Raw genomic sequence first — 195,112 nt, forward strand, 5'->3', positions numbered from 1 at the left:
AATAACGGATATTGCCGCGATGCTGCGGGAAATTCTCCAGCAGTGCCTCATAAGCCAGAAAGCGTTCCGGCAAGCCTTTGGAATAATCGAGTCGCTCGCTGGCAATAATATTTTGTACATCGCCCAGCTCACGTTTCATTGCCGCCATTTTCGGTGGCAGATGTCCTTCGGCCATCTCTTTGATGCTATCCGGCTCAATACCAATCGGATACACCTCCGTCATAAAGGTATTGCCAAAGGCACGGTGTTTCTTCTCGCCTTTATTCTGCAACTGCGTCAACTGGCTGAGGCTATCGAGGAAGGCTACGCGATCGGACTCGGTCTGGAATCCCAGCAGGTCGTAATCGCACAGCATCTCCAGCAGTGTCTGATGCGGTGGCAGCGCATTGAAGATCTCCGGCGTCGGGAACGGAATGTGCAGGAAGAAGCCGATACGATTGTTGACGCCCAGTTTGCGCAACTCGGCTGCAAACGGCAGCAGATGGTAATCATGGATCCACAACACATCGTCAGGTTGCAGCAGCGGCTTCAGGCGCTGGGCCAGCAAGGTGTTCACACGGCAATAGCCATCCCAGGCTTCGCGCTGATACTGCACTAAATCCAGACGATAGTGGAAAGCCGGCCAGATAACGGTATTAGAGAACTGGCAGTAGTACTGATCATAATCGTTCTGATTGAGCGGCAGTGAGGCATAAGTAATGCCATCCTGTTCCATCTGCGAAAGTGGCTCATCTTCTTCCTCGCCAGAGAATTCACTGATTTCTCCGTTCCAGCCAAACCACAAGCCTCCGGTGGTGCGTAACGCGTCCAAAATGCCCACCGCAAGACCACCCGCGCTGGCTTTGCCTTTATCCGGAATGGCGATACGGTTAGATACCACGACTAAACGACTCATAACCTTGACTCCTTACCGACGATGTCATGTTCTAGTTGTAATAATAGTTGCGCCAGCCAGTGCCATACCGCATCAACGCTGTCGAGACGGTAGCGCGCATGGCTGGCGCCTTCTCCGACCTTGACTGAAATGCCCTGCATGGCGTTAACGGCGAGAAATCCTTTTTCATCGGTCAGATCGTCACCCACGAAGACCGGAATGCGGCCAATAAAGGGGGCTTCTTGCATAAATTCACGTACCGCAGCACCTTTATCGATGCCCTGCGGTTTTAGCTCCACCACACACTTGCCCGGCTGTAGTGCCAGCGCAGGAAAGCGCGTCACGGCGTCTTCCGCCAGTTGCATGATGGATTTTTCGTACTCGGGCGCGTTGCGATAGTGCAGCGCAAACGCCATGCCTTTCACTTCCAGCAGGGTGCCTGGCCATTGGTCGAGTGTTTGCTGCAGTTCGGTTTGCAGCGTTTGCGCAATGTCGCCAGGCAGCGAATGCCGGTGCACGTGCCCACTGGCGTCACGGCGTTCCGCACCATGCACGCCCGCCGCAGGCGCTTCCAGTGGCGCAACCAGTGCATCCAGTTGCGCAATCGGACGGCCCGATACCAGCGCCAGGGCGCCATGGCTCAGATTGGAGATTTGTTGCAGATGCTGGCGCACCGATGCGGGGATGGAAACCGACTCGGGTTGCGACTGAATGGTCGCTAATGTGCCGTCGACATCAAAAAAGAAGGCATAAAGACCGCCGCTGAGTGACGGCAAGGTGCTGTTCTGATTAACCGCAGGGGTCACGTCTCCTCCTGTTCATTAGGCTTTAACAGGATGTTCGAAGTCAGGCTGGGTGTTTTCAGTTGGATGTCTGGACTGAGGCGAGGAGATTGAGCCAAAAACGGGGGACTGCGATAGGTAACTCTCCACAAACGCACAACTTTATAGCCAACACAGCAACCTGACTGCGAACATCGTCAGCATTAAGTCTAGACGGAGATCACAGTTTTGCCAGGCACAGTGGGTTAATGCATGAGAAAAGTGTCTGTTTCAGGTCTTTGCAACGGCAAAAAATCGCCCCCTTTCCTTTTATAACGCTTCGCTTTTTTAAGACCTTAATTTTGCCCGCCCTCTTTCCCTGGTGACGCCTCATTTACCAGATTTTCCTTACTTGCATCCGCGCCGCCGATTGGCTTATGGTGCGGTTACCGCGCGATTCAAGGCGGAAAAAAGGCCGATAAAGGCCCATATCTGCGCCAAATGGCGCTTTCAGGCAGGCATTCAGGACGATGAAAATCCGATCAGGTTCACACTTTTGCGATGTCATGGCGGGTAACAGCCTATGATCCCCCAGAGCTACAGTCAGCGCGTGCATTTCTATTACTGCATCTTGGTGGCGCTGAAGATCAATGCAAAAACGCGCAAACCCGCCGGCGTGCGCGGCAAGAATAACTTTCTGCTGAAATGGCTGCGTAACGCGCAGAACAACACCATTTTCCATCCCGACATCACCAGCGAAATTGAGTGGCTGCGTGGCAAAATTATCAGCTCCGGGCCGGATGCCGATTTAGAGCCGATGCTGCAATACGTTTATGAGACCGCCAGGCGCGCTGAAACCTTGCGTTTAGGCTCTTAGCTACCTTACGTAACTCTACCAGGTTGCCTAAGTATTCAACCGAATTTTTCTCGTGATTGGCCTTTCTTATGATGCGTTCTCTACCTGATAAAGAATGAGAACGGAATCATATGAAACTTAATGCGTTAATCTTTGCTATGCCAATGCTGTTTGCTGCGGGCAGCGCTGTTGCAGCAGAAACCAGTGAGGGCTATTACGCCTCTGCAAAATATCTGCAAAGTGAACAACGTGCCAAAGAGATGGATACCAGCGCACGTCCTGGCGTGGGGCAATTTGTTGCAGGCAATGAAAAGGCACATAACGGCGCGGCAGCGCTTGCAGCCGGTTATCAATGGGGCAATGGCTGGCGCACGGAAGGCGAATATACCTTTGGTCAGAAATCCGAATTCACCAGTGGTTCATCGACTTTCACTTCCAGCTATAACCATCTGCAAACCGATGTCCAGCGCTTGATGCTGAACGTGTATCGTGACTATCAAATCGGCTATAACGTTGCGTTGTACGGCACCGCAGGCGTCGGCGTCAGTAAAATCAAAGCAGGCGGTTGGCAAGGCAACTCCTCTCGTCAGTATGCTTCAACCACGCAAAACAACCTGACCTACAGTGTCGGCGCCGGTATTAGCTACACGCCGATTGAGCAGGTGAGCCTGGACCTTGGCTACCGTTATGTGGATATGGGCAAAATAGAGAGCGGATACAATACATTCGGGAACGCTCGTGGCTTTAAAGATGAGCAAATGAAAGCACATCTGGTGGAAAACCAGTTTGTTCTGGGAGCCCGTTATTTGTTCTGATGCCTTACGCATCCCTGCGCTCTCCAGTCGGAGGGCGCATCACTATTCTGATTCCACACTTAGCATGTGTCGGAACCGTCTCTCCCTGTTAAAGTACCCTGCTGAAAAGTCAGCGATGGAACGTTTGGCTGCACGACCATCAATAGGGACGGATAACAGGACATCTTACATGAATTTCACCATACGCAAGGCTCAGGCCGAGGACGCGGAACTGCTTCATCAGCTGGGACGCATGACCTACAGCGCGCATTTCAAACATATGTGGGTTTCAACCGACGAAATGGATGCGTTTATCGATAAAGAATATGGCCTGATGGTGCTGCAGAGCAGCCTCGCGGCAGAAAACGAGAGCTGGCTGATCGCCGAGACCGATCACCCGGTAGGTTTTGCCAAGGTCACCTGGAATACACCGGTTCCTGATTCCGGCATGACGGGCGCCATGTTGAATAAGCTCTACCTGAATCCCGATCAGACCGGTAAGAACTTCGGCAAAATCATGTTCCAAAGCATCATCAATGAAGCCCGTGAGAAGCAGGAAGGTTACATGTGGCTGGAAGTGATGGCTGAAAACGTGCGTGCACGTAAGTTTTGGGAAGCCTTTGGCATGCAGCACATCAAAGACATCCCGTTCGTCACCGCCTCGCAGCGCAGCACGCTGCAAATTTTGGGTATGGTGATCTAACCCGATAAGGCGCCGCGAACACCGATTTCGCCGCGCCCTCTCCGCCTTTATCTGCGTTCATCCCCGTCTTTACCACTTATTCAGATTTGTTCTAACGATATAATCAGTTTTTCTTTCAAGCCATCTCTCCGCATCATAACGGCAACACAGGAGGCGTTATGGCTGATATCTCTCTACACAAACACTCACAGGGTATGGCGCATTTCGCGCCCGGTTTGCTGCTTACGGCGGCCATTGCGCTGGCAACGGCATGGCTCGGTAATCTGCCGTCGGTCGCGCAGCTGGGGTTAGGCGCCCTGACGCTGGCCATCATCGGCGGGATCATTATCGGCAACACGCTCTTCCCGACGGTGCACGGTCACTGCGACGCGGGCGTACAGTTTGCCAAACAGAAACTGCTGCGTCTCGGCATTATCCTTTATGGCTTCCGTCTCACCTTCCAGCAGGTGCTGGATGTCGGCGTCAGCGGTGTGGTGATTGATGTACTGATGCTGACCAGCACCTTTACCCTCGCCTGCTGGCTGGGACGTAAAATCCTGAAACTGGATCGTGAAACCGCGTGGTTGATTGGTGCAGGTAGCAGTATTTGCGGTGCCGCCGCCGTATTGGCGACCGAACCGGTGATTAAAGCCGAATCGTCCAAAGTGGCGGTGGCGGTCGCGACTGTGGTGATCTTCGGTACACTGGCGATTTTCCTTTACCCGCTGATTTGGCATAGCGTTTCGCCATTACTGCCGGGCCTGAGCCTGAGTGAATTTGGTATTTACACCGGTTCGACCATGCATGAAGTGGCGCAGGTGGTGGCGGCCGGACATGCCATTAGCCCGGAAACAGAAAATGCGGCGGTGATCGCCAAAATGCTGCGCGTAATGATGCTGGCACCGTTCCTGGTGGTGATTGGAGTGATGGTACGCCGCAGCGCACCGGCCACCAGCAGGGAAAAACAGCGTATTACTTTCCCATGGTTTGCACTGGCGTTCATTCTGGTGGCGCTGTTTAACTCAGCGCATCTGATTCCCGCCTCGGCGATTGCGGTCATTAATCAGCTGGATAACGTGCTGCTCGCCATGGCGATGGCCGCACTGGGTCTCACCACCCATATCAGTCAGCTGAAGCGAGCCGGTCTGCGTCCGCTGTTATTAGGTTTGATGTTGTTTATCTGGCTGATTGTCGGCGGCGGCGCGATTAATCTCACTATCCACCATTGGCTTGGATGACTTATTTGCCGCCCGACCGGGCGGCAAAAGCCTTATTGTTTGAAGTGTTTTCGTGAATAGATGGCGGTCTGTCTGCGGCTTTTAATGCGGAATTTGGCATGAGAGATCACCGTCATCCACTTCGGATCAACCTTGTTAGTCAAATAGATATTCAACTGATCCAACAGCGCCTCCCAATTCTTCGCCTGCCAGGCTTTGTCACTGCCGAGTGACTCTTTCATTTGCTGTATGAGGCTATCCACTCTGGATTTTACCTCACTCAGTGTTTCTCCAGCCTGATGCGATGCTGCTAATTTCCGGATTTCGGTGGCGTAATAATGGATATCAATCTCGTTCTCGCGCACGCGAACCTCTGCTTATTATTGGTCCGTAATATTACAGTAACCTAAGTCTGCGAATTAACATAATCGGCAATACCTTTCGCCGCTTCGCTATTGTTACGTTTTCGGGCTTTATTTCAACAATAGTGCGCAATTTTCACGCGCTGAGACCATTAAAAAATCCGCCCGCAGGCGGCGTTTCACATCACTTTGGGACAGATATTGAAATGGGATTTCATTATTTTATCGAAACCTTAACGAATTTCTTTCAGATAGCCAATTTAATAATAGAACCAATAATAATCAATATATTAGCATTTTCATATTCGATCTTGATCACGGTTTAATCGTAAATTCAAGCTCACTGAGTTTTTGATATTCCTTCGCCAACTTTTTAAGTTGCACCGCACGCATTTTATCCGCACGCGCCAGCGCTTCTTCTTCGGTTAACTGAAACTCTTTTTTCTTAAAAAACTGCTCAAAGTTGTACTCACGATCGCGGCGCTGTACAAATACCTCGCCATCACTTTTGAGTTCACCTTCTGCGATGTAGATGCCCCGGGTTAATGCATATTTTGTTATATAGGCTTTTGTCATGCTGTCCTCTCATCTTGCTACGTCAGTTAATTAAAGCAAAATCGCCGCGCAATTTACAGCGTCTTGAAGAAAAAACAGTCTATTCCTGGATGGTATCTCCATTGATTTAATTAATTTTTTAATTAAACCTAACATCAATACCAGGAAAAAAACACCTCAGGTTTGGTGACAATTTGAAGCGCAGCACGATTTAAACATTTCAGCTGTATGAAGCTACCTCACAGGAAATTTCCTTTCAGCGGCGCAAAGAACGGTATTCATTTTTTCTGGATATCTTCCCAATTCAGCCCGAAGCGCATGAGGTATTTACGTAAGCGATCGGCATCATTCGGCTGCTTTTTATGCTGCCGCGAGACCGAAAATAAATGTCGTCCTGCTTCAGATAATGTTGAGGTGTGTTGGCACACTTCCAGCCCGGTTTCGAGTTGTTTTTGATCGAAGAGAGCCTTTGACAGAAGCCACAATAAGGGCGTTGAGGTTCATGCCAGGGACAGCAAAGCCACAAACGCATCACATACTCAGTAAAGCGTACCCCTGATTTTGCAGCGTGGTCATCGTGGTAAGTGCAGAAGGTGTATGGATCACTGAATCTGCAATCCATTGGGGTTCGTAGTGATGCCAGGCCAGCGCCTGATCGCACACCGTGACTTTGACGCCCTGCTGTTCCAGCGCCGATATCAGCGCAAGGTTGGGATTATCCACACCAAACAGCTGTCGAAAACGGGTGTTTTCCAGCATCGCGGGCGTCGCTTCGCCATTCACCGCTACCACAAATTTTAACTGCTTTGCCGGCACGCCGGCCGCCACATAGGTATTCACCACTTGTGCCACATGCTCCAGCGCCGGATTCACCTGACTGCGTTCTTCCGCGCCACGACTGACTTTGAAGACCACTTTGTTACTCAGCGCACTGCTGGGCTGGAATGCGCTGCTGGCGTCATAGTGCACTTTGCCGTAACCGGCAATAGCGGGCGTGGTCCAGTTGATGGCGGGATCGGAAGGTGGGGCACTCACTTTCGCGGCAAAGAGGGTTTCATTTTGGCTGAGTAAGGCACCGCATACCCCACCCGCTACTGCGACAACTGCGCTAATCACCACTGAACGCATCTCTTTTCCCCCGCGACATCGTGAAAAATCGGCCTTGCCAAGTATGGCATGGATTGGCATTTTGTCGGCTTATCGTGGCGGTATACGGGCATATTCAGCCATTTCCTAACGCCCGGTAAAAAGTGGCGGCTCATGTTATGCGCTAATCCGCTATTTACTTCGCCACCGGGAGATCTGCGTATCGGGTGGTATACGCCGGAGATAACATCTCACGCTTCATCGCCCAGGATTTCTGGATTCCTTGTCCGGCGAACCATAGCTTCCCTTTCCCGCTTTGATTAATGCCATCGATCACCCGCATCAGCGTTTCGCTATTCGCCTGCGGCTGGATGTCATCAAACAAATTGAGCTGCGCCACACCCTGACTGAAGAAGTCACCTAACATTACCCCCGCTTTCATATAGCGGCACCCTTCCCGCCAGATGCGATCCAGCGCCTCGGTGGCCACGCGGATAATATCGCGGCTGTCATTGGTGGGCGTTAGTACTTTAATGATCGCCTGATTACCGTAAAAGATTTCACCCTCCGCATGCGGGCTGGTGCGAATAAACACGCCGATCTGTCGACAATACTGCCGTTCGCCACGCAACTTTTCGGCGGCGCGCACGGCATAGTTGCACACCGCTTCACGCATATCGGCGTACTCCGTGATACGTCCCGCAAACGAGCGTGAGCAGACAATCTGCTGCTTCACGGGCGCAAACTCTTCCAGTTCAAGACAGGGTTCACCGCGCAACTCGCGCACGGTGCGCTCCAGCACCACATTGAAATGCTTGCGGATCACCCAGGTGCTCTGCTCCGACAAATCCAGCGCGGTATTGATGCCCATGGCATTCAGCTTCTTGCTGATACGACGCCCTACGCCCCACACATCTGCCACATCGACTAACGCCATTAACTTCTTTTGCCGCTCAAGGTTGGAGAGATCCAGCACGCCGCCGGTTTTGCTCCATTTCTTAGCGGCATGGTTAGCCAGCTTGGCGAGGGTTTTGGTGGGCGCGATCCCCACCCCCACCGCCAGATGCGTTTCGCGTTTCACCCGCTGCTGGATTTCCCGTCCGAACTCTTCCAGCACGCGGCAATTCCGCACGCCCGTCAGGTTCATAAACGCTTCATCGATGGAGTAGATCTCAACGGCGGGTGCCATCTCTTCCAGTATCGTCATCACGCGCAGACTCATATCGGCGTAGAGCGCATAGTTAGAGCTGAACACATGCACGTTATGGCGACGCAACACATCTTTGATTTTGAAATAGGGGCCGCCCATGCCGATATCCAGCTTCTTGGCCTCGGCCGAACGTGCGATGACGCAGCCATCGTTGTTGCTTAACACAATCACCGGCTTGCCTTTGAGATCCGGCCTGAACACCGTCTCACACGAGGCATAGAATGAGTTCACATCCACCAGCGCAAACATTACCGTCTCAGCGTTTTGATGACATGTTTAACGACACCGAAAATCTCAAACTGATCCGGGTCGGGAATGGGAATGATGGCGTGTGCCGCATTCATCGGTTTGAGGTGCAAGCAAGGCTTCAGCATCAGCTGCTTCACCGTGAATTCCCCCGCGATAGCAGCCACCACCACATCACCCTGCTCGGGTTCTACAGCACTATCGACGATCAGCATATCGCCATCACTGATCCCGCCCTCAATCATCGAGTCACCGCTGACTTTGATGAAGTAAGTGGCGCTGGGATGAGTGACGCAGAGATCATTGAGGTCAATACGTTGCTCAACGTAATCCTGCGCCGGTGACGGAAAACCGCACGGCACACGACTGATAAACAAGGGCAAACTGAGGATAACGCGGAGTTCCGCCGGTTGATAAAACACCATAATGATGGCCTTTGAAAATATACTGTATATAAATACAGTATTACTGATCGGGTTGTTTGATCAAGCGGGATCCTTCGGGATGGTGCAAAGCAGTTGGCAGGAAAGGAGATTTAGTTTTGGCGGGTTTTAATGGCGGGATGGGGGTAATGAGGTGGTTTTGGGCTAGGGTGAAATGAGAGGTAACGCGGAGTTAAGCATGCGTCATATTTTACATGTGGATGAAATATGACATGATGCAAAACCACACACTATAAATGGATTTATAGCATGATTGACCAAACCTTCCCTTACATGCTCGGTCTTCTGGTAGGAACATTGTCCTCTTTACTTGTTTGTGAAACCGTCAGGGGAATACTCAAGATAAAGCGCTTCCAGCTCTGGTACATGACGGTTTACGCTGTGCTGCAGACTGTGGTCCCGCCTCTTGTCGTTGGATTTATGTTTACTTACAGCGGCGTAATGCCCGGATGGAATATCGTATTTTCATTCTTCTACTCTGTAATATTTATGGTCTTCTTTATTCTTTATCCTTTGCTTTATATATTTATTAGGAAACCGAGAGAAATCTGTTTCTCTATTACTCTAGTTATGAGCTACTTACTGACTTTCAGCGTGGTATTCACCAATACGTAATAGTTGGAAAATGCCAGCTTTGATTCGCTGGCATTTTTTTGTTAAATATCATCCCACGGCAATTTATAAACCCCGCTTATTTTCACCCAGTGCACATCTGAGAAAACGATGATATCTCCACCTAAACCATACTTTTCTCGGTATCTAAGGAAATCCGAATTTTTAACCTCAGCGGCCTTCATATGCTTATTTTTGAGATGGGTTACACCCCTGTTAAAAAATTTTGCATATGCTGCCTGGCCTCTGGTCAATATCCCTTCTTCGCACCATAGTCCAAGATGTTGATCATACCCGCCATCATTATTGAAATCATAGAAATCCTTTACATATACACCTGCATAGGATGGCTCAAAAAAACATCTTTATTCGTGCCCCGGAATGCTGTGCCAACAACAGCGACTTTCAAATTATAGGTTCCCAAAGCACCAAAGATATCATCTAACGTATCCACGATAACGTGAATCACTGCGTTATCACCTACCGCAAGATAGTTGTTCTGATAGTACTGCTCTAACTCACGTGCAGACATGCTGGGTCTGCCAAGCAGATTGGTTCTGCCAAACGTGTAGGATCCCTTACCATCCCATCCGAGTTTTTTCAGTCTATTTGCAGTGACCTTTAACCCAGCAGGCGATAACGCTCGCTCATTGAGTAGCTTGTTTACCGCCCTGACTGCCGCTGGATAGCGTAGTAACCAAGACATCGTGATGATTTTATCGTCACAATGCTGATCCGGGATCTCCAGCCCTCGCGGTAATTCCTTACCTGATTTCCAGGCTGGAGGACATTCCCAGCCTGGAGTCGTTAACCAGCGCGTCATCAGCGCAGCCGACTTCATCCACCCCATTCGTTTCATTGCTTTAGGTATTTCATTGATGCTCATCGGCTCAATTTTCAATGCGGTGTAATAATCGTGTTTTCTAAATCGTGTTTTTTCCTCTGCCCGAACGATGTATGTATCCTGAGAAATCGCATCAGATAATAATATTCCATAGGGGTCTTTAACGCCCATATTTAGCATCCTTCTAAATTTTTAGACGTGGGGCCTGAACAGCAATTTTCAAAACTTCATCTGTATCGGTACATATTTGGGATTTGGCGAAATCTAAGAGGTTATCTTTCCCAACAATCTGACCCGAATCAAGAAGTTTGCCCCCTGAAAATACGATGTAGCCTACTGGCTCATTGCTAATGTTCGTCAGATGAAAAGAATGATAATATTCCCCATTCTGTGAGTTATTTCTATTTATCTCTGAATATCTCTTTTCTTGGTCATTGCTTTGGCTGGCAACGCTTCCTTGAGTCTTCCCCTCGATATGGTAATTAAATCCCTGAGCATGAATTGCTTTAGCACCGCATGACGCTTTGTGTCCCTGTAATACCCTTGCTCTACCATCAATCGTGTAATTTGATTGCCCTTCTACAAAAATTGACCAGCACAGACATTTCGGACACCAAAATTTATGTCCGACAACAACTGCAGAAGCTTTGTTGCCATAAGTATAGGTTGGTTCGCCCTCAGTCAAAATTCCACCGTGTGTAGTTGTATCGCCCGTCCAGATGCCGGGCAACATACTCACAGCCATCCCTCTTGTTTTAGTTTCTGTACTTCAGTGTCATCCAAAACGTAGAGGCCACTTTCATGGCCAACAAACTCAATAATCGCCAATGAGTTCTGACCAGCAGTGATAATTTTATCGCCGTTAGCAATGACTGTTCTGGTTGACGCAAATGAATGTGATTTTCCATCGCTTTCTTGTTGCCTGAAGACTGCGTTAGTTTCAGCAAGTACCAATGATTGCTTACCATCTGGATAAAGAACAATGTCGCCCTCGATTACTGCGGCTTTATCATTCAGTGTGAAACCCGATGACCCCGTGACAGTACCGCCCAATTCCGTCGTCGCTCCAGTTACTGCAACCATTCGTACTGACTTAATTACCGCTTTGATTCCGCTTTCCATGTGTAATCACCTGTAGTGTAGTCAAAAAACACATGTAATTTATATGGTTTATTATTTCCAGGTGGCACTAAATTTGAGTTAAGTTCTCAATTTTTGAATCTCATCTCATTTATCGCAGCAGACAAGGCCGATGAGATGGTCATGGCTCTTGGGTTTACCGCCGTTGTCTAAACTCAACTTCTTCGTACTCTGATGAGCCAGGATGTACCGTAAGGTATCTGGTAACAACAGATGGTGCTTATTTGAAAACTCATGACCGAATAGGAAATGCATTTTGCCTCAACCTCAGGACCAAAACATGCGCCGAACGGCCTTTATGGCGGATACCACCGCACTGATTTTATTTTTCACCACGACGGGCATTATTAATGAACGATGGATCGCCGGCATGGCGTGGGATCAGGTGCTGCATGCCCGTTTGATTGGTGCCGTTTTGATGGTGCCGGTTGCCCGTCCTTACGGATTATGGCGCGATTGGGTGATGCAGCGTGCGGGATCGGGCCGGGTTTCGAAGCTGCTGTGGGACAGTATCGCGCTGGTGAGTTTTCAGGTGCCGATCTATGCGGCGATCATTGCTTTTAGCGGTGCGTCGGGTAGTGGATTGGTGCGCGGTACGCTCGGTGCTGCGTTGATGATGCTGTGTTTGGGAAGGCCTTATGGCGCGTTTCTAAATTGGGTGCGGGGGTTGTTTGGTTTGCCGCCGGGTGGGGAGAAGCCGATGTCGTTGGATAGCTAAATGATTCTCAACCGGAAGCGAACAAAAATGATTCGAATAGCCTGTGAAAGGGTGTGTTAACCTTTTGATGAACAGGCACTTTTCCCACATAAATAATCCGTTTTTTATAAAATCATTAAAGCCAGTGCCTCACGCTGTATTAAAAATGCCCCCCCATTCCGCATGATGGAAACGCCAGATTGAATATTTAAAGGCTCCGCTTTTATTGATCATAAAAATCCACACCATGACATTATTAAGACGAGTCGTAATGCAATATTGAAAATAGCTTCTAAGTTTAAATTGAGGTTGTCATTAATTCGATCTGATGGAGGATTTTCATTGTTATTTCAAGATCATGAAAAAAGCCATATTATCATTGGTGAAGCCGCATTAAGCCTTGCTTTATGTCGAAAAGAAATCAGTGTTGCAAACCTTTTTTCACAGCTTGGTTTGATGTCTAAATCAGAGAATAATATTGACCGCTTGACTCAAATCGCTAAGCCAGAAACTGGTTAATGAGCTTTGAGTCATCTTCAGTCGCCGAGGAGCAAATACCTTATTTGCAAACCTTAGTTAGCCTGAATAATGAACTGAATTAACGATTAATGAACTGAAGCCAAAGGACGTAATCCGGTTCCGGCCGGAAGACGACGAAGCGGATGACCTCATCGGTTACGCGTAAGCGTATACCGGCCGGAGACACTGTCAGGGACGACACTCTCAAAATGAGTTGCCAGAATCAGTCTTTCGCTACACCGCTGACGAAGCAACTGAGTTATCAGGCATAAGCTGATAACACACTCCACGTAAAACATCCCCGCATAAAAACCGCAAACATCGAAGATGAATTTGAGCATAAATTGGCCTAATAAGATTGATGGTCGATGCCAGAACGGTTTTTGGTGATCACCGCCCTCCCAATTTTGACAAAATGCGCTAAATTTATTTCATCTGTGGTTTCGATATCACTCGAAATTCCACCCTGTACAAAATCCGCACTCTACTAATAGATTGCGATTGTTATAAGTTACAGCCTGACCACAATGACGTTTGAGTAGCGGACATAAGGGATAAAATCATGTATCAGAGCGCACAACAGTCAACCAATAGCGCGAAGTCTTTCCTTCACTTAGATGCGCTTCGCGACAAAGCCAGTGCTGAAACCGTTGTGATTGAAGCTGCCGCGCGTGAAATCACCCAACGTGGCATGAGAGTCACTAACGGCGCCGTTATTTTGCAATTGATCACTGAAGTGCAGAAGGCCTCTGATCCCGTGCAAATCGATCTGTTACTCAACGCCCTAAAAATCGTGGTCGGGATGACTCCCGGTGAAGCGGAACGCTGGGCATACTTCAACTGGTAACAGTGTTTATGAAGGCTAAGCACATCCTCGGCCATTGATATTGTTGCGACAGAAGCCCCACATCAAGGAAACAGACGGTAAGCACTCAATATTTTAAAGAATGCAGGTATCAGCTATACGCCAGGTATCGACAAACACGAAGTGGAGGATTTTCTGTCACCTTATTTAGTGAGGTCATATTAGGCGCCTGCAAATTTCGACGCTGTTCGCGCCGGAAAGACAAGATCTGCTTCACGCTGAAAGCCGACCTGACATCTCGCCAGTTGGTCCATTCCGTACCAGAAGCTGTAGTTCAATCAGCAATGCCTTAGTTGCGTAATGAAATGGATGACGAACAGTGTTCTGTTTACGTAAGGTAAATGCTCATTCCTCCGCCAAAAAAAGGACTAAGCATGGGCAGGTTTCAGGGTAAACGTATACTGATCACTGGTGGTACAAGTGGCATGGGACTGGCAGGCGCGCTGCGCATTATCGCTGAGGGTGGTGATGTAGCTATTACAGGGCTCAGTGAAGAAAGACTGGAACGCGCCCGTACTCTGCTGCCTAAAACATCGCTTATTTTGAAAAGTGACTCTGCAAGCGAAGTTGACATCAATACGCTAAAGGAAGCTATTAGCGATTGGGGTTCACTTGATGGATTATGGCTCAATGCTGGCTTCGCGGAGGTCAGTTCTCCGGAATCTGTAACGGCGGATTCTTTTAATCGTATGATGAACGCAAATGTGCGCGGCCCGATGCTACAGCTTGCCGCCCTATCAAAATCACTTAATTCAGGTGCATCCGTTCTGGTTACTTCGTCCTCTTCAACTTACGAAGGTGCGGCTATGACAAGCCTGTATGCAGCGACGAAAGGTGCCGTTATCGCCATGGTCAAAAGCTGGGCATCTGCGCTGGCGGAACGTGGCATTCGCGCCAACACTTTAGTGCCAGGCCCAATTGAAACTAATTTCAGGCACTTTATGCCAGAGGAGTCGCGTCAGCAGTTTGAAGATTTCGTGGTAAGCCAGGTTCCTTTAGGTCGCGCAGGCACAGCAGAAGAAGCCGCTGCGGTTGCACTCTTCCTCCTGTCCGATGACGCATCCTATGTTACTGGCAGTCAGTATGCTGTAGATGGCGGGCTGGTACATTACTGATGTGTCTATAAGGAGTTATGAAATCTATCGAGTAGATTCAATAAAGTCTGCTGTTCGCTCACAGTGGATCTTGGCTGTTGTAGATGTCCGCTCCGTGCCAACAACGGAAGTAGCACACGCACTTTCATCCGCACAGTAAACAGCGATCCAGAAAGTAAGCGATCAGAGTTTGTCGGACGCATCGCTGAACAGGCAATTCGTGTTAAATATGTAGGCCAGTTGATTAAAAAGCAGCATGGCCATGGCAGTCCTTTTGCCAGTGTGGGTTTTCCCGATAATACTGACAAGCCTACAACTTTGATGCTAGGTTAGAGGTAGTCAAGGTCTGGCTTCTATATCAAAACGTACAGATTGAATGATACCTTGACCCCTTTCATACATACCTAACGTAATTAACTGCAATCTTAAGTGATATTATTCGTGCCAGTTATGCCAAACACAAAAGTTGCAATGGCAAATACCAAGCATCAAAGTGGAATATTTTTCCCGCATGGAGCAGGTAGTAAACGATAATGACCGAGCTTAAAGCTGCATCTGAGTCTGAAGAGTCCAAACGCTTGCCGGCCCGGCATGGCGCACCCTGGGAGTACCGAGAGTTTCTTGAACTGGTCAATGGGATCAAATGCGGACACACTACGACTCAACTTGCAAAGCTCCACCAGCGCACCTCCGGCAGCATAACTGCAGCAGCAATGCGTTTGATCCCATCGGCAGACAAACCGGCAAGCCATATTCATGCGGTGGAAGTGCTAGCCATCTATATGCGCGAGAAGGGAGATGTCGATCTCCATTCGCTGGTTCAAGCAATTTGTCCGGCACCTGTTATCCGCAAGGGTGTCGTTTCTGCCCGAAACTTAACATTACAACCAACACCTGATGGTCAGCAATCAACAAGTGGCGCTGGCAACCTACAAGCGCCGGATAAAAGCCATGAGCTTAACGTATACACAGAGTTCCCGGCAGATAACGCCACTGACGCCGATGTACTGATGCTCGTCAGTGCTGCAGTGGCAAATTTGCCCAAAGAGCGTGATCGGAACGCGCTTGAAATGCGCCTCGGTGTAGACGATCAGCCCCACACATTGGCTGAAATTGGAGAGGAATGGGGCGTATCCAGGGAGAGAGTGCGTCAAATTCAGGAACGAGGATTTAAACGTTTAGCAGCACGCGCACGCTATGAGGGCACATATGGCTCAGCACTGAAAAAACTGCTGGAGCCAGCTTCTACCTCCACCGATGAATTGGCATTGTGGTTGTTCAATACAGTTCGTTTTGATTTCGTCATTCCGCTTAGACTGGCAGCGAAGTTCATTCTTCGCACTGCCGGTTTCACCGTTCAGAAAGTAACTGAAGTGACCGCATTGTTGCCCGCTATAGAGCGGTCACACAAGGCGCAATTGCGTAAGCAGAACCGCAATCGAGCAGTAATGGAAAGAACCGAATCTGTCATCACCGGTTGGTTGAATGACAGTGAATGGCCAGAGGCCATCACACCGCCCCCACCCACTGAGCAGCTTACAAACCAGCGTCTGGTCAACGATTCGGATATTGCCGGTAATTTCTACTCTGAGAAACTCGACCGTATGGTGCAATACGAATCCGGGCTTGAGCTTGAAATATTGACACTGCTGGAACGTAGTGAACAGATAGCCTATTATCAGGAACAGCCAGCCGTCATCCCCTATACCTTCGGGGGGAGAAATCGATATTATTACCCAGATCTGTTCATCGCTACGGTAGACGGCCGTGGCTTGCTTATAGAGATAAAACCGACAGACAGAATGGCGCTAAGCATCAACCGGGTCAAATCAAATGCAGGACGAACATGGGCGCACGCCCGTGGATGGGGTTGGTTAGTGATGAGTCTTCGGCATACGCTTCGTCAGGTCGAGGATTACCAAATCCCCGTTTCCATTGTGGCGTTGCTGGATAACGAACTGAAAGAGCATGGCGTTATAACTTGGAGTGACTTGATAAATTTACGCGCGCAGCACGGTCTGAAGCGATTCGATATCACGGCCTATATAATTCAGTCAGATGCCGAATTTGACGGGGCATATAGCATCAAGCCCAAAAGATCGTGCGCTCTACATTGGCAGCACAGTGAAATGACACACAGCGCTCCACATGCACGAATAAGAGAATAGAACCAAAGATGTATTTTCATGAATTATATCTCGAATAGTGAATCACGAGGTCGATATAAAAAAAGTCTCTCCAGCTATCATGACTTGCTCCCCGCGGATTAATGCACCGCGATTTTAGTAATGCCATCATCAGTGGTTAGAACCGTTACCAGCTTCCGCCGAGCGCTCACTTCGGACCCCACAGTCCTACAGGCATTTCCGCTACGTGCCAGGAGCTGACATTGAGATATGTTAATTATGGTTCGCAGGCCAACTGAAAAATACAGTTTCTAAATCTACAAGCACCAGAAAATTCCAATAGAAAAAAAGATCAAGCAATCGAACCTTTACGTATTTATTTACGCCGCTAAGCTTTAATTATTATGGAAATAACCTTGAAATCACCTTACGCCATAAAGAACTTTTCTTTTCAGTGTCAGCCGATGAATTAGCCCAAGATGGATTCATCAAATCACTCGGTAATAAATATTTGCGATCATCATCATCGACAACGACGGCATCTAACTTGACCGCGATCTGCAACATCTTACAATACAGGGCCTCACAGGGTTGCTTGGTGTAAATTCGTCCATCATACCATTCGAGCCAAGGTTCATTATGTGGTTGATGGACATTCCATGTAGCAAAGAAATCACCATTCTTATTATCAATTGATAATTCTTCATCATTATAAACGAGCTGAAGCCATTCTTCACTCGTAATTGGATCATTTGAACTATCAAACCAATTTTCTGTTCTTACGATATGAAGTTCCCAGCCCATGAACACCTCCATTTATTTATGAATATTGCCATTTGTTGAAATGTAAAGCGAAAGCCTGATATTTATGTTGTGAGTATGCATCAAACAATACTAGATCAGCCAGCATCAATGATCAGATATATTTGCAGGCAAAAAAATTGCTCGGACAGAGCGATAGAGACATTCTCCGCTTTGATTTACTCAGTACGAATCTAGTTATTGAACATCAGTTGTGATAGCTACGCCTGACGTCCGTTCCTCGCTCTCAGCAGACATTCAGCTCAGTCAGATGGTCCGCTGTGTGCCAACAGCGGATATTGTTCCCTCGCAACATTATGCGTTAATCACTGGCGATCAGGTCGATCTCTATGAGATCTATACGTTTACTGAATGCTAGTTAAACCCCAACGTAGTCACTAGTAATAGAGTTATCGACATAGCTGTCTATCATCAATGCTGGCGGGGCATTCGCATAGGGGACATTTACTGTTCCAAACCAGATAGGATTAGCCGCGCAGACGGAGCCACAAATGTAGGCTGGTATGCCCGCAAACCTCGGTCGTCTGAATTACACGGCAGTATCAATGAAGGGTAACTTTGCTGATTTAGGCAGTCAGCTATCTGTTTATAAGCTTCCTGCCAATGCCCATCGGTTAGATCACCTGTAAGCACCAGTACATCCGGTTTCAGATGCATAAGCCAATTTAATACTTGGTCAAACGGAAGTAGATGATCATTTTCGGGTGAGGCGTGAATATCTGAAACCTGCATTATCAGCAGAAAGACCTAAAATAATTATTTTGTGAAGAACAGGATCACAATGAATCGCTAAGTTCAATTCCTACTGCTTAGAGCTAATATTAGTATGGATGCGAATGCTCATCTCCTCGCTCGCAGCGGACCATTCGAACGAACAAGCCTGCTCTGTGCCATGATCACACGTTTTTGTCGTTATTTTTCGCAAAGCTCCCTGCACAGGGCTAGGTAATCAGGTGATATAACTGCTACGCAGCACTTTTTCCTCAATTAGGATGTCTCAATCACAAGAGTAGGCGCTAATCACAATGAAAGGATGCGAAAATGTTATCTAGTGTAGACTGGATGGTATAGGTGATTTTTTATCTTCGATGTAATCGTTATACTAATCATAGTTATTTCTTTATTCACCGGCATAGAGAAATGCAAATATAGGGAAAGTTCACATGCTTATTTAGGCTATATTAAGCATAGATCTGCTTATGGTTTTTAATTCTAACTGTAACACGCTCTGGAATTTCTGAGACAGATAATTTTTGCCACGGCCTCTTGTTAAACCATTTGAATCACCCCGCGCTTGCAGCCGCATCGAAAGATAACTTTGTTCAGTTATCCCGTTCTTATCACCCCATGCTATGGATAATCAACCTCTCTTGAGGCCCCTTGTAATCAAGCCGAATTAACGTCCGCTCAACGCGGATGTTGGCCTGCGCACAGCACACTCTGTGCCGAGGCGGAAATGGAAAATAGCGTGACATTTTAAATGAAAGGCTAAATAATTTGCATCGATAGATGCATATTTCATTGTGTGAACTGACTCTGCTTTTTGCTAGCGTATTAATCGGGAGTTATCCTCGAGTGTTGCAGTTTCATCTGTTTGTGATAAGGTTTTAGTAGGACATGAAGCGCGTAAAGGGATAATAGAATGAAGAAGATAATATCAGCAATATTGATTTTTTTTATATTGCCAGCATCAAGTTGCCTTGCAGTTGAAAATAAAACGATACATTTCATTTTTGGGGTTAGTGATCTTTATTCACCTGTGCTTTCTGATGAAGAAAACAGGTCTGTACTGGAAAGTCTGACAAAGGGGGCTACTGTTACGGCAACATACAGACATACTACTCGCAAGTTTCATTGGTTTTCAACAATGAGCGGGGTCACTACGTTCCTTGATCCGGGATACAAATATACATCAAAAGATGAAACTCGCAGTTATACACTTTTACCAGAAGCCGATAACCGATCTATTTTAGGGGTTGATATGCCGGTATCGCTGGATGGTGACTATGTGCTTGCTGAATTATACGTACAACTATATCCATCACTATACCAACAACCCGGATATCTTGCGACAATAAAGAATTTGCCTGAAAAAGACCTGAAGTTTTCCCGTGAATTCAGAGGCTCATCATCATTTAGGTATCTTGTCAGCCAGGATAAAAGAAGAACACAAAGTCCTGTTAACGAACATCAAGGGTGTCTCTTTGTCACTACCCCCTATGGCTATCCTGATACCACCATTCCGGTTGTAACACTTGTTGGTACAAATTTAACAAATATGCGTCTAACCAATATTATGCATCAGCGTTGCCCACTAGTTAATATAAATACCAATGAGAAATCGACGGTTCTTACTGGACATTTACCACCTGCGAGAATAGCGGCTGCTCAAGCTAATATAGACTACTCTACAACTAAAGGTATTACCCAAAAATCGGGGGCGCTCCATCCTGTCAATAAAGAGATGGCTCGATGGTATCAACGAAATGATGAAGGGGTTTATGCTGCCTTACAGGCATTTGGACCTTTTAAGTTATTTAGGATGCGTATCCGTTTTGATGCGGCGTATCCCGAAGGAAAGCGACTACCGATACGAACTGAAAGCTGGTATCTCTATAATGAAAAATTAGTTAAATACTCTGGTTCAATTTATTATCTATCCACTGACAATGAAAAAAGTATGTCAGCAGATGAAGTGGTTTATTTTCATGACGAAAAAAAAGTTTTCAATGAGAGTAAAAAGGATAACTGTAATACACAGGGCTGTCAGAATGCTCTTGCTGATATACAACATCATTCAACTAATTCTTGGGATGATTTACAACGAGAAGCAGTGCGCTATATGCAACTCACTTTGATTCCAATAACTGATGATGAATGATCTGACTTGCATTTAACATTTCAACAGTTAGTTTTAATTCACAATCTAGGGGCTTGCTAAAAGCCCTGAAAACTTAAAAGCCAGTACCCATCCCGGTGACGTATCCATAACTTAGGTAGGGGGCTTTTACGTCTCCTTTTCGCTCACAGCGGACCTTACCCGCCAGCCGCCAGCCGCCAGCCGCCAGCCGCCAGCCGCCAGCTTACCAACAAAATACACCCCAAAACATTATGGTAAATCCCGTGTTGTGCTGTGCTCAGGCAGTTGTATCTCGAAACTACTTCAGCAAACATCTCTTAAGCACAAATATGGAGCACCTACCATGAACATAACCAAAATCGACCACATCCACGTCTACGTTGACGATATCGAGAAAGCAGAACGCTGGTATCAGGAAATCCTTGGCTTCACCCGCGATAGCTCGCTGTACTTCTGGTTTGAACAAGGAGGGCCGCTGGTCATCAGGAATAATGGCGCATCGCTTTCCCTCTTCCTGAGAAAATCCCAGCACCCAGGCCATACCATGGCTTTTGCCGTGCAGGCATCCGCGTTTCTCGAACTGATATCTATCCTCAAGTGCAAAAAAATCGCCTCTACCGTCAGTGATCACGATGTCTCTATGTCTCTTTACTTCAGCGATCTCAGTGGCAACAAGATTGAAATAACGTCCTGGGAATATACACAGGCAAAACAGATATTGGAAAATGCGGGATAACGATTCGCCATCAAGGAACGGATAACGCTACAATCAATAACGGATTAACATTTTGAACGGAGTCAAAAATTGAAATTTCACTATTCGCTTCATCGCCTTGGTCTGATAAAACAATGGCAAAAGGACCGATTCAGAATTGCATTTTTTATTCTCATCGGCCTATTCTTTTCAGCCGTGATCAAATGGCTATTACCCCAATTAACTCATGGCAATATCACAGGTGGCTTTACCGGTATGCTATGCGGGCTTGCAGCAAGCTTTTGGCTTACTAATATTGCGTGGCTTACATTTAAGACCCCCATTCGCCAAAGCGACCTGGATTCAGTTTTGGAGAAATACCATTACGAGCAAACTGAGCAAGGTTATTATGAGCTGCAGATAGCGAAATACAGAAGATTCAAATCTCAGCGTATTTATATAAGTAACGATGATAATGACATCACGCTTGAAGGCCCCTACAACACCCTCAAAAGAATCATCAATCATCTCAATAAATAGCCGGGAACTTTGAGGGGCAAATATTAGATGACTGGAACAAATATCAATCCAGTCATCGTCAGTCTTAACCGTGCATCACCACATTAAACCCTTCATCCGCATCCGGTGCGACGAAGTAGCTGCTGATCACCTCGAACTGCGCATCGGTCGCCGTGAAGTCATGTTCACCTTCTGCATTACGCGCATGCAAACGGCTTTTGCACACCGCATCGGGCACATCGATAAAGTGCAGCTGATGTTCCGCCTGTGCACTCTGGATCACCGCCTTCATCCACTGACGTTGGCCGACGGTGTTCGCCGGGAAATCCAGCACCACTGACACACCTCGCTGTAACAGTGCGATTAGGTGTGGCGTCATCGCATTGCGTAACTTGCCCGCACAACGCACGTAGTCCGCAACATCCTGCATCTCTTCGGCGAACAAATGTGCCAGCCAGGCGTCTTCGCTAATAATCACCGCGCCAGTTTGTTGGGCCAGTTGATGTGCCAGCGTGGATTTTCCGGCAGCGATTTTACCGCACAGCAGATGCAAAACAGGACGAGATGTGGACACAGACGCAGATTCCATTAGCCAGCTCCAGATAAAATGACGCTCTACCATGCCGTTAAATGCCGGTCCAGTAAAGCCTGGCATCTACACTTACGCTATCTCTGCAAAAATAAGGAGACGCATGATGAGTCAACGCCTGCACAAAATCGACTTTCCGGTCAGCAAGGCGCGGAAGTATCTGGAACCTGATCCGGTGGTGTTGCTGAGTTCGCAATTTGAAGATCACCACGACATCATGACGCTCGGCTGGCACACCATTCTGGAGTTCTCGCCGTCACTGGTGGGCTGCATGATCGCCAACGGCAACTACAGTCATGAGCTGATTCGGCAAAGCGGACAGTGCGTGATTAACATCCCCTCGGCGGATTTGGTGGATAGCGTGGTGGCGATTGGTAACTGCCATGGCGATCGCCTCGATAAGTTCGATGCCTTTCACCTCACGCCAGAACCGGCAAAAGTGGTGAATGCGCCGCTGATCGATGAGTGCTTCGCCAGCTTTGAGTGTCAGCTGTATGACGATTCGATGGTGAATAACTACGGCTTCTTTATTTTCGAAATCGTCAAAGCGCATGTCGCCGATAAACCGGAATTTCCGCCGACGCTGCACTACACTGGCGAAGGACGTTTTACCGTAATGAGCAATAGCGTGCTCGACAAGCACCATGATTTTAAGCCAGAAATGTTAATTTAGGCGGCTTGAATTCACCTTCGAGCGCCCTCACAGTAACGCTTTCGACCTGACAGGAGTAATAACAATGGCAACTGAATATGCGGTGATCGCCGGTGGCTGTTTCTGGTGTACCGAAGCAGTGTTCAAAGATGTGATTGGCGTGGAGTCAGTCGAAAGTGGGTATACCGGCGGGGAGCGCCCGAACCCAACCTATGAGCAGGTGTGCAGCGGTGCCACCGGCCACGCCGAAGCGATCCGCGTCGGTTTCGATCCCGAGCAAGTGAAATATGGCGACCTGCTGGATATCAGCTTTGCGACGCACGATCCAACGCAGCTGAACCGTCAGGGCAACGATGTCGGTACTCAGTATCGTTCAGCGATCTTCCCGGCGAATCCAGAGCAGGAAGCCGAAGCGATTGCTGCCATTGCGCGTGCACAAGCCGATCTCAACGTGCCGGTGGTGACCACCATCGAGCCGCTGAAAGAGTGGTATCCGGCAGAAGATTATCATCAGGATTACTGGGATGGCGCCGGCCAGCGTAACGGCTACTGCATGGCGGTGATTCCACCGAAACTGCAGAAGCTGCGTAAGAGCTTTGCCAACCGCGTGAAGCAGGGCTAATCCAGCCCCCCTAAGATGCGGCCTCTGCACGCCGCATCCAGTCTGCTTATCACCATCAAAGGTCGTCATTTATGACGACCTTTTTGCATTAAAGCGTCATAATAGCGCCCTCTTCTCTTCAGGGAGCGATGATGACCACGCCTCAACCCGCAATCCCCGCGCGCAAGCGGCCCATGAAACTCAACACGCTGGTGACGCTGATGCTCAGCGCGGTGATCGTGCTGGTGCTGCTGAGTGTGCACATGTTCTATTTCTTCCAGATTGGTGCTTCAACCCGTGCCCAGTTAGAAGATAAAGCCATGGCGGTGGCCCGCACGCTGGCAAGATCGCCGGAGATTCAGCAGGCGCTGACGCAACCGGTGGCCAATGCCAATATTCAACCCATCGCGAAAGCCGTGGAAGAGAGCAACAATCTGCTGTTTATTACCGTCACCAATATGGACGGTATCCGCTATTCTCATCGCAATCCGGAACTGGTCGGCAAGCACTTTATCGGCGAAGACATTGGGCCCGCCCTGCGCGGCCATGAAAACGTCTCGGTGAACAAAGGTTCTCTGGCAAAAGCGCTGCGTGTGTTTACCCCGGTGTATAACGCGGAGGATCGGCAGATCGGCGTAGTGGCGATCGGTATTTCCCTTGATGCCGTGACCGATCAGATCAACGAAAGCCGCTGGAGCATTATCTGGACCATTCTGATTGGTACGCTGGCAGGCGCGATTGGCACCCTGGTGCTGGTGCGCGTGCTGAAACGCATCTTATTCGGCCTCGAACCCTACGAGATTTCCACTCTGTTTGAGCAGCGTCAGGCAATTCTCAACTCGGTCAAAGAGGGCGTGGTGGCGATGGACGATCAGGCGCAGGTGACGCTGGTGAATCAGGCCGCGCGCACCCTGCTTAATGAGCCGTCGTCCAGCGGTATGATTGATAACGAGGGCATTGATGATGCCTCGGTGATCAACCAACACCTGCGAGATGTGCTGCACAGCGGCCGTGCGCGTCGTGATGAAGAGCTGAATGTGAATGGTCGCTTGTTGTTGTGCAATACGGTGCCGGTACGCAGCCAGGGACGCATTATTGGCGCGGTCTGTACTTTCAGGGACAAGACCGAAATCAGCCGACTGATGCAGCGTCTGACGGGCATGGTAAACTACGTCGATGCGTTGCGGGAGCGCTCGCACGAGTTCATGAACAAGCTGCACGTGATCCTCGGCCTGCTGCACATGAAAAACTATGCGCAGGTGGAAGCGTATATTTTGAAAACCGCCAATAATTACCAGACTGAGATTGGCTATTTGCTCGATCGCATCAAGTCACCGGTGATTGCCGGTTTCCTGCTGAGCAAGATCAATCGCGCTTCGGATTGCGGTCATCGCCTGACCATCAGCGATGCCAGCTATGTGCCCGACAGCGGTAACGAAGACCAGATGGCGGCCCTGATCACCGTGGTCGGTAATCTGGTGGAGAACGCCATCGATGCGCTCAGCGAGCAGACCGAAGGCGAGATCCACGTGATGCTGCACTATCAGAACGGCTGGCTGGCGTGCGAAGTGAGTGACGATGGTCCCGGCATTGAGCCGGCCAATCTGGCGACAATTTTTGATAAAGGGTTCTCCACCAAAGGAGAGAACCGTGGTGTGGGCCTGTTCCTGCTGAAACAGCAAACGGAAAACCTCGGTGGCGGCGTGACCGTTGAGTCAGAACCCGGCGTATTTACCCAATTTTTAGTACAACTTCCCTGGGATGGAGGAAACCAATCCGCATGATCAATGTGTTAGTGGTCGATGATGACGCCATGGTCGCTGAGCTGAACCGTTCTTTTATCGGTCAGGTTCAGGGCTTCCACTGCTGTGGAACCGCTTCGACCCTGAAGCAGGCCAAAGAGATTCTGTTCAACAGCGACACCCCGATTGATTTGGTGCTGCTGGATATCTACATGCAGCAAGAGAATGGCCTTGATCTGTTGCCTGAACTGCGCAAAGCCCAGAGTTCGGTGGAAGTGATCATCATTTCATCCGCTGCCGATGCCGAGAACATCAAAACTTCGCTGCACTACGGCGTGGTGGATTATCTGATCAAGCCGTTCCAGTTCCCGCGTTTTGAAGAGGCGCTCACCAGCTGGCGGCAGAAGAAGTCGCTGATGGATAATCAGCACTACTATCAGCAGTCTGATGTCGATCTGTTGATCCATGGTAACCCGGCCACGCAGCATGACAACAAGCGCCTGCCGAAGGGTTTAACGCCGCAGACGCTGCGCACCTTGTGTCAGTGGATTGATGCCCATCCCGGGCATGAGTTCTCCACCGATGAGCTGGCGGCGGAAGTGAATATTTCGCGCGTGTCGTGCCGTAAATATCTGATCTGGCTGGCGCAGATTAATATTCTGTTCACCAGCATTCATTACGGCGCCACCGGCCGTCCGGTGTATCGCTATCGTTTACAGCCGGAATACCATTCGCTGTTGCAGCAATACTGTCAGTAACGCAGCTGCCAGTCGACATCGCGCTGCTGGAACTGAAAGTGGCGCGGTGAAGAGCAGATGATTTGCCGATCGCGCGTCACAAACACCGCATCCAGATCGGGCTGGTCGGCCAGATAAGCCAGCCCCTGCTCCACGCCCATGCCGTACAGCAGTGTGGTGTAGATGTCGCCATCCAGTGAGCGGTCGGAAATCACCGTCACGCTCAGTAACTCGTTGTCCAGCGGATAGCCGGTGTGTGGATCAAAGATGTGGTGCCAGCACTTGCCGTCCAATTCGAAATAGCGCTCGTAAATTCCCGATGTCACCACCGATTTGCCCTGCACTTGCAGCACGCCCAGCAGTTCATCCTCACGCCCAAACGGCTTTTTCAGGCCAATGCTCCAGCCTTGTGGCTCGTGCGGTGGCGCGCCGAGCGTCTGCACATTGCCGCCAAGATTGATCAGCGCCTGCGGCACGCCCTGCTGGCGTAAAAACGCCTGCACCACATCCGCGATATACCCTTTGGCGATGGCCCCGAGATCGATCTCCATGCCCGGCTGTTGCAGGAACACCGAACGCTCTTCTTCGTTGAGGATCACCTGATGTGGATCGGTGAGCGGCAACAGTGCGGCAATCTCATTGGCGGGAGGCACGGCACGCCCCTGAAAACCAATCTTCCAGCGTTTGACCACCGGACCGATGGTGAAGTTGAATGCGCTGCCGGGTGACACACTGACGGCGTGTGCCACGCTGATCAGTCGGAACACCGCCTCACTGACGCGCACTGCATGGCGTCCCGCTGCCTGGTTGATCGACATCACTTCGGATTCGGCACGATTGACGGTGAACAGGTTTTCCTGCTGCTTGATAAGTTGAAAGACCTGACGGGCTAAGGTGGGGTTATCGTCGAAGAGTTTGAGCAGAATGGGCGAACCCATCAGAACAGCAGAGTAGGAGTAGACGCCTTCGGTCATAGAGCCTCGTTTACCCACCATACTGCGCGCCAGTAGCTTGTGTCGATAACCCAATGACCGACGGTTGTCAGTCACCGGAATTCACACTCTAACGCCTTACTCTGGTACGCAATATTTTGGGTAATTAACGTTAATTAGTTTCCTAACGCCAGTTTAGCCGCATTGTGACCGGCCTTGATACCAAAGATGATGATATCCGCTACTGCATTACCGCCGATACGGTTCGCACCGTGGATACCGCCGACCACTTCACCAGCAGCCCAGGCACCGGGAATCACCTGTTTCTGCGCATCCAGCACCGCAGTATCGGTGTTGATGGTGACGCCGCCCATAGTGTGGTGCACCCCAGGGGCGATACGGATGGCGAAGTACGGACCTTTATTCAGCGGGTGACGCAGCGCCGTCTTACGACCGAAGTCTTCATCATCCTGCTTCGCCACAAACTCGTTGTAACGACCGAGTGTGGTTTGCAGCGCTTCCTGATCCATGTTGAGTTTGACCGCCAGCTCGTGCGGCGTTGGCGCGCTGATCACAAAGCCTTTGGCGATATATTCGTCGGCCGCTTTGTTGTTGGCGCGGACCTGCTCATCAAACACGATCCATGCGCTTTTCTCTGGCAGTGCGATGATCTCAGCAGAGACTTTGTCACGGGTTTCCATCTCATTGTAGAAACGCTTACCCGCCTGGCTGACCAGAATCGCCCCGCCGCCACGCATCGCTTCGGAGATCAGATAAGACGTAGTCTGCTCAACCGTTGGGTGAATCTGGATCTCGCCCATATCCACGGTATCCGCACCGATTTTTTGCAACATGGCGATACCGCTACCGGTGGCACCTTTATGGTTGGTGGTAACGAAGCCATCCAGTTCCGGACGGTATTTCACCACCATTTCGCGGTTAGCACTGAAACCGCCGGTGGCGACAATCACGCTTTTCGCATTAAGAATGCGGCTGTCATTGTACTCATCCACCACTTTGACGCCGGTAACGGCACCGTTTTCCACCAGGATCTCTGAAACTGAAGTCTCCAGCAGCACTTCGATTTCGCGCTGGTTGACGTTTTTCACCAGGCCGCTGATCAGGAAGCCACCGACGGCAGAACGGTCTTCCGGGCGGTGCGTACGGTCGATGCTCATACCCCCGGTGATGGTGATGTCACACAGCTCGATATTTTTCGCCGCCAGCCACTCAATCGCTTCCGGCGCCTGCTCAACAAACTCGCGCAGCAGCACCGGATTGTTTTTGAAATTACCGCCCTTCAGCGTCTCTTCGTAGAACAGCTCTTTGCTGTCTTCGATGCCTTTCAGTTTCTGATAGCGGGTTTCGGCGGCGTTCATGCCCACCGAGGCTTTGATGGTGTTACCGCCAATGGTCGGCATCTTCTCGATGATCACCACGCGTGCGCCGTCATCGTGCGCCTGAATCGCCGCCGCCAGACCGGCACCGCCCGTGCCCACCACTACCACGTCATAATTGACCGGTGCGTTCGGGTTACCGCCCTCTTCAATCACATACTCTTTACTGGAGGTGGTCAGTGCGCGGGAGACCGCTTTTTTCAGCGCCTCACTCTGTGTGGTCGCACCGGTGATGGCATCGACGTGCGGGCTGTTCGCCACCAGAATGCGTTCACGCAGGCTTTCAAAGGTACTGGTAAAGTCGACATCCAGGCTGGGATCCGGCACCAGTGAGATATCAGTGATACGGTCGGTGTCGAGGGTGACGTTGATTTTCAGCTTCAGCGCTTCGGCTTCCACTTTCGCCTGGTAAACCCCGGCTTTGTATTTACGATGGCCATCGCTGACGTCACGGATCATCGCATCCACCAGCGAGAAGCGCCACAGCGGTTCTGGAATCGTCAGCGCCTCACGCTTGGTGCTGTCGATGTAGAGTTCCATGTGCTCGTTTTTGATGATGCGGTCGGCCCAGTCCGGATAGGCGATGCAGGCTTTACCGACCGCCACCAAATCAAAGCCGTGCTCCAGCGCGTTCTCGGCATCTTCTTTATTCACCACACCACCCACGCCAATCACTGGCACTTTCGCCAGCGTAGCAGAGCGTTCGGCCAGATATTTGGTGATCAGGGGCGTGGGATCTTTGGTATCGACAATCGATGGACGCAGCAGCTGTCCGACGGAGAAGTGCACGTAGTCCAGACCGCGCGCCGCCAGTTTTTCCAGCAGATACATCGTGTCATCCCAACGGATGCCGGGAACTTCCAGCTCTTCCGGTGAGAAGCGATAACCGATGATGAAGTCAGCCGCCGCAAAGCGATCGGCCATTTTATGGGTGATCTCCAGCACTTCCATTGGGAAGCGTGCGCGGTTATCGCGGCTGCCGCCCCATTTGTCGTCACGCTGGTTGGAGTTAGGCGAGTAGAACTGCTGAATCAGATAGGTGTTCGCGCCGTGGATCTCAACGCCATCGAAACCGGCTTTAATTGCGCGGTTCACCGCATCACCAAACTTGGTGATCATCACATCGACTTCTTCAGCGGTCAGCGCTTGCGGCTTGGTGGCACCGTCACGAGGTGCAGCAATAGCGCTCGGTGCAACAGGGGTTTTGCCGCCAATCAGTGCCGGTTCCACCATGCGGCCACCGTGGTAAATCTGCAGAATGGCTTTTGAACCTTCAGATTTGATCGCATGGGCGATTTTCGCCAGCCCGGCAATTTTGTTGTCGCTGTCGATACCCAACGCGCCAGGGAAAGCCGGGCCACGGTTATCAATAAAGCAGCATTCAACAATCACCGTACCGATACTGCCCGCACGTACGCGGTAATACTCGACCAAATCGCTGGTGACACCGCCGTCAAAATAGCCGGTACAGGTGGTCATCGGGGCCATCACCAGACGGTTTTTCAGCACCGCACCTTTCGGCAGCGTTAGCGGGTTAAGGATTGGGGTGAGCTTATTCATAATGAGCAACTCCAGAATTAAGAAATTGTGTATTCAATTCTTTGGCGGTTCGGCGCGGCTTTATAATTATTTAAGTGGTCCGATTTCATGGCATAAATATACCATTTTATTTAGTTACATAACCCAGATTGTTAGTTATATAAGTTTTACGTTTAGAAATGATATTTGATGCTCATTGCTGGAATTAGCGCTCCGATAAGTTTTAACCAAGACTTGACAAAAATCAACTTTTTCCTTACATTTAAAACAAATGTAGTACTATCATAAAGATAAAAGCCTCCAACCCGCCTCATTTTGCTCGATTTTTCGCGTTTCGATAGTTTGTAGCGTTTAATCCACAGCAGACAGAAAGTTAAATAAAAAGCAAAAGATAAAAATTAAAAAACAGTGCATATTTTTTATTGATCTAGATCAAAGGAGATATTTTAATTAATCGCATCTTAGCTGCATTCAATTGATAATTCGCGTATCGAATTTGCAAAGCAAAGTTTCATCAAAGAACAAAATTTAAATTGTCACGACTCATCTGCTGCACGCATGTTGAAACCAAAAGAACAGTGTGTTCGTGACAATCAATCGCATTCTTCCTAACTTGCAGACAAAACTATGAACACACAAACAACCCAGAGTGCCTCCCCCGTAGTGCCTCCTGCGGCGCCGGGGAAAAAGAATCGCCTGATTATGTTGTGCCTGCCGATCATTGTGGCGGTGCTGTTGCTGTTGGTCCCGACCCCTGCCGGGCTGGAACCTTACGCATGGCACTTCTTTGCTATCTTCGTTGGCGTGATTGTCGGGCTGATCTTTGAGCCGCTGCCCGGTGCCGTTATCGGCCTGACTGGCGTGGTGGTGATAGCGCTGTTCAGCCAGTGGGTGCTGTTCAGCCCGGCCGAACTGGCGGATCCCAAGTTCAAAACCGCCGCACAGTCGTTCAAATGGGCAGTGAGTGGCTTCGGCAACTCCACCGTCTGGCTGATCTTCGGTGCCTTTATGTTTGCCGCCGGCTACGATAAAACCCAGTTCGGACGCCGCCTGGCGCTGATTCTGGTGAAGTATCTCGGCCGTCGCAGCCTGACGCTCGGTTACGCCATCACCTTCGCTGACCTGTTACTGGCACCGTTTACGCCTTCTAACACCGCGCGCAGCGGCGGTACCATCTACCCGATCATCGCCAACCTGCCGCCGCTGTACGGTTCAAAACCGAATGACCCGAGCGCACGTAAGATTGGTTCTTACCTGATGTGGGTGGCTATCACCGCCGCCTGTATCACCAGTTCGATGTTCCTCTCTGCACTGGCACCGAACCTGCTGGCGCTGGCGCTGGTAAAAAGCGTGGTGGGCTTCGAAATCTCCTGGGGCATGTGGTTCCTCGCCTTCCTGCCGCTCGGCGTGCTGTTGATTCTCACCATGCCACTGCTGGCGTACTGGCTCTATCCGCCGGAAGTGAAGGTTAATGACGAAGTGCCACGTTGGGCGACCGCCGAACTGGCGAAGCTTGGCAAGCTGTCACGCAATGAAATCCTGCTGCTGGTGTTTGTGGTCTCAGCACTGATGATGTGGATCTTCGCTGCCGCATGGATTGAACCGGCGATGGCCGCCCTGCTGGTTATCGTGCTGATGCTGTGGACCGGTGTACTCAACTGGAACGATATCACCAGCAACAAAGCGGCATGGAATACCTTTGCCTGGTTCGCCACCCTGGTCGCCCTGGCAGATGGTCTGGCACGTGTTGGCTTTATCGCCTGGCTCGGTAAAGAAGGTGCGCAACTGCTGCAAGGTTATGACCCACAAGTCTCGGCGGTGGTGCTGCTGGTTGCCTTCTACTTACTGCACTACCTGTTCGCCAGTACCACTGCGCACACCACTGCACTGTTGCCAGCGATGCTGACCATTGCCGCTTCGATTCCGGGCATCAACATGCCAGTGTTCTGCCTGATGATGTGTGTGTCCCTGGGTGTGATGGGTATTATCACCCCGTACGGCACAGGCCCAAGCCCGATTTATTACGGTAGCGGCTATCTGCCAACCAAAGATTACTGGCGTCTCGGTACTATCTTTGGCGCTATCTTCCTGATTGCTCTGATGGTAATTGCTTACCCATGGATGGTGATGATGTTCTGATGATGTTGCTCCGATGTTAAAATCGGAGCCGCGCAGAGCCGTGAAAGTGTTATGATGCTCGCCAGTCAGCCCTTGCGGAGGGCTGGCGAGAGAAAATCAAAAAACAGATCGCCTAATTTGTCACCTGCCACTCTGACAGGCGACACGAAGCTAAGTGAGCCAACATGTCGAACAAACCCTTCTATTATCAGAATCCCTTTCCTCTCGCCAAAGATGATACCGAATACTATCTGCTGAGCCGCGATTACGTCTCAGTAGCCAACTTCGATGGCGAAGAGGTGTTGAAAGTCGATCCGAAAGCCCTGACGCTGCTGGCGAAGCAGGCATTCCATGATGCTTCATTCATGCTGCGCGCCTCGCATCAGGCGCAGGTTGCTGCGATTCTGGCGGATGACGAAGCCAGCAAGAACGACAAATACGTTGCCCTGCAGTTCCTGCGTAACTCGGAAATCGCTGCCAAAGGTGTGTTGCCGACCTGCCAGGACACCGGCACGGCAATCATCATGGGCAAAAAAGGCCAGCGCGTCTGGACCGGCGGTGGCGATGAAGCCGCGCTGTCACAAGGCGTCTATAACACCTTTATTGAAGACAACCTGCGTTACTCGCAGAACGCCGCGCTGGATATGTACAAAGAGGTCAATACCGGCACCAACCTGCCGGCGCAGATCGACCTCTACAGCGTGGATGGCGACGAGTACAAATTCCTGTGCATCGCCAAAGGCGGCGGTTCTGCCAACAAAACCTATCTGTATCAGGAAACCAAAGCACTGATTACCCCGGCCAAGCTGAAAAACTACCTGGTCGATAAAATGATGTCGCTCGGTACCGCAGCCTGCCCGCCATACCATATCGCGTTTGTGATTGGCGGCACCTCAGCAGAGAGCACGCTGAAAACCGTCAAGCTGGCTTCCACCCACTACTACGATTCCCTGCCGACCGAAGGTAACGAACACGGTCAGGCATTCCGAGACGTGGCGTTGGAGCAGGAACTGCTGAAAGCCTCACAAGAGCTGGGCCTCGGCGCACAGTTCGGCGGTAAATACTTCGCCCACGATATTCGCGTGGTGCGTCTGCCGCGTCATGGCGCGTCTTGCCCCGTTGGCATGGGTGTGTCCTGCTCGGCTGACCGTAATATCAAAGCCAAGATCAACCGCGAAGGCATTTGGATCGAAAAACTGGAAGATAACCCAGGCCGCTATATCCCGGAAGAACTGCGTCAGCAGGGCGAAGGCGAAGTGGTGAATGTCGATCTTAACCGCCCGATGAGTGACATTCTGGCGCAACTGTCATCCTATCCCGTGGCAACCCGCCTGTCGCTGAACGGCACCATTATCGTGGCGCGTGATATCGCCCACGCCAAACTGAAAGAGCGCATCGACAACGGCGAAGGTTTGCCGCAGTACATCAAAGATCATCCGGTGTATTACGCGGGCCCGGCGAAAACCCCGGAAGGTTATGCATCCGGCTCACTCGGCCCAACCACTGCCGGTCGTATGGACTCCTACGTTGACCTGCTGCAGGAACACGGCGGCAGCATGGTGATGCTGGCGAAAGGCAACCGCAGCAAACAGGTGACTGATGCCTGCCATAAACACGGCGGCTTCTATCTCGGCAGCATCGGCGGCCCGGCCGCGGTGCTGGCGCAGCAGAGTATTAAGAGTCTGGAGTGCGTGGAGTACGCGGAACTGGGAATGGAAGCCATCTGGAAGATTGAAGTGGAGAACTTCCCGGCGTTTATCCTGGTGGATGACAAAGGCAACGACTTCTTCCAGCAGATCCACAATCAGTGTTCTGCCTGCGTGAAGTAAGGCTTTTAGCCGTGCTAAAACTAAAAATCCGCGGCTTATGGCTGCGGATTTTTTTATGGGGTGAGCACTGCGCGATGCTTACATCGCACCGAGTTGTACGTCTAACAGCATATCGGCATCATCATCGTTTTGACCAATCACGTAGATCGCCTGACGTCCCGGCAGATTCACCGTGATGATGTGCTGATCATCGGCATCCAGCACGTCATCGTGCTGTTCCTGAAACTTATGCAATGTGTTCATGTTTTTCCTTAAAAATGGTGCGCGACTTTACTTTCCCTACACTCTTATATCGACAAGACCAGGCTCAAATGTAGCGGAATATTCTGCTTTCGTGATGCAGGCACTCTGTCACGGCCAAATGACAGTCTGATTAAAGAAGTAACGCACATTTCTTACTGTGAGGATGTCAGTGCCGGACAACCTGGTAGCGCCGGATAACGGATGCAATCCGCTGTCACCGCCTTCTCACTGTGCGGCGTCCCATCTGGTGCCCAGCGGTAATCCACCATGTAGGCGCGATACACCGTGTTGCCACTGTAGTGATCGCGCGGCATCGCTTTGCCGTAAAACGGGCTGACGTACTCCCAGACAATCGCGCCCTGCGGTGTCACCTGGAACAGGCGGCCGCTCTGCCCTTCGTTGATCAAGGTGTTGCCATTCGGCAGGCGCTGCGCGTTGCTGATATAGGCACTGTAGAAGGTGGAGATCGCTTGTCCCGATTTCTCGCCGGTGTACTCCCAGACGATTTGTTTGGTTTGCGGGTTCACTTCAATGACGCGTGAAGCGGAGAAGAATCCTTGCCGCGTGGGCGGGAATCCGGCGTTGCCCTGATTATCAAAAATCAGAATATTGCCAGCACCCGGCAAGCCCGGTCCGATCATGTGCACATCGTGCTCGCCAATCAGCTGATCCAGCGGACGCGGCAGCGGTGTATCCAGCTTCAGCGCTGGATAATCAGGCCCGATGCGCCACACCACTTTGTCCGTCTGCCGATCGACAATCACGGCCACGTTGCCGTTGCGCGAGTTAAACAGGATGTTGTCAGGGGCAAAGCGCTGATCGCCTTTATCAAACCACGGGTTTGGTCCCAGCGGTGCCGCCGTGTTCATATGCAAAAAGTCAGCGTCCTGACTGTCACGGATCATCGCCAGTTGCGCGTCAGAAAAACCCAGCTCATTGAGGTGATCGGCCACCGACCAGCTCCATAGCTTCTCTCCCTGCGGCGACACCTCCTCCAGCGTATTATCGATGATGCGATAGTTGTAGCCGGGCAGCTGGCGCAGTGCCGCGCCCAGCACCAGGGTGTTGCCATCTGCCAGGCGCTGGATTTCATGGTGTTGATGCACCGGCTGCTGCTGACTGCCGTATTGCCACTGTACCGCACCGTTCCAGTCCACTTCCGCCACGCTGGCATTCACCATGCCGTTGCCGGGGCTGGCTTCCTTATCGAGATCTTTCTGACGCTCCAGCTGTACCAGCAGATGCCCCCGCTGGCCGTTGATGCGATCAGTGGGAATTGGCCAGCTCGGGAATCCTTCATAGGCCCAGCGATGCACTTCCTGCCCGGTCATATCAATTAAATGGGTTTGGTTATCGCTGCCGGGGATCACCACATAACCGTTCCAGGCACGCGCGGGATCGTAATACGTCACGCCCGTAGGAAACGCACTGGGAATGGCCGATGCACCAAATGAGAGGGACAACAGGCAGACAGACAACGTTGCCGCAATACGCATGATTCACCATCCTGACTAAGGGAGAAAGAAAACGCCCTTATAGGGTAGATGCGAATGGCGGCAGGATTAGTCCGAATGAGGCATGTGGGAGAAAAGGCAGCGGCATGACCCGCTGCCTGAGTGCTTAGAAGAAGCCCAGCGGTTGCGTGCTGTAGCTCACCAGCAGGTTTTTGGTTTGCTGGTAGTGATCAAGCATCATTTTATGGGTCTCGCGACCGATACCGGATTTTTTATAGCCACCGAACGCCGCATGTGCCGGATAAAGGTGATAACAGTTGGTCCAGACACGGCCCGCTTTAATCGCGCGCCCCATACGATAGGCGCGGTTGATATCACGGGTCCATACACCTGCGCCCAGTCCGTAGATCGAGTCATTGGCGATGGCGAGGGCTTCCGCTTCATCTTTGAAGGTCAGCACACCGACCACCGGTCCAAAGATCTCCTCCTGGAACACGCGCATGCTGTTGTCGCCTTTCAGCAGCGTTGGCTGAATGTAGTAGCCGCTATCGAACGCTTCACCAATCTTCTCTACACCGCCGCCGTGCAGCACCTGTGCACCCTCTTTCTGCGCGATTTCCAGATAAGAGAGGATTTTGTCGAACTGCTGTTGCGACGCCTGCGCGCCAATCATGGTTTCGGTATCCAGCGGATCGCCGCGTTTGATGGTTTTAATACGTTTCATGACGGCCGCCATAAACGGCTCAAAGATCGACTCTTGCACCAGCGCGCGTGACGGACAGGTACAGACTTCGCCCTGATTCAGGAAACCGAGCACCACGCCTTCTGCCGCTTTCTCGATAAAGCTCTCTTCCGCATCCATGATGTCTTCAAAGAAGATGTTCGGTGATTTACCGCCCAGCTCAACGGTGGACGGGATCAGGCTTTTCGCCGCCAGTTCGAGGATATGCCCACCGGTAGCGGTGGAGCCGGTAAAGGCGATCTTGGCGATACCCGGATGTGACGCCAGCGCTTCACCGGCTTCTTTACCGGAACCGTGCACCACGTTGATGACACCCGGTGGCACCAGATCTTTGATCACTTCCATAAACAGGGTGATCGACAAGGGCGTCTGCTCAGCCGGTTTCAACACCACGCAGTTACCCGCTCCGAGCGCCGGAGCCAGTTTCCACGCCGCCATTAACAGCGGGAAGTTCCACGGGATGATTTGCCCGACCACGCCCAGCGGTTCGTGGAAGTGATAAGCGGCGGTGAATTCATCGATTTCTGCTGCGGTACCTTCCTGTGCGCGCACGCAGCCCGCGAAGTAGCGGAAGTGGTCTACCGCCAGCGGTAGGTCAGCGGCCAGGGTTTCACGTACCGGCTTGCCGTTATCCCAGGTTTCGTTGACCGCGATGTATTCCAGCTTCTCTTCCAGTCGATCGGCGATTTTCAGCAGCACCAGCGAACGTGCCTGCGGGGAGGTTTTGCCCCAGGCATCTGCAGCGGCCTGTGCTGCCGCCACCGCATTATCGATATCGGCCTTATCCGAACGCGGGAACTCGCCGATGGTAGAACCGTTGATGGGGGTGGTGTTGACGAAGTAATTACCGTTCACCGGCGCAACGAATTCGCCGTTGATAAAGTTGCCATAACGCGATTGCAGAGTGATGAGAGAACCTTGTTCTCCCGGAGCAGCGTAACGCATGGTGTTTCTCCTTGCGGACAGAGTGGCGAATAACAACTATGAAACCTGTTATTAACATTGATCGATCAATGTCAGCCTGTCAGATCGCAGAGCGGGAAACTGTGACCGCACCGAAGGAAAATTCCGGCAATGAGGGTTTGAGATTTATGCGTGATGATCCTGCACGTCAGTCTCAGCATTGATTAAACGTTACGCTCTTGCCCGCCGCAGATGGCGGGAGTCTATTGCGCCAATTCACAGCCAGGTTATCAGCTTTACATCTCTCCAATTTCTTCCCCGCTTCGTTGCGGAAAATTCCGAGTTTTGCCGCATATGCAGCGAAAAGCGAAACAAACGCAATGAATTTGGTCAATATGAAACAGGATACTCATCAGGAGAAAGAGATGTTGGCTTCAGCCCTGACGTTAATGCGCGCCAAAGCGAACTTTGTTCAGCAATTTATTCGAAACCCGCGCAAGATGGGCAGCATCACGCCCTCCTCTGCTGCGCTGTGCCGCACCATGTGCGATGCCGCCAACTGGGATCACAGCCTGCGTATCGCCGAACTGGGTGCCGGTGACGGCGTGTTAACCCGTCATATTCTGGACAGAATGTCACCGCAGGCTCAATTAGATGTGTTCGAGATCAGTCCAGATTTAGTGAAGAGTTTGCGCGCGTGGAGCGATCCGCGCATGCAGGTGCGTGCGTGCTCAGCCGAGTACTTGTCGGGTGAATACGATGTGATCTTTTCCGGCCTGCCGCTGCTGTCGCTGCCGCCGGAAACGCGCGAAGCGATTCTGAGCGCCGTGCACGATGTATTGGGCCCGCGCGGTGTATTTATCCAGTTTCAATACACCTCATTGACCCAACCTACTCTGTCACGTTACTTCACCTGGCAGCGCCAGCGGGTGCTGAAAAATATGCCGCCCGCCTGGGTTTATCGCTGCACACGGCATTACGCGCCCTGAGCCTGCACGCGCGGCTGCGGCCGCGTTTGCTGCCAGAATCTTTGGAGCAACTCACGTGACCAATCCTCACCGGCGACCTGCGCGCCATCATCACTCACGCCTTCCGGTAAGCAGGTGGTCATGATTTCGCGGGTAAACTCCGGGTGGAACTGCACCGACAGAGCCTGCGGGGAATAACGTAAAATCTGGCAGCCATCCAGCTCGGAACGTGCCAATACTTCAGCCTGCGACGGCGGCGTAATCACCGACTGACGATGTGACAACCACGCCTGGAATTCACCTGGTAACGTCGCTAACCAGGGATCATCACTGGCAGTGTGGGTCAGGGTTTTCAAGCCGCGCTCCCAGCCGTTCGGGTTATCACCCACTTTGCCGCCCAGCGCATACGCCATCAGCTGATGACCGTAACAGACGCCCAGCAGCGGCAGCTCCGCTTCCAGCGCACCACGGATCCATGCGGCCGTGCGTTCGCTCCAGTCGGCGTGGTCGGTGACCATTGCCCAGGAGCCGCTGAGAATCGAGCCGCTGACGCGATCAAACGCCGGCAACTCTTCGCCAAGATGCGGACGGACAATCACATAGTCTTCAGGCTGCAGTTGCAGCGCATCAATAAACCAGACGGGTTGTTCACCAATTTGCGCCACAACCTGCGGTGGCGGCACTTCGAGTTGAATCAGAGCAAGGGGTAACGCGCGGGTGTGTGTCATTCCGAATTCATTCCTTAACGGAGTCAGCTTTCGGACATCCACTTTGACAGGAAATCAGTGACCTGTCTTATTTTTTTCCTGCATAAGCTCATGCCATAACGAAAAATATTTTTGCACAATGTCACAGAAATGTACGGCTTCGTGCCATGATTAGCCGGTGATTACCCCCCTTTCATGTGAAGGATGACATTGTGGCAGTGCGGCATTTCTTTATGGTTCTGATGGTGGTCTCCATCTGGGCTTTCAATAACGTGGCAGTGAAGTGGGGATTGCTGGAACTTCCGCCGCTGTTCCTCACCTGGATGCGCTTTGTGGTGGTGGCGATTGTACTGGTGCCGTTCTGCCGAATTACGCGCGAACAGTTGCCATGGCTGCTCACCCTTGCCTTCACCTTTGGCTTTATGCACTTCTCGCTGCTGTTTGTCGGCATGCGCTTTACCGATGCCGGCACCGGTGCGATTGTGGTGCAGCTTGGTACGCCGATTGCCATGTTGCTGGCAATGCTGGTGCTAAAAGAGAAGCTGACGCTGGTACAGCTGTTTGGTATTGCGATCTCTTTAAGTGGCGTGGCGGTGCTCTCCGGCAGCCCCACGATTCCGGCGTGGTGGGTCTTATGCATCTTGTTGTGCAGCGCCTTTGGCTGGGCCATCAGCAATATGATCGTGAAGAAATCGCCGCCGATAAAACCGCTGACGCTCACCGGTTGGATCTCCTTCCTCGCCGTGCCGATTGTCGGTGCCGCTTCCTGGCTCACCGAATCGCACCAGTTTTACGCCTTAAGTCATGCGGGCTGGCGCGGCTGGTTTGGTATTCTTTACAGCGCGCTGGCTTCCTCGATTGTGGCTTATACCCTGTGGTATTCGTTGCTGAAAAAGTACAACGTCAACTTAATCATGCCTTACTCGCTGCTCACGCCCGTGCTGGCCGTGTTGATGGGCGTATTTGTGCTGGGCGATAGCATGAACAGCTTCAAAATTCTCGGGGCGTCTCTGGTAGTGCTCGGTACCGCCATTGCGGTGATCAACCTGCGTAATCTGCGCATGCACGCGCGCTTTCCTCGCCTGCGCCGCCGTTAAATTCTCTCTGCTATGCTTGAGTCTCGCGCGTTTTCCGGAGACTCAATATGGATACTCAATCTGCTGCCGCGTTATGGCAGCAACTGTGGCAAGGATTGCGTGGCGCGGAACCCCTTCCCGCGCTCAGCTTTCTCCAGCCCGATACCTTTTCTTCCGCGTTTGCCGTCAGTGAACTGGCCGCCACCAGCATCGGGTTGGCAAGCCAGGCTGTGAGCGATTTACTCGGGCAATCGGCCCCGGTTAGCGTCAATGTAAGGCTCGCCTCTCGCTGGTTTCAGCACAGCCTCACGCCGCTAAATCGCTCACCCGCCGCGCTCTGGGATCCCTTTGCAGGCGATTACGCCACCGCCGACGGCTGGATCCGTTTACACACCAACGCCCCGCATCATCGTGCCGCCATGGAGCAGGTGCTCGGCCAACACACCGACCGCGCCGCATTAGCGCAACGGGTGTCTCAGTGGCAAGCGGCCGCGCTGGAGCAGGCCGTGATTGAGGCTGGCGGCTGTGCTGCGCAGATGCGCAGTGAGCAACAGTGGTTGCAGCACCCGCAAGGGCTGGCCGTCAGCAGTGAAGCGCTGATCGCCCAACAGGCCACGGGGGATGCCCCCACGCCCGGCTGGCAACTGCAGCCTGCTCGTCCGCTGCTCGGCGTGCGTGTGCTGGATCTGACGCGCATTATCGCCGGGCCGGTCGCCACGCGTTTTCTCGCCAGCCTTGGCGCGCAGGTTTTACGTATCGATCCTTACGGCTGGGAAGAGCCAACATTGGAGGAGGAGATCACCTGCGGCAAACGCTGCGCACGGCTCGATCTCAAATCCAGAGCGGGCGTTGAGCAGCTGCGCGATCTAATCAAACACGCTGATGTGCTGGTGCATGGTTATCGCGCGGATGCGCTGGAAAAGCTGGGGCTGGATGCCGAGTCACGGCGCAAACTGTCGCCCGGATTGGTGGATGTCAGTCTCAATGCGTGGGGCTGGGGCGGACCATGGCGCAATCGTCGCGGCTTTGACAGTCTGGTGCAGATGGGATGCGGCATTGCCGAACAGGGCATGGTCTGGCGTGGTAACATCAAACCGACACCGCTGCCGGTGCAGGCGCTCGATCACGCCACTGGCTATATGATGGCCGCCGCTGTGCTGGAAGGGATGCGTCAACGTCGGGAAAATCACGTTGGCTGGCAGGCACGCCTATCGCTGGCGCGCACCGCCAGGCTATTGCAACAGTTTGGCGCGTCACCGCAACAGCCGCAGCATGGCATTACCGCGCAGCACGACGATGCCCTGCCGACAGTTGAGATAAATACGTGGGGGATTGCCGAAAGGTTGCGTGCCGCTGCATACCTGCCCGGCACGCCGATGATCTGCGCCACGCCGGGCGTCAAGCTCGGCAGCAGCGCAGCCAGCTGGTAATCAGGCTTCTTCGTCGTTGCCTTCGTTCAGCTCGTCGTACATTGCCTGAATAGCTTCACGGCTCAGCGCGGCCAGCGTGCGGTAGAACGCGCTGGTCGCGTGGGCTTCCACTTTGCCGAGGAACGCGCCGCACCACGGCAGCAGATAGTCGTCGAACAGCGCTAATTGCGCAGCAAACTCATCCTCCGCGGACTGATCTTCCAGCCACGAGGCCGCCAGCAGCAGTACGCCAAAATGGTCGGCTGGCGCGTCGCTTAACGGCATGCCACGTGAAGAGAGAAACGCACGCACATCCGCTTCTTGCGGGCCGTTTGGCCATTGTGAGGCGTAAGGCGGTACGCTGCATTCGCTGCCGACGAACAGTGCGTTGTAATCCGCCGCCAGGGCCTGCGGATCGCTATTCTGCTGCAGACGTGTTAACAGTTCATCCTGCTCCAGCGGCCACTGAGCCTTCAGTTTGCCTTCACGCAGCATGGAGAAGAGCGGCACCAGCAATGGATCTTGTGGCTGGCGGTTGAACAGCGAGCCGATGACGCGGCAGAGAATGGAAAACTCATTCATGCAACAGAATTCCTTGAGGCTAAAAGTTAAAAGTCCGCAAATTCAGCAATGTGCTTACCGGTTCGCTGTTGGAGGAAATCGAGCAGGCGGCGCGGCGTGACATTTAACACGCGATCCTCGGGAAAATCCACTTCACGCGTAATGCGGATGCAGTGTTCGAAATGACCGAGGGTAAAGGCGGTGTGCGAATCCGACCCAAACGCCAGACGCCCGCCGGCATCACGCACCGCTTCAGCGATGGCGCGGCAGTTGGGTTCACTGCCCGGACGCGAATGGGTAAAAGAGGAGTTATTGATCTCCAGCGCCACATCATAATGCGCGGCGGCTTGGGCAATGGCGCGGATATCCACCGGGAATTTCGGGTTGCCAGGATGTGAAATAATGTGCACCAGCCCGCCCGCCATCGCGGCAATCATCGCTTCCGTGTGATGCGCTTTATCACGCGGTGCGTACACCGGCTCATGGAAACCGGCCACAATCAGATCCAGCGCATCCAGCATCGGGCCGCTGCAGTCAATGTCGCCTTGCTGGTTTTTGATGTTGGCTTCAATACCACGCAAAACGCCTACGCCATCAATCACGCGTGGCCAGATGCGCATATTAACGAAGTGCCAGTAGTGCGGCGCATCCGCCATATCCGGGCCGTGATCGGTGATGGCAAACAGCTTCAGGCCATTCTGCTTCGCCTGCACCACATAATCATGCAGTGTGCTGTATGCGTGGGTACTGGCAACGGTGTGCATATGCAAATCGACGGGATACATCCTCTTCTCCTGACTCAATGTGAATTAATAACCGCGCTGACGATCGACTAAACCACCCGGCTGATCCCCTTGCTCCAGAGCAAGTATGGCACCGGCAATGAAATCCATCGCCTCGCCGGGCAACGTGATAGCCGCAGTATGTGGCGTCAATGTGACATGTGGATGAGACCACAGCGGGTGATTCGCCGGCAGTGGCTCGGTCTGGAACACGTCCAGCGCCGCGCCCGCCAGTTGCCCGCTGTTCAGCGCCGCCAGCAGATCGGCTTCCACCACATGCGCGCCACGCGCCAGATTGAGGAAAAAGGCCCCGTGCGGTAACGCGCGCAGCAACTTTTCATCGATCAGGTTGGTGGTTTCCGGCGTGGTGGGCAGCAGATCGATCAGCACCTGAGTGCCATCCAGAAACGCATCCAGCTGATCGCGACCGTGGAAGGTTTGCACGCCCTCAATCTGCTTAGCCGAGCGGCTCCAGCAACGCAGCGGGAAGCCCCACTGACGCAAACTTTCGAGCACGCTACTGCCCAGTACGCCCGCACCGAGCACGCCGATGGTGAAGTTGGCGCGGTCTGCTGTGTTGAGTGGCTGCCAGTTTGCCTGTTGCTGCTGCTGGCGGTAGTCGGCAAAACGGCGGAACCAGCCTAGCACGCACCAGTTGGCGTATTCCTGCATCTGTCGCGCCATGCCGGTATCTTCGAGACGGAACAGCGGCACGTCATCGGCTAACATTTCCGGATGGGCGCGCAGTTGCTTAAGAATTTCGTCGACGCCCGCGCCCATGGCAAACACACCTTTCAATGGACGACCAGCCAGCATCTCGGTGGGTGGCGAACGCACGATGGCATAATCCGCCGGATCCGTATCGCCCGGCTGCCAGTAGCGCACGTTGGCTTGCGGTAAACGCTGACGTAGTCCCGCTAGCCAGCGATCGGGGGCTTGCGACGGGTGATACCAGATGATCTCCATACAGCTCTCCTTTTTTTCCTTCAGCCTCAGGCAAATAGCGCTTCAGGGCAAGCAAAAACCTTAAGGTTAATGCAATTTCTTGCGTGATTAATTCCCGCGGCTTCACATTTCCATGGCCTGAGGCGGCTAAGCGGCGCGTTAGCGACTAAAGTTGTTCGGGTGGTCAATGTGTTAGCGCACCACCTTTTCGGACAAGGAGAAAAACCGATGATAAAAAATGTCAAATTCACCCCCGCGCCACTGACATTCTTACTGAGCGCGGCGCTGCTGGCCAGCGCCTCTGTTGCGCAGGCGGAAGATACCAGCCGAATGCTAAGCAGCCAGCCACAGCCGCCCGATATCCGCCTGGGGCCTCTGTTTAATGCGGTACAGCAGGCAAAATTTTATCCGGATCAGAAAACCTTTGCCGATGCGGTTCCGAAATACAATCCCTCCTCGATACTGGCGGACTGGCAGATGCAAAAGAGCCAGCGCAATTTCGACCTGAAGCATTTCGTGGACGCTAATTTCACCCTGCCTAAAGAGCAGGACAAATACGTGCCGCCTGCAGGACAAAGCCTGCGTGAACATATCAACGGCCTGTGGCCGGTGCTGACACGATCGACACCGACCGCCAGCCAGTATGATTCCCTGTTGCCACTGCCGAAACCCTATGTGGTCCCCGGCGGCCGTTTCCGCGAAGTTTATTACTGGGACAGCTACTTCACCATGCTGGGCCTCGCCGAAAGCGGGCACTGGGATCGCGTGCAGGATATGGTGGATAACTTCGCCACCGAACTGGATAAATACGGCCATATCCCGAATGGCAACCGCAGTTATTATCTCAGCCGTTCGCAGCCACCGTTCTTTAGCCTGATGGTAGATCTGCTGGCGACCCATAAAGGTGATGATGTCTATCGCCAGTATTTGCCGCAGTTGCAGAAAGAGTACGACTACTGGATGGCGGACAGCGATAAGGTCGCTGCCGGTCAGGCCAGCAAACGCGTGATCAAACTTAGCGACGGTACCCTACTCAATCGCTATTGGGACGAACGTGATGCACCGCGCACCGAATCCTGGCTCGACGATGTCAACACCGCCAACAAAGCGCCCGATCGCAATAAACAGCAGGTGTATCGCGATCTGCGTGCCGGTGCGGCCTCGGGTTGGGACTTCAGCTCTCGCTGGTTTACCGATGCCCACAATCTGGCCTCGATCCGCACCACCCAACTGGCACCGGTCGATCTCAATAGCCTGATGTTCCATCTGGAGCAGGTATTGTCCAAAGCCTCGAAACTGGCGAATCAGGATGACAAAGCCAAACAGTTCGCGGCAGATGCTGAGAAACGTCAGGCAGCGATTAATCGTTATCTGTGGGATGAGAAACAGGGCTGGTATGCCGACTATGACTGGCAGAAAAAACACATTCATCCGCAGCTGACCGCCGCTACCTTGTTCCCACTCTATATGCAGGTGGCGAGCAAGAAACAGGCGGACCGCACTGCCAAAGCGGTGGAGAAACAGCTGTTGAAACCTGGCGGTTTGGTGACCACCACCGTGAACAATGGTCAGCAATGGGATGCACCAAATGGCTGGGCGCCTCTGCAATGGGTGGCGGTGGAAGGTCTGGAACATTACAAGCAACCCAAGCTGGCACAGGAAATTGGTCAGCGCTTCCTGCAGAACGTGCAGGCCACTTACGACAAAGAGCACAAGCTGGTTGAGAAGTATGTGGTGGAAGGCGCGCAACTGGGCGGCGGTGGTGGCGGTGAATATCCGTTGCAGGACGGTTTCGGCTGGACCAACGGCGTGACGCTCAAACTACTGGATAAATACTGCCCGAAAGATCACACCTGTAATAACGCGAGTGATATCCCGAATATGCCCGCGCTGAGTGCGGGTAAATAACCCTCTCCCTCTACTTTAAATAAAACCGCTGCTACTGCTTTGTTTGTCAAACGGTAGCAGCGCAATCGGTTCGCGCTGTTAAAGCTAAGGTGCTCAATGCCATCATCTCAGGCAGGCGATGTCACCATTTAACGCAGCGAAGTCATCACCTCAGGTCTGCAAACCATCGTGCACCGCGACAGAGGGTATGACTGCATCATGAAACCTTTTCTCACATAAAGCCGCGCTCGCTACGCCACCGCTCCTGTTCATTTCCTCACAATCTCTTTCACTCACATTAACAACTTGAAACACACCCACTAAAAGATAATAATTCTCACTATTAATTTTAATCGTATTCTCAATTTTCGGCAGTGCCGGTTGAGTGCTGCTTTTGTTCTGCTTCCCGTTAAAGGATTTCCAATGACGCTTTTTACCCTTAATCGTACCCGCGTGCTCTGTGCACTGGCTCTGGCCCTTCCCGCCGCAACCTTCGCGGAAGAATCCATCGTGGTCACCGCGCAACCGCAAGAGAGCGCCAACTCACCGACGCAAGGCTATCTCGCCACCCGCAGCAGCGGCGGCAGTAAAACCGATCAGCCGCTGATCACCACGCCGCAGTCCATCTCAGTGGTGACACGTCAGCAGATGGAAGATCAGGGTGCGCAGGATCTCAATCAGGTACTGAACTACACGCCGGGCGTATTCACCAACTTCGGCGGGGCCGCCACTCGCTATGACACCATTGCGCTGCGTGGTTTCCATGGCGGCGATGTCGATAACACCTTCCTGGATGGCTTGCGCATCATGAGTGATGGCGGCAGCTTCAACATCTTGCAGGTAGATAACTGGTTCCTCGATCGCGTTGATGTGATCAAAGGCCCCTCCTCCGCACTTTACGGCCAGACCGTACCAGGCGGATTAGTCAATCAGGTGAGCAAGCGGCCGCAGTTTGCTGAAGAGGGCCATTTCCGCCTGTCGACCGGCACCAACGCCACCAACAGCGCCGCCTTTGACTACACCAATGCGATTAACGATCAGTGGGCTTTCCGTCTCACCGGCATCACGCGTAACAGCGATACGCAATACGATCACACCCGTGAAGAAAAATATGCGATTTCGCCACAGCTGCTGTGGCAACCCAGCGAAGACACCAGTCTGGTGCTGCGTGCCTATCTGCAAAAAGATCCATCCGGCGGTTATCACGGTTCCGTGCCCGCTGAAGGCACGCTTTATAGCCATAATGGCCGCAAGCTGAGTGATGGATTCTATGAGGGCGACAGCGCGCTGGATCAGTTCAAGCGCCACGAGCAGATCTACAGCTACGACTTCTCGCACCGCTTCAATGAAGTGTGGTCTGTATACTCCACCGCCAGCTATAGCCACGCCAATGTCGATCTCGATCAGGTGTATCAGATTGGCTGGGATGCCGCTAACCCGGACCTGCTGACCCGCTACTACTCCGGTGAACGTTCCTCGCTCAGCGCATGGGCAAACGATAACCGTCTGCAGGCCGATTTTGCCACCGGCGCGCTGCAGCATCGGGTGATCCTCGGTGCCGAATACCACCGTTATAAGAATGATTTGAGTAAAGCCAGTGGCTATGCGAGTTCATTAAACCCCTGGACGGGCGAAGCGGTCGGCAGCATGCCGGATTACAGCTGGACCGAACAAACGCGTCGCTATTATCAGACCGGACTCTACTTGCAGGATGAAATGCAGCTCGACCGCTGGCATCTGGATCTCTCTGGTCGTTACGATCGCATCGTCTCCAATAATGGCACCAGCCGTCGCCAGGATGACCACGTCAGCGGCCGTGCTGCGCTGCTGTATGCGTTCGACAGCGGTATTTCACCTTACGTCAGCTGGAGCCAGGCGATTACCCCGGCTTCTTTGACCGACCCAGACGGCAATCAGCTGAAGCCAACCACTTCCGAGCAGTATGAAGCCGGTGTGAAATACCAGCCGGTGGGCACGCGCGATATGTACTCCATCGCGCTGTACGATTTGACGCAGAACGATGTGGCGAACCGCAACGTGGTAGACAGCACCTTTACTCCGTCCGGCAAAGTGCATTCGCAGGGCATTGAGCTGGAAGCCCGCAACCAGCTGACGCCGCGACTCAGCACCATCGCCGGTTACACGCTGAACCATCTGCGTTTCAAAGATTCCGTTGACGGGAATGATGGCCATACGCCTTACGTCACGCCGAACAGCATGGCGTCATTCTGGGGTCACTATCAGTTTGATTACGGCTTGAGCGCCGGCGCAGGCGTGCGTTATATCGGTAAGCAGTGGGCCGATAACGACAACACCACACGTTTGCCGTCGGTAACGTTGTTTGATGCTTCCGTACGTGCCGATCTCGGTGCGTGGGATTCACAGTTGAAAGGGGCTTGGCTGCAGGTGAATGCCAATAACCTGACCGACAAAAAGTATCTCGCCGCCTGCTATGGCACCGGCTATTGCTATCGCGGTGCGGAGCGGACCATTACCGCCACCGTGGGTTACGACTTCTAACCGCCATAAAAAAATCCGCATCCCGTTGGGGATGCGGATTTCATTAAATCAGAGTGTATTGCTAGGTACGCACTTTACGGTAGATCCACAGCACCACAATGGCACCAATCACCGCCACCACGAAGCTGCCAAAGTTGAAACCGTCAACCTTGCCGAAGCCAAACAGGGTACTGATCCAGCCGCCAACCACCGCGCCGACAATCCCTAAAACCACAGTGATGATGAATCCGCCGCCATCTTTACCTGGCATGATCCATTTAGCGATGATCCCGGCAATCAAACCAAAAATAATCCATGAAAGAATACCCATTTACTGCTCCTTACGTTATGAATCAAGGTGTTCACTGCGATTAGTATAGCCGGATATTTTTAATCTGCTTGATGAACATCACAGTAAATAGATAGTTAGCAGGCTAAAGCTTTTTGTCAGAACGTCGATAACAATTCGATAGCCGTGTCACCCGTGATAATAACAATCGGATAAGTGGAGCAGGATGTGAAAGACGCCGATAACGAACAATATCTCAAACGAGGCACCCTTGCTGTTTTAAACGTAATGAAGGATTTGTTGCGTTTCCAGACCCCATTAATGGTCAGTTTTTCGCGCGGTCAATTTATCAGCCGCATGCTGGATGCCGATGAAGATCGCGTGATCTTCGACCTCGGCAGTAATGCACTGGATAACGATTTAGCGCTGCAGGGCGGTGAAGTGAATATCGCGGCAGAAACCCAGGGTGCCAAAGTGGAGTTTGGCTTGATCAAACTGGAGCGCACCGAGTTTGAGGGCTTACCGGCGTTTACTGCCCCGCTGCCTGAGCTGCTGTGGCAGATTCAGCGTCGTGAGTTTTTCCGTGTTTCAGCTCCGATGGAACCGGTGTTTTACTGCCATACGCAGTGGCCGGATGGCAGTAAAGCGCGCTTCCGTTTACAAGACCTCTCTCTCGGTGGCGCAGGTGTCTTGCTGGACGAAAGCTTGCCAGAGGGTCTGAACCGCGGTGATACCTTTAAAAACCTTCGCGTGGAGTTGGGCGAATACGGTCATTTTGAGGTCACCGCACAGCTGCTGCACATTGGCGAGCGCAGCATGGTCACTAGCAAGAATGAAACTCGCACAACTCCTCGTCTCAGCTTCCGTTTTACCGCCATTGAGCCCGTACAGGAACGCCAGCTACAGCAAGTGATCTTTGCGCTGGAACGTCTGGCCCGCGACAAAGCGAATCGCTTCCAGTAAATCCCTGCTGGCGCCACAAAAGGCGCCCGCCAGGCTATCCTTTCCTTGCTTTCACTTTTTATCGCCTCCCAGCAAGGAGAATCTCCCCAATGGAAAACTGGCTTTCTGCCCATCGTTTACAACTCATTTTTCTCAATCAAACCTTCTGGATAAACAGCGCCATCATCGTCTTCGGTACCTTGATGATGTATTGGCTATTACGCACCCTCATCCGCTTTGTATCCAACCGTATTGCGCACTACAGCGAGCAGCGGAATCACCGCGTCACCACACTGTTGGTGGAAATTCTGCGCAGTACCAGCCAGCCTTTGCTGCTGATTTTCTCATTACTGATTGCACTGAGGTTTGTCGACCTACCCACCAGCTGGAGCGTGACGATTGCACACGGCTGGTTCCTGGCCTTTATTCTGCAAATGACCATGTGGATTGACTGTGGCATCCGGCTCTGGCTACAGAGTTTGCTGCGTGATCCATTGCACGTGCGCAATCCGGTGACCACGGTGATCCTCGGCATTCTGCTGCGGGTGGTGGTGTGGGTGATGATGATGTTGGCAATCCTGTCCAACATGGGCATCAATATTACCGCACTGGTTGCCAGCCTCGGCGTCGGCGGCATTGCGATCGCCCTGGCGATTCAGACGGTGTTGAGTGACGTGTTTGCCTCGCTGGCCATTGGTTTTGACAAGCCCTTTGAGCATGGCGATTTTATTGTGTTTGGCGATGTGGCGGGATCAATCGAACACATTGGTCTGAAAACCACCCGGCTGCGCAGCCTGAGCGGGGAACAGATCGTTTGCTCGAACACCATTTTGCTGCAGCAGACCATCCACAATTACAAACGGATGCAGCAGCGTCGCATCGTGTTTAAGTTCGGCATTAATTACGGTACGCCTGCTGAGAAAGTGCGACAAATTGGTAGCATGGTGAAGGAGATCATTCAGGATGTGCCGGATACTCGTTTTGACCGCGCACATTTCCTCGCTTTTGATGAGTCGCAGCTGACATTTGAAGTGGTCTACTTCGTGCTCAGTGCCGAGTACAACAAGTATATGGACATCCAGCAGGAAATTAACCTCCAGCTGATGGCGCAACTGGAGCAGAAGCAGATTCGTTTTGCTTTCCCAATGCGTCGTGTCGAGTTTACGGGGGGTGTATTACCACGGATTAATCTCAGCGATGCCTCCAATGAATCCTCACCCCAGACGGCACAACGTTAGTGAGCGATGTTCAGGCGGTTACCCCGCCTGAACGCTAATGCGGTTGATAACGACAACGCGCCACCGCTTCCAGCCAGCCGCGATAATTCTCTTGCATAATGGTCGCGCGATCGCTGCGCGGCTCAATCACGCTGCCCCCCTGCAACGCCTGCATATCACTGCCCTGCTGCCACCAACCTAATGAACGCCCCGCCAGCAGCGCGGCACCCAGGGCGGAGACTTCAGCGGTAGGGGCACGTTTCAGCGGCCGCTGCAACACGTCTGCCTGCAACTGCATCAGCCAACTGTTTTCGGTTGCCGTGCCATCCACACAGAGCGCGGGTAACTGCACACCACTGGCCTGCTCCATAGCGAAGAACACATCGGCAATCTGGAAGGTGATTGATTCCAGCGCCACGCGCGCCAGCACCTCTGGCGTGGCGGCATCGGTAAGGCCACATACCATGCCGCGCGCCTTCAAATCCCACCAGGGCGCGCCCAGGCCTGACAATGCAGGCACGAAATAGATGCCCTGATTATGCTCGCTGCGTTGCGCCATCGCCGTCAGTTCACGCGGATCGCTGATGCCCAGCATGCGTCCCAGCCAGGCCGCGCCCGAACCGGTATGGGTGATGTTACCTTCAAAGGCAAATCGCAGCGTCCCATCGTGCCACGCCACCGTGGTGCTGAGGCCGTTCTCGGTCAGCAAAGGGGTGGCCATTGACATCATCAGCGATGAACCGGTGCCGTAAGTGGCTTTCACCACTTCTTCGCCTGCACTGCGTTGCGCCTGCAGTGCCGCATGGGAATCGCCAATGCGCGACAAAATGGGCGTACCCGCTTTCAGTCCGGCGATGTCCTGTACCGTGACAACACCCTGCGCACTGGCGGAGGGCACAATATGTGGCAGTGCCGCACGCGGGATATGGAATAACGCCAGCAGTTCGTCATCCCAGTCGCCGCTGTGCAAATTGTAGAGTTGGGTGCGGGCCGCATTAGCGTGATCGGTGACAAAACTTTCGCCGCCGCTTAATTGCCAGCTGAGCCAGCAATCCACTGTGCCGATGCAGAGTTCACCGGCTTGTGCACGCGCCAGTCCATCTGGAATCGTCGCCAGCATCCCGGTGAGTTTGCCTGCGGGAAACATGGGATCGACCGCCAGGCCCGTTAAGCCGGTGATGCGTGGCGCTTTGCCCGCCATGCGTAAATCGCGACAAAAGGCTTCCGAGCGACGATCCTGCCAGCTCACCAGCGGCGTCAGCGGTTGCCCGTCGCGGCGCTGCCAGATCAGCACCGACTCGCGCTGGTTGCTGATCGCGACGGCGGCCACCTCTGCCCCGCCGCACTGCGCCAGACAGCTTTCAATCGCCTGTTTCACCGCCTGCCAGATCGCCAGCGGATGCTGCTCGGCCAATCCCGGCTGGGGATGGGCTAGCGTCAGAGGCTGGCTGCCGCGCGCCACCACGTTGCCTGCGCGGTCCACCGCTATGGCTTTCGCGTTAGTGGTACCCTCATCAATTGCCAGTATTAATGGACCCGCCATGTTTACGCTCCTGCACACATGCGCACTGCACTCTTCACCACGCTGGCGGCGTCAATACCATGATGCGCGCGCGTGGAGGCACGATCGCCAGCAATCGCGTATTGACCATCGGGGATGCCCAGACGTAACAGCGGAATTCCGCAGCCGCCTTCAGCCAGCACTTCGGCCACCAGACTGCCGACGCCGCCGTTAACATTGTGCTCCTCTACGGTGATCACCGCCGGATAATGCTTTAACAGCTCTTGCAGCCGTTGGGTATCGCAGGGACGAATTGATGGAATGGCGATCACACCTGCGCTGATTCCCTGTTCCTGTAATTGCTCGGCCGCACTCACCGCCTCATGCACGGTGGAACCCATCGCCACCAGCACGATGTCGTTGCCTTCACGCAACACGTCGATTTGGCCCGGACGGAACTGGTAGTTTTCATCGTGCAGCTGAGGCAGGTCCTTGCCATCCAGACGGATGTAAACCGGCCCCACATGCGCAAGGGCATAATCGATGATCTGGCGGCACTCCAGCGGGCAGGATGGCGCGTAAATCTCGATATTGCCGAAGCCACGCATTACCGCAATATCATCAATGCTGTGGTGGGTGCTAGCCAGCGGGCCGTAACTGGCACCGGCATTCAGGCCAAACAGTTTGACGTTGGTATTGTTGTAACAGACGTCCACTTTTACCTGCTCGTTGGCGCGCGAAATCAGGAACGGAGCTGCATTACAGGTCACCGCCACTTTTCCACCGATTGCCAGACCGGCCGCCGTGCCCACCAGGGTTTGTTCCGCAATGCCAACGTTCACCAACCGATCGGGAAACGCCTTAATGAAAGGCGATATTTTTGCCGTTGAGGTGGAATCTGCCACCACCGGCACCAAATCCACACCGCGATTTACCGCGTCAATAAAGGCTTCCACCATCACCGTGGCCAGGTGTTTTGCATTACTCATCTTTTAATTCCTCCAGTGCCAGTTCGATCTCTTCCCCTTTCGGCACACGGTGATGCCACTCTGGTTTGCCCTGAATAAAGGAGATGCCAAAGCCTTTCTCGGTATGCGCCACAATCACCTGCGGTTTGCCGTTACGTGGCAGGTTTTCAATGGTTTCCACCACGGAAGCCATGTCATTACCGTTGCATTCAGTGACTTCCAGACCGAAGGCTCGCCATTTATCCGGCAGCGGATCGGTGTTCATAATGTCGCGCGTGTGCCCTGCCAGCTGCAGTTTGTTCTTGTCGTTGATGATCACCAGGTTATCGAGGTTGTAGTGCGCCGCCACCAGCGCGGCCTCCCAGTTACTGCCCTCGGCCAGTTCACCGTCGCCTGTGACCACAAAGATGCGGCGGTCGCTGTTGTCTTTTTTCGCCGCCAGCGCAATACCCACCGCCACCGGTAAGCCGTGGCCCAATGCACCGGTGTTGAGTTCCACGCCCGGCGTTTTCTGCCGCACCGGATGGCCCGGCAAATGTGAATCCGAATGCTGATAAGTGGGCAGCCATTCGGTTGGGAAGTAACCCGCCTCCGCCAGCACACAGTAATAGCCGCCGACCGCATGCCCTTTCGACTGGATGTAAATGTCACGCTGGGGATCGTTAGTGCGATCCGGTGCGCAATTCAGGATGCGGAAATAGAGCGCCGTCAGGATTTCGACCTGAGAGAGATCGGCACCGGTATGTCCACCCGCCGGACTACCGGCATTGAGCTGGATGATGCGGCGACGCACAGCGCGCGCTTTCGCTGCCAGGTCCGCCACCGAATATTTGAAAGGATTCATAGACACCTCTGCATTTTAAAGCGTTATTGAATATATATTCAAAGCAGGTAAAAAAATTTACCCGGATTTTTCCCCTGAATAAGCTGAGTTGCGGGAAGGCGGCCAGCTCGTCAATCCCCCAGGAGCTTACTCAGGTCAGTGACTGGGGTGAGCAAGCGCAACCGACGCACCTGCGGCTCGGCTTATGACGGGTAACAATTAACCTTTGGCCTCACCTTCCTGAATCAATGCCTTCTGCGCCACCACGGCGGCCTTTTGCTGCATGCGGCTTTGCATTTGATCGATGATCACTGCCACGATAATCACGATGCCTTTGATCACCATTTGCCAGAACTCGCTGACGCCCATCATGATCAAACCATCCGCGAGGAAACCGATGACAAATGCCCCTACCAGCGTGCCGAGAATGGTGCCGCGCCCGCCAGCCAATGAAGTACCGCCCAGCACGACCGCCGCAATCGCATTCATCTCGAATGAGGTGCCGTTCGCCGGATGGCTGGCCACCAGCTGCGAGGAGACCACAATGCCGGCAATCGCCGCACAGAAACCTGAAATGGTGTAAACCCAGATTTTCACCGACTTCACTTTGACGCCCGAGAGTTCCGCTGCACGCTCGTTATCACCAATCGCATACACCTGACGGCCAAACGGCAGGCGACGTGCTACATAGGCAATCACCAGCGCCAGCACCACCATCATCCAGATCGCCCACGGTAAGCCGAGAAAATACCCCGCACCGATTTTGTCGAAACCGGTGTTACCTAGCAGCGGATTGCCCTGCAAGCCGGGGAAGGTTTCGCCGCCGGAGGTCAGCATCGCCGCCCCGCGCAGGATGTACATGGTGCCCAGCGTGCAGATAAACGGGGCCACGTTGTATTTGGTGATGATCCAGCCATTCACCGCGCCAATCAGTCCACCCACCACTAACACCACGGGCACAATCACCCAAACGCTGGGAAAGATGGCGATGCCAAACATCGGCAACACAATGCCTTTGGTAATCAACCAGCCGGCAATCATGCCGCACAGGCCCAGCGTGGCGCCAATGGAGAGATCAATTCCCGCAGTGATAATCACAAAGGTGATGCCGAGCGCCAGAAACGCATTGATGGCGATGTGTTTGACCATGATCACCATGCTACCCACGGCGAGGAAATCCGGCACGGTGATGGCAAAGAAGCCGACGATGAGGAACAACGCGATAAAGGTGCGCAGTTTTAACAGCAGCAGAATCATGCCTTCACGCGAGTTGAAAACCTTACCTGGCGAAGCGAGCGCCATTGCGCCATTGTTTTTCATGCTCAGAACCCCTGTGCACTTGCTCTAACCAGCGCCGCCTCTTCCGCTTCCGCGCGCGGCAGGTCAGCTGTCAACTTGCCGCCAGACATCACAAGAATGCGATCGGCGACGGCCATAATTTCTTTTAAATCGGAGGTGGAGAACACCACGGCAATGCCCTGCTCTGACAGTTTCACCATCATGCGAAACACTTCCGCTTTGGCACCCACATCAATGCCCCGGCTCGGCTCATCCAGCAGCAGTAAACGTGGATTGGTGAGCAATGAACGGCCAATCACCACTTTCTGCTGGTTGCCGCCACTCAGCGCACTGATCGCCACGTCGGGTGACGATATTTTGATGGCCAGATTGCCTACCGTACTGTTTACCGCTTCGCGTTCAGCTTGTTCGGCGATAACGGTGCGATGCGATAAACGTCGCCACAGGCTGGCAATGGTGAGATTGCTGGCCACAGAGGAGACCGGGAAAATACCGGCCCGTTTGCGATCTTCCGGCACCAGGCTCATGCCCATACGAATACGTTCGGCCGTTGGCAAGCGTGTGGGTAACGGTTTACTGTCCAGCCACAGTTTGCCGAGATAGTTGCGCTGGCTGCCGAGCAGGCACTCAAACAACTCGGTGCGCCCCGCGCCCATCAGGCCATAAATGCCGACGATCTCCCCGGCGCGCACATTGAAACTGACATCGTCCACCAGTGTATTGCCATGGACACTGACACAGGTGATGTGCTCGGCTTCCAGCACCGCCGCCCCGAACTGACGATTAGGCGGCAGAAAGTTACTCACCGGTTCGCTGCCGAGCATTTCACGCACGATCCACGGCACATCGATGTCGCTGACCTTCGCTTCCGCCTGAAAGCGACCGTCGCGCAGGATGGTGATCACATCGCCAATCGCCATCAGCTCTTCCAGCCGATGTGAGATATAAATGATGGAAACCCCCTGCCGCGTCAGTTCGCGGATCACCCGGAACAGGATCTCCACTTCGGTTTTGCTCAACGCCGAGGTCGGCTCATCCAGAATTAAGATGTCGGCGTTTTCTGCCAGCGCTTTGGCAATTTCCACCAACTGCTGCTGACCCACTTTCAGGTTGCCGACCATCTCGTCCGGTGAAATTGGCTGGTCGAGACGTTGCAATAACGCAGCCGTGCGTCGCTTCTGTTCAGCTTCGTTAATCGGGCTGATGCCGCGCTGGATTTCCCGTCCCAGAAAGATGTTCTCCGCCACGCTGAGGTTTTCGAACAGGTTGAGTTCCTGATGCACCATGCCGATACCGTGGCGGGCGGCGTCTCGCGTACTGCTCAACACCACTTTTTCGCCGTTAAGGAACATTTCGCCGCTGGTGGGCTGCTGCACCCCGGCGAGGATCTTCATCAGCGTGGATTTACCTGCCCCATTTTCACCGATGATGACGTTCACTTTGCCGCGCCACACGCGATAATCGACACGGTCCAGCGCCAGGGTGCCCGGAAACAACATCGACATCTGTTTGGCCTGCAGGATGATTTCATCGCTCATCATGGATTCCCTTGCTGCAACTGAATCGCCACCACGTCATTCACCTGATTCGGCTCCATACTGACGGCTAACAGCGCCTGCACCGGTTTGCCGACCCAACTGGCATCCACCGGCGGTAGTTGCTGAACGGCATGACGATTCAACGCTTTAGTCAGCTGTGCGTATTGCACCTGATTGGTGAACTCTTCAAAGCGATAGCCCGCCGCATCACGAATTGCATTACTGCGCAGTACCGGCCCAATCAACACCTTGACCGGTTTGCCATTGATGGTGACAGTCAGGCTGCGTTCGCGTTCGTTGCTGTTATCAAAGGCGGTGACGGTTCCTCCGGCACGCACAAACACGCTTTCGCTGCCCCCGGCCTTGACGATATGACTTTTGGTTTCCATATCCGCCCAGCTCAGCGCCTGCTTCTCAGCCGGTTGCTGTACCCGGCTGGCCCAGCTCGATTCGGCGATCTGCTGTGGCGTCTGGTTGCTATAGCCGGGTTTGGCATTCGGATCTTTCGGCATGATGGGATTGCCGTTTGCATCGAGATCCACCACGGTGCAGGCGGTCAATATCAGCGATAAGAGCCCAACCATCAGCCCGGTTGCTGCTTTTCCCTTCATGCCGACCTCCGTCTTATTTCGCCAGGTTGAAGTTTTTCAGCTTCGCGGCGTTACTGTCGTCGATCAGCACGCAATCCATCAGCTGCTTCTCTTCTTTTTGCGCTTTGCCGTTTTTAAGGTAGTAATCCACCTGCTCAACCGCCATTTGTGCCTGATCCCAGCCCGGCTGCAGCACCGTGGCTTTGATGTTGCCTTTATTGATGATGGAATCGCGCGTGTAATCGCTGCCGTCAAAGCCCACCACAATTACGTTGGTTTTACCGGCGGCTTTCAGCGCGGCTTCTGCCCCCAGCGCCATGGTGTCATTCCCGGAAATCACCCCGACAATGTTGGGATTTTTCTGCAGAATGGTTTCCATGCGGCTAAAGGCTTCGGTCTGGCTCCAGTTGGCACTCTGCTGCGCCACCATCTTCATATCGGGATAGTCATCCAGCACGTCGTGATAGCCCTGTGAGCGCACGCCCGCGTTGGTGTCCGACTCTTTGCCCAGCAGCTCAACGTAGTCGCCTTTGCCGTTCAGCAACTTAGCGAACTTCTCTGCGCCCAACTGCGCGCCCTGATAGTTGTTAGAGACAATCTGCGCCACGGCGACGCCGGTTTTGTTGATCTCGCGGTCAATCAGGAAGGTGGGGATTCCGGCATCTTTGGCTTTTTGCACCGGGCCAACGGTGGCGTCAGCACCGGCGTTATCCAGAATGATCGCTTTGGCTTTACGCGCGATGGCGGTTTCGATCAGCTGGTTCTGTTTGTTCACGTCATCATCGTGCGAGGCCACCAGCGTGGTGTAACCGAGCGCTTTGGCTTTCTCTTGCGCGCCATCGGCTTCAGCTTTAAAGAACGGGTTATCGTGAGAAGGCGTGATGATAGCAATCAAGCCCTTTTCTGCCGCCAGCGTTGCCGCTGAAGCTAACATCAGTGAAGCCAGTAGGGTCATTTTGAGGACAGAAGCTTTCATTGATTTTTCTCCGCTTGAATATATATTCAATTGCGATTTTATATGCATAATGACTATGCGCTGGCTTCCTGAACTCGTCCATCGCGCGATCCTGAAAAAGCGAAAACGATCACAAAATGTTCTGCGTTGTTATTTATGACAGCCTGATTAACAATACCAGGCAGGTTAAGAGAGAGAAAAACCATGGCAAAACAGGACGAACAGCGGCTGATGGTAAAAATCGCCACGCTTTATTATGTGGAAGGCATGAAGCAGTCCGATATTGCGCAACTGCTGAAGCTGTCGCAATCCTTTGTGTCACGCATCCTCAATCGCAGCGTGAAAGAAGGCGTAGTGAAAATCAGCGTGGTGCCACCCGCCAATGTCTATCCCGAACTGGAGAAGGCGATTGAGCAGCAGTATCAGCTACCACAGGTGATTGTGGTCGATGTGCCGGATCAGGCTTCCGCGCTGCAAATTAAACAGGCGATTGGCTCAGCAGCGGCGCACTATCTGGAAACCCGCCTGCGCGCCGATGAACTGATCGGCATTTCATCATGGAGTGGCACCATTCGCGCGATGGTGGACGCGTTGCATCCGCTGAGTGCGCCCTGCAAAGGCGTGATCCAGCTGCTTGGTGGGGTGGGTGCGAACGGCAACGTGCAGGCCACCATCCTGACGCAGAATCTTGCGGCGCTACTGGATTGTCCGGCCTGGTTGCTGCCGTCGCAGTCGATTGAGCATTCAGTGCAGGATCGTCAACGCTTATCAGTAAACCCAGACGTGGCCGTGGTGCTGGAAAAGTTTGATCAAGTGGATCTGGCGATTGTCGGCATTGGCGATCTTGAGCCTTCCGCGCTGCTACGCAATTCCGGCAACTACTATGACGGCGAGATGCTGCGCACGCTGGCCGAGCGCGGTGCGGTGGGCGATATCTGTTTGCATTATTTTGATACTGACGGAAAACCGGTGTTGAACGCCGAGGAAGATCCGGTGATTGGCATGGAGCTGGCGCAGGTTAAACAGTGTGCGCAAGTGGTGGCACTGGCGGGCGGCAAAGAGAAAGCCCTGGCGATTCGCGGAGCGTTGCGCGGTGGATATGTGAAAGTGCTGATTGTGGATTATCCCACCGCACGATTGCTGATGGAATGACCGATTTAACAGGTTGCTTTAAGGCGCGGCCCTGACGAGCCGCGCTTCGCAAAGCCGACTTATCCGATGGTTCGGTAGGCCGTTGTGACCTTCCACAGATAACGTGGTGCCTGTGCCGCCGGATGTTTATCCTGCACATGCTGATAGAATTCGTCCGGCGTCATCGAGTTGATCATCGCAATCGCCCGATCGCGATTCCGTGAGAAGGTGCGCAGCAACGCACCAGCACCGTTGGCGTAAGAAACGATGGTGGCATAACGCAGCGTGAGTGGATTTCGAATACCGGCCAACTCAGAATCCTGCAGCAGCTTGAGATATGCCGCACCGATATCGATATTTCTCGCTGGATCGCGCAATTCCGAAGACGTCGGCTGACCGTGACGTCCCTGAGTGCGATACACCGCACGCCCCGCCGTTGAGGCTTTAATCTGCATCAACCCTACCGCGTTTGAACGGCTGGTAACGGTGGGATTGCCCCCGGATTCGACACTAATAATGGCGCTGATTAACTTCTCATCAACGCCATAATGACTGGCGGCATCTTCGGTAAACATTGACCATGCATCATTCACTTTCGACGGTGGTGCCTGGGTTAATGGCGTATTTTTCTCTGGCACGACCGTTTTTTCTGGCTCACTGGCACAGCCCGCGAGCAACAGCGCAGATAGCATAAGTAGTCGAATTTTCACTGATTTTTGGTTCCGCAATAGAGTTGGCGCAAGCTATCATACCTGGCGCAGCGCAATGCAAAATTACCGTTTATCCTAAATACGTAAAAAACCTTGTGCTGCCGTGACATCGGTAACGGATTTCGCCATCATCGGCAGGCCACTTTAAATCAGGATGAACGCTATGCTTTCCCCCCGATCTATTCGTCTAATCGCCCCCTCCGGCTATTGCCATAATCAGGATGCGGCCCAACGTGCAGTGAGTCGTTTACAGGCTCAGGGACATCAGTTGGACAACTTATCAGCGATTACACGCCGCTTCCAGCGTTTTGCGGGCGAAGACGGGGAACGGTTGAATGATGTGAACCAGCTGGCAGCACTGAGCACGCTGCCCGATATTGTGCTGGCGGTGCGCGGTGGGTACGGTGCCTCGCGTTTGCTGGATCAGATTGATTATGTCGCTCTGCAGCGCCGGCTGCTCAATCAACCTATCGCGCTTTGTGGACACAGTGATTTCACCGCGATTCAACTGGCGTTACTGGCGCAAACCGGGCTGGTGACCTTCAGCGGCCCGATGCTGGCCGGCAACTTCGGCGCAGAGGCATTATCCGAATTTACCCTGTCACACTTTTGGCAGGCGCTCTCTTCTCCTACAGTCAATATAGGCTGGCAGACCCACAGCCCGGATGCGGGACGCTGGCAAGGGACCTTGTGGGGTGGCAATCTGGCGATGATCTGCTCCCTGATCGGCACACCCTGGATGCCACAAATTGAAAACGGCATTTTGGTGATCGAGGATGTGAATGAGCATCCTTTCCGCATAGAGCGTATGCTGATTCAACTGCAACAGAGCGGCATTCTGGCGCGCCAGCGGGCGATCATCACCGGCAGTTTCACCAGCACGTCACTGTCGGCTTATGACAATGGTTTCGATTTTGCCAGCGTATGGCAACGCATCCGCGATGAATATCAGCTACCGGTGATCAGCGAACTGGCGTTTGGCCACGATGCCGACACCGTCACGCTGCCGCTGGGTGCCAGCGCCACCTTACAGCTTGAACAGGGCGAAGCACAGCTTGCCTTCACCGGCCACCCGACATTGCGCTAACGTTTTGCCGCAGGAGACCGACATTGAAGCCACTGTACGAAGATTTGTGGATCTCCACCCCGGAATTTCCCGCCGAAGAGACGGCGCAAGATTTAATGATGCATGGCTTTATGCTGCGCCATCCGCGCGGCAATCTGGTCATCGGCCGTGTCGAGCATCCGCTCGATCATGAGTTTCTCAATGATGCGGGCGGGGTGATTCGCCACTACCTCACCCACTGGCATGAAGCCGCGCCCGGCGCCGTGGCGATCCAGCAGCGTTTTAACAGTGCGCTCTACTGTCACAGCCGTTCACTGGGGCCGGTCAGTCTGATTGTCGAACCTGATGAGACCTTCATTCAGCAGGAAAGCCACTTTGGTGATTTCCATCTGCTGCCCACACCCGGCCACACGCCGGGCAGCTGCAGTTACCTTTATCACTCCCCGCTGGGCCAGACCTATCTGTTCGTTGGCGATACCTTGACCTGTGACTACAACCGCTGGATCAGCGTGTTGGTACCGGAGAGTAATCCGCTGGAGTTACAGCAATCACTGGAGCTGTACCGCGCGCTGCGCCCGGATGTCGTGCTGATGAGTACCACGCGTGGTCACTTATCATGGGCCAAAGTCGATTTGCAGAGTTGGCTGGCGGCGATTGATGAGGCAGAGCAATCGCCGCTGGATTTACGCCAGCAGCCACTAATCTAGTTACAGCGATTTACTGAGGTAATGACGCTGATGCAGACGCGGATAATTATCGAGGCTAAAGCGTAAGGTGTAGCCCATCTTTTCATAGAACGGGCGCGCCTGGAAACTGGCCGTATCAACCTGCGCATAAAGGCAACCACGGGCGCGGGCTTCTGTTTCGGCGGCCTGAATCAACTGTGTACCAGCGCCCTGCCCACGTAACGCATCGCCGACCCATAGCAGGTCGATGCGCAGCCAGTTACCAAAGGTGGAACCGGTCAACCCGGCCAGCTTGCGACCAGAAGCATCCTTAATGAAGACGCCAATCGCCTGCATCTCACTGGGATCGATAAAGCGGCTGTTATATTCGGTGAGGCCGAGACGAACATCATCCAGATCCTCTGCGGTAACGGTGTCGGTTACGCTTAATTGCATCGTCTTCTCCTTTGACTGGCAACTATGAATTGGGGCGCTGGCTATCGTCGTAACGTTCCAGCGAAAGAATTTCCGCATCGCGTTTTTCGGTGCGATTGCAGGGGATGAGTTTATCGCTATCGGCATAGACAAAGAACGTATCGTCATTGTTTTTGTTCACAATCAGCTGATCGCCATTACGAAAACGCGTGATCGCCACTTTATCACCGCCTTGCAAACGCGTGCGCTGTTGCCCTGCTGCAATTTGAAAATGACGTGTTGGCCACATCAGCGTACTTAAACCGTATTCCGCACGCGATACCGTCATGGTCGGGCGCCCCGGACAGGTAATTTGAAATTCGGTTTCGCTCCAGGCCGGCGCGATATGGCACGCCATTAAGCCAACGGCAATAGCTATCGCCTTCATTGGATCTCCGCTGAGGTTAGATGATGATTTCGTTGGATTTTATGCAGAGAAGCGTAACACAGAAAAAAGCGTTAAAACGAATAATGGCCCGTTGAGTACGGGCCTGCAAGGATAGAAGGGTAAAGGAAACGTTAGTTAACCGAGTTCATATCTTTGATTTGATTACGGTTTATCTGCTGTTCTTTACCATCAATATCTTTGTAAGTAATCATGCCGGTATCTTCATCCACTTTAGGTTTACCCTGCACCACAATGGTTTGCCCATCGGTGGTGTGCATGACGTGATCGGATGCGCAGCCCGCCAGCAGTAGGCCGAGGCTAAAAGTACCAATTAAAAGCAATGTCTTTTTCATCTCATCCTCCTTTTAGATTCATTGTCAGGTTTAGCACAGCGCGCAGTAATGTGAACCAGGAGAAAGATTAATCTGTGCAGAACAATCGCTGCGCATCAGCCGATATCGACTGAGCAGCAGCTATATTGCATGGATTTCCATCGCAAACGGATGGGGAAGGAATGACCGAAAGGGATTACTCTGCTGCAACCTGTGCGGCGACTAACATTAACGCCAGACCCGCATCTTCCGGATCGAAGCCTTGCATCACTTCTTGTATGGCCGCTACACAGTTCATTACCTGCTTTTTTTTGTCGGCTTCTAATTTATCAATCGCGTGCTGAAGAATCATTAAACTGGCTTCTTCTTCTTTCATAGATTTGCCCTTGTTTTGCTTACCTGATGCGCAACGCTGGCAAGAATAACGTTTATCTGCTACCAAAGTCACCCCTTTACATTCTTACCGCTTAACGATTAAGCAAATGACAAATGGGAAGCGGTGCCAGACCTGCTATGATCAGCATATCAGTGGGCATTGACGGGCCACTGCAAACAAGGAATCGAACCAGGACAGGATCATGTTGCGAATCACGGTAGTACTCACCCTTTTATTATTGGCTGGTTGCAGCTCCACGCCCAAAGGTGTCGACTGCCCGGGCGAAGTCGCGACCATTTATGGACAATCAATGGGGCAGACGCAGGCGCGCATCTTCGATTTGGTGAATGCCTTTACGGTCACGCGTGATGGCGTGGCGGTGAAAAGTGGCACATTGCACTCCAGCGATCGTTTCCAGTATGTCCCTTCTGCCGTGACGCCTGAGGGCTTCACCGCTCAGCGGCTGTCAGATAAGCAATTCCGTCTGATCAACCCTTATCAGAACACCATGATTACCTGGACGTGCCCTTAAACGTGCTTAGCCGGGAAAGATGGTTTATTGTCAGGCTTCCTCACGCTGCGGACCTGTACTATGGAAAAGAGTCTGGACAATAACGGCTACATCGATTTCCCCTTCCCCGCTTCCACCAACGCGGATGGTTCGGTGAATCCTTGTGGATTTGACCTCACGCTGCAGACCGATCGCATCGACGAAATCTCAGCGGGTAAACATTCCGAAAATTTACGGCGTTTACTGGAAGAGGTGAATTTGCAGGAGGGGGTATTTATGACCTTAGCCTGTGACTGGCAGCAGCGTGATGACGGCGTGTGCGGATTTATCGATGTGGCATTACGCCCGGCGCTATCGAGTGGCAGCAGTGAGGAGACGCAAAGTCTGGATCAGGCATTTGAACTCTATCTGAGCCGACAAGAGAAGCAGCACAACATGCAGAGCGGCACCCTGGTCAATTACGCCCGCGCCGTGCTGGATTGGGGCTGGTCACCTTTGCATCAGCGTCATATGCGCTATGAGAAAGTCACCGTTCGCTATTATTGTCAGCAAGCCGACGATGCCGAGTGGTGTTTCGATCATCTTCGCCATTTTTTGGTGACCTGGTATCCGGCTTATCGCGGCAATCCCTAAGGGCGTCTCGTGACACCCTTAGGGATTAGGGTTTGACCAGACGAATCGCATGCTCCAGCATCCGCTGTTCGTCGCGTTCATCATGCGCGCGATGATGGCGGGTTCGCTGCAATAAATCGGTGATTTCAGCGCGTTTAGTTTCGTGGCCACATTCGGATAGGACAATCACCGCGTCGCCAATGACCCGACACACTTCATCGTAATCGTCTTCATTTAATACATCACGTTTCATCTCTCCTCCTGGTGTGACACGGCCTGATTTCCGCAAATCAAAAGGCCTGCTACTTCGTTTAAGCCTGGACAGAGTTCAACAATCCTGCAAACCACTGTTACAACCTCGTTGGCCTGCGGGTTGCTGGTCTGAAAATCTGTGACTACGCTGAATCGTAATATTCACAACCAGCAGGGAGTCATCATGACTGATAAAGCGGAAGCAAAATTGAATGAAGCAGCGGGCGCAGTTGAAGAAAAAATCGGGGAATGGACCGGCTCTCGCAAACATCAGGCTAAAGGTGCCGCGCGTCGTTATCCCGCGCAAGCCAGTTATGCTGTGCAGGATGCAGCAGATTGCGTGGTCAAATCGGTACGTGATAATCCGGCAACTGGCCTGGCGGTAGCGGCCAGCATCGGCATTATTGTCGGTTTCCTGCTGGGCAGGAAATAAGCGGCGAAGGGGGGCCTTTCTGGCCCCAACGCTTATTGATGATGACCGGCCTCATCCAACCTTTCCTGAATATGTTCATCCGGCGTCTCTGCCACATCAGCCGTGCTGTTATTCACATCCAGATGACGCCCCTGGTGCACAGTGATATTCACTGGCACGTCAGGTAATTGCGCACAGCTGCCAAATGACACCAGTAAAAAGAACCACGCGGCTAATGACGTCTTTGCCATCTTCACTTCCACCCACACTGTTTTGAGTCGGGCCAGATTGCCTGACAGAGTGCAAATTAGCGTCAGTGCTGCGCAAAGCTGTGTGGGAAGATGTGAGCAATCAGGCTTGCGAACGGCGTGCTTTGAAGCGCGCCACCATGGTCATCAATGCCTGATAAATCAATCCAGCGTACAAGCTTTTCACCACCACCATACTGATGGCCTCACCGTGCGCCTGCCACGAAGTGAACCACATGAAAATGCCCCACAGCAGCGAAAACAGCAACCAGCCCTTAACGAATTTGATGACACCTTGCATACCACCTCCAGAATCTGAAGCGCAGAACATAGCGGGTTTTGCCAGAAAAGGCACGACGAAGGGTTCATGGATGCTATCTGTTTCAAAGTTTTGCGAAATGTATTGTCAGGCGCGAACCGCCGTTAAGAAATTGCGCACTTGTCGCATACAGTATGATCACAGTTTGTGATTGAATCCCCGCCAACGTTGTCAGGCATGTTGTGAATATGAATTATTTAAGCGATATCCAGAAATTTATTGAGAGTAACACCCTGCTATCCACCACTTTTAGCTTGCTGCTGCTGGTGATCGCGGGGATGGTGACGCATCTGATCTGCAAATTCTTTGTGGTAAAGGTGGTGCGCAAGGTCTTCTTCAGCACACACAAAAAACAGGTTCCACTTGATAAAGATGTGCGGCTATCTGAAAAGCTCTCAAACTTTATTCCGGTGATCACGGTCTATTACCTGCTGCAGTTTATGCCAGATCTGCCCGAGCATCTGCTGATTGCTATTAAGACTATCTGCGGCATTTTGTTCTTTGTTTATCTGTCGCTGTTCTTCACAGAAGTGCTGGAGATTGTTAACAACTCCTACTCCCGCAAATCAAAGCGTAAGAATCACTCGATCAAGGGCTATATTCAGGTCGGCAAGATCCTGGTGCACATTATTTCGGCTATCATGATTCTGGCCATTATGTCGAATAAATCGCCAGTGATTATTATCTCGAGTTTGGGTGCGGTTGCTGCGGTATTGATGTTGGTGTTCCAGCACACCTTAATGTCGCTGGTGGCGAATATTCAGGTGTCATCCAACGATGTGCTGCAACTTGGTGACTGGATTGAGATGCCGGATAAAGGCATTAGCGGCGAAGTGATTGATATTGCACTGCACACCATTACGCTGCGTAACTGGGATAACACTTTGTCACGCATCCCGACGAAAAACTTCCTCACCGAAACCTATACCAACTGGCAGGCGATGTTCTCCTCCGGCGCGCGCCGTATTATGCGTAGCTTCCACCTCGACCAAATGTCGATTCGCTTTCTCGATCACGAACTCATTCAGCAGATGAGCCAGATTCGCGGTGTTAACGAGCAGCTGTCAGCGTTAATGGATGGCCGTGACAGCAATGCCGTGGGTGACCGCTGGTTTGCCGAAAACGGCATGACCAACTTGACGGTGTTCCGCAAATATCTCACCGCGTGGCTGTCGCAGCGCGATGATATTAAGCAGGATATGTATATCGTGGTGCGCACCATGAAGCCCTCGCCGGAAGGTTTACCGGTAGAAGTCTATTGCTTCACCTCGTCGATATTTTGGGTGGAGTATGAGAACTCGCAGTCAGCGATCTTCGAATATATCTATGCGATTGTCGGCCAGTTTGGCCTGCGCATGTATCAGCATCCGGGCGGCAATGATTTCTGGCGCTTGTCGCAGCAGCATGCGTCATCCGCCAAATCTGTTGAACAGCAGGCCGATTAACTTAGCGCATAAAAAAACGGGAGCCATAGGCTCCCGTCTCAATTTCTGGCTGGCAGAAATTACATGTTCGCGATGATCGCGTCACCAAACTCTGAACATTTCAGCAGTTTAGCGCCATCCATCAGACGCTCGAAGTCATAGGTCACGGTCTTAGCAGCGATAGCGCCTTCCATGCCTTTAACAATCAGGTCTGCGGCTTCGAACCACTCCATATGACGCAGCATCATTTCTGCGGACAGGATAACGGAACCTGGGTTCACTTTATCCTGGCCAGCGTACTTAGGTGCCGTACCGTGGGTTGCTTCGAACAGTGCGCACTCGTCACCGATGTTCGCGCCAGGTGCGATACCGATACCACCAACCTGTGCCGCCAGGGCATCAGAGATGTAGTCACCGTTCAGGTTCATACAGGCGATAACGTCGTATTCTGCTGGACGCAACAGGATCTGCTGCAGGAAGGCGTCAGCGATCACGTCTTTAACGATGATCTCTTTGCCAGTGTTTGGATTCTTGAACTTCATCCATGGACCGCCATCGATCAGCTCGCCGCCGAACTCTTCTTTCACCAACTGGTAGCCCCAGTCTTTGAATGAGCCTTCGGTGAACTTCATGATGTTGCCTTTGTGAACCAGGGTCAGAGAATCACGATCGTTGGTGATGGTGTACTCAACCGCAGCACGCACCAGACGTTTAGTGCCCTCTTCAGAGCACGGCTTCACGCCGATACCACACTGTTCTGGGAAGCGAATTTTCTTCACGCCCATCTCTTCGCGCAGGAACTTGATCACTTTGTCCGCTTCTGGCGTGCCCGCTTTCCACTCGATACCCGCATAGATATCTTCTGAGTTCTCACGGAAGATCACCATGTCGGTATCTTCTGGGCGTTTAACCGGGCTTGGGGTGCCGGTGTAGTAGCGAACCGGACGCAGACACACGTACAGATCCAGCTCCTGACGCAGCGCCACGTTCAGAGAACGAATACCGCCGCCAACTGGCGTAGTCAGTGGGCCTTTGATGGCAACGCGGTACTCTTTGATTAAATCGAGGGTTTCTTGCGGCAGCCAGACGTCCTGGCCGTAAAGTTCTACTGATTTCTCACCAGTATAAATTTCCATCCAGGAAATTTTGCGCTCGCCGTTGTAGGCTTTCTTCACAGCGGCATCAACCACTTTCAGCATAACAGGGGAAACATCAACGCCGATGCCATCACCTTCGATGTAAGGAATGACTGGGTTATTCGGAACAGTGAGTTTGCCCTGAACCAGGGTGATTTTTTGACCTTCCGCCGGAACAACTACTTTGCTTTCCATCAACCTCTCCTTCGAGCGATTTTTTGTTAATGATTTGTAAGATGCGGGTCAATACTACTTGAATATTTCCGCTACGCCAATCACCGCAGTTTCGCGTTATAATGCGCCGATTGTTTCTGACTGCAAAGCCCATGCGAAAAACTTCTCAACGAATTCACCAGGATAAGCGTCCAAACACCGCAGCACGCCAGCCCGTGCGCCGTGACACACGTCCAAAAGGACCGCGACGCGTCATACTCTTTAACAAACCTTTCGATGTTTTACCGCAGTTCAGTGATGAAGCGGGACGCCGCACGCTCAAGGATTTCGTGCCGGTTAGCGACGTTTATGCCGCCGGCCGCCTCGATCGCGACAGCGAAGGTTTGATGATTCTGACCAACGATGGCGCGCTACAGGCGCAACTTACGCAGCCCGGAAAGCGCACCGGAAAAATCTATTATGTGCAGATTGAAGGTGCACCACAGGAATCAGATTTATCCCTGTTACGCAACGGCGTCACCCTCAATGATGGACCCACGCTGCCTGCTGGCGTGGAATTAGTCACTGAACCAGAGTGGCTGTGGCCGCGCCAGCCGCCGATCCGCGAGCGTAAAGCGATCCCGACCAGTTGGTTGAAAATCACCCTGTACGAAGGACGTAACCGTCAGGTGCGGCGCATGACGGCGCATATTGGTTTTCCCACCTTACGCCTGATTCGCTTTGCCATGGGCAAATATCAACTGAACGATTTAGCCCTGGGAGAGTGGCGCGATGTCAGTGCCAACGTTTAGATCACGACTTTTCAATAACTTTTAGTTAACAATTTCGGAGGAAGGATGTTTAAACCTCATGTAACCGTAGCCTGTATTGTGCAGGCACAAGGCGAATTGCTGGTGGTTGAAGAGCGTGTTCACGGACGCATTACCTGGAATCAGCCGGCGGGTCATCTCGAAGCCAATGAAACGATTTTAGAAGCGGCGCAGCGTGAGTTGTTTGAAGAGACCGGCATTGACGCTCAACCTGAGTATTTCCTCGGTGTGCAGCAGTGGATCGCGCCTGACGATACACCTTTTGTGCGTTTCCTGTTTGGCCTCGATCTGCCAGAAAAATGCGAGACGTCCCCGCACGATCGCGACATCGATTGCTGCTGGTGGCTGCCGCCAGAGCAGATTCTGACGGCGAATCGCCTGCGTTCACCGCTGGTCGCTGAGAGTGTACGATTGTGGCAGCAAGGCGCACGTTATCCGCTGCAACTGGTGGCGCCGTTCCAATGGCCGTTTCACGAAGGTGCGCGCCCGGCTTCGGCATGATAGAATGCGCCGCCTGTTTTTATCGTAATTAAGAGTGCGTCATGTCTGACAACAGCCAGAAAAAAGTGATCGTCGGGATGTCCGGCGGCGTCGATTCTTCCGTATCCGCCTGGTTACTGCAACAGCAGGGCTATCAGGTTGAAGGCCTGTTCATGAAGAACTGGGAGGAAGACGACGGCGAGGAGTATTGCACCGCCGCTGATGATCTGGCTGACGCTCAAGCCGTGTGTGACAAACTCGGCATTAAACTGCACAAAATCAACTTCGCGGCTGAGTACTGGGATAACGTGTTCGAACACTTCCTGGAAGAGTACAAAGCGGGCCGCACGCCTAACCCCGATATTCTGTGCAATAAAGAGATCAAATTTAAAGCCTTCCTGGAATTCGCGGCTGAAGATCTCGGGGCAGACTTCATCGCCACCGGTCACTATGTGCGCCGCGCCGATGTGAATGGCACCAGCCAGTTACTGCGCGGTCTCGACGGCAATAAAGATCAGAGTTACTTCCTCTACACCCTGAGCCATGAACAGATTGCGCAAAGCCTGTTCCCGGTGGGTGAACTGGAGAAGCCTGAAGTGCGCCGTATCGCTGAAAAACTGGATTTGATCACCGCGAAGAAGAAAGACTCGACCGGCATCTGCTTTATCGGCGAGCGCAAATTCCGCGACTTCCTTGGTCGTTACTTACCTGCACAACCGGGCGAAATCGAAACCGTTGAGGGTGAGATTGTCGGTGAGCACCAGGGGCTGATGTATCACACGCTGGGTCAGCGCAAAGGATTGGGTATTGGTGGTCGCAAAGAGAGCAACGACGATCCCTGGTATGTGGTGGACAAAGACGTGGCGCGCAATCGTCTGGTGGTGGCTCAGGGTGCGGAACATCCACGCCTGATGTCTGTGGGTCTGATTGCTCAGCAACTGGATTGGGTCGATCGCCAAACAATGACGGCCCCGCTGCGCTGCACGGTGAAAACCCGTTATCGTCAGACCGATATTCCATGCGAAATTATCCCGCTCGATGCCGAGCGTATTGAAGTGCGTTTTGACGAGCCGGTTGCGGCCGTCACGCCTGGCCAGTCGGCCGTATTTTATCTGGGTGATGTTTGCCTCGGCGGCGGCATTATTGAACAGCGCCTGCCCCTGGCAGAAGCCTGAGGTCGGCGCTGCCGACGCGATGACAGGAGTTAAGCGTGGCTAAGAACTATTATGAGATAACGCTCGCGCTGGCGGGTATTTGTCAGTCCGCGCATCTGGTGCAGCAATTAGCGCACCAGGGCAGTTGCAACAATGCCGCATTAACCGTGTCGCTGCGCAGCCTGCTGGATCTGAACCCCGGCTCGACGCTGGCGGTCTTTGGCAATGATGAAGCGAATCTGCATCTCGGTCTGGAATCGCTGATGGCGGTGTTGAACAGCGGCAGCCGCCAGGGTGCCGGGGCCGAACTGACACGTTACACCCTGAGTATGATGGTGCTGGAGCGCAAATTGCACGGCAACAACGCGGCGCTGAACACCCTTTCTCAGCGTATTGCGCAGCTTGATCGCCAACTCGCGCATTACGAGCTGGAATCTGAAACCATCACCAGTGCCATGGCAGGGATTTATGTCGATGTCATTAGCCCACTGGGTCCGCGCATTCAGGTCACCGGTTCGCCGCAGGTATTACAGAATTCTCAGGTACAAAGCAAAGTACGCGCTACCTTGCTGGCAGGCATTCGTGCCGCTGTGTTGTGGCAGCAGGTTGGCGGTGGCCGCCTGCAGCTAATGTTCTCGCGCCAGCGTCTGCTGCGTGAAGCCAAAACCATTTTATCCCGGTTGGGCCCGGCGTATTAAGCGCCACCCTGCCCTAATTTGTTAACGATTCAGGAGTTGCACTGATGGAATTATCCTCTCTGACCGCCGTCTCACCTGTCGATGGCCGTTATGGCGATAAAGTCAGCCCGCTGCGCGCCATTTTCAGCGAATACGGTTTGCTGAAATTCCGCGTTGAGGTTGAAGTTCGCTGGTTACAGAAACTGGCTACGACCGCAGAGATCAAGGAAGTTCCTGCATTTGATGCTGACGCAAACGCTTTCCTTGATGCCATTGTCGCCAATTTCAGCGAAGAAGACGCGGCGCGCATTAAAACCATCGAACGCACCACCAACCACGACGTTAAAGCGGTTGAGTACTTCCTGAAAGAGAAAGTGGCCGATATCCCTGCGCTGCATGCGGTATCCGAGTTCATCCACTTCGCCTGTACTTCTGAAGATATTAACAACCTTTCTCACGCGCTGATGCTGGAAACCGCTCGCCGTGATGTCATCGTGCCTTTCTGGAACAAAATCATCGATGCGGTGAAAGGTCTGGCGCAGGAGTATCGCGATATCCCGCTGCTGTCGCGTACTCACGGCCAGCCTGCTACGCCATCCACTATGGGTAAAGAGATGGCTAACGTCGCTTACCGTATGGAACGTCAGCTGCGTCAGTTGAGCAAAATCGAAGTGCTGGGCAAAATCAACGGCGCGGTCGGCAACTACAACGCCCACATCGCTGCGTATCCGGAAGTGGACTGGCATCAGCTGAGCGAGCAGTTTGTCACCTCACTGGGTGTTACCTGGAACCCGTACACCACTCAGATCGAACCGCATGATTACATTGCGGAACTGTTCGATTGCATCGCGCGTTTCAACACCATCCTGATCGACTTTGACCGTGATATCTGGGGTTACGTAGCTCTCAATCACTTCAAGCAGAAAACCATCGCGGGCGAAATTGGTTCTTCCACCATGCCGCATAAAGTGAACCCAATTGACTTCGAAAACTCAGAAGGCAACCTCGGTCTGGCGAATGCGGTGATGCAGCACCTGGCGAGCAAACTGCCGGTTTCCCGCTGGCAGCGCGATCTCACCGACTCTACCGTACTGCGTAACCTCGGCGTCGGCGTGGGCTATGCGCTGATCGCTTATCAGGCGACGTTGAAAGGTATCTCTAAACTGGAAGTGAACCGCGATCGTCTGCTGGACGAACTGGATCACAACTGGGAAGTGCTGGCCGAGCCGATCCAGACCGTGATGCGCCGCTACGGTATCGAGAAGCCATACGAAAAGCTGAAAGAGCTGACGCGTGGCAAACGTGTAGATGCAGCCGGTATGCAGGCCTTCATCGACAGTCTTGAACTGCCGGAAGAAGAGAAAGTGCGTCTTAAGCAGATGACACCGGCCAACTATCTCGGCCGCGCCATTCAGATGGTTGATGATTTAAAATAATCATGAAGGGTGTGCCTGTGCGCACACCCTACCCTTTCCCTCAGACAGTCGAGCACCAGCAAATCGGCAAGTACATCAATCCTTTGTTGCCTGCGTCCGGAATGAATGCTCACCGCTTTTTGCTGCTGTCGTTCAAACGATGACAATCAAGTGTTGTTCTCTTGTTTAGCTCGCTTAACATATACTCTTGCCATCATCACTGAGTTTGAAGGTAAGGAAATTCTATGCGTGTTCTGGTTGTGGAAGATAATGCACTGCTGCGTCATCATCTCGCCGTGCAGTTACGTGAAATGGGTCATCAGGTGGATGCTGCCGAAGATGCCAAAGAAGCCGACTATTTCCTGCAGGAACACATTCCCGACATTGCGCTGGTCGATTTAGGCTTGCCTGATGAAGATGGCATGTCGTTGATTCGTCGCTGGCGCGGTGATGCTGTGCGTCAACCGATTCTGGTGTTGACGGCACGTGAAGGCTGGCAGGCTAAAGTGGAAGCACTCGAAGCCGGTGCCGATGACTACGTCACCAAACCTTTCCATATCGAAGAAGTCGCTGCACGTTTGCAGGCGCTGATGCGTCGCAACAGTGGACACGCTTCGCAGATCATTGCGATGCCGCCGTTCCAGGTTGATCTGTCACGTCGCGAAGTCACCGTCAATGATGCACCGGTCAAACTCACCGCCTTTGAGTACACCATTGTAGAAACCTTGATCCGCAACGCCGGAAAAGTGGTCAGCAAAGATTCGCTGATGCTGCAACTCTATCCCGATGCCGAACTGCGCGAGAGCCACACCATTGATGTTTTGATGGGGCGCCTGCGTAAAAAGATTCTTGCGCTCCATCCGACCGAAGTGATTAACACCGTGCGCGGCCAGGGCTATCGCTTTGATCTCTGATTTATGAATTGGCTGAATCGCTTACGTCCTTTCTCATTACGCGCCCGGTTTTTACTGGCGACTGCCGCTATTGTCCTGTTTCTGTCGCTCTCCTACGGCATGGTTGCCGTAGTCGGCTATGTGGTGAGTTTCGATAAAAACACCTATCGCGTGATGCGCGGCGAGAGCAACCTGTTCTTCACTCTGGCGCAATGGCAAAACAATAAGCTGACCATTGCCCAGCCAGAGCGTATGACGCTCAATTTCCCGACGCTGGTGTTCATCTACGATGAACACGGCAAGTTGCTGTGGCAGCAGCGTGATGTGCCTGACATCCGCAAAAACATTCGGCGTGAGTGGCTGCTCAAGCCCGATTTTTATGAAATTGACACCACAAATCGCACCAGTCTGGCCGCCATCGGCAACAACTCCGAGGTCAAAGAGCGGTTACATCAACTGGACAGCGACAACAACGACACCTTTACCCACTCGGTCGCCGTCAACCGTTACGATGCCACCACCAACTTACCGGCACTGACCATCGTCGTGGTGGATTCCATCCCTCAGGAACTGCAGCACTCGGATGTGGTGTGGTCATGGTTTAGCTATGTGCTGGCAGCAAACCTGCTATTAGTGATTCCCCTGCTGTGGCTGGCCGCGCACTGGAGCCTGCGCCCTATTGGTGACTTAACCGCGCAGGTGCGTGAACTGGAAACGGGTCATCGCGAGAATCTGGATGACAATCCACCGCAGGAGTTGCGCAGCCTGGTGCGAAATCTCAACCTGCTGCTGACCAATGAGCGCCAGCGCTACACGCGTTATCGCACCACCCTGTCTGATTTAACGCACAGCCTGAAAACCCCGCTGGCGGTGTTGCAGAGTACCTTGCGCTCCCTGCGCAGCGGCAAGGAGCTCACCGTGGAGCAGGCCGAGCCGGTGATGCTGGAGCAGATTAGCCGTATTTCACAACAAATTGGCTACTACCTGCATCGAGCCAGTATGCAAGCCGATCATAATCCGCTGCAGCGCGATCTGCATTCGGTGTCGGCACTACTGGATAGCCTTTGCTCGGCGCTGAATAAGGTTTATCAGCGCAAAGGTGTCGAAATCACCCTGGATATCTCCCCCGAGTTGACCTTTATCGGCGACCAAAATGACTTTATGGAAGTGCTGGGCAATGTGCTGGATAACGCCTGCAAATACTGCCTGGAATTTATTGAGGTCAGCGCACGACAAACCGACAAGGCACTGCATCTGTTTATTGATGATGACGGCCCCGGCATTCCTGAAAGCAAACGCGATCTGATCTTCGTGCGCGGTCAGCGTGCCGATACGTTACGTCCCGGCCAGGGCCTTGGCTTAGCCGTGGTCCGCGACATCCTCGAACAATACGCCGGTAAGGTGATCGCCAGCACCAGCCCACTAGGCGGTGCCCGCATGGAAGTGATTTTCCAGCGTCAGGAAGTTGAACATCACCGCGAGTAGAAAGGCCTGCGGGCTGTTATACTTGCCTGCATTCATGGCCCTAACCGGAACACTCGTATGGACTATCAGCTCGATATTAACTGGCCCGACTTTATTCAGCGCTACTGGCAAAAACGTCCGGTGGTGCTCAAGCGTGGTTTTAAAAACTTCATTGATCCCATTTCTCCTGATGAGCTGGCGGGTCTGGCGATGGAAAACGAGGTGGACAGCCGCCTGGTGAGCCATAACAACGGCAAATGGCAGGTTAGCCATGGTCCGTTTGAAAGCTATGATCATCTCGGCGAGAGCAACTGGTCGCTGTTGGTGCAGGCGGTTAATCACTGGCATGAACCTTCTGCTGCCCTGATGCGCCCGTTCCGCTTCCTGCCTGACTGGCGCATTGACGATCTGATGATCTCTTTTGCCGTTCCGGGCGGCGGCGTAGGCCCGCACTTCGACCAGTATGATGTGTTTATCATTCAGGGCACCGGCCGTCGTCGCTGGCGCGTAGGCGAAAAAGTGCCGATGAAACAGCACTGCCCGCATCCCGATTTGCTGCAGGTTGAGCCGTTTGACGCCATCATCGATGAAGAGATGGAACCCGGCGACATTCTGTACATTCCACCAGGATTCCCGCATGAAGGCTATTCGCTGGAAAATGCCATCAACTATTCGGTCGGTTTCCGTGCACCTAACGGTCGTGAATTGATCAGTGGCTTCGCTGATTACATGCTGGCGCACGAATTAGGCAGCTATCGTTTCAGCGATCCGGATGTGCCGTCGCGTCATTGCCCGTCACAGATTTTGCCTTCTGAAGTGGAAGGAATTCGTCAGGTAATGCTGGATGTCATTAATCAGCCAGAACAGTTTAATCAGTGGTTTGGTGAGTTTATCTCACAGACACGTCACGAACTGGATATCGCACCTCCTGAGCCGCCGTATCAGCCTGATGAGATTTACGATGCGCTGCAGCAAGGCGATGCGCTGACACGTCTTGGTGGCCTGCGCGTGTTAACGCTGGGCGATGCGGTGTTTGTGAATGGCGAGCGCGTGGCGTGCAGCCACCCGGAAGTGCTGGCGGCACTGGCACACAATCAGGTGTTAACGCTGGAAGATTTCGGCGATGCGCTGGACGATCCGTCGCTGCTGGCTCAGCTTGCGGCGCTGGTGAACAGCGGCTACTGGTTCTTTGGTGAGTAATCTGTTGCGCTAAAATCGCGCCTCTTTATCACGGCGCGATTTACCACAGGTTTTAGCCGCGACAGAGACGCTGTTGACTGCGCCGCCACGTAAGATGTTGATAAAAGGCCTGCTTAGCAGGCCTTTTTCATATTATTTCTTCTCTGCTGCCAGCGCAGATAAGCGCACAATCACATCCACCGCCTGCGACATTACATTTAATGACGCGAACTCGTGTTTACCATGGTAGTTATAGCCGCCGGTGAACAGGTTCGGACACGGCAAACCTTTCCACGATAGCGCAGAACCGTCGGTGCCACCGCGAATCGGCTTCACCACTGGCTCGATACCGCAATCACGAATGGCCTGCAGCGCCAGCTCAATAATCTGCGGATGTGGCTCAACTTTCTCACGCATATTGCGGTAGCTGTCGCTAATCTCTACTTTCACTGAGCATTCAGCCTGCAGCCCCTTCCCAACGCGCGCAGCAATCTCTTCCAGCAGCTGTTTACGCTGTTCATAACTGTCGGCGTCGAAATCACGAATCAAATACATTAACTCGGCATGCTCAACCGTGCCTTTGATGGTATGCAGATGGAAAAAGCCTTCATAACCGTCGGTGAACTGCGGTTTTTCTTTGGCGGGCAGCTCGGCGTGGAAACGCATTGCCAGATCCAGTGCATTCACCATGACGTTTTTCGCACTGCCGGGGTGCACGTTATTGCCGGTGATTTTCACCATCGCGGTAGCCGCATTGAAGTTTTCAAATTCAAATTCGCCGAGGTCGCTGCCATCAATGGTATACGCCCAGTCCGCTGCAAAACCTTCAACATCGAAATGAGAGGTGCCGCGACCAATCTCTTCATCAGGGGTAAACGCCACACGAATCGCACCGTGCGGAATATCCTCTTTCACCAGACGCGCCATCGCCGTCATGATTTCAGCGATACCCGCTTTATCATCTGCGCCCAGCAAGGTTTTGCCATCGGTGGTGATCAGGGTATGGCCAATCAATTTGTGAAGAATCGGGAACATCACCGGCGAGAGGATTTCATCGCCATTGCCCAGCGCAATATCGCCGCCACGGTAGTTTTCGATAATCTGCGGATTGACGTTTTTAGCGGTGAAATCCGGTGACGTATCCATATGCGAGATAAAGCCGATCACCGGGGTCGGCCAGTCAACGTTGGCGGGCAAAGTGCCCATCACGCAGCAGTGATCGCTCAGGGACACATCAACAAATCCCAGTGCAATCAGCTCTTCCTGTAACTGACGCGCCAGCGTCCACTGCCCTTCACTGCTGGGCACCTGACGCGCCTGCGGTTTTGACTGAGTTTCTACGGCCACATAACTGAGAAAACGCTCAAGTAATTGATCCATTTGTCATCCCTCTAAAGAACCTGCGTTATTATCATGGCGCGTGAGGCGCGCCATGTTGCGTCAAATCATTATCCTTCAGGTTAGCGTTCTCAGCGCAAAGTGCTTAACCAGATATCGTCTTACTTATACAGCCCGCGTAGAAAGGTATGCACAAAATCCGGTACCACCTCACTGGCCAAGCCGTACTGGCTTTCCGCGAACTCATTGCCCACCTGACTCGGCTCCAGATTAAGCTCAACGGTATGCGCACCCTGCAGTTTTGCTTCATGCACAAAGCCGGCGGCGGGATAGACATGCCCGGAGGTGCCAATGGCGATAAACAGATTGGCTTTCTCGATCGCCTGATAAATCTCTTCCATGCCGAGCGGCATTTCTCCAAACCACACCACATGCGGACGGAGTCGGGCCGGGAACTGGCAGCAGGTGCAACGATCGTCCGGCTTAACATCTTCCGTCCAATCCAGCACCTGACCACTGCTTTCACAGCGCACTTTTAGCAATTCACCGTGCATATGCAACACGCGCTGACTGCCTGCCCGCTCATGGAGATTATCGATGTTCTGCGTCACCAACAGGAAGTTGTCGCCCAGCACCTGTTCAAGTTCGGCCAGCGCTTTGTGCGCGGCATTTGGCTGAATCTCCGGCTGTTGCAACTGACGGCGGCGCGCATTGTAGAATCCTTGCACCAGATCGGGATTACGATGAAATCCTTCTGGTGTGGCAACATCTTCAACCCGATGCTCTTCCCATAATCCGTCGGCAGCGCGGAAGGTTTGAATGCCTGACTCGGCGGAGATGCCAGCGCCGGTCAGTACCACGACGCGCGGTTGCGGGTGCGCAGCCAGTTCAGCTTTGCGATCGCGTTCAAAGATGCGCTGGCGAAAGCGCTGATGCACTTTGCGGCGATTTTTCTTGTCGCGGGCGAGTCGTAGGCGGCGGCGCGGTATGCGCATAAAAGCTCCTTATGCTGCGGTGGTTGTCACCGCATGTCGGGTGTTTGGCTCGGGATAATGGTTCCCGATAATAGCGGCTGCGCATGACGGCTGCATGCCACAGACGCTGAAAATGTGCGCAGCCGCGAAGGCGGCTGCGTTTTTTATCATTACTGTCCGCTCAGTACGCGAGCCGGATCGATTCGACTGGCACGCCGCGCCGGATACCAGCTGGCAATCAGGCTGAGCAGGATGGCGGTCACCAGCACCGAAATCACATCAATCCAGTGCAGCTCCGATGGCAGGAAATCAATGAAGTAGATATCCCCCGCCAGCAACTGATGACCGGTAAGGTGCTCCAGCCCACGCACGATCGGCGTCAGGTTGAGCGCCACCAGCACGCCCACCACCACGCCGCTGATGCTGCCGAGCAATCCGGCCAGTAAGCCATACCAGATAAAAATGGCGCGGATCAGGCCATCTTTGGCGCCCAGCGTGCGCAGCACCGCAATATCACTGCTCTTGTCTTTCACCGCCATTACCAGCGTCGAGACGATATTAAAACAGGCTACGCCAATCACCAGCACCATCGCCAGATACATAATCGCGCGGATCATCTGGATATCGCGGTACATGTAACCGTAGGTGCCAATCCAGCTCTTGATATAGACATAGGAATGCGTGGCTTCACCCGCATCGCGCACCAGTTTTTGCGCCTGGAAGGGATCGCTCATCTTCAGCGCGATGCCACTGACGCTGTCGCCCATATCAAGATATTTTTGCGCATCCGCCAGCGGCACCAGCGCCAGGCTATGATCCAGCATGCCGCTGAGTTGCAGAATGCCTGATACCTGCAGACGAATACGTTTCGGTTGCAGCAGCTTATTTTCACCGTCATTGTTCGGGATCATGATGGTGATCCAATCGCCCTGCTTCACGTTAAGCGATTCCGCAATGCCGCCACCGAGGATGATCTGCTGTTTATCCGCGCCAAACTGCTGCCACGCATCGCCATCGACAAAACTCGGCAAGGCGCTTAGCCGCGATTCCTGTTGCGGATCGACACCCTTCACCTGCAACGCCTGCATCTTCGCGCCGCTCTCAATCAAGCCGGTGAAGTTAACATAAGGCGCCGCTGCCGCGATACCCGGCACCTTTTCAATCGGTGCGATCATCGGCTGCCAGTTGCGGAAAGGCTGATTCACCGGCTCGATTTCACCGTGCGGCACCACGGCCAGAATGCGCTTGTTCAGCTCGCGTTCAAAACCGTTCATCGCGCTCAGGCCAATGATCAACACGGCAACACCCAGGGCGATGCCGATGGTCGAGATGATGGAGATCAGTGAGACCATGCCACCACGCCGCCGACCGCGACTGAAGCGCAGGCCAAGCAGCAGGGATAATGACGAACCCATCAGATGGCTCCCAGCGTCAGATGCTCGCTCAGCTGACCGTCGCGCATCTCCATCTGGCGATTCAGACGTTTAGCCAGATTCAGATCGTGCGTCACCACCAGAAATGCGGTGCCCTGCTGCTGATTCAGCTCGCCCAGCAGTTTGAAAATCGCATCGGCATTACGCGCGTCCAGGTTACCGGTCGGTTCATCCGCCATCACCAGGCGCGGACGGTTCACCAGCGCACGCGCGATTGCGACACGCTGACGCTCACCGCCTGACAGCTCAGAAGGACGATGCGCAGCGCGTTTTTCCAGTCCGACCGCTGCCAGCATTTCCAGCGCGCGCGAGGCGGCCTCCGCTTTTGCGGTTTTGCCGATCAGCAATGGCATCGCCACGTTCTCCAGTGCCGTGAAGTCTGGCAATAGATGGTGGAACTGATAGATAAAGCCCAGCTCGCGGTTGCGCAGTTCGGCTTTGGCAGCAGAAGACATCGCATTCAGTGATTTGCCGTCGAACACCACGTCACCCGAAGTGGGCGCATCGAGGCCGCCGAGCAGATGCAGTAAGGTACTTTTACCCGAGCCGGAGCTACCAACGATGGCCGTCAGTTCGCCTGGCTGCAGGCTAAAAGCCACATTGCGCAGCACATCGGTCTGCACGCTGCCTTCCTGATAGCGTTTGCACAGGTCACGACACTGCAACAAAGGGGTATTACTCATAACGTAAAGCCTCAGCGGGTTGAACGGCGGCAGCGCGCCATGACGGATAAAGGGTTGAGAGCAGCGCGACGATCATCGAGACCAGCGCAATCGTGACCACCTGCCAGACGTTGATATCAACCGGCAACGCCGCGCCATCCAGGAACAGGCCAATCACTGGCATCAAATTATTCAGCTGGCTGGCGAGCAGCACGCCGAGCAGCGTACCGAGCAAGGTGCCGATAATGCCGGCACTGGCGCCCTGGACCATAAACACCGCGACGATCTGTCGGCGGGTTAAGCCCTGCGTTTGCAGAATCGCCACTTCGCCCTGCTTTTCCATGATCAGCAGGCCGAGTGAAGTAATGATGTTAAACGCCGCCACCGCGATGATCAGACTCAGCAGCAGCCCCATCATGTTTTTTTCCATGCGTACCGCCTGGAACAGATCGCCTTTGCGCTCGCGCCAGTCTTTCAGCGTCAGGCCATCCGGCAGGTGCTGTTCACTGAAGGCATCCACATTCAGCGGTTTATCCAGCCACAAACGCCAGCCGGTGATGTTACCCAGCGGATAGCGCATCACGCGGGAGGCATCCTGCTGATTCACCAGAATCTGATAGGCATCGACTTCGCTGTTGGCAGCATAGGTGCCTGCGACGGTGAAGATACGCTGGCTCGGCAAGCGGCCCACCGGCGTAAACTGGCTCACCGTCGGCACCATCAGACGCAGCTGGTCGCCACGTTTAACGCCCAACTGAGACGCCAACTGTTCACCGAGAATCACATTGTATTGGCCCGGTTGCAGCACGTTCTGTTGCGTGTTCACAAGATAAGGGGTGAGCGGGTCTTGTTCGTCCGGGTTGATGCCCAGCATCACGCCCACTGAGACATTGCGCGCGCTTTGCAGCACCACATCAGCGGTCGTCAGCGGGGCCACACGCGTGACGCCCTGTAGTTTGAGGCTCTCCGCCGTCACCTGTTGTGGATTGATGCTGCCTTTGTCGCTGGTGACCAACCCTTGCGGCATCAGGCCGAGGATGTTGCCCTCCAGCTCACGCTCGAAGCCGTTCATCACCGACAGTACGGTGACCAGCGCCAGCACGCCCAGCGTGATACCGATGGTGGAAAGCCAGGAGACGAAGCGACCGAAGCGGTCTGAGGCACGTCCACGCATGTAGCGCAAACCGATGAATAACGCGACTGGTTGATACATGAGATCCGTCTTGGCAGTTGCCTGAAAATAAGTAGTGGGATGATAAAGGAGCAGCCCTGTTTATGAAACCTCTAACCCTCTGAGTCTATGGCAAAGTTGCATCCAAATACGTCGCAATCTGCGTCAATGCATAAAATTGCGACAAAATAATGATACTTGTTGTGCGTTTATTAGGCATACCCTGCGGTAGACTTCTCCATGTAGCACAAATTTATGTCCAGCCGGCACCGCAGTATGCCCGTTTAATCAGCACCGCAGTCAGCCCAAAGATTTCGTGCTGTGGCAAGGCGGCAAGCCTGCTAATCCCCAGGAGCTTACATCAGTAAGTGACTGGGGTTAGCAGGCGCAGCCAACGCCGCCACGGTGCGAAAGATGCCGGGCGAAAAGGAGTATACCCATGTTCAGATTTCCGAAGGGCAGTATCGTGAAACACAAATCGGGAGAAATCAGAGGCGAGATCGTCAACGTCTTTGAACAGGGAGATGCGGCAACCGGCTATTACGTGAAGTGGGACGACGGCAATCACAGCTATCATCTGGAAAAAGAGCTGTCCTGGGCTAACGTCGATCGTCCGCGCATGCACTACACACAGCAATCAAGTAAGTGACCGGGATTCGCAGACGCAGCCAACGCGGCCACAGCGCGAAGTATGAAGGGCGATGAGAAATAGCACCGCGACAGATGATCCTGGGGGCGGATTATGGAATGATGACGCCCTGGAATCCAAGGAGAGAATGTCGAGTCCTTATGTCGGAACAGAGTCGTTATACCCTGCCTGCGAAAGCGGGCGATCATCGTCAGCTCGGCGAACTGATTGGCGCCGCGCAGGCGGTTGAGTGCGCCAGTATCACCGAACGCCACCCGGGTCCGGTGCTGATGATTACGCCGGATATGCAATCTGCCCTGCGTCTGCAGGAGGAGATTCGCCAGTTCACCGATCTGCCGGTCACCAATCTCGCCGACTGGGAAACGCTGCCTTACGACAGCTTCTCGCCGCATCAGGACATTATCTCTGCCCGTCTTTCCACCCTTTATCAACTGCCCAATCTGACGCGCGGCATGCTGATTATGCCGGTCAACACGCTGATGCAGCGCGTCTGTCCGCACAGCTTCCTGCATGGCCATGCGCTGGTGATGAAGCAGGGGCAAAAACTCTCGCGCGATGCGCTGCGTGATCAGCTGGAGCAGGCTGGCTATCGCCATGTCGATCAGGTGATGGAGCACGGCGAGTACGCCACGCGCGGCGCGCTGCTGGACCTGTTCCCGATGGGCAGCGATCAGCCCTATCGTATCGACTTCTTTGATGACGAAATTGACAGCCTGCGCCTGTTCGATGTGGACAGCCAGCGCACGCTGGAAGCGGTTGAGGCTATCAATCTACTGCCTGCACATGAATTCCCGACGGATAAAGCGGCGATTGAGCTGTTCCGCAGCCGCTGGCGCGAGCTATTTGATGTGCGACGCGAGCCGGAGCATGTCTATCAGCAAGTGAGCAAAGGCACGCTGCCTGCCGGGATCGAATACTGGCAGCCGCTGTTCTTTGAGCAGGAGTTGCCCACCCTGTTCAGCTATCTGCCTGCTAACACGCTGGTACTCAACAGTGGCGATCTGCACGGCAGCGCCGATCGCTTCTGGCAGGATGCTAACGCGCGTTTCGACAATCGCCGCATCGATCCTATGCGCCCGCTGCTGGAGCCTGCAACGTTGTGGCTGCGCCCGGACGCGTTGCTCGGCGAACTGAAAGCCTGGCCACGCATGCAGCTCAGCAGCGAAACGCTGCCAGAAAAAGCCGCCAATACCAATCTCGGCTATCAACCGCTGCCGGAACTGACGGTGCAGGCCCAGGCGAAAGCGCCACTCGATCTGCTGCGTCAGTTCATGGAGCAGTTTGATGGGCAGATCATTTTCTCAGTAGAAAGTGAAGGCCGTCGTGAAAGCCTGCAGGAATTGCTGGCGCGCATCAAACTGCGCCCACAGCCGATTGAACGCTTTGAAGAAGCCGCCAAACAGCCGCACAGTTTAATGATTGGTGCCAGCGAACGCGGCTTTATTGATAGCGCGGGCCATCGCGCGTTGATTTGTGAAAGCGACCTGCTGGGTGAGCGTGTCAGCCGTCGTCGCCAGGATAATCGCCGTACCATCAATCCCGATGTGTTGATCCGCAACCTCGCCGAGCTACATCCCGGCCAGCCGGTGGTGCATCTGGAACACGGTGTGGGCCGTTATATTGGCCTGACTACACTGGAAGCCGGCGGCATTGTCGCGGAATATCTGATGCTCTCCTATGCGGGCGACGCCAAGCTGTACGTGCCCGTTTCATCACTGCACCTGATCAGCCGCTACGCGGGTGGCGCGGATGAGAATGCCCCGCTGCACAAGCTGGGCAGCGATGCCTGGTCACGCGCACGCCAGAAAGCGGCGGAGAAAGTGCGTGATGTGGCGGCCGAACTGCTGGATATCTACGCCCAACGCGCGGCCAAAACCGGCTTCGCCTTTAAGCACGATCGCGATCAGTATCAACTGTTCTGCGAAGGCTTCCCGTTTGAGACTACGCCGGATCAGGGCCAGGCCATTAATGCGGTGCTGAGCGACATGTGCCAGCCGCTGGCAATGGATCGTCTGGTGTGCGGTGACGTAGGCTTTGGTAAAACTGAAGTGGCGATGCGCGCCGCCTTCCTCGCGGTGGAGAATGCCAAACAAATCGCCGTGCTGGTGCCCACCACCCTGCTGGCGCAGCAGCATTACGATAACTTCCGCGACCGTTTCGCCAACTGGCCAGTGCGCATTGAGATGCTGTCACGCTTCCGTAGCGCGAAAGAGCAGAGTCAGGTGCTGGAACAGGCACGTGAAGGCAAAGTGGATATTCTGATCGGCACGCATAAGTTGCTGTCAAACGACCTGAAATGGCACGATCTCGGTCTGTTGATTGTCGATGAAGAGCACCGTTTTGGCGTGCGTCATAAAGAGCGTATTAAAGCGATGCGCGCGGACGTTGATATCCTGACGCTCACTGCTACCCCCATCCCGCGTACGCTGAATATGGCGATGAGCGGCATGCGCGATCTGTCGATCATTGCAACACCGCCAGCCCGCCGTCTGGCAGTGAAAACCTTTGTGCGCGAGTACGACAGCCTGGTGGTGCGTGAAGCGCTGCTGCGTGAAATTTTACGCGGCGGTCAGGTTTACTATCTCTACAACGATGTTGAGAACATCGAAAAAGCCGCACAGCGGCTGGCGGAGCTGGTGCCGGAGGCCCGCATCGCCATCGGCCACGGCCAGATGCGCGAGCGCGAGCTGGAACGGGTGATGAATGATTTCCACCACCAGCGTTTTAACGTGCTGGTGTGTACCACCATCATCGAAACCGGTATTGATGTGCCGAGCGCCAACACCATCATCATTGAGCGTGCTGACCACTTTGGCCTGGCGCAGCTGCATCAGCTGCGTGGCCGCGTCGGGCGCTCACACCATCAGGCCTATGCCTGGCTGTTAACGCCGCATCCAAAAGCCATGACCACTGATGCGCAGAAGCGTCTGGAGGCGATTGCCTCGCTGGAAGACCTGGGCGCGGGCTTTGCGCTGGCGACGCACGATCTTGAGATTCGCGGTGCCGGCGAGCTGCTGGGCGAAGATCAAAGCGGCCAGATGGAAACGATCGGTTTCACGCTGTATATGGAACTGCTGGAAAACGCCGTGGATGCACTGAAGGCCGGGCGCGAGCCATCGCTGGAAGATCTCACCAGCAACCAGACCGAAATCGAACTGCGCATGCCTGCGCTGCTGCCGGATGACTTTATCCCGGACGTGAACACGCGTTTGTCACTCTATAAACGCGTTGCCTCAGCCAGTGACGAGCAGGAACTGGCTGAACTGAAGGTTGAGATGATCGATCGTTTTGGCAAGTTGCCGGATGCGGCGCGCAACCTTCTGGATGTGGCGGCTTTACGTCTGGTGGCGCGAGAACTGGGCGTGCGTAAAATCGAAGCCAGTGAAAAAGGCGGATTCTTCGAGTTCGCGCCGCAGAATCATGTCGATCCTGGTTGGTTGATTGGCCTGCTGCAAAAAGATCCTAAACAGTGGAAGTTGGATGGTCCGACCCGTCTGAGATTCACTCGTGATTTGGAAGAGCGCAAAGTGCGGATGGAGTGGATTCAGGGCTTCATTGCCGAGCTGGCGAAGAACCGGATTTAGCGTCCTCAGCCGCATCTCGCCTGGCGAAGCGATACATTGCGCTTCTGCATGCAACATGGTGGCTATTGGGACGCGAGATGAATCTCGCCGCGCCGGTTTACACCATATAAAAAGCGCCTTACGGCGCTTTTTTCGTTACTGCTGCTGTGACGTGTCTTTGCCCAATCAGGCCTGATTCGAATTCAGGATCAGCTGACCATTACGGTCAAGCGGAATGCGGGTGCCAGGGTCATTTTCCATGCGGATTTTGCCCTGCTGGTCGCCTATTTTATAGGTCACATCATAACCCAGCATTTTTTCCTGTTTGTCATAAACGGTTTTGCAACGCTGCTCGTTGGTGGTGTAGGTATCACGATCCTGCAGTGCCCCCTGCACCTGGTTACCACCGTAACCGCCCGCCAGCGCGCCCGCTACCGTTGCGACATCGCGCCCACGACCGCCACCAAACTGGTGACCGAGCACGCCGCCCGCCACTGCACCCAGTACCGAACCGGCGATGCGGTTCTCATCCTGTACCGGACGACGATGCGTTAACGTCACGTTGCGACACTCCTGTCGCGGTTGTTTAATGCTCTCTTTAATCGGCGTAGCCGAGAGAACTTGTGCATACTGCGGGCCGCGATCAAAGACATCCATGCTGGCGACGGCGGCAACCCCTAACGCTGCTGCCACGCCGATACCGATACCCGCTAACATTGATTTATTCACAGGAATGTCCTCCTGAATGTTGTTACCGCGCATTCCTGCCGCTACGAAATCCTGTGTAGCCGAGGCATAACCGGCGTGCGCGCCGCGCCGTGTTTGTGGATATAAGTTTTACAGATGGTCCGTAATTGCAACATCAGATTAATGGAGGAAACGCAGCGGAAAGCCGTCAGGGCCAGTTTTTCGGAGAGTTCTGAGAGAGGCTGAAATACCGCCGTAACCTTAAACTGAATTGTCGTTTTTCAGCGGGTTACGGCAGGCAGAGCGGCATCGGGCGGCAGAGGACCGCCCGAAAACATTAGTGCAACTTGAGGCGAGGACGCAGCACGCGGTTCAGGCTACCGACCAGCATCATCAGGCCGGTTTTGAAGTATCCATGGAGCGCAATCTGGTGCATGCGATATAGAGAAATGTAGACGAAACGCGCAATGCGCCCTTCTACCATCATCGAGCCGCGCATCAGGTTACCCATCAGGCTACCCACGGTGGTGAAGCGCGACAGTGATACCAGAGAACCGTGATCTTTATAGACGTAGGCTTTGAGCGGTTTGCCTTTGCGTTGCGCCAGAATATTTTCCAGCGCGCGTGACGCCATCTGGTGTGCAGACTGCGCGCGCGGTGGCACAAAACCGCCGCCCGGTAGTGCGCAGGAGGCGCAGTCACCAATCGCGTAGATGTCATCATCCAGCGTGGTTTGCAGCGTGTCTTTCACCACCAACTGATTGATGCGGTTGGTTTCCAGCCCGCCAATCTCTTTCATAAAGTCCGGCGCTTTAATACCGGCAGCCCACACCATCAAGTCAGCATTAATAAATTCGCCGCCTTTGGTATTGAGCCCCTCTTCTGTTGCGCTGGTCACCATGGTTTGCGTCAGGACGCGCACGCCGAGCTTGGTCAGTTCCTGGTGTGCCGCAGCAGAAATGCGCGGTGGCAATGCTGGCAGAATACGCTCACCGGCTTCCACCAGCGTCACGTTCAGTGCAGAGCTATCAAGGCCTTTGTAGCCATAGCTGTGCAGCTGCTTCACGGCATTATAGAGTTCTGCTGACAGCTCAACGCCGGTGGCACCGCCGCCGACAATCGCAATGTTCACTTTTTCCAGGCTACCTTCACTGGCGGAGAAGCGCAGGAACAGGTTAAGCATCTCGTTGTGGAAACGACGAGCCTGATGCGGGTTATCGAGGAAGATGCAGTGATCTTTCACACCCGGAGTGCCGAAGTCATTGGAAGTGCTGCCCAGCGCCATCACCAGACGGTCATAAGCCATCTCGCGCTGCGGTACCAGTAATTCACCGTTAGCATCACGGATTTCCGCCAGCTCAATGGTTTTGTTTTCGCGGTTGATTTGCGTCAACGAACCCAGCTGGAACTGAAAACCGTGATTACGCGCGTGCGCCAGATAGCTCAGGGCATCTATCCCTTCGTCCATCGAACCGGTTGCCACTTCATGCAACAATGGCTTCCACAGATGGCTGTGGTTGCGATCGACGAGAATAATCTCGGCTTTCTTGTTCCTGCCCAGCTTGTGACCGAGCTGCGTTGCCAGCTCTAAGCCGCCGGCACCACCGCCAATAATGACGATTTTTTCCATAGATGTAGTCAACAAAGACCCCCTCAAAGTTGTAAACCAATAGTTAATTAATGGTTACTAAAAACCTTAATAAACATAGGGTTGGCGACGTTAAATCGCGAGCTGAGGGCAGAATATCACGGCGCTAACGACATATCATAAGAAAATTGATGTACATCAATCTTTCAAGCGCATTATCAGAATGTTAAACGTTTTGTGCGCCGCATCACACGGCGCGCGGAGGCTCAGGCAAGGGATTTAAAGGCCTTAATGCGGTGTAAATGCGGCGAGATGTTCTTGAATTTATGGCTGGCCTGTTCGTCCCACACGATTTCATAGAAAGGATGCAGTTGTGCGGCCGTGCGCTGATTATCCAGCGCCTCGTCATGGCGGGACAAAATGGTCAGGCAGCGATCGCGATTCTTTTCACGAAAATCACTGACGCACTTGGTGGCGATATCCAGATACTCTTCCGGACGATCAATCTTGCCTTCCATGTTCTCATACGGGAATAGGTTGGGATTGAAAATCACCTGACGCATACCGCAAAGAAAACCGATACGTTCGGCCCAGTAACCACCCAGCCCCACCCCGCAAATCAAGGGATACGCGTCACCGCCCTGCTGCTGCAATTTATCGCACTCTTTCAGCAGAAACTGCATGTCATGTTTGGGGTGTTGCGTGCTGTAACTGATGAGTCTGACGTCCGGGTCAATAAACTGCAGTTGCAGCACTTTTTCGTGGTTGCCCGGACTATTGGAATCAAAACCGTGCAGATAGATGATCATGATTATCCTCAGCGTGGAATGAAATCCGGGCAGCGACGCTTATCTGCCCGACGCTTTATGCTCCAGCCAGCGCTCCTGTAATGCGCTCAGCTGATGATGATTCTGCTTCCAGCGTTCACTGGATTGCAGTGATTCTCGAGTGTAACGTCCCTGATGGTATAACTGCGTGACACGCTCCGCCTGGATCGGCGTCAAGTTATCCAGCACACTTACCGCCCCAGCACGCTGATTGCACACCAGGATCATATCGCAGCCCGCATTGAGCGACTGCTGTGCGCGCTCAGCATAACTGCCCATTACCGCAGCTCCTTCCATCGACAGATCGTCGGAGAAAATCACCCCGTTAAAACCGAGTTCTTTACGCAGCACGGTTTGCAGCCAATAAGGTGAGCCGCTGGCAGGTAATGGATCGATCTCAGTATAGATAACGTGCGCCGGCATCACGGCATCCAGCAGTTGCTCATCAATCAACTGCTTAAAGATCGCCATATCATGCTGGCGCAGTGTGGCGGCATCACGCGGGTCGCGCGGGGTCTCTTTGTGGGAGTCAGCGCTCACCGCACCGTGGCCGGGGAAATGTTTGCCGGTGGTTTTCATGCCCGCTTCGTGCATGCCGTTGATAAAACGGCGAGCAATTTGCAATGCAATCGTTGGATCTTCGTGGAAGGAACGGTCGCCAATCGCCGCGCTGATGTGGCCGATATCCAGCACCGGCGCAAAGCTGATGTCGATATCCATGGCAATCATTTCCGCGGCCATCTGCCAGCCCGCCTGCTGTGCCACTTCACCCGCGGTGGCGATATCGTGCAAGGCGGCAAAAGATTGCATCGCCGGGAGTGTGGTAAAGCCTTCACGGAAGCGCTGCACCCGTCCGCCTTCCTGATCCACGGCGACCACTAAACGATTACGCGAAGCAGCGCGAATCTGGCGTACCAGTTCCGCCAGCTGATCCACATCGTGAAAGTTGCGGGCAAACAGAATCAGTCCGCCCACCAGCGGATGCTTCAGAATCTCGCGCTCTTCGGCGTCGAGTTCGTAGCTTTCAACATCCAGCATTAATGGGCCGGGGGTATTCATGGTCATGGTTACAATCCTGAGTTAGAGATCCTGCCAGCTGGCCTGCGCCAGCTGTTGCAAATGAGGGTCACCGCTCTGTTCAGCACGCAGCTGATACCAGCTCGCCATCAGCAGATGCAGCCACGGCTGCCAGCGCCGCATATGTCGCTTAAGTCGCGCTTCGTCAAGCTGGCTGCGTTGCGCGTAACCCGCAATCCAGTCGATTGGGTGTTCACCATCGATCGCGCAGAGCGCCGCGAGTTCCAATGCCACATCGCCATCGGCAGAATATTCCCAATCGATGAGACGTAAGCCGTCTGACGTGGCAATCACATTGCCCGCGTGAACATCCATATGAATCGGCACGAGGCGTAACGGCCGGGGTTCACCCTGCCTGATCAGGCGCTGCAGTTGATGTTGCCAGCGCCAGTGGCGTTGCTGACACAGCTGCCAGTAGTGTTGCAACAGCGGTGTCAGTCGCAAGCGATAGCCTGTCAGCGGCTGCTGATGCAGGCGATGTAGCAAGGCAAGCACCGCATCACGCTGTTGATTGAATTGCTCAGGAGTCAGCACCTCGCCGGGCAACCAGCTCTGTAATAACCAGGGATGATGCCAATCCAGTGGCGTCGGCCCGAGTTGCGCAGCACGCATTCGACGCAAGATGCGATATTCGCGTTGGCGATCAACAAACGGGAGCGGTTGCTGTGGCGCACGACGCGCCAGCAGCTCACCCTGCTCGGTTTTCACCCGCACACTGTTGCCACTCAATCCCGGCAGCGCGAAAAAATGACCGGCAGCTTGCGCCGTCGGCCATTGTTGCTGAATCCGTTGTTGCAGTATGGGATCAGGGTTGAGCAATACCATTGCCTGACCAGATAATTTCACCGGTCTGCACCAGCATCAGCTGCATCTGCAGCGTTGGCGCTTTCACATCGCCCTGAGCACTGCTGTAAAGCACATACTGCGCGTTGACATTGCGTGCCAGGCCAATGGCTTTGCTGCGCGAATTGAGGCTGTCATCGGCGGATAAGCCCAGCGTCTGTTTTGCCTGTGCCAGCTGTTCTGGCGTCACCAGCGTGAATTTGCCGTTGTTTGCCAGCGCATTCTGGATGGCGTCGGTGGCTTTATCACTCTGCAACGCTCCGTTGGTGCTGTTCTTGATGCGATCCACCAGCAGCACGCTGCCTGGATTCACACCAGCAGACTGCACCATATTCCCGACTAACGGCTGCACGCTGGCATTCCAGTTAATGGTTTTCAGTTTTGGCGGCTGCGGCACCGTTTCCGGCGGCGATACCGGCTGCACAGGTGGCTGCTCCGGTTGGGTTGGCGTCGTCGGCTGGGTCGGTTCAACCGGCGCTGGGGTTTGCTGTTTCACCACACAACCGGTGAGCATCAACGCAAATAACAGCGCGCTGGAACGTTTTACACTGCGAATCACAGGTTACTCCTCAGAGATAAAGATAGAGACGCACCTTACTGGCGGTCAGGTTACCGATTTGCGAGACAACTTCAGTGCTGCCATGCGCCGGGACGATTTGAGTTTGAGCCGGCTCTTCCGGTGTTATCTCCAGCCCCTTTTCGTCGTACCAATAGAAACGATAGTGAACGGTCACCGGCGTTTCCCGCTGATTATAGAGCACACTTGAGGCGCGCATCTGCCCATCACGGCTGGCCAGCGTGGGTTCATCGGTGATGATGCCCGCAGAGAGCACGGAAGATTCCATCACCAGCGATTGCGAGGTGTTGATCATCGGTTTGTCACTGCTGCACCCGACAAGGGTCAGCAACAGCAGGCCACTCAGCCATTGACGCATCACAAGGTCCGCCTGAGGTTAAATAGACAGCATCGGACCCAGTGGCTGACCGCCGACCAGGTGCATATGAATATGATAAACCTCCTGACCACCATGCTGATTACAGTTCATGATCAGACGATAGCCATCCTCGGCAATCCCTTCCTGTTTCGCGATTTTCGCCGCCACGGTAATCATACGGCCCAACGCATGCTCGTGTGCTTCCTGCACGTCATTGGTGGTGGGGATCAATACATTAGGGATAATCAGAATGTGCGTTGGCGCTTTAGGCGCAATATCGCGGAAGGCGGTGACCAGTTCGTCCTGATAAACCACGTCGGCGGGGATTTCGCGACGAATGATCTTACTGAAAATGGTTTCTTCAGCCATGGTGCATTTCCTTAAGCCTGAGTTCAGTCAGGCAGTATGCGCGAGGAATTCGTTTGCTTTCAACCTCAGTACCACTTTTCTTCTGTTAAATGGCTGCCTTTACGCCATTTCATCCCCCAGACAGCATTGCTGTGCTCTCCCTCTCAAATTTACGCCATCGCAGATCACCAAAATGAAACGCTGTTTTATAAATTAGAGATATCACGCCAGTTTCTTTGTGTTTTTGCCACTCAACCGACAACCCTTACCAAATCACGAAGGTTTGCCGTTGCGCGGCGCTCTACTTTCTATCCAATCCGGGCAAGCAGTACGGAGCAATGAGGGATGTGTCATCCGTCGATTTCAAGGAGAAGCTGCCATGCAGTCTCGTAAGATTGGTCTGGGCCATTATCTGGCTTACGGTTCCGGGGATTTCCTCGGCGCCGGCACCACGGCGCTTACCGCCGCCTGGTTGCTCTATTTCTACACCACCTTCTGTGGGCTTTCGCCGATTGAAGCCACCTTTATTTTTGCTGCTGCCCGCGTGCTGGATGCGGTCGTCAGCCCGCTGATGGGTTTTCTCACCGATAACTTCGGATCCACCTGGCTTGGCAAGTGCTTCGGTCGCCGCAAGTTCTTTATCCTGCTCGGTATTCCGTGTGTTTTCAGCTATAGCCTGATGTGGATCGGCGACATGAGTTTCTGGTGGTATCTGCTGACCTATCTGCTGTTCGATATGGTCTACACCATGATTCTGGTGCCGTACGAAACGCTGGTGCCGGAGATGACCGACGACTTTAAACAAAAGACCCGCTTCTCCGGCGCACGTATCGCGCTGGCACAACTGTCATCGATTCTGGCCGCCTTCCTGCCAGGCATCCTGATTGGCTGGTTTGGCAAAGAGAATCCCATCTCCTTCTTTTATGCCAGCCTGGTGTTCTCGGTCATCTGTGCGCTGGTGCTATTCCTGGTGTGGCGCTTCACCTGGGAACGCGCGCCGGAGGATTTTTCCGCCGAGTCACGTCGAGCTGAAGAAGAAAAGGCGCAACTCTCGCTGTTCCAAAGCCTGAAACGCCTGTATATCGAGCTGGCCTCCACGTTGCGCATTCGTATCTTCCGTCAACACCTCGGCATGTATCTGGGCGGTTACATCGCTCAGGACGTCTTTAATGCGGTATTTACCTGGTACGTGGTGTTTGTACTGATGCAGAGCGCGCAAATCGCTTCCAGCCTGATGGGAACGATGGCGGTGCTGCAATTTATAGCGGTGATGGCAATGATCCCGCTGTGTATACGCCTCGGACCGGCCCCAGCCTATCGTCTGGTGGTGATGCTGTTTGGCCTCAGCGCCCTCTCCTACGCTGGACTGTGGTACAGCGGGATGAACGATAACTTCGCGCTGTTAGTGCTGATCTCGGCCTTCGCCGGTTTAGGACGTGGCGGCATCAACTACGTGCCATGGAATACCTACACCTATATTGCCGATGTCGATGAAGTGATCACCGGACAGCGACGTGAAGGCATATTCGCCGGGATCATGACATTGACGCGTAAAGCCTCGCAGGCCGGTGCCGTGATGATCGTTGGCATCATGTTGCAGCTGGCGGGTTTCACCTCCGGTAAAACTGAACAGATTCCTGCGGTGGGCCATACCATTCTGCTGATCCTCAGCGTCGGCACCGTTGGGGTGCTGATCTGCGGCTTTATTGTGTCGCTGCGCTTCAAACTGAATCTGCATACCCACACTGTTTTGCGCGAAGAGACGCTGAAGATGCGTGAAGCGGGCCGTGTGGTCCCGGAACGTATAACACCGCAGGCGCGCACCATCGTCGAAACCCTGGCGGGTATGCCGTATGAAAACTTATGGGGCAACAACAACGTCGGTTACCTCAACCGTAACAAGCCCGCAGCGCCCGCGCTATCCACGCATCGCGGCACGCTTCACTCTCTCCCTACCCTGATTAACGATAGGAATGAACCATGACTGTATTTCCTGTAAAACACAGCGCCTTGTTGTGCCAGCCTGAATACCTGTTGCCACGCAGTGAATTAGTGCAACTCATCCACAAACTCACTGACAATCTGGTCAATATCACCGATCACAGCGGCGAGTTTTTGCTGCGGCTGGATGATGGCCGCGTCATTGACACTAAAGGTTGGGCTGGCTGGGAATGGACGCACGGCATCGGGCTGTATGGCATGCTGCATTACACCCAGCAGACGGGCGATCAGGCAACCCTGAAGATTATCGATGACTGGTTTAGCGCGCGCTTAGCAGAAGGCACACCGACAAAGAACGTGAACACGGTATGCCCGTTCCTGACGCTGGCTTATCGTTATGAAGAGACCGGTCATGCAGCATGGCGGCCGGTGCTGGAACGCTGGGCTGAGTGGGTGATGTATGAAATGCCGCGCACTGAGCAAGGCGGACTGCAGCACATCGTTTACAACAACGAAAATACCCAGCAACTGTGGGACGACACCTTAATGATGAGCGTGATGGCGCTGGCGAAGATTGGCCAGTTACTCGATCGCCCGGAGTTTGTTGAAGAAGCCAGCTATCAATTCCTGATCCACACTCAATACCTGATGGATCGTCAAACCGGTTTGTGGTTCCACGGCTGGACCTTCGATGGCCGACACAATTTTGCTAATGCCCGCTGGGCACGAGGCAACAGTTGGCTGACCATCGTGATCCCGGATTTCCTCGAAATGATGAACTGGCCGGAACAACATGCCACGCGTCGTTTCCTGCAGCAGGTATTGGCCAGTCAGGTCAAGGCATTAGCCGCTTGTCAGCACAGCAGCGGTCTCTGGCATACCCTACTCGACGATCCACAAAGCTATCCGGAAGCGTCTGCCACGGCGGGATTCGCTTATGGAATCCTCAAAGCGGTACGTAAACGGTATTTGTCTGACGAGTATCGCCCGATGGCGGAAAAAGCCTTGCGTGGCGTGATCGCCAATATTGATGAAGACGGGGAGTTAAAACAGGTGTCGTTTGGCACCGCAATGGGCAGCGATTTGGAGTATTACCGCCAGGTACCGCTGACGTCGATGCCCTATGGTCAGGCGATGGCGCTGCTGTGTCTGACGGAGTATCTGCGGGTTTATCTGTAATCGCATTTACGTTGAAGTGGGAGATAGCGACGGCAGACATGTATAGCGACGCGTGACAGGAACCATAGGCCGTGTAACGTAGCATGACTACCCAATACCGCTAACACCGATACCCTAATTTCTGGCGATGAGTCTGCTAAGTCCAGTGAGGAACGAGGGTTTTATCCCATACCGCACCTAAGGTGAGGTGCGAGGGAGCGGCGGCAGAGGAGTAAAGCGTCCCGCGACAGGGATGTCGCGGGCCGAGCCCCAGGGATAGTTTATGGCGTCTTTACGATCTGCCGCCGCTTCATCGCACAGGCTCGGCCACTGCCTTGACCTTGACCTCAGGCCGAGCCCAATCCTTTACATATTACGAATATAATCATCCATCTCAGTTTTCAGGTTATCGGACTTGGTACCGAAAATCGCCTGAACACCGGAACCGGCCACCACCACGCCACGCGCGCCGAGGTTTTTCAGTTCAGTTTGATTCACTTTTGCCACATCCGCGACACTCACACGCAGACGCGTAATACAGGCATCTAGATTGGTAATGTTCTCTTTACCACCAAATGCAGTCACCAGTTTGCCTGCCATCTCGCTACCGGTAGCGCTGCTCTGCTCCATTGCAGTGTCCTCACGTCCAGGTGTTTTCAGATTCAATTTCACAATCAGCACACGGAAAACGGTGTAATAAATCAGGCCGTAAATGATACCGACAATCGGGAACAACCAGATCTTGCTGCTGTTACCGCTCAGCACCACAAAGTCAATCAGACCGTGTGAGAAGCTGGTGCCATCACGCATACCCAGCAGAATACAGATTGGGAACGCCAGGCCCGCCAGAATCGCATGGATCACATACAGAATCGGCGCCACAAACATAAACGAAAATTCAATCGGTTCGGTGATACCGGTCAGGAACGAGGTCAGCGCGGCGGAGATCATAATGCCGCCCACTTTGGCGCGGTTTTCCGGCTTAGCCGAGTGCCAGATAGCAATCGCAGCCGCAGGCAGACCGTACATTTTGAACAGGAAGCCGCCAGAGAGTTTACCTGCGGTTGGATCGCCCGCCATATAGCGTGGGATATCACCGTGGAACACCTGACCTGCGGCGTTGGTGAACTCACCAATCTGCATCTGGAAAGGCACGTTCCAGATATGGTGCAGACCAAACGGCACCAGCGAACGCTCAACGACACCGTAAATGCCGAACGCCACCACCGGGTTCTGATAAGCCGCCCATTGTGAGAAATCCTGAATCGCGGTGCCAATCGGTGGCCAGATAAAGGACAACACGATACCAGTGAAAATCGCGGTCAGACCGGAAATGATCGGCACAAAACGTTTACCCGCAAAGAAGCCAAGATATTCAGGCAGCTTGATACGGTAGAAACGGTTGAACATATACGCGGCGATGGAGCCGGCAATGATCCCGCCCAGTACCCCGGTATCGGCAAGGTGTTTGGCCTCAATTTCCGCTGGCGGTAAGTGCAACACCAGTGGTGCAACCACCGCCATGGTTTTCACCATGATGCCGTAAGCCACCACGGAAGCCAGCGCCGATACGCCATCGTTATTGGTAAAACCGAGCGCCACGCCAATCGCAAAGATCAGCGGCATGTTGGCGAACACGGAACCGCCCGCCTCCGCCATGACATGTGAAACGACAGCAGGCAACCAGCTGAAGTTAGCCGAACCAACACCTAATAAAATACCGGCAATCGGCAAAACCGATACCGGCAACATTAGCGATTTACCTACTTTTTGCAGGTTCGCAAATGCGTTCTTGAACATAAAAGCTCCTGAGTATGAGTGCATATTTGCGCAGTGCGCTGGCGAAGGGGGAGGATCCTTCACCGGGGTGACGCTGAGCGTCTTTTGATTTATTACGAAGGGTAAAATAAATCGATATTTGTTACTTTGACGGCTATCACGTTTCGCTCAAGACGAACGCTTGCTTTCTGTTGTTTTTGACTGAATTGCCTGGAGAAACAGCAATAAATCACTGCCCGTGCCGCGTTATATGCCGCACAGGTCAGTGATTATAGAATTAATACGGAGTTTAAAATAAAGCGGATTAGCCGCCGAGTCGGCTCATTGGGACATGGAACAGACGCGAGAAGTTTTCTGTGGTCGCTGCAGCCAGGGTTTCGATATCCACACCCTTCAGCACAGCCATATAATCCGCGACATCGCGCGTAAAAGCTGGCTGATTTTCTTTGCCACGATGCGGAACCGGCGCCAGATACGGCGAGTCAGTCTCGACCAGCATGCGATCCAGCGGCACATAACGCGCGGCATCACGAATCTGCTCAGCATTGCGGAAGGTCAAAATGCCGGAGAAGGAGATATAAAAGCCCATATCCAGCAACTGCGCCGCAGTCTCTTTATCTTCAGTAAAGCAGTGCAACACGCCACCACATTTTTCCACCTGCTCTTCACGCAGGATTGCCAGCGTGTCTTCACGTGCATCACGGGTATGTACGATGATCGGCTTATTCAGCGCGATGCCGGTACGGATGTGTTCACGAAACGAGGCTTGCTGCTGCGCTTTGGTCTCCTGCTGATAGAAATAATCCAGCCCGGTTTCGCCCAGTGCAATCACCTGCTCTTCAGCTGCCAGTCGACGAAACTCTTCGACATCGTACGGTGCTTCCTGATTTAACGGATGCACGCCGCACGCCAGGGCGATGTTTTCCCTGTCGCCGACCAATTGCTTGATCTTGTAGTAATCCGGCAGCGTGGTGGCAATCGCCAGCATAAACTTCACGTCACGCGCGGCGGCTTTGGCGATCACATCGTCCAGATCGCGATGCTGCTTCTCATAATCCAGGCCATCAAGATGGCAGTGCGAATCAACAATAAACATACTTCTCTCTTTTACGCTTAGCCGACCGCCATGGGCGACATTAAGCGTCCCCAGGCTAACAGGCGATCGGTCAAAATCAGTTCACGGTTCAGGGCGGCGACATGCAACAGTTGCTCACGACACTGCATCCACTGCTGGGCGCTGGCGTTGAGCGCACTGCTGTTAAGCTGCTGAGCCAGTTGCGATACGACCTCAGGATGGTCGCCGTTGCTTAACCAGTTGCTGGCACCCTGCTGCACTTTCATGGCATCCACCAGTAATGAAATCAGCCAGCTGAGGCGCTCTGCCACATCGTCGCTGTTCAGCGCGGGCAGCAGTTGCAGTACATCGCGGTTCAACGCGCTGAGCAAGGTTTCACACAGCTTCTCACGTGCCTGCCAACGCTCAGGCTGCAGCAGGGTCAACGCCGCAGCAGGTGCGCCATTGCTCAAGCGCAGAGCGGCTCGCAGTACTGGCTCGGATTGCGGCAACTGTTTCTGCAGCCATTGCAAACTGGGCAACTCTTCTGGTGGGGAAAGATGCCATGTCATGCAGCGGCTGCGCAAGGTTGCCAGCAAACGTGATGGCTCACGGACGCTGAGGAAAAACCAGCAGTTGGCAGGAGGCTCTTCCAGCGTTTTCAACAACGCATTGGCGGCGGCTTCAGTGAGCTGCGCCGCATCCGGCAACCAGACAATCTTTGCTCCGCCCTGCTGAGCAAAATGGTAGAGCTTCTCGGTGACGTCACGTACCGCATCAATACCCAGTGAAGATTTGCCTTTTTCTGCTTCCAGACGATACCAGTCAGGATGCGTCTGCGCCTGCATCAGCTGGCAGCCGTGGCAATGGCCGCAGCTCTTCAAGCCTTCCGGATGTTGGCACATTAACCAGCGGCTAACACCCCACACTAACGCATCGTCACCCATGCCATTAATGGCCTGTATCAGCAAGGCATGGTGTGCCTGACCGCTTTGATGACGGCTGATAATCTGCCGATAGGGCTGATTCAGCCACGGATACCAGTTCATGCCGCCTGACCTGCCAGCCATTTTTGTAGCGCTGATTTAAGTGACGATGTCACTTCGGCAATATTTTGTGTGGCATCAATGGTTAAAATGGTGTCATCGCTGGCAGCCAACGCCAGATAACGGTCACGTGTGCGTTCAAAGAAACGCAGTGATTCTTGCTCAATACGATCGAGTTCCCCGCGAGCACGCGCGCGTTGCAGGCCAATTTCCGGTGTCACATCCAGGTAGAGGGTCAAGTCCGGACGGAAGTCGCCCAATACCGCATCGCGCAGGGTGGCCATCAACTGCGTATCCAGGCCACGGCCACCGCCCTGGTAAGCCTGGGATGAGAGGTCGTGACGGTCACCAACCACCCAGGCGCCACGCGCTAACGCAGGCTTAATCACGTTCTCGACCAATTGAACACGGGCGGCATACAGCATCAGCAGTTCGGCTTTGTCAGTCACCTGTTCGCCATCAATTCCCTGCTTCACCAGTACGCGTAATTGTTCTGCCAGCGGCGTGCCGCCGGGCTCACGGGTGAACACCACATCGTCGATACCCTGCTCATGCAGCACCGCCACAATGGCATCACGCGCAGTGGTTTTGCCCGCGCCTTCAAGGCCTTCAATGACGATAAACTTACTTTTCATTTTTTTCCTTCATAGCCAGCCGATAGACCTGCACCGCTTTATTATGGCTGGCGAGATTGGTGGTAAAGGTATGTCCGCCTTTGCCATCCGCGACAAAATAGAGATAGTTGGTTTTTTCTGGATGCGCCGCCGCTTCCAGCGAGGCTCGGCCTGGCATCGCGATAGGACCAGGCGGCAAACCGCTAATCGTGTAGGTATTGTAATCGGTCGGCGTTTCGAGGTCTTTACGCGTAATCGTACCGGTGTAGTTATCACCCATGCCGTAAATCACGGTAGGGTCGGTTTGCAGCTTCATGCCGGTGCGCAAGCGATTAATAAATACCGAGGCAACGCGCGCGCGCTCTTCCGTCACGCCGGTCTCTTTTTCGATAATCGAGGCCATGGTGACCAGATCTTGCTCATTTTTATAAGGCAGATTGTCCATCCGCCCCAGCCAGATCTCATCCACCAGTTTATTCATGCGCGTGTGTGCCCGCTCCAGCAGCGATATATCACTGGTGTTAGCTGTATACAAATAGGTGTCGGGATAGAAAGCGCCCTCAAGCTGATTTGCATCCATTTTCAGCGCAGCGGCGACAGTCGCAAACTGATCGTCAGTTAGCGTATGTTTGATATAGGGCGCTTGACGCAGTTCGGCCAACCACTCCTTCAGGCGCGAGCCCTCGACAAACCGTACCGGAAATTGCGCTTCTTTACCGCTGGCCAGCAACTGCAACAGCTGTCTTACCGTCATATTGCTTTCCAGTCGGTAGGTGCCGGCTTTAAACTTCGCGAGTTCAGGCTCAAGTTTCAAAAGCGGCCCAAACCAGATACTTTCCGGAATGATGTGTTGGCTTTCCAGTTGCGCTTCCAGCACGACCCGACCACTACCCGCGGGCAATGTGTAGATCGTTTCCTGATTAATGGTCAAAGGGGTATCGGCAAAACGTTCAATCTGCCAATAACTCAATGCCGCCGCGAGGCCGGCAATCGCCACAGCGCTGGCGAGTATTTTTTTCATTCGGGTCATGATGCTTCCATCTTCTGGCAACTGTTATACAGCTGCTGGTACAGCGTGCGTGCGGTGAACGAAACATCGTCAATTTTCCGCACAGGTAAAACCGGCATCAGGGCATTGCAGATCACCACTTCATCGGCGTTCAGCACATCCTCCCTGCTTCCTTCAATCAACTGACAAGCCTGGCCTTCCGACGCTATCTGCGCCATCAGATAACGGCGCATAATGCCATCGACACCCGCTTGCTCAAGACGCGGCGTGAAAACCTGATCACCTTTGCGCCAGAATAAATTGGCCGCACAGCATTCCACCACCGTCCCTGCAGTGTCAAGCACCAGCGCCTCATCAGCATCGGTGTAGTCAAGCTGCTGACGGATCAGCACCTGTTCCAGTCGGTTAAGATGTTTGAGGCCGGCGAGCAGTGGATTGCGCGCCAGTCTCACTGGGCTGGTTATGAGCGCTGCGCCCTGCTGCTGCAAAGTAGTGTAGTGTTGCGGCCACGGAGAAAGGGAGAGGATGCGCGTCGGGGTTGTGCAACCGGTTCGGCTATATCCCCGTCCACCGACGCCTGGCGTCAGAATCACTTTTAAAACGGACTGGGTTTGACCATTGGCGGCATGCTGCATCTCCTCGGCCAGCTGCGCCATATCCGGTAAGGGAATGAATAAACGCTCACAGCCTTCCTGCAATCGCTGCAAATGGGCGTTCAGCAGTTGTATCTTGCCTGCCACTACCGCAGCAGTGGTAAAACAGCCATCACCAAACTGCACCGCGCGATCGCGCGCAGAAAGTTCGAACTGCTCTACGCCGTTTATCCACATACCGCTCACCTTTGGCTACCCTGCCAGTCTGAATACCACTGACAGCGGTAAGAATCCACGCCACTGCGTGACAAAATATAAAAAAGGCCCGCATTGCGGGCCTCTGTTTGGCTGGGTAAAACTTAGACCTTGCGGAAGATCAGCGAGCCGTTGGTGCCGCCAAATCCGAAGGAGTTACACAGCGTGTACTCCAGTCCGCTCACCTGACGTGCTGTATGCGGCACGAAGTCGAGGTCACAACCTTCATCTGGGTTATCCAGGTTGATGGTTGGCGGAACTGCCTGGTCGCGCAGCGCCAGAATCGAATAAATCGCTTCTACCGCGCCTGCTGCACCCAACAGGTGCCCAGTCATGGATTTGGTAGAACTCACCATCACGCTGTGAGCCGCTGCACCAAATACAGACTTGACCGCCTGAGCTTCAGCTTTGTCACCCGCTGGCGTTGAGGTGCCATGCGCGTTGACGTAGCCAATCTGTTCAGCATTCAGCTGCGCGTCACGCAATGCATTCACCATCGCTGCTGCAGCACCTGAACCATCCTCCGGCGGGGACGTCATGTGGTAAGCATCGCTGCTCATGCCGAAACCGACGATTTCAGCATAAATTTTCGCACCGCGCTTTTTCGCATGCTCGTACTCTTCCAGCACCACAATGCCTGCACCATCGCCCAATACGAAACCATCACGGTCTTTATCCCACGGACGGCTTGCCGCCTGCGGATTATCGTTATTGGTTGAGAGCGCACGTGCAGCACCAAAGCCACCCACACCCAGCGGGGTACTGGCTTTTTCAGCACCACCGGCCAGCATGACATCGGCGTCGTTGTACGCAATGATACGCGCAGCATGACCAATGTTATGCACGCCTGAAGTACAAGCGGTTGCAATAGAAATGCTTGGACCTTTCAGACCGTACATGATGGTCAGGTGACCTGCCACCATGTTAACAATGGTAGAAGGAACAAAGAACGGGCTGATTTTGCGCGGACCGCCGTTAACCAGTGAACTGTGGTTGTCTTCAATTAAACCCAGTCCGCCGATGCCGGAACCGATAGCTGCGCCGATGCGACCGGCATTCTCATCAGTCACGACCAGACCGGAGTCCGCCATAGCCTGAATACCAGCCACAATGCCGTATTGGATGAAGTCATCCATCTTGCGCTGATCTTTGCGCGAGATGAATTCATCGCAATTAAAATCTCTTACTAAGCCCGCAAAGCGTGTTGCGTAGGCACTAGTATCAAAATGGTCGATCAGGCTGATGCCGCTCTGACCGGCAAGGAGAGCACTCCAGGTAGACTCTACGGTATTGCCGACAGGAGACAACATGCCAAGACCAGTCACAACTACACGACGCTTAGACACGTACGTCCTCCAGGGAGGGAAAAAATAACGCTATGTGGGGCAAACATAAAACTCAGGCGGTCGAGGTGACCGCCTGAAGATATTCATTAGCCTTGGTGGCTATTGATGTAATCGATCGCTGCCTGAACGGTAGTGATTTTCTCAGCTTCTTCGTCTGGAATTTCAGTATCAAACTCTTCTTCCAGAGCCATTACCAGCTCAACGGTGTCAAGAGAATCTGCACCCAGGTCTTCAACGAAAGAAGCAGTGTTAATCACTTCGTCTTCTTTAACACCCAGCTGCTCAGCTACGATTTTCTTAACGCGTTGTTCGATATCGCTCATACTATTTAATTTCCTATCAAAACTCGCTTTCGCGATGGTTTTCGTAGTGTATAAAATGTTGAAAAAGATGCAACAAAATCCCGGCTGGTCGAACCACGATTTTGCGCTATTCTGCGGTGTTTACCGCAGATAATGCAAATGTTTTCGTGATTATCAGACCATGTACATGCCGCCATTGACGTGGAGCGTCTCACCCGTGATGTAAGAGGCTTCGTCAGAGGCTAAGAATGCAACAGCATTGGCAATCTCCTGCGGGTCGCCTAAACGACCGGCCGGCACTTCTGCCAAAATGCCCGAGCGCTGATCTTCGTTCAGTGCACGCGTCATGTCCGTTTCAATAAAGCCCGGAGCCACGACGTTTACGGTAATGCCACGTGACGCGACTTCTCGCGCCAGTGATTTGCTAAAGCCAATCAAACCTGCTTTTGCTGCCGCATAGTTTGTTTGACCCGCGTTACCCATGGTTCCAACTACAGAACCGATGGTAATGATACGGCCCACGCGTTTTTTCATCATGGCACGCATAACCGCCTTAGAAAGACGGAAGACTGATGTCAGGTTGGTATCGAGGATATCCGCCCACTCATCGTCCTTCATGCGCATCAACAGATTATCACGCGTAATGCCTGCATTATTGACTAAAATGTCCACTTCGCCAAATTCAGCGCGAACTTTCTCGAGCACGCTCTCAATAGAGGCCGCATCGGTCACGTTCAACAGCAGACCTTTGCCGTTATCGCCGAGGTAAGCACTGATTGCTTCCGCACCGCTTTCGCTGGTGGCGGTTCCCACCACTTTCGCACCGCGCGCAACCAACGTTTCCGCGATTGCACGGCCAATGCCGCGGCTTGCGCCAGTCACCAGCGCTACTTTACCTTCAAAGCTCATGTTTTTCCTCTTATTCCTGTGTAAGCGCCGCAGAGAGTGAAGCAGAATCGTTCACGGCTGCAGCGGTCAGGCTATCCACAATACGTTTGGTCAGACCGGTCAGGACTTTACCTGGACCGATTTCCAGCAACTGGCCAACGCCTTGGGTGGCAATAAATTCAACAGCTTCGGTCCAGCGCACCGGGCTATACAGCTGGCGAACCAGTGCACTGCGGATTGCCACGGCATCGGTTTCACACTTGACGTCAACGTTATTGACGACAGGCACAGATGGTGCGTTGAAAGTGATGCTTTCCAGTGCCACAGCCAGTTTATCTGCTGCAGGCTTCATCAACGCGCAATGCGAAGGAACGCTCACAGGTAATGGCAACGCACGCTTGGCACCGGCCGCTTTACAGGCAGCACCTGCACGCTCAACCGCTTCTTTGTTACCCGCGATAACCACCTGGCCTGGCGAATTGAAGTTCACCGGCGAAACCACCTGACCTTGCGCGCTTTCTTCACACGCTTTACGGATAGACTCATCATCAAGCCCGATGATTGCCTGCATGGCTCCGGTCCCTTCAGGAACCGCTTCCTGCATCAGTTTGCCGCGTAATTCGACTAACTTGATTGCGTCCGCAAAGTTCAATACGCCAGCACAGACCAGCGCAGAGTATTCACCCAGGCTATGGCCGGCCATCAGCGCAGGCTGCGGGCCATTTTTGCTCTGCCAGACGCGATAAATCGCGACGGAGGCCGCCAGCAACGCAGGTTGCGTCTGCCAGGTCTTATTCAGTTCTTCAGCTGGACCTTGTTGTACCAACTGCCATAAGTCATATCCCAGTGCATCAGAAGCTTCACGGAAAGTGGCTTCAACCTGCGGGTTTTCCACAGCCAGATCGGCCAGCATGCCGACGGTCTGTGAGCCCTGTCCTGGGAAAACAAAAGCAAATTGTGTCATCTGTCGTTCCTGTCAATCAAAAGCGAACCAGCGCAGAACCCCAGGTGAAACCGCCACCAAAGGCTTCCAGCAAAATCAGTTGGCCAGGCTTGATACGGCCATCTCGCACCGCTTCATCCAGTGCACTTGGCACCGAAGCCGCTGAAGTGTTGCCATGACGATCCAGCGTCACCACCACTTTTTCCATGCCCATGCCGAGCTTTCTGGCCGTTGCGCTGATAATGCGCAGGTTGGCCTGATGTGGCACTAGCCAGTCGAGCATTTCGCGATCAAGGTTGTTGGCTTGCAGCGTCTCGTCCACGATATGGGCAAGCTCGGTCACAGCGACTTTAAAGACTTCATTACCGGCCATCGTGAGATAGGCTGGCTCATCCTGATGTTCACGATCCTGATACGGCAGCGTCAACAGCTTGCCATAACGACCGTCAGCATGCAGATGCGTTGACAGGATACCGGGCTCTTCACTTTGCCCCAGCACCACAGCGCCAGCGCCGTCACCAAACAGGATGATGGTGCCACGATCGTTAGGATCGAGGGTGCGGGCTAAGACGTCCGCACCGATCACCAGCGCGTGTTTGACCACACCGTTTTTGATGTACTGATCGGCAACGCTAAGTGCATAGGTGAAACCTGCACATGCAGCGGCCAGATCGAAAGAAGCGCAGTCATTGATCTCCAGCATCTGTTGAATCATGCACGCTGAACTTGGGAAGGCATGGCTGGAAGAGGTGGTCGCCACGATAATCAGACCAACATCGCTGGCCGCAACGCCTGCCATTTCCAGCGCGCGCTGTGCAGCCGCGAAGCCCATAGTGGCAACCGTTTCATCTGGCGCGGCAATACGGCGCTCACGGATACCGGTACGCGTGACAATCCACTCGTCCGAAGTCTCCACCATTTTTTCCAGATCCGCATTGGAGCGAACCTGCTCAGGCAAATAGCTACCCGTACCGATAATTTTGGTAAACATCTACGCTTTGTCACTCCTGGCTAATACAGCGTCAAGGCGCGCCGCAATCCTCTCTGGGACTTGCCTGCGCACCGCCTGCTCTGCCTGCTCTATCGCCACGGCAAACGCACGTTGATTCGCCGCACCGTGGCTTTTGATCACTGTTCCGCGCAATCCTAACAGACAAGCGCCATTGTACTGGTCGGGGTTGAGATGGCCGAAACGTTTAGCCAGACGCTTTTGCAGCCAGCGCCCGACCCATTTCAACCACCACGCCCGTTTTTTCCCATCCTCTGACGACTTGAGCAGAGAAAGAAACATTCTTACCACGCCTTCCATGGTTTTAAGCGTGACGTTTCCCACGAAGCCATCACAGACCAGCACATCCGTCTTGCCGGTGAGGAGATCATTCCCCTCAAGATAACCAATATAGTTGATTTGCGGCGTATCCCGCAGAACCGCAGATGCTGTGCGAATCGTTTCCAGTCCCTTGGTCTCTTCCTGCCCAATGTTGAGCAGCGCGACACGCGGTCTGTCGATTTCCAGCACTTCCTCGGCCATAACAGCGCCCATGATGGCAAACTGCACCAACATATCGCTATCCGATTCCACATTAGCGCCGAGATCCAGCACCACCGTTTTACCCTGCTGCTGATGCGGCAGAACGGTCATCAGCGCCGGACGCTCAATGCCATCCAGCGGCTTCAATAACATCTTAGCCAGACCCATTAACGCGCCGGTATTGCCTGCACTGATGCAGGCTTGCGCGTTACCCTCTTTCACCAGCTCGAGTGCCACACGCATCGAGCTGCCGCGGCTGTTTCGAATGGCTTGTGAAGGCTTGGCATCACTTGCAATAACCGATTCGGCAGGGATCACCTGCACACGCCCCAGTAACGAGGAATCCGCTTTGGCAAGAAATGACGAGATGATGTCGGGATCACCGACCAGAAGAAGAACCAGATTCGTATGAGAGGCCAGTGCCTGCAAGGATGCAGGCACTGTCACGCAGGGACCGAAATCCCCGCCCATGGCATCAACTGCCAGGGTCAAACGTGTCAAGGTATCGCCTTGCGTAACCGCAAAGAATTACTTGGTGATAACCTTGCGACCGCGGTAGTAACCATCCGCAGTGATATGGTGACGCAGATGAGTTTCACCAGAAACTTTATCTACTGACAGAGCTGCAGTGGTCAGCGCATCGTGCGAACGACGCATACCACGCTTAGAACGGGTTGGTTTATTCTGTTGTACGGCCATGGACCTTACTCCTATTACTTACGCTTTAAACTGGCTAATACGGCAAAGGGATTTGGTTTTTCTGCCTCTTCAGGCAACTTGCCAAATACCATGTCCGCGTCGGACACTTCACAGTGTTCAGAATCATGCACCGGAACTACAGGCAGCGCGAGGATGAGTTCATCTTCGATAACTGCCAGCAAGTCGATTTCGCCGAAATCATTGATATCAACTGGCTCGTAAGCTTCCGGCAGTGCCTCGGCCTGCTCATCAGAAGAGACAGGACTGAAGCAATAGCTTACGTGGACAGCATGCGGGAATGACTGGTTGCAGCGTTGACACGACAATGTCACCTGCACATCAGCTGTTCCTTGCAGAACCGCTAAGCGCTGGTTGTCAATCGCAAACGACATGGTGCATTCCACATCACTGTCCACACTCACGACCGTTTCGGCCAGGCGCGCCACCAATTCAGGTGCATACACACCTTGGTAATCAAGGCGCTTTTGCGCGGCGCGGGCCAGATCGATCGTCAGGGGTAATTTTACCTTTTGCATAGGGCGCGCATATTAACTTTGTAACGTCATAGAGTCAAAGAAAAAGGCCGGTTTACAGCATCTTTCACCCGTTAGTCGCATCCAGTGCGGCGCATAGTTTAAAATGCCTGTCATCTTTACGCTATCTATTCTGAAAAAAAATCATGACACCGTTAATTCTGGCCTCCACTTCCCCATTCCGTCAGGCCTTGCTGAGCAAGCTTGGCCTGCCTTTTATTGCCGTTGCGCCCGATTGCGACGAGACGCCGCAATCGAACGAAACCGCACCGCAGTTAGTGCAACGCTTAGCACTGGCAAAAGCCCAGGCGCTAGCCGCTCGGTTTCCACAAAGCTGGATTATTGGTTCGGATCAGGTCTGCGTGCTTGATGGCAACATCACCGGAAAACCGCATACGGTGGAGAATGCCTGCCGGCAACTGGCTGTGGCCAGTGGCAAAGTGATTACGTTTTATACCGGGCTCGCCTTGATTCAGCCACAAACGGCACAACAGCAGGTGGTTTGTGAACCGTTCAACGTACATTTCCGTCATTTAAGTCAGGCAGAAATTCGTCACTATGTGGAAAAAGAGCAGCCGTTGAATTGTGCGGGCAGCTTTAAAAGCGAAGGTATGGGGATTTGCTTGTTTGAGCGGCTGGAGGGGCGCGATCCCAATACGCTGATTGGATTACCGCTGATAGCGTTAAATAAGATGCTGATCAAAGTGGGCATCAACGCGCTGGGTTGATGCCCGGAAAATCAGGCTTTTTTCTGACGCAACTGCGCCAGGCAGTGTTTCAGCGCATTATCCAGCGGCGCTTCCATTCGCAGGACTTCCCCGGTATTCGGATGGGTAAAGGTCAGCGCTGCAGCATGCAGGAACAACCGCGCCAGGCCCGTTGACGCGAGCTGACGATCAAAGTCCCGATCGCCATAGCGATCGTCAAAAGCGATAGGATGGCCACCATGCAGCGTGTGCACACGGATCTGGTGCGTGCGCCCGGTCACCGGACTGGCTTTTACCAGAGTGGCGAAACCAAAACGCTCTTCCACTTTGAAACGGGTCTCGGAGGGCTTGCCTTCCGCACTGACACGCACCACGCGCTCACCGCTTTGCAAAATATTTTTCAGCAACGGTGCCTGCACCGCTTTCAAATGTGAAGGCCAGTCACCGCGCACCAGCGCCAGATAATCTTTTTGCATGCCCTTTTCACGTAACTGCTCATGCAGCGAACGCAGCGCAGAACGTTTTTTTGCCACCAGCAAAATACCGGAAGTGTCGCGGTCAAGACGATGTACCAGTTCGAGGAAACGGGCTTCAGGACGCAGCGCGCGCAGACCTTCAATCACACCAAAGCTAAGACCGCTACCCCCGTGTACGGCGGTACCTGATGGCTTGTTCAGCACCAGTAGGTGATCGTCCTCATACAGGATGGCATTCGCCAGCGCGGCAACCTTATCGAGTTTCGGTGATACCGCCTGCTCTTCACGCTCAGCCACACGCACTGGCGGAATGCGCACTTCATCCCCCACCTGCAGCTTATACTCGGGTTTCACGCGTCCTTTATTCACGCGCACCTCGCCTTTACGCAAGATGCGATAAATCATACTTTTAGGCACGCCCTTGAGCTGAGTGCGCAAAAAGTTATCAATACGTTGTTCGGCATTTTCAGCCGTAATGGCGACATAAAGTACGCCGGGATTCTCTGTTTTCATGGCGGCGATTCTAAATAGTGTCCCTGGATAGCGCCACCCCTTTTTCTGTGCTTAACTCTCTCTTTGTCGCGCGGACAAAAGGTCATAATGATGACTTTTTCACCGATGCGATGTTAAGCCCTGCAAATGAACAGGTTAAGGATGCACAAACTTCACAGCTCGGCAAAAGTCGCCTTGCTATATGTGAGTGAGCAATGGAATAATGCAAGGGTTTCTGCCCTGGAAAAATTCAGGCAGGAAAAAAGAGCGAAATAAGTCATTTTGCCGGATTGAACGGACACGCAGCAATGGCGTAAGACGTAATGTTAAATCAGGCACTTAGCGGGCTGCGGGTTGCAGCCTGGACGACAGACTGGGATGTGTGGATTTCTGAATTTTCTATAGCTATTCCACCTTCAGGCGCTGTTTTTCCTTATGAAAAACAGGCCACCGACAAGATTTGCGCCCCTTTAGCCGACGACAGCCGTGAGGTTGACGTCAGTGCATTAAGACACGGGGCCATCGGTTGATTCTCGTCCAGGGTAACGATGCCCGCAGCTACATCACTCATGTGAGAATAACGAGTAAGTCACGATGAAAAGAATGTTAATTAACGCATCTCAGCAGGAAGAGTTGCGCGTTGCCCTTGTTGACGGCCAACGTCTGTACGATCTGGATATCGAAAGCCCCGGACACGAGCAGAAAAAAGCCAATATCTACAAAGGTAAAATCACCCGTGTTGAACCCAGCCTCGAAGCGGCATTTGTCGATTACGGTGCTGAACGTCACGGTTTCCTCCCTCTGAAAGAAATTTCCCGCGAATACTTCCCTGCTAATTACAACGCACATGGCCGTCCTAACATCAAAGAGGTGCTGCGTGAAGGTCAGGAAGTTATCGTGCAAATCGATAAAGAGGAGCGTGGAAATAAAGGTGCAGCCTTAACCACCTTCATTTCTCTGGCCGGTAGCTATTTAGTCCTGATGCCGAATAACCCGCGTGCCGGGGGTATTTCCCGCCGTATTGAAGGTGACGATCGCACCGAACTGAAGGAAGCGCTGTCCGCACTGGAACTGCCAGACGGTATGGGTTTGATCGTGCGTACCGCAGGCGTTGGCAAATCTGCCGAATCGCTGCAGTGGGACCTGAGTTTCAGACTGAAGCACTGGGAAGCGATCAAAAAAGCCGCTGATAGCCGCCCTGCCCCGTTCCTGATCCACCAGGAAAGCAACGTCATTGTACGTGCCTTCCGCGACTATCTGCGTCAGGATATTGGTGAGATTCTGATCGATAACCCAAAAGTGCTGGAGCTGGCCCGTCAGCATATTGCTGCGCTCGGTCGCCCGGACTTCAGCAGCAAAATCAAACTGTACACCGGTGAAATTCCGCTGTTCAGCCACTACCAAATTGAGTCGCAGATTGAATCGGCATTCCAGCGCGAAGTGCGCTTGCCTTCCGGTGGCTCAATTGTTATCGATAGCACCGAAGCGCTGACCGCCATCGATATCAACTCCGCCCGTGCAACACGCGGTGGCGACATCGAAGAGACGGCATTCAATACTAACCTCGAAGCGGCTGATGAAATCGCTCGTCAGTTGCGCCTGCGCGACCTCGGCGGCCTGATTGTCATCGACTTCATCGACATGACACCGGTTCGACACCAGCGCGCGGTTGAAAACCGTCTGCGTGAAGCGGTTCGTCAGGATCGTGCACGTATTCAAATCAGTCACATTTCGCGTTTCGGTCTGCTGGAAATGTCGCGTCAGCGTCTTAGCCCATCATTGGGTGAATCCAGCCATCACGTCTGCCCACGCTGTAGCGGCACCGGCACCATCCGTGATAACGAATCGCTCTCGCTGTCTATCTTGCGTCTGATTGAAGAAGAAGCGCTGAAAGACAACACCAAAGAAGTGCATGCGATTGTACCGGTGCCCGTCGCCTCTTACCTGCTGAACGAAAAGCGTGATGCAGTCAGTGCCATCGAGAAACGCCAGGGTGGCGTGCGTGCCATCATCGTGCCAAACGATCAGATGGAAACGCCACATTACTCTGTGCTGCGCGTGCGCAAAGGCGAAGAGACGCAGACACTGTCTTACCACCTGCCGAAACTGCATGAAGCCGAAATGGCGCTGCCTTCGGAAGAAGAGCATGCCGAACGTCGTCGTCCTGAGCAGCCAGCCCTGGCCGCCTTTGTGATGCCTGATGCGCCGCCTGCGCCGGTTGAAGTGGAAAAAGAGAGCCGTAATGCGGTTAAAGCGGATGCAAAACCGGCAGCTGCCGCCGCGGCACCTGCCGTTGCCAGCACTGGCTTTGTCGCTCGCCTGTTAGGCGGTTTGAAAAAACTGTTTGTTGGCGATGCGCCTGCTGCTGCACCTGTTGAAGCTAAACCAGAAGAGAAAGCCGCTGAAAGTGAGAATAATCAGCAGCGTGGCGACCGCCGTAACAACCGTCGTAGCAATAATCGTCGCGATCGCACTCCGCGCAACGGTGAAAATGCTCAGGGTCGCGAAGGCCGTGAAGCGCGTGAGCCACGCGAATCGCGTGAACCACGTGAAGCCCGCGAGCCGCGTGACAATCAGGACAATCGCCGTAACAAACGTCAGAACGAGCCTCGTGGTGAACGTCCAGCGCTGACCGATGAGCAGCTGCAGCAGCGTGATGAGCAGCAGCAACAGCGTCGTGAGCAGCGAGCTGAACGCCAGCGTCGTCGTCAGGATGAGAAACGTAATCAGCAGCAGGATCAAAAAGCCGCTGAAACCATTGCTCAGGCCGAAATCACTGATGAAAACGTTGCGCAGGAAGAAGAACGTGTGCAGGTCATGCCACGCCGTAAACAGCGTCAACTGACCCAGCGCGTGCGCGTGGATGATACTGGCGAAGTGGCGGCAGCCATCTCAGCACCAGCAGCCACGGAAGCGGTTGTGGAAAATGCACAGCGCACTGCATTCAATGAGCAATCTGAAGTCGCTCAGGATGAACAGGATGATAACGAGAACCGTGATAGCGCCAACATGCCGCGTCGCTCACGTCGTTCACCACGTCATCTGCGCGTGAGCGGCCAACGTCGTCGTCGCTACCGTGATGAGCGTTACCCAACCCAATCTGCCATGCCGCTGGAATCGGCTGCATCTTCTCCAGAGATGGCATCCGGCAAAGTCTGGATTACCTACCCGGTTGCTCAGGCCCACGATCAGTTCTCCTCTCAGGAAGCGCTGAACGAAATGCCTGATTACAGCTATCAACATACCGGTGAAGCGGACGCACTGCCGGTTGCGGCAGCAGCAGAACAGGTTACTCAGCCAGCAGCGCAAGAGGCTGTTCATCAGTCTGAGCCACAGGCACACACTGAAGTGCCGGTGGTGAACACCGATGACCTGACCCCAGTCGCTGCGCCTGTTAATGAAGAGCCTGCCGTGATTTCTGCCGCTGTTGAGCAGATTGCACAACAAACCGCTGCTGAAGCCGTACCGGCCGATGAAGTGACAACGGCACCGGCTGACACAGTCATCGCTGATGAAGTTGAAGATATTCAGGCTGAAGTTGCACCCGCTGCGGAAGTTGCTGCTGCATCGTCTGAAGTGGCACCGGCTGCGGCGCCTGCATCGACTGAGACAGTTTCTGCTACTGAAGTGACACCAGCTGAAGAAGTCCCTGCTGCGGAAATTACCGCACCACAGGTCAGCGAAGCCGTGGCTGAGCAAGCGCCTGCTGAAGTTCAGCCTGCTGTTGCAGCGGCTGAGCAAGCGCCTGCTGACGTTGAGCCTGCTGTTGCGGCGAAAGTGGAAGAAGCACTGGCTGCACCCGTGGCTGCTGAAGCGCCTGCTGCACCGGTTACTGAACCGCATGCTCCTGTTGCTGCACGTGATACCGCAGTGAGCAACGCTGATACCCGCTGGAAGCACCACGCCACGGCGCCAATGACCAAAGCACCTGCTCCGGCATGGGAGCCAGAAGTCGTTCGTCACAGCGATTGGGTTCGCCCACCGTTTGACTTCGAAGGCCGTGGCTCTGCGGGCGGCCATAGCGCCACGCATCAGGCGACGGCACCGGCAACACGTCCGGAAAGCGTTTAAGTCTTAGTCGCTAATCAGCGTTAACAAAACCCCGACTGGTTCGGGGTTTTTTATTGCCTGTCGATCCTGCTCTGCCGCAATGACTCGTGATGATCTGGCAGAGTAAACAAACAGACCGCTGCGCCGCAGGAGGCAGGTGCGAAGAGGTGATGATCTGGCAGAGTAGACAAACAGACCGCGGCTCCGCAGGTGCCAGGTGCGATGAACGGTGCGACGAAATGACAGGCAAAAAAAATCCCACGGCCCCAAAAGGCGGTGGGAGAAACTAAGCGCGCCCGGTTTAAGCACGCTCAAATTTTCAAGTCAGATCTTATGAATTCAGCTGGAACAGTGACATCTTCGACATATCAGTGAAGGTCTTGTAAGACGCTTGCAGTGCTGTCTGTTGCATGGTGTAACTGGAAATGGCGGAGGTGTAATCGACATCTACCAAATCGCTCATTTGCGACGTCATGATAGTATCGCGATCGTCACCCTGCGCATTCAGCGTGTCGAGTTCTGACAACTGTGTACCGACTGCAGAACGCACAGTCAAAACGTTGTTCAGTGAATTACTGAGGCCACGGTTGGTTTTATCCATCGCATCCTGGAACGTTTGTTTGGTCGCATCATCCGCATTGTCTTGTGGCACTTTAAGGGCCGCAATGGCGCTGTCGAGCATATTAAAGACATTGGTCTCGCTCGCCGTTCCATCTGGTTCAACTTTCGCATTGCTGGTAATCGACATGAACACAGAAGATCCGGTACTGCTCACATCCATAGTGCGCCCATCATCGACTTTCTGCGTGATAGCCTGATCGCCGCCCACATAGCTCACGCCAGTGCCGGCAGTATCGGTGAATGGTGCCGTATCGGTTTTGTAACCGGCGAAAATATAGCGACCATTACCATCCTGGCTGTTGGCCTGATTGAGCAACTGGGCGCGAATACCTTCCAGTTGGGTGGCGATAGAGGCACGGTCGTCATCGCTAAGTGTGCCGGTAGAGCCATAAACGATCAGGGTTTGTGCATCCTGAATGCTACTGGTCGCGCCTTTAAGCGCATTCTCTTCCATCGACAAGCTTTGATCCGCGAAACTACGCGCGGTAGCGTATTGGGTACTTTTCGCCTGAGACTGCGACAGCACCACGGCACGAGAGGCCGCAATGGGATCATCAGATGGGTTGTTAACACGACGACCGCTGGAAAGCTGTTCGCCCACTTTTAACCAGGAAGATTGCGAGTCAGTAATCCCGCGCACCTGCTGGTCAAAAATCATATTGGTACTAAGACGCATGGTTTTTATCCTCTATGCTTAGCCGCGGATGTCCATCAGCGCGTTGAAAATCGTGCTGGCGGTTTGCAATACCTGCGCATTCGCCATATAAAACTGCTGATATTTGGTCAGGTTGGCGTACTCTTCATCAAGGTTCACCCCTGAGACCGACTGCTGACGGTCGGTAAGCTGATCGACCACGTTTTTCTGCGTGGTACTGGCCGTTTCCAGCGTGCTGGTTTTGTTACCCACCGTGCTGACGATGCTGGCATACGCTTGCGCAATCGTTGCGTTGCCGTTAACCAACTTCGCATCCTGCAAATCCAGCATTTTTTGGGCGTTGGTGTTGTCACTTTCGCCACTGGTCGCACTGGATGCAGCAGCGATTTGCGATTCATCCGTGATAGCCACAGACATACTGCTAATCACGTTCTGGACCGGTTTTACCAGGAAACTATCTTTATTATCAGGCGTACCGGTAACGGTTAATTTCAGACCATCAAAGCTCAGTGTGCCGTCTGTCGCATCAGGCGTAACGCTAAATTTCACGTTGTCAGACAAGCGAGTCACAGACCAGGTACTGCTGGCGCTGTCATAGCTCATGGAGTAGTTTGAGGCTTTAAGCGCACTGGTATCAGACCATTCTGCGGTCACCGTTGCAGTGGACGTATTCTTGCTGTTACTCACTACGTTCGGTGAGCCGATGTTGAAGAATTTCGTGCCCAGATCGCCGTTACTGTCATATCCTGCAGTTTGCACGGCGTTAAAGCTGGTGGTGAAGGCTGCCGCTAACTGGCCAAGCTGATTCTGTGCGGTATCTAAATCCTGCGTGCGGAACGCCAGCAAACCACCCAGTGAACCGGTCGTCAGGGTTTTTTCAGGAATTTCGACATTACCTGCTTGCTTGTCGACATAACCAACAGTGATACGCGAGTTATCGGCGCTGGAAGGCATCGCGACCAAATTAGTCGAATTTTTGCCGTTAACCAGAGTGACACTCCCCATCGAGACGATATAGCTACCCTCTTGCTGAGAGACGTTTACCCCAACGATGTTATTAAGGTTGTTCACCAACTGATCGCGTTGATCCAGCAGATCATTCGGTGCAGCACCGTTGCCGGTGGTCAGTTTTGCAATCTGGGTGTTGAGATCGGCAATCTGGCTGGTGTAGGTATTAATCTGGTCAACGTTAGAGGCGATGTCCGTATTCACGCTGGTTTGCATGTTATTCAAGTACTGCGCCGTGGTCTGAAACTGATTGACCAACCCCTGGGCATAGCTCAGCATTGATTGACGTGCAGACGGATCGTTTGCATTACTTACCACGTTTTGCACATTGGTAAAGAAGCTTTGAATCGACGTTGAAAGGCTGGTGGTCGATGTCGACAGCAGGTCATCAATGTTTGAAATCTGACTGTATTGGGTATTCACCGCGCTGTAATTGGCATTGGATCCGCGCAACTGAGCAGTAACAAACTCATCATATTCACGCTGCACGCCAGACAGCGTCACGCCATTGCCATAGTAGCTGTTGCCTTGTAGGGTGCTATTGGCCTGCGACAGAATGGTGGTCTGACGTGAGTAACCCGCTACCGTGTAGTTGCTGATGTTGTTACTGGTGGTGCTTAATGCGGCCTGTGCGGCGCTCAGCCCACTCATCGCTGAGTTAATTATGCTGGACATCTCGGTTCCTTTATTTCCCGTTAACCGGGCTGGCAGTCATCAGTGCGATTGGGCGGGCTAAAACGCCCGCAGCTTATGATGGTTATCGGCGTGCTTAAGTGAAACTTGAGGTAAAAAATCAGAACAAATCGGTGATATCCTGGCTGTACGCCTTCACGACTTTCTCGCCCATGTTTTTGAATTGCTGGATCATTCCCACCAATTTCTGCGCATATTTCGGATCGGTGGCGTAGCCCGCTGCCTGCAGGGCTCGTGCGCCCTGCTCCGGCGTTGCGGCATTGGCAACGGCGGCATAGCGCGGGTTATTGGACAGCAGCTTGACGTAGTCGCTGAGTGCTTCCATATAGGAGCCATACACACGGAAGGAGGCACGCACTTTCTTCGCCACGCCACCTTCATATTCGGTGGTCATGATGTCGGTGGTTGCGCCCTTCCAGTCACCCCCGGCCTTGATGCCAAACACGTTGTAGCTCGGCTTGCCGTCACGCGTCAGGATCTGGCGCTGACCCCAGCCCGATTCCAGCGCCGCCTGGGCAAGGATCAAGTGATGAGGAATACCACTCTGCTGACTCGCGGCCTGCGCGGGTTGGGATAACTGGGCAATAAAGTCGTTGCTATCCGCTGGGAAACTGGACGGCGAGACCGGCAGACGCGGCACCGCTTTGCGTACCATCTGCTCCAGTTGGTTGGAAGGCAGATTGCTATAAATGAAGCTGTTATCCAGCTTCATCGGTACCGTGCCAGCGGTTTCATCAGGCTCTTGCGCGGGCTGCATCTGTTTGACGATCAAATCCGCCATACCCAGCCCGCGTTTACCGATTTCCTGCGCAATCTGCTGATCGTACATTGAGGTGTACATCTTCGTTGAGTCGCTGCTAAAGATGCCATCCTGCGGCAACGCTTCACGCATGCTCTTCAACATCATCTGTACGAACATTCCCTCAACCTGTTTTGCCACCTGCAGCGCCTTCCCTTTCGGGTCGGCGGCTGCTTCGCGTTTCAGGTTGTTCAGTGAGCGGCTGTCATAGGCCGCACTCATCAGCGATTGCGTATCGGTCATCAGATGATTTCCAGTTTGGCGCGCAGACAGCCTGCACTTTGCATCGACTGCAGAATCGACATCAGCTCAATCGGCGTTGCGCCCAGGGCGTTAAGTGCACGGACCACGTTATTAAGGTTGGCGCTGGCGTTAACACGCTGCAAGGCTCCGCCGCTCTGGCGCAAGTCGATCTGCGTCTGCGTAGTCGCCACGGTTTGTCCACCGGCGAACGGCGTGTTCGGCTGGCTGACGTTCTGCTGCTGATTCACTGTCACCGACAAGTTGCCTTGCGCCACAGCACAGGTATTGAGCGTCACCTCGCGGTTCATGACCACCGAACCGGTACGCGAGTTGATGATGACTTTGGCATCTTCAACCGGCACGGAAACGTCTATATTCTGGATTTCTGACAGCAGGCGCACCTGTGAACTGTTGTTGGGTGAAACGCGAATCTGCACGGTACGCGCATCAAGTGGCTGCGCTGAACCCACGCCACGGCTATTAATCGCATCGGCAATACGCTGCGCCATGGTGAAATCTTCAGTATTCAGTTGGAGATTGATGGTGTTTTGGCTGCCAAAGTTACTTTGCAGCTCGCGCTCTACCGTTGCACCATTAGTAATGCGGCCACCGTTTAGCTGGTTAACCTGCACACTGCTGCCGCCTGCAGATGCACCTGCACCGCCCACCAGAATATTTCCCTGCGCCAGCGCATACACCTGGTTATCGACCCCTTTCATCGGCGTCATTAACAGCGTGCCACCGCGCAGGCTTTTGGCGTTACCCAGCGAAGAGACCACCACGTCAATATTCTGCCCCTGCCGCGCAAACGACGGCAGCTTCGCCGTGACCATCACCGCCGCCACGTTTTTCAGCTGCATATTGGTGCCGGTGGGCACGGTGATACCGAGCTGCGACAGCATGTTGCTTACCGTCTGGGTGGTAAACGGGGTTTGTGTTGTCTGGTCACCTGTCCCATCAAGCCCCACCACCAGGCCGTAGCCGATCAGCTGGTTTTCGCGCACGCCCTGCACGGATGTCAGATCGCGAATGCGGTCAGCCTGGGCCATCAGACTGACACCGAGCAGCAGGCTCAGGCTCAGACGCAGCAGAGTGTTCATTTTCATCATTACCTCGATTACATCGGCGACACGTTCAGGAAGAAACGCTGGAACCAGCCCATGGTTTGCGCCTCATTGATATACCCGTTTCCGACATACTCAATACGTGCATCGGCCACCTGCGTTGACAACACGGCGTTGCTGGCGCTGATGGTGCGTGGGTTAACCACACCGGAGAAGCGAATAAATTCGGTTCCCTGGTTAATTTCGATCTGTTTCTCACCGACCACGCGCAGGTTGCCATTCGACAACACCTGATTCACGGTGACGGTGATGGTGCCGGTAAAGGTGTTATTGGCCGTTGCGCCACCTTTGCCAGCGAAGTCATTTTTGCCATTGGCATCCAGTCCGGCTTTCTCACCGGCGGCGCCGACCAGACCGCTCAGGCCGGTTGGCACAGTGCTCACGCCAAAGCTGTTGCTGCCATCGCGGCTCGCATTGGCTGAAGAACTTTTGCTGGCGCTGACATTTTCTTGCAGCGTAATCGTCAGAGTATCGCCAATGTTACGTGGACGGCGGTCTTCGAACAGCGGCTGATAGCCATAGTTCAGTGGCGCAACGCCCTGGAAAATGGAACCGTTTACCACTGGCGGTGCGGAAGGCGTGGGTTCTGCCGTTGTGGCACCCTGCACCAGAGGCGTACGCGGGACTAACGCACAACCGTTTAATGTCAGTAGCAGCGTGGCTACTAACCAATGCCCAGGCTTGAGAATCACTTGCTTCGCCACGGAGTTCTGACCTTATTCATGTTCTTAATCGGGCCAGCCAGGCTGGCCCAACGGCCCCAGATTAAACCTGGGTTAATTTCTGCAGCATCTGATCAGAGGTGGTGATCGCTTTGCTGTTGATTTCATAAGCACGCTGCGTCTGAATCATGGTGACCAACTCTTCCGCCACGTTGACGTTAGAGGTTTCAACATAACCCTGATACAGCAAACCAGCGCCGTTCTGCCCTGGCGTACTCTGCGTCGCCGCACCGGATGCCTGCGTTTCCTGATAGAGGTTTTCACCCAGGCTATCGAGGCCCGCATCGTTCATAAAGGTGCTCAGCGTCAACTGTCCCACCTGCGCTGGGTTGGTCTGCCCCTGCTGCGTCACGCTCACCACACCGTCACGCGAGATGGTGATGCTGGTGGCGTTCGCCGGAATAGTGATCCCAGGCTGAACCGGATAGCCGGCGTTGGTCACCAGCTGACCGTTCTGATCTACCTGGAATGAACCGTCACGCGTATATGAAGAGGTACCGTCTGGCATCTGCACTTCGAAATAACCCTGACCGTTGATCGCCACGTCTTTTGAGTTGCTGGTCTGCGACAGGTTGCCCTGGGTATGCAGACGCTCGGTGGTCACTGGGCGCACACCGGTACCAATCTGCAAGCCTGAAGGCAATGTGGTCTGTTCCGATGACTGCGTGCCCGGCTGACGCAGCGTCTGATACATCAGATCTTCGAACACGGCACGCGAACGTTTAAACCCGTTGGTTGAAACGTTCGCAAGGTTGTTCGAAATGACGTCCATATTGGTTTGCTGGGCGTCAAGGCCGGTTTTAGCGATCCATAAAGAACGAATCATGTTGTTTTCCTTACGCCTTAGCTGCTCATGTTGAGCAGTTGATTGGCTTTTTGTTCGTTTTCATCGACGTTAGTGATGACTTTCATCTGCATCTCGAAACGTCGGGCGTTGGCGATCATGTCGACCATGGTTTCCACTGGCTTAACGTTGCTGCCTTCCAGCACGCCTGGCATAACGGCGACCGTTGCATCAGGGGCTAAAGCCGCACCGCGTGTCGCCTGCGTCGCCTGGGTTGGACGGAACATACCGTCGTCACCGCGCTGTAACTCTTTGCCCGTGGCCTTAACCAGCTTCAGCTTGCCAATCTGTACCGTGGCGTTTGGCGCATCACCCGCATTACGCGAGGTGATGGTACCGTCAGCCGCGATAGTCAGCTCGGAGCCTTGTGGAATGGCGATTGGACCGCCATCGCCCATCACGGGATTGCCCTGAATGGTCAAAATACCGGTCGAGCTGATCTGCATGTTGCCGTTGCGGGTATAGGCTTCAGAACCGTCAGCGGTACGCACCGCCAGCCAGCCATCTTGCTGTACCGCCACATCGAGCGGGCGTCCGGTGTTGTCCATGGCGCCTGGCGTCATATCGGCACCCGGCGTTGAGGCAGCCACTAAGGTGCGCGTCGGCAGCGACCAGCCGTTGACCGGCACCGCGCGCAACGCGTTGAGCTGGGCGCGGAAGCCCGGCGTTGAGGCGTTGGCGAGGTTGCTGGCGGTCACCGATTGTTGTTCCATCGTCTGACTGGCGGCGCCCATCGCGGTGTATATTGCGTGATCCATAATGCAATCCCGTTAGCGAATTAACGTAAGTTGATCAGGGTGTTGAGGATCTGATCCTGCGTTTTAATCGTCTGGCTGTTCGCCTGATAGTTACGTTGTGCAACGATCATGTTGACCAGCTCTTTACTCAGATCGACGTTGGAGGCTTCCAGTGCACCTGAAGTCAGTGAACCGTAAGTGCCGGTGTTAGCCAAACCGATAGCTGCCTGACCCGAAGAGTTGGTCGCAGACCAGACGTTATCGCCTTCTGACTGCAGGCCTTCCGGGTTAGAGAAGCTGGCCAGAACGATTTGACCCAGCAGCTGAGTTTTCTGGTTCGAATAGGTACCGGTAATGGTGCCGTCATCGTTGATGGCGTAGCTGGTCAGGTCGCCCGGCGCATAACCATCCTGCGTTGGGTTTCCGAATGACGTGGTGCCGGTGTTTTGTTGCTGGCTTCCAAGTACGCTCAACGTGATGGCCTGATTAGCCGCAGCACCATTAGATCCCTGAATAGTCAAGCCAACAGTGGTTGCGCCTGCGGTGGTTGTCCCGCCGCTTGTGATAGATTGCAGCTTACCGTTGGAGTCAAAGGTCATGGAGAAATCACCTGCTGACGTTCCAGTCGTGGAATCAATCGCGTGCACATCCCAGTTGTTATCACTGGTTTTCACATAATAGAGGTCGAGAGCATGATCGTTACCCTGTGAGTCATACACAGTGACGGTGCTTTTGGCGTTGTAGCTATCGACGTCTGACGAGCTGAAGGTTGCCACTGTTGGCACGCTATCTGTGGAGTTCAGGTTAGACACCAAACCGGCGGTCGTGGTCGCGCGCGCCGACATCTGCGTCGTCGGTACGCTCAATGCCACCGGGTTTGCACCCGTCTGAATGGTCGGCGGGGTACCGGTTGCCGGATAGCCGGTCACGCTCATGCCCTGAGTGTTCACCAGGTTACGGTTGGCATCCAGCGTGAACTGACCATTACGAGAGTAGTACACGCTACCCGCAGCATCGGTCATACGGAAGAAACCGTTACCGCTCAGTGCCACGTCCAGACCACGGCTGGTTGAGGTCGTGGTACCGTCGTTGAAGTTCTGAATAACCGCAGCGACCTTGGTGCCCATACCGATATTTGAACCAGCAAACATATCCGCGAACGAAATGGTGCTGGATTTGAAACCCGCGGTCGCGGAGTTGGCGATGTTGTTACCAATGACATCCAGGTTACTGGAGGCCGCATTCATACCACTGACAGCTTGAGAAAAAGACATAACGTGTCTCCTGCTAAAATTGAATTAGAGAATCTGACGAACTTCATCAAGAGTGGCGGAGCCCATGGTGCCGAGGTCCAGTTTTGAGGTGTTATCCACCGTACTCACGCCATTCACGTAAGCGTAATTAAGCGGTTGTGCCACCAATTGTGTGCTGCCATTACTGGCGGCAATTGATACAGAATATTTGCCATCAGCCACTGTCGTGCCATTCGCATCTTTGCCGTCCCAGGAGAAAGCGTGAACGCCGGACGTCAATGCGCCCAAATCGACAGTGCGAACCACAGTGCCGTTCGAATCTTTGATGGTCGCGGTGGTGGCGGTAGAGGCCGTGCTCAACTCCACACCGAAGGGTGTCGTGGTACCACTGCCAACCAGGATCTGGCTGCCATCAATCATCACACCATGCCCAATCAGCGTCGTACTCTGCAGTGACTGGCTTGTAGTGAGCTGACCAGAGATAGAACCCAATGTGGTATTCAGCTTCTCAATGCCGCTCAGGGTGTTAATTTGCGCCAGCTGAGTGGTGAGCTGGCTGTTGTCCATTGGGTTGGTGGGATCCTGGTTCTGCAACTGCGTCACCAGCATGGTCAGGAACTGGTTCTGCAAGTCCTGAGCACTGTTTCCCGTCCCTGTTGAACTGGAAGAACTCAGTACCGTTGGGTCAAGATTGGCATTAACGCCGACTGCTACGCTCATGTTCGTGCTCCGTTATTGACCCATCGTCAGGGTTTTCATCATCATTGATTTCACCGTATTCAACACTTCGACGTTGGCCTGATAACTGCGGGACGCTGACATGGTGTTAACGGTTTCTGATACGACATCGACGTTTGGCATCTTGACGTAACCCTTCTCATCCGCCATCGGATTACCGGGGTCATAAACCAATTTGGCCGGGGTAGGATCGTTCACCACGCCCGCGACCTTGACGCCACCGGTCGCCGCGCCAGGGGCGGCATCGGTCTGGAATATCACCTGTTTTGCCACATAAGGCTGGCCATCCGGCCCGGTGACGCTGTCGGCGTTGGCCAGGTTACTGGCACTGACGTTGAGGCGCTGTGATTGCGCGGTCATCGCAGAACCGGCGATATCAAAAATATTCAGCAATGCCATGGTTATTGCCCCTGCAGAACGCTCATCATGCCTTTGATTTGGCTACTGATGAGGGTGAGATCGGTTTGGTATTTCAGGCTGTTATCAGCGAACTGGGTACGTTCACGATCCATATCCACGGTGTTGCCATCCGCGGCAGGTTGATCGGGAATGCGGTACATCAGGTCCATGGATGGCTGAGAGTTGGTTTCAGCAGCGATGTGGCGTGAAGAGGTGACTTTCAGCGCAATGCTGCTCCCCTCCGCGCGACCATTTTCCATCACCTTGCTCAGCTGGCTGGCAAAGTCGATATCCCGCGCCTGGTAGCCCGGGGTATCGGCGTTGGCAATATTGGACGCCAGGATTTCCTGGCGCTGAGCACGCAGATTTAACGCTTCTGTACCAAATCGCAGCGCGGCATCGAGTTTGTCGAGCATGCTTCCTCCGCGAATGAGAATTTCGAGCTGACAGCTTAAGTGGACAAATGCAAGGGCGATCGTCTGAATAGCAGCAAAAATCACGGCTATTTTTGACATTGAATTTTTCGCGCGAAGAGTAGACTCAGGCCATCTTCTCGACAGGAGGCGTTTATGCGCAGTTCTTCATCTTTGCTGGCCACGTTGTTGTTGGCCTTCGCGCTGCCCGGCCATGCGGCGGACCTGACCGCACAGTTAACGCAGTTTTTTAAAGCGCGCGATCCGCAACATGCCGCGGGGATGACCGTGGTGGTGCGCACACCCAAAGAGCAGTGGCCGACCTGCGAGGCACCGGCGTTACAACTGCCGGGCAACAGCCGCCAGTGGGGTAATCTCAGCATTGCCGCCAGTTGCGATCAGAATCGTCGTTTCCTGCAAGTTCAGGTACAGGTGACCGGTCAGTATTTAGTTGCCAGCCGTCAGGTCGCCCGTGGCAGTACCCTCGACCCGAATGATTTCCGTCTCGAGACCGGGCGTCTGGATGAACTGCCTCCGCGAGCCCTGTTCGATAACAACAGCGTGACCGATGCGATTGCGCTGCGCGATATCCCGCCTGGACAGCCGGTGACCGCAATGATGCTGCGTCAGCCCTGGCGGGTCAAAGCAGGACAAAATGTGATGGTGGTAGCCAGCGGAAACGGGTTTAATGCCAGTAGCGAAGGACGTGCGCTGAACAACGCCAGCGCGGCACAAATGGTGCGCGTGCGCATGGGAAATGGTCAGGTTGTCAGTGGGCGCGTCGACGCGGATGGGAATATTCTGATATCGCTATAAAGCGTTAAAGAACCTTGTTGTTCTGCCGATAGAGATATCAACAAAGACATTACCCTATGCTGACTCAGTTGACTGACCCTCAGCTGACCTTACAGGAGCACGACCATGAGCATCGACAGAACGCAGCCTTTAATTCCGGTGAGCACTGTACAATCCCGCGACACCAACGATAACAACGGCAAGGTGCGCCAAAACGTGACTGCTTCAACCAACGCCAGCACCAGCGAAAGCGGTGCCGAAGTGAAGTTGAGCACGGCTCAGGCGCAGTTAATGCAGCCGGGCAGCAAAGACATCAACACTGCACGTGTTGAACAACTGAAAACCGCTATTCGTAATGGCGAACTGAAAATGGATACCGGTAAGATCGCCGACGCGCTGATCGCCGATACCAAGGCGTATTTAGAGGGTAACTAATCCCAATGGACAATCTGCTGACCACCTTAGATAAAATGCAAGACGTGCTGGCTTCACTCACTGTGGTGATGGATGAAGAGCAACAGCAACTGTCTGCCGGCCAGGTTAATGGCAACCTGTTGCAGCGCATATCAGAAGATAAAAGCGCGCTGCTGACGACGTTGAATTATCTGGACGACATGCGCCGAAATACCGAAAAATCACTCGGTACTCAGGCGCCCTATGATGGTCACAGCGATCGTGAACGCCGCTGGCAGAGCATTCAGCAGCATACCCGCCGTTTGCGCGATACCAACACTCATAACGGTATTCTGCTGCAGCATCAAATCAGCTTCACCAATGATGCGCTCTCGGTACTGAAACCGCACCAGACTCAGGCGTTTTACGGTCCCGATGGATTAGGCAAAGGTCAGTCGACGCTCAGCCGCAAAGGTTAATAAAGAAAAATCCCGCCGAGGCGGGATTTTTTTATGCCAGCGTGCGGCGGGCAAAATCTCTCGGGCGGAAGCCCAACAGACCCAGCATGACAAAGTAAGCACCACCGCCAATAGCACAGACTGCAGCCAGACGCAGTAACCGCCACCACATCTGCCCTTCTTCCCAGGCCGGCATCACATGCAGAATGCCCAGCAGCGCTGCTGCCATGACCACAACCGCAATCATCAGACGCACCAGGAAGCTAAACCAACCCGGCTGCGGCTGGAAGATATCCTGTTTACGTAATTGCCAGTACAGCAGCGCGGCATTCAAACAAGCCGCTAATCCAATCGACAACGACAATCCGGCATGTTTGAGCGGGCCGATAAACGCCAGGTTCATCACCTGCGTCATGATCAGCGTCACAATCGCAATCTTCACCGGGGTCTTAATGTCCTGACGCGAATAGAATCCGGGCGCCAGCACTTTGACCACAATCAGCCCCATCAATCCTACCGAATACGCCACCAGCGCACGCTGCGTCATGGCGGCATCGAACGCGGTGAATTTACCGTACTGGAACAGCGCCACGGTCAGTGGGCCAGAGAGGATGCCGAGGGCAACAGCGCTCGGTAGGGCCAACAGGAAGCAGAGGCGCAGGCCCCAATCCATCAGACGCGAGTACTCATCATGATTGCCGCTGGCGAAACTCTTCGCTAACGATGGCAGCAAAATCGTGCCCAGTGCGACACCCAATACGCCCGACGGGAACTCCATCAAACGGTCAGCATAGTACATCCACGACACTGAACCCGAGACGAGGAATGAGGCGAAAATGGTGTTGATGATCAGGGATATTTGGCTCACCGATACGCCAAGAATCGCCGGTCCCATTTGGCGCATGACGCGCCATACGCCGGCGTCACGCAGGTTGAGGCGCGGCAACACCAGCATGCCGATTTTCTTCAAGTGCGGCAGTTGGTAGAACAGTTGCAACACCCCACCGACCACCACAGCCCATGCCAGCGCCATCACCGGTGGATGGAAATGCGGGGCAGCAAACACCGCAAAGCCAATCATGCTGATGTTTAATAACGTCGGCGCAAATGCCGGAACCGAGAAACGATTCCAGGTGTTGAGTATCGCACCGGCCAGCGACGCCAGGGAGATCAGCAGAATATAAGGAAAGGTAACGCGTAGTAGCGAACTGGTCAGCGCGAATTTATCGGCGGTATCAGCAAATCCGGGCGCAGTGACCATAATCACCCAGGGCGCGGCAATCATGCCGAGCACCGTCACCACCGCCAGCACCAGCGTCAGCAAACCGGAAACGTAGGCCACAAATACGCGTGTGGCCTCTTCTCCCTGCTTGCTTTTGTATTCGGCAAGAATGGGCACAAACGCCTGAGAAAAGGCGCCTTCCGCAAAGATACGGCGCAGCAGATTGGGCAGTTTAAAGGCCACGAAGAAGGCATCGGTGGCCATACCGGCACCGAAAACGCGTGCCACTATGGCATCACGGGCAAAGCCCAGCACGCGGGAAAAAAGGGTCATCGAACTGACCGCAGCCAGCGATTTCAACAAATTCATTTTGAGTGGCGCATCCTGAAAAGTGTCGGATAAATGAGCAACTTAGCGCGGACATCTGCTGATGTCCGGCGATAGTCTACTGCCACGGCGGGAAATGACCAGCATTGAGTGTTACAAGGGGTTATTCCTGTTCGGCATCGCGCCACAGTTTTTCCACCAGACGCTGCGCCGCCAGCGCCTGTTCACCGCTGGTTTCAGGCATCGTCTGATTTTGTACGCACTGGATAAAATGCTGTGCCGCACCGCTGAAACCACGCTGAGCAAGATGGCTTTGCCAGGAGGCTACCGGATCGGTGCGTAAGCCGCCGAGGTTCTCCTGCTGCCAGTCACGCATCTCATTAATTTCGATGTAGTCACCGTCGCAGATGGCGCTCACCACCTCGCGCTGCGTGCCCGCGCGACGATGCATGCTGGTGGTGATTTGCAGTGCCCCCGCCGAGAAGTGATGCTCGGCATACAGCATCGCCCCCTCCTCGTTAGTTTCAATAAAGCCCTGCTCACGCGTCAGTTTGCCCCCTGCCAGCCACAGCGCTGTATCCACCACGTGCAGGTAGTCATCCAACAAAGTGAAACGCAGATCCTGTGGACCCACGCTATCCGCACGATGCTTCTCAATACGCAGTGAAGCCGCTCGCGGCATTTCCGCTTTCAACTGTTGATAGCGTGGCGCAAAGCGACGATTAAACGCCACCATCAGTTTACGTTTGCGCTTCTCTGCCAGTGCCACCAGCGCTTCCGCCTGCTGCAGGGTTTCGGCTAAAGGTTTATCCACGCAAACATCTTTGCCCGCCAGCAGCAACGCCTGCACCACTTCAAAATGACTGGCGGTACTGCTGTGCACAAAGACCGCATCACTGGCGGCTGCCAGCGCGTCCAGCTGACGGAAATATGGCATGCGGTAGCTGTCGCAAATCGGCTGGGCTTTAGCCTGATTCGGCGAAAACGCCCCTGCCAGCTGCCAGTCGGTGGCGTGCGACAACACGGGCAACCAGGCTTTTTGCGCGATGCCGCCTAATCCAACAATACCGATACGTAGCGTCATGTTATTGCTCCTTCTGCAACAGGTGCTCCAGCTGGGATTGCAGCTGAGCCACCTGTTGTTCCAACTGCGCAACTCGGCTGACCAAATCTTCACTGTCCATCTCATCCGTGCTCGCGGCGGGTGCTTCAGCCACATCGCCGCCGAACAGGTGCATATAACGGCTTTCGCGTTTACCCGGCTCACGTGCCAGACGCACCACCATCGGGCCGTCATCACGGGTGATTAAGCCGTTCAACGTTTGCTCGACCTCATTCATATCGCTGAACTCATGCAAACGTCCACTGCGGGTACGCAGCTCACCCGGCGTCTGTGCGCCGCGTAAGAACAGTAGCGTCAGCACCGCCACTTCTGCGCTGTTAAGCTGCAAATTACCGAATGCAGAGTTACAGAAGCGCTGTTCATACTTACTGACGCGTTGACCGAACCCGTTATTGGAGGTGGCAAGATGCTTTTTCACCAGCTCATCAAGCTGAGATTGCACCTCCATTTCACTCAGGTTCATCACCGGTTCACGGTTGGATTTTTGATTACAGGCGGTGACCACGCCGTTAAGGGAAAGCGGATATTGATCCGGAGTGGTGACCTGTTTCTCTAACAGGCAACCGATCACACGCAGCGCCTGCGCGGATAAAGCCATCTTCATGCGGTTTTCCTTTTATTGTCCACGACGATCCGCGGTCCACTCCTGCCACGTCAGCGCGGTCAGCACGTGATCCTGCCAGCGTCCATCAATCAGCAGGTAATCTTTGGCATAACCCTCTTTCTCGAATCCGAGACGCGCCAGCAAATCACCGCTGCGCTGATTATGCGGCATATAGTTAGCCATAATGCGGTGAATGCGTTGCTGTCGTTGCATATAGCGAATCGCTGACTGCAACGCTTCAAACATCATGCCTTGCCCCTGCCACTTCTCGCCTAATGAATAACCGAGGTAACAGGCGTGAAATGAACCGCGCAGCACGTTGCTAAAATTGGCCACCCCGCGCACTTCATGCTCTTCCGGGTCCATCAGCACAAAATAGTAGGCAGAGCCCTGTTTATGCATATCCGCGATCAGTCCAAGGCGTGCCTGCCAGCCCGAGGGATAGCAGTGGCTCTCGTCGCGCACCGGCTCCCAGGGTTTAAGAAAGACGCGGTTCTCTGCATAATAATCTGCCAATCGCCAGGCATCGCGCTCGTGAACTAAACGGACCACCAAACGATCGGTAGTCAGGCGCACGCGGGGTCCAGCAGAACGATAGCCAAACATCATGACTCCTGAAATCCATAACTTTAAGAAAGATGTACGCCTGAGGCGATACTTCTCACTATAACCGTCCCTTTCACTACGGTAAAACCCTCAAGCCCCTGCCACGCAATTCATCCTTATCCAGGATTAATTTTTCTGCGGATTCGATGAAAAAATATCATCCTGGATACGCTGTCTTTCCCGTCAGCGCAGGCGGAAAATAGACCAACTGGTCACTTTTCTCTTCTCTTGCTCAGGATTAAGCATGTCTCGGGTAGCGCGGGCACGACGCCTCGGTAAAACATTCCTCTTAGTCGATAACATGTTGGTAGTGTTAGGCTTTTTCGTGGTATTTCCACTGATTTCTATCCATTTCGTTGAGCAACTGGGCTGGGCGGCGTTAATGGTGGGTATCGCGCTGGGTTTGCGTCAATTTGTACAGCAGGGGCTAGGCATTTTCGGCGGCGCGATTGCGGACCGTTTTGGCGCACGTCCGCTGATTGTGACGGGCATGCTGATGCGCGCAGCCGGATTTGCCTGCATGGCGCTGGCGCATCAACCCTGGATGTTGTGGCTGGCCTGTTTGCTTTCCGGCCTCGGTGGCACCTTGTTTGACCCGCCCCGCAGCGCCATGGTGGTAAAACTGGTGCGCGCTCGTGAACGCGGTCGCTTCTTCTCGCTGCTGATGATGCAGGACAGCGCGGGAGCGGTGCTAGGGGCGCTGATTGGCAGTTGGTTGCTGGCGTGGGATTTCCGCCTGGTGTGCTGGGTGGGTGCAGCGGTGTTTGTCGCTGCGGCGATATTTAACGCCGTGTGGCTACCGGCGTGGCGCATCTCAACGGAACGCATTGCGATGCGCGAAGGTATGCAGCGTGTCTGGCAGGATAAACGTTTTCGCCTCTATGTGCTGACGTTGACCGGCTACTACATTCTGGCCGTGCAGGTCATGCTGATGCTGCCGGTGATGGTGAATCAGGTGGCTGGTGCGCCCGCCGCCGTGAAATGGATGTACGCCATCGAAGCCATGCTGTCGCTCAGCCTGCTCTATCCGCTGGCCCGCTGGAGCGAAAAACGCTTCCGCCTGGAAACCCGGCTTATGGCGGGTTTATTCCTGATGACCTTTAGCCTGCTGCCTGTCGGCATGACCCAATCTCTCCCTTCGCTGTTTTTGTTAATCGGCGTGTTCTACCTGGGGTCCATCATCGCCGAACCGGCACGCGAGACGCTCAGCGCATCGTTGGCCAGTTCACGCGCGCGGGGCAGTTACATGGGATTCAGTCGTTTAGGTCTGGCTATCGGCGGTCTGATTGGCTACTCCGGTGGTGGGTGGATGTTCGACATGGGCCAGCAATTGGCTCTGCCTGAACTGCCCTGGATGTTGCTGAGCAGCGTTGGCATCATCACTCTGCTGGCATTGTGGTGGCAGTTCCAGCCGCGCCCGGTGGCACCGATCATCTTCAGCAGCTAGTTTGCCCCTTCGGAGGATCTCTTCCATACTTCCCGCACGTCCGGAAAAAGGGTGACCTTTGTCACCCTTAGATTTACACAGGAGAAACGGGATGAAACTCTACATCTACGATCACTGCCCTTTCTGCGTGAAAGCACGCATGATTTTTGGCTTAAAGAACCTGCCGGTTGAATTGATCGTTATGCTCAATGACGATGAGCAGATGCCAAAAAAACTCATCGGGCAGAAGATGGCGCCCATTCTGCAAAAAGCCGATGGCAGTGCGATGCCAGAGAGTATGGACATTGTCCGATTGGTGGATAAGCAGGATCGCGAGCCGCTGCTTAATGGCAAAAACAACCCCGCCATCAGCGAATGGCTGCGCCGCGTTAACGGCTATATCAATAAGCTGCTGATTCCGCGCATCGCTGATGCCTCGTTTGCGGAATTTGCCACGCCGGAAGCGCGGAGTTACTTCCGTGAGAAAAAACAGGCCAGCGTCGGAGATTTCACTGAGCTGCGTAAACACGCGCCCGGGCTGATAAAAAACATCAGTGATGACCTGCGCCAACTCGATAAGCTCATCGTCAAACCCAATGCCGTGAATGGCGAACTGTCTGAAGACGATATCAATCTGTTTCCGCTCCTGCGTTCGCTCACCTTAGTGGCTGGCATCGAATGGCCGAGTCGCGTAGCGGATTACCGCGACAATATGGCGAAGCAAACCCAGATTAACCTGCTCTCTTCCATCGCGGCATAGCCCCGTCCGATGAGAAACGCTGCGGCGTTTCTCATCCCTCTCCTGGTGACACCTGGCCCGGTTTCAGGCAGGCTATGGCTGTTTTGCCGTATCGTTCAGGATGAGGATCTATGAAAAAGGCGATGTCTGGGCTATTAGCCCTGTTTTTAGCCGTGCTGTTGAGCGGCTGTAATCAATTGACGCAATACACCATTAGCGAACAGGAAGTGAATCAAGCGCTGCAGAAGCGCAATAACTTCGAAAAAGACATCGGCGTATCCGGGCTGGTCAATGCACACATCGTGCTCAGCGATCTCACCAGTCAGATTGGTCGTGAAGAACCCGGTAAGATTACCCTCTCCGGCAAAGCAAACATCAATGTCAGCTCGCTGTTTGGTCCACAGCAGGCTGAGATGCAGCTGAAGATGAAAGCGCAGCCGATTTTCAATGCGCAGGAAGGCGCAATTTATCTGCATGATATTGAAATTGTCGACGCGCAAGTACAACCAGAAAAGATGGCGTCCATCATGAAAACACTGACGCCTTATCTTAATGAGTCTCTCAAACGCTACTTCAATGAGAAGCCTGCCTATGTGCTAAGCGAAGACCGTAGTAAAGGGGAAGCACTGGCGAGGAAATTTGCCAAGGGTATTGAAGTGAAGCCGGGACAATTGGTGATTCCGTTTACGGATTAACCTCAACCACCGCACCTTCGGGTGCGGTTTTTGTTTCCGGCAATAAAATCCCGTGCAAACGGTTGCTCACACCCTTATGATTACTCCCCGGCCTAAACGTGCCCATTCGTTTTTTCTCAGCCGGAGCCTTTTTGAATGACAGCCCAACCCCAGCAAATCACGATTCGCCGCCCTGACGATTGGCATATCCATCTGCGCGATGGCGCGATGCTTAATGCAGTTCTGCCTTATACCAGTGCGGTCAATGGTCGTGCGATTGTCATGCCAAACCTGGTTCCACCGGTGACCAGCGTCGAGGCCGCCATTGCCTATCGCGAGCGCATTATGGCTGCGCTGCCCGCTGAACACGCTTTTACGCCACTGATGACCTGCTACCTCACCGATTCATTAGATGCGGATGAAATTGAGCGTGGCTTCCGCAACGGGACTTTTACCGCAGCGAAACTCTATCCCGCGCATGCCACCACCAACTCCAGCCACGGCGTCACCAATATTGACTCCATTGCCAGCGTGCTGGATCGTATGCAGCAGATCGGTATGCCGATGCTGGTACACGGTGAAGTCACGGATTCGCACATCGATATATTTGACCGTGAAGCACGCTTTATCGAAACCGTGCTGGAACCGCTGCGTCAGCGCTTCCCAGCCCTGAAAGTGGTGATGGAACACATCACCACTAAAGAAGCGGCAGAATATCTGGCTGCGGGCAACGACCTGCTGGGTGCCACCATTACACCACAGCATTTGATGTTTAACCGTAACCACATGCTGGTGGGCGGTGTTCGCCCTCATCTCTATTGCCTGCCGATCCTGAAACGCAATATTCATCAGGAAGCGCTGCGCGCCCTGGTGGCGAGTGGCAATCGTCGCGTGTTCCTCGGCACGGACACGGCACCGCATCTGCGTCATCTGAAAGAAGCCAGCTGCGGCTGTGCCGGCGTGTTTAACGCACCGACCTCGCTGCCTGCCTATGCCACGGTATTCGAAGAGTTGAATGCGCTGGAACATTTTGAAGCGTTCTGTTCAGAAAACGGCCCGAACTTCTATGGCCTGCCACTGAATGAAGGCACGCTGACGCTGGTCCGCGAGTCATGGACAGTGCAGGACACCATCAATGTGACCGATGACACACTGGTGCCGTTCCTTGCAGGTGAGACGCTGAACTGGCGCATCAAAGAATAATAATGCATGGCTTGCCTTTGGGATAATTTTACTGTACAAATAACCAGTATATTATCCCGGAGGCTTTTATGCGTGTTGAAATTACCGTAGCGAAAACTCAGCCCCTTCCCGCAGGTGCACTGGATGCACTCAGTGCCGAACTCACCCGTCGTATTTCCCGTGATTTTCCCGAAGATAATCACCATGTCAAAGTCCGTTATGCGGGCGGCAATCAATTGAGCGTATTTGGTGGCTGTAAAGCGTCACGCGAACGCATTAGCGATATTTTACAAGAAACGTGGGAAAGCGCAGACGACTGGTTTATTACTGATTAACTGCCACTGTGCCGTTTTTGCCGGGTTTCGCCACCCGGTTTTTTTGTTTTAATTTCCCTCTCGCCAGATAAAGTCGCTGCATCTAGACTCATGTTTAACGATCCCCTATCCTTGCCTCGTCATGCTTACGGGAGGTGTTTTACATGACTACTGAAAAACCAGAAGAGGCGATGACCTTCGGTGAATTGCTGGCATTAATTGCTGAACAGCAGCGACGTTTAACGGTGCTGGAAAATGCCTTTGCCAGTTTGACGTTCTGCCTCGACGATCGCGCCAGTCAGTTACTGGTGCATAATCTGTCGCTCGAAGCGCAAAATCAGAACCACGACGCACAGTTACAGCAGCACTTTACTCGGTTGGCTGAAGAGATTCAGCGGCGTAATGGCCAGCTGCCTCCAGAAGCGCAGGCCTGAAACTGGCCTTTTTTTACTTGTCGCTGCAGCGTAAAGTTTTCCCCTAACGCCGCCGATAACTAAGGTGTAGCCACTGTCACGATTATCGAATAAAGGCCCGAAGCTGCGGGCACTTTATTATTCGACAAAAGTCGCATTCTGAACGCATTTATTATCGTTCTCTTTTTAATCGCCACACGTTTTAACTATTGTACCGCCTGTTTCATGTTATAATTGTTCCGCTAGTGCAAGAAAAGCCGCATTGAACCTCAAGAAGCACTTCGTTTAACGAGTAATAAGGAGGTTATAATGGACAGAAATAAAGACGTCATTCAGACTCATCCGCTGGTTGGATGGGACATCAGTACCGTAGACAGTTATGACGCCATGATGATCCGCCTGCACTCGCTATCATCGCAGGATCAGAAAGAAGAAGAAGCTGACGTGGGACCCACCTACTGGCTGACTACCGACGTAGCCAGACAGTTCATCTCGATACTCGAAGCTGGCATTGCAAAGATTGAGTCCACAGAGCAATACCTACGCGATAATCAAAAGCACTAATTTCTTACTTCGCGTGAAAGGGCACCCAATAGGGTGCCTTTTTCATGGACACGATTTTTTTGCTATGCTGTTGAAAAATTTCGTCGTTTGGCAGGAGTGATGTGGTTATGGTTTATGATCTGATTGTGGTGGGCAGCGGATCGGTGGGAGCCGCCGCCGGTTTTTACGCAACCCAGGCAGGCTTATCGGTATTGATGATTGATAGTGCCCATCCTCCGCACTGCCAGGGCACACACCACGGTGAAACACGCCTGATCCGCCATGCCTATGGCGAAGGTGAACGCTATGTCCCGCTGGTGCTGCGCGCACAAACCTTGTGGGATGAGCTGGAACGTCAGAGCGGTGAACGCATTATGCATCGAAGCGGCATCCTCAATCTGGCCCCCCTCACTTCCTCATTTATCCAAAATGTCATCGACAGCGCCAAAACCTATCAACTGGAAGTAAAAATCCTGCAGGCAGACGAAGTGCGCAAGCGCTGGCCGCAGATCTCTGTGCCCGACGGCTACGTTGGGGTATTCGAACCTCACTCCGGCTTCCTGAAATGTGAGCAGGCGGTTCGTAGCTGGATACAGCTGGCTGAACAGGCGGGCTGCGCGCAACTGTTTAATTGCCCGGTGAGTGAGATCGCACGCGATGGTGACTTGCAGCAAGTCACTACCCGCGACGGCGTGTTTCGCGCGCGTAAATTATTGGTCAGTGCCGGAACCTGGGTGAGTGAGCTCGTAAAAGATTTGCCAGTACAACCGGTGCGTAAAGTCTTTGCCTGGTATCAGGCAGATGGACGTTATAGCGAGAACAACCAATTTCCTGGCTTCACGGTGGAGATGCCTGATGGCAGTCACTTTTATGGCTTCCCTGCCGACAACAATGCATTAAAAGTGGGACGTCACGATGGCGGGCAGCTGATGCAGAAACCCGAAGATCGTAAACCTTTCGGCAGTATCGCTGCAGACGGCAGTGAAGCCTTCAGTTTCCTGCGTCAGTTCTTACCGGGGGTTGGCGTTTGCTTACACGGTGAGGCCTGCAGTTATGACAACACACCTGACGAAGACTTTATTGTAGATACCCTTCCAGGCGAGCCAAATCGATTAATTATTACCGGCTTGAGTGGACACGGATTTAAATTTGCCAGCGTATTAGGTGAACTTGCCAGTGAATTTGCCCAGGATAAGCCCTTCTCCTTTGACCTGAAGCCGTTTTCACTTTCGCGCTTTGCTTAACGTTGTCTCGCTGGCGCCTCAGGCGCCAGCCTTATATTGACGCAAACTTACATTAATAGTTCTTTCCTGACATTTAAGCGTTAAGATTGCCGCATTAGGTGTAGCAATATTCAATTCAATTTTATTTCCCCGCCACCTATACAACCATCTTCAATATTTCTGACGCAGACATCGATATAAACGCACAATTTCCGAATGTCTTTTTAAATTTTATAGAAAGGTAAGCTTAATTGCTTTCATATTTCAAAGTATGGATGCTTATTACCACCTATTTCCAGATATGGATTCACTTTTATGTGGCGTAACTCCAGACAACATTTCGGGCTAATGACCATTATGTTGCATTGGCTAATGGCGCTGGTCATTTACGGCATGTTTGCGCTGGGTCTGTGGATGGTCGGATTGGGATATTACGATGGCTGGTATCACAGCGCCCCGGAAATCCACAAAGGCATTGGCATGCTACTATTTGCCACATTACTGCTGCGCCTTGGCTGGCGTGTTATTTCTCCCCCACCCGCACTCTTACCACACTATTCTCCCTTAATTCGCCGCTCCGCCAGCCTGGCTCACGGGCTGTTGTATGGCTTGTTGTTGCTGCTACTGGTAAGCGGCTACCTGATATCGACCGCCGATGGCAAAGCTATCTCGGTGTTCGGATGGTTCGAAGTGCCCGCCCTGTTAAGTGGAGCAGGTGAACAGGCTGATTTGGCTGGCGATCTGCATTTGTGGCTGGCCTGGGGATTAATACTGTTTTCCGCGCTGCATGGGCTGGCGGCATTAAAACACCATTTTATTGATCGAGACGTCACATTGAAAAGGATGCTGGGTTACCGCATCCCGTTAACCTCTGAAAAGGAGAAGTAAAATGCTCAAGAAGACGCTACTGACACTGAGTGCCGCTAGCCTGTTAGGCACCAGTTTGCTGGCCAGCGCAGCAGACTATAAATTTGATAAAGAAGGCCAGCACGCCTTTGTTCAGTTCCGCATTCAGCACCTGGGTTACAGCTGGCTATACGGGACGTTCAAAGATTTTGACGGCACTTTTACTTTTGACGAAGCCAACCCAGCGGCCGATAAGGTTAACGTGACCCTGAACACCGCCAGCCTCGATACTAACCATGCCGAACGTGACAAGCATATTCGCAGCGCGGATTTCCTTAACACCGCCAAATTCCCACAAGCCACCTTTGCCTCAACCGCAGTGAAAAAAGAGGGCAAAGAGTACAAGATCACGGGTGACCTGACGCTCAACGGCGTGACAAAGCCGATCACGCTGGACGCCCGACTGCTGGGCGAAGCCAAGGATCCCTGGGGCGGCTATCGTGCCGGATTTGAAGCTAACGGTGAGATCGTGCTGAAGGATTTTAATATCACTAAAGATCTTGGACCGGCATCGCAGAAAGCTGAGCTGATTATCTCAGTGGAAGGCGTGCGGCAGTAAGGCAGAACCAGCCTGAGGTCATGCGGCCTCAGGCTGGATGCAGTTTACTTCTTCTCTGGCGCGGGGATCGCCATCGTCATGTTGAGTAAACCGCGTGACTTATTGAACACCTTATTACCGTTTTCACGGCCTGCGCGGCGTGAACGCTGCTCTTCCGGTGTTAATGTCGCCTCTTCCATGCACAGCGGGCTGCAGCAGTTGTGGTATTTCTCCGCACAGCTCGGGCACTGAATGAACAGCAGATGGCATCCGTCATTGACGCAGTTAGTGTGACTATCGCACGGCACGCCGCACTGGTGGCAACTCGAGAGAATATCGTCAGAAATACGTTCGCCCATACGTTCATCAAACACAAAGTTTTTACCTTTGAAACGGACAGGCAAACCTTGCTCACGCGCACGGCGGGTATATTCAATGATGCCGCCTTCAATGTGGTAAACATCATTGAAGCCTTTGTGTTTCATCCACGCACTGGCTTTTTCGCAGCGGATCCCGCCGGTGCAGTACATGACAATCTTTTTGTCTTTATGCTCCTGCAGCATATCCACGGCCATCGGCAGCTGATCGCGGAAGGTGTCGGCCGGGACTTCCATCGCCTGATCGAAATGGCCCACTTCGAATTCGTAGTGATTACGCATGTCGACAAACACCGCATCGGGATCATCCAGCATCGCATTGACGTCTGCGGCTTTTAAATAGGCACCGACATCGCTGGCATCAAAGCTTTCATCTTCAATGCCATCGGCCACAATGCGCTCACGAACTTTCAGGCGCAGTACCCAGAAAGATTTGCCATCATCGTCCAGCGCAATGTTCATTCGCAGGTTATTTAACGCCGGGTCAAACGCATACAGTGCAGTTTTCATGGCTTCGTACTGGCTGGCAGGAACGCTGATTTGCGCGTTGATCCCCTCTTTTGCCACGTAGACGCGTCCAAAGACCTTGAGCTTTGTTAGCGCAATGTAGAGGGCATCACGGAAGACTTTCGGGTCGGCAATCTGGAAGTACTTGTAAAAAGAGACTGTGGTACGCGGCTCGTTTTCAGCCAGCATACGTTCTTTCAGCTCTTTATTGGAAACAAGGTTATGTAACACTGGCATGGTGTTCGATCCTGTTAGCAATCAGAGAAATTTAGCGCGCACATGATACCTGAATTCCGCTCGATGCAAAGCCCCTGGTCAGATAATCCTGAATGGCGTGATTACCGACGCAATTCTCCGCCGCAGTGGTAGATTAATGCGCAATCTGACTGCCTTACACCCGCCTGCAGGCTATGCTTGATTTCAGTCAGCACGAAAAAATGGCATAATCACGACAAATAACAGAAACCGGACTCTCTGGCACAAGACGCAGGATACTGACATTTCCATGACTCAACTTCCCCAATTTTCCCGTGAACTTCTTCACCCGCGTTACTGGCTGACCTGGATAGGTATCGGCTTTCTTTATCTGCTGGTGTTACTTCCTTACCCGGTGCTGCATACGATTGGCTGTGGCCTGGGCCGCATTGCCATGCGCTTCTTAAAACGTCGTGTGGAAGTCGCGCAACGTAACCTGGAACTCTGTTTTCCGGATATGCCTACCAGCGAACGTGAAGCCATGGTGAAGCACAACTTTGAATCGGTTGGCATGGGGCTGATTGAAACCGGTATGGCGTGGTTCTGGCCTGACTGGCGTATTCAAAAATGGGTGGCCACTTCCGGGCTCGAACATGTCAGCCATGCGCTTGCGGAAAAACGCGGCATTTTATTGATTGGCATGCATTTCCTGACTCTGGAGCTGGGTGCTCGCGTGTTTGGCATGCACAATCCAGGCATTGGCGTTTACCGGCCGAATGACAATAAGCTCATCGACTGGCTGCAAACCTGGGGACGCATGCGCTCAAATAAGAGCATGCTGGATCGCAAAGATCTCAAAGGCATGATTCGCGCCATGAAGAACAACGACATCATCTGGTACGCGCCTGATCATGATTATGGCCCGCGCAGTAGCGTGTTTGCCCCGTTCTTTGCCGTGCAGGATGCGGCAACCACCACGGGCACGCATATGTTGATTCGATTGGGCAATCCCAGCGTGATCCCGTTTCTCGCCCGCCGCCTGCCCAACGGACGCGGTTATGAGCTTAAAATGATGCCTGACATTCGCCATAAGTTCTCGCTCGAGAATGAACTCGATACCGCTATCGTGATGAATAAAGTGGTTGAAGAAACCGTTCTGTTGGCACCAGAGCAGTACATGTGGTTGCACCGCCGTTTTAAAACCCGCCCTGAAGGTCAACCATCGCTGTATTAATGTGATGTGGAGCACAGTCTGTGCTCCACGCTTTCCTGAAGAAATTTGCGTTATTTCACGACGATAGTCTGTCAATTTTAGTCAAACCGGACCAGTCTGAATTCAGGCTGATGGCATTGTTCGGTCCAGCTTTAACTTAATCCATGGAGCAGAATAACCTGTAGAAATGCAGAATATTCATCTTTGTTAACGAAATGTAAACACTAAAATGCGCATCTCTTTGAATTCTCATCCAGCAGCATCAAAAAGCTTCATCAATTGAAACAGGTGGTCACGGATCTAATTTTCACGCATTCCAGGCCTATTCCTATTTAATATTGCTGAATGCTTTTGCTCCGCTTATCAATCCAGTAAAATTAACTTACATAACAAGGTATTGTCTTAGTCCACCCCCTTTATATTCTGTTTCTACAAAAGAAGAGCTATGCTTATTCCTTTCTGGAATTTGTTAGCGAAATCGATTCCAGTTAATTTCAACCGTGACAGTTAGCCAAATAACTGCCCTTCTAAAAATATAAAAAGATTACACACAGCAAATATATCGCAGGAACCTATAATATGAATAAAGGCATCTATTACTACGTGACAATCAGTACCGATCAAGAGGGCTACCACCTCTTGCATCGGAAAGAGTGTAAACGTCTACCCGTTAAGGAGGATATGGTTTTTATCGGTACGCTCTATAATTTAAATCAGGCTTTATCAACCGCTCGTATTAATTTTAAAAAGGTGAAACCCTGTATTAAATGCTGCATTCGTTACTCTGCTCCTATTATTCGCGAGTCAGTACGTCCTGTACTGCATTTCCCGCAAAAGATGATCTAAGCGGTTTGGGCGGTTGAATTGCATTCATCCGCCCGCCGTTATTCTATGCCTGCCCTGCACACTTCCATTTTTCGTCTATTCTTCTGTGAAATCCCTTTCAACAGACATGGAGTTCATTATGAGCTTGTACAGCACGCTTGAAGAAGCTATCGACGCCGCACGCGAGGAGTTTCTCGCCAGCCAGACGGATGTGCACGAGGACGATGCCAGCGTGAGCCAGTTCTCGCTACAAAAGTATGTGATGCAGGATGGTGACATCATGTGGCAGGCAGAATTCTTTGACGGTGAAGATGAGCAAGGTGAATGCCTGCCGATCTGCAGCGGCGAAGCAGCCCAGGCGATATTTGACGGCGATTTCGACGAGGTGGAACTGCGTCAGGAGTGGCAGTCGGAAAACACCCTGCACGAGTGGGATGAAGGGGAATTCCAGCTGGAGCCACCACGCGATCTCGAAGAGGGTGAAGCTGCGGCAGAGGAATGGGAAGATGACGATAGCCCATCGGATAAATGGGCGTAAGCGTTACTCGTAAGGGCCGTGGCTGGCATCGACGGGCAGTAACAGCGTATCCATCACCAGCGAGAGTGGCAGATCAAGGATGGTCAGCACGCGCCATGGCCCGTCACGCACATCCCATTGCACACCGGGATAATACTGGCTGCCATGTCCCTGTCCCGGGACGGTTCGGCTGATAATACTGCCGCAGCCGCTCAACACGAGTGTGGTGGCACACAATAAGGTTAATTTAAGGAAATAATTCACAACATTTACTCACAATGAACTGGCGTTAGTTTAACCGGGTCACGGGTGGAATAACTACACCTGTGCGCGTAAAGATTGTGTTAGTCAGAATGTTGGCAAAAAAAAAGCGGCATCGCTGCCGCTTTTCGGTTTTCGAGGTTAGCGCTGCCGAAGCGCCTCAGGATTGAGTGTCAATTTCTGATAACTCTCCACCCATTGATGATATTTCTCTGCACTTTCCCACAGGCGTGAGTGCACGCGCGCCAGCACTACTGGGTCACTGATGAGCTGCAAACGCTGCTCGCGGTTCAGTTTCTCAGGCGCATCGCTCAGTGCCTGATCGACACGGCGGTCGCGTGCATGATCCAGCAACGCACTCTGTTTGTGACGCGACGTGGCCATTGCGGTTGCCAGTGCATTGAATGCCGGGTTGAACAAGGCATGCATAAAGCCATTCTTCAACGCCCGCTCGCGGTTCAACTGCAGGTAGTGATCGGTATCAACCAGCTCTTTCGGTGGTTCATACTCTTCCGGGATCAGGAACAGCTTCGCATTCTTACTCTTCTGTCCCACCGTTGCACGGCTCGACATCACCGACACGAACGGTGACAGAATCAGTGAGAACACAATCGGCGCCAGCCACCATAAGAAGTTCAGATCGAGCACACCCATACCGGCCGCCCAAACGATACCTAACAGCATCTGAGAACCATGACGACGGAAAGCTTCGCCCCATGGTGTAGCATCGTCATCACGCTGCGGTGAGTTCCACACCACTTCCCAGCCGAGGAACGCGCTGACCACGAATACCGTGTGGAACAGCATACGCACCGGTGCCAGCAACACCGAGAACAGCATTTCCAGAATCAGCGAGCAGAACAGACGAATGGCACCACCATACGGTTTGGCACCTTTGAACCAGATCAACACCACACTGAGCAGCTTCGGCAGGAACAGCAGTACCAACGTGGTAGAGAACAGCGCGATCGCCAAATCAGGACGCCACTGCGGCCACACCGGGAACAGCTGGCGCGGTTGCAGGAAGTAGGTCGGTTCCATCAGCGTATGTACCACCTGCAACGCGGTGGACAAGGCGAGGAACATAAACCACAACGGTGCTGACAGATAAGACATCACACCGGTCAGGAACACCGCACGGTGAACCGGGTGCATCCCCTTCACCAGGAACAGTCGGAAATTCATCAGGTTACCGTGGCACCAGCGACGGTCACGCTTCAGTTCATCCAGCAGGTTCGGCGGCAGCTCCTCGTAAGAGCCCGGCAGATCATAGGCGATCCACACCCCCCAACCGGCACGGCGCATCAGCGCGGCTTCAACGAAGTCATGTGACAGAATTGAACCGGCAAAAGAACCTTCACCAGGCAGCGGTGCTAACGCACAGTGCTCGATGAACGGCTGAACACGGATGATGGCGTTATGGCCCCAGTAGTGCGATTCACCCAACTGCCAGAAGTGCAGACCGGCGGTAAACAGCGGGCCATAGACGCGGGTCGCGAACTGCTGACAACGCGCATACAGGGTGTCCATGCCTGACGCTTTTGGCGACGACTGGATAATACCGGCGTTCGGATTGGCTTCCATCATGCGCACCAGTCCGGTGAGACACTCACCGCTCATCACGCTGTCAGCATCCAGCACCACCATGTAGCTGTAATTGCTGCCCCAGCGACGGCAGAAGTCATCGATGTTACCGCTTTTACGCTTCACACGACGACGGCGACGGCGATAGAAAATCTTGCCTGCGCCTCCGACATCACGCACCAGCTCCATCCAGGCTTTCTGCTCAGCGATGGCGATATCGGCATCGTAGCTGTCGCTCAGGATATAGACATCGAAGTGCTCGGCATTACCTGTGCGCTGCACCGATTCCCAGGTGGCACGCAGACCGGCGAATACGCGTTCAACGTCTTCGTTACAGATCGGCATGATCAGCGCAGTACGATGCTCCGGATTGAGCGGCTCATCACCCGTGGTCGAATACGAAATGCTGTATTTGTCGCGACCCATCATCAACTGCAGGAAGCCCATCAACGCGGTCCAGAAACCAGCGGACACCCAGCAGAACAGAATGGCAAACAGGAACAATATCCCGGTTTGCAAAATGTAAGGCAGGATCAGCTCTACCGACTGCAGCCAGTTCTGGTTAAACAACTCGATAGGATCGAGCAGCGTCCAGCCCTGATATGGCAGAATGGTTTTCATGTACCAGGTCGCCACTACCGTCTGTAAAATCGTCAGAATCAGCAGGACATAACGGCGCATAGAACCGACATGACGCCACTTATCTTCGGTCTTTTGCTCTTCCGCTGTGGCATAACGCGGCGTGGATTTTTTCCCACGCACAGAATCCCATGCACGCGCGATCGGGTTGGTGCGCCAGATCTCAGGGAACATCAGCGAGCGCTTCACTTTAGGCATCGCCTTCAGCGTGGTGCGGTCGAGATAATCCTTACTGAGTTGTTGACCCTCGGCCAGTGAATCCGGCCAGGCCATCTGTACGCGTGATGACACCGATTTTAACGGCGCATCATCCGGGCGATCGCTGGCGGCAACATCTTGCCCCAGCGCCGTATGAATAGCGTGGAACGCCTGGGCATTCTGTAACGAATCACTCAGACGAGCGCGCCCCGCCGCATCAAGCGGCAGGGCCTCCACGTAAGATTGAGGTAAAAAAGTCGATTTATTCATTGGCAGGTAGCTGATAGCTCCAGGTTTCCGTCAATGTCTTGTCGCCGCTCACCAGCGCCGCACGCATTTCGGTCGGCTGCTTGTTATCTTTCACGCGCAGACGCAATACCAAACGCCAGCCTTTGGTCACCGGGTTGTAGCGCACACTCTGCTCAACCACGTCGGCGTTGTTGCCCACACTGACCTGAGGCGCGACCTGGGTATTGTCCGGTAATTTGCTCATCGCTTTACCGACGAAGTCGATGGTAAAGGCAATGGAGCCATCCGGCTGACGTACCAGGTTAGACTGCTTCACATCACCCGCAGAACGCAGCGTGTTTTTCACCCACGCCACATCATCCTGATGCAGTTGGTTTTCATCACGCGTGAAGTGCAGACGATACTGGAAGTTCATCTCTGTGCCCGGCTCAGGCAATGACTCTGGCGTCCAGAAGGCCACGATGTTGTCGTTGGTTTCATCGGCCGTTGGGATTTCGACCAGTTCAACTCGGCCTTTACCCCAGTCGCCCTGTGGCTCAACCCAACCGCTTGGACGCAGGTCGTAGCGATCGTCGAGATCCTGATAATGGCTGAAATCACGGCCACGCTGCAGCAAACCGAACCCTTTAGGGTTTTCCACGGTGAACGTGCTCACCGCCAGATGTTTCGGGTTGTTCAGCGGACGCCAGATCCACTCGCCGTTGCCAGCATGAATCGACAATCCGTTAGAATCGTGCAATTCGTTACGGAAGTTGGTCACCGGTGAAGGCTGGTTAGCACCAAACAGGAACATGCTGGTGAGTGGCGCAACACCCAGCTTGCCGACGTTATCACGCAGGTAAACCTTAGACTGCACATCCACCGTCGACTCTTTGCCCGGCTTGATAATGAAGCGGTAAGCACCGGACGCACGTGGTGAATCCAGCAGTGCATAGATCACCAGCTGCTTGTCCTGAGGTTTTGGACGTTCAATCCAGAACTCTTTAAAGCGCGGGAACTCTTCACCTGATGGCAGTGCAGTATCAATCGCTAAGCCGCGCGCTGAAAGACCATACACCTGACCTTCGCCAATCACGCGGAAATAGCTGGCGCCCAGGAAACTGGTGATTTCGTCGTCTTTACCCTTTTTGTTTAAAGGATACAGTACTTTGAATCCGGCAAACCCGAGGTTCTTGACGGAATCAGCATCGTGTTTCACGTTGCCGAAGTTGAAATAGTCAGGGTTATATTTGATTTCACGTACTGATGAGGCGGTGACTTCATTAATTTTCACCGGCGTATCAAAATACATGCCCTGATGGTAAAATTCGAGCTTAAACGGCGTGCGCAGTTTGCCCCAGTATGCTTTGTCGTGGTTAAACTGGATCTGCTGATAATCCGCAAATTTCATATCACGAAACTGAGAGGGTAAATTGCTCTTCGGCGCTTCGTAACCCTTCCCTGCCAGCGCCTTGGCTTGTTTTGCTACATCATCAATGTTGAACGCCCAGCTATTGTTGGCGTACAACGCCAGCAGAACTGCCGCGCCTACCCAGCGCATTTTTACCAGTCCCACTTTTTTATTCACTTTATTTAGCACATCCCCCCCTTTCGTGTGCTCAGATCAAACCCGTTTATCTTAAAGGATTATTCGGTTTTCCGACAGCTTATGCACAAGATTGTTCCGCTGATTTGTAAGCTGAAAGTGTGCTTTTCGGATAATTAAACCCTTCAGGTTAAGATACAGAATCACCTGATAGTATACGCTGTTTACAGGCGGTAGAATTTTCATCCAGCATAATCCGGTTTCAGGGTGAAACCGGCAAGTAAACTGACAAATTGGAAGCTTATGAGTTCAGCAAAACCCGAACGCGAATATTTTCTCGACTCCATTCGAGCGTACTTAATGTTATTAGGCGTGCCCTTTCACGTCTCGTTGATTTACTCCACACAGCGCTGGGCCGTGAATAGCCACGATGCCTCAATGTGGTTAACCGTTTTGAATGACTTCATCCACGCCTTCCGCATGCAGGTGTTCTTTGTTATTTCTGGTTATTTTTCCTACATGCTTTACCTGCGCTATCAGCCACAACACTGGCTGAAGGTCCGCATGGAGCGTGTAGGTATCCCGCTGTTAACCGCCATTCCGCTCATTACCCTGCCGCAGTTTTTTATGCTAAAAAATCTGACCGACAAAGTGGGTCATTGGGATAGCTTTTCTTGGTATGACAAGTACAACACGCTGGCGTGGGAACTGATTTCTCACCTGTGGTTTTTACTGGTTTTAGTGATTCTGACGGCATTCGGCATGCTGACCTTCCGCTGGCTGAGCACTCAGCAGCGGAAGATTGATTATCAGCAGGTAGGCTGGGGGAAACTGACGCTGGCACTTCTGGCTTATGCATTGGTCTGGTGTCTGTTCCGCCGCGCGCTGTTTTATGCCGTACCGGCCGTGTTCGCCGACGGTCTGTTCAGCGTGGCCGTGATGCAAACCCTGACGTTCCTGCCGTTCTTTATGCTCGGTGCGCTGGCATGGAAACATCAGGCGCTGAAAGCCTTGTTTGTGCGCTTCAATCCGGTGATGTGCTTTAGCGCCATTGCGGTGTTTATCGCCTATAGCCTGAATCAACGCTACAGCAGCGGCGATGGCTGGCTGTATGAAATCGATGAGGTAATCTCAACCCTGATGGGACTTTGTATGCTGAATGTCTGCTTTAGCTTTGGTCACAAGCTGCTGAACAGCCATTCCCCGCGCATCATGTATTTAGTCAATGCCTCACTGTTTATCTATCTGGTGCACCATCCGTTGACGATTCTGTATGGCATTTACGTTACCCCGCACATAAGCAGCAACACGCTAGGTTTCTTTGTCGGTCTGCTGATGGTGTTTGGGATTGCTTTTACGCTGTACGAAATCCATCTGCGCATTCCGCTGTTGCGTTTCCTGTTCTCAGGTAAACCACAGCGCAATGAAGTTAAAACGCCCTCTGCTACACGGTAATCGGCATCAGCCCCCACAATGTGGGGGCGATTGTTGTCCGGTGCGCCAGCATGTCCTGCGGCATTTACAACAACCACTCCACCGGTAAGCGCCACACCAATCGCACCAACAGTCGTTGTATCCACGTACACTGCGGCTCATGCTTGTGCACCACCTCACCTGCTTCACCGGGATATTCAACCCAGTTCACCCGCCCCCAGTTGTCCAGACGCAGTGCCCAGGCGCGATCGCGCATCCCGGCAATAAAGCGCTGATGGGTTTGCTGCGCCAGGGCTTCACTCTCAATCACCAGTCCCATTTCGGTATTCAGCACCGCAGAGCGGGGATCAAAATTAAACGAGCCGATAAACACCTTTCGGTTATCGACGGTGAAGGTTTTCGCATGCAAGCTTGAGCCGGAATTACCGGTTAACCCACGGTCATGTGGGGCTTCACTGGCATTCGCTTGTGGCTTCATCTCATACAGCGCAATTCCATGACGCAGCAGCTTTTTACGCCAGCGCGCATAACCTGCGTGCACCACGGACACATCATTGGCCGCCAGTGAATTGGTGAGTATGGCGATTTTGACACCCCGCCGCTTCAGTGCGACCAGATGAGCCACGCCGGCACGCGTGGGCACAAAATACGCCGAAATGATATCGAACTGCTGTTGCGGTGTGCCAATCACCTCCAGCATGCGTTGCGGCAACAGGCTGGAACGTTTCGCTTTGCCAAGTCCCTTGCTCGGATCATCACTCAGCAGACGCGATTCGGCCCACGTCATCTGCATTGATCCCTGTTCCATTTGGCTGACAAAAGAAGAGTGCTCCAGCCGCGCCAGATAACGCTGAACGGCTTCACTCTGCTGCCACTCTGCCGGTAAACGCACTGCCTGATGGGCATCGCCCGAGACATCTACCACCGCGCGCAAGGGGGAAACCGCTTTGCTCTGCCAGTAGCGCTCGAAATCGTGCGCGACTTGGTGTACCACCGGACCAATCGCCAGCACATCCAAATCGGTAAACAGCGGCTCATCGCCAGTCCCGAAATATTCGTCGCCGATATTGCGCCCACCGACCAGTGTCACGGCCCCATCCACCGTCAGGCTCTTATTGTGCATGCGTCGATTAAGTCGGGCGAAATCAGTCAGATAACCGAGCGCGCGCAGGGTGCGAAAGGAAAAGGGATTGAATAAGCGCACCGCAATATTGGGATGACGATCGAGTTCGGCCAGCGTGTCATCCAGGCCCGGCGTATTATTGTCATCTAATAGCAAGCGAACTTTGACGCCCCGTTCGGCGGCATCCAGCAATGCGCTAAATAACAGACGGCCAGACATGTCGTTATGCCAGATGTAGTACTGCACATCAATAGTGTGTTGCGCCATGCCCATCAGCAGGTAGCGCGCGGCAAAGGCGTCTAAACCATCGTTGAGGGGATGGATGCCACTCATCTCGGGATGCAGCGCACAACGTGCATCAACAATCTCTCGTAACCCTTCGCCCGCTGGCGGCTGCTGAACGGATGCTGCTTCACTCATACCGAATCCCTGAATTCACTGGATCTATTATTGTTAGTCTTAACGCATCGGATGGCCATCAGAGATATCTGCTACCGCTCGCTGACGCGTCTTTAGTTTACAGTCTAGACTTAGGCGTGCGTTCTGCATCCGACGTTTACCGTGAGGAGAGGATGATGACTCAGCAATCCCCGCGCCATCACCCGCAGCTTTTCCGCAGTTTCTTCCAGGGTAGCTTCCCCTGCTCCACCGCCTGCCGCAGCGGGGGCCGTCGTATGGATATGGTGATCAGTAGTGGTCACGATATGTTACTGGAGAAAGATTACGCTGCGCTGGCGCAGGAAGGATTACACACTGCCCGCGACGGTGCACGCTGGCACTTAATCGAAGCCACGCCTGGTGAATATGACTGGCGCAGCTTTTTACCGATGGTCCATGCCGCCGCACGTCACGATATGCAAATCATCTGGGAGCTGGCGCATTTTGGCTACCCGGAACATCTCGATATCTGGCGTAGCGCCTTTGTCGATCATTTTGAGCGTTTCGCACGTGCCATGGCGCAGTTGATGCGTGATGAAGGCGTTGAACACCCTTTTTTCACTCCAATCAACCAAATCTCGTTTTGGTCATGGGCCGGGGCAGATGTTTCCTGGCTTGATCCCTATGCCAGCGAGCGCGGCCGCGAGCTAAAACGTCAGCTGGTACGCGCCTCACTGGCGGCGATGCATGCGGTTCGCGAGGTTTATCCTGATGCGCGCTTTGTACTCACCGATCCGCTAGTGCAAATCGCCGCCGACCCCGACAACCCCGACAGCAAACCCTACGCAGATGCACAGCATCAGGCCCAGTTTGAAGCCTGGGACTGGATTGCCGGGCGTGATGCGCCAGAGCTGGGCGGGCGTGAAGACTTCCTCGATATTCTCGGCCTGAATTACTATCCCGATAACCACTGGTTCTTTTCCGGCGACACCATCCCTGCTGAACACGCCACTTATCAACCGCTGCATCGCCTGTTGTTGCAATGCTGGCAGCGCTATCAACGTCCATTGCTGCTGGCAGAAACCGGTGCCGAAGGAGACGCGCGCGCGCCCTGGCTGCGGCATGTCACGGAACAGGCGCTGTTAGCGCTGGACGAAGGGGTGGCGCTGGAAGGCATTTCGCTCTATCCGGTAGTCGAATATCCGGCCTGGGCAGACGATCGACGTTCACCTGGCGCGCTGTTTGGCCTGGGCGATCCCAATGGCAATCGCACGCTACACGAAGCCCTGGCGTTAGAGCTACGCAGTCAGCAAATTAAGTGGCACAACCGGGAAAAACTGAATTAAGAGTGTTGCGTCGGATGAACTTTTGGCGGACAGGTTTGTACATCAAGCGTGGGATCGGCGGGATGGCGCACATCGGTCAGCCATGTCATGGTGAACAGGAACACCACGCCAATTAAACAGGCGGAGAGCAGGCCAATTATGGCAATCAGTTTGTCATCTCGGGCTTCCATCGACATCTCCTTGCAGGCTTCCATGAACTGTTGCTGACCTTAGCTCATCCATAACGTCACCATCAGGACGAAGATTATAAGGGTAACAGAGGTCACTGCAAGTACCACAATAGCGAAGTGCGCATCATCCAGAGATTGTCGTAAAGGCTCGTCGTGATCGTCAGGTGGCGCGGGTGAACTCATGTCGACTCAATAACAAAAGACTTTTGTGCGCGGGATTGCCGCACTGAGTGTAATGGAATGCGTGGCAAGGTACAGAATTATTTCAGTATGAAATGACAACAGGGACGCAATGGCGTCCCTGTTAAGAGCCGGATTAGAAATCGTAGCTCATGGAGACTTTCAAGGTGCGAGGGTCGCCCTGCACCAGATAGGTGCCAGTACCATCTACGTTGGCCCAGTATTTCTCATTGGTCACGTTATCCACACCCACGCGCCAGACCAGATCGTTCTGGCTGACCTTCATGCGGTAACGCACACCCAAATCGAGCGTGGTATAGCTACCTAGTTTCAACGTATTGGCTGAGTTAGCATACTGCGAACCGGAGTGATTCAGCATGGCTGTCGCGGTCAAACCATCAACAGGCTTGATGTCGTACTCAGCACCCAGCACATAGTTGTAACGAGGCACACCGATAGCCTGTTTGCCATCATAGGTGCCGCCGGAGGTTTTCGTCATCACTGGATCGATCCAGGTCGCACTGGCATTCAAGCGCAGACCCAGAACCGGCTCACCAAAGACGTTGGCTTCCAGCCCACGGTGACGCTGCTCGCCATCCATCACATAAGCGCCGTCGCTGTTTAACAGGCCTGATGGTTTCTTGATTTCAAAAAGACCTAACGATCCGCCCATACGACCGAAGTCGGTTTTCACCCCGATTTCGTTTTGCTTGGAGTGTGCAACACCCGTTACGCTGCCATAGTTAGTCGCGGTGTTAGGTGCCACGCTGCCTGGCTGTAACGCTTCGGTGTGGTTCGCGTAGAAGGACACCTGTTTCCACGGCTTATAAACCACGCCGTAAGTTGGCATCCAGCGATCATTGGTATAACGAGAACTGACATCTTCCGCGCCTGTTCCGTAAGCATAATTACGCACCACCACTTTCTGATGACGCGCACCCACGGTGAACAGCAGCGTATCGTCAAACACGCCTAATGTGTCACTCAGCAGATAACCTTGCGTACGTGTGCGGGCTGTCGTCAGCGGATCTGAGAATTTACCACCGGCGAAGGTCGCTGCCGGCTCTGCAACATCACCGCTGTTGTAAATGTTGAACGGCGTGCCGACCAGCGACATGTTGTAGGCGTTTTTGGCATTGGTGGTTAATGCTGAATAGCCCACATTGACTTTATGACTGACGAAACCGGTGTGGAAATCACCGCGCAGACCCACCATACCGCTCATGTTGTCCTGAATGCGGTTGGAGTAGAAGCTGCTGATAGTGCCATCACCATTAGTGTCGGTAACCGTTGGCGAACCATAGTTACCGGTTTCGTGGGCGTGCTGCGCACCCAGTCCGGCATAGGCCGTCCAGCTATCGGTGATATCGTATTCCGCTTTCGCCATTCCGAATTCGGATTCCATATCGCTATACACCCATTTCTGGCTGTAGTTATGCGAATTGGAGGGAACTTCTGGAATGAAGTCGCCGAATTTCACGCCTTGCAGCGCATCATGATAGGTCTTTTTCTGATAGCCCACGTCCAGTGAGGTGCGCAGACGATCGCCACGATAATCCAGGCCCAATGATGCTGCCGTGGTGCGTTTCTTTTCGCCATCGACGCCAGTCTCACCTTCGCGATGAACTGCATTGAAACGTACGCCAAACTGGTTGTTATCACCGAAACGACGACCCACGTCCAGCGTTCCGCCGACCTGAGAAGAAGAGGTGTAATCCACGCCAACGCGGGTAATCGGCGTATCTTCCGCGTGCTTCGGCTCAAGGTTGATCATGCCACCGACGCCAGATGACGCCGCGCCGTTAACCAGGCTGTTAGCGCCTTTGAAAATTTCGACGCGATCAATCAGGGAAGCGTCCATCACCTGACGCGGCACCACGCCTGCCAGACCACCGAAGGTCATGTCGTCGCCATCCAATTCAAAGCCACGGATGCGATAAACCTCGGCAAAGTTACCGTAGCCTTTAACATTTTGAACGCCTGCGTCATTACGCACCACGTCAGCGATGGTTTTCGCCTGCTGATCCTGAATCATTTTCGAGGTGAAGCCGATGACGTTAAACGGCACGTCCATGGCATTCTGCTCACCCAGCATGCCGAGGCGGCCGCCGTGGGCGATTTGCCCGTCGAGGTACGCGGGTACTAAATCATTGCCGCCGGATTTGAAGTCAGCTTGTGGCGTTGCGGTCACAGTCAGCGTCTGCTGCTCGTTTTTGGCCGCGGTTGAAGACGTTGTGGTGTTGGTGGTAGCAGCCATCACTGGCAAACAACCGGCACTGACCAGAACAGCAAGCAGCGTCGGTTTCAGTCCGGGATTGAAAGGCGAAGTACGCATGGATATCCCCTGATACGAAATATATTGATAATCATTTTTATTACGGTTTGCGATTATGCGGAGTGTTATTACGAAAGCAAGCAAAATCGCTGAACTTCCTCAACTCAGCGTGGTCAGATGCGCTTATTTGTTAAGAAAACGAAAACACCTGCGCTAATTGCCCTGACCACTGTAATTTCACTCAGAAAATGTGGGGATTTAAGGCCGGTAAAAATAAGAGTACCGCGGCTTCGTTTATTGAAACCGCCGTCAGTCTGGGGGATTTAGGCGTTGTGACTTCGTTGATTGAAACCGCTGACAGTGTGGGAATTTAGGCTTCGCGGCTTCACTTATTGAAGCCGCTGACAGTCGGGAATTCAGGCGTCGCGCCAGCGTTTAAATATCAGCGAGGTGTTGATACCCCCGAAGGCAAAGTTGTTGGATTGAATATAATCGGTATCGATCGAGCGTGATTCGCCGATGATATAGTCCAGATCGCCACACTCTGCGGCGGGCTGCGTCAGATTCAGCGTGGGCGCAAACCACCCTTCTCGCATCATCTCAATGCTCATCCAGGCTTCCAGTGCACCACAAGCACCGAGCGTGTGACCAAAATAGCTTTTCAGCGAGGAGATTGGCGTGTCATTGCCAAAAATCGCCGCGGTGGCCTGACTTTCAGCGATGTCGCCGCGATCGGTGGCCGTGCCATGGGCGTTGATATAGCCAATCTGCTCCGGCGTCACACCCGCCGTTTTCAGCGCGCGTTCGATGCAGATCTGCATGGTTTCACGCTGCGGCTGGGTAATATGCGCCGCATCACAGTTGGTGTGGAAACCCACCAGTTCGGCGTAAATGGTGGCGCCGCGTGCCTGGGCATGCTCCAGTGATTCGAGGATCAAGGTTCCCGCGCCTTCGCCAATCACCAACCCATCGCGATGCTGATCAAAAGGTGACGGTGAAGAATGCGGTGCATCGTTGCGTTGGCTGGTGGCAAACAACGTGTCAAACACCGCCGCTTCGGAAGGACACAACTCTTCCGCACCGCCCGCCACCATCACGGTTTGATATCCATGGCGGATCGCTTCCCACGCATAGCCAATCGCCTGGCTGCCCGAGGTGCAGGCGCTGGAAGTCGGGATCACCCGGCCGCGCAGGCCAAAGAACAGCCCGGCGTTCACCGCCGTGGTATGCGGCATCATCTGCACATAGGTGGTGCCGGTAATGTTGTTGGTATGTTTTTCTGTCAGCATGGTGGCAAATTCACTGACCGGGCCGGTGCTGCCAGTAGATGAACCATAGGCAATACCGGTTTCCCCGCTGGTCAGCACCGGGTGATCGATCAAGCCGGCCTGTTCCAGCGCCAACTCGGTGGCGCGCGTCGCCATTAGCGACACTCGCCCCATCGAACGAATGCGTTTGCGCGTGTAGTGCGCAGGCAGTTCGAAGTTATCGACCGGGGCACCGAGCAAGGTGTGTAAGCCGTCGTAAATCTGCCATTCCGGCATTTTACGCACTGCATTTTGCCCCTGCTTAATGCGCGCAGCCACCGCTGGCCAGTTTTCACCAAAGGCAGTGACGCCCCCCATTCCGGTTACCACGACCCGCTGCATCACAGCATACCTCCATTAATTGAAATCACCTGACGCGTTACGTAGCCCGCAATATCCGACATCAAATAGCTGGCGAGCCCGGCGACTTCCTCAGCCGCGCCCATCCGTTTCATCGGGATGATTTTCAGCGCTTCGTCGATCACCATCGGCTCCAGATCCGTCATGCCGGTGTCAATCAAACCTGGCGCGATACAGTTCACGGTGATTTTGCGTTTTGCTAACTCGATGGCCAGCGCTTTGGTGGCACCAATAATCCCTGCCTTGGCCGCGCTGTAATTCACCTGACCGCGATTGCCCATGATACCGGACACCGAGGATAGGGTGACGATTCGGCCGCCTTTACGCAGACCAATCATCGGCATCACACAGGGATGAATCACGTTGTAGAAGCTGTCGAGGTTGGTGTGGATCACGCTGTCCCACTCATCTTCGGTCAGGGCCGGGAAAGCGCCGTCACGCGTAATACCGGCATTGTTCACTACGCCGTAATAGGCGCCGTGTTCGGCGATATCGTTTTCAATTGCCGTGCGTGTGGCTTCGCGATCGGCCACGTCAAACTGCAGAGTGCGCCCCACTCCGCCCGCATTCGTGATGTCCGCCAGCGTCTGTTGTGCACCCGCTGCATCACGGTGGTAATGCACCACCACGTTGAAACCATCCTGCGCCAGGCGAAGCGCAATGGCGCGGCCAATCCCTTTACTGGCGCCGGTCACTAATACGCTGCGCGTCATGCCTGCATCCCTTGTTGTAATTGGTTAAGTTCCTGTTCATCCGGCTGATAGGTATTCAGCCGACCGCTGGCAAGGACCGTATCCTGACTGCGGATCTCGCCTTCAAAGCTACCGAGCTTGTCGTCACGCATCAGCAGATGCATTTCCACCCGCAGCGTGCTGTCTGCGGCAAAGGTGGCAGCAGCGGCACGATAGCCGCGTCCCCCCAGTAACATGCCGGGGCGGATATTCCGATCGCCGCGCTGTCGGGCATGAAAGCCAGACCAGACGCCAACGGTCTGCGCCATGATCTCGACGCCAAACCACGCGGGCAGCTCGCCCTGCGCATTAAGAAACGGCGCGAGTACGCCCTGGTGGTTGATGGTCACTTCACACACCACACGCTCGTCGCTGACCTGAATCACGCGATCCAGCAGCAGCATCGGTGCACGGTGCGGCAGATAGTCGCCCACCGGCAGAAAATCAGTCATGAGGCTTTCCTACAATCAGGCAGGTGTTGTTCCCGCCAAAGGCAAAAGAGTTTGAGGCGATGATGGGACGCGCCAGCGGCTGTGGCAAAGTCAGCAGTCCGCAAACCGGCAGCGTGCTATCCAGGGTAGTGGCGCTAAAATCCTGCGCCGGTAACGCCAGATTCTGCTGCACGATGAGTGCCGCCAGCGCCGCCTCGGTCGCACCCGCCGCGCCGAGCGTGTGGCCCGTTAGGTGCTTAGTGGAACTACAGGGCACGCTATCGCCAAACAAACGATGAACCACGCCCGACTCGACCTGATCGTTGAGTGGTGTCGCGGTGCCGTGCAAATTAATGTAGCCGATATCCTGCGGCTGCAATTGGGCCTGCTTCAGCGCCATCTTCATCGCTTGCTCGGCGCCAATGCCTTCTGGATGCGGAGCCGACATATGCCAGGCGTCTGATGACTCACCCGCACCAAGCAGCGCCAGCGACTGCGGCTCACGCGTCAGCAGCAGCAGCGCCCCCGCTTCACCGATAGAAATACCGTCACGTTCTGCGCTGAACGGTGCACACTGGCGTTCGGATAACGAATCCAGGCTGGCAAAACCGTTTATTGGCATGCGGCTCAATGAATCCGCACCGCCCACCAGCGCCACATCCACCAGACCGGCCTCAATCAAGCGCTGTCCACTGATCAACGCGCGTGCACTGGAGGAACAGGCAGTAGAAATGGTGTACGCCGGGCCGTCCAGTTCAAGGTAGTGCGCCAGGAAACGCGACGGATCGCCCAACTCCTGCATGCGGTAATCGTAACCCGGTAAGCCTCTGTCAACCTGACGATCGCCTTCGTCCACGCCCGAGGTGCTGGTGCCCAGCACCACCGCGACACGTTCACCACCAAAGCGGGCAATCGCCGCATCCACGGCCGGACGGATCTGCGCCAGCGCCGCCAGCAGCAGCTGATTATTGCGCGTGTTATGCGTGGCAAGTGCGGCGGGCACAGCTGGCAGTTCGCCCGGCACCTCGCCCAGCCAGCAGGTTTTACCTTGCTGCAACCAGCCTTCGCGCGGCTGCATGCCGGGTGCGTGGCCTGAGGTTAACTGCGCGGCAATCTGCTCCAATGAGTTGCCAAGCGCATTCACCATGCCAAACGCCGAAATGTAAATCATGACGATGCGTCCAGATGCTGGATTTGAATTTGATAACCGAAGGCGCGCTGATCGATGCTGATCGGTTCACGTACGGTTCCCCGTTGCAGGTAGCGAATCAACGTCACTACGTTACCGGCAGGATCGCGCAACTCACGACGATCGCCCTTGTCGATCAACTGCCAGCCTGGCGGCAACTGCGGCTGCCACGCACTCAGCGGCCAGTGGCTCAGCATGACATCTGCCAGCACCTGGCTGGCTGGCGGCATTTCGGGCAGCGCCATCATCTGCTGCGTATGAATCCCGTTTTTATCATAGGTCACACGGAACAAGCGAATGCCCAGCGAGGACAAACCCGCCAGGCTGATTTGCTGTGAATCGGCGCTCAGCAGCACCAGCAGTGACTGGGTTTTACCTTTGGCGTGGCCGGTCAGCAGTTGCTGCTGCTGAAACGCGGGTGAAATGCCCGGCGCAGGCAACGTGACGCGCACGCCCGGTTTCAGCCACGCGGTGGGCCGTTCGGATGGGCTGTCATGCTGCGCACAACCGCTTAACAGCAGGCTCAGCATCAACAACAAAGCACCTGTTTTCATCGTTGCTTCCTTTTCCCTGGTGCCAGCGCCAGCGGCGCTAACAAGAATGCACAAAAGATCCCGCTGCACAGCACCGTACCAAAACCACTAATCGCCGCTGTGCTGCTGAACACCAGCATGCCCAGCGTCAGCAGTGTGGTCATCATCGCCAGCGTGACGGCCAGCATAGAGGTCAGCGGCGTACCGCGCGGATTACTGAAGAACAGCGTGTAATTGATGCCGATGCCCAGCACCAGAATCAGCGCCAGCAAGGCAAATAAGTTCAGGCTGGCGCCAATCCAGCCTAATGTTGCCAGCGCTGCCGCCAGCGACAGCCAGGAAGGCAAGGCGCTGCGTAAACCCGCTTGCAGGCCAAGGCGCACGATGTAACTGACGGTGATCAGCAACAACGCCAGCGCCAACAGGCCACTCAGCAGCGTACGCCAGAAACGGAACAGTTCATCGTAGCTGGCTTTGCGATCGACCCAGCTCACGCCCGCCTGCTGCGTAGCTAAGTCCAATAACGCCGCACTGTTTTTCACGCCATTGACCGGCACCAGCACGCTGCTGCGTCCATCCGGCAGCGACAACCACAGCAAACGCCAGCCCTCGCTCAGCGGACTTACCAGCCAGTCATCGGCATTGACTGGCATCGCCGCAAGATCGGCATTGGCTAACGTGATTCCCGCCTGTTTTAACCGCGTCAGGATATTCGGCGCAGCCTGCTGCAACAGCTGCAGATCCTGCTGTTGCTGATCCAGCGAATTAAGCGGCAATACGCGATAACCTGCCATCCAGCCCTGCTGCTGCGCCAGTTGTAACTTGGGTGTCAGTGCAATGAGACGCTGCAATGCCTGCTGCTCGTTATCCCCCCACACCACGAACCAGGTTTGATCGGCCTGCTGTCCCGTGAGCTGTGCCAGTTGGCGATCCTGTGCCAGTAATTTAGCCGGAGCGCTCTGCAGATGAGCAATATCGTCATCGACGCGCAGCTGAATCATGCCGCTCAATGCATAGATCGCCACCAGTAGCGGCAATCCAACTTTTAACAGCGTGTTGCGGCGCCATGCCGCTAACCAGCGCGCCAGCCACACCATGCCGGGAATCGGTCGCACCGGCAGGCCACGCACCAGCCATGGATAAAAACAGATCACCGTCAGGCAAGACGCACTTAACCCGCTGGCGGCGAACACCGCCAGTTGGCGCAAACCGGGGAACGGTGCCAGCAGCATCAGCAACCAGGCAATCGCCGTGGTGCCCAGTGCCAGCAGTAACGTGGCGCGCACTTTATGCAGGCTTTGCCACGGCGTGTTTTGTTCGCCATGTACCATGCGTTCCGTCAGATAGTACAAGGTATAATCGGCAGAGATGCCGACAATGCTGAGGCTCATCACTAAAGTCGTGAGATGCAGCTCACCAAAACAGATCAAGGTCAGCACCGTACCCGCCATCGCGCCTATCGCCACCGAGAGCGCACACAGCGCCAGGGGCCGCAGCGAGCGGAACACCAGCCACACCAGCAGCAGCAAGCCGGCCAGTGTGACGCTGCCGAGCGTCTCGACATCATGCTGCGCGCGCTGGCTGGCATCATCGCTAAACAGCACTGTGCCACGCGTTAACAGCTGCGCATCTGGCCAGCGCGTTTTTAACTGCTGTTCAAGCTGGTTGAGGGCGGTCACCAACTGATGACTTTGCTGAATGCTAAAGGCATTGCTCGCCAGTTCACCGTGCAGGAAATACCAGCGGCGCTGCTGGGCGTCATTCACGGTTAACCAGCCGTTATGCAGTACCATTTTGCTGGCATTCTGCTGCAGTGCCAGCTGCGCGCCACGCACCAGCATCAGCGGATCGTTTTGAATTTCTTTACTGCTCACACCGGCAAACGCTGAAAACAGTTGCGCCAGAATCCAGTCGGCTTGTGCCGTACCGCCGTTTTGCAGACGGGCGCGCGTTAACGGATCGATCAGGCCGTTACGATGCTGGAAGGCGTAGGTGCCCCAACGCTGCATCTGGTCATCATCCAGCGCACCGCTCACCTGTTTCAGCATCGGCAGCGCCTGCAGCTGCGCTTGCCACCACTCTGCCGCTTCATCGCCGTGATCGTTATCGGCGCTCACCAGCCACACCAGCTGACGATCCAGCCGCTGCATAAAGCCTTGCTGGATTTCAGCGGGTGCCTGCCCCAGATTTTGTTGCGGCAGTAAAGCCAGCACGCTGCTGTTCAGCTGGCTGCGCGGCAACAGGATGGCCAGGGCCACCGCCAATGCCAGACAAACCGCCAGCCACAGCAGCGCAGCGGTTTTCTCACTGCGCTGGGGCAAAACGCGCTCGCTCTTCATCAGTCAGTTGTTTCGGCTTGGTGCGGGTATCACTTAAGGTGATGGCGGTTTTATCGCCCTGCTTATCATCCAGCGTAATGCTGTTAAGGAAGGCTGCACCTTGTAGATCGATGCGATTGAAGATTTTGTTCAGCGGTGCCGCCTTAGGCGTCAGGCTGAGCTGCCACTGGTCATTCCCTTTATCATGGAAATCGAGTTCGAAATTCTCACGCAGCACCTTTTCGTCGGCCTGGAACAAGGCGCGCAGCAGATGGTTGAACTGGAACATCTGCGGATTACTGTCGGCGGTGATCACCTGCGGCGGCTGACCGCTCATGCTCTGCACCATGCGCTTATCATCGAGAATCAAGGTCATCACAAACGGCGTGGCCTGATGCCACCACAAACCTTGTTGCTGGGCGATTAATAACTGGCCACGCGACACCAGCGGCTGCGACATACCAGAAATGGTACGCACCTGCTCGAAGTTGGCGCGGATCACCGGCTGGCTGGCAAAACGCTGCTGCAGCTGATCCAACGTGATGGCCTGTGCGCTGGCACACAGCAACGTCAGCATCAGACAAAGAGTTCTGATCACGGTTTGACTCCCAGGCGTTCAAATAAAATATCGGGTGAAACGAAATTCATTTCCTGACTTGCCGCATCAACCGCCACCTGCAGCGTGTGTGCTTTGGTGGTGATCTGGCCCGCCACATTGCGGATGACATAATCGATACGCAGGCGGTTTTCGTATTCGGTAATGCGGGCTTCCACGCGGATCACCTCTTCACAGCGTAACGGCTGGCGATATTTGACACGCGTATCTACCACTGGCCAGACAAAACCGCTGGCGGTCATCTCACCGTAGCTGTAGTTGATGCTGCGCAGCAGCGCTTCACGCGCCACTTCAAAAAAGCGGAAATAGTTGCCGTGCCACACCACGCCCATCGGGTCGCAGTCGTGGAACGACACGGTTAATTCAACCTCAGCGCGCCAGATATGTTCACTCATCGCGGCTCTTCTCCTCTGGTAACGTCCAGAAATCGTAAAAGTTAAACCAGTCCAGCGGCGCCATCAGCGCATGCTGCTGCAGTCGTTCGGCATAGCGATCCACCGTGGCCTGCAGCGCCGCCTGTCGTTGGGCGCGCGGCAGCAGGATCGGATCGGCAAAGGGTTCACAATGCACTCGCAGTCTGCCCTGTTCCCGTAAGGCAAACATCAACAGCACCGGACAGCGTAAGGCGGCGGCCAGGACAAAAGGCCCCTGCGGAAACGGTGCCGGACGGCCCATAAATGCACTCCACACCACGCGGCGTTCGCCCCCGCGCTGACGATGCACGGCGGTGCGATCGCCAACAATCGCCACCCATTCCCCGGCATCCAGTTTTTGCTGCAGCAGGATGGCCGTATCCGGGCCGATATCGGTGACCGGCATCAGATTCACCCCGGCCTGCGGTGCAATGCTCTCCAGCACCTCGCGAAAGCGCTGGGCGTTATCGGTAAACACCAGCGCATTGATCACCAGCCCACTGACCTGCTTTGCCATGGCGCGGCAGGCCTCGATATCACCCAGATGCGACGCGAGGATCAAATGTCCTTTGCCCTCCGCAGCACGGATGACCGCTTCGGCACCCGGCGCAAAATCAATATCGCGTCCCCACTGTACCTCTCCGCGCCAGCTGGCGACTTTATCCAGCATGCTGTAACCAAAGCGCAGAAAGTGGCGATAGCTATTGATCGGCGTCGGCAGGGCAATCTGCTGTTTACTGGCTTCTGCCTGCACCCGCGTCAGCCATTGCTGAGAAGCGGTACGCGCCTCACGTCCGCTCAACCAGTAAACCGCCACCACCGGCCATAGCAACAGCACAAACGGCAGCCGCCCGGCGCGACGATACAACCACAGCATAAAACGCAACCCGCTCTGACCCCGACGTTCTGGCGTGGCGGCCCAGTGCTGCGCCGTTTTACCCCGGCTCAGTAACTGTGGGATGCGCGGCACCATGCCAAAGAACAGGCGCGTGTGCATCCATGAGATACGCAGGTTGTCGTGCAAGGCATCAAAATGTGACAGGCCACTTTCCGGATAGGTGACGCGCGTGCTGATAAAGCGGCTCGGCGTGCCCTGCCAGTAGAGTCGCACCATGATTTCGGTGTCGAAATCCATGCGCTGGCCAATCGGGTGGCGATCGCAGAGTGCCAATGAGGGTTGCAGCGGGTAGACGCGGAAACCGCACATGCTGTCTTTTAGCGAGAAAGATAGCGTTTCAATCCACACCCAAAAATGGGTGATGTAACGGCCATACAAGCGGGATTTCGGAATGGAATCATCGTAAACAGGCTGGCCGGAGATCAGGCAATCGGGATGGCTTTCCGCTTCCGCCAGCATGCGCGGCGTGTCTTCCACCTGATGCTGACCATCCGCGTCGAGTTGTAGCGCGTGGCTGTATCCTGCTGCGGCGGCCCGGCGCATCCCGGCGATTACCGCCGCACCTTTGCCCTGATTAACCGGTAAGGTGAGGATATCCAGCTGTGGAGCCTCAAGGTCAGCGATCTGCTGCTGAGTCTGCGTATCACTGCCGTCATCGACGATAATCACCGGCAGATTAAAGGGAGCCAGCCGCGCCAGCACCGAGGCCAGCATGGCGCCGTGGTTGTAGCAGGGAATCAGCACACAGGGTTTGAAAGGCGCATTCAGCACAGGCGAATCTTCCCGCTGCTGGCAATCTCAGTGCTGTCCGCGTAAATCAGGCTGTAGCTGAAGCTCAGCAGTGATTTGTCTTCCTGCCAGCTCAGCTGCAGCTCTAGCTCCGCATCAGGCGGCACCGGCTGCTGAAACTTGATGTTCTCAATTGAACGGAAGTGTTTACCGATGGCCAGGCGTGACAGGCCGTAATGTAAAGCCCAGTCGAGCTGCGCCACGCCGGGTAAAATCGGTAAGGTCGGGAAGTGGCCGCGGAACCAAAACAGATCCGCGGCAGCATGCAGGCGCAGCGTCAGTGTTGCGCCCTGCTGCAGGGCGTTGAGTTCAACCGGCAACATCAAACAGTTCCTCAATTTGGGGCCAGGCGCGTTTACTCTGCGCCGTAACCGGAATCGCGTTGACGACACGCCAGTAACGCGGCATGGCGACTGGCTCCAGCCAGGGTTGTAGCGCGATTTTCCATTGTTTCTTGCGTTGGGTCAGCGTTGCGGCATCCAGCGTGTCCGGCAAAGCCAGCACCACGCCAATCGCCTGGCGTCCGTGACGCTGAATCGCCAGAGCGGCCGCGTCTTCTACGCCGGGTAAGGCCAGCAGTCTTCGCTCGATCTCACTGAGTGAAACGCGCTTATCTTCTATCTTCACCACCCGATCCTGACGCCCCGCCAGCTGAAATACGCCGGAGGGCTGTTGCACGATGCGATCGTCGAGCGGCCAACCTTCAGGGGTTTCCAGCAGAGCTGAAAACACCCGCCAGCCGGCTTCCTGCTGTACCAGCTTAACTTGGGGGAAACAGTGCCACGGGGCGTTTTCCGCCTGCACACAGCGCCAGCCGATCACGCCAGTTTCGGTGCTGCCGTAAATCTCATCCACCGCACACTCAAAGGCGCGCTGAGCGTGCTGTGCATCAGCCCAGGGCAATGCCCCGCCAGCCGAAACAATCAGCGCACATGAAGGTGCATCCAGGGCAGAATCCAGGCGACGCAAAAAAGCCGGGCTACTGATAAAGGCATAGCGACGATCGCGACGCTGATCGGCGAGCTGTTCACCGTAAAAAATTTGCTGAGCGGCAAGTGGCAAGCTCAGCGCCATCGGCAACACAATGCGAAACGTCAGGCCATACAGATGTTGATGGCTCACTGACGCAATCACGTGGCATTGCTGCAGACGGTCGGCCCATAACGCTGCCAGCCATTGCGCTTCAAGATCGAGTGCACGCAGTGATTTCACCACGCGACGCGGCGTCCCGGTGGAACCGGAGGTGAATAGCACCAGTTCGGCATCTTCGGCGATGGCAGGCAGTTCGCCCAGCGCCAGTGCACCGTCCCAGCGCAATTGTGGCAGGGACACCGCCAGCGGCATATCGCTGATCACGCCATCCAATTGTTCTGCCATCTCTTCCAGCTGCGCGGCCCGACAATGTCCGGGGATCACCGGGGTTTTACCGGCGTGCCATAACGCCAGCAGCGCCGCCGTGAAGTGATAACTGTTATCGAAGCACAACGCCCAGTGCTGACCCGGCTGGCTTTGGAGTTTTTCCATTAACGCCAGCACCTGCTGACGCATCTCCGATAACCAATGCTGTTGCTGCCCTTGCCAGGCCACCACGCGATCCGGCGCAGCCAGCCAGTCGCGGATACTCACCACCTTCATGCCTTGTTCCTCATACGCTGACGCAGCAACCATTCGCCGCCCATCAGCGTGCCCATCAGCAGATAGCTGATGCACCCATTCCAGAGTGTCCACAGCGAGAGATCATTGAGCAGGCAAGTGACCAACGCCACGCTGCCATTAATAATGAAAAATCCACACCATACCTGTGTCACGCGCCGCGTATAGCGCACGGCCCGCGCGGGGAAATCCGCTTCACGCAGCCGCGCTAAACGCTCGACCAGCGGCATCGGGCTCCACAAAGATGTGCCAAACAGCAGCAGCATCAGCCCATTCACCACCACCGGATACCACAGCAAATAATGCTGACTGCGCAACAGCATGCTGGCGAGGCACAGTAAGGTCCCCACCAGCGCCAGCGACAGCATCACTCGCCCCATCGCGCCCTGCGCATGACGTAACTGCCAGATGCGCCAACCAAACAGCAGGGCTAACAGAGCAATCACGCCGCGCCATTGCGGATGGGTGACGGCAAGCCACACCAGAAACGGCCAGGCCAGCAGGGCCAGACCATTTATCAGGCGCAGAAAGGCTGGCATGCCGGAAATCAGGCTTCGTCGCGCATCAGTTGATCGACGGCATCCACCACATCCTGCACGGTGCGAACCGCACGGAAGGCTTCAGGTTTGATTTTACGGCCGGTGCGCTTTTGCAGGTGCACCACCATGTCCACCGCATCAATGCTGTCGAGTTCGAGGTCTTCATACAGACGGGCATCCGGGCGGATATCATTGGCATCAATTTCAAACAGCGAGGTGAGCAGCGAGGCCACTTCCTGGTAAATTTCGTCTTTATTCATCATTTTGACTGTTCTCAGGCTTGCTGTTGTTCAACAAACGCGGCCAGCGTGGCCACGGAAAAAAAGTGCGCGCGTAAGGTTTCGCTTTCTGCAGAAAGCTGTACGCCGAAGCGATTTTTCACCGCCAGTCCCAGCTCAAGGGCATCGATTGAATCGAGTCCCAACCCTTCGCCAAACAAGGGGGCGTCGGTTTCTATATCGTCCGGGCTGATATCTTCCAGATTCAGCGTGTCGATAATCATCAGTTTGATGTCGTCAATCAGTGCTTGCATAACTTACTTTGTCTCTTCAGGGACCAGCGCCTGTTGCAGGTGACGCGTCAGGCGACGCGCGGCGAGCGGCTGCGCATCTTCTTCGGCTTCACTAAAGGCCTGGCTATCAATACGCGATTGTACGCGTACAGTAAAAACGGGTTTAACCAGCGGAATCTGATACCAGCGACTTTGCTTATCGAGCATACGCTGGGTGCAGCTAATATGTACCACGCGCAGATCGCATCCGGCACGCACCGCGATATTGGCGGCACCGCGTTGCAGCTTTAACGGTTCACCATAACGGGTACGCGTCCCTTCAGGAAAAATCAGGATGGTATCGCCGCGCGCTAAACGCTGCTGGCTATCGGGCAACAAGGTATCGGCTTCGCTGTTAATCAGGTAATCGGCACATTTGATGACGCCATTAAAAAAAATATTGTGCTGCAGTTCGGCTTTTACCAGACAATCCATTTCCGGAAGCACCGAAGCAATCATCACATAATCAATTAACGAAGGATGATTGGCGACAATCAGACAGCCGCGATCCTGGCGCAGTAGCTCCGCACCAATGATCCGATAATCGTAGACACCGACAAAGCGACAAAAGCGCAGGAAACAGCGGAAGCTCCAGGCAATGCTGCTGCGTGCAATCTGACGACGACGCAGGCCATCGCGCTGAATCAGCAACAGCAGGTTAAACCAGGTCACAGACAGCAGCAGACCGCCCACGCTGAACAGCGTAAAACTCACGGCAGTCATCACCAGTCGCCAGTAAAAGTTGCAGCCAGCACGCCAGCGCAGGGCTAACGAATTATCCGCCATGATGACGCTCCCAGTGCCACAGGTGACGTTTACCGGCAATCGTCATTCGTTCGTCACCTTGCAACATCGCCTGCAGGAATTGCAGGCTTTGCGGCAAAGTCTCGGCTGCGGGGCGCGCGGGCTCTGCTGTGCAGCGCCACTCATTGCCAGATTGCAGCAACAAAGCCACCGCGTAAGGGGCGTTGAAGCGGTCAATTTCGGGTAGCCACGGCTGATAATAGGCAGGTACAACGCCGTCAAAATCCACCAGCAGCACCTGCGCGTAGCCCGCCTGATGCAAAGCCGCGACCTCAAGCAAACCCTGTTGAAAACTGTCCATGCCCGCTGAAATTGACGAAGAGACCAGCGGCTGTCGCGCCGCAATGGTTAAACTCCCCACCGCAGAGTTGTGTACGGACATGGCAAAATCGGTCGGAGAGAGCGCCTGCTGATCTTTTAACGCCGTGAGTATGCGCAGATTACGTTCCAGCTCACCGTGGCGGCTGGTAAACACAATGGCATCCACCGTTTGACGTGCCAGTAGCGCCAGCCCGCTTTCCACAGCCGCACGGCTGCCCGCACTCAGGCGGCGTGCAGTCATCATCGGCAAAAATTGGGGTTTGGCGATCGGTAGGGTGGCGTCCAACGCGGTTTGCTGTCCGGCCCAGTGCTGCCACTCATCGGCAGTGCTGTGACCTGGTGCAATCGCGTGCCAGTCAACCAGGGTGTAAGCGAGTTTCATACCTGTATTCTTTCTTCAGCCTCAGGGATGGTCAGATTTTCGCTGTGCGGCATCCCTTCCCTGCTTGCGTTCGAGTCCGTCATCCGTCTCATGCGAATGTCGCCGATTAACAAGGCGGGCACGTGGCCCGCCTGTTTTCTCTTTCGGCAGCGTTAGCGCTTTCTTTAAAACATTATGTCAGCGATCACGCATGGCGCTTATTTTACGGCCTGAACCGCAAGACGCGTCTGAATACCCTGGTTCAGATTCTGAATCCAGCGGTTGTAGTTACGATGGATCTGGCCACTGCCCGCTTTCAGATTGGTACTGCTCACGTAATCAATGCGGTAGCTGTTTGCAGCATAAGTGATGCGAATGTCGGCCGTATGACCGCGCTCGGACAGCTTACCGTTCATCACGCCTGGGCCTGCCGGGGAAATCACCCAGTGGTTGGCCGCACCGGCTTCAACAATGGCGCGCTGCATTTGACTATCCGTGTAGCTCTGCCCAACGGTCTGGCTCACGTTCTGAATGGGCGCGGTGCGCGGTGCGCAACCCGTCATTAATGCCGCTGTCACGATTAAGGCAAGCGCCGCTTTTTTATTCATCATTTCCTTTTTTTCCCCTGTCGTAGCCAATCACCACTAATGGCGACCGTGTGCGTAATTGAACTTGCACTGATCCGTTCAGACTTTGTAAAGCGCGCGAATAATACCACTATATGTAAAGACAAGTAAAAAAAAGCACGAATGACTTAAGCAGCGCCTCATTTCATGGCAAAAGCAGAAATTGCCGGGTTTACAGCGTAAAATCTGCCACAAAACCGGCTTGTGGCATGATGTTTAGCCCTGCCAGCCGCCGCCGAGCGATCGGTAAAGATCGATTTGTGCGAGCAACAGAGTGTTTTTCACTGAGACAATATTGAGCTGAGTGTTAAACAAGGTGCGCTGCGCGTCCAGTTCATCCAGATAAGAGGCATAACCGTTCTGATAACGATTACGTGCGATGCGATATGCTTCTGTCACATAGCCTTCTTGCTTCTGCAATTCCGTCAGCTGTTCCTCACTGCGGCGAATGGCATCCAACGCGTTATCCACATCCGAAAAGGCACCGCGTACCACTTTCTCATAGCCATAAAGCGCCTGGTTACGTGCGGCCATCGCCACATCCACCTGCGCCGTCAGTGCTTCGCGGTTTAATAGCGGTGCGAGAATGCTGCCGCCAATGCTCCACAGGCGGAAGGGATTCTCGAGTAACTGATGCAGTTGAAAACTTTGCAGCGTGCCGGTCGCCGTCAGATTAAGTGAAGGCAATAAATCGGCCTGCGCCGAAGCCAGCGAGGCATCCGCGGCAATCAACTGACGCTGTGCCTGCACGATATCCGGGCGGCGGTTGAGCAGCTGAGACGGCAACAACGCCGGCAGCGTCTGCGGTTTGATATGGTCGAAGTTGCGGGTACGGGCAATCTCGCGCGGATTCATGCCCACCAGCACGCTGAGTGCATTCTCTTGTTGTTCGATTTGATGCTGTAACTGCGGCACCTGCGCTTTGGCGGTCTGATATTCCGATGCCGCCTGCATCCACTCCAGTCGTGAGGTATAGCCGGTTTCAAACTGGCGCTGCGCCAGATTTAACGAGTTTTCACGCGTGGCCAGCGTCGCTTCGGTGACACGCAATTGTTCGTCCAGCGCGCACAAACTGAGGTAACCGGAGGCCACCGAACTGGCCACCGTTAATTCAGCCGCGGAAGCTGCAGCACGCTGGGCATCCAGAGACGCTTGCGAAGCAAGAATGCTGTTGCTGCGACTGCCCCAGAGGTCCACGTCATAGTTTGCCTGCAGCAGTCCCTGGAAGACGGCATTCTCATACGGTTGCCCGGTTACTGCCGACAATGCGCGCTGGTGTGTGGCGGCAACCCCGGCGGATAGCGTGGGGAAATTATCCCCCTGCGCAGCACGCAATTGCGCGCGGTACTGATCGACCCGTGAACGGGCAATCAGGATATCGCTGTTATGTTGCAACGCCTGGTTCACTAAGCGGTTAAGATTATCGTCGCCAAAGCGTTGCCACCACTGTGCTTCGGGTGCTGCCGATGGGCCAACCTGCTGGCGCCAACTGTCCGGGATCGGTAAGGATGATGGGGCCTTTTCCACCTCTGTCGCGCAGCCGCTAACCATCAACGTCATCAGCGAGGCGAGAATTAACCGCTTCATGGCGCATCCTTGTGCGGCTCTGCTGCAGTATCAATATTGACTTCAACCGACATGCCGGGACGCAATTCTTCAGTATCGCCGAGGATTTGAATACGTACCGGAATACGCTGTGCGATCTTCACAAAGTTACCGGTGGCATTGTCCGGTGAAATGGCACTGAATTCCGAACCGGCGGCGGGGGAAATAAATTCAACCCGGCCGTCAAAACGCTTGCCGTCCAGTGCATCAACCCGAATCGTCACGGGTAATCCTGGACGCACACGTGCCAGCTGTGTTTCTTTCAGATTGGCGATCACCCACTTGTTGTCCGGCACCACTGAGGTCAGGCGTGTGCCTGCCGTAACATAAGTGCCTTTACGCACCGACAATTGACCCAGTTGTCCGCTATCCGGCGCAATGATGCGCGTGTTGGCCAAATCGATATTGGCCAGTTCCAGTGCGGCTTTAGCGCTGGCGACATCGCCTTCCAGGGAACCGCGATTCACTATGACCGTTTGTAAACTCTGCTGCGATACCGCAACCTGCGCATCTGCCTGGCGAAGTTGCGCTTGCGCCTGCGCGTTAGCGGCACGCGCCGCGTCACGTTCACGCACGGAGAGCGACCCATCGGCCGCCAGATTTTCTACACGCTTCAGGTCAAGGCTGCTTTTCAGCGCCTGGGCTTTGGCATTCTCCAGCGCAGCTTTATTGCTGAGAATATTGGCTTCCGCACTGCGGCGTTGCTGTTGGTTATTGTTTTGCGCAGCGATTTTCATATCCAGCTGCGCTTGCGCCTGATGCACGCGCTGGCGATAGATACGATCGTCAATGGTCATCAGTAACTGCCCTTTGGTGACCGGTTGTAAATCCACCACATTCACGTCGGTCAGATAGCCGCTGACCTGCGGGCTGATAAAGGTGACCTGCCCGCGCACATAGGCGTTCTCCGTTGACTGAATCGTGCTGGTAAACGGCCACAGCTGCCAGGCGTATAAAATCACCAATACGCCAACGATCACGATGCCGCTGCCGAAAGCGATGGAAAGAATGCGTCGGCGGTTGGCGCGTTCGCGCTCCGCAGCCTGAATATCGTCCTGTTGGCTCATGAATTCTCCGTCGGGTTTGAAGCTTGCTGACGCTGTTCCGTCAAATTATGGCGTGCCTGACGCCAGTTGATATAACGCAGCCGCGTCAATCGCCACAGCACCCACATCAGGGTGATCAGCGCCATCGCGGCAGTCAATAAATAGGTGTCGTTGTAGGCCAGCACGTTAGCCTGGAGTGTGGCCACAGCTTGTAGCTGGCTGCTGCTCTGCGCGCTGAGCAGAACGTTGTCGGGCAACTGGCTGCTAAACAGTGAACTGTATTGGCTGAGGCGCTCGATGACATTGGGATCAAGCTGTGACAGCTGATCGCCCAGCAGGCTGGAGTGGTACTTCTCCCGCCACGTCTGGAAGGTGCCGAGTATAGCCGAGCCAATCAGCCCGCCCAGATTTTGGCTCATGCCAAACAGCACCACAAAACTCACCAGATTTTTCGGCTGCGTCACCACACCGCCAATCCCTAACAGCATCGCGGGCGCGAGGAAGAACGCGCTGCTAAAGCCGAGTAAAAACTGACTGACATACAAATTGTTGCCGCGTGTCACTGGGCTGGATTGTGCATCCATGTACGAGGCGATGATCATCACCACCAGCGAGGTGACGATGGGCCAACTGAGATGCGTCGGTTTGATGGTCAATGCACTGGCGATCATGCCAAAAATCACCCCAGCGATAATCGCTAAAGCCAGGCCACGCATCTGGTCATTCAGCAGCCCAAGCTGTTGCAGGAAGCCCACCGCGCCGGTGTTTTGCTCGGCCAACACAATGCGCATCATGATCATCACAATGCCCAATCGCACAATCATGCCGTTACTCAGCCATCGGGTGTTAATCAGCGGATTCGTGCGGTTATGTTCCACCACCACTGCCGCAACAATCAGCACCAACGAAAGGGCTAATGAAATACCCAACCACGGCGTGGTAAACCACCACTCGATGCGGCCCAGCGATAGCACGCCGCACAGCAGTGCCATGCCGGGTGCCAGCAGGATAAAGGTGACAAAATCCATCTTTTCAAAGGTCTTGATACGATCGCCCGGCGGCAACTTCACCACCAAAACACAACCGAGCGCTATCATCGCCAGCCCTAACTCAAACAGATAAAGACCGCGCCACTCTTCCAGCTGGAGCAATTCGGTAGAGAACAAACGGGCGAGCGGGATCGCCAACTGCGATGCGGTGATGCCGATCACCAGGGCTTTGAGTCGGTGTTTCGCCGGCCAGGCCTGAATTTGGTAATAGATACCAAGGGAGCTTAGCGCCGCGCCCACCATCCCGTGAGCGGTGCGCACAATAATGGCGGAACTGAGATCGTTGGCCAGGATATGGAAGAACGCCACGATGACGTAAAGCACGAGAAAAGCTTCGGTAAACAGCCGCAGGCCAAACTGCTGACGAAATTTAACCAGCAGCAGGTTGATGGAAATGTTGCCCATCACGTAGACAGCCGGCAGCCAGGCAATCTCATTGCTGTAAGCGCCAAAGGTGCCCTGAAGATTGGTGAGATTGGCCGTCACCAGCGCATTACTGAGCGCGCCGGTGATGGAGATCAGCAGTCCAATAATGCCAAACGCCACGCGCTTTGAGGGCGAGTGGATTGGGGTGGAAGGTGAACCCGGCAGCATCGGTTTTTCATGAGGCAGCCATTCACGTTGTGCATAAGGATTGCGTTTTGCCACGATTAGATACTTCCCAGTCGAGCCAGCAGCTGTTGCAAAACCTTCTCGGTCACTGCCAGCGCTTCAGGATCGATGTCTGCCAGCAACTGTGCGCGCAAGCTGTCTGCCTGGGTTTTCACTTCAGCAAATGCGACGCTGCCCTGCTCGGTCAACACCAGCAGGCGTTTACGGCGATCCTCTTTCGGCTGCACGCGCGCCAGTAACTGCTGTTTTACCAGTCGATCTACCAGTGGCACCACGCTCGCTTCTTCTAATCCCAACAGTTGGGCCAGCGCTTTCTGGGTCGGCGGCTCCGTGGCCGTGGCCACTGTCGCGATGGCCATCCAGCTGCTCATACTTAAGCCACTCTCTTTAAGGCGACGATCGACTGCCAGCCGCCATGCATGTGCCGTAAGATGTAATAAACGCGAAAAAGGTTGCGGATAGTCACTCAAAACGTAGTAGCCTAATGATTAGAGACCTAACTAAACAAGTGCGTTATTATAAACAAAGTGTCAGCCTGATGAAAAGTTTGCTTAAATTAGCACTGTAGTTCGCGCGCCTCTGCCCTTCCACTCAGTTCTCAAATAGATACGGCCTGCCACAAAGCCTATCCCTGTACAGCTATTTTGTATAAGTTTCGCATAAATCAAATTATTTAAATCACTGATAAATAATAATAAGCACAAATCCCTCAAAAATATCATTGTACAAGTTAGGGTTCATTGTATAAGTTTATTTCCCGTGAGCCAGCGACTGGCTCCGTAACGAATGATGCACTTTGCGTCGCCTCTGAAGGTGTTTTTGGATTTCCACCTTCAGAGGTGTCTTTTTTGCGTTGGTTGATGAGTTTGGGTCTTACGCGCCTGTCCGCGCGTAAGTTTTTTCATCATGGAACTGAAGGCCAGGTTGCCATCAGACCGATCTGAAGGGCTTCATACATGCAAAACGCCGCCACCAGCAGTGACGCTATCGCTGACTACTTTAAACTCGCCGGTAACAGCGACAGCACCGAGATGGAAGTTTTCGGGCAGATCATCGCTGAAATCCTGCAAGCCGGCATGCCGGTCACCAATAAAGCCATCATCGCTTCGCTGATTAATCGCCTTGAGATGGAAAATGATGTGATCCAACTGGATATTTATCGTCATCTTCTCGAACTGGTGGTTAACAAAACGCCTGACGATCTCTCGGTGTAATACCGGATTCCAGGGACGGACTCACTCTCTTCTTCGCTCTCCCGCTAGCTTCATCCCTCAATGCCCGCTAACATCATCCGCGTTTAGTGTCCAACTGGTTGCTGCCATGCCGTGACGGTATGCGCAAAATAATAAAAGAGCCTGCACATTTATGAGCCGATCTACAGAACACGCCCCTGCGGCGAACGATATTACCGTGGGCAGCGTTTTACGCTCGCCTGCGCTGCTTACCCGTGAGTGTCTGGCGGGAGTGATTACCGCACTGGCACTGATCCCGGAAGTGATCTCCTTTTCTGTTATTGCGGGTGTCGATCCCAAAGTGAGCCTTGTCGCCTCGGTGGTGCTGTGTCTGACCTTGTCGATTTTAGGTGGCCGCCCAGCCATGGTCACGGCAGCAGCGGGATCGGTGGCACTGGTGATTGGACCGATGGTGCACGCGCATGGGGTTGAATACATTCTTCCTGCGGTAATCCTCGGCGGTATCATTCAGATTATTTTTGGTCTTGCCGGGCTGTCCCGCATGATGCGCTATATTCCGCGTTCAGTGATGCTGGGCTTTGTGAATGCGTTGGGCATTCTGATTTTCTTCGCGCAGGTTCCCCACGTCTGGGGGCAATCGGGATTGGTATGGGTGCTGTTTGCCGTGACCCTGGCGATTGTGCTGCTGTTACCCAAAATCCTGAAAAGCGTCCCGTCACCGCTGGTCGCCATTGTCGTCGTCACCGGGGTGGCGTTGTTGCTGGGTTATCGCGTGCCTAACGTTGGCGATGAAGGGCCAATGAGTTCAGGCTTGCCCGGATTTACCACGCTGCTGGTGCCGTTTAATTTACAGACGTTACAGATTGTCTGGCCTACCGCGCTGAGTATCGCCTTCGTGGGTTTGATGGAATCTCTGCTCACCGCCAAACTGGTGGACGATATTACCGATACGCCTTCAGGTAAGCGCCGCGAGTCCTGGGCACTGGGTGTCGGTAATATTTTGGCCGGTTTTTATGGCGGTATCGCTGGCTGTGCCATGATCGGTCAGACCATTGTTAACGTTGAGCTGGGCAAAGCACGCACGCGCATCTCAACCATTGCGGCAGGTATTGTGCTGTTGCTGCTGGTCACCGGACTGAGTCAGATCATGGCGCAGATTCCTATGGTGGTCCTCGCGGCCATCATGATGGTGGTCGCAGTGAAAACTGTTAACTGGCACAGCCTGCAACCCGCCACGCTAAAACGTATGCCGTGGTCAGAAACCTCGGTGATGGCCCTGACGGTTGTGGTCACCGTTTGGACTGGCAACCTGGCGCTGGGCGTATTGATTGGCGTCATCCTCGCCATGATGCTGTTTGCACGTCGTATTGCCCATGTTATCCATGCTGAGCGCAAGTTAAGCGATGACGGTGAACAGGTCTATTACACGGTGCGCGGCCCGCTGTTCTTTGGCAGCAGCAATGATTTATTCGAACATTTCGATTACGGCCACGATCCGAAAGTCGTCACCATTGACCTGACGCATGCACAAATCTGGGATGCATCCAGCGTCGCGGCACTGGATGCCATTGAATACCGCTATCAACGTCACGGTGCAACAGTCACCGTCATCGGACTGGATAACCGCAGTAGCGATTTCCGCGATCGCCTGAGCGGTAATCTGGGGTGATGATTTTAATGAGGTGAGTCTGAGTCACTTCATCCAGAATGATGATTCTCTGAGCTGTCATCTCCAACGAGCTGACAGCTTTTTTATGTGCTTGAGTCAGCGAGAGATCAACTACGCTTAGGAGGCAACGCTGGGTTGCCCGAAGAAAGGACGTTATTGATGAAGCATTTTTTCGCTGGGATGATGATTATCACTTGTCTGGCAACGTTAATAGGCTGCCAGCAATCCGACAGGCCAATTGGGCCAGATGGACGCCCCAACGTGCCCACCGAGCAGCCTATTCCGGGCGGGCCGATGAGCAAAGGGCCTGTGGGGCAACCGCAAGCTTAAGGTTAATCGTGCCCGAGAGCCGTTGAGCCGTTGAGCCGTTGAGCCGTTGAGCCGTTGAGCCGTTGAGCCGTTAATATCGTGGATTGATACTGAAATGGGTATTCGGAAGTGAATTACAGGCACAAAAAAACCGCCCTTGGGCGGTCACGACATTACTGCATATTGCTTTGATTTTATTTGGTTTTAGCGACTACTAAATATGGTACCCGGGGCGGGACTTGAACCCGCACAGCCATAAGCCGAGGGATTTTAAATCCCTTGTGTCTACCGATTTCACCACCCGGGCAGGGTGTAAATTGGAGGCGCGTCCCGGAGTCGAACCGAGGTAGACGGATTTGCAATCCGTTGCATGGCCACTCTGCCAACGCGCCTTTATTCTGATGTGTCATCCGTTAACAACGGAGGACTAAATTTGGAGCGGGAAACGAGACTCGAACTCGCGACCCCGACCTTGGCAAGGTCGTGCTCTACCAACTGAGCTATTCCCGCAATTCACCGAACTCGCTGATTTTATTCAGCTTCTTGCAGACTCGCTGCCGTTCGATGCGATGCATTCTACTTATCTGACGCAATGAGTCAATAGAATTATCCACACAGCGCGTCCGTTTGCTGCTTTTTAAATCGCATCGATCAGCTATCGAGCAGATCACCGCGTGCGGCGCTTAAATATTGGAACATTGACCAGAAGGTCAGCACCGCGGCGATATACAGTGCCACCACGCCCACGCCCACTACGGTTGCGTCTGGACGCCACAGCAAGGCGAACAGGGAGAACATCTGCGCCGTGGTTTTCACTTTGCCAATCCAGGAAACCGCCACGCTGCTGCGCTTACCAATCTCCGCCATCCACTCACGTAAGGCTGAGATAATAATTTCGCGCGCAATCATGGTCGCTGCCGGTAAGGTAATCCACCAGGCGTGGAAATACTCGGCGACCAGTACCAACGCAATGGCCACCATCACTTTGTCAGCCACGGGATCGAGGAAAGCGCCAAAACGCGTAGTTTGCTTCCAGCGGCGGGCAAGAAAACCATCAAACCAGTCAGTCACGGCGGCAACGACAAAGATCAATGCAGTGGCAAATGGTGCCCATTGAAAAGGCAGATAAAATGCCAGCACAAAGAATGGAATCAGTACAACTCGAAACAGGGTAAGACACGTCGGAATGTTAAATTGCATATGCCAGTAACTGTCTGGTGTGAGTAGAATTTAACGTATGTTCCTACATTGCCCCCCCTGTTTCAATGCTAGTGTTTCAGCGAGTAGTAGATTTTTTCCGCCAGCGCGAAGGAAATCCCCGGCACTTTAGCAATCTCATCCACGCTGGCATTCATCAGGGGTTGCAGGCCCCCCATGTACTTAAGTAGCTGTTGACGCCGTTTTGGCCCTACCCCTTCAATGCTTTCAAGTGCACTGGTGTTCTTCACTTTGGCGCGTTTTTTCCGGTGCCCCGAAATTGCATGATTGTGAGAGTCATCACGAATATGTTGAATCACATGCAGTGCAGGCGAGTCTGGCGGCAACGAAACGCCCTCGCCTTCCGCTTCAAAGAACAGCGTTTCCAGACCCGCTTTACGGTCAGTGCCTTTTGCCACGCCCAGCAGAATGGGATGATCTTTATCCCAGGGCACATCCAGCTCTGCGAACACCTGTTTCGCCTGTGCCAGCTGGCCTTTACCGCCATCGATGATAATCACATCAGGGATTTTGTCCTCCTCCAGCGCTTTACCATAACGACGACGTAATACCTGGTTCATCGCGGCGTAATCGTCGCCGGGCGTGATGCCTTCAATGTTATAGCGACGGTAATCCGAACGCAGCGGTCCATCACGGTTAAAGACCACACACGAAGCTATCGTCTGCTCACCCATGGTGTGACTGATGTCGAAACACTCCATGCGCTTGATGCTGTCGAGTTCGAGAAAGACGGCCAGCGCCGCTAGTCGCTGCTGAATAGTGGAGTGCTGAGACAGTTTAGTGGTCAAAGCGGTGGCCGCATTGGTGCGCGCCAGTTTAAGGTAGCGTGCCCGATCACCGCGCGGTTTGCTTTGAATATTGACCTTGCGGCCGGCCAATTCACTTAAGGAATCGGCCAGCAACTCACGTTCGGGCAGACTGAAGTCCAGCAGAATATCAGCTGGCAAAGTGCGTGCTTCGCTCCCCTGCAGATAAAACTGGCCGACAAAGGTTTGCACCACTTCGGTGAGATCGGTATCAGCAGGCACTTTCGGGAAATAACTGCGGCTACCCAGCACTTTGCCCTGCCGAATAAACAGCACGTGCAGACAAGCCATACCGGCGTCGAATGCCACCCCCATCACATCAAGGTCATCCCCCTGATTGGAGACAAACTGCTTCTCTGTGACGCGTCGTACCGCCTGAATCTGATCGCGCAGACGCGCCGCTTCTTCGAAGCGCAATCCATAGCTGGCCTCTTCCATGCGTTTGACCAGTTGGTTGATTACTTGATCATCTTTGCCGGCGAGAAACAGCCGCACGTAATCGGTTTGCTGCGCATACTCATCTTCGCTGACCAAACCCGCTACACACGGCCCAAGGCAACGGCCAATCTGATATTGCAAACAGGGGCGAGAGCGGTTGCGATAAACACTGTTTTCACACTGTCGAATCGGGAACACTTTCTGCAACAGCGCCAGGGTTTCACGCACCGCATAGCCATTAGGGAAAGGCCCAAAGTATTCCCCTTTCGCGTGTTTGGCACCACGATGCATCGCCAGTCGCGGATGCGCGTCTGCACTCAGAAATATATAGGGATAGGATTTATCATCACGCAGCAGCACATTATAGCGAGGCTGATAGAGCTTGATGTAATTGTGTTCAAGCAGCAACGCTTCGGTTTCGGTATGCGTCACCGTCACGTCGATGTTTTGGATGTTACTGACCAGGACTTCGGTTTTTCGGCTGCCCACCTGAGTGCGGAAATAACTGGTCAGGCGCTTTTTGAGGTCTTTCGCTTTACCGACATAGATCACCGTGCCTGTCGCGTCATACATGCGGTAGACGCCGGGCTGACTGGTCACGGTGCTTAGAAAGGCTTTGGAATTGAAAACGTCACTCACTACTGATTAACGGCTCCGCATTATAGAGACCATGTCGAATGGCCAGATGCGTTAACTCTACGTCGCCACTGATGTTCAACTTACTGAACATACGATAACGGTAACTGTTAACGGTTTTCGGACTGAGATTAAGCTGCTCGGAAATTTCCGTCACCTTTTGCCCTCGGGTGATCATCAGCATAATCTGCAATTCCCTTTCCGACAAACAGCTAAAGGGCGATTCGGCTTTTTGCGGCTCGATTTGGCTAAGCGCCATTTGCTGCGCAATATCTGATGCGATATAGCGCTGGCCTGAGTGCACCGAACGAATCGCACTCACCACTTCCTGCGGGGCCGCACCTTTGCTCAGATAACCCGCCGCACCGGCTTGCATTACTTTTGCCGGCAGCGGATTTTCGGTATGGATGGTCAGCATAATAATGCGGATGTCAGGATTGAAGCGCACAATTTTTCGCGTGGCCTCCAGACCGCCGATGCCCGGCATATTCATGTCCATCAGCACCACGTCGACCGGATTGCTGCGGCACCATTTCACCGCGTCTTCACCACAAGCCACTTCCCCGGCAATTACCAATCCCTTCATATCTTCCAGTATGCGGCGAATACCGGCGCGTACCAGTTCATGGTCATCAACAAGAAGCAGACTGATCAACGGGACGTACTCCGCAGGTTAGTGAGGGGAAAAATATATTTCAGGAGGGCCATCTTACCGGGTTTGCCGGGGAAAAAACATCTGGCTACGCAGATAAATCTCAAATGAAATGATACACATCAAATTGAGCTCAATCCCAGATATCTTTTGAGTGAAACGCTTAGCATGCAAGAATTAAAATGTGAAATTGTGACTAATATCATTATGTTATAATTTATGCTCTTTTCATTGACCGCTGAGCTTTGCTTAATAAAAATAATTTCAATGCCTGATTCTTCCTGCCTGTTAATAACGCAAACATCCATTTAATGTAGGTTTAATCTCCACCGCTTCGCCTGGGATAAATTCCTCATTCAACCATATGATATACTCTGTTTTTTACACACAGATATTGTGTCTACATTCAGTAACACCACCAAGGAGTCAAAGATGAGTGATGAAGACTTTTCAACATCGCGGGATACCCAGGCATTGGCCGATGAAGTCGCTTGCCTGAAAATGATGGTGACGCTGATTCTGAAAGGGATGGGTCAGGCGGATGCCGGTAAGGTGATCATTAACATGGAGCGCTATGTGCAAAGCGCGTTAGCGGATAAGCCGCAGGCGGAAGTGTTCAGCAACACCATTCGTCAGATTAAAACCGCCTACCGTCAGTAAGCGGTGAAGCCCCGCGCAATGCGCGGGGTGGTCAACTGTGCGACTGCCAGTTCACTGAAACACCCAGTGACGGCAGCACCTCTTCCGGACTAAACCGGCGTGTGCCACGATACTTGTCCGCCAGTGCCGGTTGATGAACCGGAATACGAATGGCAAACAGATTATCCTCAGATTGAATCAACCCGGGAGATAAAGGTTCGTACACGACGTGGTGCTGCTCAAACATTTTTTCCAGCATCGGCGTTGCTGAGCTGATCAGGTACTCCATACCGTTGAGTTCCGCCAACTGCACCGCATGCCACAAAATCGTCAGTGGCAGTTCTGCATCCACCTCAAGGCGTGCTGAAAAGCGTGACATTTCCCAGACTTTTTCCTGATCGAACGGCAGCACCATGCCTTCAGGCACTTCTGGTTCATGCCAGGGCAACAAACGTGCACAGCCGCAAATCCCCTGGCGCGCATTCCAGGCGATCATCCAGGTGACATCGGAGCGATCAAAGCGATCATACTCCTGTCCGGGCGTACTTAAGCGCGGCGGGATAGACCAACCTTCACCCCGCGCAAAAACGCTATAGCGATACGTTCCTAATTCTGCCAACAGAGAGGACGGCATATCCTTAAGCTGTGTTTGAATTACTTTCATCATGCGCCCCTGACATCCCCATGTTTGCAATGATTTCTTTGCGCCAGCCTGGCAAAGTTCCGGCGCAGGGTAGACAACTGACTAAAGAGTGGGAACTACTAAAATTAGTAGTTGCCTTTTTGCTATATCAGGCCAATTGCCGCCGCATAACACGCAATCTGCGTTTTATTGGAAACATTAAAACGCTTTTGCATATTCTTTTGGTGAAAATTCACCGTATGTTCTGAAATCGCTAAAATCAGTGAAATTTCCGCAGAAGTTTTTCCTTCCGCTGTCCATTTCAAAATTTCCAGTTCGCGTTGACTAAAATCGTTAGATAAAACCGCCATTGAACTATCATTTAGCCGCTCCAGCACGCGCAAACTCAGTTCCGCCAGAAGGTGCAGTTTCACCTCTAGCTGAACGCGTAAGTGTTGAGTCTGACTGTGAAGCGATGATGCTATAGATAATATACCAATGGCACGATTTGGCGCCATTGCCGAACAAGAAAAGCCGCTGTTGAGCCCTGCCGCATTCGCTTCAGCCCATAAATTACCGGCACCGGTAAATAAATCCCGCGTCCATTCCACGCCTCGTCCCGGCCGCTGACAAAGCAACAGCACCGGATCGACAGCATAATAATTTTCGCTTTCATAGCGCTTAACCCAGCTTTCCGGGTAAGTACTGAACAAAAACACGCGCGGCCGGGTAAAAGGCACGGGATGTTGAACCAGGAAAGCGAATGAATCGAAACCCATCGCTTCAATGTGTTTTTGTAATAGCGTTTTTACTTGAATCACTTCCGTCAGCGCCTGAAATTCATTTTCAGTTTCGCCACGCCAGACGAAATAATTATCGGTCGTCATTATTGCCTCAGCGTTGTTTCACGCTTTAACTTGTTATTCGTTCTGATTAACACAAAAAATAAATTAACTAGAGAAAAAATATTGATTGAAATGAGAGCAGCCCGCGGGGTAACAATCATAACCATCCTGTTGTCAATGCGTTACCATTATGGGGAACTGAAAACAGATACATTTTGCCAACAGCTTCACAACTTTAATCCTCCTTCCTTATTAGAATAGGATTTTTCCGAAGGAGTTTCAATCACCCTATTCATCGAAAATCATCATTAGATTGATAAATTTTTAGCATCGTCATTAACTAAAATCACTCACTTTGAAAGCGGTTACTGAGAGTAATAGCGGTATTTGTGGGACGACGGCTATTCCGTTCATTCTTAATCCCAGTGATTTCTGTAGTGAGCGGTATAACGTGATTTCCGTCACCCTCTTTTCCAGCTACGCTTAGAGGATGTGCGGGGGATGACGCTGTGGACTTTTCAGGGGAAGACGTTGCGCCCTCACCCATACTGGCGCATTGTCATGCGTATTCGAGCATCATAACGGGGCTGACTATGATGAACCAACTGGCATTACCTTTCCTTGTACTGGGCGGTTGTACAGCGCTGATGATCTTAAAAGATCTTTTCCGTCACCCGCATCCGGTGGCAATCATGAATATCATCTGGCCGCTGACCGGCCTCTATATGCCGTTCATCGGATGGTTAGCCTGGTGGTATCTGGGCCGTAAACCTTCACGTCAGGTAAAACTTGCGCTGCTGGTTCCACAAAAAATTCAGAGTAATGCCAGCTGGCAAACAATATTTATTTCCACCTCATTATCTGCCGCGGCCTGTATATTTGGCGACATAATGACCCTACCAATAATCACCTTGCTAAATCAGTTCGCCATTATGCCAACGCTCTGGATGCAGGCAATTATTTGCTTGATAGTTTCTCTGGTGGTGGGTTTATTTTTCCAGTTCCTGGCTATCCGTCAACGTGAAAAACGTTCATTTGGCCGGGCGTTATTATTAGCATTTAAAACCGAAACGTTTCCCCTGCTGATTTATCAATTAGGTATTTTTATCTTTATGGCACTGGCACTAAAATTTGTTCTCAACCAACAAATCAATCCATTGCTGGTGGCTTTCTGGTTTATGTTACAACTGGCCATGATCATCGGTTTTCTATTCTCCTGGCCCGCTAATCATTTCCTGATAAAACGAGGGCTTAATCCCGCCGTCTGACTAACGACAGTATCCGGCGCCGCGCATCCCCAGGTGAAAATGTCCGGCATGCGCAGCGTTGTAATCCGGTCCTAACGCATTACCAAAGGTCGCACAGCCGTTGTGCCATAAAGCGCGAAGCCCTGCAGCCGCATCCTCAGGTTGATGCCAGTTTTTTGCCACCTGCAGCCAGCGTCCATCTGCAAGCTGAAACCCAGTCACATCCCATGCATCTGCTGTTGCATGCTCGCTTAAACGCCCCTGCTGGCGATGATAGATATTTCGACAGGCGTAACTGCCGACGTGGGTGATTCGCCGAATCGGGCTGTTGATACCTGCCTGCTGAAGGGCGTGAGTGCTGTTGACGACAAACATTGTGCTACTCACCGCCATCGGGCAACTGGCAAGAAAGCTGCTGCTCAATTTCACTTCACCAAAACCACTCACGCGCAAAGGTTGTTCAATAGGGCAATCACCTTGCAGTGCTGGCACGGCGCGAAATTCTACCCATCCCTGCTGACTGGCTCGATGCATCACCGCCATACATGCCGCAGGATCGTGACCCAGGCGCTGCAATTTGTAGCGCATCATCCATCCCGGAGGGTCAGTCACCGACAGCGGTGTAAATGGATTCCACTGTGGCGGCAGATGCGTTTTCAGCCACGGCAAACTCCACCAGCCACATAATGCCAACAGAGCAATCGCTAATAATGCGCGCATCACACCTCACGTTTACTCATAAAAAGAAGACGTAAGTGTAGGTGGCAAAATGGAGAGATAACGCAGAAAAGGCTTAATTGCTGAAGATTTACGCAAATTCACCGTGGATTATGCCATGTAAATATTTACTGACAGAGTAAACCCCGCAAAAGGTCACAATTGTAAAAAAACAATTACCGAGAGTTGCAACCTTTCCACTATCTTATGCCACTTGCCCTATCAAACGGCACGTTATCTAACAGCCAGTAGAGCTGACACAACATCAAAACAGGAAAGATATATTTATGGTTGATCAATCCAAAGAGGCGCTTATCGAGGCCGAGCAGCCCGATAAGCTCCAGCGTAATCTACATAACCGCCATATCCAACTGATTGCCATCGGTGGCGCGATCGGCACCGGGTTGTTTATGGGCTCAGGTAAAACTATCAGCCTGGCCGGCCCCTCGATCATTTTCGTTTATATGATCATCGGCTTTATGCTGTTCTTCGTGATGCGCGCAATGGGCGAATTGCTGCTCTCTAATCTCGAATATAAATCCTTCAGCGATTTTGCCGCCGATTTACTCGGCCCGTGGGCGGGCTATTTTACCGGCTGGACTTACTGGTTCTGTTGGGTGGTGACGGGCATTGCCGATGTGGTGGCCATTAGTGCCTATTTCCAACTCTGGTTCCCCGACTTCTCCATCTGGATGAGTGCACTGCTGTGTATATTTGTGTTCCTGGCACTCAATATTGCGACGGTGAAATTGTTTGGTGAGATGGAGTTCTGGTTCGCGATTATTAAAATCGTGGCGATTGTTGCCCTGATCGTGACTGGCATCGTGCTGGTGAGCATGCATTATCCTTCGCCCAGCGGCAGCGCGGCAGCCCTGAGCAATATCTGGGATCACGGTGGTATGTTCCCGAAAGGATTGAGCGGCTTCTTTGCTGGCTTCCAGATTGCAGTGTTTGCCTTCGTCGGCATTGAGTTAGTCGGCACGGCCGCAGCGGAAACCAAAGATCCGCACAAGGTGCTGCCACGTGCGATTAACGCTATTCCGGTGCGTATCATTATGTTTTACGTTCTGGCACTGCTGGTGATCATGGCGGTGACGCCGTGGAATCAGGTCATGCCGGACCGCAGCCCCTTCGTTGAGATGTTTGTGCTGATCGGATTACCCGCCGCCGCCAGCATCGTTAACTTCGTGGTGCTGACTTCTGCTGCATCATCCGCTAACAGTGGCATTTTCTCCACCAGCCGTATGTTGTACGGTTTGGCAGAACAAGGCGTGGCACACAAAGCATTTGGCCGCCTGTCGGCACGCGCGGTTCCCACCACCGGGCTGTTTTTCTCCTGCTTCTGCCTACTGTGCGGCGTTGCGCTGATTTACCTGATCCCCGATGTGATGACGGTATTCACCATGGTCACCACGGTATCGGCGATTCTGTTTATGTTCGTCTGGACCATCATCCTGTGCAGCTACCTGGCTTACCGCAAACAGCATCCGCAACGTCACGCTGAGTCGAAGTTCAAGATGCCGCTGGGCAAGCTGATGTGCTGGGTGTGCATGGCGTTCTTCGCCTTTGTAATTGTCTTGCTGACCTTGCAGGATGATACTCGTCAGGCGTTGATGGTCACGCCGCTGTGGTTCGTCATTCTCACCATGGGCTGGTTGTTACGTCGTCGTAAAGCCTGATAGCACTGCCGACAAAAAGCCCCGAATGCTCGGGGCTTTTTTTTATAACCTTTCGCGTAATTTATGCCATGCCTGCGCCAGTGAAGGTCGCACAGAAGGCTCCCTTTCTGGTGCCGGTTCGGGAACATGTGCCGATCCCAGATTGAAGGTGAAGGTGTAATTGGGTGCTTCCCCCATCCTTAAATCCGAAATCAAGGTCTCTTCACCCTGCTGGCGCATGGCGTAAAAACCATGGCTGAACCACGCCACCCGCTCGGCATACCAGTCACCTTTAAACGCATCGAACAGTTGCGGGTTGCGCGGGTGCCAATGAATTTCCAGTGCTCGATCGGGTGACAACAGTGACCAATAGGCCTCACCGTAACGATCGGGGGTCATAATCACGGTTCGCCACACCAGGGTATTAAATGCCGTTGGCGTCACCAGCACCTGCTGCGGCTTGATGGATTGATCAGTTAAATCACGATCGATATGCTGCGTCGCCACGCCCTGCACCACCATGCTCCAGCCAAGATACAGCGTACTGATCAGCAAACCCGCCTGATTCCAGCGCAGTCCGACTCCATCACGCCGCCATAGCGCCACCCCCAGCGCGATCAGCAACGGCAAGGTATACAACGGATCGATGATGTACATGCTGCCAATCGCGTAGGGGAAATCGGTAAACGGCAACCCCAGCTGCGTGCCGTACACCGTTGTCAGATCAAGCAACGGATGCGTGATCAGGGCCAGCCAAATTGCCAGACACCAGCCGTGCCAGTGGGAGCGACTGCGTGTTGCACCTGCGATCAGCCAGGCCAGCAGAGGCGCAACTAGCGTGAGCCATATCAGCGCATGACTCTCAGTTCGATGCAGCGTCATATTGCGAATCGCATCGCCATGATCGATAAACACATCCAGATCGGGCAAGGTGCCGGCAATCGCACCCACCAGCGCCGATTGCCATAGCGGCACGCGCTTGCCCATCACCGCGACGGTGACCGCCGCGCCCAACGTCAGTTGTGATAGCGAATCCATGCACTCTCCTGGTTAAAGCGGGATCAACGCACGCGGATCCCTTCAATAATCATGCGCTGTACATTCTCCAGCGTTTGCTCGAAAAATTCCGGGTCACTCAGGGTCTGGCCGGTGATCGCCTCAACCTGTGACGCAAAATCCGCGTAATGTTGCGTGGTGGCCCACAGCAGGAAAAACAGATGCTGCGGCTGCACCCCGGCTAACCGCCCTTCCGCAATCCACTGCTCGATGATCGCCGCCTTCTCATCCACCAGCGCTTTTAAATCCCCGGCCAGTTCACCTTTGAGTAACGGCGCACCCTGGAGCATTTCCAGACAGAACAAGCGCGAGGCCTGCGGGTGATCGCGCGACACCTCTAGCTTAAGACGGATATATTTCCGAATGGCGGTCAGTGGGTCCTGATCGTGGCGCAGTGCGCGCAGTGGAGCCAGCCAGACATCAAGGATCTCCTTCAGAACCGCGATATACAGCACCTCTTTTGAGGGATAGTAGTAAAGCAAATTGGTCTTGGAGACGTCGGCACGCTCTGCCACTTTATCGAGGCTGGTACCGTGAATACCGAACTGCGAGAAGAAGCTTAACGCCGCTTCCAGTATCGCAGCCCGTTTTGCGGCAACGGCACGTGAACGTCGGCCCGGTTGTTTTTCATCGCTTTTCACACTGTTACCTCTTCAATCCTGCCTGATCGCATCATAACAAAGCCCCTCTTTCCTGCCTAATCGCTCTCCCTGCACCTTTTTTGACCACCGTGCGCATGAAAAACGTGCAAAAAGTTTTGACCAAACGGTCTGATTTAGACCAACCACTCCACTTTCATCCTTCCATGGGTTTTAACACATTGTTGTACAAGGTATTTAAAAATGTGGCACAGGCTTTGCAGTTTTGTGACTGAGCGCCGCTCGCAGGAAGCAGTGCAGCGCGTAGAGCAATGCCCGTTCAATGCAGAGAGGTTTCACATGAAAATTGGCGTATTTATCCCGATTGGCAATAATGGCTGGCTCATCTCCACCCATGCGCCGCAGTACAAACCGACTTTTGAACTGAATAAAGAGATTGTGCTGAAGGCCGAGCATTATCACTTCGACTTTGCGCTCTCGATGATCAAACTGCGCGGCTTCGGGGGTAAAACCGAATTCTGGGATCACAATCTCGAATCCTTCACATTGATGGCGGGGCTCGCGGCGGTGACCTCAAGGATTGAAATCTATGCCACGGCAGCCACTCTGACGCTGCCCCCAGCAATTGTGGCGCGCATGGCCGCCACCATCGATTCGATTTCCAATGGTCGTTTCGGTGTCAATCTGGTCACCGGCTGGCAGAAACCCGAATACGAACAGATGGGATTGTGGCCGGGTGATGAATACTTCTCCAGCCGTTACCAATACCTCACCGAGTACGTCACCGTGCTGCGCGATTTATGGGGCACTGGTCAGAGTGACTTCAAGGGTGAATTTTTCACCATGAACGACTGCCGCGTGAGCCCGCAACCGCAGAAACCGATGAAGGTGATCTGCGCCGGTCAGAGCGATGCCGGCATGGCATTCTCCGCGCAGCATGCCGATTACAACTTCTGTTTCGGTAAAGGGGTCAACACGCCTACCGCCTTCGCCCCGACCGCCAGCCGCATGAAAGTCGCAGCAGATAAAGCCGGACGGGATGTCGGTTCCTATGTGCTGTTTATGATCATTGCTGCCGAAAGCGACGAAGCCGCACGCGCCAAATGGGAGCATTACAAAGCGGGTGCTGATGAAGAAGCGCTCGCCTGGCTCACCACACAAAGTCAGCAGGATACCAAGTCCGGCAGCGACACCAACGTGCGTCAGATGGCCGATCCCACATCAGCCGTGAACATCAATATGGGCACCCTGGTGGGTTCATACGCCAATGTGGCACGAATGTTGGATGAAGTTGCCGAGGTTGACGGCACACAGGGCGTGCTTCTGACCTTCGATGACTTCCTGCAAGGCATTGAAGATTTCGGTGAGCGTATCCAGCCATTAATGCAGTGTCGTCAAAACGTTATCACTTCGCAGAAGGAGGTTGCCTGATGAGTACCGTGACTTGCGCCCATACGTCGAGTTTGCCCAATATCACCCTGCCCGCCCGACCAGAAGCGATTGCACTGCCGCCGACGCAAAGCGCCTTGATCGTCGTCGATATGCAGAATGCCTATGCCACCGAAGGGGGTTATCTGGATCTTGCTGGTTTTGATGTCTCCGCCACAAAGCCAGTGATCGCCAAAATTCATCAGGCGGTAACCGCGGCGCGCGCCGCTGGCATGCAGATTATCTGGTTCCAGAACGGCTGGGATGACCAGTACGTTGAAGCGGGTGATGCCGGCTCGCCTAACTTCCATAAATCGAATGCACTGAAAACCATGCGTAAGCGCCCGGAGTTACAGGGCACGCTCCTGTCGAAAGGCGGCTGGGATTATGCGCTGGTGGATGAACTGGTGCCGCAGGCAGGAGACATCGTGCTGCCCAAACCGCGCTACAGTGGCTTCTTCAATACGCCACTCGATAGCATGCTGCGCAGCCGCGGTATCCGCCACCTGGTGTTCACCGGCATTGCCACCAACGTGTGCGTTGAGTCGACACTGCGCGATGGCTTCTTCCTCGAATATTTTGGCGTGGTGCTGGAAGACGCCACTTATCAGGCCGGACCGGCATTTGCCCAACAAGCGGCGATTTTCAACATCGAAACCTTCTTTGGCTGGGTTAGCGACACGGACACTTTTTGTGAAGCTCTGAAAGCTTAGGGTCCATCTCACCTGCAAAACCATAACGATAAGGAACTGCGACGATGCCTAAAAGTGTGATTATTCCTGCCGGAAGCGGCACCCCGATTGCGCCCTTTGTGCCAGGAACCCTGGCCGATGGCGTGGTGTACGTGTCAGGCACGCTACCGTTCGATGCCAGTAACAATGTCGTCCACGTCGGCGATGCCGCGGCACAAACCCGACACGTACTGGAAACCATCAAAAAGGTGATCGAGACCGCCGGTGGCAGCATGAGTGACGTCACTTTCAACTCTATTTTCCTCACCGACTGGAGCCATTACGCCGCGATTAACCAGGTCTACGCCGAGTATTTCCCCGGCGACAAACCCGCGCGCTTTTGCATTCAGTGTGGATTGGTTAAACCAGATGCGCTGATTGAAATTGCCAGCGTCGCGCACATCGGGCCGCAGGAGGCGTAATGCACCTTGAGATTCATGGTTTAACCGCTGCCGACGCGCCAACACTGGTGCTGTCGTCCGGCCTGGGTGGCGTGGCGGGCTTTTGGCAACCCCAGCTGGCGGCGCTCGCTCCCCATTATCGCGTGGTAACTTACGATCAGCGCGGTACCGGTCGCAGTGCCGATACGCTGCCTGAAGGCTACAGCATGGCGATGATGGCCGCCGAACTGGCTGAGCTACTGGCGCAGCATGATATTCACCATTACGACATTATTGGCCACGCACTGGGTGGCCTGATTGGCCTGCAGCTGGCGCTGGATTATCCCGATCGTGTCGGCCGCGTCGTGGTGATTAATGGCTGGCTCTCGTTGGATCCTCATACGCAACGCTGCTTCCAGGTGCGGCAGGATCTCCTGCTCAACGTAGGCGTTGAAGCCTTCGTGCGAGCGCAGCCACTGTTCCTCTATCCGGCTGAATGGCTGGCGCGCCATCAGGCGCGCATCACCGCTGAAGATGCCCATCACGTGACCCATTTTCAGGGCATGGAAAATCTGCTGCGCCGCTTGCATGCATTAATGAACAGTGATTTCCGTACGCATGCGGCGCGGATTCATCAGCCTGTGTTAGCCATTTGTAGCCAGGACGATCTGCTGGTGCCGTGGAGCTGCTCTCCACAACTGGCCCAGGCGCTGCCGAATGGCAGTCTGATTGAGATGCCGTGGGGCGGGCACGCGATGAGCGTGACCGATGCCGATAAGTTTAACGCTCTGCTGCTGGGGTGGCTGGCCGAAACGGCTGCTCCTGCACAGCGCGCCGCCAGTTGAACAGAGGAGTGAAACCATGAGTGTGCTTGAACTGCCGCTGGTACCGAATGTAGATCGCGATGCTTTCCGCCATGCCATGGCACGACTGGGCGCGGCGGTGAATATCATCACCACCGACGGTCCGGCTGGTCGCGCCGGATTCACCGCATCTGCTGTCTGTAGCGTGACGGATACGCCGCCCACTTTGCTGGTGTGTCTGAATCGTTCGGCCTCAGTCTGGCCGACCTTTCGGGACAATGGCTATCTGTGCGTCAACACCCTGGCGGCCGGTCATGAAGATCTTTCGACACTGTTTGGTGGTAAAACGCCGATGGATCAGCGTTTTGCTGCGGCTAACTGGCACACGCTGGCCAGCGGTTCACCGCTGCTGGAGGGTGCCACCGTGTCGTTCGATTGCAAAATCACCCAGGTGGTCAGTGTTGGCACACACGACGTTTTGATGTGTGAAGCACTTGCGCTGGTACGTAACGATGATTCCCATGGCCTGGCGTGGTTTGACCGTGGATATCATCACCTTTTACGGCAGGACGCCCGCTAACGCCGCTCTGCGCGGTCCGGTTCCACCGATATCCTGGAGAAAACGATGGTGAATTCCTGGTTCCCCCGCTGGCAGAAAAAGTCAGCCATGACCGAAGATGGGCTGATTGCACCGGATGAAACCCTGCCGTTCGGGCAGACGTTTGTCATGGGCCTGCAGCATGCTGTAGCAATGTTTGGCGCGACGGTGCTAATGCCGTTGTTGATGGGACTCGACCCCAACCTGGCGATTCTGGTTTCCGGTATCGGCACGCTGCTGTTCTTTGTGGTCACTGGCGGACGCGTGCCGAGTTATCTTGGATCCAGCGCCGCCTTTGTCGGGGTGATTATCGCGGTGACCGGATTCAACGGCCAGGGATTGAACCCTAATCTGTCGCTGGCGCTAGGCGGCGTCATTGCCTGCGGCGCGCTTTATACCTTCATTGGCCTGATCGTTATGAAGGTGGGTACGGATTGGATTGAGCGGCTCATGCCCCCTGTCGTCACGGGTGCAGTGGTGATGGCAATTGGCCTGAACCTGGCACCAATTGCTGTCCATGGCGTATCAGCATCAATGTTCGATAGCTGGATAGCCGTCATGACCGTGCTGTGCATTGGCGTGGTCGCGGTCTTCACACGCGGTTTGGTTCAGCGCTTGCTGATTCTGGTTGGCCTGATTGTCGCCTGGGCGATCTACGCCTTGCTCACCAATGTGTTTGGCCTCGGTAAGCCAGTCGATTTTAGCGGTGTCGCCAGTGCGCCCTGGTTTGGTTTACCACACACCACCGCGCCGGTATTTGATATGCAGGCGATAGTGATGATTGCCCCTGTCGCCATCATTCTGGTGGCTGAAAATCTTGGGCATATTAAAGCCGTCGCCGGTATGACGGGACGCAATCTTGATCCCTGGATGGGACGTGCGTTTGTCGGGGATGGCCTCGCCACCATGCTGTCAGGTTCGATGGGAGGCAGCGGCGTGACAACTTACGCAGAGAATATCGGCGTAATGGCGGTGACCAAAGTCTATTCGACACTGGCGTTTGTCGCGGCAGCAGTGATTGCGCTGATACTCGGCTTTTCACCGAAGTTTGGTGCCTTGATCCATACCATTCCCGGCCCGGTGATTGGCGGTGCCTCTATTGTGGTATTCGGTTTAATTGCCGTGGCAGGTGCGCGGATCTGGGTGCAAAACAACGTTGATTTCAGTCAGAACGGCAATTTGATCATGGTGGCCACCACGTTAGTGCTGGGTGCTGGCGATTTTGCTTTAAAGATCGGCAGTTTTACCATTGGCGGAATTGGCACCGCGACCTTCGGTGCCATTATTCTTAATGCCATTCTTAAACGTCGGGGTGCCGCGCTGGCAAACCAGGCGGCACGACAGCATCCTTAAGGCTCCAGCGGTGCCTGCTCAGGCACCGCTTTCTTGCGGCGAAGTCGTAACTCACTGACGATCACCCCACAAACGATCAGCACACCGCCCAACAAGGCAGCGGCCGGTAAACGTTCACCCGCAATCCGTCCAACCACCCCTGCCCAGACCGGTTCACCGGCGTAAATCACCGTAGCCCGCGTCGGTGACACGCTGCGCTGCGCCCAGTTCATTGTCACCTGAATCAGTGCACTGGCCGCACCCAGACCCAGCGCACTCAATAGCAATGGCGTTGAGATCGTTGGGACCGATTCGCCATTAGGGATCATAAAGACAAAAGCGCAAGCCGATGCGACCATCAGTTGGATCAGCGTCACGCGACGCACATCAACCTGGCCTGCAAAGCGACTGATCAGAATAATTTCAGCCGCAATCGCCAGTGTACTGAGTAACGTCGCTATCTCGCCCGCGTTCAACGTCAGGCTACCGTCTGGTGGCCCGGCCACCAGCACTAAACCGGTAAACGCCAGCATAATGCCAATCCATGCCATTAACCCTGGCGGACGGCGCAGAAATACCCATTGCAGTAACGGTACCACCGGCACATATAGCGCGGTCAGAAACGCCGACTGGCTGCTGGAGATGGTTTGCATCCCCCAGGTTTGTAAGCCGTAGCCACCCGCAATCGACAGGCCAATAAGCGCACCGGCTTTCACTTCGAGCCATGTCATGTGCCTCAGATAACGGCGGAAGAAAAAGGCCAGCAATAACGATGCCGTGGCAAAGCGCAGCCCCACAAAGAAAAAGGGACCGGAATGTGCCATCGCCCGGTGCACCACCAAAAAGGTGCCACCCCAAACCATGGTAATGAAGATGAGAACGAGTTCCTGACGCGTAATACGCAGGCTGAGACGGGAATTTGAAGCAGACATAACGCACCACAATAATCGATTGGCGATCATTTTTGCCTGGTCAGGAGGGGAAAAGCAATCTTTGTTACCGCCGGGAGAACCCGGCGGAGGGGGGAATCAAACACAATCACATTATTTCTTGCTGCGACTGCGTCCCCCTTTTTCACCTGCTTCGGAAGCGCGTTGCGGGTCATTCCTGAAATTACCGCCGCTATTTTTTCCGCCTTTACGACCGGCTTCCGCGGCTCTCTCGCGGTCTTCCGCGAAATTGCCTGATCCTCCACGATGTTGTGCCATCATTTCCTCCAGGGATTGAGCATCTGTGGTTAGGCCTTTTCATCCAATGTGGTGAAAAGCAAGGCGGCGGAGTATTCGCGCCACCTGATAAAAGGATAGCCAGGCCAGTCTGATATTCGGCTAATATTCATACTTTGAAACATATAATTCACTTATTTTTCTATCATAAACCAGATTAACATCCAGCTTACAAGCGGTTAGCCCGGTAAAAAGCGCAGCGCTAGACGTATCCATCTATCCTCCCTTCCGGCACCTTACGCAGTCTCTTCTATACTTCTGAATACTCATCACCCTCAGCAGGTCTATACTTCTGAATACTCATCACCCTCAGCAGGATAGAAAACCATGGCAAAAGTTTTGGTGCTTTATTACTCAATGTATGGACATATCGAAACCATGGCGCAAGCCGTGGCTGAAGGCGCAAAGAGTGTGAGCGGTGCGGAAGTCACCATTCTTCGTGTACCGGAAAGCATGGATGCGGAGAGATTTGCGCAGGTGGGCGGCAAGGTGAATCAGGCGGCGGCTGAAGCAAAACCTGAAGATTTAACCCAGTACGACGCCATCATCGTGGGTACGCCAACCCGCTTTGGCAATATGGCCGGTCAGATGCGTAATTTCTGGGATCGCACCGGCGGATTATGGGCCTCAGGCGCGCTATACGGCAAACTCGCCAGTGTGTTCGCCTCTACCGGCACCGGTGGCGGCCAGGAACAAACCATCACCTCCGTTTGGACCACCCTCGCCCATCACGGCATGGTTATCGTCCCCATCGGTTATGGCACCAAAGAACTTTTCGATATTTCTCAGGTACGCGGCGGCACGCCTTATGGCGCCACCACCATTGCGGGCGGTGACGGCTCACGCCAACCGTCAGCAGAAGAACTGGGAATTGCCCGCTATCAGGGCCAATACGTCGCCGGACTGGCGGTAAAACTGCAAGGATAAATCCACAACAGGAGACCTTTATGGCCACAGAACAGTCGAAAGCTCACCACGTGGGCGAATGGGCCACGCTGCGCCACACCTCACCTGAAATTGCTGAAGCCATTTTTGAGGTGGCGAATTATGACGAACGACTCGCGGAAGAAATCTGGCGTCAGCAAGGTAGCGACGATGTGCTGCTCCGCGCTTTTGATAAGACCGATCAGGACGTTCTGACGTGGGACGACAAAACAGTCGAGCGTAAAAACGTTTAACACTCAGGCGGGCATGTCCCGCCTTTGTCATTTTTTCTGCCAAGGAGCCCTTTATGTCAGCCTACCAAAGCATCAACCCGGCCAATAATCAGTTGCTGAAATCCTGGCCTGATCACGATGACACCTATATGCAGCAGGCACTCAGCGCGGCTGACGAACTCTACCACTCTACGTGGTGTAAAGGCGATATGCAGCCACGTCTGCAGGTGCTGCACCGACTGGCCGATTTGATTGATCAGCGCGTTGACGAATTAGCTGAGATTGCCAGTCGTGAGATGGGCAAGTTAATTGGTCAAAGCCGGGGGGAAGTAAAAATCTGCGCGCAGATCGCTCGGTACTATGCCGAACATGCGGCTCACTTATTACAGGCACAACCTTATCCCAGCACGGTGGGCGATGCCTGGCTTGAGTATCACCCGATTGGCGTGGTGGTCGCCGTCGAGCCCTGGAACTTCCCTTATTACCAGTTGATGCGCGTGCTGGCGCCAAATCTGGCATTGGGAAATCCGGTGCTGGCGAAACATGCCAATATTGTGCCGCACTGTGCGGATGTCTTCGAAAAACTGGTTGAAGAAGCGGGTGCGCCAAAGGGTGCGTGGAGCAATCTGTTTATCTCTAATCAACAAGTCGCCGATCTGATTGCCGATCCGCGCGTGCAAGGTGTCGCGCTAACGGGCTCTGAACGTGCCGGTAGCGCTGTGGCGGAGCAGGCCGGAAAGCATCTGAAAAAGTCCACGCTGGAGTTAGGCGGCAATGACGTATTCGTGGTGCTGGACGATGCCGATATTGACGAAGCCGTGCGCCAGGGCGCGCAGGCGCGATTAAGTAACTGTGGTCAGGTATGTACCGCAGCGAAGCGCTTTATCCTGCACGAAAAAATCGCGACGGAGTTTATGGTGAAGTTTAGTGCGGCCCTGCAATCGGCCAAACCGGGGGATCCACTGGATGAAAGCACCACGCTGGGTCCGCTTTCATCGAAAGAGGCTCGCGACCGTTTAGTGAAACAGGTTGAGGATGCGGTTAAGCAGGGTGCGCATGTTGAACTGGGCGGAAAAGTGATAGAAGGCGTGGGTTGTTATTATCAGCCAACGATACTGACTGGCCTCACACCGCAAAATCCCGCCTATTACCAGGAGTTCTTTGGACCGGTGGCACAGGTTTATGTGGTGGCTGACGATCGCACCGCCATCGCACTGGCCAATGATTCGCACTACGGTCTGGGCGGTTCAGTGTGGACGCGCGATATTTTGCGTGGGCGCAACATGGCATCGCAGATCGAGACCGGTATGGTGTTTATCAACTCTCAAAGCGATACCGCCGCGGAGTTGCCGTTTGGTGGCGTGAAACGCTCAGGCTATGGACGGGAGTTGTCCGATCTTGGCCTGAAGGAGTTTGCGAATCAAAAACTGGTGGTCGTCGCCGGTTAACGGAAATAAAAAACCCCGTCGAGGCGTAATGCCGATCAGTTAAGACAAAAATGATCGGTTGAATGATCCGGCAGTTCTGCAAAAATCCGTAATCTCTCA

Annotated in this window: 199 protein-coding genes, 3 tRNA genes and 2 pseudogenes (1 of these 204 running past the window's edge); 79 read left to right on the forward strand and 125 right to left on the reverse strand. The window is 53.7% G+C overall.

Translation table 11 applies throughout. The features are described from left to right. On the reverse strand, positions 1-895 hold the 5' portion of the coding sequence (otsA, locus tag QMZ65_RS10920) for an alpha,alpha-trehalose-phosphate synthase (RefSeq protein WP_097119233.1). 545 nt of this gene lie to the left of the window's left edge; 895 of the gene's 1,440 nt are visible here — the first part of the coding sequence; the start codon lies at positions 893-895; the stop codon falls past the left edge of the window. Next, the gene (gene otsB / locus QMZ65_RS10925) at positions 892-1,680 is read right to left on the reverse strand and encodes a trehalose-phosphatase (RefSeq protein WP_034821859.1); all 789 of its coding nucleotides are present in this window, start codon (positions 1,678-1,680) and stop codon (positions 892-894) included. The genes otsA and otsB overlap by 4 nt, the downstream gene beginning before the upstream one ends. 538 nt (positions 1,681-2,218) lie before the next feature. Here otsB and QMZ65_RS10930 point away from each other — a divergent pair. The 4 genes from QMZ65_RS10930 to QMZ65_RS10945 all read left to right on the forward strand — a co-directional run bounded on the left by QMZ65_RS10930 (position 2,219) and on the right by QMZ65_RS10945 (position 5,205). Continuing rightward, positions 2,219-2,512, forward strand: coding sequence for a hypothetical protein (locus QMZ65_RS10930; protein ID WP_202403471.1), 294 nt, complete (start codon positions 2,219-2,221; stop codon positions 2,510-2,512). Between the two features lie 110 nt (positions 2,513-2,622). Beyond that, positions 2,623-3,306, forward strand: coding sequence for an outer membrane protein (locus QMZ65_RS10935; RefSeq protein WP_283215973.1), 684 nt, complete (start codon positions 2,623-2,625; stop codon positions 3,304-3,306). A gap of 169 nt (positions 3,307-3,475) precedes the next feature. Continuing rightward, a complete protein-coding gene (locus QMZ65_RS10940) occupies positions 3,476-3,988 on the forward strand; it encodes a GNAT family N-acetyltransferase (protein ID WP_283215974.1) in 513 nt (170 codons plus the stop codon). Between the two features lie 158 nt (positions 3,989-4,146). Continuing rightward, a complete protein-coding gene (locus tag QMZ65_RS10945; protein ID WP_283215975.1) occupies positions 4,147-5,205 on the forward strand; it encodes a YeiH family putative sulfate export transporter in 1,059 nt (352 codons plus the stop codon). A 32-nt stretch (positions 5,206-5,237) separates the two neighbouring features. On the opposite strand, the gene QMZ65_RS10950 is transcribed toward QMZ65_RS10945, so the two are convergent. The 10 genes and pseudogenes from QMZ65_RS10950 to QMZ65_RS10990 form a co-directional block, all read right to left on the reverse strand. Then, complete coding sequence (locus QMZ65_RS10950; protein ID WP_034821870.1) at positions 5,238-5,549, reverse strand: hypothetical protein; 312 nt, start codon at positions 5,547-5,549, stop codon at positions 5,238-5,240. A gap of 312 nt (positions 5,550-5,861) precedes the next feature. Then, the gene (locus QMZ65_RS10955; RefSeq protein WP_097119229.1) at positions 5,862-6,122 is read right to left on the reverse strand and encodes a hypothetical protein; all 261 of its coding nucleotides are present in this window, start codon (positions 6,120-6,122) and stop codon (positions 5,862-5,864) included. Positions 6,123-6,379: 257 nt separating this feature from the next. Further along, a pseudogene (locus tag QMZ65_RS10960) lies at positions 6,380-6,565 on the reverse strand (sigma 54-dependent transcriptional regulator); the annotation flags it as partial. A gap of 67 nt (positions 6,566-6,632) precedes the next feature. Continuing rightward, the gene (locus tag QMZ65_RS10965) at positions 6,633-7,229 is read right to left on the reverse strand and encodes a DsrE family protein (RefSeq protein ID WP_038647436.1); all 597 of its coding nucleotides are present in this window, start codon (positions 7,227-7,229) and stop codon (positions 6,633-6,635) included. A 154-nt stretch (positions 7,230-7,383) separates the two neighbouring features. Further along, positions 7,384-8,646, reverse strand: coding sequence for a translesion error-prone DNA polymerase V subunit UmuC (umuC, locus tag QMZ65_RS10970; RefSeq protein ID WP_034821883.1), 1,263 nt, complete (start codon positions 8,644-8,646; stop codon positions 7,384-7,386). Continuing rightward, positions 8,646-9,068: a translesion error-prone DNA polymerase V autoproteolytic subunit gene (umuD, locus tag QMZ65_RS10975; RefSeq protein ID WP_283215976.1), complete on the reverse strand. Its 423-nt coding sequence runs from the start codon at positions 9,066-9,068 to the stop codon at positions 8,646-8,648. The genes umuC and umuD overlap by 1 nt, the downstream gene beginning before the upstream one ends. 674 nt (positions 9,069-9,742) lie before the next feature. Beyond that, positions 9,743-9,967, reverse strand: a pseudogene (locus QMZ65_RS25345) (DUF6402 family protein); the annotation flags it as partial. A 56-nt stretch (positions 9,968-10,023) separates the two neighbouring features. Next, entirely contained in the window at positions 10,024-10,713 is a 690-nt protein-coding gene (locus QMZ65_RS10980) for a DUF6402 family protein (protein ID WP_283215977.1), read from the reverse strand. A 13-nt stretch (positions 10,714-10,726) separates the two neighbouring features. Further along, positions 10,727-11,275 (reverse strand): PAAR domain-containing protein, encoded by a 549-nt coding sequence (locus QMZ65_RS10985; protein WP_283216028.1) that lies wholly within the window; start codon positions 11,273-11,275, stop codon positions 10,727-10,729. Positions 11,276-11,277: 2 nt separating this feature from the next. After that, positions 11,278-11,664, reverse strand: a complete 387-nt coding sequence (locus QMZ65_RS10990; RefSeq protein ID WP_283215978.1) for a hypothetical protein — start codon at positions 11,662-11,664, stop codon at positions 11,278-11,280. Positions 11,665-11,962: 298 nt separating this feature from the next. On the opposite strand from QMZ65_RS10990, the gene alaE reads away from it, so the two are divergent. The 5 genes from alaE (at position 11,963) to QMZ65_RS11015 (ending at position 17,025) form a co-directional block, all read left to right on the forward strand. Next, positions 11,963-12,400, forward strand: a complete 438-nt coding sequence (alaE, locus tag QMZ65_RS10995) for an L-alanine exporter AlaE (RefSeq protein WP_283215979.1) — start codon at positions 11,963-11,965, stop codon at positions 12,398-12,400. 321 nt (positions 12,401-12,721) lie between these two features. Then, positions 12,722-12,898 carry a hypothetical protein gene (locus QMZ65_RS11000; protein ID WP_349306765.1) on the forward strand — a complete coding sequence of 59 codons (177 nt, stop codon included), beginning with the start codon at positions 12,722-12,724 and terminating at the stop codon, positions 12,896-12,898. Positions 12,899-13,460: 562 nt separating this feature from the next. After that, positions 13,461-13,745, forward strand: coding sequence for a biofilm development regulator YmgB/AriR family protein (locus QMZ65_RS11005; protein WP_283215980.1), 285 nt, complete (start codon positions 13,461-13,463; stop codon positions 13,743-13,745). A gap of 392 nt (positions 13,746-14,137) precedes the next feature. Beyond that, positions 14,138-14,878, forward strand: a complete 741-nt coding sequence (locus QMZ65_RS11010; RefSeq protein WP_058959698.1) for an SDR family oxidoreductase — start codon at positions 14,138-14,140, stop codon at positions 14,876-14,878. Positions 14,879-15,390: 512 nt separating this feature from the next. Then, positions 15,391-17,025: a sigma factor-like helix-turn-helix DNA-binding protein gene (locus QMZ65_RS11015; RefSeq protein ID WP_160868197.1), complete on the forward strand. Its 1,635-nt coding sequence runs from the start codon at positions 15,391-15,393 to the stop codon at positions 17,023-17,025. Between the two features lie 360 nt (positions 17,026-17,385). On the opposite strand, the gene QMZ65_RS11020 is transcribed toward QMZ65_RS11015, so the two are convergent. Together QMZ65_RS11020 and QMZ65_RS11025 are read right to left on the reverse strand one after the other, a co-directional pair. Continuing rightward, on the reverse strand, positions 17,386-17,787 hold the full coding sequence (locus tag QMZ65_RS11020; RefSeq protein WP_097119223.1) for a hypothetical protein: 402 nt from the start codon (positions 17,785-17,787) through the stop codon (positions 17,386-17,388). A gap of 462 nt (positions 17,788-18,249) precedes the next feature. Beyond that, the gene (locus QMZ65_RS11025; RefSeq protein ID WP_237449383.1) at positions 18,250-18,537 is read right to left on the reverse strand and encodes a metallophosphoesterase; all 288 of its coding nucleotides are present in this window, start codon (positions 18,535-18,537) and stop codon (positions 18,250-18,252) included. Between the two features lie 910 nt (positions 18,538-19,447). Here QMZ65_RS11025 and QMZ65_RS11030 point away from each other — a divergent pair. The 3 genes from QMZ65_RS11030 to QMZ65_RS11040 all read left to right on the forward strand — a co-directional run bounded on the left by QMZ65_RS11030 (position 19,448) and on the right by QMZ65_RS11040 (position 21,899). Continuing rightward, on the forward strand, positions 19,448-20,686 hold the full coding sequence (locus QMZ65_RS11030) for a hypothetical protein (RefSeq protein ID WP_141399035.1): 1,239 nt from the start codon (positions 19,448-19,450) through the stop codon (positions 20,684-20,686). A gap of 322 nt (positions 20,687-21,008) precedes the next feature. Beyond that, positions 21,009-21,401: a VOC family protein gene (locus QMZ65_RS11035; protein WP_283215981.1), complete on the forward strand. Its 393-nt coding sequence runs from the start codon at positions 21,009-21,011 to the stop codon at positions 21,399-21,401. Positions 21,402-21,470: 69 nt separating this feature from the next. Next, positions 21,471-21,899, forward strand: a complete 429-nt coding sequence (locus QMZ65_RS11040) for a hypothetical protein (RefSeq protein WP_283215982.1) — start codon at positions 21,471-21,473, stop codon at positions 21,897-21,899. Positions 21,900-21,963: 64 nt separating this feature from the next. Here QMZ65_RS11040 and QMZ65_RS11045 read toward each other — a convergent pair whose 3' ends face one another. Then, complete coding sequence (locus QMZ65_RS11045; protein WP_283215983.1) at positions 21,964-22,467, reverse strand: P-loop nucleotide/nucleoside kinase family protein; 504 nt, start codon at positions 22,465-22,467, stop codon at positions 21,964-21,966. A gap of 106 nt (positions 22,468-22,573) precedes the next feature. Between QMZ65_RS11045 and QMZ65_RS11050 the strand changes: the two genes are divergently transcribed. The 4 genes from QMZ65_RS11050 to dcuR all read left to right on the forward strand — a co-directional run bounded on the left by QMZ65_RS11050 (position 22,574) and on the right by dcuR (position 26,220). Then, positions 22,574-23,140 (forward strand): flavin reductase family protein, encoded by a 567-nt coding sequence (locus QMZ65_RS11050; protein WP_283216029.1) that lies wholly within the window; start codon positions 22,574-22,576, stop codon positions 23,138-23,140. Between the two features lie 64 nt (positions 23,141-23,204). Then, the gene (msrA, locus tag QMZ65_RS11055) at positions 23,205-23,741 is read left to right on the forward strand and encodes a peptide-methionine (S)-S-oxide reductase MsrA (protein ID WP_039334791.1); all 537 of its coding nucleotides are present in this window, start codon (positions 23,205-23,207) and stop codon (positions 23,739-23,741) included. 131 nt (positions 23,742-23,872) lie between these two features. Then, positions 23,873-25,504 (forward strand): sensor histidine kinase, encoded by a 1,632-nt coding sequence (locus QMZ65_RS11060; protein ID WP_034821920.1) that lies wholly within the window; start codon positions 23,873-23,875, stop codon positions 25,502-25,504. Beyond that, positions 25,501-26,220: a two-component system response regulator DcuR gene (dcuR, locus tag QMZ65_RS11065; protein WP_034821922.1), complete on the forward strand. Its 720-nt coding sequence runs from the start codon at positions 25,501-25,503 to the stop codon at positions 26,218-26,220. The genes QMZ65_RS11060 and dcuR overlap by 4 nt, the downstream gene beginning before the upstream one ends. Here dcuR and QMZ65_RS11070 read toward each other — a convergent pair. Both QMZ65_RS11070 and QMZ65_RS11075 read right to left on the reverse strand, forming a co-directional pair. Further along, positions 26,214-27,173 (reverse strand): FAD:protein FMN transferase, encoded by a 960-nt coding sequence (locus tag QMZ65_RS11070; protein ID WP_211727973.1) that lies wholly within the window; start codon positions 27,171-27,173, stop codon positions 26,214-26,216. The genes dcuR and QMZ65_RS11070 overlap by 7 nt on opposite strands. Positions 27,174-27,307: 134 nt before the next feature. Continuing rightward, positions 27,308-30,088: a flavocytochrome c gene (locus QMZ65_RS11075; protein WP_283215984.1), complete on the reverse strand. Its 2,781-nt coding sequence runs from the start codon at positions 30,086-30,088 to the stop codon at positions 27,308-27,310. 606 nt (positions 30,089-30,694) lie between these two features. Here QMZ65_RS11075 and QMZ65_RS11080 point away from each other — a divergent pair. Together QMZ65_RS11080 and fumA are read left to right on the forward strand one after the other, a co-directional pair. Further along, on the forward strand, positions 30,695-32,206 hold the full coding sequence (locus QMZ65_RS11080; RefSeq protein ID WP_045813912.1) for an anion permease: 1,512 nt from the start codon (positions 30,695-30,697) through the stop codon (positions 32,204-32,206). A gap of 164 nt (positions 32,207-32,370) precedes the next feature. Next, the gene (fumA, locus tag QMZ65_RS11085; RefSeq protein WP_097119217.1) at positions 32,371-34,014 is read left to right on the forward strand and encodes a class I fumarate hydratase FumA; all 1,644 of its coding nucleotides are present in this window, start codon (positions 32,371-32,373) and stop codon (positions 34,012-34,014) included. 78 nt (positions 34,015-34,092) lie between these two features. Here fumA and QMZ65_RS11090 read toward each other — a convergent pair whose 3' ends face one another. From QMZ65_RS11090 to exaC, 3 genes are all read right to left on the reverse strand, one after another. Beyond that, positions 34,093-34,257: a hypothetical protein gene (locus tag QMZ65_RS11090; protein ID WP_166931753.1), complete on the reverse strand. Its 165-nt coding sequence runs from the start codon at positions 34,255-34,257 to the stop codon at positions 34,093-34,095. 152 nt (positions 34,258-34,409) lie between these two features. Further along, on the reverse strand, positions 34,410-35,753 hold the full coding sequence (locus QMZ65_RS11095) for an aryl-sulfate sulfotransferase (protein WP_283215985.1): 1,344 nt from the start codon (positions 35,751-35,753) through the stop codon (positions 34,410-34,412). A gap of 124 nt (positions 35,754-35,877) precedes the next feature. Then, on the reverse strand, positions 35,878-37,398 hold the full coding sequence (gene exaC, locus QMZ65_RS11100) for an acetaldehyde dehydrogenase ExaC (RefSeq protein WP_283215986.1): 1,521 nt from the start codon (positions 37,396-37,398) through the stop codon (positions 35,878-35,880). Between the two features lie 383 nt (positions 37,399-37,781). Here exaC and QMZ65_RS11105 point away from each other — a divergent pair, with 383 nt between their 5' ends. Further along, positions 37,782-38,345, forward strand: coding sequence for a class I SAM-dependent methyltransferase (locus QMZ65_RS11105; protein WP_097119214.1), 564 nt, complete (start codon positions 37,782-37,784; stop codon positions 38,343-38,345). On the opposite strand, the gene QMZ65_RS11110 is transcribed toward QMZ65_RS11105, so the two are convergent. Then, on the reverse strand, positions 38,333-39,052 hold the full coding sequence (locus QMZ65_RS11110) for a glutamine amidotransferase (protein ID WP_283215987.1): 720 nt from the start codon (positions 39,050-39,052) through the stop codon (positions 38,333-38,335). The genes QMZ65_RS11105 and QMZ65_RS11110 overlap by 13 nt on opposite strands. 191 nt (positions 39,053-39,243) lie before the next feature. Here QMZ65_RS11110 and QMZ65_RS11115 point away from each other — a divergent pair, with 191 nt between their 5' ends. Continuing rightward, entirely contained in the window at positions 39,244-40,128 is an 885-nt protein-coding gene (locus QMZ65_RS11115) for a DMT family transporter (protein ID WP_034822113.1), read from the forward strand. 47 nt (positions 40,129-40,175) lie between these two features. Further along, positions 40,176-41,537 (forward strand): CoA transferase, encoded by a 1,362-nt coding sequence (locus QMZ65_RS11120; protein ID WP_283215988.1) that lies wholly within the window; start codon positions 40,176-40,178, stop codon positions 41,535-41,537. Here the strand turns inward: QMZ65_RS11120 and QMZ65_RS11125 are convergent, their stop codons facing one another. The 3 genes from QMZ65_RS11125 to ghrA are packed head-to-tail and all read right to left on the reverse strand — an operon-like array spanning position 41,538 to position 43,825. Beyond that, positions 41,538-42,098, reverse strand: coding sequence for a TorD/DmsD family molecular chaperone (locus QMZ65_RS11125; RefSeq protein ID WP_211727804.1), 561 nt, complete (start codon positions 42,096-42,098; stop codon positions 41,538-41,540). It abuts the gene before it with no gap. Between the two features lie 26 nt (positions 42,099-42,124). Continuing rightward, positions 42,125-42,862: a phosphatase gene (locus QMZ65_RS11130; RefSeq protein WP_283215989.1), complete on the reverse strand. Its 738-nt coding sequence runs from the start codon at positions 42,860-42,862 to the stop codon at positions 42,125-42,127. A 24-nt stretch (positions 42,863-42,886) separates the two neighbouring features. Beyond that, positions 42,887-43,825, reverse strand: a complete 939-nt coding sequence (ghrA, locus tag QMZ65_RS11135; protein WP_283215990.1) for a glyoxylate/hydroxypyruvate reductase GhrA — start codon at positions 43,823-43,825, stop codon at positions 42,887-42,889. 207 nt (positions 43,826-44,032) lie between these two features. Here ghrA and treA point away from each other — a divergent pair, with 207 nt between their 5' ends. Together treA and QMZ65_RS11145 are read left to right on the forward strand one after the other, a co-directional pair. Next, entirely contained in the window at positions 44,033-45,712 is a 1,680-nt protein-coding gene (gene treA, locus QMZ65_RS11140) for an alpha,alpha-trehalase TreA (RefSeq protein WP_283215991.1), read from the forward strand. A gap of 402 nt (positions 45,713-46,114) precedes the next feature. Further along, the gene (locus tag QMZ65_RS11145; RefSeq protein WP_283215992.1) at positions 46,115-48,211 is read left to right on the forward strand and encodes a TonB-dependent siderophore receptor; all 2,097 of its coding nucleotides are present in this window, start codon (positions 46,115-46,117) and stop codon (positions 48,209-48,211) included. A gap of 61 nt (positions 48,212-48,272) precedes the next feature. On the opposite strand, the gene QMZ65_RS11150 is transcribed toward QMZ65_RS11145, so the two are convergent. Then, positions 48,273-48,521 (reverse strand): GlsB/YeaQ/YmgE family stress response membrane protein, encoded by a 249-nt coding sequence (locus QMZ65_RS11150; protein ID WP_038647498.1) that lies wholly within the window; start codon positions 48,519-48,521, stop codon positions 48,273-48,275. Between the two features lie 186 nt (positions 48,522-48,707). On the opposite strand from QMZ65_RS11150, the gene QMZ65_RS11155 reads away from it, so the two are divergent. Then, on the forward strand, positions 48,708-49,442 hold the full coding sequence (locus QMZ65_RS11155) for a flagellar brake protein (RefSeq protein WP_160832514.1): 735 nt from the start codon (positions 48,708-48,710) through the stop codon (positions 49,440-49,442). 89 nt (positions 49,443-49,531) lie between these two features. Then, a complete protein-coding gene (locus tag QMZ65_RS11160) occupies positions 49,532-50,659 on the forward strand; it encodes a mechanosensitive ion channel family protein (protein ID WP_283215993.1) in 1,128 nt (375 codons plus the stop codon). A gap of 34 nt (positions 50,660-50,693) precedes the next feature. Here the strand turns inward: QMZ65_RS11160 and QMZ65_RS11165 are convergent, their stop codons facing one another. The 7 genes from QMZ65_RS11165 to QMZ65_RS11195 all read right to left on the reverse strand — a co-directional run bounded on the left by QMZ65_RS11165 (position 50,694) and on the right by QMZ65_RS11195 (position 58,333). Beyond that, positions 50,694-52,181 carry an FGGY family carbohydrate kinase gene (locus QMZ65_RS11165; protein WP_097119206.1) on the reverse strand — a complete coding sequence of 496 codons (1,488 nt, stop codon included), beginning with the start codon at positions 52,179-52,181 and terminating at the stop codon, positions 50,694-50,696. A gap of 2 nt (positions 52,182-52,183) precedes the next feature. Continuing rightward, the gene (locus tag QMZ65_RS11170) at positions 52,184-53,128 is read right to left on the reverse strand and encodes a transketolase family protein (RefSeq protein WP_097119205.1); all 945 of its coding nucleotides are present in this window, start codon (positions 53,126-53,128) and stop codon (positions 52,184-52,186) included. Further along, positions 53,121-53,951 (reverse strand): transketolase, encoded by an 831-nt coding sequence (locus QMZ65_RS11175; protein ID WP_034821964.1) that lies wholly within the window; start codon positions 53,949-53,951, stop codon positions 53,121-53,123. Before QMZ65_RS11175 ends, QMZ65_RS11170 begins: the two co-directional genes overlap by 8 nt. A 198-nt stretch (positions 53,952-54,149) precedes the next feature. Beyond that, positions 54,150-55,250, reverse strand: coding sequence for an ABC transporter permease (locus QMZ65_RS11180; RefSeq protein WP_034821966.1), 1,101 nt, complete (start codon positions 55,248-55,250; stop codon positions 54,150-54,152). A 2-nt stretch (positions 55,251-55,252) separates the two neighbouring features. Beyond that, positions 55,253-56,767 carry a sugar ABC transporter ATP-binding protein gene (locus tag QMZ65_RS11185; protein ID WP_283216030.1) on the reverse strand — a complete coding sequence of 505 codons (1,515 nt, stop codon included), beginning with the start codon at positions 56,765-56,767 and terminating at the stop codon, positions 55,253-55,255. After that, positions 56,767-57,378 (reverse strand): DUF2291 family protein, encoded by a 612-nt coding sequence (locus QMZ65_RS11190; RefSeq protein ID WP_097119203.1) that lies wholly within the window; start codon positions 57,376-57,378, stop codon positions 56,767-56,769. The genes QMZ65_RS11185 and QMZ65_RS11190 overlap by 1 nt, the downstream gene beginning before the upstream one ends. A gap of 13 nt (positions 57,379-57,391) precedes the next feature. Beyond that, positions 57,392-58,333 (reverse strand): D-ribose ABC transporter substrate-binding protein, encoded by a 942-nt coding sequence (locus QMZ65_RS11195; RefSeq protein WP_034821972.1) that lies wholly within the window; start codon positions 58,331-58,333, stop codon positions 57,392-57,394. A gap of 183 nt (positions 58,334-58,516) precedes the next feature. Between QMZ65_RS11195 and QMZ65_RS11200 the strand changes: the two genes are divergently transcribed. Beyond that, the gene (locus QMZ65_RS11200; protein WP_283215994.1) at positions 58,517-59,464 is read left to right on the forward strand and encodes a sugar-binding transcriptional regulator; all 948 of its coding nucleotides are present in this window, start codon (positions 58,517-58,519) and stop codon (positions 59,462-59,464) included. Between the two features lie 59 nt (positions 59,465-59,523). Here QMZ65_RS11200 and emtA read toward each other — a convergent pair whose 3' ends face one another. Then, positions 59,524-60,153 carry a membrane-bound lytic murein transglycosylase EmtA gene (emtA, locus tag QMZ65_RS11205; RefSeq protein WP_075564066.1) on the reverse strand — a complete coding sequence of 210 codons (630 nt, stop codon included), beginning with the start codon at positions 60,151-60,153 and terminating at the stop codon, positions 59,524-59,526. A 163-nt stretch (positions 60,154-60,316) separates the two neighbouring features. Here emtA and ldcA point away from each other — a divergent pair, with 163 nt between their 5' ends. Beyond that, the gene (gene ldcA, locus QMZ65_RS11210) at positions 60,317-61,240 is read left to right on the forward strand and encodes a muramoyltetrapeptide carboxypeptidase (protein WP_097119201.1); all 924 of its coding nucleotides are present in this window, start codon (positions 60,317-60,319) and stop codon (positions 61,238-61,240) included. Positions 61,241-61,263: 23 nt separating this feature from the next. Next, the gene (locus tag QMZ65_RS11215) at positions 61,264-61,926 is read left to right on the forward strand and encodes an MBL fold metallo-hydrolase (protein ID WP_038647517.1); all 663 of its coding nucleotides are present in this window, start codon (positions 61,264-61,266) and stop codon (positions 61,924-61,926) included. On the opposite strand, the gene QMZ65_RS11220 is transcribed toward QMZ65_RS11215, so the two are convergent. The 4 genes from QMZ65_RS11220 to QMZ65_RS11235 all read right to left on the reverse strand — a co-directional run bounded on the left by QMZ65_RS11220 (position 61,927) and on the right by QMZ65_RS11235 (position 63,454). Then, positions 61,927-62,340, reverse strand: a complete 414-nt coding sequence (locus tag QMZ65_RS11220; protein WP_038647520.1) for a GNAT family N-acetyltransferase — start codon at positions 62,338-62,340, stop codon at positions 61,927-61,929. Between the two features lie 22 nt (positions 62,341-62,362). Beyond that, positions 62,363-62,746: a hypothetical protein gene (locus tag QMZ65_RS11225; protein ID WP_034821987.1), complete on the reverse strand. Its 384-nt coding sequence runs from the start codon at positions 62,744-62,746 to the stop codon at positions 62,363-62,365. 131 nt (positions 62,747-62,877) lie between these two features. Next, positions 62,878-63,099: a YgdI/YgdR family lipoprotein gene (locus tag QMZ65_RS11230; RefSeq protein WP_058962298.1), complete on the reverse strand. Its 222-nt coding sequence runs from the start codon at positions 63,097-63,099 to the stop codon at positions 62,878-62,880. A gap of 175 nt (positions 63,100-63,274) precedes the next feature. Beyond that, complete coding sequence (locus QMZ65_RS11235; protein ID WP_034821992.1) at positions 63,275-63,454, reverse strand: hypothetical protein; 180 nt, start codon at positions 63,452-63,454, stop codon at positions 63,275-63,277. Between the two features lie 202 nt (positions 63,455-63,656). Here QMZ65_RS11235 and QMZ65_RS11240 point away from each other — a divergent pair, with 202 nt between their 5' ends. After that, complete coding sequence (locus tag QMZ65_RS11240) at positions 63,657-63,986, forward strand: hypothetical protein (protein WP_034821995.1); 330 nt, start codon at positions 63,657-63,659, stop codon at positions 63,984-63,986. Positions 63,987-64,046: 60 nt separating this feature from the next. Beyond that, positions 64,047-64,598, forward strand: coding sequence for a hypothetical protein (locus QMZ65_RS11245; protein ID WP_211727794.1), 552 nt, complete (start codon positions 64,047-64,049; stop codon positions 64,596-64,598). A 25-nt stretch (positions 64,599-64,623) separates the two neighbouring features. Here the strand turns inward: QMZ65_RS11245 and QMZ65_RS11250 are convergent, their stop codons facing one another. Further along, a complete protein-coding gene (locus QMZ65_RS11250) occupies positions 64,624-64,830 on the reverse strand; it encodes a DUF2767 family protein (RefSeq protein ID WP_211727793.1) in 207 nt (68 codons plus the stop codon). Between the two features lie 183 nt (positions 64,831-65,013). Here QMZ65_RS11250 and QMZ65_RS11255 point away from each other — a divergent pair, with 183 nt between their 5' ends. Beyond that, positions 65,014-65,262, forward strand: coding sequence for a DUF883 family protein (locus tag QMZ65_RS11255; RefSeq protein WP_034822005.1), 249 nt, complete (start codon positions 65,014-65,016; stop codon positions 65,260-65,262). A gap of 32 nt (positions 65,263-65,294) precedes the next feature. On the opposite strand, the gene QMZ65_RS11260 is transcribed toward QMZ65_RS11255, so the two are convergent. Further along, positions 65,295-65,492 carry a hypothetical protein gene (locus QMZ65_RS11260; protein WP_038647530.1) on the reverse strand — a complete coding sequence of 66 codons (198 nt, stop codon included), beginning with the start codon at positions 65,490-65,492 and terminating at the stop codon, positions 65,295-65,297. A 100-nt stretch (positions 65,493-65,592) separates the two neighbouring features. Then, positions 65,593-65,790: a DUF6404 family protein gene (locus QMZ65_RS11265; RefSeq protein ID WP_283215995.1), complete on the reverse strand. Its 198-nt coding sequence runs from the start codon at positions 65,788-65,790 to the stop codon at positions 65,593-65,595. A gap of 206 nt (positions 65,791-65,996) precedes the next feature. Between QMZ65_RS11265 and QMZ65_RS11270 the strand changes: the two genes are divergently transcribed. Beyond that, complete coding sequence (locus QMZ65_RS11270; protein ID WP_283215996.1) at positions 65,997-67,253, forward strand: mechanosensitive ion channel family protein; 1,257 nt, start codon at positions 65,997-65,999, stop codon at positions 67,251-67,253. Positions 67,254-67,312: 59 nt separating this feature from the next. Here the strand turns inward: QMZ65_RS11270 and icd are convergent, their stop codons facing one another. Next, complete coding sequence (icd, locus tag QMZ65_RS11275; protein ID WP_038647536.1) at positions 67,313-68,563, reverse strand: NADP-dependent isocitrate dehydrogenase; 1,251 nt, start codon at positions 68,561-68,563, stop codon at positions 67,313-67,315. A 131-nt stretch (positions 68,564-68,694) separates the two neighbouring features. Between icd and rluE the strand changes: the two genes are divergently transcribed. From rluE to QMZ65_RS11315, 8 genes are all read left to right on the forward strand, one after another. After that, the gene (rluE, locus tag QMZ65_RS11280; protein ID WP_236699797.1) at positions 68,695-69,333 is read left to right on the forward strand and encodes a 23S rRNA pseudouridine(2457) synthase RluE; all 639 of its coding nucleotides are present in this window, start codon (positions 68,695-68,697) and stop codon (positions 69,331-69,333) included. Between the two features lie 45 nt (positions 69,334-69,378). After that, positions 69,379-69,852: an NUDIX domain-containing protein gene (locus QMZ65_RS11285; protein ID WP_097119197.1), complete on the forward strand. Its 474-nt coding sequence runs from the start codon at positions 69,379-69,381 to the stop codon at positions 69,850-69,852. A 41-nt stretch (positions 69,853-69,893) separates the two neighbouring features. Next, entirely contained in the window at positions 69,894-71,006 is a 1,113-nt protein-coding gene (mnmA, locus tag QMZ65_RS11290; protein WP_283215997.1) for a tRNA 2-thiouridine(34) synthase MnmA, read from the forward strand. A gap of 35 nt (positions 71,007-71,041) precedes the next feature. Next, positions 71,042-71,683 (forward strand): high frequency lysogenization protein HflD, encoded by a 642-nt coding sequence (gene hflD, locus QMZ65_RS11295; protein WP_200571356.1) that lies wholly within the window; start codon positions 71,042-71,044, stop codon positions 71,681-71,683. Positions 71,684-71,727: 44 nt separating this feature from the next. Further along, entirely contained in the window at positions 71,728-73,098 is a 1,371-nt protein-coding gene (gene purB, locus QMZ65_RS11300; RefSeq protein ID WP_097119194.1) for an adenylosuccinate lyase, read from the forward strand. A 224-nt stretch (positions 73,099-73,322) separates the two neighbouring features. After that, positions 73,323-73,991 carry a two-component system response regulator PhoP gene (gene phoP, locus QMZ65_RS11305; protein WP_034822036.1) on the forward strand — a complete coding sequence of 223 codons (669 nt, stop codon included), beginning with the start codon at positions 73,323-73,325 and terminating at the stop codon, positions 73,989-73,991. A gap of 3 nt (positions 73,992-73,994) precedes the next feature. Next, positions 73,995-75,455, forward strand: a complete 1,461-nt coding sequence (gene phoQ, locus QMZ65_RS11310) for a two-component system sensor histidine kinase PhoQ (protein WP_058962308.1) — start codon at positions 73,995-73,997, stop codon at positions 75,453-75,455. Positions 75,456-75,512: 57 nt separating this feature from the next. Beyond that, a complete protein-coding gene (locus QMZ65_RS11315) occupies positions 75,513-76,634 on the forward strand; it encodes a ribosomal protein uL16 3-hydroxylase (RefSeq protein ID WP_283215998.1) in 1,122 nt (373 codons plus the stop codon). A gap of 132 nt (positions 76,635-76,766) precedes the next feature. Here the strand turns inward: QMZ65_RS11315 and pepT are convergent, their stop codons facing one another. The 5 genes from pepT to lolC all read right to left on the reverse strand — a co-directional run bounded on the left by pepT (position 76,767) and on the right by lolC (position 82,233). Further along, complete coding sequence (gene pepT / locus QMZ65_RS11320; protein ID WP_045813882.1) at positions 76,767-77,993, reverse strand: peptidase T; 1,227 nt, start codon at positions 77,991-77,993, stop codon at positions 76,767-76,769. A 119-nt stretch (positions 77,994-78,112) separates the two neighbouring features. Further along, positions 78,113-78,946 (reverse strand): Sir2 family NAD+-dependent deacetylase, encoded by an 834-nt coding sequence (cobB, locus tag QMZ65_RS11325; RefSeq protein WP_034822045.1) that lies wholly within the window; start codon positions 78,944-78,946, stop codon positions 78,113-78,115. Positions 78,947-79,095: 149 nt separating this feature from the next. Next, positions 79,096-80,340: a lipoprotein-releasing ABC transporter permease subunit LolE gene (gene lolE, locus QMZ65_RS11330; protein ID WP_283003484.1), complete on the reverse strand. Its 1,245-nt coding sequence runs from the start codon at positions 80,338-80,340 to the stop codon at positions 79,096-79,098. Next, positions 80,340-81,041 (reverse strand): lipoprotein-releasing ABC transporter ATP-binding protein LolD, encoded by a 702-nt coding sequence (gene lolD / locus QMZ65_RS11335; protein WP_034822051.1) that lies wholly within the window; start codon positions 81,039-81,041, stop codon positions 80,340-80,342. Before lolD ends, lolE begins: the two co-directional genes overlap by 1 nt. Then, positions 81,034-82,233 carry a lipoprotein-releasing ABC transporter permease subunit LolC gene (gene lolC / locus QMZ65_RS11340; protein WP_283215999.1) on the reverse strand — a complete coding sequence of 400 codons (1,200 nt, stop codon included), beginning with the start codon at positions 82,231-82,233 and terminating at the stop codon, positions 81,034-81,036. The genes lolD and lolC overlap by 8 nt, the downstream gene beginning before the upstream one ends. A gap of 397 nt (positions 82,234-82,630) precedes the next feature. Here lolC and QMZ65_RS11345 point away from each other — a divergent pair, with 397 nt between their 5' ends. Then, positions 82,631-82,840 (forward strand): hypothetical protein, encoded by a 210-nt coding sequence (locus QMZ65_RS11345; RefSeq protein WP_034822057.1) that lies wholly within the window; start codon positions 82,631-82,633, stop codon positions 82,838-82,840. Between the two features lie 140 nt (positions 82,841-82,980). Continuing rightward, complete coding sequence (mfd, locus tag QMZ65_RS11350) at positions 82,981-86,424, forward strand: transcription-repair coupling factor (RefSeq protein WP_160868219.1); 3,444 nt, start codon at positions 82,981-82,983, stop codon at positions 86,422-86,424. A gap of 165 nt (positions 86,425-86,589) precedes the next feature. Here the strand turns inward: mfd and QMZ65_RS11355 are convergent, their stop codons facing one another. The 8 genes from QMZ65_RS11355 to hinT form a co-directional block, all read right to left on the reverse strand. Beyond that, positions 86,590-87,132: a glycine zipper 2TM domain-containing protein gene (locus tag QMZ65_RS11355; protein ID WP_034822117.1), complete on the reverse strand. Its 543-nt coding sequence runs from the start codon at positions 87,130-87,132 to the stop codon at positions 86,590-86,592. Between the two features lie 295 nt (positions 87,133-87,427). Continuing rightward, positions 87,428-88,732 (reverse strand): NAD(P)/FAD-dependent oxidoreductase, encoded by a 1,305-nt coding sequence (locus QMZ65_RS11360; RefSeq protein ID WP_034822063.1) that lies wholly within the window; start codon positions 88,730-88,732, stop codon positions 87,428-87,430. Positions 88,733-88,944: 212 nt separating this feature from the next. Beyond that, positions 88,945-89,487, reverse strand: coding sequence for an alpha/beta hydrolase YcfP (ycfP, locus tag QMZ65_RS11365; RefSeq protein ID WP_034822066.1), 543 nt, complete (start codon positions 89,485-89,487; stop codon positions 88,945-88,947). Between the two features lie 39 nt (positions 89,488-89,526). Continuing rightward, positions 89,527-90,570: a beta-N-acetylhexosaminidase gene (nagZ, locus tag QMZ65_RS11370; RefSeq protein WP_097119627.1), complete on the reverse strand. Its 1,044-nt coding sequence runs from the start codon at positions 90,568-90,570 to the stop codon at positions 89,527-89,529. Positions 90,571-90,585: 15 nt separating this feature from the next. Beyond that, positions 90,586-91,428 carry a thiamine kinase gene (gene thiK / locus QMZ65_RS11375; protein ID WP_441339776.1) on the reverse strand — a complete coding sequence of 281 codons (843 nt, stop codon included), beginning with the start codon at positions 91,426-91,428 and terminating at the stop codon, positions 90,586-90,588. Continuing rightward, positions 91,388-91,984 (reverse strand): penicillin-binding protein activator LpoB, encoded by a 597-nt coding sequence (lpoB, locus tag QMZ65_RS11380; protein WP_097119625.1) that lies wholly within the window; start codon positions 91,982-91,984, stop codon positions 91,388-91,390. The genes thiK and lpoB overlap by 41 nt, the downstream gene beginning before the upstream one ends. Positions 91,985-91,994: 10 nt before the next feature. Beyond that, a complete protein-coding gene (locus tag QMZ65_RS11385) occupies positions 91,995-92,360 on the reverse strand; it encodes a YcfL family putative periplasmic lipoprotein (RefSeq protein ID WP_058959574.1) in 366 nt (121 codons plus the stop codon). 18 nt (positions 92,361-92,378) lie between these two features. Next, positions 92,379-92,729, reverse strand: a complete 351-nt coding sequence (hinT, locus tag QMZ65_RS11390; protein WP_097119624.1) for a purine nucleoside phosphoramidase — start codon at positions 92,727-92,729, stop codon at positions 92,379-92,381. Positions 92,730-93,087: 358 nt separating this feature from the next. Between hinT and QMZ65_RS11395 the strand changes: the two genes are divergently transcribed. Together QMZ65_RS11395 and bglB are read left to right on the forward strand one after the other, a co-directional pair. Next, entirely contained in the window at positions 93,088-94,692 is a 1,605-nt protein-coding gene (locus tag QMZ65_RS11395) for an MFS transporter (RefSeq protein WP_211727785.1), read from the forward strand. After that, positions 94,689-95,828 carry a beta-galactosidase BglB gene (bglB, locus tag QMZ65_RS11400; protein WP_097119622.1) on the forward strand — a complete coding sequence of 380 codons (1,140 nt, stop codon included), beginning with the start codon at positions 94,689-94,691 and terminating at the stop codon, positions 95,826-95,828. The genes QMZ65_RS11395 and bglB overlap by 4 nt, the downstream gene beginning before the upstream one ends. A gap of 345 nt (positions 95,829-96,173) precedes the next feature. Here the strand turns inward: bglB and ptsG are convergent, their stop codons facing one another. From ptsG to yceD, 14 genes are all read right to left on the reverse strand, one after another. Then, complete coding sequence (gene ptsG, locus QMZ65_RS11405; RefSeq protein WP_058959578.1) at positions 96,174-97,607, reverse strand: PTS glucose transporter subunit IIBC; 1,434 nt, start codon at positions 97,605-97,607, stop codon at positions 96,174-96,176. Between the two features lie 283 nt (positions 97,608-97,890). Continuing rightward, the gene (locus QMZ65_RS11410) at positions 97,891-98,682 is read right to left on the reverse strand and encodes a metal-dependent hydrolase (RefSeq protein ID WP_034830707.1); all 792 of its coding nucleotides are present in this window, start codon (positions 98,680-98,682) and stop codon (positions 97,891-97,893) included. 17 nt (positions 98,683-98,699) lie between these two features. Then, positions 98,700-99,689: a DNA polymerase III subunit delta' gene (gene holB, locus QMZ65_RS11415; protein ID WP_160868223.1), complete on the reverse strand. Its 990-nt coding sequence runs from the start codon at positions 99,687-99,689 to the stop codon at positions 98,700-98,702. Beyond that, positions 99,686-100,321 (reverse strand): dTMP kinase, encoded by a 636-nt coding sequence (gene tmk / locus QMZ65_RS11420; RefSeq protein ID WP_097119620.1) that lies wholly within the window; start codon positions 100,319-100,321, stop codon positions 99,686-99,688. The genes holB and tmk overlap by 4 nt, the downstream gene beginning before the upstream one ends. After that, entirely contained in the window at positions 100,311-101,330 is a 1,020-nt protein-coding gene (gene mltG / locus QMZ65_RS11425; RefSeq protein WP_283216000.1) for an endolytic transglycosylase MltG, read from the reverse strand. The genes tmk and mltG overlap by 11 nt, the downstream gene beginning before the upstream one ends. Next, on the reverse strand, positions 101,327-102,139 hold the full coding sequence (pabC, locus tag QMZ65_RS11430; RefSeq protein ID WP_097119618.1) for an aminodeoxychorismate lyase: 813 nt from the start codon (positions 102,137-102,139) through the stop codon (positions 101,327-101,329). The genes mltG and pabC overlap by 4 nt, the downstream gene beginning before the upstream one ends. A 122-nt stretch (positions 102,140-102,261) precedes the next feature. Continuing rightward, positions 102,262-103,503, reverse strand: coding sequence for a beta-ketoacyl-ACP synthase II (gene fabF, locus QMZ65_RS11435; RefSeq protein ID WP_283216001.1), 1,242 nt, complete (start codon positions 103,501-103,503; stop codon positions 102,262-102,264). A gap of 86 nt (positions 103,504-103,589) precedes the next feature. Next, positions 103,590-103,826: an acyl carrier protein gene (gene acpP / locus QMZ65_RS11440; RefSeq protein WP_007885774.1), complete on the reverse strand. Its 237-nt coding sequence runs from the start codon at positions 103,824-103,826 to the stop codon at positions 103,590-103,592. A gap of 153 nt (positions 103,827-103,979) precedes the next feature. Further along, positions 103,980-104,714, reverse strand: coding sequence for a 3-oxoacyl-ACP reductase FabG (gene fabG / locus QMZ65_RS11445; RefSeq protein WP_034830697.1), 735 nt, complete (start codon positions 104,712-104,714; stop codon positions 103,980-103,982). Positions 104,715-104,724: 10 nt separating this feature from the next. Further along, positions 104,725-105,657 carry an ACP S-malonyltransferase gene (gene fabD / locus QMZ65_RS11450; RefSeq protein WP_160832491.1) on the reverse strand — a complete coding sequence of 311 codons (933 nt, stop codon included), beginning with the start codon at positions 105,655-105,657 and terminating at the stop codon, positions 104,725-104,727. Between the two features lie 16 nt (positions 105,658-105,673). Continuing rightward, entirely contained in the window at positions 105,674-106,627 is a 954-nt protein-coding gene (locus tag QMZ65_RS11455; RefSeq protein ID WP_034830694.1) for a beta-ketoacyl-ACP synthase III, read from the reverse strand. Next, positions 106,628-107,668, reverse strand: coding sequence for a phosphate acyltransferase PlsX (plsX, locus tag QMZ65_RS11460; RefSeq protein ID WP_034830692.1), 1,041 nt, complete (start codon positions 107,666-107,668; stop codon positions 106,628-106,630). It abuts the gene before it with no gap. A gap of 27 nt (positions 107,669-107,695) precedes the next feature. After that, positions 107,696-107,866, reverse strand: coding sequence for a 50S ribosomal protein L32 (gene rpmF / locus QMZ65_RS11465; RefSeq protein WP_007885783.1), 171 nt, complete (start codon positions 107,864-107,866; stop codon positions 107,696-107,698). 14 nt (positions 107,867-107,880) lie between these two features. Further along, on the reverse strand, positions 107,881-108,402 hold the full coding sequence (gene yceD, locus QMZ65_RS11470) for a 23S rRNA accumulation protein YceD (RefSeq protein ID WP_034830691.1): 522 nt from the start codon (positions 108,400-108,402) through the stop codon (positions 107,881-107,883). Between the two features lie 143 nt (positions 108,403-108,545). Between yceD and QMZ65_RS11475 the strand changes: the two genes are divergently transcribed. Beyond that, a complete protein-coding gene (locus tag QMZ65_RS11475) occupies positions 108,546-109,127 on the forward strand; it encodes a Maf family protein (RefSeq protein WP_283216002.1) in 582 nt (193 codons plus the stop codon). 11 nt (positions 109,128-109,138) lie between these two features. Here QMZ65_RS11475 and rluC read toward each other — a convergent pair whose 3' ends face one another. After that, positions 109,139-110,095 carry a 23S rRNA pseudouridine(955/2504/2580) synthase RluC gene (rluC, locus tag QMZ65_RS11480; RefSeq protein ID WP_097119613.1) on the reverse strand — a complete coding sequence of 319 codons (957 nt, stop codon included), beginning with the start codon at positions 110,093-110,095 and terminating at the stop codon, positions 109,139-109,141. A 302-nt stretch (positions 110,096-110,397) separates the two neighbouring features. On the opposite strand from rluC, the gene QMZ65_RS11485 reads away from it, so the two are divergent. Both QMZ65_RS11485 and rne read left to right on the forward strand, forming a co-directional pair. Next, positions 110,398-110,604, forward strand: coding sequence for a hypothetical protein (locus tag QMZ65_RS11485; RefSeq protein WP_141399045.1), 207 nt, complete (start codon positions 110,398-110,400; stop codon positions 110,602-110,604). Positions 110,605-110,668: 64 nt separating this feature from the next. Beyond that, on the forward strand, positions 110,669-114,145 hold the full coding sequence (gene rne / locus QMZ65_RS11490; protein WP_283216003.1) for a ribonuclease E: 3,477 nt from the start codon (positions 110,669-110,671) through the stop codon (positions 114,143-114,145). A gap of 310 nt (positions 114,146-114,455) precedes the next feature. Here the strand turns inward: rne and flgL are convergent, their stop codons facing one another. The 11 genes from flgL to flgB all read right to left on the reverse strand — a co-directional run bounded on the left by flgL (position 114,456) and on the right by flgB (position 124,376). Continuing rightward, positions 114,456-115,421 (reverse strand): flagellar hook-associated protein FlgL, encoded by a 966-nt coding sequence (gene flgL, locus QMZ65_RS11495; RefSeq protein ID WP_166931821.1) that lies wholly within the window; start codon positions 115,419-115,421, stop codon positions 114,456-114,458. An 18-nt stretch (positions 115,422-115,439) separates the two neighbouring features. Further along, a complete protein-coding gene (gene flgK, locus QMZ65_RS11500) occupies positions 115,440-117,083 on the reverse strand; it encodes a flagellar hook-associated protein FlgK (protein WP_283216004.1) in 1,644 nt (547 codons plus the stop codon). A gap of 118 nt (positions 117,084-117,201) precedes the next feature. Continuing rightward, positions 117,202-118,143 (reverse strand): flagellar assembly peptidoglycan hydrolase FlgJ, encoded by a 942-nt coding sequence (gene flgJ / locus QMZ65_RS11505; protein ID WP_283216005.1) that lies wholly within the window; start codon positions 118,141-118,143, stop codon positions 117,202-117,204. Then, entirely contained in the window at positions 118,143-119,249 is a 1,107-nt protein-coding gene (locus QMZ65_RS11510) for a flagellar basal body P-ring protein FlgI (RefSeq protein WP_045813994.1), read from the reverse strand. Before QMZ65_RS11510 ends, flgJ begins: the two co-directional genes overlap by 1 nt. Before the next feature lie 11 nt (positions 119,250-119,260). Then, positions 119,261-119,971 carry a flagellar basal body L-ring protein FlgH gene (locus QMZ65_RS11515; RefSeq protein WP_034830679.1) on the reverse strand — a complete coding sequence of 237 codons (711 nt, stop codon included), beginning with the start codon at positions 119,969-119,971 and terminating at the stop codon, positions 119,261-119,263. 61 nt (positions 119,972-120,032) lie between these two features. Further along, positions 120,033-120,815 carry a flagellar basal-body rod protein FlgG gene (flgG, locus tag QMZ65_RS11520; protein ID WP_034830678.1) on the reverse strand — a complete coding sequence of 261 codons (783 nt, stop codon included), beginning with the start codon at positions 120,813-120,815 and terminating at the stop codon, positions 120,033-120,035. A gap of 17 nt (positions 120,816-120,832) precedes the next feature. Then, complete coding sequence (locus tag QMZ65_RS11525; protein ID WP_034830676.1) at positions 120,833-121,591, reverse strand: flagellar basal body rod protein FlgF; 759 nt, start codon at positions 121,589-121,591, stop codon at positions 120,833-120,835. A gap of 20 nt (positions 121,592-121,611) precedes the next feature. Beyond that, a complete protein-coding gene (gene flgE / locus QMZ65_RS11530) occupies positions 121,612-122,844 on the reverse strand; it encodes a flagellar hook protein FlgE (RefSeq protein ID WP_097119609.1) in 1,233 nt (410 codons plus the stop codon). A gap of 24 nt (positions 122,845-122,868) precedes the next feature. Then, positions 122,869-123,543 (reverse strand): flagellar hook assembly protein FlgD, encoded by a 675-nt coding sequence (gene flgD, locus QMZ65_RS11535; protein ID WP_034830672.1) that lies wholly within the window; start codon positions 123,541-123,543, stop codon positions 122,869-122,871. Between the two features lie 12 nt (positions 123,544-123,555). Next, the gene (gene flgC, locus QMZ65_RS11540; RefSeq protein WP_034830669.1) at positions 123,556-123,960 is read right to left on the reverse strand and encodes a flagellar basal body rod protein FlgC; all 405 of its coding nucleotides are present in this window, start codon (positions 123,958-123,960) and stop codon (positions 123,556-123,558) included. 2 nt (positions 123,961-123,962) lie between these two features. After that, positions 123,963-124,376 carry a flagellar basal body rod protein FlgB gene (gene flgB, locus QMZ65_RS11545; protein WP_283216006.1) on the reverse strand — a complete coding sequence of 138 codons (414 nt, stop codon included), beginning with the start codon at positions 124,374-124,376 and terminating at the stop codon, positions 123,963-123,965. 153 nt (positions 124,377-124,529) lie between these two features. Here flgB and flgA point away from each other — a divergent pair, with 153 nt between their 5' ends. The 3 genes from flgA (at position 124,530) to flgN (ending at position 126,040) form a co-directional block, all read left to right on the forward strand. Further along, the gene (gene flgA / locus QMZ65_RS11550; RefSeq protein ID WP_283216007.1) at positions 124,530-125,189 is read left to right on the forward strand and encodes a flagellar basal body P-ring formation chaperone FlgA; all 660 of its coding nucleotides are present in this window, start codon (positions 124,530-124,532) and stop codon (positions 125,187-125,189) included. Positions 125,190-125,294: 105 nt separating this feature from the next. Further along, positions 125,295-125,603: a flagellar biosynthesis anti-sigma factor FlgM gene (flgM, locus tag QMZ65_RS11555; RefSeq protein ID WP_034830662.1), complete on the forward strand. Its 309-nt coding sequence runs from the start codon at positions 125,295-125,297 to the stop codon at positions 125,601-125,603. 5 nt (positions 125,604-125,608) lie between these two features. After that, positions 125,609-126,040: a flagellar export chaperone FlgN gene (flgN, locus tag QMZ65_RS11560; protein ID WP_058959595.1), complete on the forward strand. Its 432-nt coding sequence runs from the start codon at positions 125,609-125,611 to the stop codon at positions 126,038-126,040. A 31-nt stretch (positions 126,041-126,071) separates the two neighbouring features. Here the strand turns inward: flgN and murJ are convergent, their stop codons facing one another. From murJ to rimJ, 4 genes are all read right to left on the reverse strand, one after another. Next, positions 126,072-127,610 carry a murein biosynthesis integral membrane protein MurJ gene (gene murJ / locus QMZ65_RS11565; protein ID WP_097119606.1) on the reverse strand — a complete coding sequence of 513 codons (1,539 nt, stop codon included), beginning with the start codon at positions 127,608-127,610 and terminating at the stop codon, positions 126,072-126,074. Between the two features lie 121 nt (positions 127,611-127,731). Next, positions 127,732-128,652, reverse strand: coding sequence for a Gfo/Idh/MocA family protein (locus tag QMZ65_RS11570; protein WP_283216008.1), 921 nt, complete (start codon positions 128,650-128,652; stop codon positions 127,732-127,734). Position 128,653: 1 nt separating this feature from the next. Further along, positions 128,654-129,295 carry a DUF480 domain-containing protein gene (locus tag QMZ65_RS11575; RefSeq protein ID WP_034820121.1) on the reverse strand — a complete coding sequence of 214 codons (642 nt, stop codon included), beginning with the start codon at positions 129,293-129,295 and terminating at the stop codon, positions 128,654-128,656. 12 nt (positions 129,296-129,307) lie between these two features. Continuing rightward, positions 129,308-129,901 carry a ribosomal protein S5-alanine N-acetyltransferase gene (gene rimJ, locus QMZ65_RS11580; protein WP_034820126.1) on the reverse strand — a complete coding sequence of 198 codons (594 nt, stop codon included), beginning with the start codon at positions 129,899-129,901 and terminating at the stop codon, positions 129,308-129,310. A gap of 244 nt (positions 129,902-130,145) precedes the next feature. On the opposite strand from rimJ, the gene mdtH reads away from it, so the two are divergent. From mdtH to QMZ65_RS11630, 10 genes are all read left to right on the forward strand, one after another. After that, a complete protein-coding gene (gene mdtH / locus QMZ65_RS11585) occupies positions 130,146-131,348 on the forward strand; it encodes a multidrug efflux MFS transporter MdtH (protein ID WP_034820128.1) in 1,203 nt (400 codons plus the stop codon). A 91-nt stretch (positions 131,349-131,439) separates the two neighbouring features. Next, positions 131,440-132,087, forward strand: a complete 648-nt coding sequence (gene grxB / locus QMZ65_RS11590; RefSeq protein WP_058959598.1) for a glutaredoxin 2 — start codon at positions 131,440-131,442, stop codon at positions 132,085-132,087. A 110-nt stretch (positions 132,088-132,197) separates the two neighbouring features. Then, complete coding sequence (locus QMZ65_RS11595) at positions 132,198-132,761, forward strand: lipoprotein (protein WP_283216009.1); 564 nt, start codon at positions 132,198-132,200, stop codon at positions 132,759-132,761. 135 nt (positions 132,762-132,896) lie between these two features. Beyond that, a complete protein-coding gene (gene pyrC, locus QMZ65_RS11600; RefSeq protein ID WP_283216010.1) occupies positions 132,897-133,943 on the forward strand; it encodes a dihydroorotase in 1,047 nt (348 codons plus the stop codon). Between the two features lie 68 nt (positions 133,944-134,011). Next, complete coding sequence (dinI, locus tag QMZ65_RS11605) at positions 134,012-134,257, forward strand: DNA damage-inducible protein I (RefSeq protein WP_097119603.1); 246 nt, start codon at positions 134,012-134,014, stop codon at positions 134,255-134,257. A 143-nt stretch (positions 134,258-134,400) separates the two neighbouring features. Beyond that, positions 134,401-134,670 (forward strand): hypothetical protein, encoded by a 270-nt coding sequence (locus QMZ65_RS11610; RefSeq protein WP_034820140.1) that lies wholly within the window; start codon positions 134,401-134,403, stop codon positions 134,668-134,670. A 288-nt stretch (positions 134,671-134,958) separates the two neighbouring features. Then, entirely contained in the window at positions 134,959-135,213 is a 255-nt protein-coding gene (gene bssS, locus QMZ65_RS11615; RefSeq protein ID WP_013508627.1) for a biofilm formation regulator BssS, read from the forward strand. 107 nt (positions 135,214-135,320) lie between these two features. Beyond that, positions 135,321-136,436 carry an N-methyl-L-tryptophan oxidase gene (solA, locus tag QMZ65_RS11620; protein ID WP_283216011.1) on the forward strand — a complete coding sequence of 372 codons (1,116 nt, stop codon included), beginning with the start codon at positions 135,321-135,323 and terminating at the stop codon, positions 136,434-136,436. A 294-nt stretch (positions 136,437-136,730) separates the two neighbouring features. Further along, positions 136,731-137,303 (forward strand): cytochrome b, encoded by a 573-nt coding sequence (locus tag QMZ65_RS11625; RefSeq protein ID WP_283216012.1) that lies wholly within the window; start codon positions 136,731-136,733, stop codon positions 137,301-137,303. A 1-nt stretch (position 137,304) separates the two neighbouring features. Next, on the forward strand, positions 137,305-137,880 hold the full coding sequence (locus QMZ65_RS11630; protein ID WP_283216013.1) for a YceI family protein: 576 nt from the start codon (positions 137,305-137,307) through the stop codon (positions 137,878-137,880). A 44-nt stretch (positions 137,881-137,924) separates the two neighbouring features. Here the strand turns inward: QMZ65_RS11630 and trhO are convergent, their stop codons facing one another. Then, positions 137,925-138,980 carry an oxygen-dependent tRNA uridine(34) hydroxylase TrhO gene (gene trhO, locus QMZ65_RS11635; RefSeq protein ID WP_058959603.1) on the reverse strand — a complete coding sequence of 352 codons (1,056 nt, stop codon included), beginning with the start codon at positions 138,978-138,980 and terminating at the stop codon, positions 137,925-137,927. A gap of 268 nt (positions 138,981-139,248) precedes the next feature. On the opposite strand from trhO, the gene QMZ65_RS11640 reads away from it, so the two are divergent. The 3 genes from QMZ65_RS11640 (at position 139,249) to QMZ65_RS11650 (ending at position 141,514) form a co-directional block, all read left to right on the forward strand. Beyond that, positions 139,249-140,172 carry a Kdo(2)-lipid IV(A) acyltransferase gene (locus tag QMZ65_RS11640; RefSeq protein WP_034820169.1) on the forward strand — a complete coding sequence of 308 codons (924 nt, stop codon included), beginning with the start codon at positions 139,249-139,251 and terminating at the stop codon, positions 140,170-140,172. A gap of 558 nt (positions 140,173-140,730) precedes the next feature. Then, positions 140,731-140,997, forward strand: a complete 267-nt coding sequence (locus tag QMZ65_RS11645; RefSeq protein WP_034820172.1) for a hypothetical protein — start codon at positions 140,731-140,733, stop codon at positions 140,995-140,997. A gap of 118 nt (positions 140,998-141,115) precedes the next feature. After that, on the forward strand, positions 141,116-141,514 hold the full coding sequence (locus tag QMZ65_RS11650) for a MysB family protein (RefSeq protein WP_034820175.1): 399 nt from the start codon (positions 141,116-141,118) through the stop codon (positions 141,512-141,514). Between the two features lie 3 nt (positions 141,515-141,517). On the opposite strand, the gene QMZ65_RS11655 is transcribed toward QMZ65_RS11650, so the two are convergent. The 3 genes from QMZ65_RS11655 to QMZ65_RS11665 all read right to left on the reverse strand — a co-directional run bounded on the left by QMZ65_RS11655 (position 141,518) and on the right by QMZ65_RS11665 (position 145,973). After that, positions 141,518-141,757, reverse strand: coding sequence for a YceK/YidQ family lipoprotein (locus tag QMZ65_RS11655; protein ID WP_211727775.1), 240 nt, complete (start codon positions 141,755-141,757; stop codon positions 141,518-141,520). Between the two features lie 138 nt (positions 141,758-141,895). Continuing rightward, a complete protein-coding gene (mdoH, locus tag QMZ65_RS11660) occupies positions 141,896-144,445 on the reverse strand; it encodes a glucans biosynthesis glucosyltransferase MdoH (protein ID WP_283216014.1) in 2,550 nt (849 codons plus the stop codon). Then, on the reverse strand, positions 144,438-145,973 hold the full coding sequence (locus tag QMZ65_RS11665; RefSeq protein WP_283216031.1) for a glucan biosynthesis protein G: 1,536 nt from the start codon (positions 145,971-145,973) through the stop codon (positions 144,438-144,440). Before QMZ65_RS11665 ends, mdoH begins: the two co-directional genes overlap by 8 nt. A 279-nt stretch (positions 145,974-146,252) precedes the next feature. Here QMZ65_RS11665 and mdoC point away from each other — a divergent pair, with 279 nt between their 5' ends. After that, positions 146,253-147,404, forward strand: a complete 1,152-nt coding sequence (gene mdoC / locus QMZ65_RS11670) for a glucans biosynthesis protein MdoC (RefSeq protein ID WP_283216015.1) — start codon at positions 146,253-146,255, stop codon at positions 147,402-147,404. A 64-nt stretch (positions 147,405-147,468) separates the two neighbouring features. On the opposite strand, the gene QMZ65_RS11675 is transcribed toward mdoC, so the two are convergent. Further along, positions 147,469-148,926 (reverse strand): phospholipase D-like domain-containing protein, encoded by a 1,458-nt coding sequence (locus QMZ65_RS11675; protein WP_283216016.1) that lies wholly within the window; start codon positions 148,924-148,926, stop codon positions 147,469-147,471. A gap of 155 nt (positions 148,927-149,081) precedes the next feature. Here QMZ65_RS11675 and QMZ65_RS11680 point away from each other — a divergent pair, with 155 nt between their 5' ends. Further along, entirely contained in the window at positions 149,082-150,230 is a 1,149-nt protein-coding gene (locus tag QMZ65_RS11680) for a glycoside hydrolase family 1 protein (RefSeq protein WP_160832478.1), read from the forward strand. Here the strand turns inward: QMZ65_RS11680 and QMZ65_RS11685 are convergent. From QMZ65_RS11685 to QMZ65_RS11795, 23 genes are all read right to left on the reverse strand, one after another. Continuing rightward, on the reverse strand, positions 150,227-150,400 hold the full coding sequence (locus QMZ65_RS11685; protein ID WP_166931874.1) for a hypothetical protein: 174 nt from the start codon (positions 150,398-150,400) through the stop codon (positions 150,227-150,229). The two genes, QMZ65_RS11680 and QMZ65_RS11685, sit on opposite strands and share 4 nt — an antisense overlap. A 316-nt stretch (positions 150,401-150,716) precedes the next feature. After that, on the reverse strand, positions 150,717-152,915 hold the full coding sequence (locus QMZ65_RS11690) for a TonB-dependent receptor (RefSeq protein ID WP_283216017.1): 2,199 nt from the start codon (positions 152,913-152,915) through the stop codon (positions 150,717-150,719). A gap of 356 nt (positions 152,916-153,271) precedes the next feature. Then, a complete protein-coding gene (locus QMZ65_RS11695; protein ID WP_283216032.1) occupies positions 153,272-154,504 on the reverse strand; it encodes a beta-ketoacyl-ACP synthase in 1,233 nt (410 codons plus the stop codon). Next, entirely contained in the window at positions 154,504-155,235 is a 732-nt protein-coding gene (locus QMZ65_RS11700; RefSeq protein ID WP_034820202.1) for a 3-ketoacyl-ACP reductase FabG2, read from the reverse strand. Before QMZ65_RS11700 ends, QMZ65_RS11695 begins: the two co-directional genes overlap by 1 nt. Beyond that, a complete protein-coding gene (locus QMZ65_RS11705) occupies positions 155,232-155,705 on the reverse strand; it encodes a hotdog family protein (protein WP_097119594.1) in 474 nt (157 codons plus the stop codon). Before QMZ65_RS11705 ends, QMZ65_RS11700 begins: the two co-directional genes overlap by 4 nt. After that, positions 155,698-156,855 carry a beta-ketoacyl-[acyl-carrier-protein] synthase family protein gene (locus QMZ65_RS11710; RefSeq protein WP_283216018.1) on the reverse strand — a complete coding sequence of 386 codons (1,158 nt, stop codon included), beginning with the start codon at positions 156,853-156,855 and terminating at the stop codon, positions 155,698-155,700. The genes QMZ65_RS11705 and QMZ65_RS11710 overlap by 8 nt, the downstream gene beginning before the upstream one ends. Beyond that, positions 156,852-157,427: a DUF3261 domain-containing protein gene (locus QMZ65_RS11715; RefSeq protein ID WP_097119592.1), complete on the reverse strand. Its 576-nt coding sequence runs from the start codon at positions 157,425-157,427 to the stop codon at positions 156,852-156,854. The genes QMZ65_RS11710 and QMZ65_RS11715 overlap by 4 nt, the downstream gene beginning before the upstream one ends. After that, complete coding sequence (locus tag QMZ65_RS11720; RefSeq protein WP_283216019.1) at positions 157,424-159,745, reverse strand: MMPL family transporter; 2,322 nt, start codon at positions 159,743-159,745, stop codon at positions 157,424-157,426. Before QMZ65_RS11720 ends, QMZ65_RS11715 begins: the two co-directional genes overlap by 4 nt. Continuing rightward, a complete protein-coding gene (locus QMZ65_RS11725; RefSeq protein WP_283216033.1) occupies positions 159,711-160,301 on the reverse strand; it encodes an outer membrane lipoprotein carrier protein LolA in 591 nt (196 codons plus the stop codon). Before QMZ65_RS11725 ends, QMZ65_RS11720 begins: the two co-directional genes overlap by 35 nt. Before the next feature lie 17 nt (positions 160,302-160,318). Further along, on the reverse strand, positions 160,319-160,735 hold the full coding sequence (locus QMZ65_RS11730; protein ID WP_097119589.1) for an acyl-CoA thioesterase: 417 nt from the start codon (positions 160,733-160,735) through the stop codon (positions 160,319-160,321). Further along, a complete protein-coding gene (locus tag QMZ65_RS11735) occupies positions 160,728-162,422 on the reverse strand; it encodes a glycosyltransferase family 2 protein (protein ID WP_211727767.1) in 1,695 nt (564 codons plus the stop codon). Before QMZ65_RS11735 ends, QMZ65_RS11730 begins: the two co-directional genes overlap by 8 nt. Then, complete coding sequence (locus tag QMZ65_RS11740) at positions 162,416-162,763, reverse strand: ApeI family dehydratase (protein ID WP_058959618.1); 348 nt, start codon at positions 162,761-162,763, stop codon at positions 162,416-162,418. The genes QMZ65_RS11735 and QMZ65_RS11740 overlap by 7 nt, the downstream gene beginning before the upstream one ends. Beyond that, entirely contained in the window at positions 162,750-164,075 is a 1,326-nt protein-coding gene (locus QMZ65_RS11745; RefSeq protein WP_097119586.1) for an AMP-binding protein, read from the reverse strand. The genes QMZ65_RS11740 and QMZ65_RS11745 overlap by 14 nt, the downstream gene beginning before the upstream one ends. Beyond that, on the reverse strand, positions 164,072-164,632 hold the full coding sequence (locus tag QMZ65_RS11750; protein ID WP_283216020.1) for a COG4648 family protein: 561 nt from the start codon (positions 164,630-164,632) through the stop codon (positions 164,072-164,074). The genes QMZ65_RS11745 and QMZ65_RS11750 overlap by 4 nt, the downstream gene beginning before the upstream one ends. A gap of 8 nt (positions 164,633-164,640) precedes the next feature. Continuing rightward, complete coding sequence (locus QMZ65_RS11755; protein WP_211727764.1) at positions 164,641-164,895, reverse strand: acyl carrier protein; 255 nt, start codon at positions 164,893-164,895, stop codon at positions 164,641-164,643. Positions 164,896-164,906: 11 nt separating this feature from the next. Continuing rightward, the gene (locus QMZ65_RS11760) at positions 164,907-165,164 is read right to left on the reverse strand and encodes a phosphopantetheine-binding protein (protein WP_034820252.1); all 258 of its coding nucleotides are present in this window, start codon (positions 165,162-165,164) and stop codon (positions 164,907-164,909) included. Between the two features lie 3 nt (positions 165,165-165,167). Continuing rightward, a complete protein-coding gene (locus QMZ65_RS11765) occupies positions 165,168-165,968 on the reverse strand; it encodes a lysophospholipid acyltransferase family protein (protein WP_097119584.1) in 801 nt (266 codons plus the stop codon). After that, positions 165,958-166,689 carry a beta-ketoacyl synthase chain length factor gene (locus QMZ65_RS11770; protein WP_097119583.1) on the reverse strand — a complete coding sequence of 244 codons (732 nt, stop codon included), beginning with the start codon at positions 166,687-166,689 and terminating at the stop codon, positions 165,958-165,960. Before QMZ65_RS11770 ends, QMZ65_RS11765 begins: the two co-directional genes overlap by 11 nt. Before the next feature lie 197 nt (positions 166,690-166,886). Beyond that, positions 166,887-167,279, reverse strand: coding sequence for a hypothetical protein (locus QMZ65_RS11775; protein ID WP_097119582.1), 393 nt, complete (start codon positions 167,277-167,279; stop codon positions 166,887-166,889). A gap of 231 nt (positions 167,280-167,510) precedes the next feature. Then, positions 167,511-168,881, reverse strand: coding sequence for an efflux transporter outer membrane subunit (locus tag QMZ65_RS11780; RefSeq protein ID WP_283216021.1), 1,371 nt, complete (start codon positions 168,879-168,881; stop codon positions 167,511-167,513). Then, positions 168,878-169,966 (reverse strand): HlyD family secretion protein, encoded by a 1,089-nt coding sequence (locus QMZ65_RS11785; RefSeq protein ID WP_097119580.1) that lies wholly within the window; start codon positions 169,964-169,966, stop codon positions 168,878-168,880. Before QMZ65_RS11785 ends, QMZ65_RS11780 begins: the two co-directional genes overlap by 4 nt. Next, positions 169,963-171,642, reverse strand: a complete 1,680-nt coding sequence (locus tag QMZ65_RS11790; protein WP_160832467.1) for an MFS transporter — start codon at positions 171,640-171,642, stop codon at positions 169,963-169,965. The genes QMZ65_RS11785 and QMZ65_RS11790 overlap by 4 nt, the downstream gene beginning before the upstream one ends. Positions 171,643-171,644: 2 nt before the next feature. Further along, positions 171,645-172,076 (reverse strand): MarR family winged helix-turn-helix transcriptional regulator, encoded by a 432-nt coding sequence (locus QMZ65_RS11795; protein WP_034820286.1) that lies wholly within the window; start codon positions 172,074-172,076, stop codon positions 171,645-171,647. 486 nt (positions 172,077-172,562) lie between these two features. Between QMZ65_RS11795 and QMZ65_RS11800 the strand changes: the two genes are divergently transcribed. Next, on the forward strand, positions 172,563-172,820 hold the full coding sequence (locus QMZ65_RS11800; protein ID WP_097119577.1) for a biofilm/acid-resistance regulator YmgB/AriR: 258 nt from the start codon (positions 172,563-172,565) through the stop codon (positions 172,818-172,820). Positions 172,821-172,971: 151 nt separating this feature from the next. Next, the gene (locus QMZ65_RS11805; RefSeq protein ID WP_166931927.1) at positions 172,972-174,468 is read left to right on the forward strand and encodes a SulP family inorganic anion transporter; all 1,497 of its coding nucleotides are present in this window, start codon (positions 172,972-172,974) and stop codon (positions 174,466-174,468) included. Between the two features lie 530 nt (positions 174,469-174,998). On the opposite strand, the gene QMZ65_RS11810 is transcribed toward QMZ65_RS11805, so the two are convergent. The 6 genes from QMZ65_RS11810 to uvrY form a co-directional block, all read right to left on the reverse strand. Continuing rightward, a tRNA-Leu gene (locus QMZ65_RS11810) sits at positions 174,999-175,084 on the reverse strand. Between the two features lie 11 nt (positions 175,085-175,095). Beyond that, positions 175,096-175,169: transfer RNA gene (locus QMZ65_RS11815), tRNA-Cys, on the reverse strand. 42 nt (positions 175,170-175,211) lie between these two features. Next, positions 175,212-175,287 (reverse strand) — tRNA-Gly (locus tag QMZ65_RS11820). 141 nt (positions 175,288-175,428) lie between these two features. Beyond that, complete coding sequence (gene pgsA / locus QMZ65_RS11825; protein ID WP_034820295.1) at positions 175,429-175,977, reverse strand: CDP-diacylglycerol--glycerol-3-phosphate 3-phosphatidyltransferase; 549 nt, start codon at positions 175,975-175,977, stop codon at positions 175,429-175,431. 68 nt (positions 175,978-176,045) lie between these two features. Then, the gene (gene uvrC, locus QMZ65_RS11830) at positions 176,046-177,878 is read right to left on the reverse strand and encodes an excinuclease ABC subunit UvrC (protein ID WP_034820298.1); all 1,833 of its coding nucleotides are present in this window, start codon (positions 177,876-177,878) and stop codon (positions 176,046-176,048) included. Beyond that, positions 177,871-178,530 carry a UvrY/SirA/GacA family response regulator transcription factor gene (gene uvrY, locus QMZ65_RS11835; protein WP_034820300.1) on the reverse strand — a complete coding sequence of 220 codons (660 nt, stop codon included), beginning with the start codon at positions 178,528-178,530 and terminating at the stop codon, positions 177,871-177,873. Before uvrY ends, uvrC begins: the two co-directional genes overlap by 8 nt. A 429-nt stretch (positions 178,531-178,959) precedes the next feature. On the opposite strand from uvrY, the gene QMZ65_RS11840 reads away from it, so the two are divergent. Further along, on the forward strand, positions 178,960-179,187 hold the full coding sequence (locus QMZ65_RS11840) for a DUF2594 family protein (protein ID WP_034820303.1): 228 nt from the start codon (positions 178,960-178,962) through the stop codon (positions 179,185-179,187). A gap of 31 nt (positions 179,188-179,218) precedes the next feature. Here the strand turns inward: QMZ65_RS11840 and QMZ65_RS11845 are convergent, their stop codons facing one another. Next, the gene (locus QMZ65_RS11845) at positions 179,219-179,830 is read right to left on the reverse strand and encodes an acyl-homoserine-lactone synthase (protein WP_283216022.1); all 612 of its coding nucleotides are present in this window, start codon (positions 179,828-179,830) and stop codon (positions 179,219-179,221) included. A gap of 122 nt (positions 179,831-179,952) precedes the next feature. Further along, a complete protein-coding gene (locus QMZ65_RS11850; protein ID WP_034820310.1) occupies positions 179,953-180,675 on the reverse strand; it encodes an autoinducer binding domain-containing protein in 723 nt (240 codons plus the stop codon). A 551-nt stretch (positions 180,676-181,226) separates the two neighbouring features. Here QMZ65_RS11850 and QMZ65_RS11855 point away from each other — a divergent pair. Beyond that, positions 181,227-181,901, forward strand: coding sequence for a DUF4396 domain-containing protein (locus tag QMZ65_RS11855; RefSeq protein ID WP_034820313.1), 675 nt, complete (start codon positions 181,227-181,229; stop codon positions 181,899-181,901). On the opposite strand, the gene QMZ65_RS11860 is transcribed toward QMZ65_RS11855, so the two are convergent. After that, a complete protein-coding gene (locus QMZ65_RS11860; RefSeq protein WP_160832465.1) occupies positions 181,902-182,600 on the reverse strand; it encodes an extensin-like domain-containing protein in 699 nt (232 codons plus the stop codon). A gap of 284 nt (positions 182,601-182,884) precedes the next feature. On the opposite strand from QMZ65_RS11860, the gene cycA reads away from it, so the two are divergent. Next, positions 182,885-184,276, forward strand: coding sequence for a D-serine/D-alanine/glycine transporter (cycA, locus tag QMZ65_RS11865; RefSeq protein WP_058959632.1), 1,392 nt, complete (start codon positions 182,885-182,887; stop codon positions 184,274-184,276). A 42-nt stretch (positions 184,277-184,318) separates the two neighbouring features. Here cycA and QMZ65_RS11870 read toward each other — a convergent pair whose 3' ends face one another. Both QMZ65_RS11870 and rutR read right to left on the reverse strand, forming a co-directional pair. Continuing rightward, positions 184,319-185,293 carry a metal-dependent hydrolase gene (locus tag QMZ65_RS11870; RefSeq protein ID WP_283216023.1) on the reverse strand — a complete coding sequence of 325 codons (975 nt, stop codon included), beginning with the start codon at positions 185,291-185,293 and terminating at the stop codon, positions 184,319-184,321. A gap of 23 nt (positions 185,294-185,316) precedes the next feature. After that, a complete protein-coding gene (gene rutR / locus QMZ65_RS11875) occupies positions 185,317-185,952 on the reverse strand; it encodes an HTH-type transcriptional regulator RutR (RefSeq protein ID WP_034820328.1) in 636 nt (211 codons plus the stop codon). 297 nt (positions 185,953-186,249) lie between these two features. On the opposite strand from rutR, the gene rutA reads away from it, so the two are divergent. The 6 genes from rutA to rutG are packed head-to-tail and all read left to right on the forward strand — an operon-like array spanning position 186,250 to position 191,203. Then, positions 186,250-187,341 (forward strand): pyrimidine utilization protein A, encoded by a 1,092-nt coding sequence (gene rutA, locus QMZ65_RS11880; RefSeq protein ID WP_058959634.1) that lies wholly within the window; start codon positions 186,250-186,252, stop codon positions 187,339-187,341. Beyond that, on the forward strand, positions 187,341-188,051 hold the full coding sequence (gene rutB, locus QMZ65_RS11885; protein WP_160832462.1) for a pyrimidine utilization protein B: 711 nt from the start codon (positions 187,341-187,343) through the stop codon (positions 188,049-188,051). Before rutA ends, rutB begins: the two co-directional genes overlap by 1 nt. A 44-nt stretch (positions 188,052-188,095) precedes the next feature. After that, positions 188,096-188,491 carry a pyrimidine utilization protein C gene (gene rutC, locus QMZ65_RS11890; RefSeq protein ID WP_058959636.1) on the forward strand — a complete coding sequence of 132 codons (396 nt, stop codon included), beginning with the start codon at positions 188,096-188,098 and terminating at the stop codon, positions 188,489-188,491. After that, a complete protein-coding gene (gene rutD, locus QMZ65_RS11895; protein WP_058959637.1) occupies positions 188,491-189,294 on the forward strand; it encodes a pyrimidine utilization protein D in 804 nt (267 codons plus the stop codon). The genes rutC and rutD overlap by 1 nt, the downstream gene beginning before the upstream one ends. Before the next feature lie 16 nt (positions 189,295-189,310). Next, positions 189,311-189,832 carry an NADH-dependent FMN reductase RutF gene (gene rutF / locus QMZ65_RS11900; protein ID WP_283216024.1) on the forward strand — a complete coding sequence of 174 codons (522 nt, stop codon included), beginning with the start codon at positions 189,311-189,313 and terminating at the stop codon, positions 189,830-189,832. Between the two features lie 45 nt (positions 189,833-189,877). Next, positions 189,878-191,203, forward strand: coding sequence for a pyrimidine utilization transport protein G (rutG, locus tag QMZ65_RS11905; RefSeq protein ID WP_283216025.1), 1,326 nt, complete (start codon positions 189,878-189,880; stop codon positions 191,201-191,203). On the opposite strand, the gene QMZ65_RS11910 is transcribed toward rutG, so the two are convergent. Together QMZ65_RS11910 and QMZ65_RS11915 are read right to left on the reverse strand one after the other, a co-directional pair. Further along, positions 191,200-192,114: a DMT family transporter gene (locus QMZ65_RS11910; RefSeq protein WP_283216026.1), complete on the reverse strand. Its 915-nt coding sequence runs from the start codon at positions 192,112-192,114 to the stop codon at positions 191,200-191,202. The two genes, rutG and QMZ65_RS11910, sit on opposite strands and share 4 nt — an antisense overlap. Positions 192,115-192,225: 111 nt before the next feature. Next, positions 192,226-192,390, reverse strand: a complete 165-nt coding sequence (locus tag QMZ65_RS11915; protein ID WP_071845623.1) for a con-10 family general stress protein — start codon at positions 192,388-192,390, stop codon at positions 192,226-192,228. A gap of 345 nt (positions 192,391-192,735) precedes the next feature. On the opposite strand from QMZ65_RS11915, the gene wrbA reads away from it, so the two are divergent. From wrbA to QMZ65_RS11930, 3 genes are read left to right on the forward strand one after another with little or no spacing between them, the layout of a single operon-like run. Further along, a complete protein-coding gene (gene wrbA / locus QMZ65_RS11920) occupies positions 192,736-193,335 on the forward strand; it encodes an NAD(P)H:quinone oxidoreductase (RefSeq protein WP_034820354.1) in 600 nt (199 codons plus the stop codon). A 20-nt stretch (positions 193,336-193,355) separates the two neighbouring features. Further along, positions 193,356-193,586 carry a YccJ family protein gene (locus QMZ65_RS11925; protein ID WP_038647733.1) on the forward strand — a complete coding sequence of 77 codons (231 nt, stop codon included), beginning with the start codon at positions 193,356-193,358 and terminating at the stop codon, positions 193,584-193,586. 53 nt (positions 193,587-193,639) lie between these two features. Next, positions 193,640-195,013, forward strand: coding sequence for an NAD-dependent succinate-semialdehyde dehydrogenase (locus QMZ65_RS11930; protein ID WP_097119568.1), 1,374 nt, complete (start codon positions 193,640-193,642; stop codon positions 195,011-195,013). Positions 195,014-195,112 lie beyond the last annotated feature (99 nt).

This window comes from Pantoea sp. EABMAA-21, from assembly GCF_030053335.1.
Taxonomy (GTDB): domain Bacteria; phylum Pseudomonadota; class Gammaproteobacteria; order Enterobacterales; family Enterobacteriaceae; genus Pantoea; species Pantoea communis.

What these genes read in the sequence shown, in the direction of transcription:
- QMZ65_RS10930 (WP_202403471.1), top strand. Translation starts at nt 2,219, where the DNA reads ATGATCCCCCAGAGCTACAGTCAGCGCGTGCATTTCTATTACTGCATC.
- QMZ65_RS10935 (WP_283215973.1), top strand. Translation starts at nt 2,623, where the DNA reads ATGAAACTTAATGCGTTAATCTTTGCTATGCCAATGCTGTTTGCTGCG.
- QMZ65_RS10940 (WP_283215974.1), top strand. Translation starts at nt 3,476, where the DNA reads ATGAATTTCACCATACGCAAGGCTCAGGCCGAGGACGCGGAACTGCTT.
- QMZ65_RS10945 (WP_283215975.1), top strand. Translation starts at nt 4,147, where the DNA reads ATGGCTGATATCTCTCTACACAAACACTCACAGGGTATGGCGCATTTC.
- QMZ65_RS10955 (WP_097119229.1), bottom strand. Translation starts at nt 6,122, where the DNA reads ATGACAAAAGCCTATATAACAAAATATGCATTAACCCGGGGCATCTAC.
- QMZ65_RS10965 (WP_038647436.1), bottom strand. Translation starts at nt 7,229, where the DNA reads ATGCGTTCAGTGGTGATTAGCGCAGTTGTCGCAGTAGCGGGTGGGGTA.
- umuC (WP_034821883.1), bottom strand. Translation starts at nt 8,646, where the DNA reads ATGTTTGCGCTGGTGGATGTGAACTCATTCTATGCCTCGTGTGAGACG.
- umuD (WP_283215976.1), bottom strand. Translation starts at nt 9,068, where the DNA reads ATGGTGTTTTATCAACCGGCGGAACTCCGCGTTATCCTCAGTTTGCCC.
- QMZ65_RS10980 (WP_283215977.1), bottom strand. Translation starts at nt 10,713, where the DNA reads ATGGGCGTTAAAGACCCCTATGGAATATTATTATCTGATGCGATTTCT.
- QMZ65_RS10985 (WP_283216028.1), bottom strand. Translation starts at nt 11,275, where the DNA reads ATGTTGCCCGGCATCTGGACGGGCGATACAACTACACACGGTGGAATT.
- QMZ65_RS10990 (WP_283215978.1), bottom strand. Translation starts at nt 11,664, where the DNA reads ATGGAAAGCGGAATCAAAGCGGTAATTAAGTCAGTACGAATGGTTGCA.
- alaE (WP_283215979.1), top strand. Translation starts at nt 11,963, where the DNA reads ATGCGCCGAACGGCCTTTATGGCGGATACCACCGCACTGATTTTATTT.
- QMZ65_RS11005 (WP_283215980.1), top strand. Translation starts at nt 13,461, where the DNA reads ATGTATCAGAGCGCACAACAGTCAACCAATAGCGCGAAGTCTTTCCTT.
- QMZ65_RS11010 (WP_058959698.1), top strand. Translation starts at nt 14,138, where the DNA reads ATGGGCAGGTTTCAGGGTAAACGTATACTGATCACTGGTGGTACAAGT.
- QMZ65_RS11015 (WP_160868197.1), top strand. Translation starts at nt 15,391, where the DNA reads ATGACCGAGCTTAAAGCTGCATCTGAGTCTGAAGAGTCCAAACGCTTG.
- QMZ65_RS11020 (WP_097119223.1), bottom strand. Translation starts at nt 17,787, where the DNA reads ATGGGCTGGGAACTTCATATCGTAAGAACAGAAAATTGGTTTGATAGT.
- QMZ65_RS11025 (WP_237449383.1), bottom strand. Translation starts at nt 18,537, where the DNA reads ATGCAGGTTTCAGATATTCACGCCTCACCCGAAAATGATCATCTACTT.
- QMZ65_RS11030 (WP_141399035.1), top strand. Translation starts at nt 19,448, where the DNA reads ATGAAGAAGATAATATCAGCAATATTGATTTTTTTTATATTGCCAGCA.
- QMZ65_RS11035 (WP_283215981.1), top strand. Translation starts at nt 21,009, where the DNA reads ATGAACATAACCAAAATCGACCACATCCACGTCTACGTTGACGATATC.
- QMZ65_RS11045 (WP_283215983.1), bottom strand. Translation starts at nt 22,467, where the DNA reads ATGGAATCTGCGTCTGTGTCCACATCTCGTCCTGTTTTGCATCTGCTG.
- QMZ65_RS11050 (WP_283216029.1), top strand. Translation starts at nt 22,574, where the DNA reads ATGAGTCAACGCCTGCACAAAATCGACTTTCCGGTCAGCAAGGCGCGG.
- msrA (WP_039334791.1), top strand. Translation starts at nt 23,205, where the DNA reads ATGGCAACTGAATATGCGGTGATCGCCGGTGGCTGTTTCTGGTGTACC.
- QMZ65_RS11060 (WP_034821920.1), top strand. Translation starts at nt 23,873, where the DNA reads ATGACCACGCCTCAACCCGCAATCCCCGCGCGCAAGCGGCCCATGAAA.
- dcuR (WP_034821922.1), top strand. Translation starts at nt 25,501, where the DNA reads ATGATCAATGTGTTAGTGGTCGATGATGACGCCATGGTCGCTGAGCTG.
- QMZ65_RS11070 (WP_211727973.1), bottom strand. Translation starts at nt 27,173, where the DNA reads ATGACCGAAGGCGTCTACTCCTACTCTGCTGTTCTGATGGGTTCGCCC.
- QMZ65_RS11075 (WP_283215984.1), bottom strand. Translation starts at nt 30,088, where the DNA reads ATGAATAAGCTCACCCCAATCCTTAACCCGCTAACGCTGCCGAAAGGT.
- QMZ65_RS11080 (WP_045813912.1), top strand. Translation starts at nt 30,695, where the DNA reads ATGAACACACAAACAACCCAGAGTGCCTCCCCCGTAGTGCCTCCTGCG.
- fumA (WP_097119217.1), top strand. Translation starts at nt 32,371, where the DNA reads ATGTCGAACAAACCCTTCTATTATCAGAATCCCTTTCCTCTCGCCAAA.
- QMZ65_RS11090 (WP_166931753.1), bottom strand. Translation starts at nt 34,257, where the DNA reads ATGAACACATTGCATAAGTTTCAGGAACAGCACGATGACGTGCTGGAT.
- QMZ65_RS11095 (WP_283215985.1), bottom strand. Translation starts at nt 35,753, where the DNA reads ATGCGTATTGCGGCAACGTTGTCTGTCTGCCTGTTGTCCCTCTCATTT.
- exaC (WP_283215986.1), bottom strand. Translation starts at nt 37,398, where the DNA reads ATGCGTTACGCTGCTCCGGGAGAACAAGGTTCTCTCATCACTCTGCAA.
- QMZ65_RS11105 (WP_097119214.1), top strand. Translation starts at nt 37,782, where the DNA reads ATGTTGGCTTCAGCCCTGACGTTAATGCGCGCCAAAGCGAACTTTGTT.
- QMZ65_RS11110 (WP_283215987.1), bottom strand. Translation starts at nt 39,052, where the DNA reads ATGACACACACCCGCGCGTTACCCCTTGCTCTGATTCAACTCGAAGTG.
- QMZ65_RS11120 (WP_283215988.1), top strand. Translation starts at nt 40,176, where the DNA reads ATGGATACTCAATCTGCTGCCGCGTTATGGCAGCAACTGTGGCAAGGA.
- QMZ65_RS11125 (WP_211727804.1), bottom strand. Translation starts at nt 42,098, where the DNA reads ATGAATGAGTTTTCCATTCTCTGCCGCGTCATCGGCTCGCTGTTCAAC.
- QMZ65_RS11130 (WP_283215989.1), bottom strand. Translation starts at nt 42,862, where the DNA reads ATGTATCCCGTCGATTTGCATATGCACACCGTTGCCAGTACCCACGCA.
- ghrA (WP_283215990.1), bottom strand. Translation starts at nt 43,825, where the DNA reads ATGGAGATCATCTGGTATCACCCGTCGCAAGCCCCCGATCGCTGGCTA.
- treA (WP_283215991.1), top strand. Translation starts at nt 44,033, where the DNA reads ATGATAAAAAATGTCAAATTCACCCCCGCGCCACTGACATTCTTACTG.
- QMZ65_RS11145 (WP_283215992.1), top strand. Translation starts at nt 46,115, where the DNA reads ATGACGCTTTTTACCCTTAATCGTACCCGCGTGCTCTGTGCACTGGCT.
- QMZ65_RS11150 (WP_038647498.1), bottom strand. Translation starts at nt 48,521, where the DNA reads ATGGGTATTCTTTCATGGATTATTTTTGGTTTGATTGCCGGGATCATC.
- QMZ65_RS11160 (WP_283215993.1), top strand. Translation starts at nt 49,532, where the DNA reads ATGGAAAACTGGCTTTCTGCCCATCGTTTACAACTCATTTTTCTCAAT.
- QMZ65_RS11165 (WP_097119206.1), bottom strand. Translation starts at nt 52,181, where the DNA reads ATGGCGGGTCCATTAATACTGGCAATTGATGAGGGTACCACTAACGCG.
- QMZ65_RS11170 (WP_097119205.1), bottom strand. Translation starts at nt 53,128, where the DNA reads ATGAGTAATGCAAAACACCTGGCCACGGTGATGGTGGAAGCCTTTATT.
- QMZ65_RS11175 (WP_034821964.1), bottom strand. Translation starts at nt 53,951, where the DNA reads ATGAATCCTTTCAAATATTCGGTGGCGGACCTGGCAGCGAAAGCGCGC.
- QMZ65_RS11180 (WP_034821966.1), bottom strand. Translation starts at nt 55,250, where the DNA reads ATGAAAAACAATGGCGCAATGGCGCTCGCTTCGCCAGGTAAGGTTTTC.
- QMZ65_RS11185 (WP_283216030.1), bottom strand. Translation starts at nt 56,767, where the DNA reads ATGAGCGATGAAATCATCCTGCAGGCCAAACAGATGTCGATGTTGTTT.
- QMZ65_RS11190 (WP_097119203.1), bottom strand. Translation starts at nt 57,378, where the DNA reads ATGAAGGGAAAAGCAGCAACCGGGCTGATGGTTGGGCTCTTATCGCTG.
- QMZ65_RS11195 (WP_034821972.1), bottom strand. Translation starts at nt 58,333, where the DNA reads ATGAAAGCTTCTGTCCTCAAAATGACCCTACTGGCTTCACTGATGTTA.
- QMZ65_RS11200 (WP_283215994.1), top strand. Translation starts at nt 58,517, where the DNA reads ATGGCAAAACAGGACGAACAGCGGCTGATGGTAAAAATCGCCACGCTT.
- ldcA (WP_097119201.1), top strand. Translation starts at nt 60,317, where the DNA reads ATGCTTTCCCCCCGATCTATTCGTCTAATCGCCCCCTCCGGCTATTGC.
- QMZ65_RS11220 (WP_038647520.1), bottom strand. Translation starts at nt 62,340, where the DNA reads ATGCAATTAAGCGTAACCGACACCGTTACCGCAGAGGATCTGGATGAT.
- QMZ65_RS11225 (WP_034821987.1), bottom strand. Translation starts at nt 62,746, where the DNA reads ATGAAGGCGATAGCTATTGCCGTTGGCTTAATGGCGTGCCATATCGCG.
- QMZ65_RS11230 (WP_058962298.1), bottom strand. Translation starts at nt 63,099, where the DNA reads ATGAAAAAGACATTGCTTTTAATTGGTACTTTTAGCCTCGGCCTACTG.
- QMZ65_RS11235 (WP_034821992.1), bottom strand. Translation starts at nt 63,454, where the DNA reads ATGAAAGAAGAAGAAGCCAGTTTAATGATTCTTCAGCACGCGATTGAT.
- QMZ65_RS11240 (WP_034821995.1), top strand. Translation starts at nt 63,657, where the DNA reads ATGTTGCGAATCACGGTAGTACTCACCCTTTTATTATTGGCTGGTTGC.
- QMZ65_RS11245 (WP_211727794.1), top strand. Translation starts at nt 64,047, where the DNA reads ATGGAAAAGAGTCTGGACAATAACGGCTACATCGATTTCCCCTTCCCC.
- QMZ65_RS11250 (WP_211727793.1), bottom strand. Translation starts at nt 64,830, where the DNA reads ATGAAACGTGATGTATTAAATGAAGACGATTACGATGAAGTGTGTCGG.
- QMZ65_RS11255 (WP_034822005.1), top strand. Translation starts at nt 65,014, where the DNA reads ATGACTGATAAAGCGGAAGCAAAATTGAATGAAGCAGCGGGCGCAGTT.
- QMZ65_RS11260 (WP_038647530.1), bottom strand. Translation starts at nt 65,492, where the DNA reads ATGGCAAAGACGTCATTAGCCGCGTGGTTCTTTTTACTGGTGTCATTT.
- QMZ65_RS11265 (WP_283215995.1), bottom strand. Translation starts at nt 65,790, where the DNA reads ATGCAAGGTGTCATCAAATTCGTTAAGGGCTGGTTGCTGTTTTCGCTG.
- QMZ65_RS11270 (WP_283215996.1), top strand. Translation starts at nt 65,997, where the DNA reads ATGAATTATTTAAGCGATATCCAGAAATTTATTGAGAGTAACACCCTG.
- icd (WP_038647536.1), bottom strand. Translation starts at nt 68,563, where the DNA reads ATGGAAAGCAAAGTAGTTGTTCCGGCGGAAGGTCAAAAAATCACCCTG.
- rluE (WP_236699797.1), top strand. Translation starts at nt 68,695, where the DNA reads ATGCGAAAAACTTCTCAACGAATTCACCAGGATAAGCGTCCAAACACC.
- QMZ65_RS11285 (WP_097119197.1), top strand. Translation starts at nt 69,379, where the DNA reads ATGTTTAAACCTCATGTAACCGTAGCCTGTATTGTGCAGGCACAAGGC.
- mnmA (WP_283215997.1), top strand. Translation starts at nt 69,894, where the DNA reads ATGTCTGACAACAGCCAGAAAAAAGTGATCGTCGGGATGTCCGGCGGC.
- purB (WP_097119194.1), top strand. Translation starts at nt 71,728, where the DNA reads ATGGAATTATCCTCTCTGACCGCCGTCTCACCTGTCGATGGCCGTTAT.
- phoP (WP_034822036.1), top strand. Translation starts at nt 73,323, where the DNA reads ATGCGTGTTCTGGTTGTGGAAGATAATGCACTGCTGCGTCATCATCTC.
- phoQ (WP_058962308.1), top strand. Translation starts at nt 73,995, where the DNA reads ATGAATTGGCTGAATCGCTTACGTCCTTTCTCATTACGCGCCCGGTTT.
- QMZ65_RS11315 (WP_283215998.1), top strand. Translation starts at nt 75,513, where the DNA reads ATGGACTATCAGCTCGATATTAACTGGCCCGACTTTATTCAGCGCTAC.
- pepT (WP_045813882.1), bottom strand. Translation starts at nt 77,993, where the DNA reads ATGGATCAATTACTTGAGCGTTTTCTCAGTTATGTGGCCGTAGAAACT.
- cobB (WP_034822045.1), bottom strand. Translation starts at nt 78,946, where the DNA reads ATGCGCATACCGCGCCGCCGCCTACGACTCGCCCGCGACAAGAAAAAT.
- lolE (WP_283003484.1), bottom strand. Translation starts at nt 80,340, where the DNA reads ATGGGTTCGTCATTATCCCTGCTGCTTGGCCTGCGCTTCAGTCGCGGT.
- lolD (WP_034822051.1), bottom strand. Translation starts at nt 81,041, where the DNA reads ATGAGTAATACCCCTTTGTTGCAGTGTCGTGACCTGTGCAAACGCTAT.
- lolC (WP_283215999.1), bottom strand. Translation starts at nt 82,233, where the DNA reads ATGTATCAACCAGTCGCGTTATTCATCGGTTTGCGCTACATGCGTGGA.
- QMZ65_RS11345 (WP_034822057.1), top strand. Translation starts at nt 82,631, where the DNA reads ATGTTCAGATTTCCGAAGGGCAGTATCGTGAAACACAAATCGGGAGAA.
- mfd (WP_160868219.1), top strand. Translation starts at nt 82,981, where the DNA reads ATGTCGGAACAGAGTCGTTATACCCTGCCTGCGAAAGCGGGCGATCAT.
- ycfP (WP_034822066.1), bottom strand. Translation starts at nt 89,487, where the DNA reads ATGATCATCTATCTGCACGGTTTTGATTCCAATAGTCCGGGCAACCAC.
- nagZ (WP_097119627.1), bottom strand. Translation starts at nt 90,570, where the DNA reads ATGACCATGAATACCCCCGGCCCATTAATGCTGGATGTTGAAAGCTAC.
- QMZ65_RS11385 (WP_058959574.1), bottom strand. Translation starts at nt 92,360, where the DNA reads ATGCGTCAATGGCTGAGTGGCCTGCTGTTGCTGACCCTTGTCGGGTGC.
- hinT (WP_097119624.1), bottom strand. Translation starts at nt 92,729, where the DNA reads ATGGCTGAAGAAACCATTTTCAGTAAGATCATTCGTCGCGAAATCCCC.
- QMZ65_RS11395 (WP_211727785.1), top strand. Translation starts at nt 93,088, where the DNA reads ATGCAGTCTCGTAAGATTGGTCTGGGCCATTATCTGGCTTACGGTTCC.
- bglB (WP_097119622.1), top strand. Translation starts at nt 94,689, where the DNA reads ATGACTGTATTTCCTGTAAAACACAGCGCCTTGTTGTGCCAGCCTGAA.
- ptsG (WP_058959578.1), bottom strand. Translation starts at nt 97,607, where the DNA reads ATGTTCAAGAACGCATTTGCGAACCTGCAAAAAGTAGGTAAATCGCTA.
- QMZ65_RS11410 (WP_034830707.1), bottom strand. Translation starts at nt 98,682, where the DNA reads ATGTTTATTGTTGATTCGCACTGCCATCTTGATGGCCTGGATTATGAG.
- holB (WP_160868223.1), bottom strand. Translation starts at nt 99,689, where the DNA reads ATGAACTGGTATCCGTGGCTGAATCAGCCCTATCGGCAGATTATCAGC.
- tmk (WP_097119620.1), bottom strand. Translation starts at nt 100,321, where the DNA reads ATGAAAAGTAAGTTTATCGTCATTGAAGGCCTTGAAGGCGCGGGCAAA.
- mltG (WP_283216000.1), bottom strand. Translation starts at nt 101,330, where the DNA reads ATGACCCGAATGAAAAAAATACTCGCCAGCGCTGTGGCGATTGCCGGC.
- pabC (WP_097119618.1), bottom strand. Translation starts at nt 102,139, where the DNA reads ATGTGGATAAACGGCGTAGAGCAGTTCGAACTTTCTGCGCGCGATCGC.
- acpP (WP_007885774.1), bottom strand. Translation starts at nt 103,826, where the DNA reads ATGAGCGATATCGAACAACGCGTTAAGAAAATCGTAGCTGAGCAGCTG.
- fabG (WP_034830697.1), bottom strand. Translation starts at nt 104,714, where the DNA reads ATGAGCTTTGAAGGTAAAGTAGCGCTGGTGACTGGCGCAAGCCGCGGC.
- fabD (WP_160832491.1), bottom strand. Translation starts at nt 105,657, where the DNA reads ATGACACAATTTGCTTTTGTTTTCCCAGGACAGGGCTCACAGACCGTC.
- QMZ65_RS11455 (WP_034830694.1), bottom strand. Translation starts at nt 106,627, where the DNA reads ATGTTTACCAAAATTATCGGTACGGGTAGCTATTTGCCTGAGCAGGTT.
- rpmF (WP_007885783.1), bottom strand. Translation starts at nt 107,866, where the DNA reads ATGGCCGTACAACAGAATAAACCAACCCGTTCTAAGCGTGGTATGCGT.
- yceD (WP_034830691.1), bottom strand. Translation starts at nt 108,402, where the DNA reads ATGCAAAAGGTAAAATTACCCCTGACGATCGATCTGGCCCGCGCCGCG.
- QMZ65_RS11475 (WP_283216002.1), top strand. Translation starts at nt 108,546, where the DNA reads ATGACACCGTTAATTCTGGCCTCCACTTCCCCATTCCGTCAGGCCTTG.
- rluC (WP_097119613.1), bottom strand. Translation starts at nt 110,095, where the DNA reads ATGAAAACAGAGAATCCCGGCGTACTTTATGTCGCCATTACGGCTGAA.
- QMZ65_RS11485 (WP_141399045.1), top strand. Translation starts at nt 110,398, where the DNA reads ATGTTAAATCAGGCACTTAGCGGGCTGCGGGTTGCAGCCTGGACGACA.
- rne (WP_283216003.1), top strand. Translation starts at nt 110,669, where the DNA reads ATGAAAAGAATGTTAATTAACGCATCTCAGCAGGAAGAGTTGCGCGTT.
- flgL (WP_166931821.1), bottom strand. Translation starts at nt 115,421, where the DNA reads ATGCGTCTTAGTACCAATATGATTTTTGACCAGCAGGTGCGCGGGATT.
- flgK (WP_283216004.1), bottom strand. Translation starts at nt 117,083, where the DNA reads ATGTCCAGCATAATTAACTCAGCGATGAGTGGGCTGAGCGCCGCACAG.
- flgJ (WP_283216005.1), bottom strand. Translation starts at nt 118,143, where the DNA reads ATGACCGATACGCAATCGCTGATGAGTGCGGCCTATGACAGCCGCTCA.
- QMZ65_RS11510 (WP_045813994.1), bottom strand. Translation starts at nt 119,249, where the DNA reads ATGAAAATGAACACTCTGCTGCGTCTGAGCCTGAGCCTGCTGCTCGGT.
- flgG (WP_034830678.1), bottom strand. Translation starts at nt 120,815, where the DNA reads ATGATTCGTTCTTTATGGATCGCTAAAACCGGCCTTGACGCCCAGCAA.
- QMZ65_RS11525 (WP_034830676.1), bottom strand. Translation starts at nt 121,591, where the DNA reads ATGGATCACGCAATATACACCGCGATGGGCGCCGCCAGTCAGACGATG.
- flgE (WP_097119609.1), bottom strand. Translation starts at nt 122,844, where the DNA reads ATGTCTTTTTCTCAAGCTGTCAGTGGTATGAATGCGGCCTCCAGTAAC.
- flgD (WP_034830672.1), bottom strand. Translation starts at nt 123,543, where the DNA reads ATGAGCGTAGCAGTCGGCGTTAATGCCAATCTTGACCCAACGGTACTG.
- flgC (WP_034830669.1), bottom strand. Translation starts at nt 123,960, where the DNA reads ATGGCATTGCTGAATATTTTTGATATCGCCGGTTCTGCGATGACCGCG.
- flgB (WP_283216006.1), bottom strand. Translation starts at nt 124,376, where the DNA reads ATGCTCGACAAACTCGATGCCGCGCTGCGATTTGGTACAGAAGCGTTA.
- flgA (WP_283216007.1), top strand. Translation starts at nt 124,530, where the DNA reads ATGCGCAGTTCTTCATCTTTGCTGGCCACGTTGTTGTTGGCCTTCGCG.
- flgM (WP_034830662.1), top strand. Translation starts at nt 125,295, where the DNA reads ATGAGCATCGACAGAACGCAGCCTTTAATTCCGGTGAGCACTGTACAA.
- flgN (WP_058959595.1), top strand. Translation starts at nt 125,609, where the DNA reads ATGGACAATCTGCTGACCACCTTAGATAAAATGCAAGACGTGCTGGCT.
- murJ (WP_097119606.1), bottom strand. Translation starts at nt 127,610, where the DNA reads ATGAATTTGTTGAAATCGCTGGCTGCGGTCAGTTCGATGACCCTTTTT.
- QMZ65_RS11570 (WP_283216008.1), bottom strand. Translation starts at nt 128,652, where the DNA reads ATGACGCTACGTATCGGTATTGTTGGATTAGGCGGCATCGCGCAAAAA.
- QMZ65_RS11575 (WP_034820121.1), bottom strand. Translation starts at nt 129,295, where the DNA reads ATGAAGATGGCTTTATCCGCGCAGGCGCTGCGTGTGATCGGTTGCCTG.
- rimJ (WP_034820126.1), bottom strand. Translation starts at nt 129,901, where the DNA reads ATGTTTGGCTATCGTTCTGCTGGACCCCGCGTGCGCCTGACTACCGAT.
- mdtH (WP_034820128.1), top strand. Translation starts at nt 130,146, where the DNA reads ATGTCTCGGGTAGCGCGGGCACGACGCCTCGGTAAAACATTCCTCTTA.
- grxB (WP_058959598.1), top strand. Translation starts at nt 131,440, where the DNA reads ATGAAACTCTACATCTACGATCACTGCCCTTTCTGCGTGAAAGCACGC.
- QMZ65_RS11595 (WP_283216009.1), top strand. Translation starts at nt 132,198, where the DNA reads ATGAAAAAGGCGATGTCTGGGCTATTAGCCCTGTTTTTAGCCGTGCTG.
- pyrC (WP_283216010.1), top strand. Translation starts at nt 132,897, where the DNA reads ATGACAGCCCAACCCCAGCAAATCACGATTCGCCGCCCTGACGATTGG.
- dinI (WP_097119603.1), top strand. Translation starts at nt 134,012, where the DNA reads ATGCGTGTTGAAATTACCGTAGCGAAAACTCAGCCCCTTCCCGCAGGT.
- QMZ65_RS11610 (WP_034820140.1), top strand. Translation starts at nt 134,401, where the DNA reads ATGACTACTGAAAAACCAGAAGAGGCGATGACCTTCGGTGAATTGCTG.
- bssS (WP_013508627.1), top strand. Translation starts at nt 134,959, where the DNA reads ATGGACAGAAATAAAGACGTCATTCAGACTCATCCGCTGGTTGGATGG.
- solA (WP_283216011.1), top strand. Translation starts at nt 135,321, where the DNA reads ATGGTTTATGATCTGATTGTGGTGGGCAGCGGATCGGTGGGAGCCGCC.
- QMZ65_RS11625 (WP_283216012.1), top strand. Translation starts at nt 136,731, where the DNA reads ATGTGGCGTAACTCCAGACAACATTTCGGGCTAATGACCATTATGTTG.
- QMZ65_RS11630 (WP_283216013.1), top strand. Translation starts at nt 137,305, where the DNA reads ATGCTCAAGAAGACGCTACTGACACTGAGTGCCGCTAGCCTGTTAGGC.
- trhO (WP_058959603.1), bottom strand. Translation starts at nt 138,980, where the DNA reads ATGCCAGTGTTACATAACCTTGTTTCCAATAAAGAGCTGAAAGAACGT.
- QMZ65_RS11640 (WP_034820169.1), top strand. Translation starts at nt 139,249, where the DNA reads ATGACTCAACTTCCCCAATTTTCCCGTGAACTTCTTCACCCGCGTTAC.
- QMZ65_RS11645 (WP_034820172.1), top strand. Translation starts at nt 140,731, where the DNA reads ATGAATAAAGGCATCTATTACTACGTGACAATCAGTACCGATCAAGAG.
- QMZ65_RS11650 (WP_034820175.1), top strand. Translation starts at nt 141,116, where the DNA reads ATGAGCTTGTACAGCACGCTTGAAGAAGCTATCGACGCCGCACGCGAG.
- mdoH (WP_283216014.1), bottom strand. Translation starts at nt 144,445, where the DNA reads ATGAATAAATCGACTTTTTTACCTCAATCTTACGTGGAGGCCCTGCCG.
- mdoC (WP_283216015.1), top strand. Translation starts at nt 146,253, where the DNA reads ATGAGTTCAGCAAAACCCGAACGCGAATATTTTCTCGACTCCATTCGA.
- QMZ65_RS11675 (WP_283216016.1), bottom strand. Translation starts at nt 148,926, where the DNA reads ATGAGTGAAGCAGCATCCGTTCAGCAGCCGCCAGCGGGCGAAGGGTTA.
- QMZ65_RS11680 (WP_160832478.1), top strand. Translation starts at nt 149,082, where the DNA reads ATGACTCAGCAATCCCCGCGCCATCACCCGCAGCTTTTCCGCAGTTTC.
- QMZ65_RS11685 (WP_166931874.1), bottom strand. Translation starts at nt 150,400, where the DNA reads ATGGAAGCCCGAGATGACAAACTGATTGCCATAATTGGCCTGCTCTCC.
- QMZ65_RS11690 (WP_283216017.1), bottom strand. Translation starts at nt 152,915, where the DNA reads ATGCGTACTTCGCCTTTCAATCCCGGACTGAAACCGACGCTGCTTGCT.
- QMZ65_RS11695 (WP_283216032.1), bottom strand. Translation starts at nt 154,504, where the DNA reads ATGCAGCGGGTCGTGGTAACCGGAATGGGGGGCGTCACTGCCTTTGGT.
- QMZ65_RS11700 (WP_034820202.1), bottom strand. Translation starts at nt 155,235, where the DNA reads ATGACGCGCAGCGTATTAGTGACCGGCGCCAGTAAAGGGATTGGCCGC.
- QMZ65_RS11705 (WP_097119594.1), bottom strand. Translation starts at nt 155,705, where the DNA reads ATGACTGATTTTCTGCCGGTGGGCGACTATCTGCCGCACCGTGCACCG.
- QMZ65_RS11710 (WP_283216018.1), bottom strand. Translation starts at nt 156,855, where the DNA reads ATGATTTACATTTCGGCGTTTGGCATGGTGAATGCGCTTGGCAACTCA.
- QMZ65_RS11715 (WP_097119592.1), bottom strand. Translation starts at nt 157,427, where the DNA reads ATGAAAACAGGTGCTTTGTTGTTGATGCTGAGCCTGCTGTTAAGCGGT.
- QMZ65_RS11720 (WP_283216019.1), bottom strand. Translation starts at nt 159,745, where the DNA reads ATGAAGAGCGAGCGCGTTTTGCCCCAGCGCAGTGAGAAAACCGCTGCG.
- QMZ65_RS11725 (WP_283216033.1), bottom strand. Translation starts at nt 160,301, where the DNA reads ATGCTGACGTTGCTGTGTGCCAGCGCACAGGCCATCACGTTGGATCAG.
- QMZ65_RS11730 (WP_097119589.1), bottom strand. Translation starts at nt 160,735, where the DNA reads ATGAGTGAACATATCTGGCGCGCTGAGGTTGAATTAACCGTGTCGTTC.
- QMZ65_RS11740 (WP_058959618.1), bottom strand. Translation starts at nt 162,763, where the DNA reads ATGTTGCCGGTTGAACTCAACGCCCTGCAGCAGGGCGCAACACTGACG.
- QMZ65_RS11745 (WP_097119586.1), bottom strand. Translation starts at nt 164,075, where the DNA reads ATGAAGGTGGTGAGTATCCGCGACTGGCTGGCTGCGCCGGATCGCGTG.
- QMZ65_RS11750 (WP_283216020.1), bottom strand. Translation starts at nt 164,632, where the DNA reads ATGCCAGCCTTTCTGCGCCTGATAAATGGTCTGGCCCTGCTGGCCTGG.
- QMZ65_RS11755 (WP_211727764.1), bottom strand. Translation starts at nt 164,895, where the DNA reads ATGATGAATAAAGACGAAATTTACCAGGAAGTGGCCTCGCTGCTCACC.
- QMZ65_RS11760 (WP_034820252.1), bottom strand. Translation starts at nt 165,164, where the DNA reads ATGCAAGCACTGATTGACGACATCAAACTGATGATTATCGACACGCTG.
- QMZ65_RS11765 (WP_097119584.1), bottom strand. Translation starts at nt 165,968, where the DNA reads ATGGCGGATAATTCGTTAGCCCTGCGCTGGCGTGCTGGCTGCAACTTT.
- QMZ65_RS11770 (WP_097119583.1), bottom strand. Translation starts at nt 166,689, where the DNA reads ATGAAACTCGCTTACACCCTGGTTGACTGGCACGCGATTGCACCAGGT.
- QMZ65_RS11775 (WP_097119582.1), bottom strand. Translation starts at nt 167,279, where the DNA reads ATGATGAATAAAAAAGCGGCGCTTGCCTTAATCGTGACAGCGGCATTA.
- QMZ65_RS11780 (WP_283216021.1), bottom strand. Translation starts at nt 168,881, where the DNA reads ATGAAGCGGTTAATTCTCGCCTCGCTGATGACGTTGATGGTTAGCGGC.
- QMZ65_RS11785 (WP_097119580.1), bottom strand. Translation starts at nt 169,966, where the DNA reads ATGAGCCAACAGGACGATATTCAGGCTGCGGAGCGCGAACGCGCCAAC.
- QMZ65_RS11800 (WP_097119577.1), top strand. Translation starts at nt 172,563, where the DNA reads ATGCAAAACGCCGCCACCAGCAGTGACGCTATCGCTGACTACTTTAAA.
- QMZ65_RS11805 (WP_166931927.1), top strand. Translation starts at nt 172,972, where the DNA reads ATGAGCCGATCTACAGAACACGCCCCTGCGGCGAACGATATTACCGTG.
- pgsA (WP_034820295.1), bottom strand. Translation starts at nt 175,977, where the DNA reads ATGCAATTTAACATTCCGACGTGTCTTACCCTGTTTCGAGTTGTACTG.
- QMZ65_RS11840 (WP_034820303.1), top strand. Translation starts at nt 178,960, where the DNA reads ATGAGTGATGAAGACTTTTCAACATCGCGGGATACCCAGGCATTGGCC.
- QMZ65_RS11845 (WP_283216022.1), bottom strand. Translation starts at nt 179,830, where the DNA reads ATGAAAGTAATTCAAACACAGCTTAAGGATATGCCGTCCTCTCTGTTG.
- QMZ65_RS11850 (WP_034820310.1), bottom strand. Translation starts at nt 180,675, where the DNA reads ATGACGACCGATAATTATTTCGTCTGGCGTGGCGAAACTGAAAATGAA.
- QMZ65_RS11855 (WP_034820313.1), top strand. Translation starts at nt 181,227, where the DNA reads ATGATGAACCAACTGGCATTACCTTTCCTTGTACTGGGCGGTTGTACA.
- QMZ65_RS11860 (WP_160832465.1), bottom strand. Translation starts at nt 182,600, where the DNA reads ATGCGCGCATTATTAGCGATTGCTCTGTTGGCATTATGTGGCTGGTGG.
- cycA (WP_058959632.1), top strand. Translation starts at nt 182,885, where the DNA reads ATGGTTGATCAATCCAAAGAGGCGCTTATCGAGGCCGAGCAGCCCGAT.
- QMZ65_RS11870 (WP_283216023.1), bottom strand. Translation starts at nt 185,293, where the DNA reads ATGGATTCGCTATCACAACTGACGTTGGGCGCGGCGGTCACCGTCGCG.
- rutA (WP_058959634.1), top strand. Translation starts at nt 186,250, where the DNA reads ATGAAAATTGGCGTATTTATCCCGATTGGCAATAATGGCTGGCTCATC.
- rutB (WP_160832462.1), top strand. Translation starts at nt 187,341, where the DNA reads ATGAGTACCGTGACTTGCGCCCATACGTCGAGTTTGCCCAATATCACC.
- rutC (WP_058959636.1), top strand. Translation starts at nt 188,096, where the DNA reads ATGCCTAAAAGTGTGATTATTCCTGCCGGAAGCGGCACCCCGATTGCG.
- rutD (WP_058959637.1), top strand. Translation starts at nt 188,491, where the DNA reads ATGCACCTTGAGATTCATGGTTTAACCGCTGCCGACGCGCCAACACTG.
- rutF (WP_283216024.1), top strand. Translation starts at nt 189,311, where the DNA reads ATGAGTGTGCTTGAACTGCCGCTGGTACCGAATGTAGATCGCGATGCT.
- rutG (WP_283216025.1), top strand. Translation starts at nt 189,878, where the DNA reads ATGGTGAATTCCTGGTTCCCCCGCTGGCAGAAAAAGTCAGCCATGACC.
- QMZ65_RS11910 (WP_283216026.1), bottom strand. Translation starts at nt 192,114, where the DNA reads ATGTCTGCTTCAAATTCCCGTCTCAGCCTGCGTATTACGCGTCAGGAA.
- QMZ65_RS11915 (WP_071845623.1), bottom strand. Translation starts at nt 192,390, where the DNA reads ATGGCACAACATCGTGGAGGATCAGGCAATTTCGCGGAAGACCGCGAG.
- wrbA (WP_034820354.1), top strand. Translation starts at nt 192,736, where the DNA reads ATGGCAAAAGTTTTGGTGCTTTATTACTCAATGTATGGACATATCGAA.
- QMZ65_RS11925 (WP_038647733.1), top strand. Translation starts at nt 193,356, where the DNA reads ATGGCCACAGAACAGTCGAAAGCTCACCACGTGGGCGAATGGGCCACG.
- QMZ65_RS11930 (WP_097119568.1), top strand. Translation starts at nt 193,640, where the DNA reads ATGTCAGCCTACCAAAGCATCAACCCGGCCAATAATCAGTTGCTGAAA.